Raw genomic sequence first — 230686 nt, 5'->3', positions numbered from 1 at the left:
TAAAATAAAAAGAAATAAAAATATTGCATTAGGAGTTGGAATAACTATTGGAGTTTTAACTGGTGGTTATAAAATGTTAATTGGACATCATTTTTTAAGTCATACTTTAGTAACCATGATTGGGGCTTGGTTGATTATATTAATAGTTACAAAAATAGTTAATAAAATAAAAAAGCTAGAAGATTAAATCTTCTAACCTCTCATAAGAATAGGATTAGTAATATTAATATTTGTTGGTTACAACTAAGTTACATATTTAACTTAATTCATTATCAATAATCTGACAAATAGTATGCTCAAAAAGTATATGCATCTCTTGTATTCTTGGTGTATCATTTGAAGGAACGACTATATTTATATCACAAAACTCATTCATCTTTCCACCATCTCTTCCTGTTAGCCCAATAGTTTTACAACCTAGTTCTCTTGCTACTTTTAATGCATTTATAACATTTGTACTATTTCCCGAAGTAGAAATACCTATAAGTAAATCACCTTTATTTGCTAATGCTTCAACTTGTCTATCAAAAACTCTATCATATCCATAGTCATTTCCAATAGCAGTTAAGGCACTTGTATCTGTTGTAAGAGCAATACCTGGTAATCCTCTTCTTTCAGTTTTATATCTTCCTGTTAATTCAGCTGCAAAATGTTGTGCGTCAGCTGCACTTCCTCCATTTCCACAAAGCAGTATTTTATTACCATTTTTTAGTGTTTCAACTGCAATTTTTGAAGCTTCTAGAAGTGGTTCTTGCATAGTTTCTAGAACTTTTGCTATTGTTTCTTGGTGTGCTAAAAATTCTTTAATTATTGCATTTTTCATTTTCTTGTATCCTTTTTATCGTATTTGTTGTACTTTTCCCATCTACAAATTGCACAAGTTTTAACTCATCTGCTATATCTTGTCCAACTACCTCTTTCCCTTCATAATCTCCACCCTTTACTAAAGTATGCGGTTTAATTAACTTTATCAATTCATAAGGTGTCTCTTCTTCAAAAATAACTACATAATCTACACTTTCTAAAGAAGCTAAAATATATGCTCTGTCATCTTGAGTGTTTATAGGTCTTTTTGCACCTTTTAATTTTCGTACACTACTATCTGCATTTAATCCTAAGATTAAAACATCACCATAACTTTTTGCTTCTTCTAAATATTTTACATGACCAACATGAAGAATATCAAAGCATCCATTTGTAAAAACTATTTTTTTACCAAGATTGTGAAGTTTTATAGCTAACTCTTCAATCTCTTTAAAAGTTTTTATATGGCTTGTTGAGTTTGATTTATGTAAGCTATACTCATACTCATAAATTTCATCTAAGGTTGCTGTTGCACTTCCTATTTTACCTACAACAATACCTGCACTTAAATTTGCAAAGCTAACAGATTCATCTATAGATAAATCATTCCCTAGAGCAAAAGCAATAGAAGCTATAACAGTATCTCCTGCACCAGTTACATCATATACTTCTCTTGCAACAGTTGGTTTAATAGTTAGGTTATCATCGAAAATAGCAATACCTTGTTCACTTAAAGTTATAAGTGAAACTTCTAAATTACATTTTTCTTTTAAAACTTTTGAAGCTTCAATTAAAGATTTCTCATCTTTTATTATTATATTTGTGGCTTCTTGTGCTTCTTTTTTATTTGGTGTAAGAGTGTATGAACCTTTATATTTAGAATAATCTTTACCTTTTGGGTCAACTAGAACTTTTATATTATTTTTATTTGCTATTTTTATAATATCTTGAGTTAATTTTGTTGTTAAAACTCCTTTACCATAATCAGAAAGAATAATAGAGTTATATTTGTTTATACTATTAGTTAAAGTTGTAATTATTGATTTATGACTATTTTCATCAATATCATCAATACTTTCCATGTCATATCTTAATACTTGTTGTTGTGAAGCTATAAGCCTACTTTTTTTAGATGTCTTTCTTGTATTTTCAATTACTAAATTTGAAGTTGGAACATTAATGTTTTTTAATAGAGCTTTTAATTCATCTGCTACTATATCTGCTCCAACTACACTTATTACTTCAACTTTTGCTCCAAGTGCTACAAGATTGTTTATTACATTTCCTGCTCCACCTAAAACTGAACTCTCTTTTTGTACATTTACAATTTGAACTGGAGCTTCAGGAGAAATCCTATCACAATTTCCCCATAAATAGTGATCTATCATTAGATCACCAATAACTAAAATCTTTGGTTTTTTATCCAATTTTTTCATTTAATTTCTTCTTTAAATAATCTTTGTATTTCTGGAATATAAGCTTTTATACCATCTTCTAATGAATATTGTGGTTCATAATCTAAGAATTTCTTTGTAGTTTCAATATTCGCTTCTGTAAAAAATTGATAAGAACCTATGAATGGATTTGGAATATACTCTTTCCCATTATCTATTTCTAAATTTTCTTGTAAAATATTTACAATATCTTCAAAACTTCTAGCTTTCCCTGTACCTACATTATAAACACCAGATTTTTTAGGTTTACAAGCTTTGATATTTGCTTGGATAATATCTTCTATAAATACAAAATCTCTTAGAATATTATCACTACCTTCAAAAAGTTTTGGTATTTGTCCTTTTAAAATTTGATGTCCAAATTGTACAACCATTGAAGCTGTTTTATTTTTAAAAAATTCTCTTGGACCATAAACATTAAAATACTTTAATCCAACAATAGAAATTGGTAAATCTCTTTTTAAATATTCATAAGTTATATTATCCATCATAACTTTTGAAAATCCATAAACATTATTTGGTTTTTCAAAACCAACTTCAAATCTATCACTATCTCCATAAGTTGCCGCACTAGAAGCATAAATCATATTTGCTTTATGCTTTATAGCAATTTTTAGTAAATCTTCATATGCATTTACATTTGTTTTCATCATAATATCTTGTTCAAGTGCTGTTGTATCAGAAATTGCTGCTTGATGAAAAATATAGTCAAATTTATAATTCTTTTCTAAAGATTTTAAAAGATTTTTATCATTTATATCACCACTTATTACTATTCCGTGAAATCCTAATAGATTTTTGAAATGACCAAAGCTTTTTAAATTACCATTTGAAAAAGTATCTTCACTTCTAAAACAATCCAAAACTACAACTTTTGCATCAGGATAATTCTTTTGAAAATAAAAAGCTAAATTTGAACCTATAAATCCTGCTCCACCAGTAATTAAAATTGTTTTTCTATTAAAATTTATATTGTTATATTTCATTTGTTCTCACTTTTTAATTAAATTTATTGTTTCAAATAGTGAATTTGCTGTTAAAAAGTCTTCACTATTCTTTTCTTTATTACTTATTAAAATTCTATTTGGTATTTTAGCATTTTTTCCACACTCTATATCACTGATTTTATCTCCAATAAGCCAAGAGTTTTGTAAATTTATATTAAAATCGTTTAAAGATTGTAAAATCATACCAATATTTGGTTTTCTACAATCACAATCTTCTTCTGGACTATGTGGACAATAATATACTTTTAATATATTAATTCCATGTTTTTTAAACTCATCTTTCATATATTCTGTAAGATTTAGGAAGTCATTTTTTGTATAATAATCTCGTCCAATTCCAGATTGATTTGTTATTATAATGATTTCATAACCTAAATTTATAAAATGATTACAAGCTTCAAATACTCCATCACAAAATTCAAATTTTGAAATCTCATAAACATATCCAAAATCTTTGTTTATAACTCCATCTCTATCAAGATAAACTATTTTTTTTTGCATTGAATTTATAAAAATCCTTATATATTAAATTATTAAATAATATCATAAAGCACTTTTAACTATAATTATAAATTTAATTTTATATGATGAAAGTGTTAGATGAAGAAAAAAACAATATATTTTAAATCAATAAATTCATTGATTCAAAGTTTACAAAAAAGAGCTGATATTGAAATACTAAAAGAACCAAATTATTTAATAAAATTATTTAAAAAACAAACTTTTCCAGATATTTATTTTCATAGTGGAAATCTAGATGAAAAATCTATTTTATATATAACAAATTCTAAAATGACCATTACTAACTCTTTTTCTTCAAAGAATTTAATCAAATCAAAAATAGAAATATCAAATGAAAAAATAAAAGTTATCTATCCATCTATAAATATTGAATATAAGGAATTAGATAAATTAAAAGATAAATATATTGAAAAATTTAGTTTATTACCTACTACAAAATTAATATTTTTTACAGCAAAGAATTTTAAGACTTCTGGTATTAAAGAGTTTTTAGAAATTTGTTCAAATCTATCTTACCCTAATTTTAAAGTAATAATAGCAGGCAGTAAACAACAAATGGCAAATCTTAATTTTTCACTTTCAAAATTTTCAAAGCTTAAAGATAAGTTGATTTTACTTGAAAATTATAAAAATATTGATGAACTTTTTTTAATATCAGATATATTTTTACTTCCTACTCAAAGTAAAACTTTTGCTACAAATGTTTTAAAAGCAATGTTTTGTGAAAGTGTAGTTTTTTTACCCATAAATAATGATGCAAAAGAAATAGTTGATGTTTATGCTTCTATGGAAAGAACAAATGATCCAAGTACACCTTTTAAAATTGATGCAATTTTATATGATGAAAATGAGTTAATAAAAATAAAAAAAGAGAATAAAACTAAAGCTTTAGAATGTAGTTTAGAAAATAATTTGAAGAAGTTTAATCAAATTTTATCATGCATTTAAGATTAACTCAAGAAATTTTAGATACAATACGCCAATATTTTTCACTAAAAAAAGAAGGAAAACAAAATGTCAAGAAGATGTGCAATTTCAGGAAAAGGGCCAATGGTTGGAAACAACGTTAGTCATGCAAAAAATAGAACAAAAAGAAGATTTTTACCAAATATCAGAACAGTTAGAGTTACATTAGAAGATGGAACTACTACAAAATTAAAAATCTCTGCAAAAGAGCTAAGAACTCTTAAAAAACACTCATAAAAAAGCACCCAGAGTGCTTTCATGAGCATTTCTAACAAAATTAAAAAATATTTGGGGTGGGAGATACAAACTTCAAAACCACAATATGATTTAAGCCCTATTATTTACTCAAAACTTAAACCTTTAAGATTCCCATTAATAATATTTCAAATTTTAATGATGATTGGTACTTTAGGTTATGTATATTTTGAAGATTATACTATTATGCAAGCAATATTTCAGGCTGCATATACACTTACAAATACAGGTTTTGGAGCCTTAAACGAATCAAATTTTAAAAGTGAAACTATTATTTTTACTATATTTTTGATGTTAGCTGGTTTTTCAAGTATGGTTTTTGGAATAGGGGTTATTATAGATGTTTTTACTAACGGTAATTTAAGAGAATTATTAAGGGAGAGAAGGATGCTTTTTAAAATAGCAAGACTAAGAAAACATTTTGTTTTATTTTATCACAATGAATATACATCGCAAGTTGCAAAACAATTTAGAGAGAATCATATACCTTTTGTTGTTGTTGATCCAAGTGATAATATTGACGAGATAGCAAGAGAAAATAGATATCCATATTTTGTAAAAGAAGAACCGTATAAAGAGACAGCTTTCCTCAAATCTCATTTAAGTTCAGCAAAGGGAGTAATATCTTTATCAAAAAATATTTCTGATAATATTACTTTAATATCTTCTGTTAGACTTTATGAAAAAGAACTTGGAAGGGCTCCTTTTTTAATTATTGCAAATGCTGAAACACAAAATGAAAAGTTAAGGCTTGAAAAGCTTGGTGCAAATAAAGTTGTTGCAACTCCAACATTAATGGCAAAAAGAGTTAGTGCAATGGCAATTAGTCCAGATATGGAAAATATTTTAGATGAATTTTTATATAAAAAAGATAGCCCTGTTACTATGGAAGATGTCGTAATAAATGATAATTCTTGGATTATAGGAAAAGAATTAAAAGAGTTAAATCTAAGAGATAATCTTAAGATTTCAGTTATTGGAATAACACAAAATGGAGTTTTTATCCAATTACCAAAAGGTGATAAAATAATAGAAAAGAATTCTAAACTATTAATTGTTGGCTCTCAAAAAGGTATTTTAAGAGCTAGAAGAGTTTTAAATTTAGTAAATGAACCAAAGGAGATATAATGTTTACAATTTTACCAATAAAAGGTTATATAGATCAAATTGATGGATTTTATTGTGATGGAATTCACGCTGGACTTAAACCAAATGGGAATAATGATTTAGGCTTTATATATACAAAAGAGCCTTGTACTGTTGCAGCACTATTTACTAACAACAAATTTCAAGCAGCTCCATTAAAACATTTTTTACAATATGGTGAAGATTTTAAAACAAACTTTGTTTTAATAAACTCAAAAAATGCAAATGCTTTAACTGGAAGAAAAGGTATTGAAGATATAAATCATTTATTCTCACAATTAGGTTCTGATTTCGTAAATCCAATTATGAGTAGTACAGGAGTTATAGGGAATAGACTTCCTCTTGAGAAATTAGTTTCTGGAGCTAAGAAATTTGATTTAAATTCTAAAAATGGGGAGAACCTGAGCAAAGCTATTATGACAACAGATGCATATCCTAAAACTTGTCTTTATGAAGTAAAACTTGAAAATGGAAATTCATTTAAAATTGGTGCTGTTGCAAAGGGTGCAGGAATGATAAATCCAAATCTCGCAACAATGCTTTGTTTTATTTGTACAGATGCAAATGCTCCATATAAAGATATAAAAGAAGCTTTAGATATAAATTCTCATACAACTTTTAATGCAATTTCAGTAGATGGAGATACTTCTACAAATGATACTGTTATGGTTTTAGCAAATGGTAAATCAAATGCATATGATAAAGAAGCTTTCAAAGAAGTTTTACGACTTGTAATGCATGATATGGCAATGCTAATGGTTGCTGATGGTGAAGGTGCTAAAAAAGTTGCAGCTTTTGAAGTAATAAATGCAAAAAATGATAATCAAGCAGAAATTGCAGCCAAAGCATTATCAAATTCCCTTTTGGTTAAAACTGCATTATTTGGTGAAGACCCAAATTTTGGAAGAATTGCATCAACTATTGGTGCTTCACAAATTGATTGTGATGATGAGAAATTAGTTATATCATATAATGATGTAGTAGTTTTTAATAAAGGTGAGATTTGTTTTAATGCAGAAATAGAGTCAAAAGCTTTTGATGTATTAAAAAAAGATAAATATAAAATTATTTGTGATATAGGTTTAGGTGATGGTAAATTTACTGCTTATGGGTGTGATTTGGGTTACAAATATGTAGAGATAAATGCAGATTATAGAAGTTAATTTTAAGAACAATTTTATTATAATCCAGAAAATCAAATTTAACAAGGATAGATAATGCTTCACGAACATAGAGATGCAATAGCTGAATTAAGACAAAAAGATACACACTTTGCTAGAGTTTTTGATAAACATAATGATTTAGATCATGAAATTACAAATTTAGAAAACACTCATGCAGATCAATTTACAATTGAGACAAAAAAGAAAGAAAAATTAAGACTTAAAGATGAAATTTATTCTATGATAGTAAAGTATAAAGCTGAAAAATAAAGTTTTATTATTTCTAGTTTAAAAAGGGTTAGAAGCAATGCTTCTAACCCTTTTTTTTATAATTTTTTATTAAACTCAAACTTAAGTATATTTTAGGTAAAATCATTACAATTTTTATTATAAAGGGCTTTAAAAATGGAAAACCTTTTTGAAAATCAAGATATTATAAATATAAATATCGAAGATTCTGTAAAAGCTTCATATTTAGACTATTCTATGAGTGTTATTATTGGACGGGCATTACCTGATGCAAAAGATGGATTGAAGCCAGTTCATAGAAGAATACTTTATGCAATGCATGATTTAAATGTTACAAGTAAAGCTGCATATAAAAAATCAGCAAGAATTGTTGGAGATGTTATCGGAAAATATCATCCACATGGAGATAGCTCAGTTTACGATGCACTTGTTAGAATGGCTCAGAATTTCTCTATGAGGGCTCCATTAGTTGATGGACAAGGAAACTTTGGTTCAGTTGATGGTGATAATGCAGCTGCTATGAGATATACAGAAGCTAGAATGACTAGAATTGCTGAAGAAGTATTAAGAGATCTTGATAAAGATACAGTTAATTTTGTACCAAATTATGATGATACTATGAAAGAACCATCAGTTTTACCTACTAGAGTTCCCACTTTATTGTTAAATGGAAGTGAAGGAATTGCAGTTGGTATGGCTACAAAAATTCCACCTCATAATCTTGGTGAATTGCTTGATGCAATTTTACATTTAATTGATAATCCAGAAGCAGAAGCTAGTGATTTAATGGAATTTATTCAAGGTCCAGATTTTCCAACAGGTGGAACAATTTTTGGAAGACGAGGAATAATAGATGCTTATAATACTGGTCGTGGAAGAGTAAGAATTAGAGCAAAGCATCATATTGAAACAAGAGCTAAAAAAGAGATTATTGTAATTGATGAATTGCCATATCAAGTAAACAAAGCAAGATTAATTGAACTTATTGCTAATTTAGCAAAAGATAAACAAATAGATGGAATTTCTGAAGTTAGAGATGAATCAGATAGAGAAGGTATTAGAGTAGTAATTGAGCTTAAAAAAGATGCTATGGCTGAGATTGTATTAAATAACCTTTATAAATCAACTCCTATGGAAACAACATTTGGTATTATCTTACTTGCAGTTTATAATAAAGAACCAAAAGTATTTAGTCTTCCAGAGATTTTAAATATCTTTTTATCTCATAGAAAAACTGTAATTATAAGAAGAACAATTTTTGATTTAGAAAAAGCAAAAGCAAGAGCACATATTTTAGAAGGTCTAAAAATTGCAGTTGATAATATTGATGAAGTTGTAAAAATAATAAGATCAAGTTCAAATGATGCAGATGCAAAAGAAAAATTGGAAGTAAGATTTGATTTAAGTCATATTCAGTCTCAAGCTATCTTAGATATGAGATTAGGAAGATTAACTGGACTTCAAAGAGATAAATTAGAAGCTGAGTATCAAGAATTGATGATTTTAATAGCTGAATTAGAGGCTATATTAAGAAGTGAAGATAAGTTAAATGAAATTATAAGAGAAGAACTAACAGAAATTAAAGAAAAGTTTTCAACTCCAAGAAGAACAGAAATTGAAGATTCTTATGATGAAATAGATATTGAAGATTTAATTCCAAATGAACCAATGGTTGTAACAATAACTCATAATGGATATGTAAAAAGAGTACCTATAAAATCTTATGAAAAACAAAAAAGAGGTGGAAAAGGTAAAGTTGCAGTTACTACTCATGATGATGATTTTATTGAAAGATTCTTTGTAAGTAATACTCATGATACACTTATGTTTGTTACAAATATGGGGCAATTATATTGGTTGAAAGTTTATAGAATACCAGAAGGTAGTAGAATTGCAAAAGGAAAAGCTGTTGTAAACTTGATCAACTTAAGACCTGATGAAAAAATTATGGCAATTATTCCAACTAGTGATTTTGATGAAGCAAAATCTTTAGCATTCTTTACTAAAAATGGGGTTGTAAAAAGAACAGCATTAAATGAATTTAGTAATATTAGAAGTAACGGTGTAAGAGCGATTGTTCTTGATGATGATGATGAAATTGTAACAGCTCAAATTACACTTCCAGAGTCAAAATATTTTATGATATTTACTGCTCTTGGGCAGGTTATTAGATTCTTTATTTGGGAACCAAAAAGAGATGAAAATGGTAACCCAATTTTAGTAAGAGAGCCAAAAGAAGATGAAAATGGTAACCCAATTTTAGATGCAGATGGTAATCCAATCTTAGAAGAAGATGGAAAAGAACAATATATTGGAGTAAAACCTCAAGGTAGAACTACTAGAGGGGTAAGAGGAATTAAGTTTAAAATTGATACAGACTTTGTTGTTGATGCAGATGTAATAGAAAGCGAAGAACAAGAGATTTTAACAGTTTCAGAAAAAGGTATTGGAAAGCGAACAACGGTTGAAGAGTATAGATTGACAAATAGAGCTGGTTCTGGAGTTATTGCTATGAAACTATCTGCAAAAACTGGAAATGTTGTTGGAGAAGTTTTAGTTGATGATACTCAAGATTTAATGCTTTTAACTTCAATTGGAAAAATGATTAGAGTTGATATGAATACAATTAGAAAAGCTGGTAGAAATACAAGTGGTGTAATAATTGTAAATGTTGATAAAGACGATAAAGTTGTTTCTATAGCAAAATGCCCAAAAGAAGATGAAGAAATAGAATTAGATGAAAATGGGAATGTTATTAGATATAACGAAGATGGTGAAATCATTGAGTCAAATAATGATGATACAACAAGTTTATTAGATTTAAATAATGATATTAATGAGGAATAATATAAAATGAGAAAATTTAATGTTGCAGTAGTTGGAGCTACAGGAGCAGTTGGAGAAGAAGTTTTTAGAGTTATGGAAGAGTTAAATTTTCCTATAAATAAATTAGTTCCATTAGCAAGTTCACGAAGTGCTGGATCAAAAGTTGAGTTTAAAAATAAAGAAATTACAGTTTTAGAACTTACTGAATCAGTTTTTGAAGAGCAAGAAGTTGAAATTGCTTTTTTTTGTGCTGGTGGTTCTATTTCAGAAAAATTTGCAAAATTTGCAGTTGAAGCTGGTGCAGTAGTAATTGATAATACTAGCCATTTTAGAATGGATCCAAAAGTACCATTAGTAGTTCCAGAAGTAAATCCTGAAGATATAAGATTTTGGAGAGAAACAGGAATTATTGCAAATCCAAATTGTTCAACAATACAAATGGTACAAAGTTTAAAACCACTTGATGATCTTTATGGAATAAAAAGAGTTGATGTTTCTACATATCAAGCTGTTTCTGGTGCTGGAAAATCTGGAATGGAAGAGTTGGTAAAACAAATGCAAGATTTCTTTGCTTTTAGACTTGAAGAAACTGAAATAAAAGCTTTTGCTCATCAAATTGCTTTAAATGTAATTCCACAAATCGATGTTGCAATGGATAATGGATTTACAAAAGAAGAGATGAAAATGGTAAATGAAACTCAAAAAATTATGCATAAAAATTTTGAAGTTGCAGCTACTTGTGTAAGAGTTCCAGTTTTAAGATCACATAGTGAATCTTTAACAGTTACATTTAGAGAAGGTATTGATGTAAATGTTGATGAAGTTAGAAGTGCTTTAGAAAATTTTGAAAATGTAAAAGTTATTGATGATTTAGAAAATAAAAAATATCCAATGCCTATAATTTCAACAGATACAGATTTTACATATATTGGAAGAATTAGAAAAGATGTTTATTCTCCAAATATTGTTCATTATTTTAATGTTGCAGATCAAGTAAGAGTAGGTGCTGCTACAAATGCAGTTAGAATTGGTTTGAAATGGATTGAGTTAGAAAGCGATATATAAAAAATGCTTGAAAAGATTATAGAAAATGGTTTATGGAAAAGTAGATTTATTGTAATCCTTTCTGTGATTTTTGGATTTATGGGAGCAGTGATTTTATTTATAGTTGCTAGCATTGATATTATCAATGTAGCTAAATTTGTAGTTACAACTTTTTTCGAAGGGAATCATCCAGAACATTTTCATGAAGATATTGTTGCTGGGATTATTGGAGCAGTTGATTTATATTTGATTGCAGTTGTACTATTGATTTTTGCTTTTGGTATCTATGAGTTATTTATATCAAAAATTGATGCAGCATGTAGCCCAGAAGATTGTAATTCTATATTAAATATTAGTTCATTAGATCAATTAAAAGATAAAATTGCGAAAGTAATTATTATGGTTTTGGTTGTAAATTATTTTCAAAGAGTTTTACATACAGAGTATAAAACTCCTTTAGAATTACTATATTTTGCTTTGGCAATAGTTGCTTTAGCAGTAGGACTTTACTTTACAGGTAAAGTTGGAAAAAAATAAAAAGGAAAAGAATGTCAAAAATTTTTGTAGATGCATGTTTTGGAAAACCAACACCATATACTCCAGTTTGGATGATGAGACAAGCAGGAAGATATTTAAAAGAATATATGGAAGTAAGAGCAAAAGCAGGTAATTTTTTAAATCTTTGTCATAATCCACAACTAGCTGCTGAAGTTACAATTCAACCTCTTGATATTGTAGGAGTTGATGCAGCTATTTTATTTAGTGATATTCTAGTTATTCCAAATGAAATGGGAATGCATTTAGATTTTGTAAAAGGTGAAGGTCCTATATTTAAAGAACCAATTAAAAATGAATTAGATTTGGATAAATTAATTGGTGCAGATGAAGCAGCTTCTAAACTAACTTATGTTTATGAAACAATTAAACTTTTAAAAGAGCAATTACCAGAGGATAAAGCACTTATTGGTTTTACAGGAGCCCCTTGGACATTAGCTACATATATGATAGAAGGACAAGGAACAAAAACATATAATTTATGTAAAAAAATTATGTATTCTAATCCAGATTTTTTACATAAAATTTTAAGAAAACTTACTGATATTATTAAATTATATTTAGAAAAACAAATTTTAGCAGGTGCTGATGTTGTTCAGATCTTTGATTCTTGGGCAGCAGCAATAGAACCTAGTAGATATGATGAGTTTTCATGGAAGTATATGGTTGAGATTGCAGAATATTTAAAAGAAAAATACCCACATATTCCAGTAATTATGTTTCCAAAAGGTATTGCTGCTTTTATTGAAAGAGGGCTAGTTTATGGAAAATTTGATGTATTTGGTGTAGATTGGGGAACTCCAATGGCATTAGCAAAAGAAAAGTTAGGAGATAAATATGTGCTTCAAGGAAATATGGAGCCTTGTAGACTATATTCAAAAACTGAAACTACAAAATGTGTTGAATCTATCCAAAGTATTATGCAAGGAGAAAGACATATATTTAACTTAGGACATGGTATTTTACCTGATGTACCAGTAGAAAATGCTATTCACTTTGTTAAAGAATGCCAAAGAGTTAGTAAAAAATAGTATAAATGTCTTATTCAAACTCTATTATTTTTGGACCAATTCCCTCAAGAAGATTTGGAATCTCTTTGGGAATTGACCTATCTCCCTCTAAAAAGCAGTGTAATTTTGATTGTTTATATTGTGAACTTGAACCAGCAAAAACTATTGATGAAATGGATACTTATCCAAATATACAAGATATTATTTTTGAAGTTAAAAATAGTTTGAAAAAACATCCTAAAATTGATGTTATAACAATTACTTGTAATGGTGAGCCTACTTTATATCCACAATTGGATATATTAGTTGATGAATTAAATAAAATTAAAGGAACAATCAAAACTTTAATACTATCAAATGGAAGTACAATTTATAAAAAAAATATTTTTGAAACATTATTAAAAATTGATACAGTTAAATTATCTTTAGATTGTATTAGTAGTAAGTGTTTTAAAAAACTTGATAGACAAAATAATAGTGTTGAAATTGAAAAAATAGTTCCTTCTATGATAGAGTTCTCAAAAATAACAAAAAATAATTTTGTAATTGAAATATTATTTGTTAAAGATTTAAATGATAAAGATGAAGAACTTGAATTATTATATAAAGCTATAAAAGCTATAAATCCAAATAGAGTAGATATTGGAACTATTGACAGACCACCAGCATATAAAGTTAAACCAGTAGATTTTGATTTTTTACAAAAAGTTGCAAATAAATTTTTTGATGTAAATATAAATATAGTTTATAAGAATAGACCTAAACAAATAGAAAAATATTCTAAAGAAGATATTATTTCTACATTAAAAAGACGTCCTTTAACATATGAAGATATAGAAAATATGTTTGATGAAGAGTCAAAAGATATTTTAAAGACTTTAGTGAATGATGATATTATAAGTATTGTAGACAGTAGTGGAATTGAATTTTACAAGAAAAACAGCAATTAAGTTTAGATTAAGCGAAATACTCTTGACAAATATAAAAAAACCCACTATAATTCCCGTCCAATTTGACTGAAAGTAGTTAAATAGAATCCGGCATAGCTCAGCGGTAGAGTAGATGACTGTTAATCATTTGGTCCCTGGTTCGATCCCAGGTGCCGGAGCCATTTTAAGATTTAGAAAAATCTGAGTTCTTTAAAGTTTAAGACGGTGATAGAGAAGTAATCTTTATAAACCGAATATATGATTGTTAAAAAAATAAAAAAAATGTACAAGTGGAGAGTTTGTATGTCAGAGATGATGTATAGATTAAGAACTTGTCTATAATTTGAGTGATAATTTTGTAACTAACGAATAAGAGAGTATGTTTAGAGATAGATATATAATTTTAAGAGTAATTATAGAATATGTCAGTTTCAAACACTATAAAGATATGTTTAGATTATATAGTAAGATATATGGACTAGATATAGATAATTTATGGAGAGTTTGATCCTGGCTCAGAGTGAACGCTGGCGGCGTGCTTAACACATGCAAGTCGAACGAGAACGGGCTATAGCTTGCTATAGTTGTCAGCTAAGTGGCGCACGGGTGAGTAATGTATAGGTAATATGCCTCTTACTAAGGGATAACAAATGGAAACGTTTGCTAATACCTTATATTCCTTATAAACAAAAGTTTATAAGGGAAAGATTTATTGGTAAGAGATTGGCCTGTATTGTATCAGTTAGTTGGTGGGGTAATGGCCTACCAAGACAATGACGCATAACTGGTTTGAGAGGATGATCAGTCACACTGGAACTGAGACACGGTCCAGACTCCTACGGGAGGCAGCAGTGGGGAATATTGCACAATGGACGAAAGTCTGATGCAGCAACGCCGCGTGGAGGATGACACATTTCGGTGCGTAAACTCCTTTTATATAAGAAGATGATGACGGTATTATATGAATAAGCACCGGCTAACTCCGTGCCAGCAGCCGCGGTAATACGGGGGGTGCAAGCGTTACTCGGAATCACTGGGCGTAAAGAGCATGTAGGCGGATTGATAAGTTTGAAGTGAAATCCTATAGCTTAACTATAGAACTGCTTTGAAAACTGTTAATCTAGAATGTGGGAGAGGTAGATGGAATTTCTGGTGTAGGGGTAAAATCCGTAGAGATCAGAAGGAATACCGATTGCGAAGGCGATCTACTGGAACATTATTGACGCTGAGATGCGAAAGCGTGGGGAGCAAACAGGATTAGATACCCTGGTAGTCCACGCCCTAAACGATGTACACTAGTTGTTGTGAGACTAGATCTTGCAGTAATGCAGTTAACACATTAAGTGTACCGCCTGGGGAGTACGGTCGCAAGATTAAAACTCAAAGGAATAGACGGGGACCCGCACAAGCGGTGGAGCATGTGGTTTAATTCGACGATACACGAAGAACCTTACCTGGACTTGACATAGTAAGAATGATTTAGAGATAGATTAGTGTCTGCTTGCAGAAACTTGCATACAGGTGCTGCACGGCTGTCGTCAGCTCGTGTCGTGAGATGTTGGGTTAAGTCCCGCAACGAGCGCAACCCTCGTCGTTAGTTGCTAACAGTTCGGCTGAGAACTCTAACGAGACTGCCTACGCAAGTAGGAGGAAGGTGAGGATGACGTCAAGTCATCATGGCCCTTACGTCCAGGGCTACACACGTGCTACAATGGGATATACAAAGAGCAGCAATACAGTGATGTGGAGCAAATCTTATAAAATATCTCCCAGTTCGGATTGTAGTCTGCAACTCGACTACATGAAGTTGGAATCGCTAGTAATCGTAGATCAGCTATGCTACGGTGAATACGTTCCCGGGTCTTGTACTCACCGCCCGTCACACCATGGGAGTTGAACTCATTCGAAGCGGGGATGCTAAAGTAGCTACCTTCCACAGTGGATTCAGCGACTGGGGTGAAGTCGTAACAAGGTAACCGTAGGAGAACCTGCGGTTGGATCACCTCCTTTCAGAGAAATGTATTAAGATTTGTTTCTTAATACATAGAAAAATGAAAAACAATTAACAATATATATTCGGTTTATAAAGATTATTTGAATAAATATATAGGTAAATGGGCCTATAGCTCAGCTGGCTAGAGCGCTCGACTGATAATCGTGAGGTCTCAGGTTCAAGTCCTGATAGGCCCACCATAATAAGATAATCTTTGTTGGGGAATTAGCTCAGCTGGGAGAGCGCCTGCTTTGCACGCAGGAGGTCAGCGGTTCGATCCCGCTATTCTCCACCATATATATTTAAAGAAATTCTAATATAAGTTTTATAGCAGATAAGATTTATATTAGGATTTATCCTAAAGAACACTAAAAAGATAACAATAGTTATTAAAATAGTACGATATTTAAAAATATAATGTTAAAGTCTTTAAAATTTTTTCGTAAGATTAAATAGTAATATTTAATTTTAAATAAAAAAAATTTCATATCAATAATTTGTGATAAATTAGAATAGATTTAATTTATTATATAACTATAGATAGAACACAACTAAATTATTAAATAGAATATATTTAATAAGATAGTAGCCAAAGAATATTATCAAAACAAATTGATAAATATAGCGATATATTTATCAGGCAATAATAAGCTATTAAGGGCTAATGGTGGATGCCTAGACTGTAAGAGGCGATGAAAGACGTATTAGGCTGCGATAAGCCACGGGGAGCTGCCAAAGAGCTTTGATCCGTGGATTTCTGAATGGGGCAACCCAGTATATAGAGATATATATTACCCTACGGGGAGCGAACCTAGTGAAGTGAAACATCTCAGTAGCTAGAGGAAGAGAAATCAAAAGAGATTCCGTAAGTAGCGGCGAGCGAACGCGGATTAGGACAAACCCAATGCTTGCATTGGGGGTTGTAGGACTATAACGTAAATTAAAGATGATAGATGAAATACTTGGAAAAGTGTAGCATAGAAGGTGAAACTCCTGTAATTTAAATCATCAATAATTTTAATAGTATCCTGAGTAGGTCGGAACACGTGATATTTTGACTGAATCTGGGGGGACCACCCTCCAATCCTAAATACTACTTACAGATCGATAGTGAACAAGTACCGTGAGGGAAAGGTGAAAAGTACTGCAGCGAGCAGAGTGAAATAGAACCTGAAACCATTAGCTTACAATCATTCAGAGCCCTATGATTTATCAGGGTGATGGACTGCCTTTTGCATAATGAGCCTGCGAGTTGTGGTTAGTGGCAAGGTTAAGTCAAGTACGAAGCCGTAGCGAAAGCGAGTCTTAATAGGGCGCCATAGTCACTAGCTGCAGACCCGAAACGAAGTGATCTATCCATGAGCAGGTTGAAGCTGGTGTAAGAGCCAGTGGAGGACCGAACCCGCTGACGTTGAAAAGTCTTGGGATGACTTGTGGATAGGGGTGAAAGGCCAATCAAACTTCGTGATAGCTGGTTCTCTCCGAAATATATTTAGGTATAGCCTTGTGTTGTAGCATATAGGGGTAGAGCACTGAATGGGCTAGGGCTGCTTACCGCGGTACCAAACCCTATCAAACTATGAATACTATATGTGGAATCACAGGAGTCAGGCGGTGGGTGATAAAATCAATCGTCGAGAGGGGAACAACCCAGACTAACAGCTAAGGTCCCTAAGTTACATCTAAGTGGAAAACGATGTGGAGTTACTGTGACAACCAGGAGGTTGGCTTAGAAGCAGCCATCCTTTAAAGAAAGCGTAACAGCTCACTGGTCTAGTGATTCTGCGCGGAAAATATAACGGGGCTAAGATGTACACCGAAGCTTTAGACTTGTACTATGTACAAGTGGTAGGAGAGCGTTCTATTCAGCGTAGAAGATGTACCGGTAAGGAGCGTTGGAGCGGATAGAAGTGAGCATGCAGGCATGAGTAGCGATAAAACAGGTGAGAATCCTGTTCGCCGAAAACCCAAGGTTTCCTACGCGATGCTCGTCATCGTAGGGTTAGTCGGGACCTAAGTCGAGTCCGAAAGGGGTAGACGATGGCAAATTGGTTAATATTCCAATACCAACATATAAGCGCGATGTGGGGACGCATAGAGTTAATCGAGGTCACGGATGGAAGTGTGGCTCGAAGGACGTAGGTTGTTAAGTAGGCAAATCCGCTTAACATTAGACCGAGATCTTACAGGCTCTTGACACTCTTCGGAGGAGATGGAGAATCGATGATACTGTCGTGCCAAGAAAAGCCACTAAGTATATTATATGTTGCCCGTACCGTAAACCGACACAGGTGGGTGGGATGAGTATTCTAAGGCGCGTGGAAGAACCCTCTTTAAGGAACTCTGCAAAATAGCACCGTATCTTCGGTATAAGGTGTGCCTACTTTGGTATATGAACTTGCTTCAAAAAGCCAAAGAGGTTGCAACAAAGAGTCCCTCCCGACTGTTTACCAAAAACACAGCACTTTGCTAACACGTAAGTGGATGTATAAGGTGTGACGCCTGCCCGGTGCTCGAAGGTTAACTGATGATGTCAGCGCAAGCGAAGCATTTGATTGAAGCCCGAGTAAACGGCGGCCGTAACTATAACGGTCCTAAGGTAGCGAAATTCCTTGTCAGTTAAATACTGACCTGCATGAATGGCGTAACGAGATGGGAGCTGTCTCAAAGAGGGATCCAGTGAAATTGTAGTGGAGGTGAAAATTCCTCCTACCCGCGGAAAGACGGAAAGACCCCGTGCACCTTTACTACAGCTTGACACTGTAGCTTGGATATTCATGTGCAGGATAGGTGGGAGGCTATGATGACTAGACGCCAGTAGAGTCGGAGCCATCCTTGAGATACCACCCTTGAATATTTGAGTTACTAACTGCGAAGAGTTATCCTCTTTCAGGACAATGTCTGGTGGGTAGTTTGACTGGGGCGGTCGCCTCCTAAATAGTAACGGAGGCTTACAAAGGTTAGTTCAAAGCGGATGGAAATCGCTTGTTGAGTATAATGGCATAAACTAGCTTGACTGTGAGACCTACAAGTCGAACAGAGACGAAAGTCGGTCATAGTGATCCGGTGGTTCTGCGTGGAAGGGCCATCGCTCAAAGGATAAAAGGTACGCCGGGGATAACAGGCTGATCTCCCCCAAGAGCTCACATCGACGGGGAGGTTTGGCACCTCGATGTCGGCTCATCGCATCCTGGGGCTGTAGTCGGTCCCAAGGGTATGGCTGTTCGCCATTTAAAGCGGTACGCGAGCTGGGTTCAGAACGTCGTGAGACAGTTCGGTCCCTATCTTCCGTGGGCGTAGGAAAGTTGAAGAGATTTGTCCCTAGTACGAGAGGACCGGGATGAACGTACCACTAGTGTACCAATTGTTCTGCCAAGAGCATCGTTGGGTAGCTACGTACGGATGTGATAAGAGCTGAAAGCATCTAAGCTCGAAGCCAACTCTAAGATGAACTTTCCCTGAAGTTCCCAGCAAGACTAGCTGGTTGATAGGCTGGATGTGTAAGCGTTGTAAGGCGTTTAGCTGACCAGTACTAATAGAACGTTTGGCTTATTTTTTATTTCTTTGGTTTACTATCTTATTAAGTATATCTTTACTTTATATTTGTGTAGGTTTTTTTTTGAAAATTTACTTTTAAGACTTTAACATTATCTTTATTCCTTTAACTCTTTTGTTAAAGTTGAGTATTAAGAGATTATCTCTATGATTCTTTTAATACTCAACTTTGTTAGTGGTTACAGAGAAGTGGAAATACCCAGCCCCATTCCGAACCTGGTAGTCAAGCACTTCATCGCCGATAATACTGCTGGGTCCCCCGGTGGAAACGTAGGTCATCGCTAACTCTTTGAGTCTTTAATGCCTTTCCTAAGCTACTTTATCTAGTGTTTTAGGGAAGGTATCCCTTCTTATACAATTTATTCAACAATTTAATATCCTCCCTTTTGTCCTTATATATGCTTTTATATCATATCTATTTATACAAATTAATTATTCCTTTTCCTACTATTAATCTAACAACTAATTAGATGTCCTCGTAATAATATCTCTGCTTTTCTTATTCTTAAATCTATTTTTTATTTTATTATCTATCCTATTACTGTCTACAGATTTTATATACATCTACTTTATCCAATTATATGCTCTTTTATCATACATACTATTTATTCCTATATAGATATTTATATTAACAATGCTTTTATTTAACTATTCCTTTCCTTTCTATTAATCTAATAACTAATGATATATCAATATAAGAACATATAAAAAAGATAAAGAATTAATCCAGCATTTATTCTTTTAAGCATGCTTTTTCGTTTTTTAATATATATTTCTCTTATTTTAGTAATTTATCCTCTACTATTAATTCTTTGAGTAAATCTTCTTGTATAGGTTTTATTTTTACTTTCATTAATGGCAATATTTATATTGTTTTTTTCTTATAATCTTATTATTCTCTTCTCATTTATTACTATTTCTATTTTCTCATTATTCATTGTCTTCTTTACTTTCATATTACTCATCTTTTCATATATTTATTTTAACTAAGAATTTTTAGTTATCCTTTGTATGTTTTAGTTTAGCTAGATCAGTTTCAGAATCAAGTAAAGTTTCACTGGACAGATAAATATAAATAATTTATTTGGTAAATTATATTATTATGGATATTCAAAAATAGAATATGCTTATGGTGACCTTGGTAATACTATGGTTAGTTTAAAGTATAAGTTTTAGTATAAAATTATAGATATAATAATTGACATTAATTTTATTAATAGGTATAATTCTCATTATTTAAAGGAGAGTTTATGAAAAAGCTTATAGCTATATTTATGTTAAGTAGTTCTTTTTTGTTTGCTATTAACTTACAAACAGCAACAAAGGAAGAACTTATGGGGATAAAAGGAATAGGTGAGAAAAAAGCTGAACAAATATTAGAATATAGAAAGGTCAATAGTATCAAATCTCCAGAAGATTTGAGGAATATTAAAGGATTTGGAGATTCTATTATTAATAATATAAAAAATGATGTGGAAGTTAAAGGTTTATCAAATAAAAAAGATGAAAATGAAGTAAAAGATTCTAAAGAAAAAGAATCAAAACAAGATAATAAATCTAAAAAAGAGAGTGAAAACAAGAAATAAACTTTCTATTTTTAAGATAGTTTAAGAGTTTCCTCTTAACTATCTTCTTAATTATACTACATAAAGAATAATTATTTTATTCAATAAATAAAATTATAATTAGAAATTAAATTTATATATTATATAAAAGATAAGAAATTTTTTATGATTAGATTATTTTAGATTGATTTTATATTTGGTGGAGATGTGCGGGATCGAACCGCAGTCTTAAAACAGCTCATAAAAGCGTCTACATGCTTAGCAAAGTTGAAAAAATTCACTCTATGACAACTCAACTTCCAAAAGCAATCATAAAGCTAAGATTAGGAAATTTCTCTTCTAAACCAAATCAACTCTTAGAAGATAATCTATCTAATGTGAACCAGCAATAATCTACATAGATAGAATCTGTAGTGCTAGTCTCCAAAGACTCAAGCCGTTAGGCGAGTCAGTAAGTTGTTAAACTTACGCAGCTTTTGCGTAAGCTGGAGCGTAATTTGTATTGTTTGCGTCTAAAAAAAATGAACCGCGTAACGGCATGTTCAGGCCGACATGCAACTAATACTCACTGCTCTAATCGATACCAAGTCATCCCCAATATAAAAGTTAATTTTACACAAATAAAGTTAAAACTATGTTAATTTTGTAATTAAATGGTTACTAAATACTATTTTTTTATAATAAAATAGTTATAATCAATACATAAAAATATTTGGAGTATATAAAATGATTAAAAAAGGTATTTTAATAATTGGTGCTGGTGGTGTAAGTAGGGTAGCCACTGTAAAATGTGCAATGAATATTGACACTTTTGAAAAAATAACTTTAGCTTCAAGAACAGTTTCAAAATGTGAAACAATAGCAGAAGATATTCTAAAAAATCAAGGCGTAAAGATTGATATTGCACAAGTAGATGCTGATAGTGTAGATGATTTAGTAAAATTAATAGAAAAAGTAAATCCAAAATTAGTTTTAAATGTTGCTTTACCATATCAAGATTTAACTATTATGGATGCGTGTACGAAATGTAAAGTTGATTATGTAGATACTGCGAATTATGAACATCCAGATGAAGCAAAATTTGAATATAAAGAGCAATGGGCAAGAAATAAGCAGTTTAAAGATGCTGGAATTATGGGACTTCTAGGTTCAGGATTTGATCCAGGGGTTACTGGTGTATTTTGTGCTTATGCTCAACAAAACTTATTTGATGAAATTCATACAATAGATATTATGGATTGTAATGCAGGTGACCATGGATATAAGTTTGCTACAAATTTTAATCCAGAAATAAACCTTAGAGAAGTTTCTGCAAATGGTAGATATTGGGAAAATGGAGAATGGATAGAAACAAAACCACTAGAAATAAGAGTTGATCATGACTATCCAGAAATTGGAGTAAAAGCTTCATATTTGTTGTATCATGAAGAATTAGAATCATTAGCTAAAAATATTAAAGGATTAAAAAGAATTAGATTTTTTATGACTTTTGGAGATAGTTATATTCAACATATGAATTGCTTACAAAATGTTGGAATGTTGGGAATTGAACCAGTAGAACATAAAGGGGTAATGATTACTCCAATTGAATTTTTAACTACATTATTACCAGACCCCGCAAGTTTAGGACCAAGAACAGTAGGGCAAACAAATATTGGTTGTATTATAGAAGGTATTAAATATGGAAAACTGAGAAAAGTTTATATTTATAATGTTTGCGATCATCAAGAATGTTATAAAGAAACAGGAGCACAAGCAGTAAGCTATACAACGGGAGTTCCAGCTATGATTGGGAGTAAGCTTTTGTATAAAGGTATTTGGAAAAATACAGGAGTATTTAATATAGAAGAGTTTGATGCAAAACCATTTATGGATGAGTTGATGACACAAGGTCTTCCTTGGAAAATTATTGAGCTATAAATAGAAATTTTATTAAAATTTCTTTGTTTTAAAAAAGATAAAGAGTTAGTTATTTATTATATATAAATTTATAGCTTTTTATTTTAAAGCTTTGAAATTATACAAAATTTATTTTCTCAAAATTAAATATTATATAAAAAACTTTAAATATTAGGAAAATATTATATGAAAAATCAAATTCTAAGTTCTTTAGAAGAATTACCAAGCCCATCATTTGTTTGTGAAGAAGAGTTACTTGAAAAGAATTTAAAACTTTTAAAATATGTACAAGATGAAACAGGTATTAATATACTTTTAGCATTAAAAGGTTTTGCTATGCATTCTACATTTGACTTATGTAAACAATACCTAAAAGGTTGTTGTGCTTCAGGACTTCACGAGGCAATTTTGGCAAAAGAAGAATTTGGTTTAGAAGTTCATACTTATAGTCCAGCTTTTAAAGATGAAGAGATAGATGAAATTGTTTCTATATCAAATCATCTTGTTTTCAATTCTTTTAGTCAATTAAAAAGGTTTAAAGATAGAGCTTATGGAAAAGTATCTTTAGGAATTAGATTAAATCCTGAATATTCAAGTGTTGAAGTAGATTTATACAATCCTTGTTCTCCATTTTCTAGAATGGGAACAACAAAAGCTAATTTTGATGATACTCAACTTAAATATTTAGATGGTTTTCATTTTCATGCACTTTGTGAGCAAAATGTAGATGCCTTAGAAGGCGCATTAAAAAGCTTTGAAGATAAATTCTCACAATATTTTGATAGATTAAAATGGGTTAATTTTGGTGGAGGGCACCATATTACTAGAGCAGATTATGATGTAGAAAGGTTGATAAAACTTTTGAAAGATTTTAAATCTAGGTATCCACACTTAAAAGTTTATATGGAGCCTGGAGAAGCGGTTGGATGGCAGACTGGATATTTAGTAGCTACTATCCTTGATATTATAGATAATGGTATGAAATTAGCTATTTTAGATACAAGTGCAGAAGCTCATATGCCAGATACTTTAGCTATGCCATATCGTGCAATGATACGAAATAGTGGAATTGCAAATGAGAAAAAATATACTTATAGATTTGGTGGAAATACTTGTTTGTCTGGAGATATTATTGGAGATTACTCTTTTGATGAAGAGCTAAAAGTTGGAAATAAAATAATTTTAGAAGATATGATTCACTATACAATGGTTAAAACAACAACATTTAATGGTATAAAATTACCATCAATAGTTATAAAATCTAAAGATGGAAGTTATAAAGTTATAAAAAACTTTGGATATGAAGATTATAAAATGAGACTTTCATAAAATTTCACATAAGGATAGGAAAATGGGACATGATAGAGGTTTAATTAAACAAACATTTGAAGACAAAGATGTTATTGATACAGAAGAAAATATTGAACATGGTCAAGATAAAAAACGAAAAAAAGGTGAATTAAAAGAAGAAATTCAAGATGGAGAACAAAAAGTTCAGATCTGGATAAAAAAAGAGACTTTAGAATATCAAAAAAGACTTACAAAACTTCAAATTGAACTTTTAAAACTTCAAAATTATGTTAAAGCAAAAGGGCTTAAAGTTCTAATAATTTTTGAAGGTAGAGATGCTGCTGGGAAAGGTGGAACTATAAAAAGAATCACTGAACATTTAAATCCAAGAGGGGCAAGAATTGTAGCTTTGGAAAAACCTAGTGATACAGAAAGAACACAATGGTATTTTCAAAGATATACTCAACATTTACCTAGTGCTGGAGAGATAGTTTTATTTGATAGAAGCTGGTACAATAGAGGTGGAGTTGAACCAGTGATGGGATTTTGTACAAAACAAGAACATGAACAATTTTTAAGAGATGTTCCAGAATTTGAAAAAATGCTTGTAGAATCAGGAATTATTTTATTGAAATTTTATTTTTCAGTATCAAAAAAAGAGCAAGAAAGAAGATTTAAAAAAAGAGAAACAGATCCTTTAAAACAGCATAAATTATCTCCAATAGATAAAGAGTCTCAAAAATTGTGGGATAAATATACAGCTGCAAAATACTCTATGCTTATGGCATCTCATACACAACTTACACCATGGACAATAGTAAAAAGTGATAATAAAAAGAAAGCTAGAATAAATTGTATTAGACATATTTTGAATTCTATAAGTTATGATAAAAAAACAGATGAAGATATATTTGTAATTGATAAAAAGATAATTATTGGTGGGGCTTTAGAGCTTGAAAATATGCAATTAGATAAATTATCTTAAAAAAGGGGGGATATTGTAATGAATTTGAATGAATTTGAATTAACAGTGCATAATGGCTTATATATATCAAAGGATGAACACCCTACATTTGGTAAAAAATTTATAGCAAGATTTCAATATGATAAAAAACGATATGTAAAAGTTTTAGGATATTCAAAAAGAGATAATCTTACTTTAAATAAAGCCATAGATCTTATTGAAAATTTTAAATCATCTGTTATGAAAAGTAAAGAACCAATAAAAGTTGTACCAAAAATGCAGAAAGAAACTCCTAAGAAACCAGTAAATGATAAATTAAAAGAGATACAAGAAGAAAATAAATATCTTAAATCTTTATTGGGAGATTATAAAAAATTAGATAGTCAAGTTTTAAATGAAGGAGTACAAAAAATCTATGATTTACAGAGTTTAAAACCTTATCAAATTGAATTAATAAAACTTCAAGATTGGCTTGAAAAAGAAAATAAAAGAATGATAATTATTTTTGAAGGAAGAGATGCGTCTGGAAAAGGTGGTGCAATAAGAAGAATTACAAGATATATGAATAATAAACACTACCGTGTTGTAGCACTTGGAAAACCAACTGAAACACAAAGAAATCAATGGTTTTTACAAAGATATATTGAACATTTTCCAACTGGAGGAGAGATAGTTTTATTTGATAGGTCTTGGTATAATAGAGCTATGGTTGAACCAATTTTTGGATTTTGTACACAAGAAGAACATGAAATATTTATGGAAGATATTGTAAATTTTGAGCAAGACTTAGTAAGACAAGGAATGATTTTAATAAAACTTTATTTCTCTGTTTCAAAAGAAGAGCAAAAAAGAAGATTTGATAGAAGAATAAATGATCCACTAAGACATTGGAAATTTTCAGAAGTTGATATGCAAGCACAAGATTTATGGGATGAATTTTCTGAGAAAAAATATGAAATGCTTAGAAGAACAACATCAAGAAGTGCTCCTTGGCATATTGTAAGAAGTGATGATAAACACTTAGCTAGACTTGAAGCTATGAAAATTATTTTAAATTCTGTTGATTATGATGGAAGAAATTACTCACTTAATTTTGAAGCAAATGAGAATATAAATATTTCTGTTCAAAAAGAACTTCTTCAGATGAGAAAAACGAAAGATTATTAATCTTTCATTTCTCTTTTTAATATATTCAAAAATTTTTTAGTAAAGCCTTAGTAAAATTTAGATAAAATATTTGTTAAAATTTTAATTCGGAGTAAATTTAATGGAATTTAAAGCAAATAGAGTTGATGAAGCAAATGTTGAAATAGCAGCAACACTTTCAAAAGAGTTAATTGAAAAGAACTTAGATAAAGTGGCTCAACAAGCTGCTAAAACTATGAATATTCAAGGATTCAGAAAAGGTAAAGTTCCTGTTAATGTTGTAAAACAAAGATATGCAGATAAACTTTTAGAAGATGCACAGGGTGAAGCTGTTAGAAAAGTTTTAAATGAAGGTTTAAAACAATTAGATATTAAAAATAGTGATTTAATTGGTGAACCAAGTATTACTAAATTTGACAAAAAAGACAATGGTACTGTTGAATTAGAAATATCTGTAGCTTGCAAACCACAAATTGATTTAGGAGATTACAAATCTTTAGTTCCTGCTGTTAAAGATATTGAAGTTGGAATAGAAAAAATTGATGCAAGATTAACTGAAATTGCAGGTCAATCAGCACCTTTAGCAAAAATTGCTAGAAAAAGAGCTGTAAAAGATGGAGATTATGCAGTAATTGATTTTGAAGGTTTTGTTGATGATGTAGCATTTGAAGGTGGAAAAGCTGAAAAATATCCTTTACACATTGGTTCGGGTTCTTTTATTCCAGGATTTGAAGAACAAGTTATTGGGATGAAATACGAAGAAGAAAAAGATGTTATTGTAACTTTCCCAAAAGAGTACCAAGCAAAAGATTTAGCTGGTAAAGAGGCTGTATTTAAAGTAACTTTACATGAAATTCAAGAAAAAGCTGCTCCTGAATTAAATGATGAATTTGCACAAAAAATGTTACCAAATGAAAAAGATGTGACAATTGATACTTTAAGAGAAAAAATTAAAGAGCAAATGGTAGCACAAGAAAAAGCTACATACTATAGAGAAGAAGTTAAACCAACTTTCTTAGAATCTTTAGTTGAAAAAATCAATTTTGCTTTACCAAAAACAGTAGTTGAACAAGAAGTAAATTTTGCTTTAAATAATAGAATTAGAACAATGAGTGAAGAAGAAATCAATGAATTAAAAGAAGATGCTTCTAAAGTTGAAAAAATAAGAGAAGAATTAAAAACTGATGCATCAAATTCAGTAAAAGCTACATTTATTATTGATGCTTTAGCAAAAGCTGAAAATGTTGATGTAACTGATCAAGAAGTTACACAGGTTTTATATTTTGAAGCATTACAAATGGGACAAAACCCACAAAATGTAATAAAACAATATCAAGAAGCTGGTTACCTACCTGCTATAAAAATGTCAATGATTGAAGAAAAAGTTACTTCAAAATTATTTGATGAAAAATTAGGAAAATAATTTTAGGATAAAAAATGAGTTATATACCTTATGTAGTTGAAAAAACTGGGCGTGGTGAGAGAAGTTATGATATTTATTCAAGACTTTTAAAAGATAGAATCATCATGTTAAGTGGAGAGATAAATGATGCTGTTGCTTCAACAGTTGTAGCTCAACTTCTATTTTTAGAAGCTGAAGATCCAGATAAAGACATTTATCTATATATCAACTCTCCAGGTGGAGTAGTAACAAGTGGTATGTCAATTTTTGACACTATGAATTATATAAAACCTGATGTTTGTACTATTTGTATAGGACAAGCTGCATCTATGGGTGCATTTTTATTATCTAGTGGAGCAAAAGGTAAAAGATACTCTTTACCAAACTCTAGAATTATGATTCACCAACCTTTAGGTGGTGCTAGAGGACAAGCAACAGATATTCAAATTCAAGCTAAAGAGATACAAAGATTAAAAGATACTTTAAATGGTATTTTAGCAGAGCAAACAGGACAAGATGTTTCTACTATTGAAAAAGATACAGATAGAGACAATTTTATGAGTGCAGAAGAAGCTTGCAAATATGGGCTTATTGATGAAGTGATCTCAAAACACAAATAAGAAAGAGTTATGATTAGAGAAATTATTACATATCCAAATAAATTACTTCGAACAAAATCTGAAAATGTTGTGAAGTTTGATGAAGAACTTCATACTCTTTTAGATGATATGTATGAAACTATGATGAACGCAAATGGAGTAGGACTTGCAGCTATTCAAGTTGCAATTCCTCTTAATGTTTTGATTATAAATATTCCAAATGAGGAAGATATTCAAGATAAAGCTGAATTAATAGAAGCTGTTAATCCAGTAATTACTCATAAAGATGGAGTTCAAATATATAAAGAGGGTTGTCTTAGTGTTCCCGAGTATTATGAAGAAGTTAAAAGAGCAAAACATATAATTGTTGAATATTACAATAGATTTGGAGAAAAACAAACTATGGAATGTGAAGACTTTTTAGCAGTAGCTTGGCAACATGAAATGGAACATCTAACTGGACATCTTTTTATAGAGAATTTGTCTTTCACTAAAAGACAAAAATTTGAAAAAGAGTATAAAAATAGAAAAAAATCTAAAAGATAATTTCTATTTTATATGCTTTTATAAGAAATATTTACTATTAAAACTATTAAAAATGAATTAAAAACTATCCAAATTCCCCAAAATAATGTTTTTTCAAACTTCGAAGCAAAAATATCTTTAAAATGAATTGGACAAGATTTAAAGGCCATAAATATAGCAAAGAATATTGCTAAAATAAAACTATAAATATTTACTTGAGAAAAAATAATTGTAAAGAATACTAAAAATGGTGTAAAAACATTTAAGGCAAATAGCTTACCATAAGATTTTCTTCTTTTATCTCCATTAAAATATCCTACTGTAAAACCACAATTTGGACAAATTGTTCCTAATCTTGATAAAATTTTGTTATTACAATCTGGACAGTCTATAAAATTTGACATAAAATTTCCTAAAATTTTTTGCCAATTATAACTACTATTTTATAAAACTATTTATTTTCATCTCTTAGCCAAATTTCATATGTTTTTGAGATACTTTCTATTTCTTCTTTTGATGCTTTCCTTCTACAAGATAAATATCCATTTTTCCCATCACAAGATACAAAAGGATAAACTGTTGCAAATACCCAATAAAATTCACCATTTTTAGTAGCATTCTTTACATATCCAGTCCAAATTTCACCTTTTTTTACTGTATCCCATAAAGATTTAAATGCAATTTTTGGCATATCTTTATGTCTTACTATACTATGAGGTTGTCCTAAAAGTTCATCTAAAGAATATTCAGCCATTTTACAAAAATCTTGATTTGCAAATTTTATAATACCTTTCTCATCTGTTTCACTAACTAAAAATATATAATCATCTAAAATTTTTTCTTTTTGACTCATAATAACTTCCTTACTAAAAGATTTTATTTTTTGCTTCTTCTAACACTTCAAATGCCATTTCTGATACTTCCTTTGTAATATTATTTACTTGGATAGTTTCTTCTTCATTCTCTTTCGATATTTTTTCTAGAGTAATTATTGCTTGATTTACTTCTTCTATTCCTCTCATTTGCTCATTCGCTGCACTACTTACATTTTGAATAATTTCTAGTGTTTGTGTAATATTTGAAAATAAGTTTTTATATCCTTCTTTCATTTTATTAGAAATTTCTTTTCCTTCATTTGCTTTTAAATTTGCAATATCTACTAGATTTTTTATATCATTTGCAGCTTCAGAACTTTTGTTTGCTAAACTTCTTACTTCTTGTGCCACCACTGCAAATCCTTTTCCTGCTTCTCCAGCTGTTGCTGCTTCTACTGCAGCATTTAAAGAAAGAATATTTGTTTGAAATGATATTTGGTCAATTATAGAAATAGCTTCATTTATTGCTAAAACTTTTGAGTTTATTTCATCCATTGAAAGGTTTGTTTGATTTGTAAGATTATATCCATCCTCAACAGATTTTTTTACAATTTCACCTAAAGAGCTCATTTGCAAAGCATTTTGAGTATTGTTTTTTGTAATATTTGAAATTTTATCAACTGCTTGAGTTGTAAATTCTAAACTATTGGTTTGTTCTAAAAGTTTTGTTGTAAGTTTTTCTATAGATGATTTTAAAACTTTTGAGTTATTATCTAAAATATTTCCATTATCAAGATTTTGTTTTGATTGAGAAGATAGAGTATCTCCTAAAATATTAACACTTTTCATAACTTTTAAAAGTCTTGATTCGTCAATTAATTCTTTTGATATATCTATTCTACTTTTATAATTGTTATTTGTATATGACATTAAAATATTTTCAATATCTTTCATATATTTTTCTAAATCATCTAAAGCTTCATTTATAGTATTTTTTAGAGTATTTATCATAGGATTTGATGTAGTTGATTTGATTCTACATCTAAACACACCTTTTTTTAACTTATCAAAAGTTAAAATACTTTCTCCAATTACTCTCATATCATCTTTATATTTTCCATCAAATTCATCTATTACATCATTTATCTGTTTTGACATTTTAGAAAATTCACAATTACCTTTAATATCTCTTTTTTCAATTTTATTTTGTTTATAAGTAACAAAATTTAAAAACTCTTTAAAGTAAAGTATAAAATTATTTATATTTTTTGTAATTCCTCTTGATGTTATGAAGAATACAAATATTTGAATAATGATTAAAATAATTCCTAAAATAACTATTTTATAAAAAAATTCAAAATATATATCTTTTACATAATCATCTTTATTAATCCCTGGAACAAGCCATACTTTCCATTCTGGAATATATTTATAGAAAATTATTTTATCTTGATTGGTTACATCAGTATAGTATTCAATAATACCGCTATTTTTATCTGATAAAATCTTTTGTATAAAATCTAAGTTTGCTAAATTTTGTCCTTCAATACTTGGATGTATTACTATTTTCCCAGTTTCATCAATAAAATAAACATAACCACTTTTTCCAATTTTTATGCTATTTATTGCATCTTTAAATTCTTTGTTTTCATATGCTTTTGAGCCATTCTTTATAAAAATTGAACTAAGACTATATATGGATGATCCAATAGTTTCTAAATCTTTTTTAATGAGATTATTTATATTTTTATTAGCAATTGTAAATGAAACAGTGATAATAAAAACAAGAGCAGCTATGTTAAAGAACATAGTTAAAAGAAGTTTTTTACTATTAGACATACCCTTTTCCTTAAATTAAGAGAATATTAAAAATTGTATCATAAAAAAAACATTTTTTTGCATTATTTTTATAAATATAGTAAGATAATAAAAATGAATATTAGAAGTGTTTTATGAAGATAATTAAATCCGCAACATTAGAAACCTTAGATGCAACGATAGTTGATGTTGAATCAACTTTTACAAGAGGTATGCCAAATTTTACAATAGTAGGAATGGTAAGTACAAATATAACTGAGTCAAAAGATAGAGTTAAATCAGCTTTATTGGTAAATAATTTTAAATTTCCACCTCTAAAAATAACTGTAAATTTGTCTCCTTCGGAAATATCAAAAAAAGGAACGCATTTTGATTTAAGTATTGCTTTACAAATAGCACTTTTTGATGAGCAAAAATTGAAGTTTGATGATTTTTATTTTTTTGGAGAGTTAGCACTTGATGGAAAAGTAAAAGATACAAGTTTGATTTTTCCTATTGTATTATCTTTAGTTAAAAAAGGTGAGTTAAAAAAAGTTGTTGTTTGTGCAAATAGTGCAGAAAAACTTTCAAATATTCCAAATATTGAAATTTATGTAGTAAATAGTTTGAATAGTGCAATTGAGCTTGTAAAAACTGAAAATAAAGAGAAATTTTTATATAAAAAAGATATATATAAGTATAAATCTTTAGAAATTAATGATAAAAAATATTTTTATGATACGAACTATGTAGAAGATTTTAAAGATGTTTTAGGTCAAGATATGGCTAAGTATGCAGCACTCATATGTGCTAGTGGAAATCATAATTTACTTATGGAAGGAAGTCCTGGTTGTGGTAAATCTATGATAGCAAAAAGATTGCAATATATTTTAACTCCTATGAGTCAAGAAGAGATATTAGAAAAGGCAAAACTTCAAGCATTAGATTTAAAAGATGTAGATTTTTCTCCAATACGAGCCTTTAGAAACCCTCATCATTCAAGTACAAAATCATCAATTTTTGGTGGAGGAAGTTCTAATGCTAAAATGGGTGAAGTAGCACTAAGTAACAATGGGATACTATTTTTTGATGAATTACCACATTTCCCAAGTAATATTTTAGAAGCTTTGAGAGAACCACTTGAAGATAATAAAATTCTTATCTCAAGAGTAAACAATAAGGTTTTATATGAAACAAAATTTATTTTTGTGAGTGCTATGAATCCTTGTCCTTGTGGAAATAAACTCTCTAGTGTTAAAGAGTGTAGATGCAATGAACTTGAAGTCCAAAGGTATAAAAATAGGCTTAGTGAACCATTTTTAGATAGGATTGATTTGTATTTGGTGATGAATGATAGCTTTAGTGATAATAAAAATATCGTAAGTTCAGCTGAACTTCACGAAAGTGTTATAAAAGCCTTTATCAAACAAAAAAATAGAGGACAAAAAGAGTTAAATGGAAAACTAAGCGATGAAGATATAAAAAAGTATTGTATTTTAGATGATGAAAGTAAAGAAATACTTGAAAAAGCAAGGATAAATTACTCTCTATCTTTTAGAAGTATAAATAAAGTTTTAAAAGTAGCACGAACTATTGCAGACTTGAATAACAATGAGATTATCACTAAAAGTGATTTATTAAAAAGTTTAAATTTTAGAAGAAGGTAAAAATATATTTTGATATAATCTATCATAAAAATACTAATTAGTTTTAAAGTAAGATCTTATAGAGGAGAATTATAAATGAATGATAAAAATATTTTATTAGAATTAAAGATAAGTTCAGAAGGATTAGTTGTTGGAATGTTAATTTGTATGTTTGCAATATTTCTAGGATTTTATTTGATATTTTTTACTAAACAAATTATGTCATTTTTACTTGGGTTATTATTTGTTATTTTTTTTATATATAAACTTCTTGATATTTGGTTCTTTAAAAGAGTAATTTTTATAAATTATTGTGTTATTAAAGAGTGGAAAGTATTTGGAAAAATTTATTTTAATAAAATTAAATATAAAAATTTAAAAGTAGTAATTGCTAAAAGAGGTCTTGTAATTAAGTCTTTTGTTTTTAAAAATAAAAAACATAATTTTTTTAAAAGATTATTTTGTTTTGGAGTTGATTTATTTCTTACAAAAGAAGCAAATATAGAGAAAATGAAAGATATTTTAATAGAAAAGAAAGTATTAAAGGGAGACGAATATGGCTGGTAATGATATTAAACATATAGAGAATTATAAAAGTCAATTAACTTCTCTTGTTCATAACATCATTGTTGGGAATGTATGAATTATCTTTCTAGTACTAAAAAATCTCAAAATGATAAATTTTATAATTCTTGTATATCTCATCTTGAAAAATATTTGAACATTCATTTGAAAGAATAAATTTGGATAAAAAATATTAAAAATAAAGCCTTATAGAAATTATGTTACTATTATAACTATTTATTTAAAAAGGCAAATAATGACAAAATGTGGATATGTTTCAGTTGTAGGACGACCAAATGCAGGTAAAAGTTCACTTCTAAATTGGTTAGTTGGTGAAAAAATAGCGATGGTTTCACACAAAGCAAATGCTACAAGAAAAAGATCAAATATTATAGTTATGCACGAAGATGACCAAATTATATTTGTAGATACTCCAGGAATTCACGAAACAGAAAAACTTTTAAATCAGTTTATGTTAGATGAAGCACTAAAAGCTATGGGTGATTGTGATTTAATACTATTTTTAGCTCCTGTTACTGATAGTTTAAAATATTATGAAGATTTTTTACAAAAAAATACAAAAAATACAAAACATATACTACTTTTAACAAAAATAGATTTTATAAACAATGATGAACTTATGGTGAAACTAAAAGAGTATGAAAAATATCAAGATAAATATGAAGCAATGATACCAATATCTATAAAAAGAGCTACAAAAAAATCTGATATTTTAGATGAGGTTGTAAAATATTTACCGGTTCATCCCTATTTATTTGATCCAGAAATTATGACAACAGAACATTTAAGAGATATATATAAAGAGTTTATAAGAGAGTCGATTTTTGAAAATATTAGTGATGAAATACCTTATGAAGCTGATGTTGTAGTAAATAAAGTTGAAGAAAAAGCAAATGTTGATGTTGTAAAAGCAACTATAATTGTTCAAAAAGATACTCAAAAAGGTATGATTATAGGAAAAGGTGCAACTGCAATAAAAAGAATAGGTAAAGATGCTAGAATAAAAATTGAAAAACTTACAGGGAAAAAGTGTTTTTTAGAACTTTTTGTAAGTGTTAAAAAGAATTGGACAAAAAATAAAGAAGCTCTAAAATCTATGGGATATGAAATAGAGAATTAATCTTAGTTTCAAATTTATTTTAATATACTTCAAATGGTCGCTCCATATTTTTTAAGGTATAAATATGACACCATTTGTCTTATCTAAAGATATTTTGATTATTGAGCTTGAAACTAGCGAAAAGATAAATGATAAATATCTAAAAAGTTTTATTCAATTTAATCTAAAACTAAAAAATATAAGTTTAAATCAAAATGATATAATCTATATCAATTTTATTGAAAATATCAAAGAATATCAACTTTTTATAGTAACTAATGGTTTTAAATTCTTTGAATTTGAGGTTTTTCATACATATATTGATAAAAATTCAAATGGGTTCACCCTTTTTATTTGTCAAGACTTTTTTATTATCTTTAAAAACACTAACCTTTATTATTACCAAAAAATAAGCCAAAATATAAATGAATATGATTTCTTACAGTTTTTAGAAAAAAGATTTAAGATAAAAATAGAAAAAATTTATCAAATTAGCCCAGATATATTAAAAAATTTGAAGATAGAATTTTTAAAAAACTTTTCAAAGAAACACTATAAAGAACCTTTGAAAAAGTTTGAATTAAAAAAAGATTTTAGTTTTTATATTTATATATTTTATCTGTTTATAGTGATTTATTTTGCTTTTTACTATTTTCAAAATATTAAAAAATATGAAGAAAAAGAGCAAAATATAGTAAAAATTGAAGATATAAAAGAAAAATATTCTTTTATCAGTTTTGAAGAGAGATTTTATAAAATCTTAGAAAATATTGATAAAAACAGACTTACTCTTATCTCATTTGAATTTAGACAAAATAGGGCAAAAATAGTTATAAATCATAAAAATAAAGATAATATCAACCTTTTTTTAGAAAGTTGTGGAAATGTACTCACTTCCTCTATAAATTTCTTAGATGATAGTAAAAAATTTGAGGCTATAATTGATGTTGAATTTACTCAAAAATAGATTTGAAACAAGTAGTTTAAAGATAAAAATAGAGTTATATATTTTGCCAATATTGGTTTTGATTTTATTATATATTCTAAATTATGAAGAAAATAATGATGAATTTTTACAAGACAAAAATATAGAGTTGATAAGTTTTGAAAATAAAAGATATGATAAATCAACATTAGAACTTTTAAATAATATTGAAGAAATAGCTAAACAAAGTAATGTTCTTATCCAAAAAAGTGAAAATAGTAAAGATGAGATATTTTTTCAAGCGAAATCAAGAAAAGAAGATTTAGCTAATTTCCTACATAAAATTGAAATTTTAAATAATTTTACAAATATTTATAGTTTAAGCTTAAGAAAAATTGAATCTGATGTATATTTGTTTGACTTAAGAATTGATATCTCAAAATTTTTTATTAAAAAAATAAAAGAAAAAGTAATAAATAATGAAAGTACAAAAACAATTATAGAATTTGAAGGACAACAAGATTTAGATAATCATAAAAAAATAGATTTTAAAATTGATGCAATTATAGGAAAATATGCTTTTATAAATGATACTTGGATTGAGTTAAATGGAACTATACAAGGATACAAACTAGATTTTATAAGTCAAGATTTTGTTTTATTAAAAAAAGATGATGAAATTATAAAATTGGAGGTAAATAGTATTGAGTATCTTAAAAGTTTTAATTGATTACTCTATCTTTGAAAAATATGATAGAAAATATTTTATAAATAATTTGATTATTCCTATTTATGAAGATAGTATTAGTTTAAAATTTGGAGTTTGTCAAAAATCTAATTTATCATCTATAAAAAATGATTTTGTAAAAGTTTTGAATTTTATTGAAATTGATGAATTAGAAATTTTATTTGTTTTCGCAAATTTAGAAAGTAGAGAAAAACTTTATAAAATTGCACAAAAATCAATCATTCAAAATAGTACAGAAAAATATACATCACAATTTTTAGATGAGCTTATTTTGTACTCAATAGAACAAAGAGCCAGTGATATTCATATTGAAAAATTTAAAGATTTAGTATTATTTAAATTTAGAGTTGATGGTAGATTGAAAATATTTTTTAGTTTTGAAGCTGAGTTTTTTAAAATATTTTCATCTTTTGTAAAGCTTATTTCAAATCTTGATATAACACAAACACGTTTATCTCTTGATGGTAGATTCTCACGATATATAGATGATAGAAAGTATGATTTTAGACTTTCAACTATGCCAACAATAGATGCTGAATCAATAGTTTTAAGAATTTTGGATAATAAAAATATAGATAAAAATCTTCAAACTTTAGGCTTAAGTGAAGATATTTATAATACTCTTTTAAATGTACTAAAACTTACACAAGGTTTGATTTTAATATCTGGACCAACAGGAAGTGGAAAAACTACAACCTTATATTCAATTTTAAAAGAGTTAAATAGTGATGAAAAAAAGATAATTACCGTTGAAGACCCAATAGAATATAAAATAGATAGTATAAATCAAATACCTATAAATAATAAAATAGGGCTTAGTTTTGAATTAGTTTTGAAAAATATTTTAAGGCAAGATCCTGATATTATATTTATTGGAGAAATAAGAGATAAGTTTTCACTTGATATTGCATTACAAGCTTCTCTTACAGGACATTTGGTATTAGCTAGTATTCACTCTTCAAATTGTTTGGAAACAATTACCAGATTGATTGATTTAAAGGCAGATCCTTTTTTGATTTCTACAACTTTAAAAGTTATTATGGCACAAAGATTGGTTTTGACTTATTGTAAAGAGTGTATGGCAAAAGGTTGTAGAAAGTGTAATTTTACAAAATTTTATGATAGAAGTTCCATAGCTGAAATTTTAAAAGTTGATGAAAAAATATCATCTTTGATATTTCAAAAAGCAAGTTTAAATGAGTTTAGGGATTATTTAAAAGCTATAAATTTTAAAACAATGCTTGATGATGGAAAAGAAAAAGTTGGAAATAATTTTACAAGTTTAGAAGAAGTTTATAAAGTAGTAAATTTTTAATGAAAAAATATAAAATTAAATATCAAGAAAATGGAGAAATAAAAAGTAAAGTTGTAACAATCATTGAACTTGAAAAACAAAATATATCAAAAAATATTTTAGAAGTAATTGAACAAAAAAGTTTTAGTTTTAGTAAAAAAATCACTATTAATGATAAAAGTTTAAGAAATCTTTTTTATGAGTTAAATTTGATGCTAAAAGCAAATATAAATATAAGTGAATCTTTAGAAATTTTGATAAAAAATAGAAAAGATAAGAATATTATTGAGTTTTTGCAAACAATTAATTATGCATTATCAAATTCAAAGCCTATCATAAAAGAATTAGAAAAATTTAAAATAGATGAAAATATAAAAGCTTTTTTGAATATATCTCAAAATAGTTCTAACATTGATCTAAATTTTGAATCTATATATTCTTTTTTAGATGAGTCTTTATTAATAAAAAAAAGTTTTTACAAAGCTATTTCTTATCCAATATTTTTAACTTTAAGTTTTTTTATCTCTATAATATCGATATTTTTAATAGTAATACCAAATTTTAAATCTATCTTTATGCAAATAGAGAGTAATTTACCTCTTGCTACAAGAATTTTACTTAAACTTGAATACTTTTTTTCAGAATTTTATGTACTATTAATTTTAATACCAGTTTTACTTATAATACTGTTTAAGCTTTTTTATAATTATAGTAAAAGCTTTAGTTCTTTTGTAACCAAGATGTTACTAAATAATATACCAATTATAAGTAATATATACTTGAATTTCGAGCTTTATAAGCTATTTTTAGTTATAGATATAATGCAAAAATCAAAATATGAATTTCACAAGGCTTTTCAAACTTCTCATCTTTTATTAAAAAATAAATATTTGTTGGATAAAATATGTAGTATCAATAATTTACTAGAAAATGGAAAAACTATTAGCTACTCATTTAGTAAATCAAAAATTTTTGATGATATTGTTTTAAATCTTTTAACAACAGGAGAAGTTTCAAACTCTTTGGAACTTACTATTTGTGAAATTAAAAAGATTTATAAGAATAGATTTGATGAGAGTATAAATTTTTTAATCTTATTGATACAACCAATATTTTTAATATTTATGGCGTGTTTGATTCTTTTCATTGTAATTGCAATATTTACACCCATTTGGGATATGGGAAATATCATTATATAAAAAGGAGAAGTCTTGATTAATTGTTATGTAAAGAAAGAGAATAGATTAAGTGTAATAGAAGGCTTAGATTTTTTAGATAATATAGAAGATAGAAAAAGTGTAATTTGGATAGATATGTTTCTTCCTACTTTACAAGAAGTAAAGGCTGTAGAAAAAATATTTAGTATAGAGTTTCCAACAAAACAAGAAAGTGAAGAGATAGAATTAAGTTCTAGATACTGGGAAGAAAATAGTAGAATTGAAATAAATAGTTATTTTTTAATTAATGATAAAAAAGATCCTGTTAATGAGACTGTTTCTTTTATATTACAAGAAGATTTACTTATAAGCATAAGATATAAAAAACTAGCAAGTTTTAATACTTCTATTAAGAAACTTCTTGCAAGTCCAAGAGAATATAAAACTGGATATTCTATATTTTCTCAAATTATAGATATACGAATTGATGCTGATGCTGATATTATAGAAAATCTTAGTAAAGATATTACGAATATTAGAAAACAAGCTTTTGATAATGAAATAGATAAAAAAGATATATTAGAACAGATGTCAGCTTTTGAGAATTTAAATATGAAAATTAGAGAAAATCTTACTGATAAACAAAGAATATTGAATTCTCTTTTAAAATCTCAACATGTAGTTGAAAATAGGGAAGATTTACAAATTATGATAAAAGATATAAGATCTTTAGTTGATCATACAAATTTTAATTTTGAAAGACTTGATTACTTACAAAATATTTTTGTGGGACTTTTAAATACAGAACAAAATAAAGTTATTAAAATATTTACAATTGTAAATGTTATCTTTCTTCCACCAACATTGGTTGCTAGTATATATGGAATGAACTTTGATATTATGCCAGAGCTTAACTGGGATTATGGATATATTTTCTCAATAGGAATTATGCTCCTATCTGCTATTACACCTTTGATAATCTTTAAGAAAAAAGGTTGGATATAAAAAATAAAAGGAATAAGTTATTATGAATAAAGAATTAGAGTTTGAAAATTCAATTAAAAATATTTTAGAATATATTGGAGAAGATGTAAATAGAGAAGGTTTACTTGATACTCCAAAAAGAGTTAGAAAGGCTTTTGAATTTATGTGTAGTGGATATACTCAAAATCCAAAAGAGATTATTCAAAAAGCACTTTTTACATCTACAAATGATGAAATGGTAGTGGTAAAAGATATAGAGTTTTATTCTTTTTGTGAACATCATATGTTGCCTATTATTGGAAAAGCACATGTTGCTTATATTCCAGACGGAAAAGTTGTTGGACTTAGTAAAATTCCAAGAGTTGTAGATGTATTCGCAAGAAGACTTCAAATTCAAGAACAAATGACAGAGCAAATTTGTGAAGCTTTAAATGAATATTTAAAACCAAAAGGTGTTGCAGTTATGATTGATGCAAGACATATGTGTATGGAAATGCGTGGAGTTGAAAAAATATGTTCAACAACAGTAACTTCATCTTTAAGAGGGTTATTTAAAAGTGATAAAAAAACAAAAGATGAGTTTTTATCAATAGTTTCTTCATCTTTTAGAAAATAAGGAATAGATTTTTTCTATTTCTTATAATTTAGAATATATCAAAAGTACTTCTATCTGAAATTCTATCTAGTTTTCTAGGTGTAGTTCTATTTTCATTTACTATTTCTTTATTGAATTTTGAGATAGTATTTTTTACATTTGCTAAGAATATTGGTTTGTCTTTTGAATCAAGTCCTTCTACCTTAGGTTGTTTTAAAACTTTCATAGGATCAATAGCTACACCATTTTTATACATACCTAAATGTAAATGTGGTCCAGAACTAAGCCCTGTTGTTCCAACATATCCTATATGAGTACCTTTTTTTATATTCATTCCTGATCTAATACCTTTTGCAAATCCATTTTGATGTGCATAAAGAGTTTTATATCCATTTTGATGGTTTATAATTATAGTTTTCCCATAACCACCTTGTGTTCCAACAAATTCAACTCTTCCATCAGCCGCAGCATATATATTTCTTCCTTTAGGAGCTGCAAAATCTGTTCCTAAATGTGCTCTGTATCGCTTTAAAACAGGATGATACCTTTTGTTTGTAAAAGGACTTGAAATTCTTGTATATGTTAGAGGTATTTGAAAAAGGTAAGTTTTTGTAAATCCAACTCCATTTTCATCATAGTATTTATCATCTTTTTCATTTTTAAATCTGTAATATGATTTTCCATTTATTTGTACCATAGCAGATTTAATATCTGGCATTCCATGAAGCTTTCCTAGATATGTTTTTTGTTTATATTCAACAGCTATAAAATCACCTTTTTTCATTTTTTTAAAATCAACTCCAGAAAATAAAGCATTTATAATTGCTGATATTGCTACATCACCAGTTGCTTTTTGAATATCACTAGAAATTGATTCTGTAATTGGTATAGCAAACATTTCAGAGCTTTCTGTATAATTTATAGGTAGGGTTTGAAATCTAAAAGTATTTGATGAATCTTTATAGATATGAAGTTGCATATCAAGTGAAACAGGGATTAAAACTTGTGAAAAACTTCCATCATCTTCTGTATATAAATAAAATCTATTATTTGTTTGAATTTCACTACAAAGTTCTTTATCCTCTTTATCTAAGTCATAGTACAATTTTAAAGGGATATTGTTTTTTTCTAAAAATGTTAAAAAGTTCTCACCTTTTGGCCATGATAATTCTTCAACTTGTGCTGAATATAAAAAATTTATGAGAAATATGATAGATAATAAAATTTTTTTCATAAGTAAGTAATCCCTTTTTATTAAAAAATTAGGACGAATATTATATAATAATAAAACTTAAAATGATAAATGGAGTGGGACTTGTTAAAAATATTAGTTTTAATTTTTCTATCAATAAACCTTTTCGCAAATGATATTTTTGAACTTTATAGAACAAAAGGTATCAATGCTGTAGAAGATAAGTTAGAAAAAAGTTTAAAAGATACTGGTACATGGGAAAAATATCTAGAAAATAAAAATGTAGATTTTGGTTTTTATGAAACTAAAAAATATATAATTGTTGCTCAAAAAGATAATAAAAAAATAACTTTATATGAAAAAGATAAAGATGATTTTAAAAAAGTGTCAAATGACAATATTATCATTGGAGAAAAAGAGGGTGATAAATTTCTTGAAGGAGATAAAAGAACTCCAGAAGGTGCTTATGAGTTAGTTCAAAAAAGAACTGGACTTGATCAATTTTATGGGCCATTTGCTTTGGTTACAGCTTATCCAGATAATTTTGATAAAAGCTTAAATAAAAAAGGGCATGGAATCTGGATTCATGGTATGCCATTAAATGGTGAAAGAGAAAAATTCACACAAGGTTGTATCGCTTTAGATAATGATAAATTAGAAGCTTTAGAAAAAAATATTGATTATAAAAAAGCAGTATTACTTACAACTAATGAATCTTTTCAAAAAGCAAAAAAAAGTGAAATTGCTTTAATCTTAAGTACAATATATAAATGGAAAGATGCATGGAAATATTCAAAAATTGATGAATATTTATCTTATTATTCAAAAGATTTCAAAAGAGCTGATAGAAGTGATTTTAATTCTTTTAAAACACAAAAAACAAGAATTTTTGAGAAAAATGAGTCTAAAACTATTAATTTATTTAATATAGATATATCTCCATATCCAAACTCTTTAGGTAAAAGAATGTATAAAGTTATTATGGATGAAGAATATTTTAGTCCAACAGTTAAATTTGTTGGTAAAAAAGAACTTTTTTTAGAGATAGTTAATAATAAAGTTCAAATTCTAACAGAGGATTAAAAGCAAATTTAACTCTTTTTTAGATACAATCTGCCTTAAATTCAATAACCAAATTTAAGGCGAAAAATGCAAAAAAAAGAGATGAATATTCAAGAAATAGCACTTGCACACTCTTTAACTTTAGAAGAGTTTGAAAATATAAAAGAAATTTTAGGAAGAGAACCAAACTACGTAGAAATTGGTATCTTCTCTGCTATGTGGAGCGAACACTGCTCATATAAATCAAGTAAAAAATATTTAAGTGGTTTTCCAACATCTGCCCCATGGGTTATTCAAGGTCCAGGAGAAAATGCTGGAGTTATAGATATAGGTGATGGATATGCTGCTGTATTTAAAATGGAATCACATAATCACCCAAGTTTTATAGAACCTTATCAAGGAGCCGCAACTGGTGTTGGTGGGATTTTAAGAGACGTATTTACAATGGGTGCTAGACCAGTTGCAAGTATGAATTCTATTAGATTTGCTTCAATTGAAGGAAATAGTGAAACTGCAAAAAAGCATAGATATCTATTAAAAGGAGTTGTTGCAGGAATTGGTGGATATGGAAATTGTATGGGAGTTCCTACAATTGGAGGAGAAACAACTTTTGAAGAGTGCTATGCTGGAAACAATCTTGTAAATGCCTTTACTTTAGGTTTAGCAAAATCAGATGAAATTTTTTATGGACGAGCTGAAGGTATAGGGAATCCTGTTATTTATGTAGGAAGTAAAACTGGACGTGATGGACTAGGTGGAGCTGTTATGAGTTCTGCATCTTTTACAGAAGATAGTGAAAGTAAAAGACCAACAGTTCAAGTAGGAGATCCATTTACTGAAAAATTATTACTTGAAGCTTGTTTAGAACTATTTAAAAAAGATTTAATTATTGGTATCCAAGATATGGGAGCTGCAGGACTTACATCATCTTCTTTTGAAATGGCAGGAAGAAGTGGTTCTGGAATGATTATGCATTTAGATAAAGTTCCAGCACGTGAAGAAGGAATGACTCCTTATGATTTTATGTTAAGTGAATCTCAAGAAAGAATGCTAATTTGTGCTAAAAAAGGTTGTGAACAACAAATAATTGATATTTTCCAAAAATGGGAATTAGATGTTGCTGTTATTGGTGAAGTTACTAATACAGGCAATATGGAGTTATTTTGGCATGGTGAAATAGTTGCAAATATTCCAGTTCAACCTGTATCAGAACAAGCACCAGTTTTAGATAGACCAGTAAGTGAACCAGAATATTTAAAAAATATTGCAAATGTATCTTTAGATAAACAAATTTCAAACCAAATTGCTTTTGATGAACTTTTCTCTGATATGGAAGTTGTAGATAAGTCTTGGATTTATAGTCAATTTGATTCAATGGTACAAACAAATACTATAAAAAGACCAGGAAGTCTTGATTGTTCTACAATTAGAGTTAAAGAAACAGGAAGAGCTTTAAGTATGAGTGCTGATTGTAATACAAGATTTTGTTATATAAATCCACAATTAGGAGCAGCAGCTGCAGTTATGGAAAGTGGAAGAAATGTAGCAATGAGTGGAGCAGTTCCAAAAGCAATTACAGATTGTTTAAATTTTGGGAACCCTACAAATCCAGAAGTTATGTGGCAATTTAAAGAGAGTTGTGAAGGTATAAAAAATGCTTGTAGAACTCTAAATACACCAGTTATTGGTGGAAATGTATCATTGTATAATGAAACAAATGGTGTTAGTGTATTTCCAACTCCTTCAATTGCAATGGTTGGAATAAATGAAGATGCAAATAATGTATTACCTTCTAAAATTCAAGAAAATGGAAATGTTTTATATCTTTTAGGAGATACTTATAGTGAGTTTGGTGGATCTTTATATCTTAAAAAAATGTATGGAAAAGTTGCAGGAATTCACCCAAAAGTTGATTTTGAAAAAGAGTTGGCTTTATGGAATACTGTTATTGAAGCAAATCAAAATAAACTTCTAAAATCTGCAAAAGATATAAATCTTGGAGGAGTTGCTATATCTTTAGCAAAAATGGCTGTTGTTGGAAATATTGGAGTTGAAGTAAATATATCATTAGAAGATAATAAAGATATTTTTAGTGAAAGTTTAAGTAGAGCAATAGTTGAAGTAAACCCAAAAAATTGTGAATCTTTTGAAAAAATAGCTTCTAAAAATGGTGTTTCTTATGTTGCTATTGGAAAAACTGGTGGAGATAAAATCATAATAAATGATATTTACAAAGAACTAAATAAATTAAGTCAAATTTACTTTAATAGATTTAAAGAAGTAATACAACAAGATCAATAAAAACTTTAAAAAACTAGAATAAGGGAAAGTATGAGAGCATTAATTAGTGTAAGTGATAAAAGTGGAGTCGTAAATTTTGCAAAAGAGCTTGTAAAATTAGGTTATGAAATTATTTCAACTGGTGGGACTTATAGTAAGTTAAAAGAAGAAGGTGTTGCAGTTATTGAAGCAAATGAGGTTACAAAGTTTCCAGAGTGTTTTGAAGGAAGAGTAAAAACTCTAAATCCATATATTCATGGTGGGATTTTACACAGAAGAGATAAACAATCACATATAGATCAAGCAAAAGAGTTAGGTGTTGAAGGGATAGATTTAGTTTGTGTAAATTTATATCCATTTAAAGCAACTATTGAAAAAACAGATGATTTTGAAGAAATAATTGAAAATATTGATATTGGTGGACCAGCAATGGTTAGAAGCGCTGCTAAAAATTTTGATTCAGTTATTATTGTTACAGATGTTGCTGATTATGATTTAGTATTGAATAATCTTAAAAATAATACAAATACTGTAGATTTTAGAAGAGATTTAATGATAAAAGCTTATGAACATACGGCTAGTTATGATTCAATGATTGCAAACTATATGAATAGAAGATTTAATAATGGTTTTGGAGCAAAACAATTTATTGTTGGAAGTAAAGTATTTGATACAAGATATGGGGAAAATCCTCATCAAAAAGGTGCTTTATATGAGTTTGATAAACAATTTTCTAATAAATTTAAAATTGTAAAAGGAGAACCTAGTTTCAACAACATGGGAGATATTAGTGGAGCTGCAAAAATAGCTGCTGCTTTTGGAAAAGATAAAGCAATTTGTATAGTAAAACATGGAAATCCATGTGGTTTTGCAATAAAAGATACACTTTTCGATTCTTACGTTGAAGCACTTAAATGTGATCCAGTTTCTGCTTTTGGTGGAGTGGTTGCTGTTAATGGAACTGTTGATAAAGAGTTAGCAGAAAAGATGAATGAAATATTTTTAGAAGTTATTTTTGCAGCAAAATTTACTTCTGAAGCAGTAGCTGTTTTTGAAGGTAAAAAAAGAATTAAACTTTTTGAGCAAGGGACAGAATATCTAGAATTATCAAATGATGAAATTGACTTTAAACGAGTTGATGGTGGATTTGTATATCAAGATGCTGATAAAGTTTTAGATGATGAAGTTAAAAATTCAAAACTTATGTCAAAAAGAAGTGCAACAGAGCAAGAAATAAAAGATATGGAAATAGCATATAAAATAGCAAGTTTAACAAAATCAAATTGTGTAGTTTATGTAAAAAATTCTGCAATGGTTGCTGTTGGTATGGGTATGACTTCTAGAGTTGATGCTTCAAAAGCAGCTTTAAGAAAAGCTAATGATATGGGGCTTGATGTTACTGGAGCAGTATTAGCAAGTGAAGCTTTTTTCCCTTTTAGAGATAGTATTGATGAAGCACAAAAAGCAGGTGTTAAATGTGTAATAGAGCCAGGTGGTAGTATTCGTGATGATGAAATTATCGAAGCTGCAAATGAATATGGTATGGCTTTATATTTTTCAGGTATTAGACATTTCTTACACTAAAAATTTTCTATACCAAAGAAATTTGGTATAGATTCTAAAAGGTCAAAATTGAAATTTTCTTTAAATCTTAAATTTTTTCTTATATTTATAATTTTTTCTATAAATCTATATTCCAAAGATTTAAAAAAAGTTTCACTTCAATTAGCTTGGTTTGATCAATTTCAATATGCTGGTTATTATATTGCAAAAGAAAAAGGTTTTTATGAAGAGTTAGGTATTGATGTTGAGATCCTACCATTTTCTTTGGACTTAGATGTCCCTAAAAAAGTAAATAATCAAGAGGTTGATTTTGCTATAGGAAGAGAAAATTTAATCGTAGAAAAATCAAGAAACAAAGATATTATAATATTAAGTGCACTTTTTCAAGTTTCTCCATTAGTATTACTCAGTACAAAAAAATCTGGTATTGATAATATTTCAAAGTTTAAAAATAAAACTATGATGACAACATTAGATGATGCTAGTGAAGTATCTATAAAAGCTATGATAGTATCAAATAAAGTTGACATAAGTGATATAAATATTTTTACACATTCTCATGATATAAATGATTTAATAAATAAAAAAACAGATCTAATTACAGCATATACTTCAAAAGCACCATATTGGCTAGAAAAGAGTGGTATAGAATATAATGTCTTCTCTCCAAAAGATTATGGATTTGATTTATATAGTGATTTCTTATATACAAGTGAAAATTATATAAAAAACAATAAAGATGTAGTTATTGATTTTAAAAAAGCTTCTTTAAAAGGTTGGGAATATGCTTATTCTAATATAGAAGAGAGTGTGGATATTATATTTAAAAAATATAATAGTCAAAATTTAACTAAAGCTGAGTTGATTTTTGAAGCAAATGAACTTAAAAAACTATCTTATGTAAAAAATACTAAATTAGGAGATATAAAAAAAGAGAAGTTTCAGAGAATTTATGATTTATATAATTTAATGGGGTTAATAGAAAATCATATAGATATTAATAAGTATTTCTTTGATTTTGGTAATAGTGAAACTATAAAAATTTCATCTGATGAACAAAAAGTTCTAGATAAACTTTCAGAAATTAAAATGTGTTCTATTCCAAATATATTACCATATAGCCAAATTGATAATAAAGAATTTAAAGGTGTTGTCGCAGATTACATTGAATTATTACAGACAAAATTTCCAAAACCTATAAAGCTTGTACCAACACAAAGTTGGAGTGAATCTTTAATGAATTTATATAGTAATAAGTGTGATATTTTATCATTTGCTGTAAAACCACAAATTGGAGAAACAGATTTTTTATATACAAAATCATATTTGAAAATTCCTCTTGTTTTATTAACTTCAAGTAGTGTCTCTTTTATAGATAATTTAAGTACTTTAAAAAATAAAAAAATTACTATAAATAAAAATTATGAATTAATAGATAAATTAAAAGATAAATATAAAGATATAGAGTTTATTTCAGTAAATAGCTTTGATGAAGCAATACAAAATATTCTTTCTGGAGATGTATTTGGTCATATAGATACTATTGCTACTTCTTGGTACAATATTCAAACGAAATATTTATCTAAAATATCAATTTCTGGAAAAATTGATGAAAGTTTAAATATATCAATTGCAGTAAATAAAAATAAAGTTGAAATATACAATCTTTTTGAGCAGTTAGTACAATCTATTGATGAAAAACAGATAAATGATATTATAAATAAGTGGGTTTATACAAAATATGAAAGTTATTTTGATTTTGAAACAGCTTATAAAATACTTGCAATATTTCTAATAATCTTCTGTATTATATTATATAGACAAGTTTTTCTAAATAGGATGAATAAAAGACTAAAGTATTTAGTTAATTTGAAGACTAGACAATTAAAAAATGTAAATAAAAGGTTGGCAAATAGAATCAAAAAAGAAGTTGATAAGAACTTAGAAAAAGATAGAATTTTATCTCAACAACAAAAAATGATTTCTATGGGACAAATGATAGAAAATATTGCTCATCAATGGAGACAACCATTATCTATTATAACTACAAATGCAAGTTCTTTAAAACTAAAAAAACAGTTAAAAATTTTAGATGATGATGAATTATTTAAAATATCAGATTCTATAGTAAATACTTCACAATATTTATCTCAAACAATAGATGATTTTAGATACTTTTTTAAACCACAAAAAAATAAAGAGATTTTTGATTTAGATGGTTGTATTAAAAAAAGTATTGAATTAGTAAATATGAGTCTTATAAAAAATAAAATAAGATTGGAATATCTATCTAAAAGTATTAAAGTTTTTGGATATGAAACAGAACTTATTCAAGTTTTGATAAATATTATAAATAATTCAAAAGATGCTCTTGAACAAAATAGAGTAGAAAATAGATTAATTATGATTAATTTAAGAGTAGATGAAAAAATGGTTTTTTTAGAAATTTTAGATAATGCTGGTGGAATAAAAGATGAGATAATAAATAAGGTTTTTGAACCATATTTTACTACAAAACATCAATATCAAGGTACAGGAATAGGACTTTATATGTCAAATGAAATTATTTCTAAACATATGAATGGTGAAATATTTATAAAAAATCATGATTTTATTTTTGAAAATATAAATTATAAAGGTGCAATGATAACTATTGCTTTAAATATTATTGAATAATAGGAGATAGAATTTGAATTATTTAGAAATAGATAAACATCATACTTGGCATCCATATAACTCTTTACCTTCTAAAAGCCCTATTTGGGCTGTAAAAAAAACAAAAAAATGTAAGATTTATTTAGAAGATGGAACAAAACTTGTTGATGGTATGAGTTCATGGTGGAGTGCAATACATGGATATAATAATAAGAAATTAAATAAAGCTTTAGAAAAACAATCTAAAATTATGCCACATATAATGTTTGGTGGTTTGACTCATAAACCAGCTGCACTTTTGACTAAAAAATTAGTTGATTTAACTGGTTTAAATTCAGTTTTTTTATGTGATAGTGGATCAGTAGGAGTAGAAGTCGCTTTAAAGACTTCTATTTTATATCAAAAAGCTAAAGGTAAAGATAAGTTTAAATTCTTAGCTTTAAAAAATGCTTATCATGGTGATACATTAGGTGCTATGAGTGTTTGTGATAAAGATAACTCTATGCATAGCTTATATGGGGATTATTTAAGTGAAAATATTTTTATTGAAACTCCAAATTTAGGTTTTGAATCAGATTTTAATGAATCTTTAAAAGATTTAGAAAAAAAATTAGAACTTAATCATGAAAAGATTGCAGGATTTATTTTAGAGCCAGTTGTTCAAGGAGCTGGAGGGATGCGAATATATAATCCAAAATATTTAGAAAAAGTAAGAGAACTTTGTACTAAATATGATATTTTAATGATTTTAGATGAAATTGCAACTGGTTTTGGACATACAGGAAAAATGTTTGCATTTCAGCATACAAATATAAAGCCTGATATTATAATTGTTGGAAAAGGTTTAACTGGTGGATATATAACTATGGCTGCTATGATAACTACAAAAAACATAAGTGATACTATATCAAATAGTGATATTGGAGTTTTAATGCATGGACCAACATTTATGGCAAATCCATTAGCTTGTAGTGTTGCAAATGCTAGTATTGATTTACTTCTAAATTCTTCATGGAAAAAAAGAGTTTTAAAAATAGAAAAAGTCTTTAAAAATGAACTTGAGAAAATAAAATATAGTAAAATAGTACGAGATGTAAGAAATATTGGTGCTATTGGAGTAATAGAATTAAAAGATGATATTTATTCATCACAACTTCAAGATTTTTGTGTAAAAAATGGTGTTTGGCTTCGACCTTTTGGTAAGCTTTTTTATTCAATAGTTGCATATACAATTTCGAAAAAAGATTTATTAAAAATAACAAATACAATGATAGAAGCGATAAATTATATAGAAAGTAATTATGAAAAAGATTAAACTTAGTTCTTTAAAATCAAAACTTCCAAAGTATCCAAATGTTTTGGGAAGAGATAGATTTTTTAATAGTGCTATATTAATTCCTATTTTAAAATATAAGGGAGAATATCATCTTCTTTTCCAAAAAAGAGCAAAACATATAAGACAAGGTGGGGATATATGTTTTCCTGGTGGAGGCTTTGATAGTACAAAAGATAAAAACTATAAGGATACAGTATATAGAGAACTTTATGAAGAGCTAGGAATTGAAAAAAAAGATATCGAGATTTTTGGTCAATTAGATAGTTACTTTACTTCCATTGGAGTTATAATAGAACCATTTATTGGTAAAATTAGAAAAAAATCTATAAAGAATATGAAAATAGATAAAAATGAAGTTGAAAAAGTTTTACTAATCCCTTTAAAATTTTTTGAAAATACAAAAGCGGAAGTATATACATTAAAAAATCAAGTGGTTCCATATGAGATAGATGAAAATGGAAAAAAGATAGAATATTTTCCTACAAAAAGCTTAGGTTTACCAAAAACATACCATGAGCCTTGGGGAAATAAAGATTATAAGGTTTGGGTATATAAATGGAAAAATGAAGTAATATGGGGAATTACTGCATTTTTAATAAAAGAATTTCTAAAAAAATTTAGATAGTAAGAACTGAATAAGTTTCATCTTTTAAAGCTTGTGTTAAAAACTCACCAGTATGAGATACTTCAATATTTAAACTTTCTAAAACTTCTCTTGCTCCATAGTCATCAACACAAACTACACAAGCACTCATCTTTACACCAGTCTCTTGAATTTGTCTTATTTTATCTTGAATATATTTATAATCTTTTACAAGTAAAATTGATGGTCCCCAAAGCATTAAATGTGCACTTTTCCAATATTCTCTATCTAAAATTACACTTGAATATAGAAGTGGAAATTTATTTGCTGTATCTAAATCCCCATTTGTCCAAACTATAAGTAAATTTTCTTTCATTTAAAACGCCTTTGGTTATAATTTTCTAAAATAAGTATCATACTATTTTAAAGGAAAAAAAGCTATGAAATATAATGAATTAAATGAAATTGAGAAATATGTTATAGAACAAAAGGGTACAGAATACCCAAATAGTGGAGTTTATAATGATTTCTTTGAAAAAGGAATCTATTTTTGTAAGAAATGTGATGCTCCTTTATATAAAAGTGATGATAAGTTTAAATCAGATTGTGGTTGGGCAAGTTTTGATGATGATATTACAGAAGCTGTAGAAAAAAGACCTGATATTGATGGTATTAGAACAGAAATAGTGTGTGCTACTTGTGGTGGACATTTAGGACATATTTTTGAAGGAGAAGAATTTACTCAAAAAAATGTTAGGCATTGTGTAAACTCAGTATCTTTAAATTTTGTTAAAGAATAAAAATATAAATTTTAAAATATATTTTAGTACTGGTTGCTTTTTGAGAGTATTCATTTAACAATAGAAAATAAGTTATAAAATTTAAGTTCTTTTAATTAAGACTATAAGCTATTAAAAGAAAATTTTTTAAATATAAAGAATATAAAATATAATATAAGGTTTTATGTGAACTTATTGATATATAATTTTTATAGAAGAAATGGTAGATTGATAAAATAATTATAAAAGGAAAAGAATGTTTAAAAAACTAATACTTTGCTTAGGACTTTTTGCTACTTTATTATTTGGAGAAACTTTTGAAGATGGCTTAGATGCTTATCAAAAAGGTGATTTTAAGATATCTTTTAATATTTGGCAAGATTTAGCTTCAAAAGGAGATGCCCTCTCTCAAAATTATCTTGGTTATATGTATGAAAAAGGTATAGGAGTAAAACAAGATTATAAAAAAGCTATTGAATGGTATGAAAAAGCAGCAAATCAAGGATATGAACATGCTCAATTTACTCTAGGGCTTATGTATGGAAATGGACAAGGTGTAAACAAAGATTATAAAAAAGCTAAAGAATTTTATGAAAAAGCAGCAAATCAAGGACTTCAAGAAGCTCAATTTTATCTTGCTATGATGTATGAAGAAGGACAGGGTATAAACAAAGATTATAAAAAAGCTATTGAATGGTATGAAAAATCAGCAAATCAAGGATTTGTAGTATCTCAATTTAATCTTGGTTATATGTATGAAAATGGACAAGGTGTAAACAAAGATTATAAAAAAGCTATTGAATGGTATGAAAAAGCAGTAGCACAAGGATTCTCAACTGCTTACAATAATATTGGTTATATGTATGAAAGAGGACAAGGTGTAAAAGAAGATTATAAAAAAGCTAAAGAGTTATATGAAAAAGCTGCAAATGAAGGCATTGTAGAAGCTCAAAATAATCTTGGACTTTTGTATGAAAATGGTAAAGGTGTCAGTCAAGATAAGAAAATAGCAAAAGCATGGTTTGCAAAAGCTTGTAAGAGTGGATATCAAGATAGTTGTTATAATTATAAAATATTAGATCAACAAGGGTATTAATTTATGGAGTTTTCTAAAGCATATTTTGCCGCTGGTTGTTTCTGGGGAGTTGAGTATTTCTTTCAAAAAGTAAATGGAGTAAGAAGCGTAATTTCTGGATATATGGGTGGATTTATAGAAAATCCTACTTATGAGATAGTTTGTAGTGGATTTAGTGGGCATATCGAAACAGTAGAAGTTGTATTTGATGATAGTATTGTAGATTATAAAACTTTAGTAAAGTTATTCTTTGAAATTCATGATTTTACCCAAACAAATGGGCAAGGACCTGATATAGGAAGTCAATATTTAAGTGCTATTTTTTATTGTGATGAAAATCAGAAAAAAATATCTGAAAATTTAATGAATGAATTGAAGAAAAAAGGCTATACAGTAGCTACAAATTTATATTCAGTGGTTACTTTTTATAAAGCAGAAGAATATCATCAAAATTACTATGACAGGCATAATAAAATGCCTTATTGTCATAGTATAAAAAAAATATTTTAATTTATACCCAAGATATAGTAAGTTGGTTTTTTACTAACTCTCTCTATCTCAACATTATATTTATTTGACCATTTTGAAACCATATCATGAAAATCTTCTATTATTTCTCTTGCATCATTTTCATCACATTTAATTTTTAAATAATCAGTTGTATTTGATAATGCGATATAAGCATTCATTTTCTTTATTTGGTCATTTAATGTTAAAATGTGTTTTGCAAACTTATCAAAATTTTTTGTAGATTCAATCATCTTTTGTGCTTGTTTTAAGGAAGATTCATTAATTGAGTAACCAAGTTGAGATAGAATAACTTCTGCAGATACATCTAATTGCATATTAATCCTTTTTAATGAAATTTATATATACTATCAAAACAATATTTAAAGGATAGTTATGTCAGTTTTAATGAGTTTAGCAATGTTTCCTACAAATACTACTGGAAGCAAAAGTAAAGAAGTTAGTGAAATATTAAATATAATTAAAGATAGTGGTTTAAAGTATCAATTAACTTCTATGTGTACGATTGTTGAAGCAGAAACTTTAAAAGAACTTCTAGATTTGGTAAATTTATGTTATTTAAAACTTGAAAAGTTAGGTTGTGATAGAGTTTATGCTGTTGTCAATTTTGATATAAGAACAAATGGTGAAAATAGAATAGAAAGTAAAATAAGCTCTGTTGAAAAACATATAGGAATAGTTTCAAAATAGTACTTGTATTTAAAAAGTAACCAAATTTTAGTATAATAGAATGAATATATTACAAAGGAAATAAATGGGATTTGATAAATACTATGATAAAAATTTAATAAATCAAGCAATGATGAGTTTTGATGAATTTAGAGAAAAATTAGGGTCTGGAAATGGAAGTTTTATTAGTGAATTGCACTCAAAATTTATGTATAGAACAAAAGATGAATTTTTAAAACCATATCAAGTTGAGTTGATAAAACTTCAAGAGCATCTTGAAAAACATAATCAAAAGATGATAATTCTTATGGAAGGAAGAGATGCTTCTGGTAAAGGTGGAGCAATACGAAGAATTACAAGATATATGAATGAAAAACATTATAGAGTTGTAGCACTTGGAAAACCTTCTGATGTACAAAAAACACAATGGTATTATCAAAGATATGTTGAGCAGTTTCCATCTGGAGGAGAGATAGTTATTTTTGATAGAAGTTGGTATAACCGAGCTATGGTTGAACCAGTTTTTGGTTTTTGTACTCAAAAAGAATATGAAGTATTTATGAGAAGTGTTCCTATATTTGAAGAAGACTTAATTGAACATGGATTTAAATTTTTAAAAATTTATTTATCTGTTACAAAAGAAGAACAAGCTAGAAGATTTGCTGAAAGAGAAGAAAATCCTCTAAAACAATGGAAATTAAGTGAAATTGATTTACAAATGCAGAGTCGTTGGGAAGAATTTACACAAAAAAAATATGATATGTTAAAATATACAAATACTGAAAAATCACCATGGACAATAATAAGAAGTGATAGTAAGTTTTTAGCTAGACTTAACTCTATTAAAGTTATTTTAAACTCTGTTGATTATGAAGGAAGAGATGAAAGATTAGATTTTTCTGTTGATAAAGATATTGTAATTACTGCTGAAAAAGAGTTAGAAATTATGGATATGAAAAGAAAAGCGGGGATACAAGAGGGCTTAATATAAGCTCTCTTTTTATTTAGAATAAACTTTTTTAATATTTTCTACTTTTGAAGATAAATTTAAGAGTAGCATATCAGCTAGTACTAAAGCCATCATAGATTCAGCAACTACTGAACCTCTTACTGCTACGCAAGGATCATGTCTTCCTTTTAGTTTGCAAGATACTTCATTACCATGAATATCAATAGTATCTTGTTCTATAAATATAGATGGAGTTGCTTTAAAATATACTTTTACATTTATATCATCACCATTTGAAATACCACCAAGTATCCCACCACTATGATTTGTTTTAAATCCAGTTTTTAGTATTTGGTCATTATTGTCATATCCTAAAACTTTTGAGGCTAAGATTCCATCACCAATTTCAACTGCTTTAACAGCATTTATACTCATCATAGCATTTGCTATTTGACTATCTAGTTTATAATATATTGGTTCACCTAATCCTATTGGAGTATTTTTTACATTTATTAGAGCTACTCCTCCTACACTATTGTGTGAATTCTTAGCTTCTAGAATAGCCTTTTTTTGATTTTCTTCTACAGTTACATCTAAAGCAAAAATTTCAGAATCTTTTACATATTCAAAATTAAAAGAAGAAGCTTTAATACCATTTATTTCACAAATTCCACTTCTTATATCAATATTTAATTCTCTTAAAAGTAGTTTTGCAATTGCACCAGCTGCAACTCTAGCAGCTGTTTCACGAGCAGAGCTTCTTCCTCCACCTCTGTAATCTCTAATTCCATATTTGTTAAAATAGCTAAAATCAGCATGACCTGGACGAAATAAATCTTTTATATTTGAATAATCACTACTTTTTTGATTTTCATTAAAAATTATCATAGCTATACTTGTTCCTGTTGAAATACCTTCAAAAACTCCACTTAATATTTCTACAACATCACCTTCTTTTCTAGCAGTTGCATATTTATTTTGTCCAGGTTTTCTTCTATTCATCTCTTCTTGAATAAAATTTTCATCAATTCTTATTCCAGCAGGAACACCATCAACTATACAACCTAATGCTTTACCATGAGATTCTCCAAAAGTTGTAAACCTAAATCTATGTCCAAAAGTATTCAATGCTCATCCTCTCTTAGTTTATCAATAGCTATTTTTGCAGCAGCTTGTTGTGCTAATTTTTTACTTTTTCCACTTGCTTTTCCAAAATTCTTTCCATCTATCCAAATAGAAACTTCAAACTCTTTTTTATGATCTGGACCATAAGAACCTTCTATAATATATTCTGGTATTGATGCAAATCTAGCTTGAGTTATTTCTTGTAATGCAGTTTTATAATCACTAAATAAAACATCAAGATTAATTTTATCATAAGAGTTTTCTAAAAGGTTTAGAATGATTGGTTTTAAAACTTCTAAACCACTTTCTAAATATATTGCTCCCATAATTGCTTCAAAAGCATCAGATAATATAGATGATTTTGTTCTACCTTTATTTCTTTCTTCCGCTGTTGAAATAAATATATATTCACCTAATTTTATCTCATTTGCAAGTTTTGTAAAACCAGTTTCATTTACTAAACTAGCTCTAATTTTTGATAATTCACCTTCATTTGATTTTGGAAATTTTTTATATAAATACTCTCCAACAATCAAATTTAAAACAGCATCTCCTAAAAATTCTAGTCTTTCATTATTATATGGCTTTTTAAAGCTTTTATGAGTAAGTGCTTCGATTATCAGATTTTTATTTTTAAACTGATAATCCAAGCACTTTTCAAGTTTTGAATAGTCGCTCAATTTGTATCCTTTATAAAATTTTTTATAAGTATAACACAAATTTTATTCATATTATTGTAAAGATTGGTTTGATTGAAAAAAAGATTTACATAAATGATGTTTTACTTGTAGAGTGAAAACAGTATGACAATGTGGGCATCTAGATTCAAAAAAAGGATGAGAGTGTTTACACGAAGTGCAAATAAATTCAAAATTTAATGAGGCATTTATATCTTTTTTTTGTTTATTTATTAAAATTAAAATATCTAGTTCAAAATCACTACTTCCTTCTAGATTATTAATATAATTTTTTGCATTAAGGATTTCTTTTAGAAATTGATTATTATCAACTTTTAAAAAATCAATATCATTTTTTGATTGATACCATAAAATATCTATTATTTTAGAACAATTAAATTCTGATATGTGATTATAAAAAAACTCTTTATTAAATTGAATTAAGAAAGTTGTAAAAATTCTTTCTATTATTTTCTTTTCTTTAAAGATTTCATATAAAAGTTCAGTTCTTTTTTCATAAGATAGTATAGAATCATTTATTATTAAAAGGCTATCAAAGTATATTTTATCATTTTTTACATCAACATTTAGTTCTTCTAACGCTTGAGTTATCTCTTTGGCTTTTTTATAATCTTTTAATTTTTCACAAACTAACATAAGATTTTTTAGTACATTCTTATTTCTTGGTGAAAATTTTAGTACTTTTAAAAATACTTCTTTTGCTCTTTGTAAAAATCCACCTTTTAAATAAGTAGTTCCTAAAAGTTCAAGTAATTCTTCTTTTTTTACTCTATCTTTTACATGTTCAAGTAGTGCTAAATAAACAGAAATTGCTTTATTATAGTCACCTTTATGTAAAAAAGTAGAAGCAAAAAGTAAAATAGAATCAAAAGGAAGATTGTAAGTTTTATATAAGTTTATATAATCATCTTCTTTTAATTTTCCAAGTTCAAATCTTTTTGATAGTTTTCTATAATCTTTTCTAGCCCTTTTTTCTTTATAAATTCCATAAGAATAAGTAAAAAAAGAGATTAAAAAAACTAAAAAAACTATTAATATAACTCCAATAATTGGATCTCGATACTCTAAAACTATATTATCCACAAAAAGCCTTTTTTTAATGATAATTTTGACTTATCCTAACATAAAAGTACATATAAAAAAATAAAAGTGTATAATTGTCAAATGATAAAAAAAGAGTCAATTGAAAATTTAAAAAATCATCTTGATATTGTAGATGTAGTTTCACAATTTATTGAATTAAAAAAGTCTGGAGCAAATTTTAAAGCTTGTTGTCCATTCCATGGAGAAGAAACACCTTCTTTTGTTGTAAGTCCAGCAAAACAAATATATCATTGTTTTGGTTGTGGAGTAGGTGGAGATAGTATAAAGTTTGTTATGGAATATGAAAAACTTAGTTATCCAGAAAGTATAGAAAAATTAGCTTCTATGTATAATTTTAGTTTAGATTATGATACAAATATTTCTAAAAAAAGTGATAATAAAATTTTAGAAGATATTAGTAATTTTTATAAAAAACAACTTCTATCAAATCCCAATATAAAAGAATATTTAGAAAGTAGAGGAGTTTTTGAATCATATATTCAAAAATTTGAAATAGGATATGCAAGTAATTCAAATAGTACAATAGATTTTTTAAAATCAAATCATTATAATTTAAATGATGCAATTGATGTAGGAGTAATAAGTCAAGGAGATAATGGTTTATATTCAAGATTTATAGATAGGTTGATGTTCCCTATTTACTCTATAAACTCAAAACTTGTAGGTTTTGGTGGAAGAACTTTAACAAATCATGGAGCAAAATATGTAAACTCACCACAAACAAAGCTTTTTAATAAATCAAAACTTTTATATGGTTACCATTTAGCAAAAGATAAAATATATAAGAATAAAGAGATTGTTGTTTGTGAAGGTTATTTAGATGTTATTATGCTTCATCAAGCTGGTTTTAACAATGCAGTTGCAACTTTAGGAACAGCTTTAACAAAGGAACATTTACCACTTTTAAGACGTGGAGAGCCAAAAGTTATTTTAGCTTATGATGGTGATAAAGCAGGATTAAATGCTGCTTATAAAGCTTCACTTATGCTTAGTCAAACTAGTTTTGATGGTGGTGTTGTAATATTTAGTGATGGACAAGATCCAGCTGATATGATAAAAAATAGACAAATTCAAGAAGTTGAAAAACTATTTTCAAATCCTATACCTTTTGTAAATTTTGCTATTGATTATATAGTTTCAAACTATGATGTAAATAATCCAGTAGAAAAACAAAAAGCTTTAAGTGAATCAAATGAATATTTAACTACTCTTAGCTTATTGTACCAAGAAGAATACAAAAGATATATTGCACAAAAATTAAATATAAAAGAGAGTTTAGTAAAAACTATAAATTCTAAAAAAAGAGTAAATGAAGTAAATTTATCAAAAGTAGATATTGCTGAACTTTGTATAATAAAAGCTATATTAGAAGATCCAAGAAGATTGGATATCGTTTTAGATAAAGTAGATGCTTCAATGTTTGAATTTCATAAAGATGAGTTTAAAATACTTTTAGAAAATATTAATTCAAATGAATTAAATAGAATAATATTAAATGATAAATTAGAAAGTTATGATGAAAATAGATTGAATCAAGAGTTACTTGTTCTTTTACATAAGTTTTATTCAAATAAACTTTTAGCTTTATCCTATGATAATAGTTTAGAATTCAAAGAAAAAGTTAACTTAATAAGAAAGATAAAAGATAATTTATATGAGTTAAAACAGGGGAAACTTATAAAATTTAATCTTTAATTAAAGAAAGTTTAATAAAAACTTAGGTATTATTCCCGTTCGAAAAATAGCAAATAGTATGAAAAGTATCCCAACTTTGTGCTTATAGAATAAATTAGAGGAAGAAAAGATGTACGCAATTATCAAATGTGGTGGAAAACAGTATAAAGTATCAGAAGGTGATATTTTAGATATTGATTATACTGGTAAAGCTGCACAAGAAACATTAGAAATCACTGATGTAATCGCTGTAAATAATGGTGAATTAAAAACTGGTGATGCAGTTGCTAAAGCAAAAGTAGAAGCAGTTGTAGTTTTAGATGGAACAGGTGTAAATAGAGCAAAAAAAGTTGTAATTTACAAAAAAAGAAGAAGAAAAGATTCTAAATTAAAAAGAGGTTTTAGAAAAAGCTTCACAAAAATTAGAATTACAAAAATAGCTGCATAAGCTAAAATAGATTAAGGAGAAACAAGATGGCTCACAAAAAAGGTCAGGGAAGTACTCAAAATAATAGAGATTCAGCTGGAAGAAGACTTGGTGTTAAAAAATTTGGTGGTGAAGTTGTAAAAGCTGGTAATATCATCATTAGACAAAGAGGAACTAGAGTTCATTTAGGTAGCAATGTAGGTATGGGAAAAGATCATACAATATACTCTTTAATTGATGGTGTAGTTAAATTTGAAATTAAAGATAAAAATAGAAAAAAAGTTTCAGTTTACGCTGCTTTGTAATTCTGAAATTTAAACTGTTTATTAAAGGGTGTATGCTTTTGCATCACCCTTTTTTTATTTGTAAAATGTAGTAATTATTAAAAAGTTAAAATATTTTAGTTTTTTAATATTTATTTAGGAAAATGTATGTTTATAGATAGTGCAAGATTTAGTGTAAGTTCTGGAAAAGGTGGGCAAGGTTGTGCTTCTTTTAGAAGAGAGAAGTTTATTGTTCAAGGTGGTCCAGATGGTGGAGATGGTGGAAAAGGTGGAGATGTTTATTTCTTAGTAGATAATAATACAGATACACTATCTTTTTATAAAGGTAAAAGAGTATTTAAAGCTGATAAAGGGAAACCAGGACTTGGAAGACAAAAAACTGGAAAATCTGGAGAGCCATTAGTTTTAATAGTACCTCCTGGAACACAAATAATTGATGATGATACAGATGAGGTATTATTTGATTTATTAGAAAATGGTCAAAAAATTTTATTTCTAGAAGGTGGGAAAGGTGGACTTGGAAATGTTCACTTTAAGAACTCAAGAAATCAAAGACCTACTTATTTTCAACCAGGGCTTCCAGGTGTTACAAAAAATATTAGGCTTGAATTAAAACTTATTGCTGATGTTGGACTTGTTGGTTATCCAAATGTTGGAAAATCTACTTTAATTTCTGTTACTTCAAATGCAACTCCGGAAATAGCAAACTATGAGTTTACAACACTTACTCCAAAACTTGGAGTTGTAAGCGTTGGTGATTATCATTCTTTTGTTATGGCTGATATTCCTGGAATTATTGATGGTGCTAGTGAAGGAAAAGGTTTAGGACTAGAATTTTTAAGACATATTGAAAGAACAAAGACTCTTTTATTTGTAATTGATGTTGCGAATTATAGAACAATGATTGAACAATATAATGTTTTAAAAGAAGAACTTGTAAAATTCTCTGATGAATTATCTAAAAGGGCTTATTCAATAGTTTTAAGTAAAATTGATGGTTATTATGGAGAAAATTTAATAAAAGATATAGAAGAATTTTTAAAAGCTATAAACTTAGAAATAAGTAATACAAATGAGTTTAAATTTGATAATAATTTACCATATTTTGTACAAGATTTGGTATATTCAAAATTTGATAGTAGCAAACCATATTTTGTCTTACCTATATCATCACTAAATAAAACAAATATAAGTTCACTTAAATATGCTCTTTATGGAATGTTAGGAAAATAGATGAAAAGAATAGTTATAAAAGTTGGAACAGCTGTTTTAACTCAAGATGGTGAATTAGCTTATGATAGAATGAAAAATCTTGTAAAGTTAATATCAAAACTTAAGAATGATAAAAAATTAGAAGTTATTTTAGTCTCTTCTGGTGCTGTTGGAGCTGGATATACATCTTTAAAATTAGAGAAAACAATTTTAAATAAACAAGTTTTAGCATCTATTGGACAGCCAAAATTAATGAAAACTTATCAAGAGATGTTTGAAGAATATAATATTATTTGTGCTCAAATGTTATTTGTTGCAAATGATTTTGATTCAAGAAAAAGTTCGAAGAATTTAAAAATAGTTGCTAGTACACTTTTAGAAAATGATATTTTACCAATTGTAAATGAAAATGATATTTTATCTCCTGAAATTTTAATAGGAGATAATGATCAAATGGCTGCTTATGTAGCTTACTATTTTAAAGCTGATATGCTAGCAATCTTAACTGATATTGATGGATACTATGATAGAAATCCAAGAGAATTTTCTGATGCAAAACTTCAAAAAATTGTTACAGAAATTCCACAAGAAGAACTAGATAGAAAACCTAGTGCTAACTCAAAATTTGCAACTGGTGGGATAGTTACTAAATTAAAAGCTGCTGATTTTTTAATGCAGAAAAATATTCCTATGTATTTAACTAGTGGATTTGATTTGACAAATGCATATGATTTTTTAGTTGATGAAAATCATAAAAGTGGAACAATTTTTAAAAATAAGGATTAGTTTTGAGTAAAAGAATATTATTTATGGGAACACCAGATTATGCAACTACAATTTTTAAAGAGTTAATAAATAGCTCTTATGAAGTTATAGGACTTTTTACTCAACCTGATAAACCAGTTGGAAGAAAACAGCTTTTGACTCCACCTCATATAAAACAATTTTGTATTGATAATTCTATTGATATTCCAATTTTTCAACCAAATAAATTAAAAGACAATTTAGCTGCATATATTGCTATAAAAGAGCTAAATCCTGATTTTATAATAGTTGCTGCATATGGACAAATATTACCAAAAGATATTTTAAACCTTGCTCCATGTATAAATCTTCATGCTTCTCTTTTGCCAAAATATAGAGGAGCTAGTCCTATTCAAGAAGCACTTTTAAATGATGATTATTATACAGGTGTTACTTCTATGTTTATGGAAGAGGGACTTGATAGTGGAGATATTTTAGCTTTTAAATATTTGAAGATTTCTTCTTCAATGGAAGTAGTTGAAGCTTTTGAAAAATTGTCTAATATTGCAGCAAAACTTACAATTACAACTTTAGATAATTACAATAAATTAAATCCAATAAAACAGAATGAAGCTGAAGTAAGCTTTTGTAAAAAAATAAGAAAAGATGATGGTTTAGTTGATTTTTTAGATGCAAAAAAACTATTTCTAAAATATAAAGCATATTCTTTTTGGCCTGGTATTTTTTTAGAATCAGAATTAAAGTTAAAAGATATTGAACTTATTGAAGAAAATTCAAAAAATGAATCTGGGAAAATATTGGAAATAGATAAAGATTTTATTGTTATTGGTTGTAAAAAAGGAAGTTTAAAAATAAAAACTTTACAAGCCCCTTCAAAAAAAGCTATATGTGCAGTTGATTTTGTGAGAGGACAAAGGCTTGAAATAGGTAATATTTTAGCGTAAAACTACGCTAAATATTGTACAAAGAAAGTAATTGTGAATAAACTTGCAATTACTCCTAATACTAAAGAATTAATAGCAATTTTCTCATCTAAACCACCTTTTATAGCTAAAACAGCAGCCATTGTCATAGGAGGCATTGCAACTTCTATAATTGTAACTTTTACCCAAGTTACATCAATTGTGTAAAAATATTCAAAAGTAAAAAGTACTATGATTGGTACAATTACCATTTTTAAAATTACTGCTGTAGTTACAATATGTAATTTTGAGAATATGTATTTTAGCTCTAATTTCATTCCTATTGCAATCATTGCAATAGGAACTAATGTTGAACCTAAATTATCTGCTGTATATATTAAAAATTTTGGAATTTCAAAGTTTTTTGCAAACATTGTTAAAAAAAACATTATCATTGGTGGAAATAAAAATATTGATTTTGATATATCTATAACAGAATTTCTTCTTCCACTTCCCCAAGTTATTATAAATACTCCAACAGATACTAAAAGTAAGAATGAACAAAAAATATCATAAATTAAACCATAAACTATAAAATCTTGTCCATAAAATGCATCAATATATGAAAGTCCTATAAAAGATGTATTTCCAAAAGTTGCCATAATCATAAAAGTTGCAAGATGTAATCGGTTTAATTTTAATAATTTTCCTACTAAAAATGATAGTAAAAGATTAAATAAAATAATTCCTATAAACATAATAATTAATGCTAAAATTCTAGAATCTATAGTTAATGGATAAATCTTTGAAAATACTATTGCTGGTAATGAAAAATATATAATAAAATCTACAAGTTGTTTTGAATTATCTTGAAAAACTATTTTGAATAAATAACCAATTAATAAAAATATTGCTATTGGTAAAACTGGGTCTAACATATACTTAAGCCTTTTATGGAATAAAGCTAAGATTATAATTAATATAATCTTAGCCAGAGCTTGTTTTTAATTGTTAGAGTTAGATATAAGTATTTACTAAGAAATATATATTTTATTTCTTTTCATTTTCTAAAAGATGTTCATATTTTTTATCTGTTAAAAGTTTCATAAAGGCAACTAGAGCTTCCACCTTTCTATCAGTTAATTTTATAGCTTTTAATTCTTTTAAAGATATAGTGTCATTTACTTCAGGTTCATCCCATTCCTTTCCAGTTTCAGGGTTTATTTTTCTATCTTTATTGTTGTATTTATCATAAAATTCAACAACAGTTTTTAAATCTTTAAAAACACCATTATGCATATATGGAGCTGTTACTGCAACATTTCTTAAAGTAGGAGTTTTATGTTTCCCTTTTTGATTTATATCATCAATTTGTGGGTGTGATAGAAGTCCATTATCTATTGCAGTTACACCATTTTTATCTCTTAATTCATGATTTATAGGTGTTCCAATATTATGATATTCATAGTTTGTAAATGTTTCTCCTTCTTTATCTTCACCTTTTAGAATATGACAGTTTGAACAAGAATTATTGTTATTTGAAAAGAATATAGATTTCCCTAGATCTTCAAGAGGAGTTAAATCATATTCACCCTTTAAATATCTATCATATTTTGAGTCAAAAGGTGAAAACTCATCTGTCCTTTCATAAGTAGCAATTGCTTTTGTCATAGCTTCGTAAGCTTTCTCATCATCGTTAAATATTTCTTCTCCAAATAAGTTTTTAAATGTATCTATATAAAGACTATTCTCTTTTAATCTATCAACAACTTCTTTTTTACTTGACATTCCCATTTCAATAGGATTTAAAGGTGGACCACCTGCTTGTCCTTCTAAATCAGTTTCTCTTCCATCCCAAAATTGTCCACCTGTATAAAATCCTTTTTTTTCATTGAAATGAAATTTTGGAGAAAATTTTGCATACATAGCAGTTGGTGCTTGTCTATCTCCTAAAGATTTTCCATCATCACCTAGTGAAGCCATTTTAGAGATGCCATTATCCCTATCATCTGTAAAAGCATATTCAGGATTATGACACGTAGCACAACTTTGAGTTCTATTTTTTGATAAATTTGTATCGAAAAATAGAGTTCTTCCTAAATCTTCTTGTGTTAAATTTACAGCACTAAGATTTGTAAATATTAAACTTAGAGGTAAAAGTATTTTTAAGCTTTTCATAAAATTTCCCTTTTTTTATTAAATTTATAAATGGACGAAGATATAAATCTTTGATAGTTAAATATTCACTCATTTGATTTTTTCTTATTCCAAATTTTAAAATTTTTACATCTTTTGATAATGTTAAAGTTCCAAATATTCTATCCCAAATAGCTATATATCCACCATAGTTTTTATCAAAATGCTTTTTATCATGGTGAATTTGGTGCTGTTTTGGAGATAAAAGCCATTTTTCTATAAATGTAAAATATGCAAATGGAACATGTGAGTGTCTTAAATTTGATCCAAAAGCTGAAAATATAAATATAAATATATTTACACCAAAAACCATATAAATATCAATTTTTGCACCAAATAAATATATAAAAATTCCAGTTATAAATCCAATACTTAAGGAATATCTAATTCCAAATAGTAAGTTTTCTATTGGATGAACTCTATAAAAAGTTATTGGTGTTAAGACCTTTGCACTATGATGTATTTTATGAAATTCCCATAAAATAGGAATAGTATGTAAAAACCTGTGTAACCAGTATCTTGTAAAATCACTAAAAACAAAAATAGATATTGTATATAAAAGAATGATTTGTGAATATGAAAATATTGTATTTTCAAAATATCCAAAATTATAATATAAAAACTTATTTGTACTTATGGCAATACTTTTTGCACTAAATAACAGAGGAACTATAATAACTAAATTTACAATATTTGCTAAAATAAAGTAATAATAGTCTAATTTTGCACTAGGATGTAACCATAATTTTGATGATAATATTAATTTACTACTCTTTTTTGAGTAGTAAAAATATAATATTGCTAAAAAAATTGAACTTAAAATATATAACCAAAATACTCTTTTACTAGGATTTAATACAAAATCTAATGCAAAATATTCCAAATTTTAATCTCCATCAGCATCTAAAATATTTGGTTTAAGTCCCAATTTTTCTATAATTGTAATATAGTATAAATCATGAATTTGTGAAGATAAATCAAAAAGTTTTTTTGAATCTGAAAAATCATCTTTCTTTAGATTTTTTAATTCTTTTTTAGATTCATCTATTTTTAAAGAGACAAGTTCTAAATCTGATGCTGCATTTTTACTTTTTGCTAAATTTACAAGATTTGAATATTTTTGGTTTGAAACTAATTCTCTTTGTGCATCAAATATTGCATCTATTGCATCAAAAGAACTTTGGCTTAAAAAATATTCTGCTCTATTGTTTTTAGCATCATTTTTATACTTTACAGAGAATCCCCCAGGATTTCCAATTCTCCATTCTTTTAATCTATAAGTTGAAGCTATTAAAGTATTTATTAGTTTTGCATTATATTCAATTTCATCTTCTTCACCATCACTATTCTTTAAATAGCTTTCATAAACTTCTTTGATTTCTTCTAATTTTGAAATAATAGAATTTAAGATTTCTTTTGATATTTCTGTTTGTCTATCATTCATTTTTTGTGAAGAGAATAAGACATATTCTAAAGCATTAACTGTTTTAAATGAGTTCTTAAATAAAGCAGTTTTTACATCAGATTTACTTTCTATTACTCTTTGCATTTGAGAATTTAAATCTTCTTTTAAGTTATTGAAAACATCAATATATCTTGGCGTATCTAAATAGTCACTATCTATTTCTCCTGCTAAATATATAGCTTCTACTTTTTTCCAAGACTTTATAAATTCTTTAAAATTACTATTTGTGAGATTATTTTGTAATTTTTTTGCATCATCTATTGCTTTTTGTGTATCAGGTATTGATACATTTTTTATAACACTATTAAAAATAGATTCATTTGCAAAAACAGATGAAACTAAAAATACAAATACTAAGAATATTTTTTTCATTATAACTCCTCTAAAAATTTAATTAATTTTTCTCTTTGTTCTTTTGGGAGATTCATATATGCTTCTTTTGCATTTTTTGCTTCTCCACCATGCCATAAAATTGCTTCTTGAAAACTTCTAGCTCTTCCATCATGAAGTAATCTAGGTTTTTCTTTATTTATCTTTTCATGTAAAGATAAACCCCAAAGTGGAGCTGTTCTCCACTCTTGTTCATTTGCTAAAAATTCAACTCTTCCATCTGCTAATTCTTCTCCCATATTATGAAGTAAAAAATCTGAATATGGATAAATATCAAAACCTAATTTTGTTTTAAAGCTACTAATATGACACTTTGAACATGATATTGAGTCAAATATAGCTAAACCTTCTTCATACTCTTTTGTTCTTTTAGAACTATAACTTTTTAAGTGTTTTAAATAATAAGTTATTGCATCAAGTCTATTATCTGGTAAATCTATATCTTTTGCTTTTGGTGCTTCATTACAAGGTTTTTGAAACTTTGTGCAATTTTCATCTTTAAAAATAGTTGTAGTTAATCCAATATCATTTGATGCTGCAAATGCAACTTGTTCTTTTAAAAAAGCAACACTTGCTTTCCATGTATATTTTCCTAGTTCTATTTTTTTTGTAATATTTGAATATACCCAATTTGCTTTTCCACTAATTCCATCACCATTTTTATCTTCTAAATCTTCATTTGCTAGAATATCTTCATTTGAAATTAAATCAATTAATCCCATACCATTTAAGGTTTGTGCTATTCTATAAGATACTATACTATCTTTATGCAGTTCTCCATAATTGAGTTCTTTTAAACTATATTTAGGTTTTAACAAAATTTGTTTTTCTCCATCTGGAAATATAATCTCTTTCTCTTCAAAATCAATATCTATTTTTCCTTCAAAATCTACACCGAATATACCATTTATTGCTAATTGATTTCCATAAACAGGTTCTGGAATATACCCTTTTTCTTTTAAAATATTTTTATGTTCTAGACTATCATTTGATTTTATTGATAATCTTGCAACAATTGACCTTGAAGCGATATTATCAGAAGAAAAAAGAATTCCTCTTCCATTCTTTGGATGACAGGAAATACAACTATTTGCATTGAAAAGTGGTCCAAGACCATCCCTCGCTGTTGTAATACTTGGAGCTTTTACCCATGGAATAGAAAAAAAACTTCTTCCAAGCATAAATTTATCGTATTCATCATCATTTAATCCATTAATTGAATTTAATAAAAGTTTATTATCTTTTATATTTGATATATAATTATCTTGAATATTAAATGCAAAAAGCCCTGTGCAAAATATTGCAACAAGGCTATTTGATAAAATAAATTTTTTCAAAGAGTTATTTCTATAGTTGAGTTTCTTCTGGATCAGTAACATCATCTTCTGTTAATTTTATATTATTTGCTTTTGCAACGCTGATCATCTCATCACCAAGTTTTCTTAACTCATTTTTTAATTTTACTAAAACTTTTGATTGTGGATGATCTGGTCTAATTTGATAATCAAAATGTGCCTCAGTTTTTGCAATTCTATCAACACTTTCAATTTTCTCTTCAATATCAGACATAAGTTTTAAAACTCTATCTTTATCTTCTTTATTTAAAGAATCAATTAGAGCTTCTCCATATTTCTTACCATTATATGTAGAAGTTAAAATATTTTTAAATCCTTCATAATTTTTTACTAAATCTCTATGAGTATTGTCAGAGAAGCAAGAGTGTTCGTCTTCTTCACTAGGAGTTAGTACTGCAACTGCAATTCTCTCATTTGCTAGTTCAGATTTGATAAATACTCCCATTCCTGCAATAATTTGTTTTAAAGCTTCTTTTTTAGAGATATTTTTATCTTTGTTTTTACCTTTTATTTTTCCTAAAAATGCAGCTCTATAAAGCCCCGCATTTCCATTTATGTCTTTTTCCCAAGCACTTTTAACTATTTCTAAATCTTGTACTAGTTTTTCTGTTACAACACTTAAATATTCTAATCTTCTTTTTGCATTTTTATCTGTTGTAAAATCAGAAAGTGGTCTAAGACCTGCAACCATAGCTCCTTTTGTAATATTGTCTTCTAAAAAGTTGTTATAATCTTGATCTTGTCCCCATAATAAAAATTCAATTGCATGATATCCTGTAGAAACATTCGCTTCTCCACCATTTTCATTAAGTTCAGTTAAAGCTTCAATTGTAATCTTTGTTACATCAACTTCTGTTGAATCTTCTCCTCCTGGATTAAATTTTCCAATTGTATCAATAATATTTCCAGAAGTTAATTTACCATCTGCATCTATAGTATAATCAATCATATTTTCATCAAGAGGCCAAGCATTAATTTGCCCTTCTAAAGAACCATAAGCTTTTTCTATCCAACCATCTTCTGCATCAATTGGACCATTTGAAAGTCTAAAAATTTCTGTTGAACCATAAGATTCTCTTGATTCTAACCAAGCTTTCTTAGAATTATCAAGATTTTCTTGAGTAGGATTTGCTACAAATTTATCAATAGCTTCCTTTAAAGCTTTTGCATCTTTTACTGCATCACTATAATTATCAAGTGCTATATTCGCATAAGCTTCTAAAATAGGTGCTTTAGTAGAAACAACAGTTTTATTTGTATCTTTTGGAGAAGTTGCATTTGCACTTAATGCTAATGCAGCTGTTACAGATAAACTTATTAAAAATCTTTTTGCAATTTTCATTTTTTATTTCCTTTTATATTAATTCTATATGAAATTAAAGCAAAAAAAAGCTTTGATTTTGCTTTAGTAATAATTATTATTAAAATAGCTTCATAATGCCCTTTATTAGCTCTTTATTGTTCTCATTTTTATCTAAATATTTATCAAGTTTATTTTCTAATTTGTTTATCTTTTTTTCAATTTCCTTTTTTAAATCAATTCTTATTGTTGGATTATTCAAATCATCTTTTAAATCAATACTAAATTCTTTATTTTGTATTTTTATATTAAATTTTCCATCAATATAATTTTTATCAAAATCAATAAAAGTTTTATCAGAAGAAATTTCACTATTTTTACTAATCATTAAGATATTACTTGTAATTTTTTTATTATCTATAATACTAGATATGTTTGTATTTTGGTAAATTTCTTTTGTTAAATCAATTTTTGAAAAATTATTTACTAATTCTGTAAAATTTGTTTTAATAAAATGTCCATTAGGTAAATTTATATTCATGTTTCCATTTTTATTTAAGAGATTATAATCTAAACTTAAATTTATTTTTGAATTAAAAAATATATTTTTATCTAAAGTTTTTAATATGTCATTTAAATTTGCATTTTCTAAATTTAATTTTAAATTCTTATTTTGAGTAAGAAAGTTTAATTTACCATCAAAAATATTTGATATCCCATAAAGTTTGGATTCCTTTATATCTATATTTAATATTCCATTTGTTTTTAAATTTCCATATAATTTTGTATTTATTAAATCATTAAATATTGATAAATCATGAATATCTAAAGAGTAATTTAATTTTGACTTTAAATCAAATAAAGATATATCACCATATAAATTTATTTTTGAAAGTTCATCTATATTTGCAGTAATATTTATTTTATTTATTTTTAACTCAAAGTTATCAATTTTAAATTTAAATTTATTTTGTTTATTATTTATAGTATTTTCAATATATTTTGAAATATATGGGTTCCCAATTTTTGTAAAAATGACAATGTAAAAAATGCCAAGTAAAGTAGAAGATAATATTAATATAGATAAAAATATTTTTTTCATAGTAAACCTTTTAATTAAAAATTTCAAAAATTATATTAAATTTAGCTTATTTTTAGTTTACTTGAAATAAAATTGCAGCTGTCAAAGTGTTAAGTAGGGATACGCAAGCCGAACAGACTTTGCAAATAATATTTTATAAAAGGAAAATAGAATGAAAAAAATCGTTCTTTTAATGCTAGCTATCGCTGGTTTTGCTTTTGCTGCTGATGGTGCAGTTGCAAATGAAACTTTAAAAGCTTACTCTGTAGTTGCTGCAGGTATTGGATTAGGTTTAGCTGCTCTTGGTGGAGCTATTGGTATGGGTAATACTGCTGCTGCAACTATTGCTGGAACTGCTAGAAATCCTGGTCTTGGTGGAAAATTAATGACAACAATGTTCATTGCTTTAGCTATGATTGAAGCTCAAGTTATTTATGCACTTGTTATTGCTATGATTGCATTATATGCAAATCCATTCCTATAGGAATTACAGACTTATAACTCTAAAGGCTAAGAAGTTTCTTCTTAGCCTTTTTTATGCTTATTTTATAAAAGTCATATTAATCTAAAGTTTTAATATAATGTTATATATAATTTACAAATGGAAATTATAAAATTAAAAGAAGTTGACTCAACACAAAATTATATTAAAGATTATATAAAAGTAAATGGATACAAAAATCCTTTGTGTATATTTACAACTTATCAAACAAATGGAATTGGAAGTCGTGGAAATTCTTGGATTGGAGAAAAAGGAAATTTATTTTTCTCTTTTGTTATGAAAAAATCTGATTTACCTCAAGATTTACCGCTACAAAGTGCATCTATATACTTTACATATATATTGAAAATTGTTTTAAAAGATTTTGGTTCAAAAGTTTATATAAAATGGCCAAATGATTTTTATTTTGAAGATAAAAAAATAGGTGGGGCTATTACAACAACAACAAATGAATTATTGTATTGTGGAATAGGATTAAATTTAGTTAAAGTTTCTAATGACTATGGAAATCTTGATATAAGAGTTGATATTGATGAACTTTTAAAAATATATTTTTACAAATTAGATAAAAAGATTTTATGGAAGCAAATTTTTAGTCAATTTAAGTTAGAATTTACAAAATCTAAAATTTTTCAAGCAACTATCGATGGTATAAAAGTATCGCTTGAGAAAGCTATATTAAATAGCGATGGATCTATACAAATTGAAGATAAAAAGGTATTTAGTTTAAGATGACTGAGATTATTTCAATAGCAAATCAAAAAGGTGGTGTAGGTAAAACTACAACTGCAGTTAATTTAAGTGCAGCTTTAGCACTAGATGGTAAAAAAGTTTTACTAATAGATGCAGATCCACAAGCAAATGCAACAACATCGTTAGGATTTCATAGAGATACGTATGAGTACAATATCTATCATGTAATGCTTGGAACAAAAGAGTTAGCAGAAATTATTTTAGATTCTGAAATAGAGAATTTAAAAGTTGCACCTTCAAATATTGGTCTTGTAGGAATTGAAAAAGAGTTCTACAAAAATACAAAAGAGAGAGAACTTGTATTAAAAAGAAAAATTGATACAGTTAAAGCAAGTTATGATTATATAATCATAGATTCACCACCTGCACTTGGACCAATTACAATTAACACTTTAGGAGCTTCTACTTCAGTTTTAATACCAATACAATGTGAATTTTTTGCTTTAGAAGGACTTGCACAATTATTAAATACAATAAAACTTGTAAAACAAACTATTAATAAAAGTTTACAAATAAGAGGATTCTTACCTACAATGTATAGTTCTCAGAATAATTTATCAAAACAAGTTTTTGCAGACTTAGCACAACATTTTGAGAATAAACTGTTTAAAATTGATGATGACTCTTATGTTGTTATTCCAAGGAATATAAAACTTGCAGAGAGTCCAAGTTTTGGAAAACCCATTATGCTTTATGATACAGCTTCAATAGGAACGAAAGCATATACAAATTTAGCAAAAGCAATTATAGGATAATTTTTTAATAGGAAGTAATATGGCACTAGGAAGAGGATTAGGAGAGTTATTAGGTGAAGTTGAAACAGCTTATGGTAATTCAAGTGGAAATTTGAATTCTGGTATTGCAAAAATAGATGTTTCTTTAATAAAACCAAATCCAAATCAGCCAAGGAAAATATTTGATGAAGAAAAACTTCAAGAACTAAGTGATTCTATAAAAGAACATGGTTTACTTCAACCTATAGTAGTAGTTGAAGATAATGATGGAACTTATACTCTAATAGCTGGAGAAAGAAGATTAAGAGCTCATAAACTAGCAAATATTGAAGAAATAAAAGCTATTATTGTAAATGAAGATGAATTAAAACTAAGAGAATTAGCTTTAATTGAGAATATTCAAAGAGATGATTTAAATATTATAGAATTAGCATTTTGTTACGCACAACTTTTAAATGAACATAATATTACTCATGAAGAATTATCAAAAAAAGTTTTTAAAAGTAGAACTTCTATAACAAATACTTTGAGATTATTACAATTAAGTTCTTATGTACAACAATTTTTAGCTACAGATAAACTAACAGCAGGTCATGCAAAAATTATGTTAGGTCTAAATGTTGATGAACAAAAAATGGTTTGTGATACTATAATTGGTCAAAAACTATCAGTAAGAGAAGCTGAAAAATTGATAAAAGATTTAAAAGAAAAAGATAAGCCAAAACCTAAAAAAGAAAGCCAAATAAATTCTTATAATATAAAATCATTAAAATCTTTTACTGAAATACTCAAAAATGATAAAATAAAAGCTAAGATAGATAAAAATTATATTAAGATTGAATTTAACTCTCAAGAAGATATAGATAGATTAGCTAGTTACTTTAATATACAATAAAATCAAAAAATAAATTTTATTTTCCATTTTAATATTTTTTTATAGATATTTTTGCTAAAATTGAAACGTTTTAGTTAAACTAAACTGTAAAAATATGGAGGAATGAATGTTAGACATAAGTCCTGTACTATTGCTTAGCTCTGGTATCATCTTTCTTTTAGTTGTTGCTAGACTAAACAGTTGCTTGTTTAAACCATTATTAAAACATATGGACGAAAGATCTGCATCTATTAAAAAAGATTTAGAAGATGCAAAATCTAATAGTGCTGATGTTGATGGGCTTTTAGTTGAGGCAAATGATATTATTGCTAAAGCTAAAAGAGAAGCTGCTGCTATTAGAGAGCAAGCCTATAAGGAAGCAAAAGATAGTGCTGATGTTAAACTTGCAAGTGCTAAATTAAATTTAGAAGCAAAATCTGCTGAATTTGCTAAAAGCTTACAAGAAGAAACAAGTGCACTTAAAGCCTCTTTATTATCATCAATGCCTCAATTTAACCAAAGCTTAAAAGCTAAGCTTAGTTCAATTTAGGAGAGAATGAATGAAAAGAGTATTACTACTATTAGCTATAGCTATGGTTCCAGTTGCATTGTTTGCAAGTCAAGGTGAGGTTGAGACTGATATTGGTCAAAGAACCTTTAACTTCGTAATATTTGCTGCAATTTTATGGTATTTACTTGCACATAGAATTAAGGCATTTTTTGCTAATAGAACTTTAGGAATTCAAGCTGAACTTGATAAAGTTCAAGATAGCTTAAAAGCTTCTAAAGACAGAGTTACTGAAGCTCAAAAAAAATTAGATGATGCAAAGAAGATTGCTGCTGAAATTATTGAAAGTGCAAAAGCTGATGTAGATTCTATAAAACAAAAAGTTACAACAGCTATTGATTCTGATATTGCTAATCTAAATAAAAATTTAGATGAGATGATAAAAGTTGAGATTTCTAAAGCTAAAAAAGAAGTTGTTGCTGAAATTCTTGATGAGTTATTAAAATCAGACAATATTAAATTATCTCAGGATGAGTTAGTAAATATTGTTCTTAAAAAGGTAGCATAATGAGAGATTTAGTAGCAAAAAGATATGTAAAAGCTCTAATAGATGGAAGAGATCTAAAAGCTATTACAGAAATTAGTGAAAAATTAAATGAAATCTCTTCAGCGTTTAATAGTGATAAATTCAAATCAATTATTACTTCACCAGAAGTTAGTGAAAATGATAAAACAACTTTAGTTATATCTTTAGTTACTGGTGCAAATAGTGCTTTGAATAATTTTATTAAACTACTTGGTGAAAAAAGAAGATTAGACTTATTACCATTAATTGCAAATGATTTAAAAATTCAAATTGCAAAAATGAATAATAGTTACATTGGTGTAGTATATACTAATGAAGAATTACCAAGTAATTATATATCTTCAATAGAAGAGCAATTTAGTAAAAAATTTAATGTAAAACTTTCATTATCACAAAAAGTTGGTGGTTATGATGGTATTAAAGTTGATATTGATGGACTAGGTGTTGAGATATCTTTCTCTAAAGATAGATTAAAATCGCAGTTAATCGATCATATTTTAAAAGCAGTTTAGAACTTATAAAGGAGAAATTGAATGGGTGCAAAAATTCAAGCTGATGAAATCAGTTCTATTATAAAAGAGAGAATTGATAACTTTGAATTAAATGTAGATGTAAACGAAACTGGTAAAATTATCTCTTATGCAGATGGTATTGCTCAAGTTTATGGTCTTAAAAATGTTATGGCTGGTGAGCTTGTAGAGTTTGAAAACGGTGAGAAAGGTCTTGCTTCTAACTTAGAAGAATCTTCTGCTGGTGTTGTTGTTCTTGGAAAAGGAACTGGATTAAGAGAAGGTACATCTTGTAAAAGACTTGGAAAATTATTAGAAGTTCCAGTTGGAGATGGTTTAGTTGGAAGGGTAGTAAATGCTTTAGGTGAGCCTCTTGATGGTAAAGGTGCTATTGTTGCAACTGAGACAAGATTTGTTGAAGAAAAAGCTCCTGGTATTATGTCAAGAAAATCAGTTCATGAGCCATTACAAACTGGTATCAAAGCTATTGATGCTTTAGTTCCAATTGGAAGAGGGCAAAGAGAGTTAATTATTGGAGATAGACAAACTGGTAAAACTACAGTTGCTATTGATACAATCTTAAACCAAAAAGGTGAGAATGTAATTTGTATTTATGTTGCAATTGGTCAAAAAGCATCTTCAGTAGCATCAGTTGTAAGAACACTTGAAGAAGCAGGAGCTATGGATTATACAATTGTTGTAAATGCAAGTGCTGCTGATTCATCAACATTACAATTTTTAGCACCATATGCAGGTGTTACAATGGGTGAATTTTTTAGAGATAATGGAAAACATGCATTAATTATTTATGATGATTTATCAAAACATGCAGTTGCATATAGAGAAATGTCATTAATCTTAAGAAGACCTCCAGGAAGAGAAGCATATCCAGGAGATGTATTCTATTTACATTCAAGATTACTTGAAAGAGCTGCAAAGATGAGTGATGAAAAAGGTGCTGGTTCTTTAACAGCTTTACCTATTATTGAAACTCAAGCAGGAGATGTTGCTGCTTATATTCCTACAAACGTAATTTCTATTACTGATGGACAAATATTCTTAGAAACAAATCTATTTAACTCAGGAATTAGACCTGCTATTAACGTTGGTTTATCTGTATCAAGAGTTGGTGGAGCTGCTCAAATTAAAGCTACAAAACAAGTTGCTGGTACATTAAAACTTTCACTTGCTCAATATAGAGAACTTGAGGCATTTGCTCAGTTTGCATCAGATTTAGATGAAGCAACAAGAAGAGAGTTAGAACTTGGACAAAGAATGGTTGAAGTATTAAAACAAGGTGTTAATAAACCACTTGTGATCGAAAAACAAATTGTAATTATTTATGCTGGTACTAAAGGGTACTTAAATGATATTGCAGTTAAAGATGTTGTTAGATTTGAAGCTGAATTACATACATTTATTGAACAAAAATATTCAAATATCTTAGATGCAATTAAATCAAGTCAAAAAATTGATGATAATACGGAAGCACAATTAAAAGCTGCATTAGAAGAGTTTAAAACTGTATTTAATGCAAATTAAGGATTAGTCTATGGCTAACTTAAAAGAGATAAAATTAAAAATAAATAGTGTTAAAAATACTCAGAAGACTACAAAAGCTATGAAGCTTGTATCTTCAGCAAAACTTACTAGAACAAGACAATTGTCTGAACAATCTAGAAGTTATGCTCAAAAGATAAATGAAGTTCTTTCTGATATTGCAGCACGGGTTAGCAAAGTTCAAGATGAAGGAAATATTGGTAGAGCATTTTTACAAAATGATAATCCAAAAACAGTTGATATTGTTTTTGTAACTGCTGATAAAGGGCTTTGCGGTGGTTTTAATATGTCTACAATTAAGACTGTTAGTAAATTGATTTCAGAATATGAAACAAAAGGTGTAAAAGTTAGATTAAGAGCTGCTGGAAGAAAAGGAGTTGATTTCTTCTCTTTCCAAGGTCAAACTATTGAGCAAAAAGCAATTGAACTATCTTCTGCTCCAGATTATGAAAAAGCTGCAAGTTTTATTCATGATGTTGTTGAAGATTTTAAAAATGAAGTTACTGATAAAATAATAATTGTTTATAATGGTTTCTTAAATATGTTATCTCAAGAGATAAGAGTAAGAGAATTATTACCAATTAGTTTAGAGGAAGTTGAAATTACTGAAACTACTTCTATGTTAAATATTGAACCAGACGATGATGATGAAGTATTAAAAGAATTAACTGAAAAATATATTGATTTCAATATGTATTATGCATTAATTGATTCTTTAGCTGCTGAACATAGTGCTAGAATGCAAGCTATGGAAGCTGCAAGTAAGAATGCAAAAGAGAAAGTTAATAGTTTAACAGTTGAATATAATAAAGCAAGACAAGCTGCAATTACAACAGAGCTGATAGAGATTATCAGTGGTGTTGAAGCATTAAAATAATTTAATAAGGAGTTGCCCGTATGAAAGGTAAAATTATTCAGGTAATGGGTCCAGTTGTAGACGTAGAGTTTGATGGATACTTACCAGAAATTAATGAAGCTATTGATGTTACATTAGCTGATACTACTAAAGATAGATTAGTATTAGAAGTTGCTGCACATATTGGTGATAGCAGAGTAAGAACTATTGCTATGGATATGACAGAAGGATTAGTTAGAGGTCAAGAGTGTATAGCTACTGGTGGACCAATTAAAGTTCCTGTTGGTGAAGCAGTTTTAGGAAGAATTTTCAACGTAATTGGTGATCCAGTTGATGAAGGTGCTGCTATCCCTGCTGATGTTGAAAGATGGTCAATTCATAGATCAGCTCCAACATTTGAAGAGCAATCAACAAAAACTGAAATGTTCGAAACAGGTATTAAAGTAGTTGATTTACTTGCTCCATACTCAAAAGGTGGAAAAGTAGGACTATTTGGAGGTGCTGGAGTTGGTAAAACAGTTATTATTATGGAATTAATACATAACGTTGCTTTTAAACACTCTGGATATTCAGTATTTGCTGGAGTTGGTGAAAGAACAAGAGAAGGAAATGACCTTTATCACGAAATGAAAGATTCAAACGTTTTAGATAAAGTTGCACTGTGCTATGGGCAAATGAGTGAACCACCAGGTGCAAGAAATAGAATTGCATTAACAGGTCTTACAATGGCTGAGTATTTTAGAGATGAAAAAGGACTAGATGTTCTTATGTTTATCGATAATATTTTTAGATTTGCACAATCAGGTTCTGAAATGTCAGCACTTTTAGGAAGAATTCCTTCAGCTGTTGGATACCAACCAACACTTGCTTCAGAAATGGGGAAATTACAAGAAAGAATTACTTCAACTTCTAAAGGTTCTATTACTTCTGTTCAAGCTGTTTATGTACCAGCTGATGACTTAACTGACCCAGCTCCTGCTTCAGTTTTTGCTCACTTAGATGCAACTACAGTTTTAAATAGAAAAATTGCTGAAAAAGGTATCTATCCAGCAGTTGATCCACTAGATTCTACTTCAAGAATTTTAAGTGCAGATATTATTGGACAAGAACATTATAATACAGCAAGAGGTGTTCAATCTGTATTACAAAAATATAAAGATTTACAAGATATTATTGCTATTCTTGGTATGGATGAGTTATCTGAAAATGATAAACTTATTGTTGCAAGAGCTAGAAAAATTGAAAGATTCTTATCTCAACCATTCTTCGTTGCAGAAGTATTTACAGGAAGCCCAGGTAAATATGTTGAATTAAAAGATACTATTGCAGGATTCCAAGGAATTCTAGATGGTAAATATGATAGCATTCCTGAAATGGCATTCTATATGGTTGGTGGAATCGACGAGGTTCTAGCAAAAGCTGAGAAAATGAAATAATAAATACCATTAAGGAAAAAACTTATGGATACAATTAAATTATCAATCGTTACTCCAACTGGAACGATTTTTAATGAGAGTGTTAAAAGTGTAACTCTCCCTGGAAAAGAGGGAGAGTTTGGAGTACTTCCAGGACACTCATCATTAGTATCGACTCTAAATGTTGGAGTAATTGTTATTGAAAAAATTGATTCTACAGAAGCTGTTGCTATTAATTGGGGACATGTTAAAGTAGATGAACAATCAGTTGATGTATTAGTTGATGGAGCTATTGCATTAACTTCTGGAAAAGATTCAGAAATAGCAAAAAATATTGAAGCAGCAAAAGAGTTAGTTAATTCAGTGAAAGATTCTAGTGTATCTTTAGCTGCAGTTGAAGCAAAAATCAACTCGTTTGCATAAAAAATATGATTTCTACATTACTAAATTATTTGGCAAATAGTAGCGCTATAACTTATATAGTTTTAGCGCTATTGTCAACTTATACAGTAGCTGTTTTTTGGATATTTTTCTATAGAAATAGTGCATTGAATAGGTTAATATCAAATGAAAAAAGAGCTTTGGAATCATTAACTTCAGGACAAGGTAGATTTTCACCATTATCATTATTAAATCAATGTTCAAGTGGTTCTACATCTAAAGAGATTTTACATGCTTGTGAAATTAATATTATTAAAGATGCTAGTGTTGGTATTTCTTGGCTTGCCATAATATCATCAACATCACCATTTATTGGTCTTTTTGGAACGGTTATTGGAATATTAGAATCATTTGCTGTATTTGCAAATGAATCAAAAGTTTCATTTTCTATTATAGCACCAGCAATTAGTGAAGCATTAGTAGCAACAGCTGCCGGTATTTTTGTTGCAATTTTCGCTTATACATTCCATCAAATTCTTTCAAGAAAAATTTATGAATTAAATATTTTTCTAAAAGCTCAATCAGAAATTTTAGTAGCTAAAGGGTAACCAGTGTTTGATTTTAATCAAAAGCCAGATTTGAATATTACTCCTTTAGTTGATATTATGCTAGTTTTATTAGCAATACTAATGGTTACTGCACCAGTAATTGAGTTTGAAGAACCTATAAATCTTCCAACTGGAAGTAAGTCACAACAAGTTCAAGATGTTCAAAAAATTGATATTATTATCACAAAAGATAGAGTTGTTACATTAAATAAAAATAAAGTTGAGATATCGAATTTTGCAGATAGTTTTTTACTATTTTCAAGAGGTAAAGATCAAAATACACCTATACATATTAGAGCTGACAAAAGCTTGAAATATGATGATATTGTTTATGTATTAAAATCAGTTAAAGAAGCAGGCTTTTTTAAAGTAGCTTTAGTTACAGATGGGTAAAGATGCAAAATAATTCTTCTTTTATTGTTTCAGGTATTATTGCTTTTTCAATATATTTTTTTATATGTTTTCTTGTAATGTTTTATATTTTTACTCCAAACAAAGATGCTATTAATATTACACCTAATTCTACAACTATAGAATTAGATATGATAGAGGAAGTAGCTGAAAAGAAAATGGTTGAAAGAAAAGTAGAAAAAATTATAAAGCAAGAAGAAGTAGTTGAAAAATCTACTTCAGCTTCAAATGAAAAAAAACCAGATTTAAAATCTTTATTTGCAAATGTTAAGGAGACTGCTCCAAAAGTTGTAAAAGAAGAAGTTAATAATATTGAGAAATCTATTGATCCAAAAAGATTTAAATCTAAATTTGAAAAAGAGAAAAAATCATCAAATATTAAAATAGATAAACTTTTAGAAGATGAAAAAACTACAACTGATTCAAAAGTTAAAAGTTCTGCTAAAGGTGATGCCAATGATGATTATGGTAGTAAACTTTATGAAATATTACAAGCTGGAGCTCCAATTTCTTATGATACAACTATTGTAGCAAGAGTAATTGTAATGGTTGATGCAAATGGAAGGTTTGATTATAAGTTCCAGAGTAAATCAAAAGATGAGGCTTATAATGAAGCCTTAAGATCGTATTTAGATACTCAAAAAGGAGTACCATATCCTATACCACCAAATGGAAAGGGTGTAAGATATTCAGTTGATTTTAAATTTGAAGGATAAAATTATGTTAAGAATATTTTTAGTTATATCTTTAATGTTAAGTTCTCTTTTTGCAGAAGTTGATGGTCATTTAGATATTGTAAAAAAAGGAATGATTTTACCAAAGGTTGTGGTTTCTATTGCACCAGATTCTTTGGAAAAAGATACATTAAGTAAAATTCGTAAAGCTTTAGTAGACGATTTCAATGTTAGTGGACATTTTGAAGTATCTAGTGCTACTAGCTTAACAGCTTATGACAGCTTACCAGATATTTTAGGATTATCTAATCAAGGGATAAATCTATATATTAATTTATCAGCTAAAAAAGAAGCAGGTGGTAATTATACTTTAATGACAAAGCTTTATGATATAAATTCAAGAGCTTTAGTTTTAGAAAAAAATTATACAACATCTTTAGAAGAGAGATTTGTATTTTTAGCTCATAAAGCAGCAATATCAATTAACGATCATTTTAAAGCACCAAGTATTGCTTGGATGGATAAATTTGTAGTTTTCTCAGTATATGATGGTCCTAATAAAGCTGATATTATGATAGGGGATTACACTTTAACTTATAAAAAAAGAGTTGTAACTGGTGGATTAAATATTTTCCCTAAATGGGCAGATAAAGAACAAAAAACTATATATTATACATCTTATAATTATAAAAAACCAACTTTAATTAAATTAAATATATATAATAGAAGTAAAGAAGTTATTATGGATTCAGATGGAATGCTTGCTTGTTCTGATGTAAATGCTGATGGTTCTAAAATTCTTGTTACTGCTTCACCAAATGGACAACCAGATATCTTTTTATATAACACAAAAACTAAATCTAAGACACAAATTACAAAGTATAGTGGAATTGATGTAGGTGGTCAGTTTGTAGAAAATGATTCAAAAATAGTTTTTGTTTCTGATAGATTAGGGAATCCAAATATTTTTGCTCAGAGTATTGGTTCTACAGCAGTTGAAAGATTAGTTTTTCATAGTAACAACAACTCTTCAGTTACATCACATGGTAACAATATTATATTTAGTAGTAAAGATGCTAGTAATGAATTAGGTAAGAGTTTTAATTTATATCTTATATCTACAAGATCGGATAGCTTAAAAAGATTAACTTCAAGTGGAGTAAATCAATTTCCTAAATTTTCTCCAGATGGAGAAAGTGTTTTATTTATTAAAACATTTGGAGAAGCAAGTTCAATTGGTATTATTAGATTAGAACATAATAAATCTTTCTTATTTCCACTTTCTGGTAAGAGAATTCAATCTATTGATTGGTAGAAAAATGGGAGATTATTAACTAATCTTCCCTTTTTTGTAAAATCCCCTTTTATTATACACATAAAACAAAAAAATATAAACAATAATTAAGTTTTAGTTTAGTAATATTTCTTGAAAATTTTATTTTAAGGAAAAATAATGAAAAAGTTAGGTCTTTATTCTGTTTTAGTTTCAGCTTTACTATTTACTACTGGTTGTAGTGAAAAAAATGCTGATGTAAATGATGTTGTTGCTCCATCTGAGTCTGTAACTACTGAAGCGCCAATCCAAGATGGTACTTTATTAGAAAGAGCTGGAAATGGTAACTACTATATGATTAATGGACAAAGAGTTTTAATAGAACATGTTTACTTTGATTTCGATAAATATAGCTTAACTGCTACAAATAAAGAAAAAGCTGTAAACAATGCTTCTAAATTATCTCAAGTTTCTTCAGATACTACAATTAAAGTATTTGGAAATACAGATGAGTGGGGAAGTGATGAGTATAACTATGCTTTAGGTTTAAAAAGAGCAAATGCTGTTAAAGATGTTTTAGTAGCAAATGGTGTTTCAACTAATATTACTATGGTTTCTTTAGGTGAAAGCAATCCTGTTTGTACTGAAAAAACAAAAGAGTGCTGGGCAAAAAACAGAAGAGTTGAGCACGAATTAGAAAAATAATTTGATGAAAAAAATTCTACCATTACTATTAGTAATATCTTCATTAACCGTAGCCGAAGAGGTTTCGGTTTATGGAGGAGCAAAATCAGACAGTTCTTATGGACTAACATCTACTGAGAAACATATCTTAAAAAACCAATCAAATATAAGTGATTTATCTTCTAAACTCGATGAAGTTAGTAGTTTAGTAAAATCTATTAATGGAAGATTAGAGGGCTTAGAATCTACATATGAAGGTGATTCAAAAAAATTAAATGATTTATCTTTAAAATTAAATCAATCTTCAGATTTAGCTTCTAACGAGCCAGCTTCAAATATAAATGAATCAGATTTAAACAATTTGAAAGCTGCTATTACAAAATTGACAACATTAGTAAATAAAATAAATGCAGAATATGTATCTTCTAGTGAATTAGAGAAAAATATGCAACAATTTGTTACTAGAGAAGAATTTGAGGCTGTAAAGAAAGCTATGGGGATTAAAACACCACAATCAAATCCTACAAATATGAAAGAAAATAAAAGTGATAGTGTTACAACAACAGATACAACTTCTGGTTTTGGAGATTTAAAAACAGCTGAGGCAAGAGCAAAACTTATGTCTGAGGCTAAAAAGGATTTTGATTCAAAACTTTATACAAATGCTATACCTAAATTTGAAAAACTTGTAGAATTGAACTATAAACCAGCTGAGAATAACTATTATTTAGGTGAAATGTGGTTTAAAAGAAAAAAATATGATCAATCAATTACGTATTATAAAAGATCAGCTATATTAAATGACAAAGCTTCTTATATGCCATCACTATTGCTAAATAGTGGTATATCATTTGAAAATATAAAAGATAAAGAAAATGCTAAAAATTTTTATAGTACTTTAATAGAACTTTATCCAAAAAGTTCAGAAGCAAAAACTGCGAAAGCAAATTTATCAAAATTATAAAAGGATTAAAATATGTCAAATAAAGTAATAGGTATAGAATATACATTAAAAGACGCAAAAACTGGTGAGCAATTAGATACAAATGTTGGTCAAGCTCCATTAGAATTTATTTCTGGAAAAGGTCAAATTATTCCAGGTTTAGAAGATAAATTAGTTAATATGACAGCAAATGAAGAAGCAGATGTTTTGGTTGAGCCAAAAGATGCTTATGGAGAGTACAATGATGAAGCTATCCAAACTTTACCAAAAGAGCAGTTTGCTGGTATAGAATTAGTTGAAGGTATGAGTTTATATGGAACTGGTGAACATGGAGAGACAGTTCAAGTTGTAGTTAAATCTTTTAATGATAATGAAGTTACTATTGATTATAACCATCCAATGGCTGGAAGAACTTTAATGTTTAGCGTTGCTATTCTAAGTCTGAGAGATGCAACAGAAGAAGAAGTTCAAACTGGTGTTGTTGGTGGAATGGCTGCAATGGCTGGTGGTTGTTGTGGAGGTGGCGGACATGGTCACTCACATGGTGGTTGCGGATGCGCAAGTGGAGATGATCACGAACATTCACATGGTGGATGTGGAACAGGACATGGTCACTCACATGGTGGATGTGGTTGCCACTAATTTTTAATAAAATATAGTTTAGTATTTGCCCAAGTGTATGTTTACATTTGGGCAAAACTATTTTTAAGGGCTTAATTGGAGTCTTTAAATATGGTTTTTAATCAAAATTTAAAAAAAGGTTTATTATGAAAAAAGTTGCTTTTATTTTCCCTGGACAAGGAAGTCAAACTATTGGAATGGGAAAAGATTTTTTTGAAAATAGTGAAATTGCAAAAGATATGGTAAAAAAAGCAAGTCAAAGATTAAATATTGATTTTGAAAAACTTTTGTTTGAGGAAAATGATAACTTAGGAAAGACAGAGTTTACACAACCAGCTATTTTACTTGTGAGTGCTATTGCTCTTACAATTTTTAAAGAAAAATGTGAAATAGAACCAGAGTTTGTATTAGGGCACTCTTTAGGAGAATTTACTGCTCTTGTTTCTGCTGGTGGGATTGATTATTTAGATGCATTAGAGCTTGTAAATAAAAGAGGAATTTTTATGAATGAAGCTTGTAGTGGTGGTGGTGCTGGTATGATGGCTTTAGTTGGAATAGATGATGAAACAGTTGAAAAAATATGTAAAGAACAAAGAGCTTCTGGAAAAAAAGTTTGGCCAGCAAACTATAACATGGATGGACAACTTGTTCTTGCTGGATTAAAAGCAGATTTAGAAAGTCTTGTTGATACATTTAAAAGTGCTGGAGCTAAAAGAGCATTAGTTCTTGATATGAGTGTTGCAAGTCATTGTGAGCTTCTACAAAGTGCAGTTGAAAATTTAAAACCATATTTACAAGAATTTTTATTAGATGAATTTTCTCCTGTAATTGCAAATGTAAGTGCAGAGTCTTATACAACAAAAGATGAGGCAATAGAACTTTTGTCTTCACAACTTGTAAGTCCAGTAAAATACAAGCAATCAATTAAATCAAATGCTAGTAAAGTTGATTTATTTATTGAATTTGGAAATGGTGCTGTTTTAAAAGGTTTAAATAAAAAATCAACAGATAAACCAACTTTAAATGTATCAGATATGAAAACATTAGAAGAAACTTTAGGAGCATTAAATGACTAAATTAGCTATTATGGGAGCAATGGAAGAAGAAATTGAACCTCTTTTATCATATTTTGATAATATAAATATTGTAGAATATGCAGATAATAAATATTATGAGGTAAATTATAAAGGTCTTAATATTGTAATAGCTTATTCAAAAATAGGAAAAGTTTTTGCAAGTCTTACTGCTTCTACTATGATTCAAAAGTTTTCTTGTGATACTCTACTTTTTTCAGGAGTTGCAGGAGCAATAAATCCAAATTTACATATTGGTGATTTAATAATTGCTAATAAACTTTGTCAACATGATTTAGATATTACAGCTTTTGGACATAAAAATGGTTATGTTCCAGGTGGAAAGATTTTTGTTGAAACTTCAGAAGAACTACGACAAATTGCTAAAAAAGTTGCAGTTCAAAATAGTTTAAAAGTAATAGAAGGAACTATTGCTACTGGTGATCAATTTGTTCATTCATCTGAGAGAAAAGATTTTATTCAGAATATTTTTAATGCAGATGCTTTAGAAATGGAAGGTGCAAGTGTTGCTGTAGTTTGTGATGCTTTAAATATTCCATTTTTTATTTTAAGAGCGATTTCAGATAGTGCTGATATGGATGCAGGATTTGATTTTGATGAATTTTTACAAATGAGTGCAAAGAATTCTGCTGATTATATAATGAAAATAGTAGAAGAACTTATTAAGTAATAAACTCTTAATAAGCTTTTTTTTTGTAGATATATCCTATACTTTCTTTAAACACTTTAAAGGATTTATATGGATAATTTATACAGAATTGAAAAAGATTTCTTAGGTGAAAAAGAGATAGAAAATGATAAGTATTATGGTATTCAAACTTTAAGAGCTAGAGAGAATTTCAATATTACTACAATTGGAATTTCATTATTCCCAAATTTTATAATATCTTTAGCAAAAGTAAAAAAAGCTTGCGCTTTAACAAACTTTGAATTAGGTGATTTAAGTGAACTTCAAAAAAATGCTATTGTAGAGGCTTGCGATAAAATTATTTCTGGAGAATTTCATGATCAGTTTATTGTAGATCCAATACAAGGTGGTGCAGGAACTTCTACAAATATGAATGCAAATGAAGTTATAGCAAATATTGCTTTAGAAATTTTAGGACACCCAAAAGGTTCATATAATATTATTCATCCAAATAATCATGTAAATATGAGCCAATCTACAAATGATGCTTACCCAACAGCAATAAAAATAACTTTATATGAATTAATATTTAAATTACAAGATAGCCTTAAAATTTTAAGAGATGCTTTTTATGAAAAGGCAGTTGAATTTAAAGATATTCTAAAAATGGGAAGAACTCAACTTCAAGATGCTGTTCCTATGACTTTAGGACAAGAGTTTAAAACTTATGCAAGTATGATTGATGATGATATCTTAAGACTTTCGAAAGCTCAAAATATGTTACGCGAAGTAAATCTTGGAGCAACTGCTATAGGAACAGGTATAAATACAAAGCCAGAATACCAGGAACTGGTAATTAAAAATTTAGTACTTGTTACTGGAACAGATTATTATAAAGCACATGATATGATAGAAGCTACTCAAGATACTGGTTCTTTTGTACAAATTTCTGGAAGATTTAAATCCATTGCTATAAAAGTATCAAAAATATGTAATGATTTAAGGCTTTTAAGTTCAGGTCCACGTGCAGGATTAAATGAAATAAATCTTCCTCCAATGCAACCAGGAAGTTCTATAATGCCTGGAAAAGTTAACCCAGTTATGCCTGAAGTTGTAAATCAAGTTGCATTTGATGTAATAGGAGCTGATGTAACTATTTCAATGGCAAGTGAACATGGACAATTACAGTTAAATGTATTTGAACCAATTATTGCATATAAACTATTTATTTCTATAAATATGATGAGAAGAGCTTTTGAAAGTTTAGCTGAAAAATGTATAAAAGGAATTACTGCTAATCCAGAAATTTGTATGAATAATGTTTTAAATTCTGCAACTTTAGTGACTTCATTAAATCCAATTTTAGGATATGAAAAAAGTTCAGCTGTTGCAAAAGAAGCTTTAAGAACTGGAAAAAGAGTTTATGATATTTTATTAGAACAAGAATTATTTACAAAAGAGGAATTAGAAGAGTTACTTCAACCAAAGAATATGGTTCATAACTATGATAAAATCTAAAATTACAGTGATAAATACAGGTGGAACTTTCAATAAAAGATACAATTCTTTAAATGGATTGTTGGAAGTTCCAAATGATAGTTTAGCTTTAGATGAAATTATTTGTTATATATATAACATTGATTTTGAAGTTTTAAATATAATTTCTAAAGATAGCTTAGATATGAATGATGATGATAGAAATTTGATAGTTAATACTATAAAAGAGTGTGAAAATAAAAATATCATTATAGTACATGGGACAGATACTATGAATTTAACAGCTTCTTTTATAGATAAATATATAAAAAATAAAAATATAGTTTTAACTGGAGCTATGGTTCCTATTTCTATAAATAAAGTTGAAGCAACATTGAATTTTTCTAGTGCAATAGGTTTTTTAAATTCTAAAATAGAAAATGGAATTTATATATCTATGCATGGAAGTATAAAAAATTATAATAATCTTGTAAAAAATAGAGAAATAGGTCAATTCTTAATTAAGGAATAATTAATATGAAAGAATTTTTAAATATTTTAAAATCTTGTGGTTATGATGCAAATTTTGTAAAGAATAAAGAAGAAGCTTTATTTTTAGCACAAACTTATATTAAACCGAATATGAGTGTAGGATTAGGTGGAAGTATGAGTGTACAGGAAATAGGTTTACTTGATTTTTTAGTTAATAATAAAAATATTACTTTATATAACCAGTATGAAGCTGGTATTTCTATGGATGAGAATATTAAAAGAAGAAAATTAGGTTTAATTAGTGATATTTTTATAACTAGTACAAATGCAATAACAAAAGATGGAAAGTTAGTAAATGCAGATGGTAGTGGAAATAGAGTAGCTGCTCTTTGTTATGGACCTACAAATGTTTTATTGATTATTGGAAAAAATAAAATAGTTGATACTTTAGAAGATGGTTTTAAAAGAGTAATGGATGTTGCAGTGGTTAAGAATATAGATAGAATGAATAAAAAATCAATTTCTTTTGGAAAAGAGCCTAAATATAATTTGGATAATATTGCAAATAAATTTACTTGGTTAAAAGCTGATGATGACAAAGGAAGAATAATCATTATTTTAGTTAATGAAGATTTAGGATATTAAAATTATTTATTGACTTAAAAGTAAAATAACTTCTTTTTAGATAAAATTGCCCAAAATTAACAAATAAAAAGGATACACCTATGGCTTTATATACATGTGGGCATATTATTCCAGATTCTGATTCTATTTGTTCAGCAATTGCTTTAGCACATTTGCTAAACGAAATAGGAAGACCAGCAATCCCAGCAAGACAAGGAGAAGCAAATCCAGAAACAAAATTTATTTTAGATAAATTTGGATTTGAATTACCAGAAATAAAAGCTTCTTTTGCTGGACATGAACTTTTTATAACAGATTATTCAGATATTGCTCAAGCTCCAAAAGATTTAGACAAAACAACAATTGTTGGAATTGTTGATCATCATAAATTAGGAGATATTACGACTTCAGCTCCATTAGAGTGTTGGATAAGACCTGTTGGATGTACAAATACAATTGTAAAAGAGATGTATGATTATCATAAAGTTGAAATACCAAAAAATATTGCAGCTATTATGATGTGTGCTATATTATCTGATACAGTTATTTTTAAATCTCCTACATGTACACCACTTGATATTCAAGTTGTAAGAGAATTAGCAAGAATTGCAGAAATTGAAGATTATGGTGCTTTAGGTATGGAAATGTTTAAAGTGAAATCAGAAGTTATTGGAACTCCAATAAGAGATCTTGTAATGAGAGATTACAAAAACTTTGATATGCATGGAAATAAAGTTGGAGTTGGACAACTTGAAGTTGTAGATGGAAGTGTATTTGATGCAATTAAAGATGATTTAATGGCTGATATTAAAAAAGTAAAAGAAGAAGAAAATTTACATACAGTAGCATTACTTTTAACAGATATTATGAAAGAAGGTAGTGAGGTACTTGTTACGAGTGAAGATACTTCTATATTTGAAAAAGCATTTAACTGTAAACTTGAAAATGGAAAAGTTTGGTTAGATGGTTGTTTATCAAGAAAAAAACAGATTATTCCTTTTTTAGAACCTGCATTTGCATAAAATATAAAGCCTAAAGGCTTTATATTAAAAATTACCTTTAGGAGAAAAAATGAAAAAACATTTAATACAATTTTTAAAAGATGTTGGAATTGAACCAACTTTATTAACTATGAGTATTTCAATCTTAATCATTATTACAGTAACTGCGATTGTTATACATATTGTACTGCATAAAGTTATTTTAAAAAGTATAAAAAAGATTAATAAAAAGAATAGAAATTTTTTAACTTCAAGCTTATTAGAATCAAATTTATTTCAAAGATTAGCTTTAGTTTTTCAAGGTTTAGTTGTATATTGGCAAACAACTATTTGGGTAGAAGAAGGGTATATTTATGAAACATTACTTACTATATCTCTTGTTTGGATAAGTATTTTTGGACTATTAGCTATATACTCTTTAATTGATAAAATTTTCAGAACTCTATATATTAAAACTCAAACACCATTTTTTGCTATGCAAACTGTAATTCAAAGTATTAAATTAATTTTTGGAATTATATGTTTTATATATGTTATTTCTATTTTAATGGATAAATCACCAGTTGCTATTTTAAGTGGACTTGGAGCAATGTCAGCAGTTTTAATGTTGGTTTTTAAAGATACAATATTGGGATTTACAGCTGGATTACAACTATCTACAAATAAAATGGTTCAAGTGGGTGATTGGATAGAAATGCCAAAATATGGTGCAGATGGAGATATTATAGATATTGGATTAAATGTTGTAAAGGTAAGAAATTTTGATAAAACAATTACAACAATTCCAACTTATGCACTTGTATCAGATTCTTTTAAAAACTGGCAAGGTATGAGAGAAGCAGGTGGTAGAAGAATAAAAAGAGCAATAAAAATAGATATAAATAGTATAAAATTTTTAAATGATGATGATATAAAAAGACTTGAAAAAGCAAATCTCTTAGCTCCATATCTAAAGAAAAAAAGAGATGAAATAGAAGAATACAATGAAAAAAATCATTTTGATTTAAGTGTTAGTGTAAATGGAAGACGGCTTACAAATATAGGAACTTTAAGAGCATATATTGAAACATATTTAAAAAATCATCCAAATATAAATAAAAATATGACAATTATGGTTAGACAATTAGCTCCAAGTGAGTATGGAATTCCTCTTGAAATTTATTGTTTTACATCAACAACAGTTTGGATAGATTATGAGAATATTCAGTCAGATATTTTTGATCATATATACTCTGTTTTAGGTGATTTTGGGATAAAGTCTTATCAATATAATTAACTATTTTAAGTCAAAGCAAATTAAAAAAATTGTATGCTATATAGTTTTTAAAATTTATAAAAAGGATATTATATGAAACACGAATTAATGAAATTACCATATGCTAGTTTAGCGCCACTAATGTCTGATGAGACTTTAGAATATCATCATGGAAAACACCATAATACTTATGTTACAAATTTAAATAATCTTATTGCTGGAACAAAGTATGAAGATATGAGTTTAGAAGATATTATAAAAAATTCTGAAGGTGGATTGTTCAATAATGCTGCTCAAGTATTTAATCATGATTTCTTCTTTAATGGTTTAACTCCTAACCAAGGTGCAATTCCTTCAATTGTTGAAAAAGCTTTAAGTGATACTTTTGGAAGTGTTGATAAGTTTAAAGAAGAGTTTACAGCTAAAGCTATTGGACAATTTGGTTCAGGTTGGGCTTGGTTAGTAAAAGATAGTGCCTGTAAATTACAAATTGTTACAACTTCAAATGCAGGTTGTCCAATTACTGATGGTTTAACACCAGTTTTAACATGTGATGTTTGGGAACATGCATACTATATTGATACAAGAAATGCAAGACCAAAATTCTTAGAAAACTTCTGGCAACTTGTAAATTGGGATGTTGTAGCTAATAAATTAGCATAAAGAACTTTTTTGATAATACAAGCAAAAGAAAATGAATATAAAACTCTTACTGAAATCTGGGAAGATTCAGTAAGAGCAACTCACACTTTTTTAAATGAATCTGACATAAACTTTTTTCGACCAAAAATTTTAAATGAATATTTATATGCAGTTAAACTATATGTGTATAAAGATAAATTTGAAAATATTTTAGGATTTATTGGAATAGATGAAAATAAAGTTGAAATGCTTTTTATAGAACCTAAATATTTTAAAAATGGTATTGGTAAAAAACTTTTGGAATTTGCTATAACAACTTATAATATAGATGAAGTTGATGTAAATGAACAAAATCCAAATGCAGTAAATTTTTATAAATATATGGGCTTTGAAGTAATAAACAGAAGTGAAACAGATTGTTTTGGAAAACCATTTCCTCTTTTACATATGAAACTAAATAAATGAAATCAGGAATATTTAAGAACTCAAAACTTAGCTTTATAGAATTACGATATGTTCAAGATATTGAAAATTGTGTAAAAATGCATTTACATGAAGAGCTTACAATAACTGCAATAAAAAAAGGTTCATTAAATCTTATTTTCAACGATAATGAAATAGAATTAAAACCAAATGAGATAGCTATTATAAATAGTCAAATTCCACATTGTGCTACAATAAATAAAGAATCAAAAGATGGATATGTTTTATATTTAAAAAAAGAGTATTTACAAAAAATAAATTTTAACTTTTTTTCATCCTATGAGTTAGTAAAACAAAAAAATATCTATAAAAATTTTATTAAATTATGTGATTGCTTACTTGATAAAAAAGTTTCTTTAATAGAAAAAGAAGAAAATTTTTATATATTTTGTTTATCATTCTTTTCATTTGAACAAACAATAAAAAATTTTCAAGAAGAGTCAAGTTTAGCTTTAAACATTAAAAAATATTTAGATGATAATTATCTTGAAGAACTTATTTTAGATGAGTTAGCAATACAATTTAATCTAAGTGTAGTTCACTTAATAAGAGTATTTAAAAAAGAGTTTGGGTTACCAATTCACTCATATATTTTAAATAAAAAAGTACATTTAGCAAAAGATTTAATATCTTTAAATATACCTATTATTGAAGTTGCTCAAAATAGTGGATTTTTTGACCAAAGTCACTTAAACAGAAGTTTTAAAAGGATTTTTCAAATTACACCAAAAGAGTATCAAAATAATATTTTTAAATAATGTTAATTTTGTACAAGATTTAATTTTTTTAAAAAGTTATAATTTGAAAAATTAAAAATAGGAGTTTGTTATGAGTGTAAATATTGCAAAATCTTTCATCTCTTTTTCTATCCTATTCCTCTTCTAAATCTTTAATCAATCAAAATAATTTACAAAATAAAAATATAACAAAAGGAAAACCTATGAGTTTTACAAAATATAAAAAATACCCTAAAATTGAAAATTTTCAAAGAGAATGGGCAGATAAGAGTATAGAAGAAGCACCAATTTATTGTAGTGTAGATTTAAGAGATGGAAATCAAGCTTTGATAAATCCTTTAACTGTTGAGCAAAAATTAGAATATTTTGCTTATTTAGTGAGAATGGGATTTAAACAAATAGAGGTTAGTTTTCCAAGTGCTAGCGATACAGATTTTAATTTTACAAGAAAATTAATAGAAGAAAATTTAATTCCATCTGATGTAGCTATTCAAGTTTTAGTTCCAGCAAAAAAAGAGCTTATAAAAAAGAGTGTGGAAGCAATGAAAGATGTAAATAATGGTATTTTTCATTTATATAATCCAACAAATGAGTTTCAAAGAAGAGTGGTTTTTCAAAAAAGTGATGAAGAAATAATCAAAATGGCAGTTGATTCTATGAAATACTTAGTTGAACTTACAAAAGATTTTAAAGGAGAGGTAACTTATCAATATTCACCAGAGAGTTTTTCTCAAACAGACTTAGATTTTGCTATAAAAATATGTAATGAAGTTATAAATGTTGTCAAACCAACAAAACAAAAGAAGATGATTATAAACTTACCAAATACTTTAGAAGCTTGTACTCCAAATGTATATGCAGATAGAATAGAGTATATGTGTAAACATTTTAATCATAGAGAAGCTTTAATTGTAAGTGTTCACCCTCATAATGATAGAGGAACATCAGTTGCTGCAGCAGAACTTGCAGTTTTAGCTGGTGCCCAAAAAGTAGAAGGAACTTTATTTGGGAATGGAGAAAGAGCAGGGAATTTGGATATTGTTAATTTCGCTTTTAATATTTATTCAGAAGGAATTGATCCTAAATTAGATTTATCAATAATTGATGAAGTAAAAGCTATGTATGAAGAAAAAACAAATTTTAAAGTACATCAAAGACATCCTTTTGTTGGTGATATGATATTTACAGCTTTTAGTGGTGGGCATCAAGATGCTATAAAAAAAGGTATAGATTTTTATAGACAAAGTGAAAGTAAGGTATGGAATGTTCCATATTTATTGATAGATCCAAAAGATATAAAAAGAGGATATGAAGATATTATAAGAATTAATTCACAATCAGGAAAAGGTGGAGTTAGTTTTATAATAAGTGAATTTTTTGGAGTTAATATGAATAAAGATGAAACTATAAAGTTTGGATATATTATCAAAGATGAATCAGATAGATTAAAAAGAGAATTAGAAAAAGATGAAATAATCGAGTTATATAAAAAGTTTGTATGTAACTAAGATTGATTAAGTAAAAATAGATTACAATTCTCAAAACTGTATATAGGAAACAACAATTTTCAAATGATTGAGCACTATAAAGAGATAAATCTATATTTACAAAGACTTACTGGAGATAAAATCTTAGCAAAAGATTTGACACAAGAAACTTATACAAAGTTTTTAGAAGTAAGTAAAACTATGCATAATATAAAAAAAGCTTATCTATACCAAATTGCTAAAAATTTGGTTATAGATAAAGTACGAAAAGACAATCTTATTATACAGACTTCTTATAATGAATATGAACATTCTATAGAAATAGAAAAATATACGGAAGAGATATTATTAGAAGAATTAAGAAAAAAAGAACTAAAAGAGTCTATAAAGAACCTTCCTCCTCAACAAAAAAAAGCTTTTATAATGTTTTACTACAAAGGTTTAACTAGAAAAGAGATAGCTTCAATTTTAAATATAAGTACAAATGCAGTTGAAAAGAATATAAATAGAGCTATATCAAAGATAAAAGAAGATATTACGAAAGATGATTAATGAAATTAAATGAAGTAGAACAACAGGCAAATTTTTATCTTATACGACAAAAAGAGGGTTTGTCTGTAGATGAACAAAAAGAGTTTGATACTTGGATAAAAGATGAAATCAATCAAAAAGTATATACTGAAAATAAGATATTTATAGAAGATGTATTAACTTTAGATGAAGATTTTATCAAAGAATTAGAAGATGATATATTGCAAGACGAAAAATCAAAATTAACTTTTAGTTTTAAATATCTTGCAGCTTCAGTTATTTTTTTCTGTATCATTGTTTTTAGTGGCTATGAAGTAAATAGAAATTTTATACCTAAATTTTCTAAAAATTTTGTAAGTGTAGATGAAAAGATTTTAAATATTGAACTTCCAGATAATTCAATGATAGATTTAGATAAAAACTCACAAATACAAATAAGTTATTATGATACAAAAAGAGTTATAGATTTAGAAGATGGAAATGCAATGTTCTCTGTATCAAGAGATGAAAATAGACCATTTCTAATAAAAACAAAAGATACTTTAATAGAAGTTCTAGGTACAAAATTTGAAGTTATAAATTATGATAATAATACAACAGTAAATGTTTTAGAAGGAGTTGTTCAAGTAAGTTATATATCAAGCTTTTTTAAAACACAAACTTTAGCAAAATTGGAAAAATCTCAATCTTTTACTTTTAATAATGAAGAAAAAAGATTTATTAAAAAAGATGTAAATATAAAAGAAATAGCCTCTTGGAAAAATGATGAAATATACTTCAATAAAACAAGTCTAAGAGATGCAAGTTTTATGTTTGAAAGATATTCAAATCATAAGATGATATTTGAAGATGAAAAATCTTCTCAACTAAAAATATCTGGAAAATTTTCAACTTTGCACTATGATAGTTTTTTAAAATCAATAGAGATGATTTATCCAGTTAAAATAAAAAAAGATGGGAATACTGTAAGAGTTGTTAAAAATAAAACTAAATAAACATATATATTTTATAATATGTTATAATATTTCATAATTATTTTAAAATATAAAGGAGTAAAAATTGAGAACAATATCTTTAAAAATAGAAGATTCATATTTAAATGAATTTATAAATTATGTTAAAAATAATAGCTCAAAAATCTCTATAATCAAGGATCCAAATTTAGAATATGACCCATATTTCTATGAAAGACAAGTAAAATTAGTTAAATTAAGAGAAGATGTACATAGTGGAAAAATGCCACTATTAGATGAAGTTGAATCTGAAAAACAAATGGAAAATTTTTTTAAAAAATTAGACAATAATTAGATGAAGATTATAAGAACAAAGCAATATAACTTTGAATTACAATCAATACTTCAATATATTTCAGAAGATAAAGTTAATGCTAGTAAAAGTTTCTATTCAAAACTAAATAAAAAAATCAAAGAATTACCGAGCTTTCCATATAAATGTAGAAAATCTATATATTTCAATGATGATAATATTAGAGATATGATTTTCAAAGTATATACAATACTTTATGAAGTAAGTTTAGAGCAAAATAAAATATTCATATACTCTATTTTTAATCAAAATAAACCTAACTAAAACTATCAAAACCACAAATTTCAAAATTTCTTTAAAATTGATGTCCGTTTTTCTAGTTTTATTCGTTTAGTATATAGAGATACCAATTCTCAAAACTTAAATTATAAAAAAGGAAAGGAAAAATGAATTTTTCAAAACATTCATTAGTTGCCTCAAGTTTATTGTTATTTTTGGGTATGAACTCATTTGCCGATGAAGTATATACTATCCAAAATAAAACTTTAAAAGAGGCATTGGAGATTATATCAAAAAAATCAAACTTATCATATATTGCAAATGATGAGGTATTAGATAAAAAAAGTACAAATAATATACAAAATATTGAAGGTACACAACAAGCTTTGGACAAACTTTTAGAGGGGTCTGGGCTAAAAGCTATAATTGATGATAAATCAATAGTAATAATTCAAGAACAAGGAAATATAAAAGTAGTAAATGGTACATATATATTAGATGATGTTTCTGTAACAAGTGAAAAAAGTGGAAGTGCTGAAAATGGATATCTAGTAAAAGAAACAAAAGGAGTTGGTATTTGGAATGAAAGAAAACTTCAAGATACTCCATACTCAATGAGTATAATTTCAAAGGATTTAATTGAAAATGTACAAGCAAAAGATATGAACCAAATTTTTAAAATGAATCCAACAACAGAAGAACGTGGACAAGCTTCTTCAAATGTTGGTGATGTGCAATGGCCTAATATTAGAGGATTTAGAGTACAAAATCCTATTATTAATGGTATTTCATATGCAAATAGTATTTCTAGTGCACCAATGATGCAAGATATAGAAAGAGTAGAAATTATAAATGGTGCAACTGGATTTTTATATGGTGGAGGAAGAGTAGGAGGAGCAGTAAACTATATAACTAAACAACCAACAACAAATGATTTAAGAAATCTAACTATTGGAAGTTATGGAAATGAATCATATTATGGACATATAGATTTAGGTGGGCAGTTTAATGAAGATAATACTCTTGGTTATCGCGCTAATGCAATGTATCAAGATGGTAAATTAAGTGGTAATACAGAAACAGAACAAAAAGCTATTAGTTTAGTTTTTGATTGGAAACCAACAGATAATTTTTATATGGATACTAAATATATGTATAAAGATTCTTTGAAAAAAGGAGTAAATAGTTTTTTCACGTCAATAGATGATAGAAGAAGTATTAGTAAGAATGAAATCTATAATCCAGATTGGATACAAAATGAAATAAAATTACATAAAGTTGAAAATAATATTAAATGGAATATAAATGACATATTTACATTCAGAACAAATCTTTTTTATGAAAAAGTTAAATATAGAGGAGATGTTTCTTGGATTACATATAAAGATAATAAGGTTATAGGGAGTCAAACGAATTTTTATAAATATGCTTGGGAAGAAACAGAGAATAATGGAGTAAATCTATTTTTAGATTCTAGCTTTGATACTGGAAATATTAATCACACTATAACTGCTGGATATTCTTTGAATTCTAGTAAATTATCTATCAGAGATAATAATTTAAAGAGTTCTACTCTTTCTACTGATATGACATTAAATGACTTAAAAAATTTAAATGAATCAACTTGGAGTGGAGCAAATTCAGGAATATTAAGAGTAAATTCAAAAAGAGAGTATAGTAATATTTTGATTGGTGATGATATAGTTCTCAATGAGTATTTAAGTGCTTTAGTTGGAGTGAATTATGCAACAGTTATAAATAAAACTTATTCTAATAATACAAAATATGATAAATCAGAGCTAACACCTACTTTATCATTTATATATAAGCCTTTTGAAGAATTGACTACATATACGACTTATATTGAAAGTTTAGAAGCTGGAACTGTTGTACCGACTCAATATAGCAATGCTAACGAAGTTTTGCCACCATTAGTAAGTAAACAATATGAAGTTGGAGCAAAATATAGTTTAAATGAAAGTGTATTACTAACTGGTGCTTTATTTAGAATTGAAAAAGCAAATCAATATTCAGATTTATCAACTCCAAAACCAAAATATGTTCAAGATGGTGAACAAATTCATCAAGGAATAGAACTTGGAATTACTGGAAAAGTAACTGATGATTTAACAATTATAGCTGGTGGAACTTTTATGGATATTGAAGTTGAAAAATCAAATAATAAAGCATTAGAAGGTAAAAAACCAACAGAAGCAGCATCTAAAATGGCAAAACTTTATGGAGAGTATAATATTCCATATGTAAAAGGTTTGTTTGTAACTGGTGGTGCATATTATACTGGTAAAAAATATGGAAATGGGTTAAATACAGATATTATGTCTTCATATACACTTTATGATTTAGGTTTAAGATATAAAACAAAACTAGATAAGTATTCAACAACTTTTAATATAAATGTACAAAATCTAACTGATAAAGAGTATTGGACAAATAGTTGGCAATTAGGTGATCCCAGAAGTGTTGCATTTTCTATGAAAATGGAATTTTAGAATAAATAGAGTTTCTCCTTTTACTTTAGAACTCATACTTAAGGATATTTAAAAAGTAAGTTTAACTTACTTTTTATTTAAATTCTATTTTCCCTTGACTTGCTAATAGTGCTCCACAAAGTTGATAAAGAACTCTAGCTCCTACATTTGCATCCCAACCATTTTCACTATCACCAACTTCACATAAGTCAAAACCTAAGATATTTCTTCCACTTTTTACAACCATAAATATTAGATGTTCAAGTTCTCCATATCTTAACCCACCTGGAACAGGTGTCCCTGTATTTGGACAGTTTAGTGGCTCTAAACCATCAATATCTATTGATAAATAAACATTTTGTGGAAGTTGCTCTATATAAGGCATAAAAACATCTTCTAGTGATTTACCTGATGCTAGTTGGCTTTGCATATGTGTATCATATAAACAAGCTCCTTTTTCACCTAAATCTAACATTCTTTGTGCTTCTTCTTTACTATAATCTCTAATTCCTACTTGTACAAGTTTTGATACTTTTTCACACTCTTTTAAAACATTATAAAAAATAGAAGCATGAGAATAAGTAAACCCTTCGTAAGCTTCTCTTAAATCGTGATGAGCATCAACATGAAGTATTCCAAAATCTTCACTTGAAGTATCATTTATAGCTTTGATAAGACCTAATGGACATGAGTGATCACCTCCAACAACAGCTACAAATTTACCTCTTTTTAATCTTTTTAAAGATGCTTCATAAACATTACTATTGATTGCTTTTGAAACTTCATTTACGTATTTTAACTCTTTTTTACAATTTTCCCCAGCTTCAAGAGCTTCTATAACTTTTAAGGCTTTTTTTCTAGTTTTATTACTAAGTTTTAAAACATATTTATCTGTTTCAAACATAGCGATACCTGCTGTATAAGGTTTTATATAGTGATAAGTTTCTAAATCTAACTGATGACTTGCAGTTCTTATATTATCAGGTGCTTTCGCTGTTCCATCTGCAAATGAAACTGTAACTTCCCATGGAACAGGTATTAAAACTAAACTAGCTTCTTTTGGATCTAATCTTCCACCTAAAAAACCATCATTTTTTTTTGGAGGAAGTCCAAGTTCTAAAATATTTATCTCTTCTTTTAAACTTCTATATTTCATAATTTCCCCTGAATATAATTTTTAATATTAAAGCATTATAGAATAAATAAGCCAAGAATTCAATATTTATTTTAATTAAGCAATACTATGATAGTCTTTCTCAAAAAAATTAGGTAAGAAAATGCTGAAATATTATGATGAACTTTTATATTTCTCTTTTAAGTTAGTCGGTGATAAAGAAAAAGCTAAAGATGTAATACAAGAAGCTTATATTAGATTTCTTGAAATAAAAGATAAATATGAGATAAACAATGAAAGAGCATATTTATATAAAATCACAAAAAATATAGTTGTGCAAGAAGCTTTAGAAAACAACAAATTACAAAGTACAATTTATGAAGAGAATTTACATTTTATTCCAGATTATGAACAACCTGAAGAAATCATAATTCAAGAAGATCAAGAAAAAATATTTATGCAAATCATAGAAGAATTGCCACAAAGAGCAAAAGAAGCATATATTTTATATACAATTGATGGTTACACTAGAAAAGAGATAGCTTCTATAATGGATACTACATCAAATTCAGTTGAAAAGCTTATAAAAAGGGCAACTTTAAAAATAGAAGAAGAATTACAAAAGAGAGGATTTTAAGTGAATACAGAAGTTAAAATCAAAGAAGAAGCTACATTCTGGGTAATGTGTGAAAAAGAGGGCTTCTGTGAAAATCAAAAACAAGAGTTTCAAAATTGGCTTTTGAAAGATGAAATTCACCAAAAAACTTTTAATAGAATAAAATTTATACATAATATATCAAAATCTATATCAGATGATAATTCAAAATATTTAAGTCAAAAAGTACACAAAAAAATAAGTAAAGATAAATTTTTGAAGAAGATAAAATCATTTACAACTTTAGCTGCTAGTTTAATAATATTGTGTTTCTTTTCACTTAAAATATATGATGAGAATTTTAAAGTAGAATTTTCAAAAACTCTTGTAACAGATACTAAAGGTATAAAATTAGAGCTCCCTGATGGTTCTAATATATTTTTAGATGCAAAAACAAACTTAGAGATAGAATTTTATAATGGAAAAAGATTTGTAAATCTAGTAAATGGAAGAGTTATGTTTGAAGTAGCAAAAGATGAAACTAGACCATTTATTATAAAAAGTGACGATATAAGTATAGAAGTAGTTGGAACAAAATTTGAAGTTATACATAAAGAAGATATAACAACAATTAATGTAGAAGATGGAAAAGTAAAAACTTACTATTCTAAATATCTTTTTGATAAACAAAATCAAGCTATTTTAACAAAAGCTCAAAGTTTGAGTTATAAAAATGATATAGGAGCAATAAGTCAAATAAAAGATATTGAAATAGAAAAAATAGCTCTTTGGATAAATAATAAAATATTTTTAGATAAAACAAAATTGAAAGATGCTATCGAAGAATTCTCAAAATATAATGATGTTTTAGTAAATTATTCATCAAAAGATATAGAGAATTATCTTATTACTGGGGAATTTTCATCAACTCAATTAGATATATTTTTAAAAACTATTACAAAAATATATCCATTGAAAGTAGATAAAAAAGATAAAGAGTTAAATATTTCAAAGAGAAACTAATCTTTTTGAATTATTTAATAATTTAAAAAATATATTAAAATGATATATTTTATATAAATTTTAAAATTTGTAAAATTTAATGTCCGTTTTTATAAATTTTTTTACTCTTACTAGATATAAAAACAATTATCATAGTTGTTTATGTAAAATAGGAGAAAGAATGAATAAACTTACAAGAACAATATTAAGTCCAGCAGTTGCTTTACTTATATATTCAAGTGCTTTGGCAGATGATATTTCATACTCACTAGAGAAGCAATCTTTAAAAGATGCTATTGAAAAAATATCAAAAAAAGTAAATAAACCATTTATTGCAAATAGTGAAATATTAGATGGTAAAACAGCAAATGCTATCAAAAATATAATAGGTACACAAAATGCTTTAGACGAAGTACTAAAAAATAGTGGATTAGAAGCTGTAATTGAAGATGGTGCAATTATTATAAAACCTATATCTTCAGTAAAAGTAATAAATGGAACATATATACTTGATGATGTTTCAGTAAAAGAATCTTCTTTGAATACAACTGAGGGGACAGGTTCTTATACAACAGGAAGGATGAGTAGTGCAACTAAATTAAATTTATCAATGAGAGATACACCCCAATCAGTTAGTGTTATGACAAGACAGCAAATAGAAGATTTTGGTTATACAACTCTTGATGATGCTATGAAAAATATGACTGGAATTGTATTAGAAAAAGGTTATAACGCAGGAGATTCTGCAAGTTTTAGGGCTAGAGGATTTGAAATATCAAATATTATGTTAGATGGTATACCTACTAGTACAGAAGCAAATGGAACTTATAACGCTAATAATGATTCTTTAGATATATATGATAGAGTTGAAGTAGTACGCGGAGCAACTGGGCTTACAACTGGTACTGGAACACCTTCTGCAACAGTAAATTTAGTTAGAAAAAAACCAACAAAAGAAACAAAAGGAAATGCAAATATAAGTTATGGTAGTTACAATAACTATAGAGGTGCTTTTGATATTGGTGGAGCATTAAATGAAAATAAAACATTGAGAGCTAGAACAGTTATAACAGCTCAAGATACAAATATGTTTTATGATACTGCAGAACATAAAAATTATCAATTTTATAGTGTTATAGAAGCTGATATAAATGATAATCTTCAAGCAACTTTAGGATTTCATTATAGAAAAGTTGATAATACTGGTGGTTATGCATATTTACCTACAAATGAAGATGGAAGCTTTTTAAATGTAAATAAGAAAACTAACCTATCTAATGACTTCGATTATTGGAAACAAACAGATAAAACAGTTTTTTCAGAATTAGAATATAATTTTAATAATGATTGGAAAATAAAATTAGCAGGAAATTGGAAAAGACCAGAACAAGATATGCTATTTTCTACTTTGAGTAGACATTCTGGTGATTTGTATCAAGGTACACAAAGATATAAGCTTGATAATAAACAAGATTCTTATGATTTATCATTAAATGGACCATATTCATTATTTGGAAGAAATCATGAGTTAATGTTTGGTGCTGATTATAGAAAGTTTGAAAATAGGAATTGGGGAGGTTGGTCTGATTATGAATGGACAAGTAACGGTCCTTTAGTTGATCCTTATCATTGGAATTCTTCAATTGTATCAAAACCAAATATTGATATGAATAAATGGAAATATGAATTTGATATTACTCAAAAAAGTACATATTTAGCAACTCGTTTAAATTTAACTGATTCTTTAAATTTTATTTTAGGAACAAGATTAAGTTGGTATGAAAATGAAAATGTAAGAACAAAAAGTACATATAAAGCAACAGCAGAAGTTGTTCCTTATGCAGGGATAGTTTACGATTTAGATGAAAATCATTCTATCTATACAAGTTGGACAGAAATTTTTCAGCCACAAAGTAGTAAAGATAAAAATGGTGAATTATTAAAACCAATTACTGGAACAAATTATGAAGCTGGTATAAAAGGTGAATATTTTGATGGGGCATTAAATGCAAATATATCAACATTCTTAATAAAACAAGAAAATAGAGCAGTAAATGATTTAGATGGACCAAATCCTTGTCCTGGAACTACTAGTGGTTTTTGTAAAAGAGCATCAGGAGAAGTTGAAAGTAAAGGATTTGAAACAGAAATTAGTGGAGCAATTACTGATAACTGGCAACTAATTGCAGGATATACTTACTTAAAAACAGAATATACAAAAGATTCTGATAAAAGTAATATAGGTAAAAATTTTGATTTTACTTTACCAAAACATCAATTTAAACTATCAACTACATATAGATTACCTTCTGATTTCAATAAATGGATAATTGGAGCAAATATTTATGCTCAAAATAATATAAAATCTAATGATTTTGATAAGATAAAGCAAGGTGGATATTATACTGTTGGAGTTAATACAAAGTATCAATATAGTAAAAATCTTGATTTTTTATTAAATGTATATAATTTATTTGATAGAGAATATTATCAATCTTTAGGATGGGATGCAGGTGGAAATGCAATAGGTTCTCCTAGAGCATTTTTATTTTCTATGAATATGAAGTTTTAATATAAAGAGAGTTTTCTCTCTTTATATTTAACTAAAATACTTTATTCTCTTATATATTTAAAAATCTTACCTTTATAAGGTTCATCTAAATAATCAGTATGTTCTGGTTCAAAAGATATACAAGAAAAACCATAATTTTTCATTTCTGTATTAAACTTTGATTGATGTCCTCTATTTGGATTTGCTAAGATTACTGTACATTTTTTATTTGAATGAGCATTTATAAAAGAAGATAGTAATTCAACATGATCTCTTTCATATAATAGATCACTTCCAATTATTAAATCAAATTTTCCAAGCTTTTCAGAATATATTTTATTCCAATCTACTCTTACAAAAGGTATTTCTTCATCATTATTTAGTTCAGTATTTATATCTAAAAAGTTTTCAGCTTCAGGGTGGTAATCTGTTGCAGTTATATCTGCATTTAATTTATTTAAAATGAGGCTAGAAAGTCCAATTCCACAACCAACTTCTAGTATTCTTTTATTCTTAAAATCATATTCTTGAATATAGTTTGCTAATACTTCAGCTGAAGGCCAAACTACTCCAAATAAAGGCCAAGTTGCACTAGATATTCCTAAATTCTCTGCTACATTATTAGTATCACTAAACTGTTGAGTATCTTTTAGTGTTCTAATATGAATATCTTCTTCCCCAAACTCAATTGTTTGATATTTAAATCTAATATTTTTCATAACGCTGGTAAAGTTCCAATATTTTTTCTAAATTTAACCATCTAGTAGGTGTTGTATTTTGTTCTGTCATCGCAATTCCTTAGATTGTTTTGGCGGAGTATAAAGTGAATTATTGTAGTGATAAATAAGATAAAACAATATATTGTAGACTTTTATATCGCCTTTAAATTCATTCTACCTAAAAAAAGATATTAAAGCAAACTTATTTAGATTTTAATCAAATGAGATATTGTTTTTTGAAATAAGAAGAATAAAATAAAGAGAGAAAACTCTCTTTATTTTTATGCTAATATTAAGATATCTATATTTTTAGATAGCTTTAACATTTTTCGCTTGAGGACCTTTATCATTTTTACCAATTTCAAAAGATACTTTTTGACCTTCATTTAATGAAGTTCTTCCATAACCTGAAGAGTTAATTTCACTATGATGAACAAAAAATTCATCAGTTGAATTTTCTAATTGGATAAATCCAAAACCTTTGTCAGTGTTGAACCATTTTACTGTTCCGATATTTTGATTTGCCATTGCAATTCCTTAATTAATTTAATTACTTCAATAGAGAAGTATTTTATAAAGTGTAATATTGAGTTCTTATTTTATTAGGTGTTAGTATTAATTTTTTGAGTATCAATAAAAGCAAACTAAAGATGTGATTAAACTCTACATCATCTTTAATCCGAGCATTCTATCTTAAAAAATATATAATAGCAAGGTATTTTGTAAATATATAGTATAAATATCAAAATTTAACTTTTAGGAATAATAAAAAACTATTCTAATTTTTAATAATTATTAAAATATATTATAAAACAATAAGAATATGTTACAAAACTATAAGAATATGTTACAAAACTATACATTAAAAAAGATATTTATAAAAAACTAAAATTATATGTCCTCTTTTGACTATCTTTTTCGTCTTATACTATGAGAGATAAATTTTTTATTTTTACTCTTTATATAGAAATATAACAATTATTAAAATGACTTTGATTTTAGGAAAGGAAAAAAAGAATAAATATGAGTATTGAACAATCATATAAGAAAGAAGATGAAAAACTCTTCAAACAAAGACTACAAAGAGTGCATACTACAACTGGAGTAAGTTTCTCTTTACTTATGTATATAGCAGTATTTTTTGGAATATTTGCTATTTTACTTCCATATATTCAAGTATGGGAAAAACCATCACGACACTTTAAAGTTGCTGATATAACAACAATAGATTATGGTGCTATGATAAATCCAGTTTTAGCAGATCCTTATTATCCAAAAGTAAATCCTATTACGATAACTTTTCCAGGATATATGGAAGATCCTGCATTAAAAATTAGTACTCAATTTGTAAAAACAAAAGTTTTTAATCCAAGTACTTCTTTGGAAGTGGAAAATGAAGGAGATTTATCTGAACTTGCTTGGTTTTTAAACTCTATGCACTATGGAAGACCTTTGAAAGATTTTGGATATTTTACATTTGGTTTTATGGCCGTTGGAGTTATGTTTTTAGTTATAGGTGGAGTTTATTTGATATTAAAAATAAAATATACAAATAATGGTAAAAATGCTACTGCAAAATTTTCAAAATGGCATAGAAAGATATTTATTTGGACTTTTGCCCCATTTATAATTATTACCTTAACTGGTGCTTTGATGAATATAGGATATAGTGGTTCAGCTCCAATGACATATATTGCTTCAAAAGGAGAAACTCATAAATATTGGGATTTAACTGGACCTATATTATATCCTCAACAACCACGTCTTGATTTAAAAAATGACAATGTAGAAATGCTTCCTATTAATGAATTACTAATAAAAGCAAAAGAGATAGCTCCTCAAGTTGACTTTCAAAGAGTAAGAATTATAAATTGGAATGATAGTAGTGCAATAGCAAAATTTGAAGGTTATAATCCATATATGCCATTTTTAAATGGTATTTCAAATAAACCTTTTGTGATACTAAGTGGAGTTGATGGTAGCTTAATTCATCAACAAAAAGTGTTAGATAAGCATTGGAGTGGATTATTTTATGATAGTGTATTTTTCTTGCATTTTCTATTTGGAGTAGATACATTTACAAGATTTTTTATAGCAACTTTGATGTTGTTTTCTACATTTGCATTAGGGTTTGGAGTATTACTATATTTAGAGAAAAAATCAAGAAAATTTGGGGATAATATTCCAATATATCAAGGATTTGGAAAGCTCTCACTTGCAGTTATGATAGGAGTTATTCCAGCAACTGGATTGTTGTTTGTTTTACAATGGTTATTACCTTTTGATATGGAAAATAGAGTATTGATTCAAAAAGGGTTGTTTGCAGTTGCTTGGGTAGCAACTTTAACTTGGAGTTTTTATAGACTTAATTCTTATAAAGCAGCTAAAGAGTTTTTATATCTTGGAGGGATATTATTTATACTTAGTCCAATAATACATTTTATAAATAGTGGATTTAGTCCAATTAGGCTTTGGAATGAAGAAGTTTATACAGTACTAAGTGTTGATATAGGATTGTTTATATTTGGATTGATACTTTTAGTAGTAGCTTATAAACTTCCAGTAAATAGAGAAAAAATTCAAGAATTTTGGACTTCAAGAGGTGTAAAATGAGAGAATATATAAATAGCCTTAAAATTCCTGAAAATAGTGGTAAAAAAATAGGATTGTTTAGAACTATTTGTTCTATTGTTGGTGGGCTTGTTGTTGCATATTTAGGTATGACTCTTTTAATATTTATTATTCCTGGTTCTGCTGGGGAGTCAATAATAGTTCCATTGTTATTTAATACTTTTGCTTGGGCTAGTGTTGCACTATGGATAAGCTTGTCTAAAACTAAATATGTAGCACTTCAAAGATGTGTTGTTCCAACTTTAATATTTGGAATAGCTTTAATAATACTTTATAATATTTGAGGATAAATAAAATGATAAAAAAGATATTTGTACTTTTAACTTTAACATTAAGCTTGTGTGCGCATGAATTGTTATTGTTTGTAGAAGATAATAAAGATAATACAATAACAGTTGCTGGAGAGTTTGATACAGGAGATGATGCAGCAGGAGCAATGGTGAGAATAGAATCTTTGGTTTCAGGAGATGTATTGTTTCAACAAAGATTGCCAAAAGAGAGTGAAATTACAATTGATATTCCAAAAGAGCCATACCAAGTTGTACTTGATGGAGGTGAAGGACATACTTTAGTAAAAGAGGGTATTGCTCCACTTGAAGGATATAGTGAAGAGTTAAAAACAAAGAGTAAACAAGTAACAGTTCCACAAAATGTATCTCATGAATGGGATAGTGTAACAATAATGTTCTTTACAATATGTATAATATTATTTGGATTAACTATATATTTTAGTAATAGAAATACAAATAGAATATTACAACAATTAAAAGAGAGTTAATCTCTCTTTTGTGTACCTTTAAGGGTGGATTTCAAGGTTTGTTTTATTTTCATATTTCTTAACATCAATTTAGATTAGGAGCTAAAGTTAAGAAATCTTCTTTCTTTTTCCTTGAAATTCATCCCTAAAGGTATATTTATTTAAAATTTGTTACAAATTTAAACATCAAACGATAAAATATAAAAAAATTTATAAAAATCAGTAAAATTTTGTCCTTTTTTTTATATTTTTTCGTCTTACTAAGTAGAGAACAATTCTTAGAATTATAGTAAAGGAAAATCAAAATAGAATGTCTAATAAATATTTAAAGAAAACAAAAAAGTATATTATCTTATCAATTAGTTTAGTTTTAATATCTTTTTTAATTTGGTATGGCTTTTTTCGTACAGTCGAAATAGTAAAAAGTGAAGAAGTAGTAAAAGGAGATATAAAAAATGTTGTATCTGCTCTAGGTGTTTTGCAACCTCATAATTATGTTGATATTGGAGCACAAGTTTCTGGACAAATTGAGAAAATACATGTAAAAGCTGGTGATATAGTAAAAAAAGGTGATTTATTAGTAGAAATTGATCCTAGCATACAAAGTGCAACAGTACAAACTGATAGAGCAAGTTTAGAAAACCTAAATGCACACCTAATAGAACAAAAGGCTGCTTTTGAATTAGCAAGTTTTCAAGCTACAAGACAAGAACAATTATTAAAAAGTAATGCTACAAAACTAGAAGATGTACAAATAGCACAAGCAAATTTAAAGATGGCACATGCAAAAATAAAAAGTTTAGAGGCACAAATTAAAGGTGCAAAATCAACTCTTCAAGGAAATGAAGCATTACTTGGATATACAAAAATATATGCTCCAATGGATGGAACAGTTGTATCATTGAGTGCAAAAGAGGGGCAAACTTTAAATGCAACTTATCAAACTCCAAAATTATTAAGAGTTGCAGATTTATCTAAAATGACTGTTTGGACTGAAGTTTCTGAAGCAGATATAGGAAAACTTAAAATAGGTATGGACATATATTTTACTACTTTAGGTTTAAAAGATGAAAAAGGAGAACTTCGTACTTGGAAAGGAAAATTACAACAAATACTTCCAGCTCCTGTTCAAAGTGGGCAAGATGATGAACAAAAAGAAGCAACAAGTACAAAAGTAGTACTTTATACAGCACTTTTTGATATAGAAAATAGTGATAATAGTTTAATGAGTCAAATGTCTGCTCAAGTATTTTTTGTAGAATCTTTTGCAAATGACGTATTATTAGTACCTCTTTATACATTAAAAGAACAAAGAGATGGAACTTATTTAGCAAAAGTTTTTGTAAATGACAAAATAGAAGAAAGAGTTGTAAAAATAGGTATAAAAGATAGAATTTATGGTGAAGTATTAGATGGAATAAAAGAAAATGAGCAAATTGTAACAAAAATAGAAAATCAAAAAGCTTCTTCGAGATTGCAATGGTAGAAACTCCACTAATTGAACTAAAAAATATTTGTAAATCTTATGGTGGAGAAAATGGAACACCTATTCATAAAGTATTACATGGGATAGATTTATCTATTTATACTGGAGAATTTGTAGCAATAGTAGGAACTTCTGGTTCTGGAAAGTCTACTTTGATGAATATTTTGGGATGTTTAGATAAAGCAAGTAGTGGAGAGTATTTATTTGCTGGGAAAAATATATCAAATTTTAAAGCTGATGAGTTAGCATATCTTAGAAGGGAAGCTTTTGGATTTGTATTCCAAGGATATCATCTAATACCAACTTTAGATACAAATCACAATATTCAAGTTCCAGCAATTTACAAAGGAACAGATTTTGAAGATAGAGAAAGAAAAACAAATGAGCTTTTACAACGTTTAGGTTTAGAACAAAGAAAAAGCCACTATCCAAATCAGCTTTCTGGAGGGCAGCAACAAAGAGTATCTATTGCAAGAGCTTTGGTAAATGGAGGATATATAATATTAGCTGATGAACCAACAGGAGCATTGGATAGTAAAAGTGGTATTGAAGTTATGGAACTTTTAAAAGAGCTAGCAAGTGCTGGACATACTATTATATTAATTACTCATGATTCTCAAGTTGCTTCTCAAGCTCAAAGAATAGTTCGTATAAGTGATGGGCTTATTATTGAAGATAGTAAAAATAGCTCTTATGAGATTATAAATTCTAAAAATACTTTTGAAAAAAGAGATTTTATAGAACATATGAAAGAGGGAGTTAAAAAAGATAGTTCACTATTAGCAGAAATTAATGAATCTATTATTAGTGCATGGAAAACACTTTGGGTAAATCGTTTTAGAACTTTACTTACATTGCTTGGAATTATTATTGGAGTTTGTGCTGTTATTGTACTTATGGGAGTTGGAAAGGCTACTAGTCAAAAAGCTTTAAAGCAGATGGAAACTTTTGGTGATGTTAATCGTATATCTATTTGGCCAGATATTGATAAAGTTACAGGAGTAGAAAGAACTCTTACTTTAAGTGATGTTGAAGCAATAGATAAAGTAGATAATGTAGAGTTTACAACACCTGCAAGAGGTACTTCAGTATCTATAAAATTTGGTAATGTAAATGTAGGTGCTTTTGCTTTAATGACAAATGAAAATGGGTTAAAAATATTTAATTGGGAGATTGTAAACGGTGAATTCTTTACAAAAGAAGATGAAAAGAATTTAGCAAAAGTAGCTGTTTTAGGGAAAGTTGTAAGAGAAAAACTTTTTGGTGAGGAATCTTATATAGGTGAATATATCCTTGTAAATAATATTCCTTTTAGAGTTATTGGTGAATTGGGAGAAATGGCAGCTTATAGTGGAGATAAAGAAGATGATGATATGATAGTTTTACCTTTTACTCTTGGAACTAGACAACTAGATAATAAAATTGAACCTCGATCTATTCAGATATATATTAAAGATTATAATCTTGCAAATGAAACAGTAGAAGATATGACAAGAACACTAAAAAATATTAGAGGTGCTGATGATTTTCGTATAAATAATAATCCATCAAAAATTCAAGCGCAAAAAGAGGCAAATAAAGAACAAAATCTTTTAATAACTTTAATTGGAAGTATATCTTTAATAGTTGGTGGAATAGGTATTATGAATATTATGCTTATGTCTGTAAAAGAGAGAACAAAGGAGATAGGTATTCGTATGGCAACAGGTGCAAGACAAAGTGATATAAAAAGACAATTTTTAACTGAAGCAGTTTTAGTATCTTTAATTGGTGGAGTTGCTGGAGTTATTGTAGCAATAATAATAGGCGCAGCTTTGATATCTTTTGATATTGAGTTGATTTTTTCAGTAAAAGCTATTTTAATAGCATTTTTAAGTGCAGTTATTACTGGGCTTATTTTTGGATATATTCCTGCAAGTAAAGCTTCTAAATTAGATCCAGTTGTAGCATTAAATGGAGAGTAAAATGAGTAAATATTTTTATATGATAACTTTATCTTTACTAGTTGTTGGATGTAGCTCTAAGAATAATTTAGAAGATATACAAACAATATCTTTACCAAATGAGTGGAATATAAGTTTTGAAGATAGTCAAAAAGAGATTAGCCAAACTTGGTGGCAGAGTTTTGGAAGTATAGAATTGGACTCTTTGATATTACAAGCAAAAAATGATAGCCTAGATTTACAAGTTGCTATAAATAGAATAAAACAAGCAAGAGCAAAAGCAAAAATAGCTGGAGCAGATTTATATCCACAAATTGGTGGAAGTTTAGATGCTTCAAGAAAAGGTAGTTTAAATCATAATGGAAATACAAATAATTTTGGTTCAAATTTAGAAATAAGTTATGAAATCGATTTTTGGGGTAAGAATAGAGCTTTCTATGAAAGTGCTAGTGAAAATCTAAAAGCTACTATATTTCAAAAAGATGAAGTAGAATTAAGTATGATATCAAATGTTACTATGGTTTATTTAAATATTGTTGCATTAAATGATAAGATTAATATTGCAAAGTTAAATCTTAAAACAGCAAAAGAGTTATTTGAACTAATACAATCTAAGTATGATTTAGGAGCTTCTACTAAACTTGAACTTACTCAACAAGAGATTTTATTTTTACAACAACAACAATTTTTAGTTGAGTTAGAAAAAGAGCTAGATGAGTCAAATAAAGTACTATCTACACTTTTAGCAAAAACTAGTAATTTAGAAGTAAATAAAATAACATTAGATGATATACAAATACCAAATATATCATCAGGTCTTCCATCTCAATTATTACTAAGAAGACCAGATATTGCACAGGCTGAAGCTTTAATGAAAAGTGCAAATGCAAATATTGATGTTGCAAGAGCTGAAATGTTCCCTAGCTTAAATTTAGTTGGAGGTTTAGGTACAAATGCAGAAAAATTTTCAAATATTTTTGATAAACCAATATATACTTTATTATCATCATTAAAAATTCCTATTTTTTATGGTGGAAAGCTTAGTGCAAATTATGATTTATCTAAAGCAGAATATGAAGAAATGCTTATAAATTATAGAAAAGCTATTATTAATGCATTTTGGGAAGTTGATATTGCTTTAAGAAATATAGAAAATATTGATAGACAAATACAATTACAAAATAAAGAATTAGAACAGTCAGAACTAGCACTTAATCTTTCTCTTGCACAATATAAAGTAGGTGCTACAACTATGATGGAGTTACTTGATACTCAAAGAAATCTATATAGTGCAAAAGATATCTCAGTTCAACTGAAATTAAAAAGATTAATTTTAAGTGTTGAACTATATAAAGCTTTAGGTGGTGGATGGAAAGTTTAAAAAATTTATTACTCTAAAGGAAGTATATAATCTGCAATCTTTAAAACTTGTGATTTAAAGTGAGAAATCATTACAATAGTTGTATCTTTTTTAATTTTAAGTAATAACTCTTCTATTTTTAGAGCCAACTCTTCATTTAATGAAGCTGTTGGTTCATCAAGAAGTAAAACTTTTGGTTTTAAAACTAAGGCTCTTGCTAATATCAGCCTTTGCTGTTGTCCACCTGAAAGTAGATTTGCATTTTCATCTAATCTATCTTTTACTTCATCATATATATGAACTTGTTTTAAAGCTTCAATTATAATAGGTTTTGCTATATCTTTTTTTACTCCTTGAAGTTTCAGAGGAAAATAAATATTTTCAAAAATAGAAAAAGGTAAAATATCAGGGTGTTGGCTTACATAAACTATTTTCTTTCGCAAAACTGGAAGTTCTTTTGAAGCTAAAGAGCATATATTTATCTCTTTTTCATCTTCAAAGAAAGTTATTTTCCCATCAAAACTTGCATTTTCACATTCTTTTATCATTTGATTTAAAACAAGAAGTAGTGAACTTTTTCCAATTCCACTAGGTCCACTAATAGCAGTTATTGAATTTTCCAAAATATCTAAATTCAAGTTTTTTAAAATTTGTTTTTTATCATAAAATAGATTTAGATTTTCTATTATTAGTATAGGTTTATTCAAATTTTCCACTCCTTTTTAGGGCTAATTTTTGTATAACAAAAGCAAAAATAAACAAACTTAAAGATACAAAAAGAAGTATCATAGCTGCTACATAACCTTTGTTTAACTCATAAATATCTTGATATTGTGATGAGATATAAAATATAAAAAATGGTATTGCTTCATATTTTTGAAAAACTGAACTAGGTATTGCTGCCATAGCAACAGCACCAGTCATCATAATAACAGCTGTATCTTCAACAGCTCTTCCAATAGCCAAAACTATACTACTAAATAGTTGTTTACTAATATATGGAAGTTGCAATAAAAAAAGGTTTTGATACTTTGTAGCTCCTAAATTTAAAGCTGAATTTTTGATTTTATATGGGATTGAATATAAAGCTTGTTCCGTCATCTTTACAATATATGGAATTATTAAAATAGCAAGACAAATAGAAGATATTAAGAGGCAAGTATATAAATCTTCAAAAAATATCTTATGTAAATATATTGTAACAGATAAACCAAAAAGTCCTATTACAATAGATGGTACAAAAGCTAGTAGCTCATAAGAAAAACTAAAAACTTCTTTAATTTTTTTTGAAGCAAATATTGCAATAAAAACTCCACTTAAAAACCCTAAAGGCAAAGCAAATATTATTGCTAAAAGTGAAACAAAAAGTGAACCTATGATTGCATTGAAAATTCCATCAAAAACTCTTTGTTTTAATAAAACTGCATCTAAAATGGGAACATTATCAAAAATAATTTCTAAAGAGAAAATATTTAATCCTTTGTAAAAAACAAATATAAAAAATATTGATAAAATTACTAAAGAGATCAAGCTTATTAAAAAGAAAAGTAAAATTATGATCTTTCTATTCATTTTTCTTCTCTATTGATTATTTTTAGGCTAATTACAGTCAAAAAAGAGAATATTAAAAGTAGTAAGCCACATAAAAATATAGCTTTAAAAGCTATTGATTCATAATCATTTGCATTTATAAGTGCAATATGAGAAGTTAAAGTTCTAGCACTATCTAAAATAGAACTTGGAGTTTTTAAAGTATTGCCAGCTATCATCAAAGCTATCATAGTATCACCAACTGCTCTTGCAAAGCCTAAAATAATTGCACTTAAAATACCTTTTTTGGATTGTTTTAAAACTAACTCAAAAAAAATATCTTCTTTTGTTGCTCCTAAAGATTTTGCAGCAAAGATTGCTTTTTTTGAAGTTGAAATAAATGTATTGTATAAAATAATAGTCATAGTTGGAAGTACGACAAAACTAAGTACAAAAGAAGCAGTTAAGATACTAAAACCATTACCATCTAAAATATCATTTAGCCAAGGAACAAGTAAAAATATAGCTATGAAAGCATATAAAACTGTTGGAACTCCTGATAAAAATAGCATAAATTTATTTAAAAAACTAGAGATATTTTTTGGTAGAAAAAATGCCATAAGTGAAGCAAAAGAGAAACTCATAATTGTGGCGAATAGTGTAGCTAAAACACTTATATAAACTGTTCCTAAAATCATTGGCATTAAACCAAAAAGATTTTTCTGCTCTTCCCATCTAAAAGTAAAAAACTCTAGAAAATGCCCAGAGTTTATTAGTGGAAGAGAAAAATATAGTAAAAAAACTACTATAAATATGATTAAAGAGCTTGTTATAAAAACTGATATAACAAGCCCAAAATTAAATAAAAAGTGCATAAACTATTTTTGATAAGGAATTAATCCGAGTTTATTTGTGATTTTTGCACCACTATCGCTTTTCATATAGTTTATAAATGCTTTAGCCAAAGGTTTTGGTTCACCCTTTGTAACCATGTATAATCCTCTTGAAATATGGTAATCTCCACTTAAGATAGTTTCAATACTTGGACATTTATCATCAATACAAATGGCTTTCACACTATCATCAACTGTACCAAAAGAGATAAATCCAATACCATTTTTATCAGATAATACTGCTGTTTTCATAGCTGCATTTGAAGCTACAACTTTTGCATCTTGAGAAATTTCAGCTTTTTTTATACCTTCACTTGTAAATACTTCCATTGTTCCACTTGAAGAATCTCTTACATAAAGGTTTATTTTCCCACCATTTAGTCCTAATTCTTCAAATGATTTTACTTTTCCAGTAAAGATATCGATTAATTGTTGTGTTGTTAGGTTTTTTGTATTTAAGTCATTGTTTACAATAACAGCTATTCCGTCCATTGCAAAGATAAAACTTTGTAGATTTCCTCTTTCAATTTCATCTTTTTTAGGTGCTCGTCCAGCATTTGCAATATCAACTAAACCTTCAGTTACTTGTTTTATTCCAACACCAGTTCCTCCACCAGCAATTGTCATTGTAATTTGTGGATAAGTTTGCATAATATTTTTCATGGCTTCTTTTTCTGAAGCAATATGTGCAGTTCCTCCAGCAATATTTAATGTACCTTTTAAATTTTCAAATGGTTTTAAATCATCATTCGCATTTGAAAAACAAACAAAAAATACAAAGATTGATAAAATCAATTTTTTCATTTCAATTCCTTTTTAATATTAGAAATTGGATAAGAAGACAAAGAAGAGATTTGGAAAAGATCTTTGTTGCTTAAACCTTAAGCCTATATATCCAAAATGGACAAGAGTATATCAAAACTATGATAAAATAATTTAATATTATAAAAAGGTAATCTGATGCAAAAAGTTGTTGGTGTTTTTGTTTTTCATGATATAGAAGTTTTAGATTTTTGTGGACCATTTGAAGTTTTAAGTGTAACTAGACTTGATGAAATGAAGAGGGCAGAAACTCTTTCTCCTTTTGATGTAAAGCTTATCTCTATTAAAAAAGAAGTGATTTTTACAAAAGGGAATATGAAAATAATACCAGATTTTGATTTTGAAGATTGCCCAAAACTTGATATTTTGATAGTTCCAGGTGGAATGGGAACAAGAAAACTTATGTATGATGAAAAAGTTTTAGATTTTGTAAAGCAAAAATCAAAAGAGGTAGAGCTTTTAAGTTCTGTTTGTACAGGTTCTCTTATTTTAGCAAATGCAAAACTTCTTGAAGGAGTACAAGCTACAACTCATTGGAAAAGTTTACAAAGAATGGAAGAAGAGTTTAAAAATGTGAAAGTTTGTAGAGATAAACACTTTATTGAAGATAAAAATATTATTTCTAGTGCTGGAATCTCTGCGGGTATTGATATGGCACTTTATATTGTAAAAAAATATTTTGGAGAAAAAGTCTCACGAGCAACTGCAAAACATATGGAATATCCATATCTAGAAGAGAATAAAAGAAGAATAGAATTTTAAAATATTTCAATTTGTAATATTTCTTAGTAAAATTAATGTTTTTTAGTATAATAGAATAAATTTTAAAAGGATAGATTATGTTTGCAGTTATTTTCGAAGTTGAAATTGAAGAAGTATGCAAAGATGAGTATTTAAAAATTGCTTCAATACTAAAAGAGAAATTAATAAATCAAAAAGGTTTTATAAGTGTTGAAAGATTTCAATCTTTAGTAAATGAAAAAAAACTTTTATCTTTATCATATTGGGAAGATGAAGAATCAATTTTAACTTGGAAACAAAATATTGACCATATTTGGGCACAAAGAAAAGGAAGAGATAGTATTTTTAAAGATTATAAGATAAATATTGCAGAAGTTAAAAGATCTTATACTTTGGAAACTAGTAGTTTTGATAAGTATTAATTTATGGCTACATTATTAAAAGATTTATATTCAAAAGAGTTTATTGAAAAGTTAGCAGATAAACTTTTTTATACTTATTCTAACTTTAAAAAAAAAGAATTTATATCTATTATTTTTAACTCTTCTTGGAATAATTTAGAATTAAAACAAAGAATGCGACATATTTCACAAAGTTTAAATAAATTTTTACCTTTTTGTTATAAAGAACAATTAGAAATTTTAAAAGAAGTAAAAAAAGATTTTTTTGGACTAGAAGCTATGATATTTCAAGATTTTGTTGAGGTTTTTGGACTTGATGATTTTCTTCATTCTATGAAAGCTTTAGAATTTTTTACTATAAAATCAAGTAGTGAGTTTGCAATACGGCAATTTATCATTAAATATGAAGATAAAACTATTGAACAGATGAAGATTTGGGCAAAATCTAAAAATGAAGATATAAGAAGATTATCAAGTGAAGGATGTCGTCCAAGACTTCCTTGGGCTATTGCTCTAGCAAAATTTAAAAAAAATCCTAAAGAAGTATTTGAAATAATTGAGCTTTTAAAAAATGATAAATCAAAATATGTTCAAAAAAGTGTAGCAAATAATTTGAATGATATCTCAAAAGACAATCCAAAATTAGTAATAGATTTTATAAAAAATAACCTTGGAATTTCAAAAGGTTTAGATTGGATTTGTAAACATGGAAGTAGAACTTTACTTAAAAATGGTAATCACGAGATTTTAAAACTTTTTGGTTTTGAAAAAGTAAATAATATAAAAGTTATAAACTTCTATTGCGATAAAAGTGTAAAAATAGGGCAAGATTTAAATTTTTCATTTGAACTTATTTCAAAAGAAGAACTAGGAAATATTAGAGTAGAATATATAATAAATTATTTAAAATTAAATAATAGATATAGTGAAAAAATATTTATGATATCTCAAAATAGATTTTCTCATAATTCAAAAAAATTTATAAAAAAGCAAAGTTTTAAAGATATGACTATACGAAAACACATACAAGGAATGCATAGCTTAAGTATAGTCATAAATGGAGAGAACGTTATCGAAAAATCTTTTTTAGTAAATTAACTATTTACAACTAGCAGGAACTTCAAAATTTATATCAATTTCATTCCAAGATTTTCCATGGTGAAAACTTTTTGCAATAGCACTAAGTTGTTTCCAAGCTTTATCAACACCAAAAGCTAAAACATCTAATTTCCCAGTAGCTTTTATAGTGTCTCCATCTACTTTATATGAAAAAGGTAGAACTTTTGATACACCATTCATAGTAAATTCTACATCCATAGAAGAAGCTTCTACTTTTACAATTTTAACATCAACTTTTCCTGGATTTTTTTCAAATAGTTTAAAGAAGCTATTTCTAATATTATTATCTCTAACTGTTGCCATTGCTGCTGGCCATTGAGCTTTAAGATTACTCATATCTGCACTTGTATCTATAGATAAAGCATCAATATTTAATGTTGCATTTAATAATTTCTCACTTGGAAAATTACTAGTTGCTGTTTTAAATGTATTTTTTGTAACTACATAAGCTTTATCTTCTGCACCATAAAAAGTAAAATCATATTTTAGTTTATCTCCACAAACACCAGCATACAATGAACTTGTCATTAACATAAGACCTAAAGTTGAAACAACTGTTTTTTTCATTTTCTATATCCTTATTTAAAATATTTAAAATTTTAGCAAACTAAAAATAACAATAACATTAATCAATATTGTAATTTTTATAGATTTATTAAATTTTGTATATAATTTCATAAAAGTTAGAAAGGAATATTTTGACACCAGCTATAAATTTATTAAAAAAGTATAAATGTGATTTTAAAATACATAAATACGATCATGATCCAGCATGTACAAATTTTGGAGATGAAGCAGTCCAAAAATTGGGATTAGATGCAAAACAAGTTTATAAAACATTACTTGTGGAATTAAGTCCAAAAGAGTTAGTTGTTTGTGTATTGCCTGTTTCAAATCAACTTAGTTTAAAAGAAGTTGCTACTATTTTTGATTCTAAAAAAGCTCAAATGGCTTTAAAAGATGAAGCTCAAAAGGTAACTGGATATTTACTTGGTGGAATTTCTCCATTAGGACAAAAAAAACTTTTAAGAACAGTTTTAGATGAAACAGTAAGAAATTTTGAAACAATTTTTATAAGTGGAGGGAAGAGAGGATTGGATATTGAAGTGAAACCAAAGGATTTAGAAGAGCTTTTAAAAGCAAAAGTGGGTAAAATAATTGCATAACAAAAAAAGGAGCTTATTATGAGTAAAAATAAAGGTGAACCAACTTTAGAAAAAATCGATGATTACAATGGAAATGAATCAAAACAAAAGAGAAATACTGTAAGATTGATTGTTATATTACTTTTAGTAATTGGTGTTGTTTTAACATATATGAAACAACCAGCTCAGGAAGAAGCTATACAAATTCAGGATAAAACACAAATCCCAGCAAAATAAAAAGCTATTTTAGCTTTTTATTTTTAGATTTTATTTATCTTGAATTTTTTCTCTATTATATCTTTGGCTACTATTAAAGTAACTCCTACTAAAATTAAAATTATTCCAATAGCTAGATATATTGTCAATTTCTCATTAAATACTAAAACACCTATTAAAACAGCTGTTAATGGTTCTAGTGCTCCTAAAATTGAAGCTGGAGTTGAACCTATCATATTTACAGCTTTGATTAGAAGAATCAACGATATAATAGTAGGAACAATAGCTAAAAAAATAGAATAAAACCACATATTAAAAGTTGTTAATTCTTGAATCGAATATTTTACATCAAATAGCGAATATATAAAAATAGTTAATGCACAAAAAAACATTGAATAAAATGTAAGTTTCATAGCAGGGATTTTTAAACCTTTATTTACAACTACTATATAAGTTGCATAACATAAAGATGAAATAGCTACTAATGCAATACCTACAAAATCTAAACTTTCTCCTCCTGTTTCACATAATAAAATTACACCTGCAAATGCTATAAATATTGATAAAACAGTTATGATTGATATTTTTTCTTTAAAAATTACAGTCATAATAACAGCTACAAAAATAGGATAAGTAAATAATATAGTTGAAGCAAGTCCAGCATCCATATATAAAAAACTTCCAAATAAACATAAAGCTGAAATACCAAAAAGTGAACCAATTATTGCTAAAAGAGATAATTCTTTTTTTGTAACATAAAAAGATTTTTTTTGTATTTTCATAAAAATACCTAATATAATAACTGCAAATAAAAATCTATAAAAAACAACAGAACTTACATTTAAACCTTCTTGATATAAATATAAAGCCCCTAAAGGATTTGTTCCATAAGCAATAGCTGAAACAACAGCAAAAATAATACCTTGAACTTGAATACTCATTTTAAACTTTCATAATTTTTTTGCGATTGTACTCCAAGTTACCTTATTTTGGCTTTTAAGAGAAGTTTTTATATACTTTTTAATATTCTAAAAGGAGTTATTATGAAAAGGATTTTTTTTATAACATTTTTCTTAGGGCTATTTTCAGTTCTAAATGCTTTTGATACAAAAATTTTTGCAGGAGTTACAGCTGGAAAAGTAGATGGTGATACTTATACACAATTTACAGTTGGGCAAAGTTCAACTACAAGAGTTGCTCAATCTTTTATTTTTGGTTTTGCAAATAGTTTAAGTTATGGAAAAGTTAGAAGTGGTACTAGTGCTACAACTGTTGATTTAGATTTAAAAGCTGGATATGATATCTTACATAATTTAACTATTTATGGTATAGGAAGTGGAGCTGTACAATATTACGATGATAGTACATATACTGGTCTTGGATATGGTGGTTCTTTAGAATATAGATTCACTCCAACTCTTGCACTTGAAGGTACATATAAAACTATGAGAATGAGTAAATCTAGTCATAGTTACGATTATAATACTGCAAATTTATCTTTAAAAGTAGGTTTTTAATATTTTAAGAAAATGAAATTTCATTTTCTTAAATCTTTTAATCTTGAGGTGTATTTATCATCCAAATAGAAAAAATATCTAAATAGTTCCAAAAAGATTGTTTTAATTCATCTTCTAATTCAAGATTTTCTAAAACTGTTTTATAACTATCTAGCCAAACTAGTCTTGCTTTAGGAGTAATTTTAAACGGTTGATGTCTTGCAACCATCATTGGATTACCTCTATTTTGATTAAAGTAGTCTGGTCCTCCACAGATTTGTATAAAAAAGTCAGCAGAGTGTTGTTTTGCTTTTTCAAACTCTTGATCATCTTGAGGAAACATATCTTGTATATCACTTTTTCTCAAAATATCATAGTGTGATGAAACTAATTTTCTCAGATTTTCTTCTCCTAAAACTTCTAAAAATTTTGAACTTGGTTTTGAAACTGGAGGTCTTACTCCAAAGGGTGCATTTGTTATATTGTAATTCATTTTATTAGCCTTTATAATGTATAAATTTTGATGTCTATAATACTTATATTATAGTTAAGAAATGTTTACTATGTTAAAATATCTTTATTTAAATTTAGGATTTTTATGAATAAAAGATTAAATAACATTGAAGAATGCTATAGTTGTGGTTTGTTTATAGAAAAAGATTATAAAACAAATCTGGTACAGCGATGTCCTAGATGTAATAGTAAATTACCAGTAGATAAAGAATTGTCTTATGATTCTTTGTATTATGCTATTTCAGCTATATTATTATTCATTATTTTAAATATTTATCCAATCATTACATTAGATATTGCAGAAAAAGAGCTTAAAACAACTCTTATTGGAGCAGTTCTTACTTTAATAGAACAAGGTTTCTTACTTATTGGATTAGTTGTTTTTTTTACTATTTTATTTGCTCCAATATTAAATTCTTTTATTATAATTTTTGTATATCTTCAACAAAAATTAAATTTAAATATTGTCTCAAAACCTATGCTTTATGATAGTTTCTACTTTTTTAAACATTGGGGATTTATTGAAGTTTTTATTATAAGTATTATTGTAACTTATATAAAATTAATAGGCATGGTATCCACAACAAAATTTGATATAGGTTTTTATGTTATGTTGATATATATTCTTTGTTTTTATTTATCAAATAAGAAATTTAATGCAAAAAATATTTTGGGAGATTAGATGGTTTTAATTTCTTGTAGGAATTGTCATAAAATTTATGAAAAAGAAGATTATAGTGAATTTACTTGTGAAAGATGTAATCATAAAGTTACAAGAAGAATACCAAACTCTTTGCAAACATCTTTTGCTTTACTTATTTGTGCAATATTATTATATATTCCAGCTATGATTTTCCCTATGATGGAGATAACTCAGCTTGGAGTTAATATTCATAGTACAATATTAGAAGGGGTTATTAGCTTTTTAGAAATGAAAAGTTATTTTATTGCAATTGTAATCTTTACTGCAAGTGTTGCAATACCATTGATAAAACTCGTTGGATTACTAATAATATTTAGTTCTTTAAAAATAAAAGTTAAGATGGAGAATAAAACTAAAGTTTTAGTTTATAAATTTATAGAAGCTATTGGAAAGTGGTCAATGATAGATATTTACGTTGTTGCACTTTTATCTTCAATTGTGCAACTAGATGAAATTTTTAATATAAAAGGTGGGATTGCTGCAACATCTTTTGGATTGATGGTTATTTTAACAATGTTAGCAGCAAATAAATTTGATACAAGGATAATTTGGGATGATAGAAAATAAATTAGAACAAACTACAGTTTATAAACCAAAATTAGAACAAAAAAATAAAATCTCTTTTATTTGGATTTTACCTTTAATAGTTTTTGGTATTTTAGGATGGATTGCTTATGAATCATATTCAAAAAAAGGAACAAATATCATAGTTTATTTTAAAAGTGCAGAAGGATTAAAAGAGAATGTAACACCTTTAGAATATAAGGGATTACAGCTTGGAAAAGTTACAAAAATAAATATGCATGAAGATTTAAAAAGTGTAAGTGTAAATATCTTGGTAAATAGTGAAGCTGAAAAATATGTAGCAAATGAAGGTTCAAAATTTTGGATAAAGAAACCAACCGTTTCATTAACAAAAATATCTGGTTTAAGTACACTAATAAGTGGATATAAAATAGAGTTGTCTCCAACTTTTGTAACTCATGAAGAGATAGAAAAACTAAAACCAAAATACTATTTTGAAGGATTAGAATTTCAACCAGATGATGAGTATGATGAAAATGGTTACTATATAACCTTACTTGCAAATGATAAAGACAATGTTGATGTTGGAACACCAGTATTTTATAATAAATATCAAATTGGTGAAATTGTAGCAAAAGAGTTTAAAGAAGAACAACTTTTTATTGTTTCTCATATTTATGATAAATATAGATATTTAGTAAATAAAAGTTCTAAGTTTGTTATGAATGAAGCTTTAAAAGTAAATTATGGAGCAGGAGGTTTAAATATTGAAGTTGGGTCTTTTTACTCTGCGCTTATTGGAGGGATTACAGTTATTACTTCTAAAAAAGATATAGAAGAAATACCAAAAAATGATATTCAAATTTTATATGCTCAAAAAGATGATTTAAAGGGAAAACACTATTTTAAAATTGATTTCTATGAAGCAACAATAGATGAAAATACACCTATTATTTTTAAAGGTATAGAAATAGGAAGAATTAGTTCTATAAAGTTAAATGAGGATTATTTGGAAACAAAAGCTTTTGTTTATGATGAGTACAAATATCTTTTAACTAAAAATAGTAGATTCTTTGTTGAAGAACCTACTATATCACTTAGTGGTATAAAAAATCTTGGAAATATAATAAAAGGAAATTTTGTTTCTTTAGAATATAAAGATGGAGATTTTAATGATAAGTTTTCAGCAATAAATAAAAAAGAGTTAAAAAAGAGTGTTGATACTATCAAAGTTGAACTATTTGCAGAAAATCTTAATTCAATTACTGATAGATCAAAAATTTATTATAGAAATATTGAAATTGGAAGAGTTGATAGTTATTCTTTAACAAATGATTATAAAAATGTAAAATTATCTATATTAATAGATGAAGAGTATAAAGATTTGATAAATGATAAAACACTATTTTATGACATGAGTTCAAAAATTTTACAGATAAAGAATCTAAATTTAGATTTAAATTATAGTGGTATGGAAGGAATGTTTAATGGCTCTATAGGAGTTTTATCAATAAGTAATGATAAAAATAAATTAACAAAGCAAGAATTTAAGTTATATAGTAAATACGAAGATGTACTAAGAATAAAAAGAATGGAGAATAGTGGATTTATAGTTTTTACAGAGTTTGATAATAGTTTTAAATTATTTCAAGATATGGCAGTTATTTATAAAAATCAAGAGATAGGATTTGTTAAAAATATTAAATTCAATGATAAACTATCTAAAGTTGAATTGTTTATTTATGATGATTATAAAAAGTTTATTACTAATAGTAGTAGATTTTATAAAAAAAGTGCTATTGATTTAAAAGCTAGTCTTAGTGGAATTGATTTTTCTATAGATAATCTTAACTCTTTAATTGAAGGTTCTATATATCTTGATAATAGTTCAAAAACTCCTTTAGGAAATCATGAAATTTATGCAAATGAAGATGATATGAATAGTGCTACAAATAGTGTAGTTATCATTTTTAATGATGTTGAAGGTATAGAAGAGAATTTTTCAAAACTTACATATAAAGGTGTAAATATAGGAAAAGTAAAAAAAGTAAGTTTAAATAAAAATAGACAAGTTGAGGTTGAAGCTATTATATATGATGATTTTTCAAATTTTGCTAAAGATGGAACAATGTTTTATCTTAAAAAACCAAGAATTTCACTTCAAGAAGTAGCAAATCTAGGTGCAACAGTAATGGGTGTAAATATTGGAGTTATAAAAGGTGAAGGAAAATTTAAAAGAGTATTTACTGGTTTTGATCAAGAACCATCAGTTGATTATTCTCATTTAGGAACAATTTTTAAAGTAGAAGATAAAACTGTATCTAGTGTAAATGTGGACTCACCAGTTTATTATAAAAATGTACAAATAGGAAAAGTTTTAAAAGTTGATTTAAGTAGTGATGGCTCAAGAGTAATAATAGATTGTTTAATAGATAATAAATATAAGAAATTAATTCGAAAAAACTCAAAATTTTATGATATTAGTGGATTTGATATGGAATTTTCTATATTTGGTTCAAAAGTACAATCTAGTACAGTTACAAGTTTAATAAAAGGTGGTTTTGTCGTTGTTACCCCTTATGATTACTCTGATGAAGCAACTAGTAGTGATATATTTATGCTAGAAAAAACATTAGAAATTGATTGGAAAAATATAAGTCCTAGTATAAAGTAATATTTTAATAAAGAATTAAGATTTATCCATATACAATACTTTTATGCAAAGGATAATTTTTATCCTTTAAAAAAGTATTAGGAGAAATTATGAAAAAAATAATGACAACAACAGGTGGAAATCCAATTGCAGATAATCAAAATTCGTTAACAGCAGGGGATAGAGGTCCAGTTTTATTACAAGATTATCAATTAATTCAAAAGTTAGCGCATCAAAATAGAGAGAGAATTCCTGAAAGAGTTGTTCATGCAAAAGGAAGTGGAGCTTTTGGAGAGCTTGAAATAACTGAAGATATTTCAAAATATACAAAAGCAAAAGCTTTACAAAAAGGTGAAAGAACAAAGCTTCTTTTAAGATTTTCGACAGTTGCAGGAGAAAGAGGTGCTGCTGATGCTGAAAGAGATGTAAGAGGATTTGCATTAAAGTTTTATACAAAAGAAGGAAATTGGGATTTAGTTGGAAATAATACACCAGTATTTTTTGTAAGAGATGCATATAAATTTCCTGATTTTATCCATACTCAAAAAAGAGATCCACAAACAAACTTGAGAAGTAATACTGCAATGTGGGATTTTTGGAGTTTAAGTCCAGAAAGTTTACATCAAGTTACTATTTTGATGTCAGATAGGGGATTACCAAAATCATTTAGAAATATAAATGGATATGGTTCACATACATATAGTTTAATAAATGATAAAAATGAGAGATTTTGGGTTAAATTCCACTTTAAAACTCTTCAAGGTATAGAAACTATTACAAATAAAGAAGCAGAATCTATTGTTGGAAAAGATAGAGAGTCGAATCAAAGAGATTTGTTTGAAAATATTGAAAAAGGAAATTTTCCAAAATGGAGTTTTGAGATTCAAATTATGAGCGAAGAACAATCAAAATCATGTAGTTTTAATCCATTTGATTTAACAAAAGTTTGGCCTCATAGTGATTATCCTATGATAAAAGTAGGTACTATGACTTTAAATGAAAATCCAAAAAACTATTTTGCACAAGTTGAACAGGCATCGTTTAGTCCATCAAATATAGTTCCAGGTATTAGTTATTCTCCTGATAAAATGTTACAAGCTAGAATTTTCTCATATCCAGATGCACAAAGATATAGAGTTGGAACACATTATGAAATGTTACCTGTAAATAGACCAATAGTTGAAGTAAATACATATAATCTTGACGGTAGTATGAACTTTCAAGTAAAAGATCCAACAAAAGCTTTTTATGAGCCAAATAGCTTTGATGGACCAGTTGAAGATAGTAGTTTTGCTGAATCAGCTTTAACTGTTGGTGATGTAGCGGATAGATATAATCATAGGATTGGAAATGATGATTTCTCTCAACCAAGAGCATTGTTTTTACTTATGAGTGAAAATCAAAAAGAACAATTATTTAGTAATATCAAAGATGCAATGGATGGAGTTCCTAGAAATATTGTAGATAGACAAATTGCTTTATTTGAGCAAGTACATCCAGATTATGCAGCTGGTGTTAAAAAAGCTTTAGGAATATAAGGTTTTTTATGGAAGTTACACAAGAAGAGTTAAAACGATATGAAGAATTACAAGTTTTGGCACTTGATTTTTCAAGAACTGGTAAAACTCAATATTTAAAAGCTATGATTGAAGCTGGACTTAGTGTTAATTTAACTGATCATAAAGGAAATACTCTTTTGATGTTGGCTTCTTACAATGGCAATATTGATACTACACAAATGCTAGTAGATTTAGGTGCTGATGTAGATAAGAAAAATGATAAAGGACAAACACCTCTTGCTGGTGTTTGCTTTAAAGGTTATTTAGAAATTGTAAAAATTCTTGTAACAGCTGGAGCAAACATACATGAAAACAATGGACTTGGTACAACTCCACTTATGTTTGCTAGTATGTTTGGAAATACCAAAATAGTAAAATATCTAAATGAGCAAGATAAAAATATGAGTTTTAAATATAAACTTTATCTTCTATTTTCAAAAATCATTAGCTTATTTAGGAAAAATAATTAGATAAGGAATCTATATAAAATATAGATTCCTTATCTTAAAATGAGTATTTTATTCCAACTCCTGTAAATCTTCCTTCTCCAAAAGTTACTAAATATCCAGTAGGCATTTGAGTAGCTGTTGTTAAATAACTTTCATCAGTAATATTTTTCATATAAGCATAAATATCCCAATTATTAAACATATATCCAATTTTAATATTAGCTGTAGTATAAGAATTTTCTTTTAAAGTATTTGCTGCATCAAAATATTTTTTACCTTGATTAAAAATATCAAATCTTCCATAAATTCCATTTTGGTTTTGGTATGTTAATCCTATATTAAAATTATAAGAAGGAGTGTTTTCTATCCTATTGTCTTTATTGTTTGAGTTTATATATTCATCATATTTAGCTTGAATTAGTCCTAATGAAGAATTTATTGCCCAGTTATTATTTATGATATATTTTGTTTCTACTTCTAAACCTTGAGAAGTTGCTTTACCTCCATTTGTTGTTGTCATCCTCATTCCATCAAAATTAAACAAGTGAATATCATCAATATCCATATAAAAAATTGAAGCAGATATATTTAACTTATTATTTAAAAGGTAACTTTTTATACCTAGTTCATAATTTATAGATTTTTGTGCATCAAATTTATTGTTATCAACTGTTCCACTATCTGCATAATAATTAAATCCTCCAGGCAAATAACCTTTTGAAATACTAAAAAATGATGTATTATTATCATTTATTTTATATGATAGTGCAAATTTTGGTAAAAAAGTTTTCCATGTTTCTTCAGAATCAAGAGAGTATATTGCTTGGTTATTTGAACCAGTAGGTTTCATAAAATAATCTAAATTTATATCTTTTTTAATTTTTTGGTATCTAGCTCCTAAAGTTAAATCAATATTTTCTATAATAGGAATTATCATTTGTCCAAAAATAGCTTGAGTTTGGCTAGAAGTTTTAGAAACATAATCTGTATAAATATTATCTATTCCAAATATATTTCCCCACATGTAAGCTGGGTATTCTGAACCATATTTTTTATTATTAAATTTATCTTTTTCATAATATAAACCAGTTAGCCATTTTATATTAGAATTGTCTTTATTTTGAAGCCTTAATTCTTGAGTAAAATTTTTCAATTCAGTGTTAGCAAAAATATTTAAGTTGTCATTTGCTGGATTATTTGACCAATCAAAATCATAATTAAATTTAATGTCTGTTTTTGAATTAGTTGTTGTAGATGATAAAATATAATTATCAAAGTCATATGTTAGATTTAATGCTTGTGAATTATTTGTTGTATCATTATAAGAATCTGTTTCAAAATTTGCATTTTTAAAATCTTTTCTCTTATAATCATTTATATTATTTGAAGGTATAATTCCTCCTTCTATAAAATATTTTTTATCTTTACTATTAAAAATACTAATTTTTGATGATAGTCTATCTGTTGGTTTATATATAACATTAAAATTTAATTTATGTAATTTTTGATTATTTGCATCATCTTTTTGTGCTGAGTTATTATTTGTTATCCAGCCATCATTTTTTGATATCACACCATTTGTACTGATGTATAATTTATCTTTTATTATTGGAACATTAAGATTTAATTTTCCTTCCATAAAATTATTTGAACCATATTCTGTAGAGATAAATCCTTCTAAATTATCTGGTTGTTTTGTTACTATATTTATAACTCCACCGATACTATCTTTTCCATAAATTGTTCCTTGTGGACCTCTTAAAACTTCAATTTTTTCAACATTTATTAAAGAAGTATTATAACCAAAACGATTACTATGTGGAATTCCATCTATATATATTACAACAGGGTTTGTTGCTGTAAATAATGAAGTATTGATTCCTCTAAAATTAACTTGCTCATAATATAAATTTGAAGATGATAGATTTGGAATCTCCTTTATTACATCAGAAATATTTTTTATTCCTTTTACTTCTATATCTTCTTCAGTTAATACAGTAATACTTTGAGGAACATCTTTTATATTTTCTTCCATTTTATTTGCACTAACTGTTATTTCATCTAGTTTTGTTGTTTCTGTTGCAAATAGTACTGAGCTTGCAAATATTGAACAAAAAATTAACTTATGTGTTTTGTTTATCATTTTTTTCCCTTTAACAAGTTTTTAATAAGCTTGTATTATAATGATAAGGAATATTGACTTCAAGAAGTAATTTATTATTTTAGAATTACTTTTTATGAATAAGGAATTAAATGTCTTATAATTTTACATTAAATGATATGGAAGCATATAAATTCTCTTCAAATCAAAATGATATTATAGTTAATTTTCCAAAAGAACTTGGATTTATATCTACTTTGAAATATAAAATTACAGAAGATATTTTATTATTAAAAACAAAAATTTTAACTAATGAAAAAATATTCTTACATGCTAATTCAAAAATTAAAGGCTTAGTTGTGAATATTGTTCTTGATGGAGAGAGTAATATAATAGATAATAGTTTTAAAAAAGAAGAAAGTTTTAAAAAAAATAGTTCTTGTATTAAATATATTAACGAATATGATACGACAACAATTTTAGATAAAAATTCTAATTCTTTAGGAATAATAATAAAAGATGAATTTTTAGAAAAAAATTTTAATAATATTTTTAATTTAGACTCTTTTGAAAATTCTCCAAGTGTAACATTAAAAAATCAGATTTCAAAGAATATTAAATTAGCAACTCAGATTTTTAATTCTCCTTTTGAGGGTAAATTACATGATATTTATCTTCAAAGTAAGGTATTAGAACTGATTTATAATGAATTTAGTGATATATTTAATCAACAAAAAATTTCTGATAATAAAAAAATAAAATTTAATCAAGATGATATTGAAGCTTTATATAAAGCAAAAAATATAATACTAAACTCAAATGAATTTCCAGATTTAGTAACTTTGTCAAAAAAAGTAGCACTTAATGAATTTAAATTAAAGTATGGATTTAAACAACTTTTTGATAAGAGCCCTGGTCAAATGATATTAGAACAAAAAATGAATTATGCTAAAAAACTTTTAGAAACAAGTGAATATTCAATAGCAGAAATAGCAAATTTTGTAGGATATAAATATCAATCAAATTTTACAAATGCTTTTATACAATTTTTTGGAACTTGTCCTAAGAATATAATGATTAAAAGAAAGTATTATTACTAATACTTTCTTATTTTAAATAGTTCTCTTTTTTATCAAGAGTATCTAATTCTTGTCCTATCTCTTGGTATCTTTTGAAATAGTATTTTACAAAAGAGTTTATGTTTTTATCATTTGGCATAAAATATCTATCTTCTTTTGTAGCATAACGATTTAGAAATTTTGTAGCATCTTCTTTTTCTAAATAGTGTTTTGCTAAAGCAGTATAATTTATAATATACCATTCTTTTAATTTCTCAAATTTTTCATCACTTAAATCTATATTTAATTTTTTATTTTTATCATCCCAAGATAAAATATTGCTTTCAAAAAGTCCACTTAAATGAATCAACCCTTCACAATAGTATGGTTGAACTTCATCAACTTCCATCCAAGATATTAATCCTACACTTCTTTTAACTAAGTCTATTAAAACTTGTTCTTTTAAATGTTTTTCATCATTTTCATCATCAAGTAAATATGATATTAATCCGCCTGTTGTTGCTTTAAACTCTTCAATATTTTTAAAATTTCCAGTTTTATTCATAAAACTTTCTGTTTCTTTATCACACCATAAAATATGTCCATATTCATGCCCAATAGTGCTAATATCATATACTTGATGCCAAGAATTAGTTTGATTGAATAAAAAATCTCTATCCCTTCTTAGAAGCTCTTGCCCAAAAATCTCACTAGAAAGTTTTAAAAATGGTTTTGCACGACTACTTTGTAATATTTCATCACTAAATGCAAATATTTTTTTACCTTCTTCCAAACTTACAACTTCATCATTTGGTACAACTTGTGCTGAAAAAAGTCCATTTAACTCTGCACCAAAAAATAGTGCAGGGCGACCTACATAAAGTTGTACTTTATCTAGTGAAGCTAAGCTAAAATCATATATTTTTTTATATTCTAGATTTGATTCAAAACTATTGTAAATTTTTGTAAATGCTGATTTTATTTTATTTACTCTATGGTCATTTTGTGCAAATTTTGGATTTGTCAGTCTTATATCCCATTCTAGTGCAACAGCTTTTCTAAAATGATCTTCGTAATATTCAAGTGGATGCCCTATTTGAATTGGAGTTTTTATTTTCATCCAAGTTCTATCTACATTTGCCCATTTTTCTACTAAACTATCAGTTTTATCTTCACTAAATGCTACTATTAAACTCTGTATGTATGCTATATATTCCCATTTTTGATTATATATTTCATCTTCCAGTTCTATTAGTTTATCTGCAAACTCTTCAAGTGCATCTACAACTTTAGTAACTTCTTTTTTGAAAACTTTTATGTAAGCTTTTGATGTATATCTATCTTTTTCTTTTACAAGAGCAGAATAGCATCTATCTGCTGTTATACCACCATGACCTTTATCAAAAAGTTGTTCATCTTCAAGATACTTCATTATTTTTGTTTCATCATTATCAAATTTATACATAAGTTCTTTATTTATGCCATTTATGATATGTGCTGTCCAAGAAGTTTGCCAAGAACTCATCTGAAGTCCTACATTATAAACTCCTATAAAAACTTCTCTATAAAAAGGAGTTAAAAGTGAGTTTTGTACAATAAAATCTATAAATTTTGTATGCACATTATGCCAATAATCTTTTACAAATTGATAAGCTTTTTCTTGTAAGTCTATGATTTCTATTTCATTTTTCTCTAACTTTTTTAGAACTTGAACTAAACTATCATCTCGTAAGTTTACAAGTCTAGTTACAAGTGCAAATTTTAAATCACTATTTATTTCAAGATTTAAAGCTTTTGCAAACTCATTAATAAGTTCTAGTTTATCAAACTCTTCATTTTCTAAATATTTTATTAGTTCATTTGTTGTTGCTTTTTGTTCATTTAAAAAGTCATATATTTTTTGTAAATCATATAAAAATTTTTCTTTGTTCATATTTTAGCCTTTATATTTTTGAAGTCATTATTATATCAAAAGCTATATTTTTTCACTTTTAAGTATTTGTTAGTTTAGATTTATAATCTATATAAAAAAGATACGATATTTAATAAATTAATTTAATATATTTTATTTCTTATTTTCAAATTCCTTTTTAAGTTCTTTAAGTTCTTTCAAACTTTTTTCTGATTTATCAATAATATCTTCAATCATAAGCCCTAACATAACAGTTTTATATAAGTTAGGTTTATATTTTTGCCAATTATATAGAGTTTTTATATCTACATTTAAAAATCCAGCAATGTCTCTTTTTGTCATTTTCATAAAAATCCTTTTTTTATTGTTAATTTACTTTATGAGTAGTGACAAGGCAACATAAGATTTATTCCATTAAATATAACAATTTTAAGGAATAATTCTAAATAAATAAAATACAATAAAGGAATTATTCTATATTTTTATGTAAAAGTATGGAACTATTAAATATAAAAGGCATAAAAATGAGTGAAAATGAAGCTATACTCGTATTAAAAGAATTTCAAGAAAAAATTGAAAGTATGTTGGAAATAGATTGTATTGACTATGATATAAATATAGAAAAAGTGCATGAAGCTTTATCTGTTTTAAAAGATGCTTTAGAAAATATGAAATTAATTTATCTTGATAAAAAAATAACTCTTGAAAATTTATCTTTAGATCCTATTTAAAATATTTATATTTTTTATAGGGTTTGTTTTAAATATCTATTATAGAATAATTGTTTCTTCCACTATTTTTTACTTGATATAAAGTTTCATCAGCTTTCATTAAAAGTTCTAATTTTGTAATATCTGAATTTGAAGAGAAGAAAGATATCCCAATACTAACTGTTATAAATTTTTCTATTTTTGAAAACTCATGAGTTATTTTTAAATCTCTTACTGCTTTTAAAAGATTTTTTGCAACAGTTTCTAAACCACTTCTATTAATATCTTTTAAAAGAATAACAAACTCTTCCCCTCCATATCTAGCAACTAAATCACTAGGTCGTTTTAAAGTCGATTGTAAAGCTTTTGCCACTTGTCTTAATGCTTCATCACCTTTCCCATGTCCATAATTATCATTATATCTTTTGAAAAAATCTATGTCTATCATTAAAACAGCTAGATTGTTTTTTTCTCTTTTTGATTCTAAAAAAGTTATTTCGAAAGCTTCATCAAAAAATCTCCTATTCCTTATATTAGTTAAACTATCATACATTGATAGCTGTTCAAGTAAGTCAGTTTTGAGTTTAAGATTAATATGATTTTTTAATCTTATTTTTACAATATCTTTATTGAAAGGCTTTTTTATATAATCAATAGCTCCAAGATTTAATGCAAATTCTTCATCTTCTTCACTATTTTTTGCTGTAATAAATACTATTGGAAGATTTTTTGTTTTATTATTATTTTTTAATTTTCTACATACATCATATCCATTTATATCAGGCATTTCAATATCTAAAAGAACGAGATCTATTTCATTTGATATATTTAAGATTTCTAACGCTTTAGTTCCACTTTTAGCAACTTTTATATCATATTCATCTTTTAATAAATCAGATAATATTAATAAATTAGTTGTCATATCATCAACAATAAGTATTGTAGGTTTTCTATATTCCAAGCTTACTCTCCCTAAAAAGAAATATCTTATCTTATCTTATCTTTCCATTAATAGGGCAAATTTTTTTTTTGCTTGTTTTATAGAGATTTTTAATTACAAATTATTCTATATAGTTAGCACTCTATATATAAAAGTGCTAAAAAGATAAAAAACTTTAGCCAAGTTTAATAAAGCTTAGATAAAATTCTCTTTTAAAAATAAAAATAAAAATTTATAAAAATCAAAAAAAGCGAGGATAATAAAATGGCAAAATATCAATTCCAAACAGAAGTAGGACAACTACTACACTTAATGACACACTCTTTATATTCAAATAAAGAGATTTTTATAAGAGAGCTTGTATCAAATGCAAGTGATGCTATAGATAAGCTAAATTATTTAAGGCTTACAGATGAAAAATTAAAAGAGAGTCTTGCTGATTGGAAAGGTGAGATAAATATCTCTTTTGATGAAAAAGATAAATCACTTACTATTATTGATAATGGTATAGGTATGAATGAAGAAGATATGATAAATTCTATTGGAACTATTGCAAAATCTGGAACTAAATCTTTTGTTGAAGCTTTAACTGGAGATGCAAAAAAAGATTCAAATTTAATAGGTCAATTCGGAGTAGGATTTTATTCTGTTTTTATGGTAGCAGATAGTGTAGATGTTATTTCAAAAAAAGCTGGTGAAGAAGTAGCTTTTAAATGGAGTTCAAATGGAACAGGTGAATTTGATTTAGCCCCTTGTACAAAAGAGACAAATGGAACAGTAATTTATATAAAATTGAAAGATGATGAAGTTGATGAATTTGCAAGTAAATATAGAATAAAAAATATTGTGAGCAAATACTCAAATCATATAGCTTATCCAATATTTTTAAATTATGATGAAGAAGTTACTCAACCATTAAGCGAAGAAGATGAAAAAGCTGGAAAAACAGCAGAGAAAAAGATTGAACGAAAACATGAACAAATAAATGAAGCAACAGCACTTTGGACTCAACCAAAAGCAAAATTGAAAGAAGAAGATTATAATAACTTCTATAAATCAATTTCTCAGGATTCAAGTGATCCAATGCTTACAATTCATACAAAAACAGAAGGAGTAAATGAGTACACAACACTATTTTATATTCCTCAAATTGCACCAATTGATATGTATAGAGCAGATTACCAAAGTGGAATTAAACTATATGTAAAAAGAGTATTCATAACTGATGATGATAAAGAGTTATTACCTACATATTTAAGATTTGTAAGAGGTATTATTGATAGTGAAGATTTACCTTTAAATGTAAGTAGAGAGATTTTACAAGAGAATAGAATTTTAGCAAATATCAAACAAAGTAGTGTTAAAAAGATTTTATCTGAAATCAAAAAACTTTCAAAAGATGAAGAAAAATATTCTAAATTTATAGAACAATATAATAGAGCTTTAAAAGAGGGTGTTTATCAAGATTATACAAACAAAGAAGCAATTTTAGAACTTTTAAGATATAAATCTACAAAAACTGAAGATAATAAATTAACTTCTCTCGAAGATTACAAATCTAGAGCTTCTAGTGAACAAAAAGCTATCTATTATATCGTTGGAGAAAATGAAAAAGTTTTAAGAAACTCTCCACTTTTAGAAAGTTATAAGAAAAATGATATTGAAGTATTAATTTTAGATGACAAAGAAATAGATGAAATAATAACTCCAACTATTGGTGTATTCAAAGAGTGGGAATTTAAAGATATTACAACTTGTGAAGCTCCAAAAATAGAACAAAGTGAAGAAGAAAAAAAAGAAGTTGAAGAGAATTTTAAAGATATAGTTTCAAAAATTAAAGATAAATTAAATGACAATGTAAAAGATGTAAAAATTACAAATAGATTGTCTGAATCAGCTTCTTGCATCACAAAAGATGCACAAGATGCTCAAATGGCTGCAATGGCACATATGTTTAGAGCAATGGGACAAAGTGTTCCTGAAATAAAACCTATTTTAGAAATAAATCCAAATCATGAAATAGTTAAAAAACTAAAAGATACAAAAGATGAAGAGTTAATTGAAGATATTTCTTGGATTTTATTAGATTTAGCAAAAATTAGTGAAGATATCGAGATAAGTGATAGAGTTGCATTTGCAAAAAGACTTACAAAAATAACTGCTAAAGCGCTATAATTTATACTTAATCAAACTGTTAGTTTTTTTAACTAACAGTTTTTTCAATTTTCTTGCTAAAATACTATTATTTAGATAAAGTTATATAAAATTATAGGGAAATTATTATGTTTGAAGCTTTATTTAAATTATTAAAATTTATTTTTAAAAAAGTTACAAAACTTTCTATCCCATATTTTAGTATTGAAGAAAATGATTTAAAATTTAAAATTTCCACTGATAATTTTTATAAATTTACCCTTTACAATATCGAAATGAAAACTAGACATGATTCTTATGTTTATGAAGCTTATACATTAAAAGCCAACCATATTTTCTTAGAATATATTCATACTTATACCGATGTTATATGGAATGTTCAAGCTTTATCTTGTTTTTTAGATTTATTAAAAGATAATTTAAAAATAAATAGTTTTGAAAATTGTGAGAAAAAGATATATAATCACTATGAATTTAATATTTATAGAGTAAATAAAACTTACAATTTACATATTATATATATTTATGAAATGCAAAAAGAGATTTTTATAGTTGATACAAAAGGTGATTTGTATGAAAATCTTTTAAAGAATTTTGAAAAAACTTATACTTATAATTTCCCTAAAAATGAAAATATAGATATTAACCTTAATATAAGTTTGGCAAAAAATAATGCTATAAATAGTTATTTTAGACTAGCTTCAAATTAGCTAGTCTATAAAATTATTTACCAAAAACTTGTTTTAGAATAGAAGTAGTTTGTTCAACTGGATTCTCTCTAATACTTGCTTCTTTTTTTGCAATCATAGAAAATAGTCCATCTATTGCTTTTGAAGTTACAAAGTCATCTAAACTTTCATTTGAATTTCCAGGAATATATGAATCAACACCAAAATTTTTAGCTAAACTTGAAACAGTACTATTATTTGCTAAATCTTTTACATTTGATTGATAAAAATTATTTGCTACATCATAATATTGTGCTACATTATTATCTTTCATACTATCTTGAATAATAGGTTTTATAGCTTCTTTTAAAGAAGTTGTTGTATTGTTTTTGAAATATTGAGTTGCTGCATTATCACCACCATTTAAGATATTTTGAGCATCAGCTAAACTCATTTTTTCTATTGCTTGGATAAAAATATTTGCAGTTGTTGGAGCAGCTTTTGAAGCAGCACTATTCATTGAATTTATTAAATCATCAGCTATCTTATCTCCACCAGCTTTTCTTATAACTCCTTCTACCGTTGATAAATTATTTGGAAGGGGAATTTTTACTTCTTTATTATTTAAGTAACCATTTGGCTTACCAAGTTCTGTTGTTGCAAAATTTACTCCAACTTTTAAAGCATCTTTTAAACCTGCAGAAATAGTATTATTATCTAAGTTAGATGTTGTTTGAGTATTACTAGAAGAATTAACAGATTTTGTAACTTCGTTTGCAATACCTTTTAAATCAAATCCAAAACTAAGTGTTGATAGAACTAAACTTGATATTATTAGAGATTTTTTCATAATCTTTCCTTTTAAAATAAATTTTAAGATTATATATAAAATACTTGTAAAAATTGTGAAAATTATATTTATGCACAAATAAATATAGATTTAGATAAAATATCTACTCTTATATAGAAAATAATTTTAGGAAATTTAATGGAACAATTTATCCAAGACTGGGGCTATATAGCACTTTTTTTGTACACTTTTGGAGGTGGATTTTTAGCCTTAGCAATAGCTGGAGCATTTTCTTATGCAGGTGATTTGAATATATATATTTGTATTGCAGTTGCAGGAGTTTCAAACTTTGTTGGTAGCCAGTTTTTATTTTACATGGGAAAATATAATAAAGAATATGTAGAAGATATGATGAAAAATCATAAGAAGAAAATAGCTTTAGTAAAAGTATTATTAAAAAAATATGGAATTTTTATAGTATTTATTCAAAAATATATATATGGAGTAAAAACTTTAATTCCACTTGTTATGGGAGTTTCTGAATATAATCCTTATAAATTTATGATTCTAAATATTTTTGCTTCAATTTTATGGGCTTGTGTTATTGGATATATTAGTTTTGTAGCTGGGGAATTTTTAATGAGTATATCTGATAAATTTCAATATATGGGTTTCATTATTGTATTTGTTATTATCTTTATTCTTATTTCAAACTTTAATAAAAAAAGAAAAAAGGCAAAAAATAGTGAAGTTTAATGAACTAAAATTAAAAAAGGAATTTATACAAAATCTTGATTCTTTAGGATATGAAAGTTTAACCCCTATACAAGAGCTTACTTTAGAAAAAAGCTTATTAGGAAAAGATATAATTGCTCAAGCAAAAACAGGTTCTGGAAAAACAGTTGCTTTTTGTATTCCTCTTGTTGAAAAATTAGATGTTAAACAATTTAATATTCAATCACTTATTTTAGCTCCTACAAGAGAGTTAGCAAATCAAATAGCAATTGAACTTAGAAAACTATTTCGTCATATTCATAATGTAAAAGTTTTAACTTTATGTGGAGGAGTTCCTTTTAAACCTCAAGTAGCTTCTTTAGAGCATAATGCTCATATTATAGTTGGTACAACAGGAAGAGTTTTAAAACATATCAAAGAAAAAAATCTAAATTTAGAAAATTTAAACTATTTTGTTTTAGATGAAGCAGATAAGATGTTAGATATGGGATTCTACGATGATATAGAACAAATAGTAGAAGTTTTACCAAATAACCGACAAACTATGCTTTTTAGTGCAACTTATGAGAAAAATATTGAAAGATTATCTTCTGCAATTATGAATCAAGCAATTTTTGTAAAAATTGAGAGTGAAAAGAAAGAATTCATAGCACAAACTTTTTATAATATTGAAAATAATCAAAAAAATGAAAATATATCAAAAATAATATCTTCAAGTAAGGCAACTTCAACAATTATATTTTGTAATATGCGACAAACTTGTGAAACTTTAGCTGATGATTTGTATGATTTAGGGCTTGATATTTTAACTTTACACTCTGATTTAGATCAAAAACAAAGAGATGAAACAATAGTATTATTTTCAAATAAATCTTATCCTATTTTAATTGCAAGTGATGTTGCAGCAAGAGGTTTAGATATAGATGATATTGATTTAGTTATTAATTATGATTTATCTTTAAATCAAAAAATACATACTCATAGGATTGGTAGAACTGCAAGAGCTGGAAAAGGTGGATTTGCAGTAACATTTTATACAAAAAATGAAAATGACAAACTTGATATCTTTAAAGATACTTTTGAAGATATCAAGTTTGAAGATATCAAAAATGTACAAGAGAATAAAGATTTTGAAATAGATAGTGATTTTAGAACGATATTTATAAATAGTGGGAAAAAACATAAACTTAGAAAAGCTGATATTTTAGGAAGTTTAACAGCTGGAATAGGGCTAGATAAAAATGATATAGGTAAAATTGATGTTTTAGATTTTTGTTCTTATGTTGCAGTAAAAAAAGAGAAATTTAAATTTACATTAACAGAGTTACAAAGAACTAAAATAAAAGGTAAAATTCATAATACTTATGAAAAATAATAATAAATTATGATATCATACAAGCATTTTAAACAAAGGGGAGTAATTGTTGTTTAAAAATAGTTTATTCACAAAAATCATTTTGATTTTTACATTGCCAGTATTAGGGATATTGTTTTTCAGTTCTTCTATGGTTTATGAAAAAATTAAACTTATTAAAGAGTTTGAAGATAATAGTTTTAGATTAAACTATCTAAAAAGTGCAGAAAAATTAATTATATCCTTTGAAAAAGAAAAACTATTATCAATAGAGCAACTAAATACTAAAAAGATATCTAAAGATTTAAAAGATCAACAAGATACTTCAAAAATATCTTTAGCTGAACTAAAGCTATCTTTAAATGAGATGCCTTGGAAAGAGCAATGGAAAGAACATACTATTTCTTTAAATATTAGTTTTAGTAAAGTAGAAGATTTAAGACATAAAATTAATCAACTATCAATCACAAATGATGAAGTTATAGATAGTTTTAATCTTTTAAATAAAAAAATTATAAAAACATTAGTTCTTTTAAGATTTAAAGATTCTACAAACTCTTATTCTCAAGATATATTAAGATTAGATGATTATTTTAATTCAAGTATAAATAATATAGATAAGCTTTCTTCTATTATAGAGTTTATGGTTTTATCTATTGAAAAAGAGTTAGTTCATATAGAAAATAATATAATACTTGAAAGAAATATAAGTTTCTTATTCTTATTCTTTTGCTTTTTTACTCTAATTCCATTATTTTTCATACTTAAGAATATTATTTTTAATGAGCAAGATTCATCATTAAAAATACAAAAACATAAAAATATATATGAGTTGTTAAGTCAAGCAAATAAATTTTTAACGAAAACATTTAAAAAAGATGAATTATATATGGAAATTTGTGAACTTTTAAATGAAAATAAAGATTTGTCATTTTGCTTTATATATGATCGTGTAAATAATATAGTAGTTGCTAAAGATGGAGAATTAAAAGAATTAATAATAAAAAATAAGATTACTTCTTCTGAAAATCTTATATTAAAAACTATTAAAAGAGAACAAAATATTATTATAAAAAATTTAAAAAAAGATAATAGTTCTATTTTTTATGATAAAACAAAAGAGTTAAATATAAACTCAATGGCAACATTTCCTATTAAAAAATTTAATGAAGTAATGGCTGTTCTTGTTATTTATTCTAAACAAACAAACTTTTTTGATCAAGAAGCAGAAATTCTTTTTGATAAATTAGTATTAGGTATTACTAGTTGTTTAGAAAAAATTGATTATGAAGATATAAGGCAAAAACAAGAGAATGAATTGAGATTATCTTCTTATGCCTTTGATTCTTTTGCTCCTATGATTATTACAGATAATAGAAATACAATAGTAAAAGTAAATAAGGCATTTTGCCAAATTATGGGATACTCAAAAGACGAACTTTTAGGACAAAATCCAAGAATTTTTAAAACAGCTCATCAAGATAGAAAATTCATTGAAAATTTATGGGATGACTTAAAAATAAATGGTACTTGGACAGGAGATGTTTATAATAAAAAGGCAAATGGGGAGATTATAGCTTTAAGAAGTATTATTACTGTTATAAAAAATGAAGAAGACAAAATAACAAATTATCTTGGTCAATATATGGATATTAGTGAGCAAAAAGACAAAGAAAAAATATTAGAATATCAAGCAACTCATGATAATTTAACAGGATTGCCTAATAGACTTCTTTTATTAGATAGAATTGAACATGCTATAACAAAAACAGTAAGACATAAAATATTTGGAGGATTAATATTCATTGATTTAGATAATTTCAAAGAAGTGAATGATACTTTAGGACATGATATAGGTGATGTTCTTCTTATAACTGTTGCTAAAAAGATAAAAGAGTGTTTAAGAGAAGAAGATACTGTTTCAAGAATAGGTGGAGATGAATTTATTGTTTTACTAGATAATATAGGAAATAATAGTGATGATGCAAGAAGAAATATAAGTTATTTAGCTGAAAAAATAAAAAATACTTTAAATGGTATAACTCATATTAATGGACATAGAAATGTATCAACTCCTAGTATTGGAGTTACACTATTTAGTGATTCAAGTGTTAGTGTACAAGATATTATAAAACAAGCTGATACAGCAATGTATAGTGCTAAAAAACAAGGAAAGAATGCGATAGAATTTTTCTAAATTTATTGTACTTCTTCATTCCATAAAATAGATACTCCATAATCTTTATCTAACATAACATATTTAAAATATTCACCTTTAATCTTTTTACTGTATAGTCTAATAGCAACTTGTCCATTTTCAAGTAAACTTTTCATCTCATATTTTGAAAATCCTCTTTTATTCCATTTTAGAAATACATTTGAATATACTCTAAAATTACAAGTTGAATCATTTGTATATATAAATTGAAAACTATCATCATGTTCTTTTTTTGAATTTTCACAAGTATATAAAGTAACTTTTTGATTTTGTGCAATTGTATTTATGGCTATAACATTAGCTCCACAATTTGGACATTTACCTAAAACCATATTTTATCCTTTATAAGTTTTAGGTATTCTACTAAAATAATTTAAAAGTGTTAAAAAATATTACAAATTGCAATATTTCTATTTATGGAGCTAATCTTGATATCTTCCAAGTATTATTTTCTTGAAGTTCATATAAAAATCTATCATGAAGCCTATCCTCTCCACCTTGCCAAAATTCAATTCGTATAGGTTTTATAGCATATCCACCCCAAAAAGATGGAAATGGAATCTCTTTATTTAAAAACTTTCTTTTCATTTCATCAAATTTTTGTTCTAATAATGCTCTTGAACTTATTACTTGGCTTTGTGTTGAAACCCATGCTCCAAGTTGACTACCTTTTGGACGAGATAAAAAATATTTTAAAGACTCAGTTTTAGATATTTTTTCTATTGAACCCTCAACTTTTATTTGCCTTTCAAGTTCTAACCATGTAAAAAGTGCAGCTGCTTTTGGATTTTCCTCTATTTGTTTTGCTTTTTTACTTTCATAATTTGTAAAAAAAACAAATCCTTTTTCATCAAAAACTTTTAATAATACAGTTCTAATGCTTGGCATCATATCTTTCCCTACAGTTGATAGAGAAAAGGCATTTGGTTCTAAAAGTTTTGCTTCAATTGCATCATTGAACCAAATTTCAAACTGATTAAAAGGATTTTGATGTAAATCTTTTACATCTATATTCTTTGTTGTATATTTTGCTCTAAAAGTAGATAAATCCAAAAATATCCTTTAAAATTTGTTATTTTCTTAAAAATTATAGTATAATGTGCTTCAATATTGAATTAAACTTAGGGAAAAGCTTGTTTACTAATTTAGAATACGTACTTTCTTTATTGTTACTTTTTATAACTATTTTTTTAATTACTAGAATAATATATATCAAAAAACTTAAAAAAGAAGCTAAAGAATTTGCTAGAAAAGCAAATATCTTAAGACAATATAATAGAGCTACAAAAACATCAAATATTGTTTCTAATAGTGATTTAAAAGGGAATATTACATATATAAATGATGAATTCTGTAGAGTTTCACAATATTCAAGAGAAGAAGTTTTAGGTAAGCCTCATAGTATTCTAAGAGGAGAAACTAATGATGAAGTTTTTAGAGATTTATGGAAAACTATTAAGAGTGGAAAAGTTTGGAGAGGAAATTTAAAAAATAAAAAGAAAGATGGAACATATTATTATATTAATACAATCATCTCTCCTATTTTTGATGAAGATGGAAATATTTTTGAATATGTTGCAATACGACATGAAATTACAGATTTAGTAGAAAAAACTGAAGAATTAAATAAAATATTAAGAGAAGATTATCTTACAAAAATAGGAAGTAGATATAAACTTTTAAATGATATTTCAATTAAAAAAAATCCTAGTATAGCTTTAATAGACATAAATAATTTTAGTGAAATAAATGACTTCTTTGGATATAAAATAGGTGATAATATTTTAAAACTTATAGCAAAAACAATAGAAGATTTGTTTATAAATAAAAGTAATTATGAAGTTTATCGATTGACTGCAGATATTTTTGTTGTTTTAGCAGTTAATGTAGAAAAAGATGCTTTTATTAATGAAATTGGTATTGCATCTAAAAAAATTACAGAAAAACCATTTAGTGCAAAAGGTAGACAGATATATTTACAGTTAAATAATAGTTTTTCATTTGAGACAAATGATAAGTTATTAGAAACAGCAAATGTTATACGTAAATATTCTAAAACAAATAAAAATAATATAGTTTATAGTAAGAGTTTAGATATAGAAAAAGATTATGAGAAAAATATATTTTGGACTCAAAAAATTAAAAAAGCTCTTGAAAAAGATGGTATATTACCATATTTCCAAGCTATTTATAATATTAAAACTGAAAAAATAGAGAAATATGAAGCTTTAATGAGATTAAATGATGCAGGACAAATTGTATCTCCATTTTTCTTCTTAGATATTTCTAAAAAATCTGGACAATATTTACAACTTACAAAACAAATAGTTAAAAAGACTTTTGAATATTTTAAAAATAATAGTTATGAATTTTCGATTAATCTTACTTTTCAAGATATATCAAATGAATTTACTTCTAAATATATTTTGAATACTATAAAAGAGTATGGTTTTGGTTCAAGAGTTGTAGTTGAAATAGTTGAAAGTGAAGAGATAAAAAACTTTTCAATAGTTAATAACTTTATAGAAGAAATTAGAAGTCTTGGCTGTAAAATTGCAATAGATGATTTTGGAAGTGGTTACTCAAATTTTGAATACTTAATAAAATTAAATGCTGATTATATAAAAATTGATGGATCACTAATAAAAGATATATTAGTAAATAGTGGTAATGAAAATATTGTAAAAATGATTATAAAATTTGCAAAAGATCAAAATATAAAAACTATTGCTGAATTTGTATCAAGTAAAGAAATATTTGATAAGGTTAAAGAACTAGGTGTAGATTATGTTCAAGGGTATTATATAAAAGAACCAGAGGCAAGTATTTAACTACTCACCTAAACTTTTTTCTTCAAAAATTCTAAATAACATAGTTTTTAAATCAATTTTTATATTGTCTGATAAAACTTTTTGATTCGAATATATATAAAATGGGACTGTATTTCTCATAGAATATTTTAATCTTTTTCTTAATGTAGAAATTTCATCAATATCTATTAGTTCATCACCATCATATAAATAAAAATCTTTTGCTATCCCAAGATTAAAAGATACTATTTGGTAAGCAAAAAATAGATTTTCATTTTCATATTTTTTTATTATGTTTTCTAACTCTTCTTGCAGTTTATTTAATCTATTTTTAGTTATATATCCAAAACTTTCTCTAAATTTATATCTTTCGATAGTCGAAAAATCTAAAACTTTATAAAATTCATTTAAATTTTTCCAAGGACTTCTAAATCTTCTTTTCCCAAATAGAACCTCTTCAAAACAAAATAAATATTTTTTATCTTCTTTATTTAAAATAGTTTTATTTTTTATATCAAAGTATCTATTTTTAAATAATGATATTAACCAGTTTTCATCTAACATAGATATTGTATCAAGTTCTATTTGCCTATTTTTATTCTCAAAATTCCAAAGCATAGATATAGAGTTTGATAATTTTTCATCTTCATTCCTGTCTTCAAAATACTTATTAGCCAAATATTGAACTACATTTTCAAGTAAAGAGTCTGTTTTTGCTATTCCATGGTTAAAAATCACTTTTTTATAAAGATTAAATCTCATTTCAAGCATATGTTCAATATCTATTAAACTCATATCAAAGAAACTTAAATAAAATTTATCATTTTGTTCTACTAAAACAGCTTGTTTAGTAATTCTTATATGATCATTTGGGCCAGTTATATATCCACTTGCTAGCATATCACGATTTATATAATCTAGCCTATCAGCATCTACTGTACTATCTACAAATCTATGTAAAACTCCAAAATCAAAAATTCCATCATTTTTTTCTTCTAATATATTTAAAGCCAAAATTTTTATAAGTTTTAAATATTCTTTATCTTGAGTTTTATAAACCAGCTCATCTAATTCATAATCAAATAAAAGTTTTAAAAACTTTTCTCCTATTGCTTCATGTAAAACATCTTTACAGTCTTTTGTTATTTTTTCATAATTTTCTTTAAATATAATCTCTTTTTTTAAAAGGCTTTGCTGATTTTCTTTTACTTTTATTTTGTCATATATTTTCTTTAGTGCATATTCTACTTGATGAGAAAAAGGCAAATGTCCAATATCATGGAGTAATGCAACTATTCTTACTGTTTGTAGTAAAATTGTATATATAGCTCTTTGAGAGTTTGACTTAGTAGTAATAACAAATTGATATAAAGCTTTATTGTCAAAATATTCTAATCCTTCGATATTAATCTTTAGTTTTTCATCTTTTATAATTTTTAAGATACTTTTTTTTGCTTTTAATAAAAAACTATTTTTTGTTCTTTTATCAGAATTTAAAAGGGCATTCTTAAACAAAAAAGAGCTTAAATGCATAGTTCCAAGACTATGAATAAATCTCTTTGTTGTTATTGATGGATATGAAAAATATGCTAAAGCATTTTGAGTTATGAATTGAAGCCTATTTACAATCTTAGTTTGAAGTAATTTATCTTCTAGTTTTGTATATTCAATGTGATTGTAAATAGTATCATTTATTAATCTATTTTGTATGTTTAATCCTTTCTTTTTTCAAAAATTCTCTCTGTAAATTGTGCAAATTTACCACGAACAGCTTTTTCTAGCTCTATTGCAAACATTTTTATTTCACTATGAACTTGGGAAGTTTGTTTTAAAAGAGATGTTAGACCATTATTATATTTATTTAAATATAAATTATCTATTTGTCTATTTGAACCAATTACTATTGCCATACAACTTTCATCTAGTCTTGATAATATGAGTTGAGTAGTTTTTTCACTACTATTTTGCCACTCATCCATAATTACAATCGCTCCACTTAAAGTTCTTCCTCTTGCTTCTCCTGGCCAAAGAGTTTCTATAATATATTTTGATTTTAATTCATCTATTTTTGAGTTTATAGATTCTTTATTTTCTCTATTTGCACTCTTTTTTAAATGTTTTTTTGCAATAAATTCTAAAGTATCATATAAAGCCATATTATAAATTCTGAATTTTTCTTCATTTCCAGATAAAAAGCCAACTTCTGCACCTTTGTCTAAAGATTCTATAGAATTTCTAACATAAACTATTTTATCATATAATCCTAAATCAATTAATCTCATTGCACAAACTATGGACATTAATGTTTTTCCACTTCCAGCTTTTGCATCAATTACAAGTAAATCATACATATTTGATAATATGGCTTTTGAGAATAATTTTTGTTTAATATTTACTGGTTTTATAGTTAATGCTTTAAAATCATTTTCTTTTAAAATATCAATCTTATTATTTGCAATTATTGCATATTCAGTATTTCCATCTCCGCTTTCAAAAGAATATGAAAAGTTTTCCATTTGATATTCTTCATCAATTAAAAGGATACTTTTATTGTCTAGGCTATTAAATAGTGATGAATCTAACTCAATATTTTTTAAAAAATTAAATGTTGGAACTGTTGATTTATCATCATGCAAAGTTTCTGTTTTTATTCCTTTAAATAGGGAAAATGTTCTCGCATAAACATCTAAAGATAAAAAAATAGTTTGATAACCTTTAAAATACTCTTGAGCAATATTTGCAACTTCAATAATTCTTTTATCATTTGATTCTGAAATATGAAATTGTTCTATTTGTGTATCATATTTATCTTTTGCAATAATATTTAAATTTAAATCATCATTAAAAAGTTTTACAACTTTAAAACCAGCTTTATAATCGACCTCTTTTATTTTCATCTTTGCTAATAATCTTGCAAACTCTCTTGAATAATATCCCAATTCATTATCTAGCTTCTTTTTATCTTCTAATTCAAGAAGCACTGTTTCAGGAATAACAATATGGTTGGATTTATTGTCTGATATTTTATAGAGGTTTTGAAGGTTTTGTAAGATGATATTTGTATCTAAGACATATACTTTTTCTTTCATGGAAGTATTTTAGCATAATTTGATAACAATTTAATTACAATATTTAAATAGAGCTTAAGAGAAATATCTCTTAAGCGTTTGAAAGTTTAACTAAGTTTTGTAATATAGCTTTTGCTGAGTCTTCATTTAGACCTTTTTCATAATTTGTTAGAATTTCTCTAGCTAAAATATTTGCTCCTAAATGTTGAAACATAATTCTCATAGCTTGTAATCCTTTTTGACCACCGCCACCACTATGAGTTGCAAGTGCTAAAACTTTATCATTAAAAGCATCTCGCCAGTTTTTTGTAGCTCTTGAAGTCCAAGCCATAGCATTATTTAAAACTGGAGGCATAACACCATTATATTCTGGTGCAACTATAATAAATGCTTTTAAATCCATTATTTTTGTAGCCAAATCTAAAACAGATTCTGGAATTCCATTTTTATCTTCTTCAAGTGTATTGTAAAGAGGTAAGTTATAATTTACTAAATTTATTATTTCAGTTTCATAATGTAACTGTGTTGCAATATCTTGTATTTGAACTGCTAATTTATAATTATTATTTGAACTAGCTACTATTATTCCTATTTTTGACATAGTTATCCTTAATTAATATTATGTATTAAGATTATAACAAAATATTACTTTTAAAAGTTATATAGCGTATATTTAAAAAAAATTGATATAATAAAGTCTCCATTTTAAAGGAAAATTATGGATAACTTAAATGAACATAGATTATTAAGGTTAATTAAATTAGCTCCAACATTTTTAGTTTTACTTATCTCTTCTATAATAATTTCGTTTATATACTTTGATAGTAAAAAGACTTATGAAAAAGATAAAAAAGAGATTGAAATAAAATTTATAAATGATAATAAAGAAAATATTCAAACAGAAGTTGAAAGAGTCTATACTTATATACAGTATCTACAAGCTAATACAGAAGCATATTTAAAAAAATCAATAAAAGATAGAGTTTATGAAGCTTACGAAATATCAACAAATATTTATGAAACATATAAAGATAAAAAAAGTAAGGAAGAAATTTTTGATTTAATAAAAGTTTCTCTTGATAAGATACGATTTAATGAAGGAAGAGGGTATTTTTTTATAGATGATGAGTTTGGGAATAAACTTTTATTACCATTAGATAAGGCAAATGAAGGAAAAAATTATATTAGCCATTCTAATGAGAAAGAGTTTACTTTTATAAAAAGAATATTAGAAACAATAAAAAATAAGACTGAAAGATATGATGAATATTATTGGGAAAATCCAAATACAAAACAAACAGCTAGAAAAATAGCATTTTATAAATATTTTGAACCACTCAATGTTATTATTGGTACAGGTGAATATATAGAAGATTTTGAGAAAACTGTTCAAAAACAAGCTTTAGAATACATAAATATGATTAGATTTAAAGATGGTGGATATGTTTTTGTTATGGATCATAATGGAAAGCTTTTATCTCATCCAAATATAAGTTTGATGGGTAAAAGTTATACTGATAGATACTATTTAGAAACTTCAAATGAATATAATAGATTTAAAAATAAAGATGAAGGTTTTTATACATTCTTTCAAAAAGACAAACTTGACAAAGTTAGAAAAAAGTTAAGTTATTTAAAAAATGTTTATAATTGGAATTGGACTATAGGAGCTGGATTTTATGAAGATGAAGTTGTAAGTAGTATTGAGAAATTACAGGAAAAGAATGAACAATTATATAGTTCATATATTAAAAAAATGTCTTTTATTTTATTTATTTTAATATTTGGATTAGTATCTATTTCTTTATATCTTTCAAGGTATTTAGAAAAAACATTAAAAGAATATAAAAAAGAATTAGAGTTAAAGCAATCTTTATTGTACCAAAAAACAAAAATGGAAAGTATGGGAGAAATGATAGGAAATATTGCACATCAGTGGCGACAACCTTTATCTATTATAATTACTTCTTCAAGTGCTATGAAAATACAAAAAGAGATGAATATTCTTAGTGATGAAATGTTTTTTGAATTTACATCTAAAATAAATAATTCTGCGAATCATCTGTCGCAAACTATAGATGATTTTAAAGATTTTTTTAAGCCAAATAGAATAAAAAGTAAATTTTTTATAAAAGATAGTTTTAATAAGGCATTTGATTTGATATCTGTTCAATTTAATAAGCAAAATATTAATATTATAAAAAATATTGATGATATTGAAATAGTTTCATTTGAAAACCAGTTGATTCAAGCTTTTATAAATATTTTAAATAATTCTAGAGATGAACTTATTAAAAAAGAAGATGATAGATATATCTTTGTCGATGTAAAAGAAATTGATGGTGAAATAATAATATCAATAAAAGATAATGCTGGTGGAATAAAAATTGATCATATAAATAGAATTTTTGAACCATATTTTAGTACAAAAACAAATCTTGATGGTACTGGAATAGGTCTTTATATGACAAGAGATATTGTTGAAAAACAGTTAAATGGTATTATATATGCTGAAAATATAAATTTTGAATTTGAAGATAAAAGTTTTATAGGTGCTAATTTTATAATAAGATTAAAAGTTTAGATAAAATGGTGGTTCGAGACAGAATCGAACTGTCGACACAAGGATTTTCAATCCTTTGCTCTACCGACTGAGCTATCGAACCACACAAGTTTAAAAGTGGTGGTGAGAGAAGGATTTGAACCTTCGAAGCCGTAGGCGGCGGATTTACAGTCCGCAGGATTTGACCACTCTCCAACCTCACCATATAAAAATAAAAACCCAAATAATTTGGATGGGGTAGAAGGATTCGAACCTTCGAGTAACGGTACCAAAAACCGTTGCCTTACCACTTGGCGATACCCCAATAATTTAAGTGGACGGAATTATATACTTTATAAAATTAAAATTAGCTAAAAAATAACTGCTTTTTATGAAATTTATTCATAAAAAGCAGGAACTGGAGGAAACTCATCAAAAGATTTCTTTATTGCAAATGAAATAGAGTTTTTATTTTTATAATTTTGCATAGGATTTGAAAATTGTAAGTATTTAATACTTTCTTCTATTGTTTTCTCTTTTTTATAAACAAATGCCACTTTTTTACCTAGTTTTATACTATTGTCATATAATGTTTTTGCATATTCAACAATATTTGGGAATTCTTTTACATTTAGCTTATCTCCCCAACAAAAATATACAAATTTTCCTAAAGGTATAAAGTTTTGTGCATCAATATACATAATATCCCTATCAAATTCTGTATTTTGAGAAGAGTTATATTTTTCTAAGTCCTCATTAAATTTTGATAGTAAATTTGAAGCATCAATATGTGCTTCTATTAAATTAAAAAGATTTTTTATCTCTACAATTTTACCTTCACAGTGTTCGCTCATAGCTTGTTTAAAAACTGTTATATAGTTTTCACTTTTTAATTCTATTAATTTATCAAAATCTTCAAACTCTTGCTTTAAAAGTTCTTTATTAGAATCAAATCCAATTGGAGTAACCACAGGATTATAGATAAAAACAGTACCTACAATGTTTTTTTTTCTATCTTTTGTTGTTTTTATCATATCTTTTAATTCTTTAGGAGATATTTTTTTATCTTCATCATTAAAATACATATAACTTTGAGTTAAAAATACCTCTTCATATTTAGTTTGAACCTCTCCAAAATACTGCATACTTCTCCTTTATCTTTTTGAATTTATATAAGTTCTAAAATCTCCACAAGACGATATAAGTTCTTGATAATATTTTGTATCTGAAAAATTGTCTTTTAAGTTATCAAAATATTTTGCTCCATCTTTTTGTAAGAAAGTTTCATATATTGCTCCATAATTATATTTTGATTCTTTGTAGTATCTCCATCTATCTTTTTCAATATTTAAATCAGTTAGAGCAAGATAAGTTTTTGAAATCATATAAATTAATTTTGCTTTAAACTCTTTATCTTTTGATTTATTTAATGCAATGTTATAATGCTTGATTGCTAAATCTAACTTCTCTTTTTGCATTTTTGGAGTATGAATAGTATATGAACTTCTATAAACGGTAGTTATTCGGTCAGAATTTCCAAAATAACTTAAATTATATAAAGCATTTGCATATAAGAAATTATCCATAACACTATTTGGATTTTTTTCCAACTCTTTTTGAATAACAATGATTTTTTCTAAAAACTCTTTTATAGTTAATTGCTCTTTTTTCCCACTTCTATTATTTCCACTAATTAGTCCATTAAAAGGATTAAATTCAATTTTTGTATCTAAAATAGGTAGTTTTGTGTCTAAAGCTTCTTTAAATAAAAGATTATTTATAAGTAAAGAAAGTTTTGTAATATCAAAAGGAGAACTACCATTTTTGATTTGTAATTTAAATCTATTTTGAAGATATTGTTTTAGTTTTGAAGTTTGTGGTTTATCTAAAAACTCTTCATAAGTTCTAAATGTTTTTAAATCTATTTCATGTAAAGTTGAATAAAGTGCATTTCTTACTAAAAATTGGTCAAAGTCTAAGCCTTGCTTTTTATATTTTTTTTCCAAAGTTTCTAAAGTGTATTCATATATTGAGTTTGAAGAGTGATTGTCATCTATAAGCAAATCAATTTTAGAGATTATTTCATTTTCTATTTTTTCATCAATTTTTGTTAAAGAGTTTAGATATAAAATATAAGAAGCTACTTGTACTTCATGTGAATTTGGATATTTATCAAGTAAGCTATTCATAATTTCTTTTGCTTCCGTAAAATTTTCAGTATAAATATTAAAATATATTAAACTTAAATCAACTAAATATCTATCTTCTTTTTTTATATCTTTTAAAAATTCAATATATTTTTTATAAAAAATATTTTCTATTTCACTTTGTTTATCATCTTGAAAATATTCATATTCAATTCCATTAAAATAAGTTTGAGATTTTAAAAGTTCTCTATATAGTAAAAAATCAAGCCATTTTGAGTTATTGTCTATTTTGTATATATTTTGCATCTCTTCAATAACATTACTTGAATCGTCTAACGCTCTAATTGCATATATTCTTGTCTTTTCATCACTATTTTTTGTTAAATTTAAAAGTTCATCAAACTCTTCTTGTGTTTTTATATGATGGAAATTATAAAGAGATAAATGTTTATTTATAGCAACATCAAATAGTTTCGTAAACTCATAAACACCTTGTATTTTTTGTCCATTTTTGATTAAAGCTCCAGAATAAATTCCTTGTATCCAATCTTTTACAATACTATCTTTTGATTGATCTAGAAGATACTTATATTTTTCATAAATTTTTAAAGGTTCTTGTTTATTAAAGTGAGAAAGTCTAAATGCTAAATAAAAATATCTAAGTTTTAAATAAGAAGATTCCACTTTTTCAAGATTATTTAATGCTATTTTTGTTAAATCTCCGCAATTTTCTGGTTTAGGATTAAAATAATTATATGTAACACATTTTTCTTGAATTTCAGCAAATTTTATATACTCTAAAAAATCTTTATCTCTTAAGTTGTTTAAATTTTGTCTTTTATATAAAAACTCTTCAATTTGTTCAAAAGAGTATCTATTTTGAAACTCCTTTTCTAACTCTTTAATATTTTTTGTTTTATTTTCTGAATTATATTTATATATTACTTCATTATAAATTCCAGGATTATTTAAATCTTCAGAAAGTTGTAGAAAAATATTATCTTTTTGTTCTAAAAATAGATGTTGTACACTTGAAGGATCCCAATAATCAGCACAAGAAAATAGTGATAGTTTTAAAAAAATAGTTAAGAAAGAAAGCCTAAAAATCATATTAATCCTTATTTGTTATTTATTAATTTTTCGAGATTATATCTACTTTTATATTTATATGTATAAAAAATTATCTCATTAAAATGATTTTTTGATAGTTTTAGAAAATCATTTAATGCAATTTTTAATTCATCTTCATTTACATTTTCAAATCTTAAAATATCATTTTTATATATATATTTACCTTTAAAATAGTGACTATTTAATACTCTATATTTATTTTCATTTATTTGTTCAAAATTTTCACTAAAATCTTCTATATTAACTCCTTCAAATAAATTTATAGCTTTTTCATCTCTAAATTGTACTGCTTGAGAGTAAAGTGGAAGGGCTAGTTTTAACTTAAGTGGATAAATATCAAAATTGTAATGATATTTTCTTGCTATTTCATTATCTAAAACATAATTTTTTGTTTCAAAATCACCTAAGTTTGACATATTGTAGTACATCAAAACTCCGTAATCAACTGGAGGAACTCCGGTTTTAGAAAAATATTTTATTTGATGTAATCTTATTGTAGCACTTATTGTTTTATTAATATTTTTTTTAATATCTTCTAAAAATAAAAAGAAATTGCTTCTTGAACTATCACTCCAATCACAATCAATTTGTATTTCATTAAAGTTAAAATTAAAACTTTTTAAAAGCCCTAAGATTGTATTGCTTAATTCATTGTAATCAACCTTTTGCAAAGTTTTATTTGTTATAAATATTACAGGAACAAAGTCTTTTGGTGGGCTTTGTATAAAATTTGTTTTTATTATTTCAAGTTTTGTTGAGTATTTTATATCTAAAATTTTTATATACATTTTTTCATTAGTTATTTCTTCTTGATAATTGCTATCCCAAAAATAAAAACTTGTATTTAAATTTTGTTTTTCTTTAAAGAATATAAAAAAAGCTATTATAAAAATAAAGCTTATAAAAATATATTTTTTCATAAATTCTCACTTTCATTATAATTGTAATTTAGATTTAAATCAGCTAACTCTATAGCTTCTTTTGCTCTTGTTGCAGCAACATAATATATGTTTAATTCTTCATTTATTCTTTGAAAACTTAAAGGATTCTTTTTGTTTAATATATCTTTTTTTGTAATAAAGTCATCTACCATTATAACTTGATTATATTCTAAACCTTTTGCTTTATGTGCTGTTGTAAAAATTATATCGGCTTCATTTTTATTTGTAACTAATAAGGATTTTATTTTTTTATTTATCTCAAAAATATTGTCTCCATAGGTATTTATAAATTTGATAATATTTAAGTAGTCTTGATTTTTTGTATCTTTTGCAAAATTTTCAAGTTCATAAATTGATTCAAAATCTTTGATTTCATCTATAGTTATTTTATCATTTTTTCTTTGTTTTAAATAAAAAATAGAATAAACAGTTTGATTCATAAAGGAGTAAGAGTTGTAACCACCTTCAAAATAAATATTCTTTTTATCATGTATATGTTTGACAAGTTCTTGAATAAGGCCAAATGTCGTTCTTGCTATCACACAAAAAGGCTGAGAAAAATCTATAAATTCTCGTCCAATTTTTGTTGAACTATCCAATCCATTTATATTTAAAGGTTTTGATTCATTGATAGTATATAGATGATTTAATAAATTTTGTAATGTTTTTGCATAAGAGTTTGAAAATCTAAAACTTTTTGTTAAATAAAAGTTTGGTAAATCTATTTTATTTAAAGCATTTGTTGCATATCTAAAACTATAAATTTGTTGAAAACTATCACCAACATAGACTCTTTTACAATTTTGATTTTCAACAATTGCTATCATCACATCACTTATATCTTGTGCTTCATCAATTAATATTAAATCATAATTTAAATTTGTAGATATTTTTTTATTTAAATAAAACATTTTTAAGTAAAAATCATGAGTAGCATCAATTTGTCTATTTTTCATAGAACTTAAAACTATTTTTATATGATTTAATATCTTTTTCTCATTCTTACTTAATATTTCTAAAATCTTAGCACTTAAATCAGATTGTTTTTTATAGCTTTCAATAATTTTTGTATCAATTTGTATTAGTGCTGAATTACAATAAAAATTTACTAAATCTTTTAATAGTGTTAGATATTCCATAGATGGATAGTAGCTTTTTTGATTTGTTATTAATTCATATTTAACAACTAATTTTTCTAAAATATAAGTTTTTAGTTCATTTGTTAAATTGTAATTATAAGCACCTATTTTATTGTATGCTAAAGAGTGAATTGTGCTAACACTTAAATTTGGAAGTTGAAAATTTTTTAGTTTTTCTTGAAGAGAAATTTGTAAAGATTTATTATATGCAAGATATAAAATTTTGAGGTTAGAATTTTCTTTTGCATAAAGAAGCAGGGTAGTTGTTTTACCACTTCCTGCAACTGCATTTATTTTAAAAGAAGATTCTTTACTATTTATTATTAGTTCTTGCTCTTTGGTTAATTTCATATTTTAAGCAAAAACTCTTCTATTGTCAACTTTTTTTATATCACTAAAATTATCTAAATAATCTAAATATGCAACCAAATATTTTCTACTTAAATCATATCTTTGCTTGAAGTTAAAAATCTCTATAAAACCATCTTCTTTTATGATTTTTCTCATTGTTTTTAATACTTTATTTAAACTTTGATTATGTATAAAAAGATTGTGTTGTAGTCTAATAACATCTTTTTTTGAAGTTAAAGATTTTAAAATATCATCTCCTAATTTTCTATCTATATCTAATTCATCATAGATATTATAAGGAGCTGTTGGAGATAAATCCTCTTTTTTTAGACGCTTTAAAAATATATTTTCTAGCTCTTTTGTAAAATCTTCTTTGATATTTGCATTTTTGTATAAAGAGTTTTCTTTTACTAAAAAATTTTCATCTACTAAATCACTTAAAGCTTTTTCTATAAAGTTTAAACTTGCCCAAGATAAACGTAAGTTTATTGAAGAACTAGAAAGTAGAGCATAAGAATTTTTTGTATATATATTTTTTATAAATTTTTTTATTTCATCTTTTGTAGAATTTGGATAGATTACAAGTTCTTTTTCATCTATAAAAACATCTTCTAAAGTTTTTGCAAAATTGATTGCTTTTTCATGAGAAAGAGCAAATCTTTGAGTAGAAGAGATGATACCTAATCCTTTTTTATGAGCGATTAAAAGTTCTTTATATGCATTTTTAAAATCTTTCGTTTTTAAAAATTCTAATAATGTCTTTTTTTGTGGTTTTTTCATAGGATCAACAATAGGGTTTAATACAACTGCTCCACAAATTGTTTCATTTGCATTCCTCAAAATTAGTTTTTCACCAAAAATTGTGAATAGTTTTTCATCAGCTTTTATAGTTGCATATCCATTTTCAAGATTTGTTAAACTATCAAAAAGTAATACCTTTACTTCAGTTTTTTTTGCACCTATAAATAAAGTATATTTTTGATTGTGATTTAATTTCTTATTTTTTAAACATTGAAAAGATATATCTATCTCTTCAAAACCACGAATAAAGCCTTTTTTTGTTATCAAATCACCTCTTTGAATAGAGTTCTTATCAATATTTGCTAGATTTAATGCTGCTCGGTTTGAGATATTTGCTTCAAGTACATTTTGATTATGAACTTGAATATTTTTTAGCTTTGTCTCTTTTTGAATTTCTGGAATGAAAACTTTTTCTTCAAGTTCACATTTTTTACCTAAAACTGTTCCTGTAACTACTGTTCCTATACCTTTTGGAGAAAAAACTCTATCAATATAAAATCTAAAGAAGTTTTCTTCTTGTTTTATACTATTTTTTATCGTAAAAAGTTTTGATTTGAGGCTTTCTATTGAATTTGTATCAAAAATTGATACGGCTTGAATAAACTTTATTTCAAAATCGAAATCATCTAGAAACTCTAATATATCTTTTTCTTTTTGTTTTAATTCCTCATCATTTACTAAATCTTTTTTTGTTATAACTACAATAATTTCTTTTAAACCTAAAAGATTTATTATTTCAATATGTTCAATAGTTTGTGGTTTTATACCTTCATTTGCACTTACAACTAACATTACATAATCAAATCCAAAAGCTCCAGCAATCATATTTTTTACAAGTTTTTCATGACCAGGTACATCAATAAAAGCTATATTTTGTTGTCCTAAACTTAAATTTGAGAAAGATAAATCTATAGTTATCCCACGTTGCTGTTCTTCATTTGTACTATCTCCTTCAAAACCATTTAATGCCTTGATAAGTGCAGTCTTTCCATGGTCTATATGACCAGCTGTTCCTATTATAATATTAGACATTTTTGAACTCTTTTTTTAAAATATTTTCTATTTTTATTATTTCATTTTCTCGTATTGTTCTAAAATCAAGCAATAATTTATCATTTTCAATTCTTGCTATTATTAGATTTTTCCTTAAAATTTCTTCCATTTTATTTGGTTTAAAATCTTTAAATTGTAAACTCAAAGCGATTGATGGAATTTTTTTATTTGGAGTCGTACCACCACCAACCATAGTAGAGGTTTCTATAACTTCACAATTCATAAAATTTTCTATTTTATCTTTTAAAAGAATTGCTCTTTTTTTTAGAATTTCTACTTTAGTATTTAACATTTTTAATGTTGGAATAGTATCAAGTTCGTTTTTTAAATATAAATTTAAACTCTCTTCTAGAAGTGAAAGAGTTATTTTATCAACTCTTAGCATTCTTAATAGTTGATTTTTTTTCAATTTCTCAATTAAATCTTTTTTCCCTATAATTATTCCAGCTTGAACACTTCCTAAAAGTTTATCTCCTGAAAAACTAAGTAAACTTGGATTTTGTTTCATAAGCTCTAAAATAGATGGTTCATCTTTACTTAAATTATATGGTAAATCAAAAATATGACCACTTCCCATATCAAAATAGTCTATCAAAGAGTATTTTGTAGCTATTTTTGATATGTCTTCAAAACTCACATCACTAGAAAAACCTTCTATACTATAATTTGATTTATGAACTTTCATAAGCATTGTTGTATTGTTATTTATAGCATTTTCATAATCTCTTAAGTGAGTTTTATTTGTAGTTCCAATCTCTTTTAATATTGCTCCACTTTGATTCATAACTTCTGGAACTCTAAAGCTTCCACCAATTTCTACTAATTCTCCACGACTAACTACAACTTCTTTATTTTTACAAAAAGTATTTAATATCAAAAAAACAGCACTTGCATTGTTATTTACTACCAAAGCATCTTCACAACCTGTTAGTGCTTTTAATGATTTTGTAATATGTTCGTATCTCTCTCCTCTTTTACCTTTTTGTAAATCATATTCTAAGTTGTTGTAAGAAGTTGCTATCTTAATAGCATTTGTTATTGATTTTTCGTCTAGCAAACTTCTTCCTAAATTTGTATGAACGATTATCCCTGTTGCATTGATAAGAGGTTTTAGTGATGAACTATTAATATCATTGTATTCTTCTAAAATACTATTTATAAGTAAGTTTTCATCAAAGTTTTCTATAGTATTATTTAAAATATTTTCTCTTAAATTTTGTATTTTTTCTTTTGAAATTTTTGTAATAAGAGATTTAGATAAACCTTCAAAAGCTTTATTTGTGATAAACTTATCAATCTTTGGAATAGATTTTAGTAAAGACATTTTTAACCTTTTAAATATTGTTTAAAGATAACTATTATACTATTTTATTCTTTATGGAGAGTATGTGTATCTGGTGAGCACCACAGGCTTCAACCCTGATTGACGGTTTTGATGACAACGCCGTGAGAGGTTCGATTCCTCTACTCTCTCGCCATAAACTAAATTAATTCACAATAATAGGCAATTTATCTTTTGGTATAACTTCTCCTATGATTTTTGCATAGCCAAAACTAAAGTCTTGTATTTCTTTTACGAACTCTTTTGCATCATCTTTATTTATAGCTACTAATAGACCACCAGAAGTTTGAGCATCACAAAGTATTGACTTCATATTGTTATTTTCTATATTGAAATTTACTTTGTCCTCACAAAATTTTATATTTCTTTTAGAACCACCAGGTAATACACCTTTCTCAACTAAGTTAAAAGCTTCTTTTACAACTGGAACACTATTACTATCTATTACAAAAGATATATTTTCATTAGTACATTCAAAGGCATGTCCTAAAAGTCCAAATCCAGTAATATCTGTACAAGAATTAACTCTAAATTTTTTCATAATTTTTGAAGGAATATAGTTTAAACTTGCCATAATTTCAGCACAATGTTTTATTAAATTAATATCTATTAAATCTCTTTTTATTGCTGTTGTTAAAATTCCCATTCCAATAGGTTTTGTAAGGACTAAAAGATCACCAGGTTTTGCACCATTGTTTCTTTTTACATCATTTGGATGTATTATCCCTGTTACACTAAGTCCATAGTACATTTCAGGTGTTTGTATAGTATGTCCACCTAAAAGTGAACCACCACATTCTTTTACTTTTTCAAATCCACCTCTTAAAATTTCTGCTAAAGCTTCTTTTGAAACATTTGCACTATCGAATCCAACTATATTTAGAGCAGTCTTAACCTCTCCACCCATAGCAAAAACATCACTTAATGAGTTTGCAGCAGCTATTTGCCCATAGATATATGGATCATCAACAACAGGTGTTATAAAATCAACTGTTTGAACTAAAGCTAAGTTATCACTAAGCTGATAAATACCAGCATCATCACTTGTATCAAATCCAACTAATACTTGTTCATTATTTGCTTTTAAATGGCAAAGAGCTTGTTTTAGATCCCCCGGACCCATCTTTGCAGCACAACCAGCAGCTTGAACAAACTTTGTTAGTTTATATTCATTGTTCATTTGTATATCTTTGTTTTAAATTAAGTACATTATACATAAGGAAATTTAAAAATTTAGTTAAGGTAAGGTAAATAAAGTTTTACTATTAAATTTAAGTAAATTAGTTAATATAAAGTAAAAAAGATTTTACTATTTAAGTTTTTAATTATAAAAAATCTATTATAATTCAATCATAATTTAGTTCATAGACCATAGGTTATGGTTTTACATAAAGAGAGCTTTATACTTCCTTTATCTCTAAATATAGAACATATAAAAATAAGAGATTACTTATGAAAAAAGAAATATATATACAAATAACTACGTTACTATCTATTTTAATAGTAAAAAAAGACCCATTCAAAATTTTAAATAATAATATACATTTTAAATTTTAATAATTTATAAATTTATTTTTAGGCTTAAATCTTTAAATTAGAGCTGCTCTAAAAATTTCAAGAGTTTTTAGAGGGGCTTTTACCCTAAACCTAAATTAAAATATATATTTAAAAAGGAGAAAGAATGGGAGCGAATAGCTTTGGACGAAGAACATTTTTAAAGATGGCTTCTTTAGCAACAGCATTTAGCGCAACATCAGCCTTTGCAAATACAGATAAAGTTTTAAGAGATGCGACTGATGAAGAGGTGAGAAATCCTTTTCCTGGATCGAAACTAGTAAAAACAATCTGTATGCACTGTTCAGTAGGATGTGGAGTAATAGCTGAAGTACATAATGGAGTATGGGTAAGACAAGAAGTAGCACAAGATCACCCAATAAGTAATGGAGGACATTGCTGTAAAGGTGCAGATATGATTGATAAAATCAGATCTACAAACAGATTACAGTATCCAATAGAGAAAGTAGCTGGAAAATGGAATAGAGTATCATGGGATGATGCTATGACAAAGGTTTCTAATAAACTTTTAGAGTTAAGAGAGAAATTTGGACCAGATTCAGTTATGTTTTTAGGATCTGCAAAAGTAAGTAATGAACAAGCTTATTATATTAGAAAATTTGTTTCAATGTTTGGAACAAATAATATAGATCATGTTGCTAGAATTTGTCATAGTCCAACAGTTGCAGGAGCTGCTAATACATTTGGATATGGTGGTATGACAAATCATTTAGGTGATATGCATAATTCTAAAGCTATTTTAATAATGGGTGCAAATCCAGCAGAAGCTCATCCAGTTGCGATGCAACATATATTAAAAGGTAAAGAGCAAAATGGAGCAAAAATAATAGTTGTAGATCCAAGATATACAAAGACAGCAGTGAAATCAGATTTATATTGTAGAATAAGAACTGGTACAGATATAGCATTTTTATATGGTATGATTAGAATAATTCGTGATAATAAATGGTATAACAAAGATTATTTAGATAATAGAGTATATGGAGTTGAAGAGATATTTAAAGAGTGTGAAGAGTATACACCTGAAAAAGTTGCAGATATTACAGGCTGTAAACCCGAGGAGTTGATACAAGTTGCTACATTATTTGCAAAATCAACTCCTGGAGCTTTGATATGGAATCAAGGTTGGACACATCATACAATTGGTTCATCAAATACAAGACTTGGTTCTATTTTACAACTATTACTTGGAAATGTTGGAGTAATTGGTGGTGGATGTAATGTTCTAAGAGGTCATGATAATGTTCAAGGTTCAACGGATATGGGATGTTTAGCTGATACATTACCAGGGTATTATGGGTTAGGTGAAGGTTCTTGGAAATATTTTGCAAAACAGTGGAAAGTTGATTATGAATGGTTAAAAGGTAGATTTAAATCAAAAGAGCTGATGGAAGCAAAAGGGAATAGCTTATCTTTATGGAAACATAGTGTTCTTGATGAATCAAATGCAAAATATAATGGTGGAACTCAAATTAAAGCACTTGTTTGTATAGGAAATGGGGTATCAACAGTTACAGAAACTCATAAATCAAAAGAAGCTTTAGATAAATTAGATTTAGTTGTATTTATAGATCCTTATGTTAATGATTCTGCTGTTATTACAACAAGAAGTGATAATATGTTTTTATTACCAGCTGCTTCACAAGTTGAAAATTGTGGTTCTATTGTAAATACAGGAAGAAGTACACAATGGAGAAGCCAAATTGTTGAACCTCTATTTGAATCTAGAAAAGATCAAGATATTTTATTTGATTTTGCAAAAAGAATGGGATTCTATGATGAATTTATTGCAGGTATGGGTAAAGGTAATAATTTTCAATGGCCAGAAGATGCAACAGATGAAATTGCAAGAACTTTGAAAGCTCATGGTTTAACAGGTGTAACAGCGCAAAGACTAAAACGTCATCAAGAAAACTGGCATTTATTTGAATCATCAAATTTAAAAGGAAGAGGAATTACTGAGAAAGAGTATTATGGATTACCATGGCCTTGTTGGAGTGAAACACATCCTGGAAGCCCAGTTCTATTTAATATAGATTTACCTGTTATGCAAGGTGGTATGGGATTTAGAACAAGATTTGGAACAGAGCGAAATGGAGTAAGTTTACTTGCTAATGATGGAATATATCCAAAAGGTTCTAAAGTTAAAGGTGGATATGATGAGATTACAGATAAGAATATAGAAGAGTTAGCTGGAGTTACTTTAACTGCTGAAGAGAGAGAACTTGTAAAAGATACGAATTGGAAAACTGATATTAGTGGTATTTTAACAAAATATGCACTTGAAGCTGGTCTTACTCCTAATGGAAATGCAAAAGCTAGAACTATTGTTTGGGAGTTTATTGATACTATACCAAAACATAGAGAACCTTTACATTCTCCTAGAACAGATTTAATATCTAAATATTCAGCAGTTAAAGATATACAAAACCATTTTAGGGTTGATGTTAGATATGAAAGCGAACAGTTTAAAGAGGATTGGGCAAAAAGTTATCCTGTGAATGTTATTTCAGGAAGAGTAGTTGAACATATGGGAACGGGTACAGAGACAAGAGCATCTCACTATTTAGCAGAGTTAAGCCCTGAAATGTATGGAGAATTAAATCCTATTTTAGCTGGTAAGTTAGGTTTAAATGATGGCGATATGATGTGGCTTTATGGAACTGGTGGTGGAAAGATAAAAATTAAGTGTAAAGTTAGTTTAAGAGTTGATGAAAACTCAGTATTTTTACCACAGAACTTCTCTGGTTGGTGGAGTGGAGAGGATTTAACACATAGATATCCAGATAAAACTGCACCATACGCAATGGGTGAGAATTCAGGTCAAGTAACAAGTTATGGGTTTGATCAACAAACAGCTTGTCCAGAGACTAAATGTTCACTTGTAAGAATAGAAAGAGCATAGGGGGAGGATATCATGAGTAGTAATGTAGATTTTTCAAGAATGAAATTTTATTGTGATGAACTTCTATGTATACATTGTAATGGATGTGTAGTAGCTTGTAAAGAGGCACATGAAGTACCAGTAGGAGTAAATAGAAGGAAAGTAGTAACAATCAATGAAGGAGTAATAGGACAAGAGTTTTCATTGTCAATGGCTTGTATGCATTGTGCAGATGCACCATGCCAACAAGTATGCCCAACAGATTGTTTCTATATAAGAACAGATGGTATAGTATTACATGATAAAGATAAATGTATAGGTTGCGGATATTGTCTTTTTGCTTGTCCTTTTGGTGCACCACAATTTCCAAAGAATGGAGCATTTGGTACAAAAGGGAAGATGGATAAATGTACAATGTGTGCAGGAGGTCCAGAAGAGACAAATTCTCCTGAAGAGTTTCATAAATATGGACAGAATAGAATTAGTGAAGGTAAAGTACCAATGTGTGCTTCAATGTGTTCGACTAAAGCACTGCTTGTAGGAGATGCAAATGAAGTAGCTTTAATAAAAACATATAGAGCAACACATAAAGGTAAAGGTATTGCAACTGATTCATATGGATGGTAGGATAAAATATGGGAAATAGCTCGTTTTTTCAAAGGAATAAAGCATATATTTTTACTCTTCTAGGACTGTCAATAGTAGGAGGAGTTTTTGTTGGCTTTATGATGATTATGGATTGGGAGTATTTGATAAAATATACAATCCATATTATGACAGGTGGCAATATAGATGGAATATTAGTACCAGCAGAAACACACTATCAAGAGATGGTAAATAGAGCATTTGGACCAAACTATGAAGCTATAGCACCTGAAATAATAAGAGCTAGTAATGAAAGACAACTTTATATCTGGTGGGTATTTGTAGGTGAAATAACAATTTTTTGTGTAATGTATGCAATAAGTGGAAGAAAAGAAGCAATAATAACTAGACCAGATGATCAAGTACAAGTTTTTTCTGTAGTACATAGAGCAATAATTTGGTTAAATGTATTTATAATAATAGCCTTGATAATTACAGGATTTAATATAACTTGGAGCCTAAGAAGTGAAGGAGGGTATATACCTTTTATCCTAAGAGGTACACATGAAGTAACTGGTATATTGTGGTTTCCATTCTGGTTGATGATGAGTATAATTGCATTTAAAGATTTGAAAATTATGTCTAAGAATAGTTTAATAGCGAAGATAGTTCTTCCAGGTAAATATAAACCAATGAAAAGGATTATATTTATAGCATTTGTAGCTATGGGAGCAGGGTTGCTTTTAAGTGGATTTTTAATATGGTTTATACACCCAGATGCATATACAAATGCACAATATATACAGTTTAAAAGAGCATTGCTATATGTACACTTTGGATCAAGTGTATTAATAATGTTTTTCTTGATGGATTTTGTGTATTCAGCATTAGTAGCAGTAAAAGGTAACTTAAAAGGTTTGATAACAGGAAGATACCCAAGAGAGTTTTTAGAACAATTAGCTCCTGATGTTCTTAATGATATTATCAATAATGAGAAAAAAAATAATTTCTAAGAAACTGAAGCAAAAGCAACAGTTTCTTAAAATACTAACAATTTAAGTTAAAAATTCTTTATAAATACAGTAAATATAAAGTAAAAAATATTTTACATCTTAAGTCTTTACTTATAAAAACTTTTATATTATAAAAATCTAATTAGTTCATAGACCATAGGTTATGGTTTGACATAAAGAGAGCTTTGCACTTTCCTTTATCTCTTAAGAGAACGAAACACTACAAAGAATATATTATGAAAAGAAGAACATTTTTAAAATCAACAGCTGCTATATCTACACTTGCAGTTGTATCTCCAAATTTTGCTTTTGCAAATGAAGATAAAAATTCATTTGGGATTACAAAATCTCCAAGAAAATTTCAAGTAACAAACAGTTATGAGTTTGATATGAGTAATGAAGTTACTCAACTTTGGGTACCACTTCCAAAAGATGAAAGCTATCATAAAGTTGTATCATTTAAATATGATGGAAATTTTACAGAGGCTAAAATTGTAAAAAATCCTTATGATACAAGAGTTTTATATGTAAAATGGGATAAAGACATTAAACCAAAATTAGATATAGATTTTGCAGTTATTATGCAAGAGCGAACTACTGATTTTTCACAAGCTACTTCAAATACTGATTATCCAACAGATGTAAAAGAGTATCTAAAAGGTACAAAACATATTCCTGTAACTCCTAAACTAACAGCTTATGCAAATGATATAGTTAAAAATGCAAAAACTCCTCTTGAAAAGGCAAGAGCTATATATGATTGGACAGTAAGCACAATGTACAGAGATGAAAGTGTTATTGGTTGTGGAATTGGTGATGCACAAAAATCTATCGAAGATAAAATATATGGTGGAAAATGTACAGATATAAGTTCAGTATTTGTTTGTTTACTAAGAAATGCTGGAATTCCTGCAAAGGAGACTTTTGGAATAAGAGTAGGTCAATCAAAAATTTCAAATGCTTGTGGAAAAGCTGATGAAAAAGGTTTTGCAGATATTACAGGAGCTCAACATTGTAGAGCAGAGTTTTATATAGATGGACTTGGTTGGGTTCCTTGTGATCCAGCTGATGTTGCAAAAGTAAAACTTGCTGAAAAACTGGCAAATGATGATAAAAAATTAGTAAGTGTAAAAGAGTATTTCTTTGGTTCTTGGGAGATGAATTGGTCTGCATTTAATAGTGCTAGAGATTTTATTTTAGAACCAAAACCAACTCAATATCCACTAAATATGCTAGGTTATCCTTATGCTGAAGTTGGTGAAGATGCAAAAGATTACTACAATCCTAAAACTTTTGTATATACATATAAATCTCAAGAGATTTTATGAAAAAATCAAATTTTGCGATAATAGGTGCAGTAATAACTGCCCTTTTATCAACACTTTGTTGCTTACCTGCATTATTATTTCTATTTTTTGGAATAACAAGTGGAGTTCTTAGTTTCTTTACAACTTTAGAGTTTACAAGAGTTCCACTTGCTATTTTGACAATTGTATTTTTTTGTTTTGCAATATATAATTTTAGGAAAAAAATATCTTGTAGTTGTAGTAAAAAAGATAAAATAGTTCAATATATCCTTATTGGTATATTTTTTATATTGATTTTACTACTTCTATTTTATCCAGAGATTTTACCTATTTTTATGGAGTAGTTTATGAGAATTTTATTTATATTTTTTATATTGTTTAGTTTCTCTTTTTCATCAAATATTTCAATCTTTAAAGTAGAAGGTATGCACTGCCCACTTTGTACAACTGCAGTTAAAAAGGCGATTAGTCAAGTTGATGGAGTTCAAAAAGTAAGTGCAAGACTCAATACAAAAGAAGTAAGTGTAATATATGATGAAAAAGTAAAAATAGAAGAAATTTTATCTGCTATCAAAACCACTTCTTATGAAGGCATTGAAATAAGCACTCATAAATATGAAGAATAAAAAGCTATTTTATTATTTCATCAGTATCTTCAAAAATATCATTTATTGATATTTCTAAAATAGAACAAATTTTAAAAATATGTTCTAAGTTGAATTTTTTACCATATTTATAAATTTCAGCTTTTGCTATATGACCTACTGAGTCATATCCCATAGCATTTGCAAGTTTTAATTGACTAAAACCTTTCTTCATTCTTGCATTTTTAACATTTTCACCAATTTTCTTATAAAAAAGTTCTAGTTTCTCATCGTTATTATAAATTTTCAATAATGTTCCATAGGTATTAAATTTAATTTAAGTTTATAAAAGATACTATTTGTTTTCAATGTTCATAAGAACATTAAAATGTTATTCGTAGATTTTAAAATAGCTTATTGTAATATTTGCAACTAAGTTGCATCAAAGATTGTTATGATTAAAATTACAGCTTAATTTTTGCAACTAAGTTGCAAATATAAAATAAAAGAAGGAGAGGAAATGAATATAAAATTATCAGCTAGTGTTGTTATTATAGTTTTTGGAAGCATATTAAGTGCAAATCAAACTACAATATTAGATGAGATAAAAGTTTCAGAAGAAATTGAAAATTCTTTTGGATATTTAAATCAATTTAAGCAAGAGAATTATAGTGGCTCAAAACTTGGACTTACTATCAAAGAAACACCTGCAAGTGTTGAAGTGATAAATTCTAAAACAATGGAGTACAGAGGTGATACCACAGTTCTTCAAGTTGTTACAAAAACAACTGGAATGACTGCTGGAGAATCTGGGCATGGAACAGGTGGAAAATATGGGATAAGAGGTTTTGTCGCAACACCTGGAGTAACTTTTTTAAATGATGGCATCAAATTAAATGGTTCAGCTTTTTCAAAAAGGTCTTTAGAAACTGCTAATTTGGATAAGATAGAAATTATTAGAGGAGCAAGCTCAGTATTAAATGGTGAAGGTTCTATTGGTGCAACTGTAAACTTAATCACAAAAAAACCAAATTTTACAAAAGAAGAAACGGAGTTTGGATTTAAAGGTGGAAGCTACGATAGTTATAGATTTAACTTTGGAACAGGTGGAGTTGCTATTGAAGATAAATTAGCTTATAGGTTTGATGTAAGTACTAGAGAAATTGGTTCAAATTTTGATGGAGAAAAAAGAGAAATAGATTCATTAAGTGCTGGATTACTTTATAAAATAAATGATAATTTATTAACTTCTATATCTTTTGAAAAAACAAAAGATAATAGTGAAAATATTTATATAGGAACGCCTTTAGTAAATGGTAAACTAGATAAAAGTATAAGAAAAGTAAATTACAATCCTTATACTGATGGAATAGATAAAGGTGATAATTTATTTATAAGACAAGGATTAGAGTGGTATCCAACACAAAGTATAGAAGTAAAAAATACACTTTATTACCAAGATATTGATTCAAAAGATAGAAGACCATATAGAGTTACACAAATTGGAAATACTAATCAAGTTTATATAGCAGGTACTGATATTGTACAAAAACAAGATTTAATAGGGAATAGATTAGATTTTATTTATAAAGAAGATATTTTTGGATTTGAAAATAAACTTCTTTTAGGTGTTGATATAAGTAAGTTTAATTTTAAAAGAGATATAAGTTCTGCTTGGGGTGGTTATAATACAGATATGTATAATCCAAATAAAGGAACATTTGGAGATTTAGGTGGTTCATATGCAACAAAAGATGTTGATGTAGATGTTAATCAAGTTGCAGTTTACTTAGAAAATCAACTTAATATTACAGATGATTTAAAATTTGTAGCTGGACTTAGACATGACACTTTAGATATTAATTGGAAATATTTCCAAATACCAAATGATAAAAGTAGGAAATATAATGAATTATCTTATAGAGCAGGATTAGTTTATGATATAACTGATACAACAACACTTTATGCTTCATATTCATCATCTCTTGAAAATGGAAGTACATCATTAGTTGAACTTTCAGCTGCTCAAACAGATTTAGATTTAACAGAAGCTAGTCAATATGAGATTGGATTAAGACAATCATTTTTAGATGATAAAGCAGAATTTACTGCAAGTGCATATAAGATAAATAAGAAAAATATTTTTGTACCTGATACAAATAATCCAGGTAAGGTTTTAAATGCAGGGAAACAGTCTTCAAAAGGTTTGGAATTTAGTTTAGGTATTCAACCAATAGAGCAAATACAAATAGATGCAAATTTATCTTATGTAGATTCAATATTTGATGAATTTTATACAGCAGTTGAATCTTTTAATGGTAAAACTCCAAATTCTGTTTCAAAATATGTAGCAAATTTTGGACTTAGATATATGCCAATTTCAGATTTAGGTATTGGAACTTGGATAAGATATGTAGATTCATTTTATGCTGATAATTCAAATACTATAAAATTACCAAGTTACACAACTATTGATTTAACACTTGATTATACATACAATAAAAATACAACCTTTTCCTTCTTACTAAAAAACTTAACAGATGAGTTTTATGCTACAAGTGCAAAAAATAGAGCTGATGTGTTCTTAGGAGATGCTAGAAGTTTTGAATTTGGTATAAATTATAAATTTTAAAAATAAAGGATAAAAAATGATTAAAAAAATAGGATTTGTAGTTATCTTTACTACATTATCAGCAGTTCAAAGTTTGGCTCATGATTTTTTTGTTAATGGTTATAATAGCTCAACATTTAAAGCAATATTAGGTTATGGACATGATTTCCCATATCCTGAGAAAATATCTGAAGATAGACTTGATATTTTTGAACCAATATCTATTATTGATAAAGATTTAAAAATTACAACTTTAAAAAATGATGAAAATTATAAATATAGTTCAAAAAAATCATTAGATGATGGAACTTATATTTTAAAAAGTAGATATAAAACTACTTATTGGACAAAAACAATCGACAATAAATGGGAAATGGGTAAAACAAAAAAAGATATAAGAAATTCTCAATATTGTGAAAAAGTTACAATGTTTGCAAAAAGTATTATAAATATTGGTAAAGATACAAATGATTTTATAACAAAATCTATAGGACAAAATCTTGAAATTATACCTTTAGATAATCCAATTAATTTTAAAGTAGGAAAACCTTTTAAAGTAAAAATTTTATTAGATGGAAAACCAGCAAAAACAATAGCTGTAAAAGGAACTTTTGATAGTTTTATAAAAAATCAATTTGCTTTTTATGGTAAAACTGATTTAAAAGGAGAAATAGAAATTTTACCTTTGAGAGGTGGAAAGTGGATTTTAATGACTGAAAATATTAGAAAACTTGATGAATCAAATTGTGATGATGAATTATTAGCTTCAACTTTAACTTTTCAAATTCAATAACTATTTAATTACAAAGAGTTTTTCTCTTTGTATATTAAATTGTGTCAAAAGTATTTTCATCAAATCTATATGTTTTATGAGATACTTTCTTTAAAATATTTTTATCTGCTAAGTCTTTAAATAGTTTTATTAAAGTTGGTTTAGATATAGAAAATCTTTCCATAACATCTGAATATGAAGCATAAAATTGATTTTTCTCATCTAAATTATTGAAGATATATTTTACTATTTCAACTTGTTTACTATCTGTAATTGCTGAAATAGTTTTTATAACATTACTATTCTTTTTTAATTCTTTCTCTTGAACTTTTGGTAAAAGTACATCATACAAGCTATCTAAAAGTTCTTGAATATTTATAGGTTTTACTATATAGTTTTCAACTTTTAGTTTTATAGCTTCAAGTAGATAGTTCGTATCTGTGTGAGCTGTTGTTAAAATAGTTGGAATTTTTATATTTTTACTTTTGATATATTTTAAAAAATTTATACCACTCTCATCTTCTAATAAAATATCACTTACTATTACATCAACTTTCTTTTCAAGTAAAATATTCATAGCTTCAACAGTTGTTTTTACAGAATAAATATTTTGAACAAAGTCTTCTAAAACATCAGTTGTGTGTTTTAATAAACTTTCATCATCTTCAAGGTACAAAATATTAAAATCTTTTAAAATTTTTAAATCTCTACTCATTTACTTCCTTATCTATTGGTATTTTTATTGTAAAAGATACTCCTTGAAACGTTTTATCTTCTACTATAAATGTTATGTTTTTACAAGAAATTTGACCATTTAAATGTTTTTCAATAATCTGTTTTGACATATAAAGTCCTATTCCTGTTCCTGCACTCTTGTATTTTGTTGTATAATAAGGTTCAAAGATTTTAGGTAGAATTTCACTATCAATTCCACCTCCATTATCAGTAATATTTATAAAAATAGAACCCCTTAAACTATTTACAATAATTTTTATTATTCTATCTTTTTTATCCGAATTAGTAACTAAAGCATCTTTTGAATTTGAAATAATATTTAAAAAAACATGAGAAAGCTCATTATAAAAGCTTTTTATTTTTTCATTTTTCTTTACTTTTAATTCTACTTTTATATTTTCTTTTGATAAAAAATATTTTGATAATTCTAATGAGTGTTCTATACAATCTTTTATATAAAACTCTTTTTCTACTTTACTTGGAGAAAAAAAGTTTTTAAAATCATCTAGTGTATTTGACATATTTTGTGCTAAAAGTAGAGCATCATTTACTTTTTCATCTACAATTTCTTGAGTGAGTTTATTTAAGTTCATTTTTGTTTGAAAACTTTGAATAATCATAGTGATAGAACTAAGTGGTTGTCTCCATTGATGTGCAATATTATTTAACATCTCTCCTAAAGATGCAAATCTAGCTTGTTGAAACATAATAATATCTTTTTTACGATTTTTAGCTACTTCTTGAGCAATTTTTAACTCTAAATTACTATTTAATTCTTTAAGATATTTTGTTTTTTCTTCTATAGTTTTTTCTTGTGATTTATACAATTTTCTAAAGTGCATTGTAATAAAAATAGATAATATTATTGTACAAACAAGTACAAAAAATATAGATAGAAAAAAGAAGATTGTAAAAATATCAAATATATTATCTGTATCTCTTTTTTCATTTATAGTTAAAGTTAAATCATAATTTATTAAACTTCCAATATATACTGAAATTGAGTCTATCTCTAAACTCATATTTTTTATACACTCTTTATCATTATTATTTTTTAGCCACTCTAAATATTCAAATATTGATTTCATCTTTTTATCAATATTATCAATAATTGATGCTTTTAAAGCATCATTTTTATAATATGAACTAGATTTTGTAAAATATTTCTTTATAAATGTCATAATAGAAGAGTTGTTATTTAAAGTTAAACTAGCTTTATAACTTTTCCAATTTCTATCAATAATTTCAGTTGCTATTTTTATTACTTCTAAAGATTGTTCATAGCTTAAGCTATTTTTATCAAATTCAATTAAAGTATCTTGTATATTTATTTTAAAATAATCTTTCATATTCTCAAGTTGAATTAAGCTTTTTGTTCTTTTATCAAATAATGTATCAAAATCATTTTTTATTATTGAAATAGATATTTGAGATAAAATAATAATAGATAGCATTCCTAAAGAAACAATAAATATTAAAAAATTTGTTTTATACTCAAATTTTAAATTTTCAAAATATTTATATAATTTTAGATATATTTTTTTCATTTTAAAATCTCTTGGAAATTACCATTTTTATACTCAAAAAGATAAGTACTATTTAAAAGTTGTTGATTTTTAAATTCTAATTTTATTTCATATAAAAGATCTTTAGGTGGATTTTTAAGAGAATTAATAAGATTTTTATGAGAGTATTTACCATCTAGTCTTGATATAGCATCAACCAAAATTTTTGAAGTTAAAAAGGCTTCAAATGATATAAAACCTAAATCTTTATTTTTCCCATATTCTTGTATAATATTTTGGTATTCTTGGACAATTTTTAGAGTTTTATCATTGTAATTTGGAACTACATTTGAAAATATTATATTAGATGTATCAATATTTGAATCTTCTAAATCTTTTATAATAGAATTTGCATCACTAAATGAAATATTGCAAAAAAGAATATTTTTTAGTAGCTCATCATTTTTTGCTCTTTTGATAAATAAAGAGTTTGCTTGATATGCACCTATTAATAAAACTACTTCTGGTTTTGAATTTTTTATTTCATTAAAAGCATGATTTATAGAAAGAGTATTTCTTTTGTATGTTCCTGCTGAATGTAAATCTAAGTTTTCATCTTTCATTGTTTGTAAAGTAGAGATATATCCATCTTCTCCATATTCATCATTTTGATAGAATATTGATATTTTTGATAGTTTTTTATTATTTACAACATAATCAATAATATTTTCAATTTCTTGTTTATAAGAGGCTCTAAAATTTATAATATTTTCAAACTCTTTATCTCTTAAAAATGATGCACCAGAAAATGGTGAGAAAAAAGGAATACCATTGTCTTGAAATATTGGCATTACTCTTCTTATAGTAGGAGTTCCAACTACTCCAAAAAAAGATAAAATATTCTTATCTAGAATAGATTTGACATTTTCATAAGTTAGACTTGGTTCATATTTGTCATCTAATGCTAGAAATTCTATTTGTTTATCATTTAGCAAATTATTATTATTTACATAGCTAAAGTAAGCATTTACTGCATTGTCTACATTTTCACCCCAAGATTTAGGGCTTCCACTATAAGCCAAAGAAGAACCAATAATAATTTTATTGTTATTGTCTTTTTTTTCAAAGATTATAAAGTATGATATAATAAAAATAAGTGCAACAAATATTAATTTTTTAACCATTTATAAGTTTACTTCAAAATTATTAAAATTGTTATAAAAAGTGTTTTATTATTTAAAAAAAAATATTAAATTTTATAAATTAAGTTCTAATTAACAAAAAATGCTATAAAATAAAGTAAAATATTTTTTACTAATTTAAGGGCATAGGTTATGCAAGAGTTTATATATTTTAACAATGGGGCACTGGATTTCCCTTTAAATGAAAAAATCCAAGTAGTTACAAATGAAGAAGATTTAGAAGATAATACTTATCTAATATCAAATTCAAAAAGTGTTAAAAGTGAGTTTTTAGCACCAGAAATAGATTTTTATATAAAAAACTCAAAAGATAGTTTAGCTTTAAAAATCACAAATGTTTCTGCACTTTATGAGATAAATGCTACAAAATTTGATTTTTCGCAAGATATCTCACAAACTATTGAAATATCAAACTCTTTAATGATAATTTATGATGATATAGAAGATTATAAAAATTTTATAAAAAATTTAAAGCCAAATGAATTTGAATTATATAAAGTTGAAGCAAAACTTATAAAAGATATAAAAAATAGTATTGGAAATTTTGAGGTTATTGTAAACAGTAATGATAAAGATATAAAACTTCCTACTTCTCAAATAGTTTGGTTTAATCAAAAATTGACAAAAGTTAAAAATGGTATTTTTGATCCAAATATATTGGGAATAGATAGTATTTTAGAAAAAATAAGAGAGAATATAGATAGTTTCTCTTTTAAAAAAACTTTACTTTACAATAAAAATATTTGTCAATATGATGATAGAAAAGTTAAAGAAACTTGTTCTAAATGTGAAGAAGTTTGTCCAACTAATGCAATAACAAAAGATGATAAAAATAAAAAACTAGTATTTTCTTATGTTGATTGTTTAGCATGTGGAGAGTGTGTTAGTGTATGTCCTAGTGGAGCATTAAATAGTGCTGCAACTTCAAGAGAAACTTTATATGAAATTAGTCTTTTTTATAAAAATAGACACCCTTTGATAATCTCATCAAGTATAGATTTAGATTCTATTGATGTATCATTAAAGGAAAATGTTTTCCCCCTAGTTATAACTGGTGATATATTTGATGAATCTATACTTCTGACATATTTACAAGTTTCAAGTTCTCAATTAATCTATTTTAGCCAAGATATTTCAAAAGGCTCAAAAGAAGCAATAAAAATTCTAAATGAAATTTATGAGAAAAAATATAATAAAAAAGCTATATATTTAGTTGAAAATATACAAGAACTTGAAGTTGCTCTAAAAGAAGTAGAATTTGTAGAAAATTCATATTTTAATTTTAATCAACAAGAGTTGAAAAAAAGAGAAATATTTGCTCAAAGACTTCAAAAATTAGTAGGGAATCAAGATTTAGGTATTGTAAAAACTGGTGAGAATATCCATTATGGTAGAGTTTTGGTAAATGAAGCTAATTGTACACTTTGCTTATCATGTGTAGGTGCATGTAATGTAGATGCATTGTTTGCAAATGAAGCAGATTTTACACTAAGAGTTAATCCATCTGTTTGTACTGGTTGTGGATATTGTGAAGTTGTATGCCCTGAAAATGATTGTTTAACTATAAAACAAGATGAGATAGAATTAAGTCCAGTTTGGTTTACAGAAAGTATTTTGGCTAAAGATAAACTTTTCGCATGTGTTGAGTGTGGAAAAGAGTTTGCTACTACAAAAGCAATAGAAAAAATTGCTGCTATTATGGGACCAATTTTTGCAAAACAGAGTGAAACTAAAAAAAGAACTCTTTATTGTTGTGAAGACTGTAAAGCAAAAATTATGATAAAACAAGGATTACTAGATGCATAATGTAGAAATTGATAAAGCAAGAGCTTTTATATATAATATTTTATCTTTACTTTTTGTCGAAGAATATACAAAAACAAAATCTTCTCAAATCTTAGAAAATTTAGAAGTTTTATCAAAAAATTCTTTTAGTGAAAATGTCCAAGATGTATCAAAAGAATTAGTTGTATATTTAAAAGAAAAATCTACAAACATAATATTTAGTGAATATCAAGATCTGTTTTTAATACCTTTTGATGAGTATATTCCTCTTAGTGCTTCTTGGTACCATGAAAGAAGAGAAGGTGGTTTTATGCAACTAAAAGTAAAAGATATTTTGGGGAAAACAGTTATTAGAAAAGATGAAAAAAACTTTACTGCACAAGAAGATCACTATGGTTTTATATTTACTTTGAGTACGTATTTACTAGATAAACAAGTATTGAAAGAAATAGATGAAGATTTACAAAAAGATCTTTTTATAGAAGTTTTAAACCCTTATATTGATGAGTTATTTTATAAACTTATAGGAAGTTCTAGTTTTATATATTCAAGAGTTGGAATAATTTTAAAAGAGTTTATAGGCTTTGAAAGAGCTTATTTAGATATAAAAAATTAAAATAATCTAAAAGTTGTGATAAGAGCTCAAATGAGTTTTTATCAGGGCTTTTAACCCTAAATCTAATTAAAAGGAGAGTTATCATGGCTGATGAATTAGAACAACGAAGACAATTTATCAAGAGAGCTGGAATTGCTGCTTCTGTTTTTGCTGGATCTGTTGTTGCGACTGCTGCTACAACTGAAAAACAAGATAGAGGTGCTAATAACAGTGTTGGTAACGGTGTAGTAGTAGGAAGATCAAAGAAAAAAGAGATTCTTTATAATAAAACAGCAGCTTGGAATCAATTTTATAAAGTTGCAAAATAGTTTTAAAATTTAAAAAGGAGAAAGAATGGGAGCGAATAGCTTTGGACGAAGAACATTTTTAAAGATGGCTTCTTTAGCAACAGCATTTAGCGCAACATCAGCCTTTGCAAATACAGATAAAGTTTTAAGAGATGCGACTGATGAAGAGGTGAGAAATCCTTTTCCTGGATCGAAATTAGTAAAAACAATCTGTACTCACTGCTCAGTAGGATGTGGAGTAATAGCTGAAGTACATAATGGAGTATGGGTAAGACAAGAAGTAGCACAAGATCACCCAATAAGTAATGGAGGACATTGCTGTAAAGGTGCAGATATGATTGATAAAATCAGATCTACAAACAGATTACAGTATCCAATAGAGAAAGTAGCTGGAAAATGGAATAGAGTATCATGGGATGATGCTATGACAAAGGTTTCTAATAAACTTTTAGAGTTAAGAGAGAAATTTGGACCAGATTCAGTTATGTTTTTAGGATCTGCAAAAGTAAGTAATGAACAAGGATATTATATTAGAAAATTTGTTTCAATGTTTGGAACAAATAATATAGATCACCAAGCTAGAATTTGACATAGTCCAACAGTTGCCGGTGTGGCAAGTACATTTGGATATGGAGCTATGACAAATCATTTAGGTGATATGCATAATTCTAAAGCTATTATTATCATAGGTTCTAACCCTGCTGATAACCATCCAGTTGCGATGCAACATATATTAAAAGGTAAAGAGCAAAATGGAGCAAAAATAATAGTTGTAGATCCAAGATATACAAAGACAGCAGCGAAATCAGATTTATATTGTAGAATAAGAACTGGAACAGATGTTGCTTTCCTTTATGGAATGATTAGATTAATAAAAGAAAATAAGTGGTACGATGAAAAATACTTAAGTGATAGAGTATATGGAGTTGAAGAGATATTTAAAGAGTGTGAAGAGTATACTCCTGAACATGTTGAATATATTACTGGACTTCCAAAAGAGACTTTAATTCAAGCTGCAACATTATATGCAAGTTCGAAGCCAGGATGCTTAATTTGGAATCAAGGTTGGACACAACATACAATTGGTTCATCAAATACAAGACTTGGTTCTATTATGCAATTAATTCTTGGAAATGTTGGAAAAGTTGGAGGCGGATGTAATATTTTAAGAGGACATGATAATGTTCAAGGTTCAACTGATATTGGTTGTTTAGCTGATACATTACCAGGGTATTATGGGTTAGCTGAAGGTTCTTGGAAATATTTTGCAAAACAGTGGAAAGTTGATTATGAATGGTTAAAAGGTAGATTTAAATCAAAAGAGCTGATGGAAGCAAGAGGTAATACTCTTTCACTTTTTGCAGATAATATTATCAATGAAGCAAATGCAAAATATAATGGTGGAACTCAAATTAAAGCACTTGTTTGTATAGGAAATGGTATTTCTACTGTTACTGATGTTAAAAGAATAAAAGAGGCTTTAGATAAATTAGATTTAGTTGTATTTATAGATCCTTATGTGAATGATGCTACTGTTATTACAACAAGAACGGATAATCTATTCTTGCTACCAGCTGCTTCTCAAGTTGAAACATCTGGAACTGTTGTAAATACAGGAAGAAGTGCACAATGGAGAAGTAAAGTTGTAGAACCTATGTATGAATCAAGAACGGATCATGATATTTTATTTGATTTTGCAAAAAGAATGGGATTCTATGATGAATTTATTGCAGGTATGGGTAAAGGTAATAATTTTCAATGGCCAGAAGATGCAACAGATGAAGTTGCAAAAGCTTTAAAAACTATTGGAATGAAAGGTGTTACTGCACAAAGATTGAAAAAACAACAAGAAAATTGGCACTTGTTTAATTCTTCATCTTTAAAAGGAACTGGAGAGTTTTCAAAAGAGTATTATGGATTACCATGGCCTTGTTGGAGTGAAACACATCCTGGAAGCCCAGTTTTATATAATACAGATTTACCTGTTATGCAAGGTGGTATGGGATTTAGAGCAAACTTTGGTTTAGAAAGAAATGGAGTAAGCTTACTAGCAGTTGATGGAAGCTATCCAAAAGGTTCTAAAGTTAAAGGTGGATATGCTGAGATTACAGATAAGAATATAGAAGAGTTAGCTGGAGTTACTTTAACTGCTGAAGAAAAAGCATTAGTTGAAGGTAAAAACTGGAAAAATGATGATAGTGGAATATTAGTAAAATATGCACTTGAAGCAGGACTTTGTCCATATGGAAATGCAAAAGCTATGACTATAGCTCCATCATTCATAGATCCAATTCCAAAACATAGAGAACCTTTACATTCATTTAGACCTGATTTGATTGAAAAATATCCAGCTTCAGCTGATAAAACAAATCACTGGAGAGTTGATGTTCCTTATATTAGTAGACAAACTGAGAAAAATTGGAAAGAAGAATTCCCAATTAATATTGTTTCAGGAAGAGTAGTTGAACATATGGGAACGGGTACAGAGACAAGAGCATCTCACTATTTAGCAGAGTTAAGCCCTGAAATGTATGGAGAATTACATCCAAATATGGCAGCAAAACTTGGAATTAAACATGGTGAAATGATGTGGGTACATGGGACAAAAGGTGGAAAGATAAAAATTAAGTGTAAAGTTAGTTTAAGAGTTGATGAAAACTCAGTATTTTTACCACAGAACTTCTCTGGTTGGTGGAGTGGAGAGGATTTAACACATAGATATCCAGATAAAACTGCACCATACGCAATGGGTGAGAATTCAGGTCAAGTAACAAGTTATGGGTTTGATCAACAAACAGCTTGTCCAGAGACTAAATGTTCACTTGTAAGAATAGAAAGAGCATAGGGGGAGGATATCATGAGTAGTAATGTAGATTTTTCAAGAATGAAATTTTATTGTGATGAACTTCTATGTATACATTGTAATGGATGTGTAGTAGCTTGTAAAGAGGCACATGAAGTACCAGTAGGAGTAAATAGAAGGAAAGTAGTAACAATCAATGAAGGAGTAATAGGACAAGAGTTTTCATTGTCAATGGCTTGTATGCATTGTGCAGATGCACCATGCCAACAAGTATGCCCAACAGATTGTTTCTATATAAGAACAGATGGTATAGTATTACATGATAAAGATAAATGTATAGGTTGCGGATATTGTCTTTTTGCTTGTCCTTTTGGTGCACCACAATTTCCAAAGAATGGAGCATTTGGTACAAAAGGGAAGATGGATAAATGTACAATGTGTGCAGGAGGTCCAGAAGAGACAAATTCTCCTGAAGAGTTTCATAAATATGGACAGAATAGAATTAGTGAAGGTAAAGTACCAATGTGTGCTTCAATGTGTTCGACTAAAGCACTGCTTGTAGGAGATGCAAATGAAGTAGCTTTAATAAAAACATATAGAGCAACACATAAAGGTAAAGGTATTGCAACTGATTCATATGGATGGTAGGATAAAATATGGGAAATAGCTCGTTTTTTCAAAGGAATAAAGCATATATTTTTACTCTTCTAGGACTGTCAATAGTAGGAGGAGTTTTTGTTGGCTTTATGATGATTATGGATTGGGAGTATTTGATAAAATATACAATCCATATTATGACAGGTGGCAATATAGATGGAATATTAGTACCAGCAGAAACACACTATCAAGAGATGGTAAATAGAGCATTTGGACCAAACTATGAAGCTATAGCACCTGAAATAATAAGAGCTAGTAATGAAAGACAACTTTATATCTGGTGGGTATTTGTAGGTGAAATAACAATTTTTTGTGTAATGTATGCAATAAGTGGAAGAAAAGAAGCAATAATAACTAGACCAGATGATCAAGTACAAGTTTTTTCTGTAGTACATAGAGCAATAATTTGGTTAAATGTATTTATAATAATAGCCTTGATAATTACAGGATTTAATATAACTTGGAGCCTAAGAAGTGAAGGAGGGTATATACCTTTTATCCTAAGAGGTACACATGAAGTAACTGGTATATTGTGGTTTCCATTCTGGTTGATGATGAGTATAATTGCATTTAAAGATTTGAAAATTATGTCTAAGAATAGTTTAATAGCGAAGATAGTTCTTCCAGGTAAATATAAACCAATGAAAAGGATTATATTTATAGCATTTGTAGCTATGGGAGCAGGGTTGCTTTTAAGTGGATTTTTAATATGGTTTATACACCCAGATGCATATACAAATGCACAATATATACAGTTTAAAAGAGCATTGCTATATGTACACTTTGGATCAAGTGTATTAATAATGTTTTTCTTGATGGATTTTGTGTATTCAGCATTAGTAGCAGTAAAAGGTAACTTAAAAGGTTTGATAACAGGAAGATACCCAAGAGAGTTTTTAGAACAATTAGCTCCTGATGTTCTTAATGATATTATCAATAATGAAGGAAAAAGAAAATGACGAAAGTTTTGGGAAGTTTAAACTTCTCTTCTTTTCCTACTTTTGATAAAACTAATACAAAAAAGATTTTTGTTGAAAAATTTTTTGAAGATAATTTTGAGAGTTTTGAAGATTTTGTTATAAAAGATGAAAAAATAGATTTTTACTTAAATGGTGAAAAACTAATATCTGTTATGAGTATAAAAGAGCATCAAGATGCTCATATTGTTGGATTTTTATTAAGTGAAGCAGTTATCTCTAGTATAGATGATATAAAATCACTAACAATTAGTGAAGATGGTTTAAGTGTTTTTGTAGAAGCTGATATTTCTAAAATAGCTTATGAAAACTTATTTAAACAAAAAACTCTAACTTCTGGATGTTGTGTAGGAGTTACAGGAAATGCTGAAAAAGCTTTTGATTGTGCTTTTATATCAACACAATATACTCTAAAATCAACTCAAATATTAAAACAAATGAGTGAATTTAACAAATCTTCAAAGCTCTTTGATGATACAGGCTGTGTACATAAAGCAAGAATTGTTTTAGAAGATGGAACTATTTTTGAAACAGAAGATATAGGACGTCATAATGCCATTGATAAGGTTATAGGTCTTGTAACAATATCTAGAAAAGATTTGAAAAAATCAGTATTATATGTGACTGGAAGATTATCAAATGAGATGGTTGTAAAATGTGTAATGCATAAAATTCCAATAGTTGTATCAAAAGCAGCTGTTACTTTTGAAGGTATAAAAGCTGCAAATGAACACGGAGTTACTCTTATAGGTTTTGCAAGAGAACATAGAATGAATGTTTATACACATAGTGGAAGAGTAAAAGTTGATTAAACTAAATTTTTTACAATATAATAAAATAGATTTCAATTTAAAAGTAGATTATAGTTTAGATAGTTTAGATTCAAATATTGAGTTTGATGACTTATGTCTAGAGTTTCTAAATAATTTTTCTTTTAAAAAATTAAAAACTTTTTCTTTTTCTAAAGAGGGTTTTTTAGGAATCTTTTTAGAATTAAGAGATAAAAAAATAGCTATTAGCCTAGGTGAAACACAAGCTTTAATTGATGGAGCAAAAATATATGAAAGCTTAGGTTTTCAAATAACATATTTATCTTTAAATAAAGATGGAAGTGTAGATTTGTCTAATCTTCAAAATGAAGAATTTGACTATGTTTTTATATCTTCTTATGTTATGGATACATTTTTAAATATAAATTTAGAAGATATAAAAAGTTTTACCAAAGCAAAAATAATATCAAATGCAAGTGCTAATTTTAGTAAAATTAGTGATATCATATATTTTGATAACTATAAATTATCTGGTTATGCTTTGAGTGGTGTATTATTATTTAATGATGAAAGTTTTGAACAACTAAATATTGGTTTTACAGATAGCCTAGCAATATACTCTTGTTTTAAATCATATAAAAATATAAAAGATGATATTAAAATTAAAGATATTTTTATTTTAAAGTTAAAAGAAAAATTCAAAGATGATTTATATTTTTTTGTTGATAATCAACAAACTTTAGTTAATAGTTTTCATATAGCTTTAAAAGATATTAAAGCAAGAGAGCTTATAAGAACTTTAGCTTTTGAAAATATATTTTTATCTAATGGCGAAGGATGCAGTTTAGGATTATCTAAACCATCTAGAATTATACAAGCTATGGGATATGATGAACTTACAAGTAGAAATGCGTTAAGTTTTAGTTTTAATGAAAATTTTAGTATAAATGAAATAGATTTTATAGTTGATATAATGTATAAAAAATATATACAAATAAAAAGTTTTAGTTAAAAGAGGTTTTATAAGATGAAAGAGAAATTGAATTATTTAGATTTTAAAGAAGCTTGTAAAACAAGTTTAGAACTTGTAAATCCTATATTAAAAACAGAAATTATATATCTTATGAATTCTTTAGGAAGAGTAATAAGTAAAGATATTGTTTGTGTAAAAAATCTTCCATCTTTTAATAACTCTGCTATGGATGGCTTTGCTATAAGATTTAGTGATGCTGGAAAAACTTTAAAAATAAAAGATACTATATTTGCTGGAGATAAAAAAGATTTTGAAGCTTTAGAGGAAAATGAGTGTTTTAAAATAATGACAGGAGCAAAAACTCCAAGAGATATAGATACTATTATACCTGTTGAATGTTGTGAAAAATTATCAGACAATAGTGTCATAATCCCAAAAAATATAAAAAAAGGTGCAAATCTAAGACTAAAAGGTGAAGAGTTAAAGCAAGGTGAAATCATCATAAAAAAAGGTGAGGCTATTACTTCATCTCATATTGCATTATTAGCTTCTCAAGGGATAACTCAAATAGAAGTTTTTAGAAAGTTAAAGATTGCTGTTTTATCTACAGGAAATGAATTAAAAGAGCCTTGGGAAAAAGCAGATGAAGAAGAAATTTATAATTGTAATGCCTTTGCTATAATTTCTCAACTAAAAGAGAAAGATTTCGAAAGTACTTATTGTGGAGTTATTCCAGATAGCTTAGAAAAGTCTGTTGTTTTTCTTAAAAATTTAAGTGATTTTGATATTATTATTACAAGTGGTGGAATATCTATGGGAGATGCTGATTTTATAGCACAAGCATTTTTAAAATGTGGTTTAGATATTGCATATCATGGTATAAATCTAAAACCAGGACGAGCTATGATGATGGGAACTTTAAATGGTAGTTTAGTTTTAAGTTTACCAGGAAATCCACTAGCAGCTATGATAAATTGCTATTTATTTGTAATTCCTATATTAAAAAAACTTCAAGGTAAAATATCTTTTTATCATGATTTTACTGTTGTTATAAATAAAAAATGTTTTAAAGTAAAAGAAAGTCGTACAGAAGCAGTATTAGGTAAAGTTGAAAATGGTGAATTTATAGTTACAAGAGATAATAAATATGGTTCTGGAATGATTAGTGCAGTTTATGAAAGTAATTCTTTAATGGTTTCTGAAGGAAATAGTTCAAGTATCAAAGAAAATGATAATATAAAAATATTAGATTTTTCAGGAAGATTTACAAATAAAAAAGTTAATTTTTTAAATTAAGATTATTAATTTTAATCTAAAGTCCAGATTTTTTCTGAACTTTAAATTTTTAGTTGAAGATATCTTCAGTTTGGCTTTTATACCAAGAATAAGCATATTGAGCTTCTAATTCTCTTATAAATCCTTCATCATTATCAGGACTTACTCCTCCAGCTCCTTGAACACTCTCTATTACATCATCATGTGCATTATACACAGCTGCAATAGATATACCATAGTTAGGATTTAATAAACTATAGCATGTGTTAGCGAGTTTTGGAGGATTAATAGGCTCTTGACCTTTTAAAAATCTTGCAATTTGTAAAGCTACAACTTTTCCTTGTGTACTTGCACTAAATGCTGATTTTGGCATAGGTTGAGCAATTGAAGCATCTCCTATTACATGAACATTTTTTACAAGTTTAGATTCAAATGTTTTTGGATGAATTGGAGCCCAATCACCTTTTGCTATAAGTCCTGAATCAAATGCCAGTTTACCAGCTTTTTGATTTGGAATGTAGTTTAATACATCTGCTTGTATCTCTTCATCTTCTGTTATAACTATTTTTTTAATAGGATCAACACTTATAACCTTTCCACCAAATTGAGCAGCTCTCCAATCGATTAAATCTCCATATAGTTCTTTCCAACCATTTGTAAATAAAGCTTGTTTAGAAAACTTGTCTTTTTGGTCTAAAACTATTATTTTAGAGTTTGGTTTGTTATTTTTGAGATAGTGTGCTACAAGAGAAATTCTTTCATAAGGTCCAGGAGGGCATCTAAAAGGATCTGCTGGAGCAACCATTACAAATGTTCCACCATCTTTCATATTTTCAAGTTGTTTTTGAAGTAATAAAGTTTGTTCACCTGCTTGAACTGCATGTGGAGAGTATTTTTCGCTACCTTCAATATATCCTTTCTCATATTTAAAGTCAATACCTGGTGATACAACACATTTAGTATAAGTAATAATTCTACCATTCCCTAAAATAACTCTATTTGTTTCTCCATCAATCTTTGTAACTGTTTCATATAAAACATGGATATTATGTTTTTTAGCTAATGTTTTTAAATCTTTTTTTATAAAATCAATTTTTTCCATACCTGCAATAACGGCATTACTCATTGGACAAGTATAATACTCTTTATTTTTTTCAATTAGAACTATTTCAATTTCTGAATTGAATTTTCTAAGATATCTAGCTGTTGCAGCTCCGCCAAATCCTCCTCCAACAATAATAACTCTTTGTTTAGTTGCTGGGAACAATACAACTTCTTCTCTTGGTAATCTACTACAAGCAGTAAAAGATAGAGCAGTTGCTCCCAAAAGTAATTTATTGAAATTTCTTCTATTTAACATTTTTTATCCTTTGTGCTTATTTAACTTTTGAAAAGTAGTAAGATAGTTGTTCAAGTTCTTCATCTGTAAAACCTTTTGTATGCTTCGTCATCATATAAGTATCTGTTCTTTTACTTGTTTTGAAATCAAGTAAAGTTTTATACAAATAATCTTTATCTAAACCAGCAATATAAGGGAATATTGAATTAGACTTTCCATCTGTTCCATGACAGTTAGCACAAGATAGTGATAACATCTCTCCTCTTACAGGATCATAATCTACCGCAAACGATAGACTTGATAAACATAAAAATAAAAATACGAGTTTTTTCATTTTCTCTCCTTAGAAAAATTAAGTAAATACATAACAATCATAATTTATTAAGCTTAATTTTAGTTTAAAACATTAACTTCTAATAATATGTAAATATAAGTATTTAAAATATATGTAAATTATTCACATTTTAATAATTAGGACTTAATGAAAAGGTAAAAATAAGGAATATTACAAATTGTAATTTTTTTATAAAGTTTTTAAATTTTTTAGTAAAATTGCACTATGTTTATTCATTTAGATTTAGATTGTTTTTTTGTATCTGCTCATAGAACTTTAGATAAAAAGTTACTTAATATTCCAGTTGCTGTTGGAGGAAGAAGTAATACTGATATTTTCTCTTCAAAAAAAACTATAAGAACTATTTCTGTAAATCGTGCAGCTTTTTCTAGTAAAATATTAAGTACTAATGATGAATCAAATTCAAAAGATTATTTTATTGATGAAAATGGTCGAATAAGAGGTATTATCACAACTTGCTCTTATGAGGCAAGAAAGTTTGGAGTGAAAACTGCAATGAGTGTCAATGAAGCTTTAAGGCTTTGTCCTAATTTAAAAATGATTCAACCAAATTATAGTTTATATGATGAATTATCACAAAAACTAAAAGATATTTTAGAAGATGAAATCCCATTAGTAGAACAATTTTCAATAGATGAATTTTTTGGAGATTTAAGTGGATATATAGATGAAAATGAGGTTTTAGATTTTGCTCTAAAGCTTAAAAATAGGATTTTAACTGAGCTTAAACTTCCAATTTCAATAGGTATTGCAAAAACAAAATATTTATCAAAACTTTTTACTGAATTTGCAAAACCTGATGGTATAAAATATATAAAAGATGAGGATATACCATCTTTTACAAAAGATATTCCAATATATAAATTTACAGGTATAGGTAAAGCTTTTTGTGAAAAATTAAAAGGTTATAACATTAATACTTTAGGTGATATAAGAAAGAATAAAAAACTTTTTTATTCCTTTGGGAAAATTGGAGTTGATACATATAATCGTGTTTGTGGGATAAGAGATAATAAACTAACAATTCAAAAAGAGAGAAAAAGCCTTGGAATAGGGCGAAGTTTTGATGTGATTTTTGATAGAAGTGAGTTAAGAAGGCGAGTTATGATTTTATCTCGATATCTTAGTTTTATTGTCAAAAAAGAGCAGGTAAATCCCCTTTCTTATTCAATTTTAATTAGATATGAATTTGGTGTAAAATCTAAAAACTCTATAAATGTTTCAAAACTTTTCAATGAAATAGATTTTAAAAACTGTATGATAAAACTTTTTGAAGATACAGATTTGCATAGAACACACGGTATTTTGCAATTATATATTACAGTTTTTAATTTTTCCAAAACCAATGGCTTCACTTCAAACCTTTTTGATTATGAAGATGAAATAAAAAAAATTGGTTTAACAGATAAAATACAGGTATTAAGAGAAAAATATGGAGTAGATATTGTAAAAAATGCTTTTGAAATATAAAGATGCTATAAAATTTCTTTTTATAAAGGAATAAAATACAATTGAATTAATGATATTATCTAATTGTAAAAATATAGTGTTTATTTTAGTTGGAGTTTTAATTTATCAAAATGAAACAAAAAGAGGATACAAGTAGTTTTAGAGTATATTTACAAAAACTATTTTGAAGGATTTTATTGAATAATTTTTTTGTAGAAAAAAGAGAAAAAATACTTTTTTATATGTTTTATCCTATCTTTTTGATAGTTATATTTATTTTAACTTATCAATTCTATGATATATCATTATGGAATAATGAAATAAAATATTTTATATTAAATATAGTCTTTTTGGCAATTGTTATATCTTATTATTTTACTTATATAGAATATAAGTTTTTTAAAGTTATGAACTATAATATTGAAATAGATGATAAGTATATATCTATAAAAAATAAAAATACATTAAAATATAAGTTTTCTTTTGATGAAATAAAAAATCTTGATTATATAAATAATTTAATAGTTTTTGAATTAGAAAATCAAAGAATCCCAATTTCAAGTAGGCTAGAAAATTATAAAAATTTTTTAGAATTACTTTTTAAAAATTATAAAAGAAATATAAAAGAAGAAAATTTACATATCACTATAGGAAAAAGAAAGAAAAAACTTACATTATTTAAAATTTTACTTTTTTTTACTTTATTACCAATTATTGTGATTCTATTATTTACAGTGAATTATATTATTTTATCTATAGTAATTTTAGTAACTTTCCTAATTGTAAGATTTTTATTTAATATAAATTATGAGATTAAAATTGATAAAGATAAAATTGTTTTGAATAGTAATAAAGAAATTTATAGAAATGATATTATAAATATTGAGTTTGATTTTTTTGTTTATAAAGGTAAAAATCATTATATTAATATAAAAACAGTAAGTGGTAAAAATTATAAAATTACAAATTATGATATACATAATTTAGATATTTCTATTTTTGATTTGTATCTAACATTATATCATTGGAAATTTAAAGGATAGAATAAAATACATATTTTGTATAAGCTTTTTCAAAGTATTATCCAACTAAAATTTTATCAAACAATCGTTTGGATAAAAATATGGCAATTAAAAAAACATCAAAAGAAGAGATTTTACAAGAGTCTATAAAACTTTTTAAAACAAAAGGTTATTATAACTGTTCTATGGCAAATATTGCTGATGCTTGTGGGCTTATAAAAGGGAGTATTTATCACTATTTCAAAAGTAAAGATGAGATAGGAATAGAGTCTTTAAAATATATTCATAACTATTTTGTAGAAAATATTTTTGTTATATCGAATCAAACAAACTTAAGTGATTTAGAAAAAATGAAACTTTTTGTAAAAAAAACAGATGAGTATTTTTTAAATAGTAAAGGTGGTTGTTTATTAGGGAATTTAGCTTTAGAAGTTAGTAGTGAGAATTTAGAATTTAAAGAAGTTATAAAAGAGTATTTTAGTGCGTGGGAAGATGCAATAGCAAAAATACTTGAAAATAAATATGGCAAATTTGAATCAAAAAATATAGCAATGGAGTATGTTTCATTAACTCAAGGTGCTATTATGATGATGAATCTATATGAGAATACTAAAAACTATCTAAAAGTAGGTGAAAAATTGGTTAGATTACTCTAATCTTTTTTTTGTTTTATTATTCAAACAATCGTTTGGTTTATAAAGGAAATTAATGAATACTTATTTAAAAAAGTTTACTGGTAAAAAGGAAAGATTAGTAGAAAATCCGAATTTAAAAGAGGTTATATTCGCTTTTATTGGAAGTTTTATAGCAATATCAACTATTGGCTATTTGACAAAAACTTATGACAATCTTTTGATTATGGGTTCATTTGGTGCAAGTTGTGTTTTACTATTTGGTTTTCCCAAAGTTGCATTTTCTCAACCAAGAAATGTTATTTTTGGGCATTTTATATCTTCTTTTGTTGGACTGTTTTTTTTACATTTAATAGGAAATGATTATATAAGTATGGCTTTAGCTTTGGCAACTGCAATAGCTTTGATGATGCTTACAAAAACAGTTCATCCACCAGCTGGTTCAAATCCATTGATAATATTTTTATTGGGTGCAAATTGGGATTATTTGGTATTTCCAACTTTAATTGGAGCTATAATATTAGTAATTGTAGGGTTGTTTTATAATAATATACATAAAAATATAGTTTATCCAACATATTGGGTTTGAATAAAAAAGGTAAAACCTTTTTTATTCAATAGTTAAATTTTTATAAAACTCTCTATATTTAGTATCTTTTTCATCTCTTGCTTTCATAGCAGCTCTTGGATGTTCATTTAATTGACCAGTTATCATATAAGGAATACTATATCCCCAATCAAGTTCTTTTTCAAGTGGCACAATATATTCTTCAATAAATTTTAAAACAGGCATTAGTTTATATTTTGGATTTTTTAAAAATCCAATTAAAAGTTCAAGTGGACAGTTTCCTGCTCCTCTTCCAAGCCCTGAAATAGTAACATCAAGAAAACTAGCTCCATAAATCATAGCTTCTAAAGTATTTGCATAAGCTAATTGAAGATTGTTATGTGCATGAATACCTATTTGTTTACCAGAACTTTGGGCAAAACCTAGATACTTTTCTGTCAATTTTTTTATTTGTTCAGGGTAAAAAGAACCAAAACTATCAGCTATATAAATAACATCAACATTAGTTTTTGATAGTTGTTCTAAAACAACATCAAGTTCATCATCAAAAGATTTTGAAATTGCCATTATATTTACTGTTGTTTCATAACCTTTTGCATGGGCATCTTCTATTAGCTCAATTGCTGCTGGGATTTGGTGAATATAAGTTGCAATTCTTATCATATCAACAACACTTTCACTTTTAGGTTTAAGTTCTTCTTTTAAACTTCTTCCTATATCGCTCATAACAGCAATTTTCATATTTGTTTTATTCTCACCAACAATTCTTCTGATATCTTCTTCTTTACAGAAATTCCAAGGTCCATACTCTTTTTCACTCATAATAGTCGGAGATACATTTTTACCAATTTCCATATAATCTACACCAGCTTCAAGACAAGCTTCATAGTGTGCTTTAACAAATTCATCACTAAAATGATAGTTATTTACTAAACCACCATCTCTAATTGTGCAATCAAATACTTTTATATCTTCTCTAACTGATAGAATTGAACCCTTTTTTTCAATCATTGTTGTTCCTTGATTTTTAATATATAAGATAGTAGCAAAAAGCCACTTAATAAGATTTAAGTGTTAAAACATCTTCTATTTTATTATAAGAATATGTAGTAAAATCTTCTTTTTTCTCTTTTATCGCATTTACAGCCATTCTATCTGCTAACTCATTTCCTTCTACTCCACTATGTCCTTTTACATGAATTATTTCTATTTTATCTTTTATTTTTTCATATAAATAGTGTGCTTCTTGGATTATTTCAAGATTTTTTATCTCTCCACCTTTTTTACTCCAAGCATTTTTTTTCCATGAGTATGCCCAAGTTGTAACACATTCTATTGAATATTTTGAATCAGTAAGAATAGATATTTTATTTTTTGAATTAGTTTGCGAAGCAATATTCAAAGCTTTAAGTAGTGCATTTAATTCAGCTATATTATTTGTTCCATTTTCAACATAAGCACCATATATTAAAATAGGATTTTTGTTATTTGAGTAAATAGCAAGTCCACTTCCGGCATTTCCTGGATTTCCACTACAAGCTCCATCACAATAGATTTTTATATATTCTTTTTCATTTTCTATATTTTGATTTTCTTCTTTGATTGTTGGAGTATAAACTTTTGCTTGTATATTATTGTGTTCTAAAATAGTATGATAATTTTTTATGATTTGTTCTTGAATACTTATAGAAAAATCACCTCTTAAGAGCATTAGTAAATTTATATCATTTTTTGATATATCTTTTTTTAAAGCCACATCTTGCCAATTATGATTATCTAATTGTATATCTAAAATTTTAAATTGTGATTCATTTAATTTATTATTATAAGTAATAAGTTCTAAGAGTTTTTTATCTATATTCATATTTTAATTTTCTTCTTAAATGTTAAATTTTATTTATGTATTCATAAAAATAGTTGTGAAAATTTCTTTTAAAAATAGAATTAAAGATAATATTAGAGAAATCATAGCTAGAATAAACAAAATTGCTATAAATAAAGAGTCTTTAAATTCAAAAATTTTACTTAAAAACATAGTTAAAATTACTAAAGATATAAGTAATCCCGTAGTTGTTCCAAATAAAATAGCTAAGTTTGTATTTCTCATTCTTATTCTTAAAAATTTTCTTTTTTGTTTTATTTCATCTAATAAAATTATATCTTCTTTGAAAGAGTTATCTTTTTCAATTTTATCTAACTTTTCGATCTTATCAATAATTCTTGAAAGTCTTGATGTAAAAAGATTTAGAAGTCCAGCAAGACCTGCAAGTAAAAAAACAGGAGCAACAGAAAGTTGAATTATTTGTGAAACACTATTTACACTATTTACATCAATTTCATTGAGCATTTATTTTGCTTCTTCAATAATTTTTAAAAGTTCTTCTTGTGCATCTTGTGCAACTTCTATAAAATCAGGGTTTATATCATCTACTAATTGAGCTAAAGAGTTTAGTGCAATATGAGTTTTTTTGTCTTTTGTAAAAACTGCAATTTTACAAGGTAAAATACAAGATAATGATATATCACCATTTAAAAACTCTTCTGCAAATGTAGGATTACAAATATCTACTATTTGACATTCTTCATCGAGATTTTTCCCTTTATTATGTAAAGTTTCTTGTAAATTATAAATATGTTGAACTCCAAAACCATATTTTGAAGATATTTGTTGTATTGAATCTACTACTTCTTGAACGCTTTTAGATGAAGTTTCTATGTATTGCATATAATAATTCCTTTTTATTTTTTGTGATTATATCTTTATGTAGCTTTAAGATTTTTTTATATATGATTATTTGTTCATATGTTCAAATAAGGAAATAAAATGAAAAACAGGTGTTGTGATTACTCAGAAGAGTTTGATAGAGTAAAAGAAAATTTGGTAAATGAAGAGATACTTTATGATGTTGCAGAGCTTTTTAAAGCTTTTGCTGATACAACAAGAATAAAAATAATTTCAGTTCTTCAAGAAGAAGAACTTTGTGTTGGAGCTATAAGTGAACTTTTAAATATGAGTCAATCAGCTATTTCTCATCAATTAAAAGCCTTAAAAAATGCAAAGATAATAAAATCAAAAAAATTAGGTAAATGGGTTTATTACTCACTTGATGATGATCATATAAAAAGAATTTACGATATGGGACTAGATCATATAACGAAAGGTTAAAATGAAAAAAGTAAAACTACAAAATTTGGATTGTGCTAATTGTGCTTTAAAAATAGAAAAAGCTTTAAATAATATGGAAGAACTTTCAAATGTAAAACTAAATTTTTCAACATCAACTTTGACATTTGAACAAAATACTAAAGATGATTTATTAGAAAAAATAGAAAAAGAGATACAAAAAATTGAAAGAGAAGTTATTATTATAAAAAATGATAAAAAATTACAAAGAAATTTTTGGCAATTAATAGATAAGAAACTTTTGGCTTTAACTTTAGTATCTCTTATCTTAACATATATATCTTATAACTATATAGAAAATAATTCTTTTAAATTTATAGGCTATCTTATAGCTTATTTACTTGTTGGTTATGATGTTTTATATAAAGCTTTTAGAAATATTTTAAATGGAAAAGTTTTTGATGAGAATTTTTTAATGTCAATAGCAACTATTGGGGCTTTTGCATTGGGAGATTTTGTAGAAGGTATTTCTGTTATGATATTTTATAAAATAGGGGAGATGTTTCAAGGAGTTGCAGTAAATAATTCAAGAGATAGTATAAACTCTTTAATTGATATAAAACCAGAATTTGCAAATGTAAAAGAAGATAATAAAATAGTTCAAAAATCTCCAGAAGATGTAAAAGTAGGTGATACTATTTTGGTTAAAGTTGGAGAAAAAGTACCTGTTGATGGAATTTTGATAGACAATAGTTCTTTTGATACAAGTGCAATTACAGGTGAGTTTAAACCAAAAACTTTAAAAGCAAATGAAAATGTTTTAAGTGGATTTATCAATATATCAAATGCTTCATATATTAAAGTAACCTCTTTGTATAAAGATTCAACAATTGCAAAAATTATTGAATTGATTGAAAATGCAAGTTCAAAAAAAGCAAATGCTGAAAAACTTATATCAAAAATTGCTGGAGTTTACACTCCAATAGTTGTTATTCTAGCTATATTTTTGGCATTTTTACCTCCACTTTTTATTGAGAATGCAAATTATTCAGAATGGATTGAAAGGGCATTAGTATTTTTAGTTATATCTTGCCCTTGTGCTTTAGTTGTATCTGTACCATTATCATTTTTTAGTGCTATTGGAGCTATTTCTAAAAAAGGTGTTTTAGTAAAAGGTGCAAACTATGTAGAAAAATTAACTGAGATTGAAAATATAGTTTTTGATAAAACTGGAACTTTAACAAAAGGGGTTTTTGAAGTTACAAAAATAAAATCTTTTGGAATAAGTGAAGATGAACTACTTAAAAATTGTGCTTTAGTTGAGAGTTTTTCTACTCATCCAATAGGAAAATCAATAGTAAAAGCTTATAACAAAGAGTTAAATCTAAAAGAAGTTAGTTTTAGTGAAGAAATAAGTGGTTTAGGAATGAAAGCAAAAATTTTAGATAATGATGTTTTAGTTGGAAATGAAAGATTACTTGAAAAATTTGGTGTAAAATTAGAAAAAATTGAAGATAGTTTAAATGTTATTTATGTTGCAATAAATTCAAAATTTGTTGGATACATTGTAGTAAGTGATATTGTAAAAGCTGAAGCAAAATATTTTATAAATGAGTTAAAAGAATTAAATATTTTAAAAACTTTTATGCTAACTGGAGATAGAAAAGAAGTAGCCTTAGATGTTGCAAAAAATATAGGAATAGATGAGGTAAAATATGAACTTTTACCACAAGATAAACTAAAAATATATGAAGAAATAAAAAAAGAGAATGGAAAAACTACAGCTTTTGTTGGTGATGGTATAAATGATGCTCCCACTTTGGCAAATTCAGATATTGGTTTTGCTATGGGAAAAGTTGGAAGTGATTTAGCTATAAAATCAGCTGATGTGATAGTTTTAAATGATAATTTAAATGCAATTAGTGATGTTATTAAAATAGCTAAAAAAACAAAAACTATTGTATATCAAAATATTATTTTTGTAATGGCTATAAAAGTTATTTTCTTAGTTTTAGGAGCAGATGCAATCATAGGTATGAAAGAAGCCATTTTTGCCGATGTTGGTGTAGCACTCTTAGCTATATTTAACTCTATGAGAATTTTAAAAAATAGTGATAAAATAAATAAAGAATGTCATTTATAATTTAAGTTATTAAGATAATGTAATTAATTATTCTGTTGGTAATTAGTTACATTATATGTTTTAGTTCAATTTTAGCAATAAACAAATTAAGATAGCTAGAACCTATTTCAATCCATTATATGTTTTAGTTCAATTTCACCTTTCATAGATTTAATATCGTTTCTATCCAATTTCAATACATTATATGTTTTAGTTCAATTATTAGAACAGGAACAAAAGTAGAAAACTACACTATTTCAATACATTATATGTTTTAGTTCAATATTCTTCATCTACCTGAAATTTAAACTCCTGATTATTTCAATACATTATATGTTTTAGTTCAATTCTACAACAAAAGTGCAAGAGGTAGAGGTAGAAAATGGATTTCAATACATTATATGTTTTAGTTCAATTTTGTTGTATGTTTTGATTTTGTGTTGGGTGTTTATTTCAATACATTATATGTTTTAGTTCAATTAAATTCATCTAACTCTGCTTGTATTTGTTTATTTAGATTTCAATACATTATATGTTTTAGTTCAATTGTGTGCCTGATGGATTCGACATAGCAATATGATTAAATTTCAATACATTATATGTTTTAGTTCAATAAGTTCTGCTAAGGCTTCATCTATTGCACTATTTAAATTTCAATACATTATATGTTTTAGTTCAATTTGGGATATTTGTCAATTTCATTTATTAAATTTTTTAAAATTTCAATACATTATATGTTTTAGTTCAATGAACACAAGCGTCAATTTCAAAATGTGGAAGAATTATTTCAATACATTATATGTTTTAGTTCAATACCTTTTATCGACACCTTAGGATTAACTAAATTGAATTTCAATACATTATATGTTTTAGTTCAATCGACTCAACAGATGGTGGGGGTGTATTTGATCAGTATTTCAATACATTATATGTTTTAGTTCAATCAAAAGGAGATAGAGAGCAGTTTTTAATTGCTTTATTTCAATACATTATATGTTTTAGTTCAATATTATAGAGATAAGCCGATAGACTTTATTAATGATATTTCAATACATTATATGTTTTAGTTCAATTTGTACAAGTACCTGAACTGTCAAATGCAAATGGATTTCAATACATTATATGTTTTAGTTCAATCTGATGAAGAAACTAAAAAAGGTGAAACTATCAAAATTTCAATACATTATATGTTTTAGTTCAATATAATACTTGTAAAATCAATCACACTAATAATACTATTTCAATACATTATATGTTTTAGTTCAATATATTTTCAGGGCTTTCGTACCATTTTTTTTTGATATTTCAATACATTATATGTTTTAGTTCAATCAAGGTAAAATCAATACTTTAAATATAGACTTTCCCTGAAAATAGGTTATATAACCATATTTTCCAATCAAAAATTTAATTAACAATAAATTGTAAAATAACTTTTGTTAGATTCCTATTTTAGCAACTTAATTATTAAATTAAACTCATATAGATTGGAAAATTAAATAAATATAGATTCCTCTTTTTTCTGATTAGTTCCAATGATTGTTTCATTAAAACTTCCACTGTTTTGAACTTTTATAATAGAGATAAAATCAAGATTTTTGTCTATTACTTTTTTTAGTTCATTTTCTAATTTTATCTGATTTGAAGGAGTTATATTTCCTCTAAATATAGATTTTTGATGATGTTTTAGATATTTTTTACATATTTTAAAAACTTTTGCAACTCTATATTTCCCAATTTCACTAAACTCATCAGCAATATCATAAAATAAAAAAGCATAGTTATAGTTAAACTTATCTTTACTCACATCTTATCCTTTAGTCTAAAAGGAATAAACTCTTTTTTCTCAACAATATATTTTATAAGTTTATATCCTTCAAGTTTTAAACAATTTTTATATGTAGTTTTTCTTTTAAGTTTTGGGTGCATAAAAGTTTCATTTAGCCTTGTTTCAAAAGCATCTATAAAGATTTTCTTACCATCTTCATTTAAAAGTGCATAGTTTAAACTTTTATCAAAATGTTTTTCAACTTGCAGTTTTTTTCTACCAACTAAGTCAAAAATAGTTTTAAAAACAATTATAGGTTTAAAAGCTTCACTTAAATCCAAACATAAGCTAAATCTTCCTTCTCGTGGACTATGTAAAAAACTTATTGCTTGATTAAGATGAGTTGTATAAATTGCACTTATTGTTTTTGTGTAAAGTAGGGTATTCCCAAAACTTACAAGTGCATTCATAGGATTATTTGGAGGTCTTTTTACTCTTTTATTCATCAAAAAGTCTTCTGGTAAAAAGTATTTAAAACTATCATAAAATTTATTCCAAATTTGCCCTTCAATAAACATAATTTGCTCAATTGTAATATCTTTTTGTAAAAATTTTTTTGGTTCAGTTTTAAGCCAATCAAGTGTTGGTTTTAACTCCTTTTTATCGTGTCTAAAGTAGTGATAAAGTGTTTCAAAAATATTGTCCGCTATTACTTGAACTATTGATTTTGCGATATTGAGCCGATTTTCTACATAACATAAAGCTTGTTTTATACTTAAATCACCACTTATTAGTTGCTCTTTTGGATAAAATGTACCACTATAATTTCCATGATAATTGAATAAATGAAGTGTGATCCCAGCTTTAGAGATAAAATCTAAAAATTTTGTGTTGAAACTCACTTCATTCATACAGTAAACTTCTCTTGTATCTTGAACTGGAATATAAAAATTTCCTTTTTCATTTCTAAATGCTATTGAGTTATCTTTTCTTTTTAACTCACCCATAGAAAAAATATATCTTGTATGATTTTTTGCCATTTTGTTTCCTTAAATAAAACAATACTCAAAATAAGCACATTTTTTACACTTATTCTCAAATATTGGTTTTGGTGGAGTTGTTTGATTTATCAATATTTCAATATTTGATAAAACTTCTAAAAGGTCTTTTTCATTTGTTTCATCCAGCTCTATAAAATCTATTTTTTTATCGCCTCTTTTTTCTATATACTCAATTTTCCCTTTTTTCTCTACACCCTTTTGTTTTAACTTATAAAGATAGAGTAGAACTTGCCATTTTACAGCTTCTGGATCGCTATCTGATTTTTTAACTTCAACAAGATAATCTCTTGTAATTTTGTCTATTTTGATATTGTCGATACTAATTTCTGATTTTTTATTTTTCTCTTCATTTATTTCATGTAAAACTTTTCCTATTCGTACATCTTCACTATTGTCTTCAAGATTTATACGATTTGCATGGAGCCAAAGCTTTGCTTTACAAATAAAATAGTATGAAATTAAAGTTCCGTTAATATTTATCAAATTTAAACCTTAAAAATCAGGAATACATTCCTAATAAAATATATATAATTTGGAATGCAATCCACTACTTATCCAAGTTCATTCAAACCATTATTATCAGAAAATATTATTCCTTCTTCAAAAGAGTATTCTAAATTTAGAATTTTATAATTTAACTCTTCTTGAGATTGGTATAAATATTGTTTTTCATGATAAAGTGGTAATGAAATTGTATAGTCATATTCAACTCTTCCATTTATATAATCATCGTATAATAAATAGTCATTTTTAGGTAATTCAATATCTCTTAAATCATAATTATCCAATGATTTTTCTATACCATTTAGTTTTTTTATTGTTTCGTCATATTTTAAATATGCTGGATCAAAAAGTCTAGTTTTTACATTTTTAAATTGTATATCATCTTCAAACAATTTATCATACACAATATTTAACCATTTAACATACTCTCCCAATTCATAGTATCCATTTTGGATTGTCTGAAATGTTAAGCCCAATAAAGCTTCATTTGAATATGGTTTTATACATTTCTTTTTATAAATATATATTTCACCTTTTCTTTTTTCACTTTTTTTACGATTTACTCTTCCAAATCTTTGAATTAAGCTATCTATTGGAGCATTATCTGTAAACATTAAATCAAAGTCTATATCAAGTGAGACTTCCACAATTTGAGTTGCTACAAGAATAAAAGGTTTATTAGAATTCAATTTTTCAAAAATTAAATTCTCTTTTTTCTGTTTATCTATTTTCTTGAATGTTGAATGATAAAGTATTATATCCTCATCCTTTAATAAAAATTCTTCTTTTAAATACCTGTATGTATTTGTTGCACTTTTTACTGTATTCCTAATAATCAAAATATTTTTTGACTCTTTAAATTTTTCATAAATAAAATCATAATCTTCATTTAATTCATAATCTTTTTTTATTATCTCATTTGCTTTTTTCTCAAACAGATCGTTTTGTGTAATAACTGGATAATTTTTTATATTAAGCAACTCTTTTAATTTATTTGGTATTGAGGCACTCATTAAACAAACTTTTACTTCATACTCATTACAAAGTTCTAAAAATCTTTTTAAAAAGCCCATTAGTTTAAAATCATAAGAGTGAACTTCATCTATGATAACTACAGAATTTAAAAAGTTTTTAGTTGCAATATTAAATCTTCCAATATTTATAAAGTATTTTAGTAAAGAGTCTATTGTAGATACAGTTATAGGTTTATTAAAAGTTTTACTAAATAATAACTCACTTCTAAATTGTTCATCTACAACTCCATTATCTCTTTCATACTCTTTTTGTAGAAATATTCTTGCACTTGAATGAATCAATCCACACTCATTTTTGTCAAAAAAGTTTTGAACTCTTTCATAAAGTTTATTTGAAGTAGTTTGAGTTGGTAAAGTATAGATTATTTTTGTATTTTTATCATATATATTATTTATTGCCCACAATAAAGATCCTTCAGTTTTCCCTTCTCCTGTAGGAATTTCAACTAAAACACTTTGATTTGAAAAAGAGAGTTCTTCTTGAAAATTTCTTAACTTTTTAAAAGTTAAATGACTTATAAAATCTTGTTTTGTAGGTATTAAATTAAAAGTTGTTTGTGGAGTAGTTTTAGAAAATTTTGCACTAGCAATCCAATCTGCAATATTTAAAATTCCTGAAACATAAGTATAAAGTATTCCAAATTTATTTATATTATTGATTTTTGAATATTGTTTTTCTAATGTATTAATATATTGTAGATAATTCTCTTTTTTTACTTCTTTAAAATTAAAATCATATAAACATTCTTTATTAAATAATTTTTTATAAAGATATTTATAATTCTTCTGAAAGCTTTTATAACTAGATAAAAAAGTAAAATTATAGTTATCCAAACTGTATGTTTTAGGAAATAATGAATGATGTGACAATACAATTATTACTAATAAATTACTAAATCCTTCATCTTTATAAATAAAATCTTTTATATTTAATAATAAAAAAGCACTGTATAAAGGATGATAAGATTTTGTTCCATTTTTAATTGTATTTTGAAACTCTATAGTAGCTTTTCCAATATCGTGAAAATATGCACTAAAAAATATCAAATCTTTGATTTTATCAACACTCCAACCCGAGATATTAGATACTTTCTGAATCGTTTTATCATCAATTTGTTTTAGTGCTTCTTCTACTACCCATAAAGTATGTTCTTCTAAGCTTTGATATTTATCATCTAATTTTTTAGCCCAAATTTCCATTTAATAAAATACCAATTTATTGTTTCTTTCTTCATCTACATAACTTGTTATGTCATCAATTTGTATATTACAATTTATATATTCAACTTGTAAAAACTCTTCTTTAACTTCCTTTGAAATTCTATTCTCTTTTTTATCAAAAGCTATAAATTTTATTGGAGTTAAATTTGCTGTTGGAAGTTCAATAGGTTTATTTAACTCTCTTACAAAAGCTTTATATTGATAATTTTTATTTAAAAATACAGAATTGATTTGATTTGTATCATTTACTCTTAGTTTATTTGTGAAGTCTTCAATATTTTTTATTATTACTAATTCATCATCAAGCCCTAATGATGGAGTATTTTTGGGTTTTTGTAAAGATTCTAAAACTTCATCAAAAAGATTTTCATCTTTTACATTAAGATAAATTGTGTATTTTGATAAATATAATTTATCTCTTCTAACAACACTTTTACCCATATTCCCTTTTTCTAAAGTTTTATAACTCCATAAATCTTTAGTTTTTCCATTTATTTCATCAATAATAACAGATACATCGATTAGCTCTTTATCCAAAATCTCAAAAAATTCTCTTTGAGATTTTAAAGATATATTGCAAAGCATTCCAATTATAGTAGTTTTGGGAGGAGCTAAAAATGTTTTATGATAAGTTCTAAAAAAAGGAATTCTAAATGAATTCAACAATCCCTCTAATTCAAATCTTATAACTTTCACTTTAAGCTTCTATACTGTTTTTATACATTTCAATAGCTTGTGAAATAGTTACAACATTTGGAAATGTATTTTTTATTTCTTTTTCATTTGAGAAAATTCCTTTTGCTATTCCTACTGTATATTGTTCCGTTATATTATCAGCTAAAGCTTCTTTTATATTCTCTATATTTATATTTCCATCATTATCTACATTTAAAGTATTTAGTAAAAATGGATTTCCAGTTTTTTGTTTTGAAATGATTATAAATTTTGGCGAAATATCTTCAAGATTTCTAGCTTGTTTTGCTCCACCATTAAATGATTTTATTGCATCAAGTAAAATATTTAACCGTTTATTTCTCTCTTCTTTATTTAAAATTTCTTTTTCTTCATAAGTATATTCATTAATCTCTTTTCCAATATGAGAAATATTAACCATCATATTTCCTCTCATAAAATTCAGTGTATCTACTTCAACTTGTACAATATTTCCACTTTTTTTACTCTCATCTTCTGTCTTCTGCTTTCTAGTAAGATAGTCATACTCTCCTTTATATGGCAGTAAAGATACTAAAGGACTAACTTTAACTGGTGACCATCTTCGTCCACCTTTTGGTAACATAAATCCAAATAAATCTAAATCACAAACCAATTTATAAATTTTTTCTCTTTGTTTATCATCTATTTTTACATTTAAAGATGGATATTTTCCATTTTCTTCAATTGATGGATTTCCATCCTCATCAACACTACTTATTTTTTCTCCAAGTTGCATAAGAGTTTCTTTTAAATATCTTCTTAAAGCTTGACCTGATACATAAGCAAATTCATCTCCATTTGTATTTGAAATTTTTTTCATTACTGTAACATTTCCACCACTACCTTCACTACCATTTAGTGAAGCTACATTTACTTTTGTTATATATGCTATATTTAAAAACATTTTTTATTCTCCTTTGTTTGATTTTGAATTTTTATAATTTGTTACTTTAAATTTATCGATAGCATAGATAGCTATGTAATCTCTAGCAATTTCCCAATTTTGTTCAATATTTGTTAAAATAGATTCCAATGAATCATTGAACTCTTTTGAAAATCTTGACTCTTTTTCATTTTTCAAAGATGAAAATTTTAAATCTTTAAAATATGAAACTAACTGTTTATAGTTTTTTATATTTCTTAGCTTGAAAAGTAAATCTCTATCATCAAGTTCTGCACAAAAATGACCTATACCATCACCTACTATTTTTGAATCTTCATGAATACTCATATCTTTATCTCCTAATATATAATTTAAATAACTTTTTTCAAAGTCAAAAAGTGTTTTTCCAAAACCTCTTGAATCATTTTTTAAAATATTAAAACTTACCAAATAATAATCTTTTCTTAAATCTTGAAAATTAAGCAAGTTTTTACACCAATTTTTCAAATTTAAGTTTAACTCATTTTTCTTTTGAGATAAAGAAAATATTTGAAATATATCACTTAAATATTTTAATAAATTTTTCTCTTTTAATATTTGAAAGAAATGAATTAATTTATAAGCTTTTGTATATTCATTTAAAGATGTTTTAAATGTACCATCATCTGTATAAATTACAAAACTTAAATATTGTAATAATTCAAATAACAATTTAGAATATTCTTCTACATCTTCATCAAATAATAAAGCAAAATCACTATCTTCAAAAGATTTAGCCTCTTCTTCAATATGATATATTATTGAAAATAGATACATAAAAAACTTTATTTCAAACTCTTCTGAATGATTAGATATATAAAAATGTTGATTTGTAATCTCATCTTTACTAAGAACTTTAAAAAAATCTATATTTGAAGATGTAGTAACTATCTTATCATCTTTACCTCTATATTCTATTCGGTCATCATCTATTTTTAAAAACTCTTTAAATGTATTTAAAGATTCTAAATTGGAAGAATTAGGATAGATAAAATAAGAGTAATTATAAAATCGTTTTGTTCTTCCACCAAACCAATAAATTAAAGCATTCCATTTATCAATCTTATAACTTTTTGGTTGATTTAGCATATCATGAAAATAGTTCTGTCCATCTTCAAAAGAGTGTATTTTTGAATCAATCGATAAAATATCATTACTTACAAAATATTTACTAAATCTTTTAATTGCTTCATCAAGTGTTATTGAAATAATAACTTCATTCTTTTTATTTGGAACTTTTAATGTTCCATTTGATTCTTTTTCAGGTTTTAAATTTTCTCTTTCACAAAAATCAATGTAAAGCTTTTCTGTTTCATCTCTTGATAAACCTAATTCTGAAATTTTTTTATAAAGATAAACTCCATTGCGTAAATCATTTTTTTGGCCACCTTTTGTGTCAAATTTTTTATCTAAAACAAAATCCATTTTATTTTCATCAAAATACCATCTATCGTTATTTGTTTGATAGACTATTTTATTGTCTTTTAAAAAAGTATTTAAAATTTGATTATAAATTTCATCTTGATTTTGCGAATTTATTTTTAAAATCAATTCATTTTGTGTTAATTTATACTCTAACTCAAAATTTTTCTCTCTTAAAAATTGATATAAATTCACTATGCCATTATTAAATAACATATCTTTAATATTAAATTTCTTTTCTATAATTTGATTTTTCAAATAAATCTCCTTAATTGGTATTGATTTAAACAATATTTAAAAAGTGTTTAACTTTGTTGCTATCTCTTTACAATCAAAAACCCAGCACCATAGCTTATCTTTTCACCAAGTCCAACACCCAAGCTTAAAAATGCTAACTTTTGACTTATTTCATCTTCATTTGGAACTATTCTAAACTTATTGCCTATAAGTGCTACTTTTCTTTGAATTTCATTTTTTGTAGTTTTAAAAAAAATATATTGTGGTTTATGATTTTTTATCTCAAGAAGTTGGATAAAGTTTTGTGTTGGAATTAGTTTTTCATCAAAAAACTCTTCATATTTTTTTAGTAAATTATCTTGGAGTTGATTTTGAAGTTCTATTATATCACCACTTTTTTCCAACGTCCAAAAAAGTTGTCTATCTTGTAAATCCTTTTTTTTAATAGACATTACAACAGGAGTTGCACTATAAAGTTCACTTATAAAAAACTGTTTTTTCTCTTTTTTTTCAACTTGAATAATTTGTAAAAATGGATTATTGATATTTTCTCGAAGCAAGTTTATTAGTTCTTTTGCAAACTTTTCATCTACTGTTCTAATAGTAAAAGAGTATGTATTCCCTTTTTTATAAAGTTTATCTTTTTCTATTGGAAAAAAACTTCCAAAACAAAAATTATTAAACATATTTTTATTGTGTTTTTCCAAATATTCATCTTTTTGACAAATAGAGAAATTGATATATTTTGAAATTACATCAAAACTATCTTCAAAAACTACATCTTGTTTTAAGTATGTTATACATTTAAGTTCAAATATTTTCATAAAAACCCCTAATTTTATTTGTTAAAGATTATATCATTTAGATTTGAAATTAATGTTTATTTTAAATGATTTAGAGCTTAATAAAACCTTAAAGATTATTTATTAAGTAAAATCAAAGTAAAGAGATAAAAATAAATTAGTTAAAATAATCAAAATATAAGAAATATTTCATTTTAAAAAGTACTAATTTATGGTAATTTTAGATGGACATTTAATAAATTTCAAAATTTCTTGTAAAAAGACGTCCATTTTTTTATAGTTCAGTCGTCTTACTAATTAGAGAAACCAATTCTCATAATAAATAAAGATAAGGAGAGATGATGAAGAATAAAGTTTTTGTTTCAGTAGTAACATCAATGATGATAAGTGGAACAATGTTAAATGCAAAAGAGATAAGTTTGCAAGAGGCAGTAGATAGTATAGTAAAAGAGTATAAGGTAAGTTATATTTCAAAATCAAAAAGCTTGAAGGATAGGAAAGTTGATGATAGCAAAATGAGTTTCGGGGGGGGGGTAATAAACAGTTTAAATAAAGTCTTAGAAACTGAAGAATTAAAAGCAGTAGAAGAAGAAGGGATAATATATATAATAGATAAACCAAAAGCAGTAAATGGTTTTTCAAAAACAACAGTTATAGATACAATTTCTGTAAATGAAAGCTATAAAAATGGAAGTGCTGAAAGTGGATATTTAACTGAAAATATAACAGGTGTTGGACTTTGGGGAAAAAGAAGTTTAGAAGATACACCTTACTCAATGAGTATAATCTCAAAAGATTTAATCGAAAATATAGTTGCCGCGGATATGAATCAAATATATAAAATGAATCCAATAACTCAAGAAACAGGAAGGTTTGCTCAAACAGGAATAGATACACAACATGTAACTATGAGAGGATTTAACTCAAGTTTTCCTATTATAAATGGGATTCCAAGTGCAGATATATATTCTACTACACCAATGATGTATGATATTGAAAGAGTTGAAATCATAAGTGGAGCAACTGGCTTTTTATATGGTGGTGGAAGAGTTGGAGGAGCAGTAAATTATATAACTAAAAAACCAACTATTGAAAATTTAGCAAATGTAAGTATTGGGAACTATGGTGGAAGTCAAAACTTTGCACATATTGATTTAAGTGGACAGATTGATGACAAAAATACTTTTGGATATAGAGCAAATTTATTTTATTTAGATGGAAAATCAGCTTCAAAAGTAGATGGTGAGCAAAAAGCAGGAAGCTTAATATTTGATTGGAAACCAACTGATAATTTCTATATAGATATTAAATATACAAGAAATGAAAAAACTACTAATGGTGGATTTACTACCATTAATACTATTAACGACCGTTCAGTTATAAAGAAAAATAAAAGCTATAATCCCGATTTAGTAGAAGAAAAATATAAATCTGATAAATTTGAAAATAATATCAAATATAATATAGATGATACTTTTACTTTAAGAACAAATTTTATGTATGAAAATGTACTTTCTTATGTAAATAATATAATTATGAATGTTCAAGATAGAATAGTAAAAGCAAATGATACAAGTTATTGGAGATATGGATATAGAGAAACAGATAACTATGGTGCAAATATCTTTTTAGATTCGAATTTTGATACTTTTGGAATAAATCATACTTTAACTTTTGGAACTTCATTTAATTCATACAAATTTTCTATAAGTGATGATGATTGGATTGGTTATGGATTAAAAAATGATGTTGCTTTAAATGATTTTAAAAATGTAACAATGAGTGATTTTTATCAACTTCCTTGGGGAATTGGAACGATAGGAACAACTCCTAGAAAACCTTGGGAAAAGAAACAGTATAAAAATATTTTAATAGGTGATGATATTGTATTTAATGAACAATGGAGTGCATTAGTTGGAGTAAATTATGCAACAGTTATAAATAAAAGTTACTCTAATGATACAAAATATGATAAATCAGAACTTACTCCTACTTTATCTCTTATTTATAAACCTTTTGAAAACTTAACTACTTATGTAACATATATAGAAAGTTTAGAAGCTGGAGAAACTGTTGGTAGTGTGTATCAAAATGAGGGAGATTTTTTAGACCCATATAAAAGTAAACAATATGAAGTTGGAGCAAAATATAGTTTAAATGAATCTGTTTTATTAACTGGAGCATTATTTAGGATTGAAAAAGCAAATAGCTATATTGATAATACGACAACACCAAAACCAACTTTAACACAAGATGGTGAAGCTATTCATCAAGGATTTGAACTTACAGCAACTGGAAAAGTTACAGATAATCTTACAATTATTGCTGGTGGAACTTTTATGGATTTAAGTGTAGAAAAACATAGTAATAAATCTATTGAAGGAAATAAACCAATAAATGCAGCAACAAAAATGGCAAAAATTTATGCAGAATATGAAATTCCATTTGTTAAAGGTTTAGCAATAAATGGTGGAGCATACTATACAGGTAAAAAATATGGAAATGATACAAATACAGATATTATACCAAGTTATACAGTATATGATGTAGGACTTAGATATAAAACAAAGATAGATAACTTTCCAACTACTTTTAATCTAAATGTACATAACTTAACAGATGAAGTTTATTGGACACATAGTGCAATGTTAGGAGACCCGAGAAGTGTTGCATTTTCTATGAAAATGGAGTTTTAGAATAATACTATCCAAATATTTGCAATTATAATCTTTATAGTTGCAAGTATTTGTTACATTCAAGTTATCTACAATAGGTATAGTTCTTTTAATATAAATAGTAGGAGGAATTATTTATGAAAAAGATTATAACTGTTGCAACATTATCTATGTTGGCTATGAGTTCATTGTCTTCTGCAGAAATTGTTAAGTTTGAGAAAAAACTTATCAAAGAAAGAAATGATATAGGATTCAAATATGAAGGTCCAAAAGCAGAGTATAAAATTCCAGATGAGAGTACTCTTCCAAATAATCAATTTGGTGATTTAATCAAATATGGAAAAGAGTTAGTTGTTCATACTTATAAATATATAGGTCCTGAAGTTGAAGATAAAAACATGAGATATGCTGGAAATAATCTTTCATGTCAAAGCTGTCACCTTGACGCTGGAACAAAACCTTATGCAGCACCATTTGTTGGAATATTTGCTTCATTCCCACAATATAGACCAAGAGAAGATACTATTGGAACTTTAGCTGATAGAATCAATGGCTGTATGGAAAGAAGTATGAGTGGAAAATCACTTCCAGTTGAAAGCAAAGAAATGAAAGCTATGGAAGCTTATATGTATTGGTTAAGTTTAGGTGTTCCAATCGGGACAAAAGTTGAAGGAACAAGTTTATCTGAAGTTAATAGAAAAATGATACAAACAAAAGCAGCAGATCCAGTTAAAGGAAAAGTTGTGTATGATATGCAATGTGCTTCTTGCCACGGTGAGAATGGTGAAGGTATCAAAAATGAAGGTAAAGCAAATGGATATTTATATCCACCATTATGGGGACCAGATAGCTACAATAAAGGTGCAGGAATGTACAGAACTTTAAAAGCTATGGACTTTATTAAAGCTAATATGCCTTTAGGTGCTACACATGAAAATCCAATATTGACAGATGAAGAAGCTTATGATGTTGCAGTTTATATGAATTTAGATGAGCATGAAAGACCTGAGAAAGCAAATAGAGAAAAAGATTTCCCAGATTTATCTGTAAAAGCTCCTGATACTTATATAGAAGGAAAAGATCCAATTGAAAGAAAATTTGGGCCATTTGGGCAATTTATCAAAACTAACAAATAAAAAAGGAGTATCTTTATGATACTTCTTTTTAAATCATATAAAAAAACTTTTATTCTGTTCGCCTTATTTATAGCTATTTTATTATATTTCTTATATAAATATAACAATATACTAAATCAAAGAACTTTAGATATTTTAGTATCAAACCAAGTACAAATTGCACAAAATGAACTAGAGAATCAAAAAAATCAAGCTTTATCTTTAGCTTTAATGTTTTCTAAAAATCAAGATATTATAGAAAATTTAAGTCAAAATAAAAATATAGAGTTAAAAAAAGAGCTTGTAAAACTTATAGAGATTATAAAAACATATACAAAACAAAAAATTGATATACAAATTCATACAAAAGATTTAGAAGTTTTTACTAGAAGTTGGGAAGACAAGGATTTTGGTTTAAAACTAGAAAGTTTTAGAGAAGGACTTGTTAAAGTAAAAAATACACAAGAACCTTATGTTTCAAGTGAATTAGGTAAAAGATTTAATATAAAAGCTATAGCTCCTATTTTTGATAGAAATAATACTTTTATAGGTTCTATTGAAGTTATTGTAGATTTTAGTTTGTTGGTTGAAAGATTAAAAGCTTTTGGAATAAATTCTTTAGTATTACTTGAAACAAAATATTTAGATATTGCAGAATATCATAAAAGTAACAAAATTTTGGAGAATTTTATAATTTTACAAAATAGTTTTAATAAAAATTTATTTGAAATTTTATCAAAAAATCCAGAATATTTAAAAAATGATAAATTTTACTATGAAACAAAAGATAAAATAATTACACAAATTCCATTAGGAAATTTTGAAAATAGTAGTGTTGGAGTATTACTTATATGTTTTGATAAAAATATAAAGAATTTTTCATACTTACCAAAATATGAATATTTGGGAGATATAACTATAAAACAAGATAAAAAAGATTTTAAAAATAACCAAATAAAAGAGATAATAATAAGATGATAAAAGTTTTGTTACTTGAAGATGATTATTTATATAAAATATCTATAAAAGAGTTTTTAGAAGAATTAGATTTTTTAGTTGATGATTTTGAAAATGGTGAAGATGCTTTACATGCTATTTTTGATAAAAAATATGATTTACTTCTACTTGATATAAGAGTTCCTAAAATGGATGGTTTTTCTCTAGTACAATATGTAAGAGAAGCTTCTATTGATACTCCTATTATTATTTTAACTTCACTTACTGATATAAAGGATTTGAGTCGTGGTTATACTTTAGGATGTAATGATTATATAAGAAAACCTTTTGATATGATAGAATTGAAGTTTAGAATAGAGCAGGTTATAAAAAATCATTTTAAGACAAGTGATGATGGAATTGAGCTAGATTTTGGATTTAAGTATAGTATAAAAAAATCTATTTTATATAAAGATGATGTTGTTGTAGAACTTTCATCAAAAGAGCTTGAACTTGTATCTTTTTTGGTACAAAATAGGGGTTTTTTTGTATCTATTGAGAGTTTACATGAAAATGTTTGGGAAAATAAAGATATATCTTATGCAGATATTAGAATGTGTATAAAAAGAGTTAGAGAAAAAACTCATAAGGATTTTATAAAGACTAAGAGATTTTTAGGATATAAGATTGATAAACAGTAAATTAGAAATAAAATATATTGTAATACAAGTATCAATTAGCTTGTTGATAGCTTTTATTCCAATATATTTTTATATAGATGCAACAATAAAAAATCAAAATATTAAAGATAAATTAGATTTACAAAATTACTCAAATCAAATTGTTTTAAAAATAGAAAATTTTGAAAAACAAAATAATGATATTTTTTATTACCCCCGATCAAATATATTCTTTTCATCTATTTTTGATAAAAATAAAAAAGAGATTTTTTATACAAATAGTTCAATAGAACTTTTTGATGAAGATTTTAAAAATTTTAATGATAAATTCTGTTATAAAGAGTATTTAGAATCTAATATTTTAGGTGCTTCTTTTTTGGTTGTTTGTAAAAATATTGATTATAGTGAAGTTATTTATAATGCTCTAATTTTACTTTTACTTGTAAGTGTATTTATATTTTTACTTTCATTTTTTGTTATAAAACAAAGTATTGAACCATATAAAAAGTTAAATATTTATCTTGATGAGTTTTTGAAGGATGCAATGCATGAACTTAAAACTCCTATTGGAGTTGCTAGAATAAATATAGATATGTTATCTATGAGATTAAGAAATGATAAAAATATATTAAGAGTAAAATCAGCACTTAAGAATATGACAATTATATATGAAGATTTAGAATATTATATGCAACAAAATGAAGTGAAAGAACTAAAAACTACTATTGATTTTTCAAGTTTTTTAGAAAAAAGAGTTGAATTTTTTAATGACTTAGCCGTAAGTAAAAATATAGTTTTTCACAAAAATATACAGACAAATATAAATATATATTTCAATGAAATAGAAGCTTTTAGATTGATTGATAATAACTTATCAAATGCTATAAAATACTCAAAAAATGACTCAAATATATATGTTACTTTGGAAAAGGAAGGTACTTTTGTAAAATTAATTTTCAAAGATGAAGGTGTTGGTATAAAAGATACTAGTACAATTTTTGAAAGATATTATAGAGGTGATAATATAACTGGTGGATTTGGAATAGGGCTTAGTATTGTAAAAAATATTTGTAAAAAAAATAGTATAAAAATAGATGTTGTTTCCAGAGAAAACTCTGGAACAACATTTATCTATACTTTTAATTTGTAGTAAGTTTAAGTCCTATAATACCTAATAGAATAAATAAAATACTAATTACTCTAATAATATTCATAGATTCATCAAATAAAAATATACCTGCAATAACTGTACCAATAGTTCCAATTCCTACCCAAACAGCGTAAGCAGTTCCTAATGGAAGAGATTTTAATGCAAGACTAAGAAGGTAAAAACTTATAATCATAGTAACAATAGTAATTATGCTAGGAGTTAATTTTGTAAAACCTTCACTATATTTTAAGCCAACAGCCCAAACCACCTCAAATATTCCAGCTAAGAAGAGTATAATCCAACTCATAAAAATCCTTTTTTTTAAGTTGAGGCCGTCCTCTATGAATAAAGAGGCAGGGTCGTCCCTGCTTTTAGGAACATATTTTATTAAAAATTCGATAAAATGGGAATTAATTTAAAACTTGATAAGGATTTTCTTTGAGTGAAACTTTAAAGGCTCATATTTTAGCAACTATTGCAACTATTTTAATTGCTGGATCATTTTTGGCTTCACAAAAACTAGCAAATGTTATTGATCCAACATCTTTAACTCTGTTTAGGTTTGTTTTGGCATTACTTTTTTTATCTCCAGTTGTTATTTTTAATAAAACTAGATTAAAAAAAGTAGTTCAAGTACTTCCAAAGGCTTTGATTGTTAGTCTTGTATATACTTTATATTTTATTGGAATGTTAAAAGCTTTAGAAGATACAACAGTTCTAAATACAGGTACAATTTATACTTTAGTACCTTTGATGACAGCAATTTTATGTATATTCTTTTTTAAAGAGAAAATCCCTTTAAAACAATTATTTATATATATTTTAGGAATTATATCAACTTGTATTGTTGTATTTAAAGCTGATTTTAGTTTATTTCTAGCTTTGAATTTGAATAATGGTGATATTGTATTTTTGATTGCATCATTTTCTATGGCGTTATACCCAATATTTATAAAACTTTTGTATAGTAAAAAAGATGAATTATTAGTTTTAGTTTTTGCTACACTTTTGGGTGGAATTATATGGATGAGTTTAACTATGCAAATTCTAAATATACCTTATGAATGGAATAAAATAGAATTAAATCATCTATACTCTTTATTATATTTAGTTATTGGAACTACTATAATGACTCTAATTTTATATCAAAAAGCAACTTTAATTTTAGGTGCAAAAAAGATAATGGCTTATATTTATCTAAATCCAGCAATTGTTGCTATTTTAATGTTTTTATTTGAAGGACAGACTATATCTATTGGAGTTTTATTTGGTATTTTATTATCTGCATTTGCTACGATTATTATTTTAAGACAGAAGTAGAAATATAAAATATATATTTTAAGCTAAAAGAGAAAATTACTTTCTCTTTACAGCTTTTGCATTTGGTAAATCTGTGATTGTTCCATCAAAAATCTCAGCAGCCATACCAATAGACTCGTGAAGTGTTGGGTGAGCATGAATTGTAAGACCAATATCTTCTGCATCACAATCCATCTCTAGTGCTAAAGAGATTTCTCCTAAAAGTTCTCCTGCATTTTCTCCTACGATTGCTCCACCAATTAGTTGATGTGTATCTTTATCAAAAATTAGTTTTGTCATACCAGTAGAAGAAACATCACTTGCTAGTGCTCTACCACTTGCACTCCAAGGGAAAGTTGAAACTTCATAATTAATTCCAGCTTTTTTAGCTTCAATTTCAGTCATTCCAGCCCAAGCAATCTCTGGGAATGTATATGCAATAGATGGGATTTGTTTTGGTTCAAAGAATACTTTGTGCCCAGCTATTACTTCAGCAGCTACATGACCTTCATGAACAGCTTTATGTGCAAGCATTGGTTGTCCTATTATATCTCCAATAGCAAAGATATGAGATACTTTTGTTCTCAGTTGATTATCAACTTTGATTAATCCTTGCTCATTTACTTCTACATTTGTATTTTCAAGTCCAAGTTTATTTCCATTTGCACTTCTTCCAAGAGCAACTAAAACAGCATCGTATAAAATACCTTCTTTTGGAGCATTATCACCTTTAAACTCAACATAAATTCCTTCATTTTTTGGAATTATACTTTGAGTTTGAGTTTTTGTCATGATATTAAATCTATTACTATTTGCTTTTGTATAAAGTTTTATCAAATCAGCATCAGTTCCAGTCATAAGTTGTTCACCTCTTATAGCAACATCAACTTGACTTCCTAATGTTGAATAAACTGTACCCATTTCAAGTCCAATTATACCACCACCAAGAATTAAAAGTTTTTTTGGTACTTCTTTTACTTCAAGTGCATCAGTTGAATCCCAAATTCTTGAGTCTTCATGTGGAATAAATGACATTTTTGAACTTTGGCTACCAGCTGCAATAATACAATACTCAAAAGTAATTTTTGTTTTTTCATCACTATTTGTCAAAGCAACTTCAACGCTATGCTCATCTAAAAACTTTGCATATCCTTGAACATGATTTACTTTTCTCATTTTAGCCATTGCATCTAAACCACCAGTTAGTTTTTTTACAACACCACTTTTATACTCTGCAACTTTTTTTATGTCAATTTTTGGCTCTTCATAAAATATACCAGCTTTTTCTATATGTTTTGCTTCTTCTACAACTTTTGCAACATGAAGTAGGGCTTTTGATGGAATACAACCAACATTTAAGCAAACTCCACCTAAAGTTGAGTATCTCTCAACAATAGTTGTTTCTAAGCCTAAATCAGCACATCTAAAAGCAGCTGAATATCCTCCAGGACCTGCTCCGATTACTAAAACTTGAGTTTTTATTTCTGTCATTATAAACTCCTTATAGACTTAATAGTCTAATATCACTTAAAAGTTGTGATACTGTTGTAGTAAATCTAGCACCATCTGCACCATCAATTACTTTGTGATCATAAGATAAACTTAATGGTAAAATCAATCTTGGTTTAAACTCTTTTCCATTATAAATTGGTTTTATAGAAGATTTTGAAATACCTAATATTGCAACTTCCGGTGCATTAATAATTGGAGTAAAGTATGTTCCCCCAATTCCACCTAAACTAGAGATTGTAAAGCAACCACCACTCATATCTGCACTTGTTAGTTTTCCATCTCTTGCTTTTTTAGAAATTTCTGCTAATTCAATGGCAATATCTTTAAATCCTTTTTTATCAACATCTTTAATTACAGGAACTAATAAACCATTTGGTGTATCAACAGCAACCCCAATATTAAAGTATTTTTTCATAATAAGTTCTTGTCCATCTAAACTTAAGCTAGAATTGAATTTTGGATGAATTTGAAGTGCTTTAGCAACAGCTTTTATTATAAATATAAGTGGAGATAGTTTGAAATCAACAGCTTTTGCATTTTGTTCTTTTCTAAACTCTTCAAGTTCAGTAATATCAGCTTCATCAAATTGTGTAACATGAGGCATAGAAAGATAATTTTTATGTAAAAATGGTCCAGAAACTTTTTGAACACGACTAAGTTCAACTCTTTCAACTTTACCAAATAAAGAAAAATCTATCTCTTTTGCTTCAGGTAAATTAAATCCAAAGCCAATGCTTGAAGCAGATGCAGGTTTATTTAATTGCTCTTTTACATAAGCTTTGATGTCATCTTTTAAGATTCTTCCTTTTTCACCACTTCCTTTTACAAATCCTAAATCAACACCAAATTCTCTTGCAATTTTTCTTACACTTGGTGAAGCATATACTTTTGTAGCTTTTTTAGATAGAACTTTACTATCTTCTTTTTCTATACTAATAGCAGCAACTTCTTGAATTGTAGGAGTAGAATTTGTAGCTTTTTCAACTTTTGTAGGAGTAGAATTTGCTGTAAATGCTGGAGTTGGAACTTTATCTTCAACAACAACAGTTTTTATAACTTTTGCTATTAAATCTCCACTATTTATTTTTTGTCCTTTTTCTACAAAAATTTCAATAACTTCTCCACCAAATGGTGCTGGAACATCCATAGATGCTTTTTCTGTTTCAAGTGTAATGATACTATAGTCTTTTACTATAATATCTCCAACATGAATCATAACTTCTATTAAATCAACATCTTTTTCTGCACCTAAATCAGGAACTCTTACTTCTTCAACAACTGATTTTATAGTTTGTTCTTTTACAAATTGTGTTGGAGCTTGTAAAACAGGTTCTTCTGCTTTTGGTTCTTCAGTTTTAACTGGAGTTACAGTTTCAGCTTTTGGTTCATCAGAAACTGAATCATCTTCAACTTCAACTCTAGCTATTAAGTCACCGCTATTTGCTTTATCACCAACTTTTACTAAAATCTCTTTAATAATTCCTGCATGAGTTGTAGGAACATCCATAGAAGCTTTTTCAGTTTCAAGAGTTATAAGTCCATCTTCAACTTCAACTCTATCGCCAACTTTAACCATAATATCAATTAAATCAACATCTTTATCAGCACCTAAATCAGGAATAAAAATATCATAAACTTTTGCCATTATTTACTCCTTAAGCATTTCTTGGAGAGATTCTAGTTGAATCAATCTCATATTTTTTCATAGCTTCAATAGCAACTTTTTTATCTAATTTACCAGCACGTGCAAGTTCAGCTAAAGTTGTATAAACAATAAAGTTTGTATCAACTTCAAAGAATTTTCTTAAATTTGCTCTGCTATCACTTCTACCAAATCCATCTGTTCCTAAAGCTTTAAAACTTCCTTTTACATAAGGTCTTAGTTGTTCTGAATATGCCTTCATATAGTCTGTTGCACTAATAACAATATTATCAGTATTACTTCCTAATACTTTTTCTACATAAGGAATTTTTGGCTCAGCATCTAAATTTAAAAGATTTTCTCTTTCTATATCTTGAGCTTCTCTTGTTAATTCGTTGTATGATGTTACAGAGTAAATATCTACTTTAATATCATACTCATTTGCTAAAATCTCTGCAGCTCTTATTGCTTCTTGGAAAATAGAACCTGAACCTAAAAGTTTAACTTTAAAATCATTTTTTGCTTCAAAAGTTTTTACTTTATAGATACCTTTAATAATTCCTTCTTCTGCTCCTTCAGGTATTGCTGGTTGGGCATAGTTTTGATTTAACGTTGTAATGTAATAGAAAATATCTTCTTGTTTCTCACCATACATTCTATTTATTCCATCTTGTACAATAACAGCAACTTCATATCCATAAGTTGGGTCATATGAAATACAATTTGGAACAGTATTTGCTAAAATATGTGAGTGACCATCTTCGTGTTGTAATCCTTCACCATTTAAAGTAGTTCTACCTGAAGTTCCACCAACAAGGAATCCTCTTGCTTTTTGGTCACCTGCTGCCCAACATAAATCTCCAGTTCTTTGGAATCCAAACATTGAGTAGAAAATATAGAATGGAATCATAGGATAATCATTTACTGAATATGATGTTGCAGCAGCTATCCACGAACTCATAGCTCCAAGTTCATTAATTCCTTCTTGTAAAACTTGACCTTTGATATCTTCTTTATAGAAAGCAACTTGATCTTTATCTTGAGGAATATATTTTTGTCCAGCACTTGAATAAATACCATATTGTCTAAACATACCTTCCATACCAAAAGTTCTAGCTTCATCTGGAACTATTGGAACTATTTGTTTCCCAATATTTTTGTCTTTTAATAAAACATTTAAAACTCTTACAAATGCCATAGTTGTAGATATTTCTCTATCTCCACTTCCAGCAAGTATACTTTCAAAATCATTTAATACAGGAATTTCTAATTTATTCGTGAATTTCTCTAATCTTTGAGGTACAAATCCACCTAGAGCAGTTCTTTTTTCTTTTAAGTATTGAACTTCAGGTGAGCTTTCTTCTGGTTTATAATATGAATATGATTCAACAGCTTCATCACTGATTGGTAGATCAAATCTATCTCTAAATGCTTTTAGATGATTTACATCTACTTTTTTTACTTGGTGAGCGATATTCATACCTTCAGCAGCACTTCCCATTCCATAACCTTTTACAGTTTTTGCTAAGATTACAGTTGGTCTTCCTGTTGTTTCTGTTGCTCTTTTAAATGCAGCATAAACTTTAACTGGATCGTGTCCACCTCTATTTAATTTCCAAATATCATTGTCACTTAAATTTTCAACTAACTTTGCAGTTTCAGGGAATTTATTAAAGAAGTTTTCTCTTGTGTATGCTCCACCTTTTTGTTTAAAGTTTTGATACTCTCCATCAACCGTTTGTTCCATCAATTCAAGAAGTTTTCCTGATGTATCTTTTTCAAGTAAAGTATCCCATAATCCACCCCAGATAACTTTTAGAACTTCCCATCCAGCTCCTCTAAATTCACCTTCAAGTTCTTGGATTATTTTTCCATTTCCTCTTACTGGACCATCAAGTCTTTGTAAGTTACAATTTATAACAAAAATTAAGTTATCTAAACCTTCACGTGCTGCCATTCCAATAGCTCCAAGTGATTCAGGTTCATCACATTCACCATCTCCCATAAAGCAATAAACTTTTTGTGCACTACAATCTTTGATACCTCTATTTGTAAGGTATTTTAAAAATCTTGCTTGATAAATAGCTTGTAATGGTCCAAGTCCCATTGAAACTGTTGGAAACTGCCAATATGAAGGCATTAGTTTTGGGTGAGGATATGATGATAATCCATCATTAAATGCTTCTTGTCTAAAGTTATCCATTTGATCTTCAGTGAATCTTCCTTCTAAGAAACTTCTTGCATAAATACCAGGGCTTATATGTCCTTGGAAGAAGATTAAATCTCCACCATCTTTCTCATTTGGTGCTCTAAAAAAGTGATTAAAAGCAACATCATAAAGTGTAGCAGATGATTGGAAAGATGCAATATGCCCTCCAAGATCTAAGCCTTTATTTGAAGCTCTTTGTACCATAATTTGTGCATTCCATCTAATGATAGATCTTATTTTTCTCTCTAAATCCATATTTGCTGGCATTTTTGGTTCTTCATTTGGAGAAATTGTATTTATGTAAGCTGTTGTTGCACTATATGGTAAATGTGCTCCACTTCTTCTTGATTTGTCAATTAATTTTTCTAATAGAAAATGGGCTCTCTCTACCCCTTCTTCTTCTATTATAGCTTCTAAGGCTTCAATCCATTCTTGTGTTTCAAGAGGATTAACATCTTCTAAATTTAATGTTGGCATATAAACTCCCTTTATAAAAGTTATCTTAATTTTTTAAATTAATTTGCAATTTTAATCTATTATAAATTATAATTCACTTATATAAATTTTTTTAGGATAAATATAAATGATATTCAATAATAAATTTAGACTGATTATATCACATAATCATAGCGCAAAAGTTAACTCAAATATAGATAACACACTATTTAAAAATTTTAAAGAGACTGATTTACCAATATTAAGAATATACTCGTGGCAGAACTCAATTACATTTGGTGCTGGACAGAATCCAGAAGATTATCAAAATTTTATAAAGGAGTATAAAAACAATTATTCAAAAAGAATAACTGGTGGTGGAGTTTTATTTCATGGACATGATATTTCATATTCACTAATACTTCCATCACAAATGATAGAAAATAAAAATGTAAAAGAGACTTATGAGTTAATTTGTAAGTTCATAATAACTTTTTATAATGATATTGGATTAAATGCTTCTTTTGCAAAAGATATAAAAGAGATAACTTTAAGTAAAAGTCCTTTTTGTCAAGTAGGATTTGAGGCTTATGATATTATAATAAATGGACAGAAGATAGGTGGGAATGCACAAAAAAGAGCAAAAAAAGTAATTTTTCAACATGGCTCAATTCCAATAAAGAATGTAAAGAATGATGAGAAATATGGTACAAGCTTGGAGAGTTTTAGTATAAAATTAGAGTTTAAAGAAGCAATAGAAAAACTAAAAGAAGCATTTGAAAAAACTTTTGATGCAAAACTTGTAAATTCAGAATTGAATGAAGATGAATTAAAAATATATAATGAATTATGTAAGGAATAAACAAAATGACACAACAAATGAAATTAAATCAATCAGCAAATTTTAAAAAACCAGAGTGGTTAAGAAAGAAATTAACTCCACACACACAAGTAGAAATGGAGAGTCTGCTTAAAGATGTAGGTGGATTACATACAATCTGTCAAGAAGCAAAATGTCCAAACATAAGTGAATGTTTTGCAAATAAAAATGCTACATTTTTAATCTTAGGAAATATTTGTACAAGAAGATGTACATACTGTAATGTTACAACAGGACGTCCAAATGGAGTAGATTTAAGTGAAGTTCAAAAAGTTACAACTTCAGTTTTAAGACTTGGGCTTAAATTTGTAGTTATTACAAGTCCAGCAAGAGATGACTTATCTGATGGTGGAGCAGAGCAATTTTACAAAGTTACAAAAGATATTATAGAAAAATCTCCACAAACAAAAGTTGAGATTTTAATTCCTGATTTTAGAGGGAATGAAGATAGCTTAAAAAGAGTTATTGATTCAGGTGCTACAATAATTGGACATAATGTTGAAACAGTACCTAGTTTATATAGAATACGACGAAATGGAACTTATGAAAGAAGTTTAGAAGTTTTAAGAAAGTTAAAAGAACTTGGTGGAGACAAAGTTAAAACAAAAAGTGCTTTAATGGTAGGACTTGGAGAAACAGAAGAAGAAATGGTTCAAGTCTTTAAAGATTTGTTAAATGTTGGGTGTAAATTTTTAAGTATAGGACAGTATCTCGCACCTAGTGGAGATTATGAAAAAGTTATTGAGTATGTAAAACCCGAACAATTCCTAAAATATGAGAAATTAGCTTATGATTTAGGATTTGAATTTGTGAAAGCAAGTCCTTATGCAAGAAGTTCATATATGGCACATCATTATTTAAATATGGCTTCTGCTTTGTAATTAATAATAATTTACAAAATATTATTATATAATCTAACTTTAATAAATGATTTAAAATAAAGGTAATTGATTTACCTTTATTTTTTTACTTGATTTTTTTTAATTTAGAAATTAATATTAAGGAGTCTTCTTGAGTGAGCAAATAGATAAAAACGAGACTCTTTCAAATGAAATTGAAGATATTCTATCTCAAGATAACATAGATAAACATCAGCTACTAGATAAACTTAAACTTTTAAATCAGTATAAAAGAGCTTTGGATGAAAGCTCAATAGTTTCAAAAACTGATATTAAAGGTATCATAACTTATACAAATAATAACTTTTGTGAAATTTCAGGCTATACAAAAGAAGAATTGATAGGTAAACATCATAATATAATAAGACATCCAGATATGTCAAAAGAAGTTTTTGAAGAGTTATGGAAAGTAATTGCAAAAAAAGAAATATTTAAAGGAATTATTAAAAATAAAAGAAAAGATGGTAGCGCTTACTATGTAGATACTACTATTATTCCAATACTTGATAATGAAGATAATATTATTGAATTTATGGCAATAAGATTTGATATTACAAAAATATATGAACAAGAAAAAATTATTCAAGAACAATATTTAGATGAATTAACTAATTTACCAAATAGAATGAAACTTCTAAAAGATATAAAAAAATCAGAATATTCAAAAGTAGCACTTATAAATATAAATAGATTTAGAGATATAAATAATTTTTATGGTTTTGAAGCTGGTGATAAAGTTATTCAAAAGTTTGCATCTATTCTTAAAAAGTTGACACCCTCAAATTTATTTTTATACAAACTATCAAATGATATTTTTGCAATATTATCTCAAGATGAAGGTATGTTAGATGATCTAAAGTATTTTTGTAAAAATATTATAGAAAAGATTGCACAAAATCCAATTTTAGTTGGTAATAATAGTTTTTATATAAATGTTACAATAGGTGTTGCTTGTAATTGTCTAGATAATAATTCAAACCTACTATCAAAAGCTGAATATGCTGTAAGAATTGCTAGAAAAAAAGGTCATGCCATACTATTCTTAGATGAAAATATAGAGTTATATAATAAGCTAAAAGAGAATAGAGAATTAGTTGAAGAGTTAAAAAATGTTTTAGAAAATAATAATCTATTACTTTATGGTCAAAAAATGATAAATAACTTTACTGGTGAAGAGAAATATGAAACTCTTATGAGATTAAAGTTAAGTGATGGCTCTATACTATCTCCTTTTAAATTTTTAGAAGAAGCAAAAAAATCAAAACTATATCTTAATATGACAAGAATGATAGTTAAAAAAGCTTGTGAATATTTTCAAGGTAAAAATATAGGTTTTAGTATTAATCTAACTTTAGAAGATTTAAAAGATCAATATACGATGGATTTTATTTATAATACACTTCTTAGAACAAAAACAGCAGAACTTATAGCTTTTGAAATAGTTGAAAGTGAAGGAATTGAAAATTTTGAAGAAGTTGGTAATTTTATAAAAAGAGTTAAACAATTAGGTTGTAAAGTTGCTATAGATGATTTTGGAACTGGATATTCAAATTTTGAATATATTATCAAACTTGATGTTGATTATGTAAAGATAGATGGTTCTTTAATAAAAAATGTAGATACAGATGAACATTTATATCTTACAGTGAAAGCTATTGTAAATTTTGCAAAAGCTTTAAATATAAAAACTGTTGCAGAATTTGTTCATAATAAAGAAGTTTTTGATATTGTTCAAGAATTAAATATAGATTATTCTCAAGGTTATTATCTACATCAACCAGAAGAGTTAAAATAAACTCTTCTACTTTTTATTCTATATCTTTAAAAAACTCTTCCATTGAAGTATTAAATAACTTAGAGAGTTTGAGTAAATGAACTAAATTAAAATGCTTTCCATGTGCATTGTTTTCAGTATTTGCATAAAATCCTGAAGATTTTTGTCCAATAGATAAAGCAACTTCTAATTGACTTAAATTTCTCTCTTTTCTTAATCTTTTAACATTCTTTGAAATCTGCTTAAAATATTCTTCAATTTCTTCTTCTGTAACTATTTCTGGTAAATTTAACATATTATTCCTATAGAAATTATTTCTATAAGAGTATTTTAAAAATAACTTATATACAATCTTCTAAAGAAATCATTTCTATAGGAATAATTATGAATAAAGAAAAAGAAATCATTTTAGATGATTATGCATTCTTAGTGAGTCAAACAGATGAAAAAGGAATTATAGAATTCGCAAATGAAGATTTTTGTAAAGTTGCTGAATATAGTATTGATGAATTAATTGGACAACCTCATAATATTGTAAGACATCCTGATATGCCCAAAAGTGCATTTGAAGATTTATGGAATACTATAAAAAATGATAAAATTTGGACAGGATATGTAAAAAATACTACGAAGTCTGGTGGATTTTATTGGGTTTTTGCAACAATTTATCCCACTTTATTATCTAATGGTAAAAAAGGATATCTTTCTTGTAGAAAAAAAGCAACTTCTAAAGAGATAGAAATAGCTATAAATTTATATAAAATTTAAGAATAGATCACTTTCAAGAATATTATATTCATGAACTAGAAGAGTTAATTAAACTCTTTTAGTTGTGATTTATCTCTTTATCTAAATAGTAACCAGTATATGAACCACTATTTTTATGATTTTTTGCCATAAATTCTGGTGTTCCTTCATCTACAATTTTTCCACCTTTGCTTCCACCTTCTGGACCTATATCTATAACCCAATCAGAGTTTTTTATAACATCAAGGTTATGTTCTATTACAAGTACAGAATTTCCTAAATCAACTAAATGATGAAGAACTTTTGTTAGTCTGTCCACATCAGCAAAATGAAGTCCAGTTGTAGGCTCATCTAATACATAAAGAGTATTTCCTGTATCTTTTTTACTTAATTCTTTGCTTAGCTTTATTCTTTGTGCTTCTCCACCTGATAGTGTGATGGCATTTTGCCCTAAAGTTATATATCCAAGTCCTACATCACTTAAAGTTTGAAGTTTCGCTTTAAGTTTAGGTACTTTTATAAAAAATTCTAAAGCTTCATCAACACTCATATTTAGAACATCAGATATATTTTTACCTTTGTACATTATCTCTAAAGTTTGAGCATTATATCTTTGTCCATGACAAGCATCACACTTAACCATAATATCTGGTAAAAAGTGCATTTCTATTTTTATTTCACCTTCTCCTTGACATTTTTCACATCTTCCACCTTTTACATTAAATGAAAAACGACCGATTTTATATCCTCTTAAATTTGCCTCTTTTGTTTTAGCAAATAAATCTCTTACTTCATCCATAAGTCCAGTATAAGTTGCAGGATTACTTCTTGGAGTTCTTCCTATTGGGCTTTGGTCAAGATAGATAACTTTATCTAATTTTTCAAGTCCCTCTATTTCTACTCCATCTACTTTTTTAACTTTTCTTGCACGATTTAAAAGTTCTTGTGCAACAGGAAGTAGGGTCTGCAATATAAGCGATGATTTTCCACTTCCACTAACTCCTGTTATTGAAACTAAATTTTTAAGAGGAATTTTCACATCAAGATTTTTTATGTTGTTTATATTTACATTTTTGATCTCTATAAACTCTTTTTGTGGACGGTTGTGAGCATACTCTATTCTTTTTGCTTCTGTTACATACAGTGCTGTTAAAGTTTTTGCTTTTTTCATTTCTTTTAGTGTTCCAGCAAATACTACTTCTCCACCAAATTTTCCTGCATTTGGACCAATATCAACTATGAAATCAGCTGATTGAATTGTTTCTTTATCATGTTCTACAACAATAACTGTATTACCTTTTTGTTGTAATGCTCTTAAAGTATTTATTAGTTTACTTGTATCCCTTTCATGAAGTCCAATAGATGGTTCATCAAGTACATACATAACTCCTGTTAGTCCACTTCCAATTTGAGAAGCAACTCTTATCCTTTGGGCTTCTCCTCCACTTATAGTTCTGGCATCTCTTCCTAAAGTTATATATCCTAAACCAACATCAAAAAGAAAAAATATTCTTTCTCTTATCTCTTTTAAAATAGGTGCTGCAATCATTTTATTTTGTTCAGATAAGTACTCAAAATTTTTTTCATCTTGAAAAAATTTATGTGAATCTTCAATAGGTATATTTAATAAATCAGGAATAGTTTTTTGTGCGACAAAAACACTTTGAGAAGAAGGCTTTAATCTATTTCCTCCACATGAATCACACTTCTTCTCTGTCATATATTCAGCCATCTCTTTTTCATCTTTTATCATATCATAAGCTAATTTTATGATACCTTCCCATTTTCTTGTAAGTTTATGTCTTTTCCAGAAAAATGAGAAATCTTCAGCACTTCCATGTAGTATTGCTTTTTTTTGATAATCTTCAAGCTCACAAAAAGGAATTTTAGTATTTATTTGCATACTTTCACAAAATGCCATAAGCATTTTAAAGTAAAAACCTTTGTTAAAACCATAAATGATTTTTATAGCTCCATTTTCAATATCTAAATCTTCATTTATTATTTTTTTCATATCAAGAGTATAACGAATGCCTAAACCATCACAAGAACTACAAGCACCTTTTGGTGAGTTAAAAGAAAATGACAATGGTTCAAGTGGTTCAAATGATATTTTACAGTCAAAACAAGCCATATGTTCAGAGTAATGAATACTTTTTTGTGTACTTAATTCTTCATAATTCGCTATTTCAATTTCTAATTCTCCAAAACTCTCTTTTAATCCTTTTTCAACATCTTGTGCAATCCTATCTTTATTTTCATCTTTTATTGTAACTCTATCTATAACCACTTTAATAGTATGCATTTGTGTTTTTGATAACTCAATATCTTCATCAAGTCTTACCATAACACCATCTATTATTGCTCTTACATATCCTTTACCTCTAAGGCTTTCTAGTAAATCAGCAAAGCTCCCTTTTTTTCTATTGATAAGTGGTGCTAAAATAATAAGTTTTGAATCTTCTGGTAAAGATAAAACTTGTTCTATAATATCACTAACACTCATTTGTGAGATGGGTTTTCCACATTGATGACAGTGTTGTTTTCCAACTCTTGCATATAAAAGTCTAAAATAGTCGTAAATTTCAGTAATTGTTCCAACAGTTGAACGAGGATTTTTTGATGTTGTTTTTTGATCAATTGCAATTGCTGGAGTTAAACCTTCTATTCTTTCAACATCAGGTTTTCCAACTTTATCCAAGAACTGTCTTGCATAAGAAGATAAAGACTCTATATATCTTCTTTGACCTTCAGCATAAAGTGTATCAAAAGCTAAAGTTGATTTTCCACTTCCACTAAGTCCTGTAAATACTATAAGCTTATTTTTTGGGATTTCTAAGTTTATATTTTTTAGATTATTCTCTTTTGCATTAAAAATTTTTATTGTATCACTCATATATTGCCTTTAAAATTTTAAAGCTAATATTATAGGATAGTTTTGTTAATAGTTTTGTAAATTTACTTAATATTTCAAGGCTTTAGCCTTGGAATATTAAAACACTGTTTTATAAATTGTAACTATTAGTACAAGAAGGTTTAAAAGTAAAACAAATGATTTATATGAAGTAGCTTTTGTTCTCTCTTTTATCTTTATTCCAAAATATACACCAATAAGAGAACCAATACCGATTATTGCACCTTCATAATATAACATATTTCCATAAATTGAAGTAGAAATAAAACCTCCAATTGAAGAAAAAATTACGAAAAATAGTCCTAAAGCAGTTGCTACTTTTAAATCATATTTTAAGAATCCAACTAAAATAGGAAGTAATACTAATGAACCACCAATTCCTATACTCATAGCTAAAATTCCAACAAAATAACCAATAACTAAAAGTACAAATATACCTTTGTCTTCTTTTTGAGCAGTTGAATAAGCAGGTGCTCTAAATAGAGTGTAAATTGTATATAAAAGTGCAGTTATAAAAAGATATTGAAGGTAGATATCTGGAACTTTTGGTAAAAAATAACCACTCGTAGCTCCACCTAAACTAGCTCCTAATCCTAATATAACACCATCTCTTACTAAGCCTTTAATTTTCTTTGAATTTAAAAAAGAACCATAAATTGAAGAGAATACCATTTGCATAATAGATATTGAAACTGCTTCTTTCATTCCATAGTTTGCAAGTAATAACATAGGGATTAATATACTTCCTCCTCCAATACCAAAAAAACCAGAAGTAAAACCCGTGATAAGCCCAAAAGCTATTAACCCAAATTCCATAATTAACCTTTTTTATTAATTTTTAATGTTTCAATAAAAGATTGGTACTCTTTTTCTAATACTTCATTCTTTTCATTTATATTACAGTCACAATTTTCATTTTTTACATTACTTTCTAAAATAGAAATTCTCTCTATTAGATACTTAAACATCTCTTTATTGATATCAGGTAATTCATTGTGAGCTAGTTTATCTTTAGAGTTATCTTTTCTTTCATCTTTTTTAATAATTCTTGCAGGAACTCCAACAGCAGTTGAATTTTCAGGTACATCTACAACTACAACAGAGTTTGCTCCTATTTTTGAGTTTGCTCCAATAGTAATATTTCCTAAAACTTTTGCTCCACTTCCTAAAACAACATTGGATTTAACAGTTGGATGACGTTTACCTTTATTTAGACTAACTCCACCTAAAGTTACACCTTGATAAATTAAAACATCATCTTCAACTATAGCAGTTGCTCCAATAACTACTCCTATAGCATGATCAATAAAAACTCTTCTTCCAATAGTTGCTGCTGGATGAATATCTGTTTTAGTAAAAAAAGATGATATTCCAGAAACAACTCTTGCTAATTTTTTAAAACCTTTATAATATAAATTATTTGCTATTCTATGATTTATTATTGCCCAAACACCAGGATAATTAAAAAATATCTCAAAGTTTGATTCTAAAACTGGATCATTTAACTTTGGAACAGAAAAATCTTCTTTTAACTGTTTCCATAAAGATAGTTTTTCACTATCTTTTTTTGATTCTTCACTCGTCGTCATAATAACTCCAGATAGTCTTTAAATAGCTGTTATCACTTAGATATTTTTGTAGAATTTCATAAGTTTCTATTGATACACTTCTTCTTAAAATTGTTTGGATTTCTTCTGTATCATAATCTATATCTTCTAAAATATCTATGATTTTTTGTGATTCTAAAATATGTTCAAGTGCAACTTCTCCATCTTTAAATACTACATTTACTTCTGTTGGATGAGAAAAAAGATTATGTTTCATTCCTAAAGTATCCTGATATGCTCCAACATTAAAGAATCCTAAAAAATAATCTTCTTTATTTAGATTTACATCATGTAAGTATAGAGGTTTTTTTATATCGAAAGGTATTTCTCCATCACTATCACAAGTAATATCCCATAAAGATGCACTTCTTGTTGGTTTTTCATCAAGGTGAGTTATTGGCATAATTGGGAATTCTTGATTTATTCCCCAATAATCAGGTAAAGATTGAAATAAAGAAAAATTTAAAAGATATTTTTCTTGAATATTTTTATCAAATCTTTTTAACTCTTCATAATCATCAATTTGAAGTAATGAAATAGCTTTTTTTATAATTTGATGAGTTAATATTTCAGCATTTGATCTATCTTGTAAATCAATATATCCTAAATCAAATAGAGTTAATAAAGACTCAAGATGATCAATACTATCATGCATAAACTCATAAGCTGTTTTCTTAGTCATATCTTTAAATAGTTCATTTAACTCTGCAATTAAAGGTGGGTTTTTCTCTTTTAATTTTAGATGGCTTATCTCATATTCAGCTGAAAATAGTTCTAAAACAGGAGTTATAAGTACAGTTGAAGCGGCACTTATAAATCTTCCTGATTCAGTGAAAATATTTGGTTCTTCAACACCTTTTTGTCTAGCAATCTCTTTTAATGTAAATACAACATCACTTGCAAATTCTCTTAATGAGTAAAATCTAGTTCTTTCATAAGCACTATATTCTACACTTAATCCACCTCCAATATTTATTGAAGATAGATTTTTTGCTCCTAAATTTTTAAGTTCTGCATAAATATGTCCAGATTCTCTTAAAGCTTTTTTTAATGGTTTTATAGAGTTCATAGCTGAACCTATATGAAAGTGAATCATTGTAAGTAAATCTTCAAGATTATTGTCTTGCATAAGTTCAAAAGCTTCTAATATTTCTGTTGATGTAAGTCCAAATTTAGAATCAATTCCTCCACTTTTTGCCCAAGCACCACTTCCTCCACTGTGAAGTCTTACTCTTAAACCAACATTTGGAGCTTCTAGTTTAGTCTCTTTTAAAACTTCAACTATCATTTCTAATTCATTTAAACCTTCAATAATTACAGTTATATGATGCCCCATACTTTTTGCTATAAAACAAAGATGTATCATCTCTTTATCTTTAAAGCCATTGATTGTAATTGGACTTCCCATATTATTATATGTCATAGCAATAATTAGTTCAGCTTTACTTCCAGCTTCAAGTCCATAATTGTATTTTTTACCAGCACTTATTAATGGGTGAATAAAATTTGGTAATTGATTTACTTTTAAAGGAAATACTGCATTAAAAGTACCTTTATAGTCATATTCTTTTATACTTGCATTAAAGGTATTAAAAAGAGTTTTTATCTGTTTTTTTGTTATATGAGGGAACCTTAAAAGTAAAGGTCCTTTAAACCCTTGTTTTCTTACATTTTTTACAATTGATATTAAAGATGGATTACTATCATAATCAACCTTTACTAAACCATCTTCAATAAAAAAATTATTATCAGACCAAATGTCTATACCATATTTATTTTTCAACTAAAAACTCCTCTAATGCAATATTTTTTTCTTCTTTTGTATCTAAATTTTTAATAAAAATTGTATTATTTTTTAACTCATTTTCACCAATAAGTGCAACAATATTACAGTTTAATTTCTCTGCTATTGAAAAGTGTTTTCCAAAACTTCTACTTGAATACTCTATATAGGTTTTGGTATTTTTCCTTTTTTGAATAGCTATTTCAAAAGCCTTATTTTGTGAAGATTCATCTAAACTGCCAATATAAATAAAATCTTCTTTTTGCTTTTTAATTTTAACTAATTCAAGTAATCTTTCAATTCCTATAGCAAAACCAATTCCTGCAGTACTTTTACCACCTAAAAATTCCACAAGTCTATCATATCTCCCTCCACCAGCAATAGCACTTTGAGAACCTATTTCATTGCTTATAAACTCAAAAGCTGTTTTGTTGTAGTAATCAAGACCTCTTACTAAATTTGAATCAATTTCATATGAAATATTATTAAAAGTTAAAATCTCTTTTAACTTTTCAAAATCACTATTACAAGAGCTACATAAACTATTTGTTATTTTAGGAGAGTTAATAAGCAATTTTTGACAAGATTCAACTTTACAGTCAAGTATTCTAATAGGATTTGTTAAAAGCCTTTTATTACAATCATCACAAAGTTTATCTTTAAATGTTGAAATATGTTTTATTAGATTCTCTTTATATTTTGGCATACATTCAATACAACCTAAAGAGTTTAATTTTAGAGTAAATCCAATATCAAAAAAATCTAAAATCTCTTTTATTAACATTATAAT

At 26.7% G+C, this 230686-nt stretch carries 216 protein-coding genes, 7 tRNA genes, 3 rRNA genes, 1 other RNA gene and 1 CRISPR repeat array (2 of these 228 running past the window's edge); of the genes, 148 read left to right on the top strand and 79 right to left on the bottom strand.

Going from position 1 to position 230686, the window contains the following annotated elements; all coding sequences use genetic code 11:
• Positions 1 to 187: the end of a phosphatase PAP2 family protein gene (locus ALANTH_RS08745; protein WP_026808152.1), read on the top strand. The gene continues 512 nt to the left of window position 1, outside the view; only the last 187 of its 699 coding nucleotides appear in the window; the start codon falls outside the window, past its left edge; it ends in the stop codon at positions 185 to 187.
• A 69-nt stretch (positions 188 to 256) separates the two neighbouring features.
• On the opposite strand, the gene gmhA is transcribed toward ALANTH_RS08745, so the two are convergent.
• The 4 genes from gmhA to gmhB are packed head-to-tail and all read right to left on the bottom strand — an operon-like array spanning position 257 to position 3766.
• Positions 257 to 823, bottom strand: coding sequence for a D-sedoheptulose 7-phosphate isomerase (gmhA, locus tag ALANTH_RS08740; RefSeq protein WP_026808151.1), 567 nt, complete (start codon positions 821 to 823; stop codon positions 257 to 259).
• On the bottom strand, positions 804 to 2240 hold the full coding sequence (gene rfaE1, locus ALANTH_RS08735; protein ID WP_026803835.1) for a D-glycero-beta-D-manno-heptose-7-phosphate kinase: 1437 nt from the start codon (positions 2238 to 2240) through the stop codon (positions 804 to 806). Before rfaE1 ends, gmhA begins: the two co-directional genes overlap by 20 nt.
• On the bottom strand, positions 2237 to 3244 hold the full coding sequence (gene rfaD, locus ALANTH_RS08730) for an ADP-glyceromanno-heptose 6-epimerase (protein WP_026803834.1): 1008 nt from the start codon (positions 3242 to 3244) through the stop codon (positions 2237 to 2239). Before rfaD ends, rfaE1 begins: the two co-directional genes overlap by 4 nt.
• Positions 3245 to 3250: 6 nt before the next feature.
• The gene (gene gmhB, locus ALANTH_RS08725) at positions 3251 to 3766 is read right to left on the bottom strand and encodes a D-glycero-beta-D-manno-heptose 1,7-bisphosphate 7-phosphatase (protein WP_029888386.1); all 516 of its coding nucleotides are present in this window, start codon (positions 3764 to 3766) and stop codon (positions 3251 to 3253) included.
• A gap of 99 nt (positions 3767 to 3865) precedes the next feature.
• Here gmhB and ALANTH_RS08720 point away from each other — a divergent pair, with 99 nt between their 5' ends.
• The 17 genes from ALANTH_RS08720 to ALANTH_RS08640 all read left to right on the top strand — a co-directional run bounded on the left by ALANTH_RS08720 (position 3866) and on the right by ALANTH_RS08640 (position 21064).
• Positions 3866 to 4735, top strand: a complete 870-nt coding sequence (locus ALANTH_RS08720) for a glycosyltransferase (RefSeq protein WP_026808149.1) — start codon at positions 3866 to 3868, stop codon at positions 4733 to 4735.
• Positions 4736 to 4801: 66 nt separating this feature from the next.
• Positions 4802 to 4990 (top strand): 50S ribosomal protein L28, encoded by a 189-nt coding sequence (gene rpmB, locus ALANTH_RS08715; RefSeq protein WP_026803831.1) that lies wholly within the window; start codon positions 4802 to 4804, stop codon positions 4988 to 4990.
• Between the two features lie 51 nt (positions 4991 to 5041).
• Positions 5042 to 6136 carry a potassium channel family protein gene (locus tag ALANTH_RS08710; protein ID WP_228131118.1) on the top strand — a complete coding sequence of 365 codons (1095 nt, stop codon included), beginning with the start codon at positions 5042 to 5044 and terminating at the stop codon, positions 6134 to 6136.
• On the top strand, positions 6136 to 7317 hold the full coding sequence (argJ, locus tag ALANTH_RS08705; protein WP_026808148.1) for a bifunctional glutamate N-acetyltransferase/amino-acid acetyltransferase ArgJ: 1182 nt from the start codon (positions 6136 to 6138) through the stop codon (positions 7315 to 7317). Before ALANTH_RS08710 ends, argJ begins: the two co-directional genes overlap by 1 nt.
• Positions 7318 to 7371: 54 nt before the next feature.
• Positions 7372 to 7587, top strand: coding sequence for an HP1242/YdcH family protein (locus ALANTH_RS08700; protein ID WP_026803828.1), 216 nt, complete (start codon positions 7372 to 7374; stop codon positions 7585 to 7587).
• A gap of 135 nt (positions 7588 to 7722) precedes the next feature.
• A complete protein-coding gene (gene gyrA / locus ALANTH_RS08695; protein ID WP_026808147.1) occupies positions 7723 to 10413 on the top strand; it encodes a DNA gyrase subunit A in 2691 nt (896 codons plus the stop codon).
• Between the two features lie 6 nt (positions 10414 to 10419).
• Entirely contained in the window at positions 10420 to 11457 is a 1038-nt protein-coding gene (locus ALANTH_RS08690) for an aspartate-semialdehyde dehydrogenase (protein WP_026808146.1), read from the top strand.
• Between the two features lie 3 nt (positions 11458 to 11460).
• Complete coding sequence (locus tag ALANTH_RS08685) at positions 11461 to 11973, top strand: YqhA family protein (protein WP_026803825.1); 513 nt, start codon at positions 11461 to 11463, stop codon at positions 11971 to 11973.
• A gap of 11 nt (positions 11974 to 11984) precedes the next feature.
• Complete coding sequence (hemE, locus tag ALANTH_RS08680; RefSeq protein WP_026803824.1) at positions 11985 to 13022, top strand: uroporphyrinogen decarboxylase; 1038 nt, start codon at positions 11985 to 11987, stop codon at positions 13020 to 13022.
• Positions 13023 to 13027: 5 nt separating this feature from the next.
• The gene (locus ALANTH_RS08675) at positions 13028 to 13951 is read left to right on the top strand and encodes a radical SAM protein (protein ID WP_026808145.1); all 924 of its coding nucleotides are present in this window, start codon (positions 13028 to 13030) and stop codon (positions 13949 to 13951) included.
• A gap of 86 nt (positions 13952 to 14037) precedes the next feature.
• A tRNA-Asn gene (locus tag ALANTH_RS08670) sits at positions 14038 to 14112 on the top strand.
• 310 nt (positions 14113 to 14422) lie between these two features.
• Positions 14423 to 15940, top strand: a 16S ribosomal RNA gene (locus ALANTH_RS08665).
• 106 nt (positions 15941 to 16046) lie between these two features.
• Positions 16047 to 16123, top strand: a tRNA-Ile gene (locus ALANTH_RS08660).
• Positions 16124 to 16142: 19 nt separating this feature from the next.
• Positions 16143 to 16218, top strand: a tRNA-Ala gene (locus tag ALANTH_RS08655).
• A gap of 349 nt (positions 16219 to 16567) precedes the next feature.
• A 23S ribosomal RNA gene (locus ALANTH_RS08650) occupies positions 16568 to 19480 on the top strand.
• A gap of 169 nt (positions 19481 to 19649) precedes the next feature.
• Positions 19650 to 19765 (top strand): 5S ribosomal RNA (gene rrf / locus ALANTH_RS08645).
• Together the 16S, 23S and 5S rRNA genes with 3 tRNA genes alongside form the textbook arrangement of a ribosomal RNA operon.
• Before the next feature lie 963 nt (positions 19766 to 20728).
• Positions 20729 to 21064 carry a ComEA family DNA-binding protein gene (locus ALANTH_RS08640; protein WP_026808144.1) on the top strand — a complete coding sequence of 112 codons (336 nt, stop codon included), beginning with the start codon at positions 20729 to 20731 and terminating at the stop codon, positions 21062 to 21064.
• Between the two features lie 176 nt (positions 21065 to 21240).
• Here ALANTH_RS08640 and ssrA read toward each other — a convergent pair.
• Positions 21241 to 21639, bottom strand: a transfer-messenger RNA (tmRNA) gene (gene ssrA, locus ALANTH_RS08635).
• Positions 21640 to 21769: 130 nt separating this feature from the next.
• Here ssrA and ALANTH_RS08630 point away from each other — a divergent pair.
• From ALANTH_RS08630 to def, 7 genes are all read left to right on the top strand, one after another.
• Positions 21770 to 22963, top strand: a complete 1194-nt coding sequence (locus ALANTH_RS08630) for a saccharopine dehydrogenase family protein (RefSeq protein WP_026808143.1) — start codon at positions 21770 to 21772, stop codon at positions 22961 to 22963.
• A 165-nt stretch (positions 22964 to 23128) separates the two neighbouring features.
• Positions 23129 to 24271, top strand: a complete 1143-nt coding sequence (gene nspC, locus ALANTH_RS08625; protein ID WP_026804827.1) for a carboxynorspermidine decarboxylase — start codon at positions 23129 to 23131, stop codon at positions 24269 to 24271.
• A 22-nt stretch (positions 24272 to 24293) separates the two neighbouring features.
• Positions 24294 to 25217, top strand: coding sequence for a polyphosphate kinase 2 (ppk2, locus tag ALANTH_RS08620; protein WP_051488763.1), 924 nt, complete (start codon positions 24294 to 24296; stop codon positions 25215 to 25217).
• A gap of 18 nt (positions 25218 to 25235) precedes the next feature.
• Complete coding sequence (gene ppk2 / locus ALANTH_RS08615; protein ID WP_026804825.1) at positions 25236 to 26363, top strand: polyphosphate kinase 2; 1128 nt, start codon at positions 25236 to 25238, stop codon at positions 26361 to 26363.
• 100 nt (positions 26364 to 26463) lie between these two features.
• Positions 26464 to 27765, top strand: coding sequence for a trigger factor (gene tig / locus ALANTH_RS08610; RefSeq protein WP_026804824.1), 1302 nt, complete (start codon positions 26464 to 26466; stop codon positions 27763 to 27765).
• A 14-nt stretch (positions 27766 to 27779) separates the two neighbouring features.
• Positions 27780 to 28364, top strand: coding sequence for an ATP-dependent Clp endopeptidase proteolytic subunit ClpP (clpP, locus tag ALANTH_RS08605; protein ID WP_026808141.1), 585 nt, complete (start codon positions 27780 to 27782; stop codon positions 28362 to 28364).
• Positions 28365 to 28373: 9 nt separating this feature from the next.
• Entirely contained in the window at positions 28374 to 28889 is a 516-nt protein-coding gene (gene def, locus ALANTH_RS08600) for a peptide deformylase (protein WP_026808140.1), read from the top strand.
• A gap of 8 nt (positions 28890 to 28897) precedes the next feature.
• On the opposite strand, the gene ALANTH_RS08595 is transcribed toward def, so the two are convergent.
• Genes ALANTH_RS08595 through ALANTH_RS08585 form a run of 3 tightly spaced genes read right to left on the bottom strand, consistent with a single transcriptional unit; the run spans position 28898 to position 31522 of the window.
• On the bottom strand, positions 28898 to 29272 hold the full coding sequence (locus tag ALANTH_RS08595) for a hypothetical protein (protein WP_026808139.1): 375 nt from the start codon (positions 29270 to 29272) through the stop codon (positions 28898 to 28900).
• 47 nt (positions 29273 to 29319) lie between these two features.
• Positions 29320 to 29721 carry a PAS domain-containing protein gene (locus tag ALANTH_RS08590; protein WP_034236946.1) on the bottom strand — a complete coding sequence of 134 codons (402 nt, stop codon included), beginning with the start codon at positions 29719 to 29721 and terminating at the stop codon, positions 29320 to 29322.
• Between the two features lie 13 nt (positions 29722 to 29734).
• Positions 29735 to 31522, bottom strand: a complete 1788-nt coding sequence (locus ALANTH_RS08585; protein ID WP_081801336.1) for a methyl-accepting chemotaxis protein — start codon at positions 31520 to 31522, stop codon at positions 29735 to 29737.
• Between the two features lie 113 nt (positions 31523 to 31635).
• Between ALANTH_RS08585 and ALANTH_RS08580 the strand changes: the two genes are divergently transcribed.
• From ALANTH_RS08580 to folE, 9 genes are all read left to right on the top strand, one after another.
• The gene (locus ALANTH_RS08580; protein ID WP_026808138.1) at positions 31636 to 33147 is read left to right on the top strand and encodes a YifB family Mg chelatase-like AAA ATPase; all 1512 of its coding nucleotides are present in this window, start codon (positions 31636 to 31638) and stop codon (positions 33145 to 33147) included.
• 75 nt (positions 33148 to 33222) lie between these two features.
• Positions 33223 to 33693 carry a hypothetical protein gene (locus tag ALANTH_RS08575; RefSeq protein WP_026808137.1) on the top strand — a complete coding sequence of 157 codons (471 nt, stop codon included), beginning with the start codon at positions 33223 to 33225 and terminating at the stop codon, positions 33691 to 33693.
• A gap of 253 nt (positions 33694 to 33946) precedes the next feature.
• Positions 33947 to 34831, top strand: a complete 885-nt coding sequence (gene era / locus ALANTH_RS08570) for a GTPase Era (protein ID WP_026804808.1) — start codon at positions 33947 to 33949, stop codon at positions 34829 to 34831.
• 64 nt (positions 34832 to 34895) lie between these two features.
• Positions 34896 to 35777: a hypothetical protein gene (locus ALANTH_RS08565; RefSeq protein ID WP_026808136.1), complete on the top strand. Its 882-nt coding sequence runs from the start codon at positions 34896 to 34898 to the stop codon at positions 35775 to 35777.
• Entirely contained in the window at positions 35755 to 36465 is a 711-nt protein-coding gene (locus tag ALANTH_RS08560) for a hypothetical protein (protein ID WP_026808135.1), read from the top strand. The genes ALANTH_RS08565 and ALANTH_RS08560 overlap by 23 nt, the downstream gene beginning before the upstream one ends.
• Positions 36440 to 37798: a GspE/PulE family protein gene (locus ALANTH_RS08555; protein ID WP_026808134.1), complete on the top strand. Its 1359-nt coding sequence runs from the start codon at positions 36440 to 36442 to the stop codon at positions 37796 to 37798. Before ALANTH_RS08560 ends, ALANTH_RS08555 begins: the two co-directional genes overlap by 26 nt.
• Complete coding sequence (locus tag ALANTH_RS08550; RefSeq protein WP_026808133.1) at positions 37798 to 38976, top strand: type II secretion system F family protein; 1179 nt, start codon at positions 37798 to 37800, stop codon at positions 38974 to 38976. Before ALANTH_RS08555 ends, ALANTH_RS08550 begins: the two co-directional genes overlap by 1 nt.
• Before the next feature lie 12 nt (positions 38977 to 38988).
• On the top strand, positions 38989 to 39939 hold the full coding sequence (corA, locus tag ALANTH_RS08545; protein WP_026804803.1) for a magnesium/cobalt transporter CorA: 951 nt from the start codon (positions 38989 to 38991) through the stop codon (positions 39937 to 39939).
• 22 nt (positions 39940 to 39961) lie between these two features.
• The gene (folE, locus tag ALANTH_RS08540) at positions 39962 to 40534 is read left to right on the top strand and encodes a GTP cyclohydrolase I FolE (protein ID WP_026804802.1); all 573 of its coding nucleotides are present in this window, start codon (positions 39962 to 39964) and stop codon (positions 40532 to 40534) included.
• A 28-nt stretch (positions 40535 to 40562) separates the two neighbouring features.
• Here the strand turns inward: folE and ALANTH_RS08535 are convergent, their stop codons facing one another.
• A complete protein-coding gene (locus tag ALANTH_RS08535; RefSeq protein ID WP_026808132.1) occupies positions 40563 to 41747 on the bottom strand; it encodes a peptidoglycan DD-metalloendopeptidase family protein in 1185 nt (394 codons plus the stop codon).
• An 81-nt stretch (positions 41748 to 41828) separates the two neighbouring features.
• On the opposite strand from ALANTH_RS08535, the gene ALANTH_RS08530 reads away from it, so the two are divergent.
• The 6 genes from ALANTH_RS08530 (at position 41829) to ALANTH_RS08505 (ending at position 51226) form a co-directional block, all read left to right on the top strand.
• A complete protein-coding gene (locus ALANTH_RS08530) occupies positions 41829 to 42788 on the top strand; it encodes a L,D-transpeptidase family protein (RefSeq protein WP_228131142.1) in 960 nt (319 codons plus the stop codon).
• A gap of 66 nt (positions 42789 to 42854) precedes the next feature.
• A complete protein-coding gene (purL, locus tag ALANTH_RS08525) occupies positions 42855 to 45068 on the top strand; it encodes a phosphoribosylformylglycinamidine synthase subunit PurL (protein WP_026808131.1) in 2214 nt (737 codons plus the stop codon).
• 30 nt (positions 45069 to 45098) lie between these two features.
• Positions 45099 to 46631, top strand: a complete 1533-nt coding sequence (gene purH, locus ALANTH_RS08520) for a bifunctional phosphoribosylaminoimidazolecarboxamide formyltransferase/IMP cyclohydrolase (protein WP_026808130.1) — start codon at positions 45099 to 45101, stop codon at positions 46629 to 46631.
• A gap of 48 nt (positions 46632 to 46679) precedes the next feature.
• On the top strand, positions 46680 to 49286 hold the full coding sequence (locus tag ALANTH_RS08515; protein ID WP_026808129.1) for an ABC transporter substrate-binding protein: 2607 nt from the start codon (positions 46680 to 46682) through the stop codon (positions 49284 to 49286).
• Positions 49287 to 49299: 13 nt separating this feature from the next.
• Positions 49300 to 50580 (top strand): adenosylmethionine--8-amino-7-oxononanoate transaminase, encoded by a 1281-nt coding sequence (gene bioA / locus ALANTH_RS08510; RefSeq protein ID WP_026808128.1) that lies wholly within the window; start codon positions 49300 to 49302, stop codon positions 50578 to 50580.
• Complete coding sequence (locus ALANTH_RS08505; RefSeq protein WP_026804795.1) at positions 50567 to 51226, top strand: NUDIX hydrolase; 660 nt, start codon at positions 50567 to 50569, stop codon at positions 51224 to 51226. The genes bioA and ALANTH_RS08505 overlap by 14 nt, the downstream gene beginning before the upstream one ends.
• Here the strand turns inward: ALANTH_RS08505 and ALANTH_RS08500 are convergent.
• Complete coding sequence (locus tag ALANTH_RS08500) at positions 51219 to 51560, bottom strand: DsrE family protein (RefSeq protein ID WP_026804794.1); 342 nt, start codon at positions 51558 to 51560, stop codon at positions 51219 to 51221. The two genes, ALANTH_RS08505 and ALANTH_RS08500, sit on opposite strands and share 8 nt — an antisense overlap.
• Before the next feature lie 64 nt (positions 51561 to 51624).
• Between ALANTH_RS08500 and ALANTH_RS08495 the strand changes: the two genes are divergently transcribed.
• The 3 genes from ALANTH_RS08495 to msrA all read left to right on the top strand — a co-directional run bounded on the left by ALANTH_RS08495 (position 51625) and on the right by msrA (position 53548).
• The gene (locus tag ALANTH_RS08495; protein WP_026804793.1) at positions 51625 to 51984 is read left to right on the top strand and encodes a methionine-R-sulfoxide reductase; all 360 of its coding nucleotides are present in this window, start codon (positions 51625 to 51627) and stop codon (positions 51982 to 51984) included.
• 235 nt (positions 51985 to 52219) lie between these two features.
• Positions 52220 to 53059: an SEL1-like repeat protein gene (locus ALANTH_RS08490; RefSeq protein ID WP_051583687.1), complete on the top strand. Its 840-nt coding sequence runs from the start codon at positions 52220 to 52222 to the stop codon at positions 53057 to 53059.
• Positions 53060 to 53062: 3 nt separating this feature from the next.
• The gene (msrA, locus tag ALANTH_RS08485) at positions 53063 to 53548 is read left to right on the top strand and encodes a peptide-methionine (S)-S-oxide reductase MsrA (protein ID WP_026804792.1); all 486 of its coding nucleotides are present in this window, start codon (positions 53063 to 53065) and stop codon (positions 53546 to 53548) included.
• Here the strand turns inward: msrA and ALANTH_RS08480 are convergent.
• The gene (locus ALANTH_RS08480; protein WP_026804791.1) at positions 53545 to 53883 is read right to left on the bottom strand and encodes a hypothetical protein; all 339 of its coding nucleotides are present in this window, start codon (positions 53881 to 53883) and stop codon (positions 53545 to 53547) included. The genes msrA and ALANTH_RS08480 overlap by 4 nt on opposite strands.
• Positions 53884 to 53941: 58 nt before the next feature.
• On the opposite strand from ALANTH_RS08480, the gene ALANTH_RS08475 reads away from it, so the two are divergent.
• Together ALANTH_RS08475 and ppk2 (ALANTH_RS08470) are read left to right on the top strand one after the other, a co-directional pair.
• Entirely contained in the window at positions 53942 to 54256 is a 315-nt protein-coding gene (locus ALANTH_RS08475; protein ID WP_026804790.1) for an MTH1187 family thiamine-binding protein, read from the top strand.
• Between the two features lie 64 nt (positions 54257 to 54320).
• Positions 54321 to 55226 (top strand): polyphosphate kinase 2, encoded by a 906-nt coding sequence (gene ppk2 / locus ALANTH_RS08470; RefSeq protein ID WP_026804789.1) that lies wholly within the window; start codon positions 54321 to 54323, stop codon positions 55224 to 55226.
• A gap of 9 nt (positions 55227 to 55235) precedes the next feature.
• Here the strand turns inward: ppk2 (ALANTH_RS08470) and aroC are convergent, their stop codons facing one another.
• From aroC to ALANTH_RS08455, 3 genes are read right to left on the bottom strand one after another with little or no spacing between them, the layout of a single operon-like run.
• Entirely contained in the window at positions 55236 to 56312 is a 1077-nt protein-coding gene (gene aroC / locus ALANTH_RS08465; RefSeq protein ID WP_026808127.1) for a chorismate synthase, read from the bottom strand.
• Positions 56309 to 56989: a ribonuclease III gene (gene rnc, locus ALANTH_RS08460; RefSeq protein WP_026804787.1), complete on the bottom strand. Its 681-nt coding sequence runs from the start codon at positions 56987 to 56989 to the stop codon at positions 56309 to 56311. Before rnc ends, aroC begins: the two co-directional genes overlap by 4 nt.
• A 51-nt stretch (positions 56990 to 57040) precedes the next feature.
• Positions 57041 to 58090 (bottom strand): tetratricopeptide repeat protein, encoded by a 1050-nt coding sequence (locus ALANTH_RS08455; RefSeq protein ID WP_026808126.1) that lies wholly within the window; start codon positions 58088 to 58090, stop codon positions 57041 to 57043.
• A gap of 81 nt (positions 58091 to 58171) precedes the next feature.
• Between ALANTH_RS08455 and dnaG the strand changes: the two genes are divergently transcribed.
• The 6 genes from dnaG (at position 58172) to fmt (ending at position 63417) form a co-directional block, all read left to right on the top strand.
• Positions 58172 to 59806: a DNA primase gene (dnaG, locus tag ALANTH_RS08450; RefSeq protein ID WP_026808125.1), complete on the top strand. Its 1635-nt coding sequence runs from the start codon at positions 58172 to 58174 to the stop codon at positions 59804 to 59806.
• 109 nt (positions 59807 to 59915) lie between these two features.
• Positions 59916 to 60233, top strand: coding sequence for a 50S ribosomal protein L21 (gene rplU, locus ALANTH_RS08445; protein WP_026804784.1), 318 nt, complete (start codon positions 59916 to 59918; stop codon positions 60231 to 60233).
• A 26-nt stretch (positions 60234 to 60259) separates the two neighbouring features.
• Positions 60260 to 60517 (top strand): 50S ribosomal protein L27, encoded by a 258-nt coding sequence (rpmA, locus tag ALANTH_RS08440; RefSeq protein WP_026808124.1) that lies wholly within the window; start codon positions 60260 to 60262, stop codon positions 60515 to 60517.
• Between the two features lie 126 nt (positions 60518 to 60643).
• A complete protein-coding gene (obgE, locus tag ALANTH_RS08435) occupies positions 60644 to 61729 on the top strand; it encodes a GTPase ObgE (RefSeq protein ID WP_026808123.1) in 1086 nt (361 codons plus the stop codon).
• The gene (gene proB, locus ALANTH_RS08430) at positions 61730 to 62494 is read left to right on the top strand and encodes a glutamate 5-kinase (RefSeq protein ID WP_026804781.1); all 765 of its coding nucleotides are present in this window, start codon (positions 61730 to 61732) and stop codon (positions 62492 to 62494) included.
• 2 nt (positions 62495 to 62496) lie between these two features.
• Entirely contained in the window at positions 62497 to 63417 is a 921-nt protein-coding gene (gene fmt, locus ALANTH_RS08425) for a methionyl-tRNA formyltransferase (RefSeq protein WP_026808122.1), read from the top strand.
• A 2-nt stretch (positions 63418 to 63419) separates the two neighbouring features.
• Here fmt and ALANTH_RS08420 read toward each other — a convergent pair whose 3' ends face one another.
• The 7 genes from ALANTH_RS08420 to ALANTH_RS08390 form a co-directional block, all read right to left on the bottom strand.
• Positions 63420 to 64313, bottom strand: a complete 894-nt coding sequence (locus ALANTH_RS08420; protein ID WP_026808121.1) for an AEC family transporter — start codon at positions 64311 to 64313, stop codon at positions 63420 to 63422.
• 112 nt (positions 64314 to 64425) lie between these two features.
• On the bottom strand, positions 64426 to 65553 hold the full coding sequence (locus tag ALANTH_RS08415; protein WP_026808120.1) for a cytochrome-c peroxidase: 1128 nt from the start codon (positions 65551 to 65553) through the stop codon (positions 64426 to 64428).
• Positions 65501 to 66454 (bottom strand): sterol desaturase family protein, encoded by a 954-nt coding sequence (locus ALANTH_RS08410; RefSeq protein WP_034236932.1) that lies wholly within the window; start codon positions 66452 to 66454, stop codon positions 65501 to 65503. Before ALANTH_RS08410 ends, ALANTH_RS08415 begins: the two co-directional genes overlap by 53 nt.
• 3 nt (positions 66455 to 66457) lie before the next feature.
• Positions 66458 to 67408 carry an imelysin family protein gene (locus ALANTH_RS08405; protein ID WP_029888379.1) on the bottom strand — a complete coding sequence of 317 codons (951 nt, stop codon included), beginning with the start codon at positions 67406 to 67408 and terminating at the stop codon, positions 66458 to 66460.
• A complete protein-coding gene (locus ALANTH_RS08400; protein ID WP_228133203.1) occupies positions 67408 to 68763 on the bottom strand; it encodes a di-heme oxidoreductase family protein in 1356 nt (451 codons plus the stop codon). The genes ALANTH_RS08405 and ALANTH_RS08400 overlap by 1 nt, the downstream gene beginning before the upstream one ends.
• Positions 68764 to 68773: 10 nt before the next feature.
• Positions 68774 to 70123 (bottom strand): imelysin family protein, encoded by a 1350-nt coding sequence (locus ALANTH_RS08395; RefSeq protein ID WP_026804775.1) that lies wholly within the window; start codon positions 70121 to 70123, stop codon positions 68774 to 68776.
• Positions 70124 to 70202: 79 nt separating this feature from the next.
• Entirely contained in the window at positions 70203 to 71183 is a 981-nt protein-coding gene (locus tag ALANTH_RS08390; protein WP_026808117.1) for an AsmA family protein, read from the bottom strand.
• A 151-nt stretch (positions 71184 to 71334) separates the two neighbouring features.
• Here ALANTH_RS08390 and ALANTH_RS08385 point away from each other — a divergent pair, with 151 nt between their 5' ends.
• The 34 genes from ALANTH_RS08385 (at position 71335) to ALANTH_RS08220 (ending at position 99559) form a co-directional block, all read left to right on the top strand.
• Positions 71335 to 71646: a F0F1 ATP synthase subunit C gene (locus tag ALANTH_RS08385; RefSeq protein ID WP_026804773.1), complete on the top strand. Its 312-nt coding sequence runs from the start codon at positions 71335 to 71337 to the stop codon at positions 71644 to 71646.
• A gap of 117 nt (positions 71647 to 71763) precedes the next feature.
• On the top strand, positions 71764 to 72399 hold the full coding sequence (locus ALANTH_RS08380) for a biotin--[acetyl-CoA-carboxylase] ligase (RefSeq protein WP_026808116.1): 636 nt from the start codon (positions 71764 to 71766) through the stop codon (positions 72397 to 72399).
• Positions 72396 to 73172: a ParA family protein gene (locus ALANTH_RS08375; RefSeq protein ID WP_026804771.1), complete on the top strand. Its 777-nt coding sequence runs from the start codon at positions 72396 to 72398 to the stop codon at positions 73170 to 73172. The genes ALANTH_RS08380 and ALANTH_RS08375 overlap by 4 nt, the downstream gene beginning before the upstream one ends.
• Before the next feature lie 19 nt (positions 73173 to 73191).
• Positions 73192 to 74046, top strand: a complete 855-nt coding sequence (locus tag ALANTH_RS08370; RefSeq protein ID WP_026804770.1) for a ParB/RepB/Spo0J family partition protein — start codon at positions 73192 to 73194, stop codon at positions 74044 to 74046.
• A 106-nt stretch (positions 74047 to 74152) separates the two neighbouring features.
• Complete coding sequence (locus tag ALANTH_RS08365) at positions 74153 to 74575, top strand: F0F1 ATP synthase subunit B family protein (protein WP_026804769.1); 423 nt, start codon at positions 74153 to 74155, stop codon at positions 74573 to 74575.
• A gap of 10 nt (positions 74576 to 74585) precedes the next feature.
• Positions 74586 to 75101 (top strand): F0F1 ATP synthase subunit B, encoded by a 516-nt coding sequence (locus ALANTH_RS08360; protein WP_026804768.1) that lies wholly within the window; start codon positions 74586 to 74588, stop codon positions 75099 to 75101.
• Positions 75101 to 75631: a F0F1 ATP synthase subunit delta gene (locus ALANTH_RS08355; RefSeq protein WP_026808115.1), complete on the top strand. Its 531-nt coding sequence runs from the start codon at positions 75101 to 75103 to the stop codon at positions 75629 to 75631. Before ALANTH_RS08360 ends, ALANTH_RS08355 begins: the two co-directional genes overlap by 1 nt.
• Before the next feature lie 21 nt (positions 75632 to 75652).
• Positions 75653 to 77170: a F0F1 ATP synthase subunit alpha gene (gene atpA, locus ALANTH_RS08350; protein ID WP_026804766.1), complete on the top strand. Its 1518-nt coding sequence runs from the start codon at positions 75653 to 75655 to the stop codon at positions 77168 to 77170.
• 10 nt (positions 77171 to 77180) lie between these two features.
• The gene (gene atpG, locus ALANTH_RS08345) at positions 77181 to 78065 is read left to right on the top strand and encodes an ATP synthase F1 subunit gamma (RefSeq protein WP_026804765.1); all 885 of its coding nucleotides are present in this window, start codon (positions 77181 to 77183) and stop codon (positions 78063 to 78065) included.
• Between the two features lie 20 nt (positions 78066 to 78085).
• Positions 78086 to 79480, top strand: coding sequence for a F0F1 ATP synthase subunit beta (gene atpD, locus ALANTH_RS08340; protein WP_026808114.1), 1395 nt, complete (start codon positions 78086 to 78088; stop codon positions 79478 to 79480).
• Between the two features lie 24 nt (positions 79481 to 79504).
• Positions 79505 to 79882, top strand: coding sequence for an ATP synthase F1 subunit epsilon (atpC, locus tag ALANTH_RS08335; RefSeq protein ID WP_026804763.1), 378 nt, complete (start codon positions 79505 to 79507; stop codon positions 79880 to 79882).
• A gap of 71 nt (positions 79883 to 79953) precedes the next feature.
• Positions 79954 to 80448 carry a MotA/TolQ/ExbB proton channel family protein gene (locus ALANTH_RS08330; RefSeq protein WP_228282870.1) on the top strand — a complete coding sequence of 165 codons (495 nt, stop codon included), beginning with the start codon at positions 79954 to 79956 and terminating at the stop codon, positions 80446 to 80448.
• A gap of 3 nt (positions 80449 to 80451) precedes the next feature.
• Positions 80452 to 80841 (top strand): biopolymer transporter ExbD, encoded by a 390-nt coding sequence (locus tag ALANTH_RS08325; protein WP_026804761.1) that lies wholly within the window; start codon positions 80452 to 80454, stop codon positions 80839 to 80841.
• A gap of 2 nt (positions 80842 to 80843) precedes the next feature.
• Positions 80844 to 81575 carry a TonB C-terminal domain-containing protein gene (locus ALANTH_RS08320; protein ID WP_026804760.1) on the top strand — a complete coding sequence of 244 codons (732 nt, stop codon included), beginning with the start codon at positions 80844 to 80846 and terminating at the stop codon, positions 81573 to 81575.
• A 4-nt stretch (positions 81576 to 81579) separates the two neighbouring features.
• A complete protein-coding gene (gene tolB / locus ALANTH_RS08315; protein WP_026808112.1) occupies positions 81580 to 82848 on the top strand; it encodes a Tol-Pal system protein TolB in 1269 nt (422 codons plus the stop codon).
• Between the two features lie 138 nt (positions 82849 to 82986).
• Positions 82987 to 83511 (top strand): OmpA family protein, encoded by a 525-nt coding sequence (locus ALANTH_RS08310; protein WP_026804758.1) that lies wholly within the window; start codon positions 82987 to 82989, stop codon positions 83509 to 83511.
• Positions 83512 to 83515: 4 nt separating this feature from the next.
• On the top strand, positions 83516 to 84454 hold the full coding sequence (locus ALANTH_RS08305; protein WP_026804757.1) for a tetratricopeptide repeat protein: 939 nt from the start codon (positions 83516 to 83518) through the stop codon (positions 84452 to 84454).
• Between the two features lie 12 nt (positions 84455 to 84466).
• The gene (locus ALANTH_RS08300; RefSeq protein WP_026808111.1) at positions 84467 to 85075 is read left to right on the top strand and encodes an FKBP-type peptidyl-prolyl cis-trans isomerase; all 609 of its coding nucleotides are present in this window, start codon (positions 84467 to 84469) and stop codon (positions 85073 to 85075) included.
• 125 nt (positions 85076 to 85200) lie between these two features.
• Positions 85201 to 86130: an ACP S-malonyltransferase gene (gene fabD / locus ALANTH_RS08295; RefSeq protein WP_026808110.1), complete on the top strand. Its 930-nt coding sequence runs from the start codon at positions 85201 to 85203 to the stop codon at positions 86128 to 86130.
• Positions 86123 to 86818 (top strand): 5'-methylthioadenosine/adenosylhomocysteine nucleosidase, encoded by a 696-nt coding sequence (locus tag ALANTH_RS08290; RefSeq protein ID WP_026804754.1) that lies wholly within the window; start codon positions 86123 to 86125, stop codon positions 86816 to 86818. The genes fabD and ALANTH_RS08290 overlap by 8 nt, the downstream gene beginning before the upstream one ends.
• Positions 86819 to 86887: 69 nt before the next feature.
• Positions 86888 to 88294 (top strand): aspartate ammonia-lyase, encoded by a 1407-nt coding sequence (gene aspA, locus ALANTH_RS08285; protein WP_026804753.1) that lies wholly within the window; start codon positions 86888 to 86890, stop codon positions 88292 to 88294.
• A complete protein-coding gene (locus ALANTH_RS08280) occupies positions 88281 to 88784 on the top strand; it encodes an asparaginase domain-containing protein (RefSeq protein WP_026808109.1) in 504 nt (167 codons plus the stop codon). Before aspA ends, ALANTH_RS08280 begins: the two co-directional genes overlap by 14 nt.
• Before the next feature lie 5 nt (positions 88785 to 88789).
• On the top strand, positions 88790 to 89389 hold the full coding sequence (locus ALANTH_RS08275; protein ID WP_026808108.1) for a lactate utilization protein: 600 nt from the start codon (positions 88790 to 88792) through the stop codon (positions 89387 to 89389).
• An 80-nt stretch (positions 89390 to 89469) separates the two neighbouring features.
• Positions 89470 to 90390 (top strand): manganese-dependent inorganic pyrophosphatase, encoded by a 921-nt coding sequence (locus tag ALANTH_RS08270; protein WP_026804750.1) that lies wholly within the window; start codon positions 89470 to 89472, stop codon positions 90388 to 90390.
• Positions 90391 to 90439: 49 nt separating this feature from the next.
• Positions 90440 to 91645, top strand: a complete 1206-nt coding sequence (locus tag ALANTH_RS08265; protein WP_026804749.1) for a mechanosensitive ion channel family protein — start codon at positions 90440 to 90442, stop codon at positions 91643 to 91645.
• Positions 91646 to 91717: 72 nt separating this feature from the next.
• Positions 91718 to 92287 (top strand): superoxide dismutase, encoded by a 570-nt coding sequence (locus ALANTH_RS08260; protein WP_026808107.1) that lies wholly within the window; start codon positions 91718 to 91720, stop codon positions 92285 to 92287.
• Positions 92288 to 92296: 9 nt separating this feature from the next.
• The gene (locus tag ALANTH_RS08255) at positions 92297 to 92731 is read left to right on the top strand and encodes a GNAT family N-acetyltransferase (RefSeq protein ID WP_026808106.1); all 435 of its coding nucleotides are present in this window, start codon (positions 92297 to 92299) and stop codon (positions 92729 to 92731) included.
• On the top strand, positions 92728 to 93507 hold the full coding sequence (locus tag ALANTH_RS08250; RefSeq protein ID WP_026808105.1) for an AraC family transcriptional regulator: 780 nt from the start codon (positions 92728 to 92730) through the stop codon (positions 93505 to 93507). Before ALANTH_RS08255 ends, ALANTH_RS08250 begins: the two co-directional genes overlap by 4 nt.
• A 182-nt stretch (positions 93508 to 93689) precedes the next feature.
• Entirely contained in the window at positions 93690 to 94994 is a 1305-nt protein-coding gene (locus ALANTH_RS08245) for a 2-isopropylmalate synthase (RefSeq protein ID WP_051583686.1), read from the top strand.
• Between the two features lie 63 nt (positions 94995 to 95057).
• Positions 95058 to 95525 (top strand): RNA polymerase sigma factor, encoded by a 468-nt coding sequence (locus ALANTH_RS08240; RefSeq protein WP_026804745.1) that lies wholly within the window; start codon positions 95058 to 95060, stop codon positions 95523 to 95525.
• Positions 95525 to 96499 (top strand): FecR family protein, encoded by a 975-nt coding sequence (locus ALANTH_RS08235; RefSeq protein WP_026808104.1) that lies wholly within the window; start codon positions 95525 to 95527, stop codon positions 96497 to 96499. Before ALANTH_RS08240 ends, ALANTH_RS08235 begins: the two co-directional genes overlap by 1 nt.
• Before the next feature lie 64 nt (positions 96500 to 96563).
• On the top strand, positions 96564 to 96812 hold the full coding sequence (locus ALANTH_RS08230) for a hypothetical protein (protein ID WP_026808103.1): 249 nt from the start codon (positions 96564 to 96566) through the stop codon (positions 96810 to 96812).
• Complete coding sequence (locus tag ALANTH_RS08225; RefSeq protein ID WP_026808102.1) at positions 96813 to 97094, top strand: type II toxin-antitoxin system RelE/ParE family toxin; 282 nt, start codon at positions 96813 to 96815, stop codon at positions 97092 to 97094. It abuts the gene before it with no gap.
• A 122-nt stretch (positions 97095 to 97216) separates the two neighbouring features.
• Positions 97217 to 99559: a TonB-dependent siderophore receptor gene (locus tag ALANTH_RS08220; protein WP_026808101.1), complete on the top strand. Its 2343-nt coding sequence runs from the start codon at positions 97217 to 97219 to the stop codon at positions 99557 to 99559.
• 73 nt (positions 99560 to 99632) lie between these two features.
• Here ALANTH_RS08220 and ALANTH_RS08215 read toward each other — a convergent pair whose 3' ends face one another.
• Positions 99633 to 100694, bottom strand: a complete 1062-nt coding sequence (locus ALANTH_RS08215; RefSeq protein ID WP_026808100.1) for an agmatinase family protein — start codon at positions 100692 to 100694, stop codon at positions 99633 to 99635.
• 121 nt (positions 100695 to 100815) lie between these two features.
• Here ALANTH_RS08215 and ALANTH_RS08210 point away from each other — a divergent pair, with 121 nt between their 5' ends.
• The 3 genes from ALANTH_RS08210 to ALANTH_RS08200 all read left to right on the top strand — a co-directional run bounded on the left by ALANTH_RS08210 (position 100816) and on the right by ALANTH_RS08200 (position 104821).
• On the top strand, positions 100816 to 101289 hold the full coding sequence (locus tag ALANTH_RS08210) for an RNA polymerase sigma factor (RefSeq protein WP_026804740.1): 474 nt from the start codon (positions 100816 to 100818) through the stop codon (positions 101287 to 101289).
• Complete coding sequence (locus ALANTH_RS08205) at positions 101290 to 102270, top strand: FecR family protein (protein ID WP_026804739.1); 981 nt, start codon at positions 101290 to 101292, stop codon at positions 102268 to 102270. It abuts the gene before it with no gap.
• 160 nt (positions 102271 to 102430) lie between these two features.
• Positions 102431 to 104821 carry a TonB-dependent siderophore receptor gene (locus ALANTH_RS08200; protein WP_026808099.1) on the top strand — a complete coding sequence of 797 codons (2391 nt, stop codon included), beginning with the start codon at positions 102431 to 102433 and terminating at the stop codon, positions 104819 to 104821.
• A 41-nt stretch (positions 104822 to 104862) separates the two neighbouring features.
• On the opposite strand, the gene ALANTH_RS08195 is transcribed toward ALANTH_RS08200, so the two are convergent.
• Together ALANTH_RS08195 and ALANTH_RS08190 are read right to left on the bottom strand one after the other, a co-directional pair.
• Positions 104863 to 105519, bottom strand: a complete 657-nt coding sequence (locus ALANTH_RS08195; protein ID WP_026808098.1) for a class I SAM-dependent methyltransferase — start codon at positions 105517 to 105519, stop codon at positions 104863 to 104865.
• Between the two features lie 309 nt (positions 105520 to 105828).
• A complete protein-coding gene (locus tag ALANTH_RS08190) occupies positions 105829 to 106047 on the bottom strand; it encodes a cold-shock protein (protein WP_026808097.1) in 219 nt (72 codons plus the stop codon).
• Positions 106048 to 106542: 495 nt separating this feature from the next.
• Between ALANTH_RS08190 and ALANTH_RS08185 the strand changes: the two genes are divergently transcribed.
• The 6 genes from ALANTH_RS08185 (at position 106543) to ALANTH_RS08160 (ending at position 113717) form a co-directional block, all read left to right on the top strand.
• The gene (locus ALANTH_RS08185) at positions 106543 to 108132 is read left to right on the top strand and encodes a PepSY-associated TM helix domain-containing protein (protein ID WP_029888376.1); all 1590 of its coding nucleotides are present in this window, start codon (positions 106543 to 106545) and stop codon (positions 108130 to 108132) included.
• Positions 108129 to 108434 (top strand): hypothetical protein, encoded by a 306-nt coding sequence (locus tag ALANTH_RS08180; RefSeq protein WP_026808094.1) that lies wholly within the window; start codon positions 108129 to 108131, stop codon positions 108432 to 108434. The genes ALANTH_RS08185 and ALANTH_RS08180 overlap by 4 nt, the downstream gene beginning before the upstream one ends.
• 11 nt (positions 108435 to 108445) lie before the next feature.
• A complete protein-coding gene (locus tag ALANTH_RS08175) occupies positions 108446 to 108928 on the top strand; it encodes a hypothetical protein (protein ID WP_029888375.1) in 483 nt (160 codons plus the stop codon).
• Between the two features lie 289 nt (positions 108929 to 109217).
• Entirely contained in the window at positions 109218 to 110393 is a 1176-nt protein-coding gene (locus ALANTH_RS08170; protein WP_026808093.1) for an efflux RND transporter periplasmic adaptor subunit, read from the top strand.
• Positions 110387 to 112357, top strand: a complete 1971-nt coding sequence (locus ALANTH_RS08165; protein ID WP_029888374.1) for a MacB family efflux pump subunit — start codon at positions 110387 to 110389, stop codon at positions 112355 to 112357. The genes ALANTH_RS08170 and ALANTH_RS08165 overlap by 7 nt, the downstream gene beginning before the upstream one ends.
• A 1-nt stretch (position 112358) precedes the next feature.
• Positions 112359 to 113717 carry an efflux transporter outer membrane subunit gene (locus ALANTH_RS08160; protein WP_026808091.1) on the top strand — a complete coding sequence of 453 codons (1359 nt, stop codon included), beginning with the start codon at positions 112359 to 112361 and terminating at the stop codon, positions 113715 to 113717.
• An 8-nt stretch (positions 113718 to 113725) separates the two neighbouring features.
• Here ALANTH_RS08160 and ALANTH_RS08155 read toward each other — a convergent pair whose 3' ends face one another.
• The 4 genes from ALANTH_RS08155 to ALANTH_RS08140 are packed head-to-tail and all read right to left on the bottom strand — an operon-like array spanning position 113726 to position 116923.
• A complete protein-coding gene (locus ALANTH_RS08155) occupies positions 113726 to 114403 on the bottom strand; it encodes a phosphate ABC transporter ATP-binding protein (RefSeq protein ID WP_051583684.1) in 678 nt (225 codons plus the stop codon).
• A complete protein-coding gene (locus tag ALANTH_RS08150; RefSeq protein ID WP_026808089.1) occupies positions 114396 to 115268 on the bottom strand; it encodes a PstA family ABC transporter permease in 873 nt (290 codons plus the stop codon). The genes ALANTH_RS08155 and ALANTH_RS08150 overlap by 8 nt, the downstream gene beginning before the upstream one ends.
• Complete coding sequence (locus ALANTH_RS08145) at positions 115265 to 116101, bottom strand: PstC family ABC transporter permease (RefSeq protein WP_051488756.1); 837 nt, start codon at positions 116099 to 116101, stop codon at positions 115265 to 115267. The genes ALANTH_RS08150 and ALANTH_RS08145 overlap by 4 nt, the downstream gene beginning before the upstream one ends.
• Before the next feature lie 3 nt (positions 116102 to 116104).
• The gene (locus ALANTH_RS08140) at positions 116105 to 116923 is read right to left on the bottom strand and encodes a phosphate ABC transporter substrate-binding protein (RefSeq protein WP_026804728.1); all 819 of its coding nucleotides are present in this window, start codon (positions 116921 to 116923) and stop codon (positions 116105 to 116107) included.
• A 156-nt stretch (positions 116924 to 117079) separates the two neighbouring features.
• On the opposite strand from ALANTH_RS08140, the gene ALANTH_RS08135 reads away from it, so the two are divergent.
• From ALANTH_RS08135 to ALANTH_RS08125, 3 genes are all read left to right on the top strand, one after another.
• Positions 117080 to 117703, top strand: a complete 624-nt coding sequence (locus ALANTH_RS08135; protein WP_026808088.1) for a DJ-1/PfpI family protein — start codon at positions 117080 to 117082, stop codon at positions 117701 to 117703.
• Between the two features lie 77 nt (positions 117704 to 117780).
• Positions 117781 to 118104: an antibiotic biosynthesis monooxygenase family protein gene (locus ALANTH_RS08130; RefSeq protein WP_026808087.1), complete on the top strand. Its 324-nt coding sequence runs from the start codon at positions 117781 to 117783 to the stop codon at positions 118102 to 118104.
• A 3-nt stretch (positions 118105 to 118107) separates the two neighbouring features.
• Complete coding sequence (locus ALANTH_RS08125; RefSeq protein ID WP_026808086.1) at positions 118108 to 119181, top strand: DNA alkylation repair protein; 1074 nt, start codon at positions 118108 to 118110, stop codon at positions 119179 to 119181.
• On the opposite strand, the gene ALANTH_RS08120 is transcribed toward ALANTH_RS08125, so the two are convergent.
• Entirely contained in the window at positions 119182 to 119769 is a 588-nt protein-coding gene (locus ALANTH_RS08120; RefSeq protein ID WP_026804724.1) for a YceI family protein, read from the bottom strand. It lies immediately after the preceding gene.
• A gap of 131 nt (positions 119770 to 119900) precedes the next feature.
• Between ALANTH_RS08120 and ybaK the strand changes: the two genes are divergently transcribed.
• A complete protein-coding gene (gene ybaK / locus ALANTH_RS08115; RefSeq protein ID WP_026804723.1) occupies positions 119901 to 120368 on the top strand; it encodes a Cys-tRNA(Pro) deacylase in 468 nt (155 codons plus the stop codon).
• Positions 120369 to 120386: 18 nt separating this feature from the next.
• Positions 120387 to 120584 carry a hypothetical protein gene (locus ALANTH_RS08110; protein ID WP_026804722.1) on the top strand — a complete coding sequence of 66 codons (198 nt, stop codon included), beginning with the start codon at positions 120387 to 120389 and terminating at the stop codon, positions 120582 to 120584.
• A gap of 23 nt (positions 120585 to 120607) precedes the next feature.
• Here ALANTH_RS08110 and ALANTH_RS08105 read toward each other — a convergent pair whose 3' ends face one another.
• Positions 120608 to 121504: an EamA family transporter gene (locus ALANTH_RS08105; RefSeq protein ID WP_026804721.1), complete on the bottom strand. Its 897-nt coding sequence runs from the start codon at positions 121502 to 121504 to the stop codon at positions 120608 to 120610.
• Positions 121505 to 121606: 102 nt separating this feature from the next.
• Between ALANTH_RS08105 and ALANTH_RS08100 the strand changes: the two genes are divergently transcribed.
• Positions 121607 to 122080: a hypothetical protein gene (locus ALANTH_RS08100; protein ID WP_029888372.1), complete on the top strand. Its 474-nt coding sequence runs from the start codon at positions 121607 to 121609 to the stop codon at positions 122078 to 122080.
• A 37-nt stretch (positions 122081 to 122117) separates the two neighbouring features.
• Here ALANTH_RS08100 and ALANTH_RS08095 read toward each other — a convergent pair whose 3' ends face one another.
• The gene (locus ALANTH_RS08095; protein WP_026808084.1) at positions 122118 to 122552 is read right to left on the bottom strand and encodes a globin domain-containing protein; all 435 of its coding nucleotides are present in this window, start codon (positions 122550 to 122552) and stop codon (positions 122118 to 122120) included.
• Positions 122553 to 122657: 105 nt separating this feature from the next.
• On the opposite strand from ALANTH_RS08095, the gene ALANTH_RS08090 reads away from it, so the two are divergent.
• The 5 genes from ALANTH_RS08090 to ALANTH_RS08070 all read left to right on the top strand — a co-directional run bounded on the left by ALANTH_RS08090 (position 122658) and on the right by ALANTH_RS08070 (position 128482).
• Complete coding sequence (locus tag ALANTH_RS08090; protein ID WP_026804673.1) at positions 122658 to 123254, top strand: paraquat-inducible protein A; 597 nt, start codon at positions 122658 to 122660, stop codon at positions 123252 to 123254.
• Positions 123255 to 123842, top strand: a complete 588-nt coding sequence (locus ALANTH_RS08085) for a paraquat-inducible protein A (RefSeq protein ID WP_026804672.1) — start codon at positions 123255 to 123257, stop codon at positions 123840 to 123842.
• On the top strand, positions 123829 to 126474 hold the full coding sequence (locus ALANTH_RS08080) for an MlaD family protein (protein WP_228133202.1): 2646 nt from the start codon (positions 123829 to 123831) through the stop codon (positions 126472 to 126474). Before ALANTH_RS08085 ends, ALANTH_RS08080 begins: the two co-directional genes overlap by 14 nt.
• 89 nt (positions 126475 to 126563) lie before the next feature.
• Positions 126564 to 127991, top strand: coding sequence for a catalase (locus ALANTH_RS08075; protein WP_026808082.1), 1428 nt, complete (start codon positions 126564 to 126566; stop codon positions 127989 to 127991).
• Between the two features lie 8 nt (positions 127992 to 127999).
• Complete coding sequence (locus ALANTH_RS08070) at positions 128000 to 128482, top strand: ankyrin repeat domain-containing protein (protein ID WP_026808081.1); 483 nt, start codon at positions 128000 to 128002, stop codon at positions 128480 to 128482.
• A 34-nt stretch (positions 128483 to 128516) separates the two neighbouring features.
• Here ALANTH_RS08070 and ALANTH_RS08065 read toward each other — a convergent pair whose 3' ends face one another.
• The gene (locus ALANTH_RS08065) at positions 128517 to 130604 is read right to left on the bottom strand and encodes a TonB-dependent receptor (RefSeq protein WP_026808080.1); all 2088 of its coding nucleotides are present in this window, start codon (positions 130602 to 130604) and stop codon (positions 128517 to 128519) included.
• Positions 130605 to 130714: 110 nt separating this feature from the next.
• Here ALANTH_RS08065 and ALANTH_RS08060 point away from each other — a divergent pair, with 110 nt between their 5' ends.
• Complete coding sequence (locus tag ALANTH_RS08060; protein ID WP_026804667.1) at positions 130715 to 131662, top strand: helix-turn-helix domain-containing protein; 948 nt, start codon at positions 130715 to 130717, stop codon at positions 131660 to 131662.
• Positions 131663 to 131669: 7 nt separating this feature from the next.
• Here ALANTH_RS08060 and ciaB read toward each other — a convergent pair whose 3' ends face one another.
• Together ciaB and ALANTH_RS08050 are read right to left on the bottom strand one after the other, a co-directional pair.
• The gene (gene ciaB / locus ALANTH_RS08055; protein WP_026808079.1) at positions 131670 to 133553 is read right to left on the bottom strand and encodes an invasion protein CiaB; all 1884 of its coding nucleotides are present in this window, start codon (positions 133551 to 133553) and stop codon (positions 131670 to 131672) included.
• Between the two features lie 132 nt (positions 133554 to 133685).
• On the bottom strand, positions 133686 to 133880 hold the full coding sequence (locus ALANTH_RS08050) for a hypothetical protein (RefSeq protein WP_029888371.1): 195 nt from the start codon (positions 133878 to 133880) through the stop codon (positions 133686 to 133688).
• A 176-nt stretch (positions 133881 to 134056) separates the two neighbouring features.
• Between ALANTH_RS08050 and ALANTH_RS08045 the strand changes: the two genes are divergently transcribed.
• Positions 134057 to 134263, top strand: coding sequence for a hypothetical protein (locus ALANTH_RS08045; protein ID WP_148299448.1), 207 nt, complete (start codon positions 134057 to 134059; stop codon positions 134261 to 134263).
• Between the two features lie 28 nt (positions 134264 to 134291).
• Here the strand turns inward: ALANTH_RS08045 and ALANTH_RS08040 are convergent, their stop codons facing one another.
• On the bottom strand, positions 134292 to 135203 hold the full coding sequence (locus ALANTH_RS08040) for a GGDEF domain-containing response regulator (RefSeq protein WP_026804661.1): 912 nt from the start codon (positions 135201 to 135203) through the stop codon (positions 134292 to 134294).
• Positions 135204 to 135446: 243 nt separating this feature from the next.
• On the opposite strand from ALANTH_RS08040, the gene htpG reads away from it, so the two are divergent.
• Positions 135447 to 137357, top strand: a complete 1911-nt coding sequence (gene htpG / locus ALANTH_RS08035; protein ID WP_026808076.1) for a molecular chaperone HtpG — start codon at positions 135447 to 135449, stop codon at positions 137355 to 137357.
• 107 nt (positions 137358 to 137464) lie between these two features.
• Positions 137465 to 138046, top strand: coding sequence for a hypothetical protein (locus ALANTH_RS08030; RefSeq protein ID WP_026808075.1), 582 nt, complete (start codon positions 137465 to 137467; stop codon positions 138044 to 138046).
• 13 nt (positions 138047 to 138059) lie between these two features.
• Here ALANTH_RS08030 and ALANTH_RS08025 read toward each other — a convergent pair whose 3' ends face one another.
• Positions 138060 to 138854: a DUF4197 domain-containing protein gene (locus tag ALANTH_RS08025; protein ID WP_026808074.1), complete on the bottom strand. Its 795-nt coding sequence runs from the start codon at positions 138852 to 138854 to the stop codon at positions 138060 to 138062.
• Between the two features lie 138 nt (positions 138855 to 138992).
• Between ALANTH_RS08025 and ALANTH_RS08020 the strand changes: the two genes are divergently transcribed.
• The 3 genes from ALANTH_RS08020 to ALANTH_RS08010 are packed head-to-tail and all read left to right on the top strand — an operon-like array spanning position 138993 to position 143080.
• On the top strand, positions 138993 to 139550 hold the full coding sequence (locus tag ALANTH_RS08020; protein WP_026804655.1) for a DedA family protein: 558 nt from the start codon (positions 138993 to 138995) through the stop codon (positions 139548 to 139550).
• On the top strand, positions 139540 to 140904 hold the full coding sequence (dbpA, locus tag ALANTH_RS08015; protein WP_026808073.1) for an ATP-dependent RNA helicase DbpA: 1365 nt from the start codon (positions 139540 to 139542) through the stop codon (positions 140902 to 140904). The genes ALANTH_RS08020 and dbpA overlap by 11 nt, the downstream gene beginning before the upstream one ends.
• A 49-nt stretch (positions 140905 to 140953) precedes the next feature.
• Complete coding sequence (locus ALANTH_RS08010) at positions 140954 to 143080, top strand: diguanylate cyclase domain-containing protein (protein ID WP_026804653.1); 2127 nt, start codon at positions 140954 to 140956, stop codon at positions 143078 to 143080.
• Between the two features lie 2 nt (positions 143081 to 143082).
• Here the strand turns inward: ALANTH_RS08010 and ALANTH_RS08005 are convergent, their stop codons facing one another.
• Positions 143083 to 143433 (bottom strand): hypothetical protein, encoded by a 351-nt coding sequence (locus ALANTH_RS08005; protein WP_026804652.1) that lies wholly within the window; start codon positions 143431 to 143433, stop codon positions 143083 to 143085.
• 82 nt (positions 143434 to 143515) lie between these two features.
• Positions 143516 to 144154 (bottom strand): pyridoxamine 5'-phosphate oxidase, encoded by a 639-nt coding sequence (pdxH, locus tag ALANTH_RS08000; RefSeq protein ID WP_026808072.1) that lies wholly within the window; start codon positions 144152 to 144154, stop codon positions 143516 to 143518.
• 80 nt (positions 144155 to 144234) lie between these two features.
• Here pdxH and ALANTH_RS07995 point away from each other — a divergent pair, with 80 nt between their 5' ends.
• The gene (locus ALANTH_RS07995; protein ID WP_029888370.1) at positions 144235 to 145932 is read left to right on the top strand and encodes an EAL domain-containing protein; all 1698 of its coding nucleotides are present in this window, start codon (positions 144235 to 144237) and stop codon (positions 145930 to 145932) included.
• Here ALANTH_RS07995 and ALANTH_RS07990 read toward each other — a convergent pair whose 3' ends face one another.
• The 3 genes from ALANTH_RS07990 to ALANTH_RS07980 form a co-directional block, all read right to left on the bottom strand.
• Positions 145933 to 147426: an HD domain-containing protein gene (locus ALANTH_RS07990; protein WP_228133201.1), complete on the bottom strand. Its 1494-nt coding sequence runs from the start codon at positions 147424 to 147426 to the stop codon at positions 145933 to 145935.
• 197 nt (positions 147427 to 147623) lie between these two features.
• Entirely contained in the window at positions 147624 to 149000 is a 1377-nt protein-coding gene (locus ALANTH_RS07985) for a PhoH family protein (RefSeq protein ID WP_026804648.1), read from the bottom strand.
• 70 nt (positions 149001 to 149070) lie between these two features.
• Positions 149071 to 149580, bottom strand: coding sequence for an NADPH-dependent FMN reductase (locus ALANTH_RS07980; RefSeq protein ID WP_026808070.1), 510 nt, complete (start codon positions 149578 to 149580; stop codon positions 149071 to 149073).
• A 117-nt stretch (positions 149581 to 149697) separates the two neighbouring features.
• Here ALANTH_RS07980 and ALANTH_RS07975 point away from each other — a divergent pair, with 117 nt between their 5' ends.
• Complete coding sequence (locus tag ALANTH_RS07975; protein ID WP_026808069.1) at positions 149698 to 151563, top strand: sensor histidine kinase; 1866 nt, start codon at positions 149698 to 149700, stop codon at positions 151561 to 151563.
• A 6-nt stretch (positions 151564 to 151569) separates the two neighbouring features.
• Here ALANTH_RS07975 and ALANTH_RS07970 read toward each other — a convergent pair.
• The 9 genes from ALANTH_RS07970 to selA all read right to left on the bottom strand — a co-directional run bounded on the left by ALANTH_RS07970 (position 151570) and on the right by selA (position 160408).
• Positions 151570 to 151645: transfer RNA gene (locus tag ALANTH_RS07970), tRNA-Phe, on the bottom strand.
• A gap of 15 nt (positions 151646 to 151660) precedes the next feature.
• Positions 151661 to 151745 (bottom strand) — tRNA-Tyr (locus ALANTH_RS07965).
• Between the two features lie 26 nt (positions 151746 to 151771).
• Positions 151772 to 151846: transfer RNA gene (locus tag ALANTH_RS07960), tRNA-Gln, on the bottom strand.
• 73 nt (positions 151847 to 151919) lie between these two features.
• On the bottom strand, positions 151920 to 152666 hold the full coding sequence (locus tag ALANTH_RS07955; RefSeq protein ID WP_026808068.1) for a hypothetical protein: 747 nt from the start codon (positions 152664 to 152666) through the stop codon (positions 151920 to 151922).
• A 9-nt stretch (positions 152667 to 152675) separates the two neighbouring features.
• Positions 152676 to 154778 (bottom strand): hypothetical protein, encoded by a 2103-nt coding sequence (locus ALANTH_RS07950; protein WP_026808067.1) that lies wholly within the window; start codon positions 154776 to 154778, stop codon positions 152676 to 152678.
• An 8-nt stretch (positions 154779 to 154786) separates the two neighbouring features.
• Positions 154787 to 155719 (bottom strand): hypothetical protein, encoded by a 933-nt coding sequence (locus ALANTH_RS07945; protein ID WP_026808066.1) that lies wholly within the window; start codon positions 155717 to 155719, stop codon positions 154787 to 154789.
• Positions 155716 to 157230: a UvrD-helicase domain-containing protein gene (locus ALANTH_RS07940; RefSeq protein WP_026808065.1), complete on the bottom strand. Its 1515-nt coding sequence runs from the start codon at positions 157228 to 157230 to the stop codon at positions 155716 to 155718. Before ALANTH_RS07940 ends, ALANTH_RS07945 begins: the two co-directional genes overlap by 4 nt.
• A gap of 3 nt (positions 157231 to 157233) precedes the next feature.
• Positions 157234 to 159063: a selenocysteine-specific translation elongation factor gene (gene selB / locus ALANTH_RS07935; protein WP_026808064.1), complete on the bottom strand. Its 1830-nt coding sequence runs from the start codon at positions 159061 to 159063 to the stop codon at positions 157234 to 157236.
• Positions 159056 to 160408, bottom strand: coding sequence for an L-seryl-tRNA(Sec) selenium transferase (gene selA / locus ALANTH_RS07930; protein WP_026808063.1), 1353 nt, complete (start codon positions 160406 to 160408; stop codon positions 159056 to 159058). Before selA ends, selB begins: the two co-directional genes overlap by 8 nt.
• Positions 160409 to 160463: 55 nt before the next feature.
• Between selA and ALANTH_RS07925 the strand changes: the two genes are divergently transcribed.
• Positions 160464 to 160562: transfer RNA gene (locus tag ALANTH_RS07925), tRNA-Sec, on the top strand.
• A 9-nt stretch (positions 160563 to 160571) separates the two neighbouring features.
• On the opposite strand, the gene selD is transcribed toward ALANTH_RS07925, so the two are convergent.
• Positions 160572 to 161606: a selenide, water dikinase SelD gene (gene selD, locus ALANTH_RS07920; protein ID WP_026808062.1), complete on the bottom strand. Its 1035-nt coding sequence runs from the start codon at positions 161604 to 161606 to the stop codon at positions 160572 to 160574.
• Positions 161607 to 162107: 501 nt separating this feature from the next.
• Between selD and ALANTH_RS07915 the strand changes: the two genes are divergently transcribed.
• From ALANTH_RS07915 to ALANTH_RS07890, 6 genes are all read left to right on the top strand, one after another.
• Complete coding sequence (locus tag ALANTH_RS07915; protein ID WP_172658512.1) at positions 162108 to 164906, top strand: molybdopterin-dependent oxidoreductase; 2799 nt, start codon at positions 162108 to 162110, stop codon at positions 164904 to 164906.
• A gap of 12 nt (positions 164907 to 164918) precedes the next feature.
• Positions 164919 to 165512 carry a formate dehydrogenase FDH3 subunit beta gene (gene fdh3B / locus ALANTH_RS07910; protein WP_026803805.1) on the top strand — a complete coding sequence of 198 codons (594 nt, stop codon included), beginning with the start codon at positions 164919 to 164921 and terminating at the stop codon, positions 165510 to 165512.
• Between the two features lie 8 nt (positions 165513 to 165520).
• Positions 165521 to 166483 (top strand): cytochrome b/b6 domain-containing protein, encoded by a 963-nt coding sequence (locus ALANTH_RS07905; RefSeq protein ID WP_026803822.1) that lies wholly within the window; start codon positions 165521 to 165523, stop codon positions 166481 to 166483.
• Between the two features lie 236 nt (positions 166484 to 166719).
• Positions 166720 to 167811, top strand: a complete 1092-nt coding sequence (locus tag ALANTH_RS07900) for a transglutaminase-like domain-containing protein (RefSeq protein ID WP_026808060.1) — start codon at positions 166720 to 166722, stop codon at positions 167809 to 167811.
• Positions 167808 to 168134 carry a transporter gene (locus ALANTH_RS07895; protein ID WP_026808059.1) on the top strand — a complete coding sequence of 109 codons (327 nt, stop codon included), beginning with the start codon at positions 167808 to 167810 and terminating at the stop codon, positions 168132 to 168134. Before ALANTH_RS07900 ends, ALANTH_RS07895 begins: the two co-directional genes overlap by 4 nt.
• 3 nt (positions 168135 to 168137) lie before the next feature.
• The gene (locus ALANTH_RS07890; protein WP_026808058.1) at positions 168138 to 168416 is read left to right on the top strand and encodes a heavy-metal-associated domain-containing protein; all 279 of its coding nucleotides are present in this window, start codon (positions 168138 to 168140) and stop codon (positions 168414 to 168416) included.
• Positions 168417 to 168420: 4 nt separating this feature from the next.
• Here ALANTH_RS07890 and ALANTH_RS07885 read toward each other — a convergent pair whose 3' ends face one another.
• Complete coding sequence (locus tag ALANTH_RS07885; RefSeq protein WP_026808057.1) at positions 168421 to 168684, bottom strand: helix-turn-helix domain-containing protein; 264 nt, start codon at positions 168682 to 168684, stop codon at positions 168421 to 168423.
• Between the two features lie 210 nt (positions 168685 to 168894).
• Between ALANTH_RS07885 and ALANTH_RS07880 the strand changes: the two genes are divergently transcribed.
• Positions 168895 to 171006, top strand: a complete 2112-nt coding sequence (locus ALANTH_RS07880) for a TonB-dependent receptor (RefSeq protein WP_026808056.1) — start codon at positions 168895 to 168897, stop codon at positions 171004 to 171006.
• A gap of 16 nt (positions 171007 to 171022) precedes the next feature.
• Positions 171023 to 171778 (top strand): DUF4198 domain-containing protein, encoded by a 756-nt coding sequence (locus ALANTH_RS07875; protein WP_051583682.1) that lies wholly within the window; start codon positions 171023 to 171025, stop codon positions 171776 to 171778.
• A 34-nt stretch (positions 171779 to 171812) separates the two neighbouring features.
• Here ALANTH_RS07875 and ALANTH_RS07870 read toward each other — a convergent pair whose 3' ends face one another.
• Genes ALANTH_RS07870 through ALANTH_RS07860 form a run of 3 tightly spaced genes read right to left on the bottom strand, consistent with a single transcriptional unit; the run spans position 171813 to position 175181 of the window.
• Positions 171813 to 172472 carry a response regulator gene (locus ALANTH_RS07870; RefSeq protein ID WP_026803815.1) on the bottom strand — a complete coding sequence of 220 codons (660 nt, stop codon included), beginning with the start codon at positions 172470 to 172472 and terminating at the stop codon, positions 171813 to 171815.
• Entirely contained in the window at positions 172465 to 174039 is a 1575-nt protein-coding gene (locus ALANTH_RS07865) for a sensor histidine kinase (protein WP_026808054.1), read from the bottom strand. Before ALANTH_RS07865 ends, ALANTH_RS07870 begins: the two co-directional genes overlap by 8 nt.
• Positions 174036 to 175181, bottom strand: a complete 1146-nt coding sequence (locus ALANTH_RS07860) for an ABC transporter substrate-binding protein (protein ID WP_026808053.1) — start codon at positions 175179 to 175181, stop codon at positions 174036 to 174038. Before ALANTH_RS07860 ends, ALANTH_RS07865 begins: the two co-directional genes overlap by 4 nt.
• Positions 175182 to 175331: 150 nt before the next feature.
• Here ALANTH_RS07860 and ALANTH_RS07855 point away from each other — a divergent pair, with 150 nt between their 5' ends.
• The 9 genes from ALANTH_RS07855 to ALANTH_RS07815 all read left to right on the top strand — a co-directional run bounded on the left by ALANTH_RS07855 (position 175332) and on the right by ALANTH_RS07815 (position 185363).
• Entirely contained in the window at positions 175332 to 177005 is a 1674-nt protein-coding gene (locus ALANTH_RS07855; protein ID WP_026808052.1) for a 4Fe-4S binding protein, read from the top strand.
• A complete protein-coding gene (locus ALANTH_RS07850) occupies positions 176998 to 177600 on the top strand; it encodes a TorD/DmsD family molecular chaperone (protein ID WP_026808051.1) in 603 nt (200 codons plus the stop codon). The genes ALANTH_RS07855 and ALANTH_RS07850 overlap by 8 nt, the downstream gene beginning before the upstream one ends.
• 83 nt (positions 177601 to 177683) lie before the next feature.
• The gene (locus tag ALANTH_RS07845; protein ID WP_026803810.1) at positions 177684 to 177908 is read left to right on the top strand and encodes a hypothetical protein; all 225 of its coding nucleotides are present in this window, start codon (positions 177684 to 177686) and stop codon (positions 177906 to 177908) included.
• A 25-nt stretch (positions 177909 to 177933) separates the two neighbouring features.
• Positions 177934 to 180732 (top strand): molybdopterin-dependent oxidoreductase, encoded by a 2799-nt coding sequence (locus ALANTH_RS07840; protein ID WP_172658511.1) that lies wholly within the window; start codon positions 177934 to 177936, stop codon positions 180730 to 180732.
• A gap of 12 nt (positions 180733 to 180744) precedes the next feature.
• Positions 180745 to 181338, top strand: coding sequence for a formate dehydrogenase FDH3 subunit beta (gene fdh3B, locus ALANTH_RS07835; RefSeq protein WP_026803805.1), 594 nt, complete (start codon positions 180745 to 180747; stop codon positions 181336 to 181338).
• Positions 181339 to 181346: 8 nt separating this feature from the next.
• Entirely contained in the window at positions 181347 to 182306 is a 960-nt protein-coding gene (locus ALANTH_RS07830) for a cytochrome b/b6 domain-containing protein (protein WP_026803804.1), read from the top strand.
• Positions 182303 to 183136: a formate dehydrogenase accessory sulfurtransferase FdhD gene (gene fdhD / locus ALANTH_RS07825; protein WP_026808047.1), complete on the top strand. Its 834-nt coding sequence runs from the start codon at positions 182303 to 182305 to the stop codon at positions 183134 to 183136. Before ALANTH_RS07830 ends, fdhD begins: the two co-directional genes overlap by 4 nt.
• Positions 183129 to 184106 carry a cysteine desulfurase gene (locus ALANTH_RS07820; protein ID WP_026808046.1) on the top strand — a complete coding sequence of 326 codons (978 nt, stop codon included), beginning with the start codon at positions 183129 to 183131 and terminating at the stop codon, positions 184104 to 184106. Before fdhD ends, ALANTH_RS07820 begins: the two co-directional genes overlap by 8 nt.
• 15 nt (positions 184107 to 184121) lie before the next feature.
• Positions 184122 to 185363, top strand: a complete 1242-nt coding sequence (locus ALANTH_RS07815) for a molybdopterin molybdotransferase MoeA (protein ID WP_026808045.1) — start codon at positions 184122 to 184124, stop codon at positions 185361 to 185363.
• A gap of 49 nt (positions 185364 to 185412) precedes the next feature.
• Here the strand turns inward: ALANTH_RS07815 and ALANTH_RS07810 are convergent, their stop codons facing one another.
• Both ALANTH_RS07810 and ALANTH_RS07805 read right to left on the bottom strand, forming a co-directional pair.
• The gene (locus ALANTH_RS07810) at positions 185413 to 186702 is read right to left on the bottom strand and encodes an NAD(P)/FAD-dependent oxidoreductase (protein WP_026808044.1); all 1290 of its coding nucleotides are present in this window, start codon (positions 186700 to 186702) and stop codon (positions 185413 to 185415) included.
• A 16-nt stretch (positions 186703 to 186718) separates the two neighbouring features.
• Positions 186719 to 187015 (bottom strand): c-type cytochrome, encoded by a 297-nt coding sequence (locus ALANTH_RS07805; protein WP_081801333.1) that lies wholly within the window; start codon positions 187013 to 187015, stop codon positions 186719 to 186721.
• A gap of 225 nt (positions 187016 to 187240) precedes the next feature.
• Between ALANTH_RS07805 and ALANTH_RS07800 the strand changes: the two genes are divergently transcribed.
• The 4 genes from ALANTH_RS07800 to ALANTH_RS07785 all read left to right on the top strand — a co-directional run bounded on the left by ALANTH_RS07800 (position 187241) and on the right by ALANTH_RS07785 (position 190728).
• Positions 187241 to 188506: a Y-family DNA polymerase gene (locus ALANTH_RS07800; protein ID WP_026808043.1), complete on the top strand. Its 1266-nt coding sequence runs from the start codon at positions 187241 to 187243 to the stop codon at positions 188504 to 188506.
• Positions 188507 to 188682: 176 nt separating this feature from the next.
• Positions 188683 to 189528, top strand: coding sequence for a hypothetical protein (locus tag ALANTH_RS07795; RefSeq protein WP_026808042.1), 846 nt, complete (start codon positions 188683 to 188685; stop codon positions 189526 to 189528).
• Positions 189529 to 189608: 80 nt separating this feature from the next.
• Positions 189609 to 190163, top strand: coding sequence for a TetR/AcrR family transcriptional regulator (locus tag ALANTH_RS07790; RefSeq protein ID WP_026808041.1), 555 nt, complete (start codon positions 189609 to 189611; stop codon positions 190161 to 190163).
• Positions 190164 to 190215: 52 nt separating this feature from the next.
• Positions 190216 to 190728, top strand: coding sequence for an HPP family protein (locus tag ALANTH_RS07785; RefSeq protein ID WP_026808040.1), 513 nt, complete (start codon positions 190216 to 190218; stop codon positions 190726 to 190728).
• A gap of 21 nt (positions 190729 to 190749) precedes the next feature.
• Here the strand turns inward: ALANTH_RS07785 and ALANTH_RS07780 are convergent, their stop codons facing one another.
• The 4 genes from ALANTH_RS07780 to ALANTH_RS07765 are packed head-to-tail and all read right to left on the bottom strand — an operon-like array spanning position 190750 to position 193432.
• Positions 190750 to 191718 (bottom strand): aldolase catalytic domain-containing protein, encoded by a 969-nt coding sequence (locus ALANTH_RS07780; protein WP_026808039.1) that lies wholly within the window; start codon positions 191716 to 191718, stop codon positions 190750 to 190752.
• 46 nt (positions 191719 to 191764) lie between these two features.
• A complete protein-coding gene (locus tag ALANTH_RS07775) occupies positions 191765 to 192571 on the bottom strand; it encodes a ribonuclease HI (protein ID WP_026808038.1) in 807 nt (268 codons plus the stop codon).
• Between the two features lie 33 nt (positions 192572 to 192604).
• Complete coding sequence (locus ALANTH_RS07770) at positions 192605 to 193054, bottom strand: DUF2721 domain-containing protein (RefSeq protein WP_026803794.1); 450 nt, start codon at positions 193052 to 193054, stop codon at positions 192605 to 192607.
• Positions 193055 to 193432 carry a DUF302 domain-containing protein gene (locus ALANTH_RS07765; protein ID WP_026808037.1) on the bottom strand — a complete coding sequence of 126 codons (378 nt, stop codon included), beginning with the start codon at positions 193430 to 193432 and terminating at the stop codon, positions 193055 to 193057.
• Positions 193433 to 193531: 99 nt separating this feature from the next.
• Between ALANTH_RS07765 and ALANTH_RS07760 the strand changes: the two genes are divergently transcribed.
• On the top strand, positions 193532 to 193873 hold the full coding sequence (locus ALANTH_RS07760) for an ArsR/SmtB family transcription factor (RefSeq protein WP_026803792.1): 342 nt from the start codon (positions 193532 to 193534) through the stop codon (positions 193871 to 193873).
• Between the two features lies 1 nt (position 193874).
• Positions 193875 to 195974, top strand: a complete 2100-nt coding sequence (locus ALANTH_RS07755) for a heavy metal translocating P-type ATPase (RefSeq protein WP_026808036.1) — start codon at positions 193875 to 193877, stop codon at positions 195972 to 195974.
• A gap of 40 nt (positions 195975 to 196014) precedes the next feature.
• Positions 196015 to 197285: direct repeats of the CRISPR family, unit length 30 nt; unit sequence ATTTCAATACATTATATGTTTTAGTTCAAT.
• A gap of 163 nt (positions 197286 to 197448) precedes the next feature.
• Here the strand turns inward: ALANTH_RS07755 and cas2 are convergent.
• The 8 genes from cas2 to ALANTH_RS07715 all read right to left on the bottom strand — a co-directional run bounded on the left by cas2 (position 197449) and on the right by ALANTH_RS07715 (position 205660).
• Positions 197449 to 197760, bottom strand: a complete 312-nt coding sequence (cas2, locus tag ALANTH_RS07750) for a CRISPR-associated endonuclease Cas2 (protein ID WP_026808035.1) — start codon at positions 197758 to 197760, stop codon at positions 197449 to 197451.
• Positions 197757 to 198761, bottom strand: coding sequence for a type I-B CRISPR-associated endonuclease Cas1b (gene cas1b, locus ALANTH_RS07745; protein WP_026808034.1), 1005 nt, complete (start codon positions 198759 to 198761; stop codon positions 197757 to 197759). The genes cas2 and cas1b overlap by 4 nt, the downstream gene beginning before the upstream one ends.
• Positions 198762 to 198770: 9 nt before the next feature.
• Positions 198771 to 199265: a CRISPR-associated protein Cas4 gene (gene cas4, locus ALANTH_RS07740; RefSeq protein ID WP_306458785.1), complete on the bottom strand. Its 495-nt coding sequence runs from the start codon at positions 199263 to 199265 to the stop codon at positions 198771 to 198773.
• 68 nt (positions 199266 to 199333) lie between these two features.
• On the bottom strand, positions 199334 to 201520 hold the full coding sequence (locus ALANTH_RS07735) for a CRISPR-associated helicase/endonuclease Cas3 (RefSeq protein WP_026808032.1): 2187 nt from the start codon (positions 201518 to 201520) through the stop codon (positions 199334 to 199336).
• On the bottom strand, positions 201521 to 202237 hold the full coding sequence (gene cas5, locus ALANTH_RS07730) for a CRISPR-associated protein Cas5 (RefSeq protein ID WP_026808031.1): 717 nt from the start codon (positions 202235 to 202237) through the stop codon (positions 201521 to 201523). It lies immediately after the preceding gene.
• A gap of 1 nt (position 202238) precedes the next feature.
• A complete protein-coding gene (gene cas7i, locus ALANTH_RS07725) occupies positions 202239 to 203159 on the bottom strand; it encodes a type I-B CRISPR-associated protein Cas7/Cst2/DevR (protein ID WP_026808030.1) in 921 nt (306 codons plus the stop codon).
• Positions 203160 to 203162: 3 nt separating this feature from the next.
• Positions 203163 to 204857, bottom strand: coding sequence for a hypothetical protein (locus ALANTH_RS07720; protein ID WP_026808029.1), 1695 nt, complete (start codon positions 204855 to 204857; stop codon positions 203163 to 203165).
• 59 nt (positions 204858 to 204916) lie between these two features.
• Positions 204917 to 205660, bottom strand: a complete 744-nt coding sequence (locus ALANTH_RS07715; RefSeq protein WP_026808028.1) for a CRISPR-associated endoribonuclease Cas6 — start codon at positions 205658 to 205660, stop codon at positions 204917 to 204919.
• A 320-nt stretch (positions 205661 to 205980) separates the two neighbouring features.
• On the opposite strand from ALANTH_RS07715, the gene ALANTH_RS07710 reads away from it, so the two are divergent.
• The 5 genes from ALANTH_RS07710 to ALANTH_RS07690 all read left to right on the top strand — a co-directional run bounded on the left by ALANTH_RS07710 (position 205981) and on the right by ALANTH_RS07690 (position 212195).
• Positions 205981 to 208335: a TonB-dependent siderophore receptor gene (locus ALANTH_RS07710; protein WP_228282869.1), complete on the top strand. Its 2355-nt coding sequence runs from the start codon at positions 205981 to 205983 to the stop codon at positions 208333 to 208335.
• A 116-nt stretch (positions 208336 to 208451) separates the two neighbouring features.
• Entirely contained in the window at positions 208452 to 209450 is a 999-nt protein-coding gene (locus ALANTH_RS07705) for a c-type cytochrome (RefSeq protein ID WP_026804638.1), read from the top strand.
• A gap of 15 nt (positions 209451 to 209465) precedes the next feature.
• The gene (locus tag ALANTH_RS07700) at positions 209466 to 210407 is read left to right on the top strand and encodes a cache domain-containing protein (protein WP_026804637.1); all 942 of its coding nucleotides are present in this window, start codon (positions 209466 to 209468) and stop codon (positions 210405 to 210407) included.
• The gene (locus tag ALANTH_RS07695) at positions 210404 to 211066 is read left to right on the top strand and encodes a response regulator transcription factor (protein WP_029888300.1); all 663 of its coding nucleotides are present in this window, start codon (positions 210404 to 210406) and stop codon (positions 211064 to 211066) included. The genes ALANTH_RS07700 and ALANTH_RS07695 overlap by 4 nt, the downstream gene beginning before the upstream one ends.
• On the top strand, positions 211053 to 212195 hold the full coding sequence (locus ALANTH_RS07690; protein ID WP_026807564.1) for a sensor histidine kinase: 1143 nt from the start codon (positions 211053 to 211055) through the stop codon (positions 212193 to 212195). Before ALANTH_RS07695 ends, ALANTH_RS07690 begins: the two co-directional genes overlap by 14 nt.
• Here ALANTH_RS07690 and sugE read toward each other — a convergent pair.
• Entirely contained in the window at positions 212185 to 212502 is a 318-nt protein-coding gene (gene sugE, locus ALANTH_RS07685; RefSeq protein WP_026807565.1) for a quaternary ammonium compound efflux SMR transporter SugE, read from the bottom strand. The two genes, ALANTH_RS07690 and sugE, sit on opposite strands and share 11 nt — an antisense overlap.
• 131 nt (positions 212503 to 212633) lie before the next feature.
• Between sugE and ALANTH_RS07680 the strand changes: the two genes are divergently transcribed.
• Complete coding sequence (locus ALANTH_RS07680) at positions 212634 to 213515, top strand: DMT family transporter (RefSeq protein WP_026807566.1); 882 nt, start codon at positions 212634 to 212636, stop codon at positions 213513 to 213515.
• A gap of 36 nt (positions 213516 to 213551) precedes the next feature.
• Here the strand turns inward: ALANTH_RS07680 and lpdA are convergent, their stop codons facing one another.
• The 3 genes from lpdA to aceE are packed head-to-tail and all read right to left on the bottom strand — an operon-like array spanning position 213552 to position 219334.
• Positions 213552 to 214985, bottom strand: coding sequence for a dihydrolipoyl dehydrogenase (gene lpdA, locus ALANTH_RS07675; protein WP_026807567.1), 1434 nt, complete (start codon positions 214983 to 214985; stop codon positions 213552 to 213554).
• Between the two features lie 10 nt (positions 214986 to 214995).
• Positions 214996 to 216651 carry a dihydrolipoyllysine-residue acetyltransferase gene (locus ALANTH_RS07670; protein ID WP_026807568.1) on the bottom strand — a complete coding sequence of 552 codons (1656 nt, stop codon included), beginning with the start codon at positions 216649 to 216651 and terminating at the stop codon, positions 214996 to 214998.
• A gap of 10 nt (positions 216652 to 216661) precedes the next feature.
• Positions 216662 to 219334, bottom strand: coding sequence for a pyruvate dehydrogenase (acetyl-transferring), homodimeric type (gene aceE, locus ALANTH_RS07665; protein WP_026807569.1), 2673 nt, complete (start codon positions 219332 to 219334; stop codon positions 216662 to 216664).
• Between the two features lie 106 nt (positions 219335 to 219440).
• Between aceE and ALANTH_RS07660 the strand changes: the two genes are divergently transcribed.
• From ALANTH_RS07660 to ALANTH_RS07650, 3 genes are all read left to right on the top strand, one after another.
• A complete protein-coding gene (locus ALANTH_RS07660) occupies positions 219441 to 220154 on the top strand; it encodes a lipoate--protein ligase family protein (RefSeq protein WP_026807570.1) in 714 nt (237 codons plus the stop codon).
• A gap of 5 nt (positions 220155 to 220159) precedes the next feature.
• Positions 220160 to 221053: a lipoyl synthase gene (lipA, locus tag ALANTH_RS07655; protein ID WP_228133188.1), complete on the top strand. Its 894-nt coding sequence runs from the start codon at positions 220160 to 220162 to the stop codon at positions 221051 to 221053.
• Between the two features lie 130 nt (positions 221054 to 221183).
• Positions 221184 to 222866 carry a bifunctional diguanylate cyclase/phosphodiesterase gene (locus ALANTH_RS07650; RefSeq protein ID WP_051583594.1) on the top strand — a complete coding sequence of 561 codons (1683 nt, stop codon included), beginning with the start codon at positions 221184 to 221186 and terminating at the stop codon, positions 222864 to 222866.
• A gap of 13 nt (positions 222867 to 222879) precedes the next feature.
• Here the strand turns inward: ALANTH_RS07650 and ALANTH_RS07645 are convergent, their stop codons facing one another.
• The gene (locus tag ALANTH_RS07645) at positions 222880 to 223140 is read right to left on the bottom strand and encodes a helix-turn-helix domain-containing protein (RefSeq protein ID WP_026807572.1); all 261 of its coding nucleotides are present in this window, start codon (positions 223138 to 223140) and stop codon (positions 222880 to 222882) included.
• Between the two features lie 89 nt (positions 223141 to 223229).
• Between ALANTH_RS07645 and ALANTH_RS07640 the strand changes: the two genes are divergently transcribed.
• Entirely contained in the window at positions 223230 to 223613 is a 384-nt protein-coding gene (locus tag ALANTH_RS07640) for a PAS domain-containing protein (RefSeq protein WP_034236746.1), read from the top strand.
• A 58-nt stretch (positions 223614 to 223671) separates the two neighbouring features.
• Here ALANTH_RS07640 and uvrA read toward each other — a convergent pair whose 3' ends face one another.
• The 5 genes from uvrA to hisS all read right to left on the bottom strand — a co-directional run.
• Positions 223672 to 226488 carry an excinuclease ABC subunit UvrA gene (gene uvrA / locus ALANTH_RS07635; protein WP_026807573.1) on the bottom strand — a complete coding sequence of 939 codons (2817 nt, stop codon included), beginning with the start codon at positions 226486 to 226488 and terminating at the stop codon, positions 223672 to 223674.
• A gap of 96 nt (positions 226489 to 226584) precedes the next feature.
• The gene (locus ALANTH_RS07630) at positions 226585 to 227322 is read right to left on the bottom strand and encodes a sulfite exporter TauE/SafE family protein (protein WP_026804624.1); all 738 of its coding nucleotides are present in this window, start codon (positions 227320 to 227322) and stop codon (positions 226585 to 226587) included.
• A 2-nt stretch (positions 227323 to 227324) separates the two neighbouring features.
• Positions 227325 to 228095, bottom strand: coding sequence for a serine O-acetyltransferase (cysE, locus tag ALANTH_RS07625; protein WP_029888303.1), 771 nt, complete (start codon positions 228093 to 228095; stop codon positions 227325 to 227327).
• On the bottom strand, positions 228082 to 229896 hold the full coding sequence (speA, locus tag ALANTH_RS07620; RefSeq protein ID WP_026804622.1) for a biosynthetic arginine decarboxylase: 1815 nt from the start codon (positions 229894 to 229896) through the stop codon (positions 228082 to 228084). The genes cysE and speA overlap by 14 nt, the downstream gene beginning before the upstream one ends.
• Positions 229886 to 230686 carry the 3' portion of a histidine--tRNA ligase gene (hisS, locus tag ALANTH_RS07615; RefSeq protein WP_026807575.1) on the bottom strand. It continues 441 nt past the right edge of the window, so 801 of the gene's 1242 nt are visible here — the last part of the coding sequence; its start codon lies beyond the right edge, outside the window — the gene reads right to left on this strand; its stop codon occupies positions 229886 to 229888. Before hisS ends, speA begins: the two co-directional genes overlap by 11 nt.

This window comes from Aliarcobacter lanthieri (assembly GCF_013201625.1).
GTDB classification, from domain to species: domain Bacteria; phylum Campylobacterota; class Campylobacteria; order Campylobacterales; family Arcobacteraceae; genus Aliarcobacter; species Aliarcobacter lanthieri.
The sequence above is the reverse complement of the archived record's forward strand: the minus strand, read 5'-3'. Positions and strand labels throughout refer to the sequence as shown.

Coding starts and splice junctions, on each gene's coding strand:
- ALANTH_RS08060 (WP_026804667.1), top strand. CDS start 130,715: ATGTCTTATAATTTTACATTAAATGATATGGAAGCATATAAATTCTCT.
- ALANTH_RS08300 (WP_026808111.1), top strand. CDS start 84,467: ATGTCAAATAAAGTAATAGGTATAGAATATACATTAAAAGACGCAAAA.
- ALANTH_RS07645 (WP_026807572.1), bottom strand. CDS start 223,140: ATGTTAAATTTACCAGAAATAGTTACAGAAGAAGAAATTGAAGAATAT.
- ALANTH_RS07905 (WP_026803822.1), top strand. CDS start 165,521: ATGGGAAATAGCTCGTTTTTTCAAAGGAATAAAGCATATATTTTTACT.
- ALANTH_RS08395 (WP_026804775.1), bottom strand. CDS start 70,123: ATGAAAATTGCAAAAAGATTTTTAATAAGTTTATCTGTAACAGCTGCA.
- ALANTH_RS08385 (WP_026804773.1), top strand. CDS start 71,335: ATGAAAAAAATCGTTCTTTTAATGCTAGCTATCGCTGGTTTTGCTTTT.
- rplU (WP_026804784.1), top strand. CDS start 59,916: ATGTACGCAATTATCAAATGTGGTGGAAAACAGTATAAAGTATCAGAA.
- ALANTH_RS08030 (WP_026808075.1), top strand. CDS start 137,465: ATGTTTGAAGCTTTATTTAAATTATTAAAATTTATTTTTAAAAAAGTT.
- ALANTH_RS08370 (WP_026804770.1), top strand. CDS start 73,192: ATGGCACTAGGAAGAGGATTAGGAGAGTTATTAGGTGAAGTTGAAACA.
- ALANTH_RS08225 (WP_026808102.1), top strand. CDS start 96,813: ATGAAGATTATAAGAACAAAGCAATATAACTTTGAATTACAATCAATA.
- ALANTH_RS08090 (WP_026804673.1), top strand. CDS start 122,658: ATGAATAAAAGATTAAATAACATTGAAGAATGCTATAGTTGTGGTTTG.
- uvrA (WP_026807573.1), bottom strand. CDS start 226,488: ATGAGTGATACAATAAAAATTTTTAATGCAAAAGAGAATAATCTAAAA.
- ALANTH_RS08275 (WP_026808108.1), top strand. CDS start 88,790: ATGAAAGAATTTTTAAATATTTTAAAATCTTGTGGTTATGATGCAAAT.
- msrA (WP_026804792.1), top strand. CDS start 53,063: ATGGAGTTTTCTAAAGCATATTTTGCCGCTGGTTGTTTCTGGGGAGTT.
- ALANTH_RS08025 (WP_026808074.1), bottom strand. CDS start 138,854: ATGAAAAAATCTCTAATAATATCAAGTTTAGTTCTATCAACACTTAGT.
- ALANTH_RS07775 (WP_026808038.1), bottom strand. CDS start 192,571: ATGAATATAGATAAAAAACTCTTAGAACTTATTACTTATAATAATAAA.
- ALANTH_RS08265 (WP_026804749.1), top strand. CDS start 90,440: ATGAAAAAACATTTAATACAATTTTTAAAAGATGTTGGAATTGAACCA.
- ALANTH_RS07950 (WP_026808067.1), bottom strand. CDS start 154,778: ATGATTTTTAGGCTTTCTTTCTTAACTATTTTTTTAAAACTATCACTA.
- ALANTH_RS08475 (WP_026804790.1), top strand. CDS start 53,942: ATGTCAGTTTTAATGAGTTTAGCAATGTTTCCTACAAATACTACTGGA.
- ALANTH_RS08240 (WP_026804745.1), top strand. CDS start 95,058: ATGATTGAGCACTATAAAGAGATAAATCTATATTTACAAAGACTTACT.
- ALANTH_RS07865 (WP_026808054.1), bottom strand. CDS start 174,039: ATGAAAAAAATATATCTAAAATTATATAAATATTTTGAAAATTTAAAA.
- ALANTH_RS07860 (WP_026808053.1), bottom strand. CDS start 175,181: ATGGTTAAAAAATTAATATTTGTTGCACTTATTTTTATTATATCATAC.
- fdh3B (WP_026803805.1), top strand. CDS start 164,919: ATGAGTAGTAATGTAGATTTTTCAAGAATGAAATTTTATTGTGATGAA.
- ALANTH_RS08045 (WP_148299448.1), top strand. CDS start 134,057: ATGAGTGAAAATGAAGCTATACTCGTATTAAAAGAATTTCAAGAAAAA.
- ALANTH_RS07975 (WP_026808069.1), top strand. CDS start 149,698: ATGGATAACTTAAATGAACATAGATTATTAAGGTTAATTAAATTAGCT.
- hemE (WP_026803824.1), top strand. CDS start 11,985: ATGTCAAAAATTTTTGTAGATGCATGTTTTGGAAAACCAACACCATAT.
- era (WP_026804808.1), top strand. CDS start 33,947: ATGACAAAATGTGGATATGTTTCAGTTGTAGGACGACCAAATGCAGGT.
- ALANTH_RS08105 (WP_026804721.1), bottom strand. CDS start 121,504: ATGAGTATTCAAGTTCAAGGTATTATTTTTGCTGTTGTTTCAGCTATT.
- ALANTH_RS08560 (WP_026808135.1), top strand. CDS start 35,755: ATGTTGAATTTACTCAAAAATAGATTTGAAACAAGTAGTTTAAAGATA.
- ALANTH_RS08685 (WP_026803825.1), top strand. CDS start 11,461: ATGCTTGAAAAGATTATAGAAAATGGTTTATGGAAAAGTAGATTTATT.
- nspC (WP_026804827.1), top strand. CDS start 23,129: ATGAAAAATCAAATTCTAAGTTCTTTAGAAGAATTACCAAGCCCATCA.
- cas1b (WP_026808034.1), bottom strand. CDS start 198,761: ATGGCAAAAAATCATACAAGATATATTTTTTCTATGGGTGAGTTAAAA.
- ALANTH_RS08065 (WP_026808080.1), bottom strand. CDS start 130,604: ATGATAAACAAAACACATAAGTTAATTTTTTGTTCAATATTTGCAAGC.
- ppk2 (WP_026804789.1), top strand. CDS start 54,321: ATGGGATTTGATAAATACTATGATAAAAATTTAATAAATCAAGCAATG.
- ALANTH_RS07705 (WP_026804638.1), top strand. CDS start 208,452: ATGAAAAAGATTATAACTGTTGCAACATTATCTATGTTGGCTATGAGT.
- ALANTH_RS08420 (WP_026808121.1), bottom strand. CDS start 64,313: ATGTTAGACCCAGTTTTACCAATAGCAATATTTTTATTAATTGGTTAT.
- ALANTH_RS07915 (WP_172658512.1), top strand. CDS start 162,108: ATGGGAGCGAATAGCTTTGGACGAAGAACATTTTTAAAGATGGCTTCT.
- ALANTH_RS08380 (WP_026808116.1), top strand. CDS start 71,764: ATGGAAATTATAAAATTAAAAGAAGTTGACTCAACACAAAATTATATT.
- selD (WP_026808062.1), bottom strand. CDS start 161,606: ATGAACAATGAATATAAACTAACAAAGTTTGTTCAAGCTGCTGGTTGT.
- obgE (WP_026808123.1), top strand. CDS start 60,644: ATGTTTATAGATAGTGCAAGATTTAGTGTAAGTTCTGGAAAAGGTGGG.
- ALANTH_RS08490 (WP_051583687.1), top strand. CDS start 52,220: ATGTTTAAAAAACTAATACTTTGCTTAGGACTTTTTGCTACTTTATTA.
- ALANTH_RS07765 (WP_026808037.1), bottom strand. CDS start 193,432: ATGCAATACATAGAAACTTCATCTAAAAGCGTTCAAGAAGTAGTAGAT.
- ALANTH_RS08135 (WP_026808088.1), top strand. CDS start 117,080: ATGCAAAAAGTTGTTGGTGTTTTTGTTTTTCATGATATAGAAGTTTTA.
- ALANTH_RS08215 (WP_026808100.1), bottom strand. CDS start 100,694: ATGAAATATAGAAGTTTAAAAGAAGAGATAAATATTTTAGAACTTGGA.
- ALANTH_RS07670 (WP_026807568.1), bottom strand. CDS start 216,651: ATGGCAAAAGTTTATGATATTTTTATTCCTGATTTAGGTGCTGATAAA.
- ALANTH_RS08130 (WP_026808087.1), top strand. CDS start 117,781: ATGTTTGCAGTTATTTTCGAAGTTGAAATTGAAGAAGTATGCAAAGAT.
- ALANTH_RS08075 (WP_026808082.1), top strand. CDS start 126,564: ATGAAAAAAATAATGACAACAACAGGTGGAAATCCAATTGCAGATAAT.
- ALANTH_RS08080 (WP_228133202.1), top strand. CDS start 123,829: ATGATAGAAAATAAATTAGAACAAACTACAGTTTATAAACCAAAATTA.
- aspA (WP_026804753.1), top strand. CDS start 86,888: ATGGATAATTTATACAGAATTGAAAAAGATTTCTTAGGTGAAAAAGAG.
- ALANTH_RS08550 (WP_026808133.1), top strand. CDS start 37,798: ATGAAAAAATATAAAATTAAATATCAAGAAAATGGAGAAATAAAAAGT.
- ciaB (WP_026808079.1), bottom strand. CDS start 133,553: ATGAACAAAGAAAAATTTTTATATGATTTACAAAAAATATATGACTTT.
- ALANTH_RS07900 (WP_026808060.1), top strand. CDS start 166,720: ATGAAAAGAAGAACATTTTTAAAATCAACAGCTGCTATATCTACACTT.
- ALANTH_RS08415 (WP_026808120.1), bottom strand. CDS start 65,553: ATGAAAAGCTTAAAAATACTTTTACCTCTAAGTTTAATATTTACAAAT.
- sugE (WP_026807565.1), bottom strand. CDS start 212,502: ATGAGTTGGATTATACTCTTCTTAGCTGGAATATTTGAGGTGGTTTGG.
- ALANTH_RS07700 (WP_026804637.1), top strand. CDS start 209,466: ATGATACTTCTTTTTAAATCATATAAAAAAACTTTTATTCTGTTCGCC.
- ALANTH_RS08310 (WP_026804758.1), top strand. CDS start 82,987: ATGAAAAAGTTAGGTCTTTATTCTGTTTTAGTTTCAGCTTTACTATTT.
- ALANTH_RS07800 (WP_026808043.1), top strand. CDS start 187,241: ATGTTTATTCATTTAGATTTAGATTGTTTTTTTGTATCTGCTCATAGA.
- ALANTH_RS08365 (WP_026804769.1), top strand. CDS start 74,153: ATGTTAGACATAAGTCCTGTACTATTGCTTAGCTCTGGTATCATCTTT.
- ALANTH_RS07895 (WP_026808059.1), top strand. CDS start 167,808: ATGAAAAAATCAAATTTTGCGATAATAGGTGCAGTAATAACTGCCCTT.
- ALANTH_RS08085 (WP_026804672.1), top strand. CDS start 123,255: ATGGTTTTAATTTCTTGTAGGAATTGTCATAAAATTTATGAAAAAGAA.
- ALANTH_RS08565 (WP_026808136.1), top strand. CDS start 34,896: ATGACACCATTTGTCTTATCTAAAGATATTTTGATTATTGAGCTTGAA.
- selA (WP_026808063.1), bottom strand. CDS start 160,408: ATGTCTTTACTAAAATCTATTCCAAAGATTGATAAGTTTATCACAAAT.
- ALANTH_RS07630 (WP_026804624.1), bottom strand. CDS start 227,322: ATGGAATTTGGGTTAATAGCTTTTGGGCTTATCACGGGTTTTACTTCT.
- ALANTH_RS08690 (WP_026808146.1), top strand. CDS start 10,420: ATGAGAAAATTTAATGTTGCAGTAGTTGGAGCTACAGGAGCAGTTGGA.
- ALANTH_RS08070 (WP_026808081.1), top strand. CDS start 128,000: ATGGAAGTTACACAAGAAGAGTTAAAACGATATGAAGAATTACAAGTT.
- purH (WP_026808130.1), top strand. CDS start 45,099: ATGAGAGCATTAATTAGTGTAAGTGATAAAAGTGGAGTCGTAAATTTT.
- ALANTH_RS08020 (WP_026804655.1), top strand. CDS start 138,993: ATGGAACAATTTATCCAAGACTGGGGCTATATAGCACTTTTTTTGTAC.
- atpC (WP_026804763.1), top strand. CDS start 79,505: ATGGATACAATTAAATTATCAATCGTTACTCCAACTGGAACGATTTTT.
- ALANTH_RS08095 (WP_026808084.1), bottom strand. CDS start 122,552: ATGAATTACAATATAACAAATGCACCCTTTGGAGTAAGACCTCCAGTT.
- ALANTH_RS08305 (WP_026804757.1), top strand. CDS start 83,516: ATGAAAAAAATTCTACCATTACTATTAGTAATATCTTCATTAACCGTA.
- ALANTH_RS07880 (WP_026808056.1), top strand. CDS start 168,895: ATGAATATAAAATTATCAGCTAGTGTTGTTATTATAGTTTTTGGAAGC.
- cysE (WP_029888303.1), bottom strand. CDS start 228,095: ATGACGACGAGTGAAGAATCAAAAAAAGATAGTGAAAAACTATCTTTA.
- fabD (WP_026808110.1), top strand. CDS start 85,201: ATGAAAAAAGTTGCTTTTATTTTCCCTGGACAAGGAAGTCAAACTATT.
- htpG (WP_026808076.1), top strand. CDS start 135,447: ATGGCAAAATATCAATTCCAAACAGAAGTAGGACAACTACTACACTTA.
- ALANTH_RS07850 (WP_026808051.1), top strand. CDS start 176,998: ATGCATAATGTAGAAATTGATAAAGCAAGAGCTTTTATATATAATATT.
- ALANTH_RS08180 (WP_026808094.1), top strand. CDS start 108,129: ATGAGAGAATATATAAATAGCCTTAAAATTCCTGAAAATAGTGGTAAA.
- ALANTH_RS08270 (WP_026804750.1), top strand. CDS start 89,470: ATGGCTTTATATACATGTGGGCATATTATTCCAGATTCTGATTCTATT.
- atpG (WP_026804765.1), top strand. CDS start 77,181: ATGGCTAACTTAAAAGAGATAAAATTAAAAATAAATAGTGTTAAAAAT.
- lipA (WP_228133188.1), top strand. CDS start 220,160: ATGACACAACAAATGAAATTAAATCAATCAGCAAATTTTAAAAAACCA.
- ALANTH_RS08320 (WP_026804760.1), top strand. CDS start 80,844: ATGCAAAATAATTCTTCTTTTATTGTTTCAGGTATTATTGCTTTTTCA.
- ALANTH_RS08290 (WP_026804754.1), top strand. CDS start 86,123: ATGACTAAATTAGCTATTATGGGAGCAATGGAAGAAGAAATTGAACCT.
- atpA (WP_026804766.1), top strand. CDS start 75,653: ATGGGTGCAAAAATTCAAGCTGATGAAATCAGTTCTATTATAAAAGAG.
- ALANTH_RS07790 (WP_026808041.1), top strand. CDS start 189,609: ATGGCAATTAAAAAAACATCAAAAGAAGAGATTTTACAAGAGTCTATA.
- clpP (WP_026808141.1), top strand. CDS start 27,780: ATGAGTTATATACCTTATGTAGTTGAAAAAACTGGGCGTGGTGAGAGA.
- ALANTH_RS07780 (WP_026808039.1), bottom strand. CDS start 191,718: ATGATTGAAAAAAAGGGTTCAATTCTATCAGTTAGAGAAGATATAAAA.
- ALANTH_RS08200 (WP_026808099.1), top strand. CDS start 102,431: ATGAATAAACTTACAAGAACAATATTAAGTCCAGCAGTTGCTTTACTT.
- ALANTH_RS07760 (WP_026803792.1), top strand. CDS start 193,532: ATGAAAAACAGGTGTTGTGATTACTCAGAAGAGTTTGATAGAGTAAAA.
- ALANTH_RS08590 (WP_034236946.1), bottom strand. CDS start 29,721: ATGAGTCAAAAAGAAAAAATTTTAGATGATTATATATTTTTAGTTAGT.
- ALANTH_RS07980 (WP_026808070.1), bottom strand. CDS start 149,580: ATGTCAAAAATAGGAATAATAGTAGCTAGTTCAAATAATAATTATAAA.
- lpdA (WP_026807567.1), bottom strand. CDS start 214,985: ATGACAGAAATAAAAACTCAAGTTTTAGTAATCGGAGCAGGTCCTGGA.
- rfaE1 (WP_026803835.1), bottom strand. CDS start 2,240: ATGAAAAAATTGGATAAAAAACCAAAGATTTTAGTTATTGGTGATCTA.
- dnaG (WP_026808125.1), top strand. CDS start 58,172: ATGATAAAAAAAGAGTCAATTGAAAATTTAAAAAATCATCTTGATATT.
- ALANTH_RS07875 (WP_051583682.1), top strand. CDS start 171,023: ATGATTAAAAAAATAGGATTTGTAGTTATCTTTACTACATTATCAGCA.
- ALANTH_RS07710 (WP_228282869.1), top strand. CDS start 205,981: ATGAAGAATAAAGTTTTTGTTTCAGTAGTAACATCAATGATGATAAGT.
- ALANTH_RS08195 (WP_026808098.1), bottom strand. CDS start 105,519: ATGAAAAATATTAGATTTAAATATCAAACAATTGAGTTTGGGGAAGAA.
- gmhA (WP_026808151.1), bottom strand. CDS start 823: ATGAAAAATGCAATAATTAAAGAATTTTTAGCACACCAAGAAACAATA.
- ALANTH_RS08110 (WP_026804722.1), top strand. CDS start 120,387: ATGAGTAAAAATAAAGGTGAACCAACTTTAGAAAAAATCGATGATTAC.
- def (WP_026808140.1), top strand. CDS start 28,374: ATGATTAGAGAAATTATTACATATCCAAATAAATTACTTCGAACAAAA.
- ALANTH_RS07770 (WP_026803794.1), bottom strand. CDS start 193,054: ATGCTCAATGAAATTGATGTAAATAGTGTAAATAGTGTTTCACAAATA.
- ALANTH_RS07695 (WP_029888300.1), top strand. CDS start 210,404: ATGATAAAAGTTTTGTTACTTGAAGATGATTATTTATATAAAATATCT.
- ALANTH_RS08150 (WP_026808089.1), bottom strand. CDS start 115,268: ATGAATAGAAAGATCATAATTTTACTTTTCTTTTTAATAAGCTTGATC.
- ALANTH_RS08500 (WP_026804794.1), bottom strand. CDS start 51,560: ATGAAAGAAAATTTACTTATAGTTTGGACAAATGGGGATTTAGATACA.
- ALANTH_RS07890 (WP_026808058.1), top strand. CDS start 168,138: ATGAGAATTTTATTTATATTTTTTATATTGTTTAGTTTCTCTTTTTCA.
- ALANTH_RS08700 (WP_026803828.1), top strand. CDS start 7,372: ATGCTTCACGAACATAGAGATGCAATAGCTGAATTAAGACAAAAAGAT.
- aceE (WP_026807569.1), bottom strand. CDS start 219,334: ATGCCAACATTAAATTTAGAAGATGTTAATCCTCTTGAAACACAAGAA.
- gmhB (WP_029888386.1), bottom strand. CDS start 3,766: ATGCAAAAAAAAATAGTTTATCTTGATAGAGATGGAGTTATAAACAAA.
- ALANTH_RS08580 (WP_026808138.1), top strand. CDS start 31,636: ATGAAGATAATTAAATCCGCAACATTAGAAACCTTAGATGCAACGATA.
- tig (WP_026804824.1), top strand. CDS start 26,464: ATGGAATTTAAAGCAAATAGAGTTGATGAAGCAAATGTTGAAATAGCA.
- ALANTH_RS08360 (WP_026804768.1), top strand. CDS start 74,586: ATGAAAAGAGTATTACTACTATTAGCTATAGCTATGGTTCCAGTTGCA.
- selB (WP_026808064.1), bottom strand. CDS start 159,063: ATGTCTAATATTATAATAGGAACAGCTGGTCATATAGACCATGGAAAG.
- rpmA (WP_026808124.1), top strand. CDS start 60,260: ATGGCTCACAAAAAAGGTCAGGGAAGTACTCAAAATAATAGAGATTCA.
- ALANTH_RS07985 (WP_026804648.1), bottom strand. CDS start 149,000: ATGAAAGAAAAAGTATATGTCTTAGATACAAATATCATCTTACAAAAC.
- ALANTH_RS08355 (WP_026808115.1), top strand. CDS start 75,101: ATGAGAGATTTAGTAGCAAAAAGATATGTAAAAGCTCTAATAGATGGA.
- ALANTH_RS08100 (WP_029888372.1), top strand. CDS start 121,607: ATGAAAAGGATTTTTTTTATAACATTTTTCTTAGGGCTATTTTCAGTT.
- ALANTH_RS08145 (WP_051488756.1), bottom strand. CDS start 116,101: ATGCACTTTTTATTTAATTTTGGGCTTGTTATATCAGTTTTTATAACA.
- ALANTH_RS07855 (WP_026808052.1), top strand. CDS start 175,332: ATGCAAGAGTTTATATATTTTAACAATGGGGCACTGGATTTCCCTTTA.
- ALANTH_RS08405 (WP_029888379.1), bottom strand. CDS start 67,408: ATGAAAAAAATATTCTTAGTATTTGTATTTTTAGTTTCATCTGTTTTT.
- ALANTH_RS08235 (WP_026808104.1), top strand. CDS start 95,525: ATGAAATTAAATGAAGTAGAACAACAGGCAAATTTTTATCTTATACGA.
- ALANTH_RS07715 (WP_026808028.1), bottom strand. CDS start 205,660: ATGAAAATATTTGAACTTAAATGTATAACATACTTAAAACAAGATGTA.
- ALANTH_RS08140 (WP_026804728.1), bottom strand. CDS start 116,923: ATGAAAAAATTGATTTTATCAATCTTTGTATTTTTTGTTTGTTTTTCA.
- rfaD (WP_026803834.1), bottom strand. CDS start 3,244: ATGAAATATAACAATATAAATTTTAATAGAAAAACAATTTTAATTACT.
- ALANTH_RS07785 (WP_026808040.1), top strand. CDS start 190,216: ATGAATACTTATTTAAAAAAGTTTACTGGTAAAAAGGAAAGATTAGTA.
- ALANTH_RS08005 (WP_026804652.1), bottom strand. CDS start 143,433: ATGGTTTTAGGTAAATGTCCAAATTGTGGAGCTAATGTTATAGCCATA.
- ALANTH_RS08480 (WP_026804791.1), bottom strand. CDS start 53,883: ATGCAATTAGATGTATCTGCAGAAGTTATTCTATCTCAACTTGGTTAC.
- atpD (WP_026808114.1), top strand. CDS start 78,086: ATGAAAGGTAAAATTATTCAGGTAATGGGTCCAGTTGTAGACGTAGAG.
- ALANTH_RS08125 (WP_026808086.1), top strand. CDS start 118,108: ATGGCTACATTATTAAAAGATTTATATTCAAAAGAGTTTATTGAAAAG.
- ALANTH_RS08390 (WP_026808117.1), bottom strand. CDS start 71,183: ATGAAAAAAATATTTTTATCTATATTAATATTATCTTCTACTTTACTT.
- ALANTH_RS08220 (WP_026808101.1), top strand. CDS start 97,217: ATGAATTTTTCAAAACATTCATTAGTTGCCTCAAGTTTATTGTTATTT.
- rpmB (WP_026803831.1), top strand. CDS start 4,802: ATGTCAAGAAGATGTGCAATTTCAGGAAAAGGGCCAATGGTTGGAAAC.
- ALANTH_RS08250 (WP_026808105.1), top strand. CDS start 92,728: ATGAAATCAGGAATATTTAAGAACTCAAAACTTAGCTTTATAGAATTA.
- ALANTH_RS07870 (WP_026803815.1), bottom strand. CDS start 172,472: ATGAGTAGAGATTTAAAAATTTTAAAAGATTTTAATATTTTGTACCTT.
- ALANTH_RS08175 (WP_029888375.1), top strand. CDS start 108,446: ATGATAAAAAAGATATTTGTACTTTTAACTTTAACATTAAGCTTGTGT.
- ALANTH_RS08050 (WP_029888371.1), bottom strand. CDS start 133,880: ATGAAAATGACAAAAAGAGACATTGCTGGATTTTTAAATGTAGATATA.
- ALANTH_RS08280 (WP_026808109.1), top strand. CDS start 88,281: ATGATAAAATCTAAAATTACAGTGATAAATACAGGTGGAACTTTCAAT.
- gyrA (WP_026808147.1), top strand. CDS start 7,723: ATGGAAAACCTTTTTGAAAATCAAGATATTATAAATATAAATATCGAA.
- ALANTH_RS08495 (WP_026804793.1), top strand. CDS start 51,625: ATGAAATATAATGAATTAAATGAAATTGAGAAATATGTTATAGAACAA.
- ALANTH_RS08210 (WP_026804740.1), top strand. CDS start 100,816: ATGCTGAAATATTATGATGAACTTTTATATTTCTCTTTTAAGTTAGTC.
- ppk2 (WP_051488763.1), top strand. CDS start 24,294: ATGGGACATGATAGAGGTTTAATTAAACAAACATTTGAAGACAAAGAT.
- ALANTH_RS07845 (WP_026803810.1), top strand. CDS start 177,684: ATGGCTGATGAATTAGAACAACGAAGACAATTTATCAAGAGAGCTGGA.
- ALANTH_RS08575 (WP_026808137.1), top strand. CDS start 33,223: ATGAATGATAAAAATATTTTATTAGAATTAAAGATAAGTTCAGAAGGA.
- ALANTH_RS08160 (WP_026808091.1), top strand. CDS start 112,359: ATGAGTAAATATTTTTATATGATAACTTTATCTTTACTAGTTGTTGGA.
- tolB (WP_026808112.1), top strand. CDS start 81,580: ATGTTAAGAATATTTTTAGTTATATCTTTAATGTTAAGTTCTCTTTTT.
- ALANTH_RS08185 (WP_029888376.1), top strand. CDS start 106,543: ATGAGTATTGAACAATCATATAAGAAAGAAGATGAAAAACTCTTCAAA.
- purL (WP_026808131.1), top strand. CDS start 42,855: ATGCAAAAAAAAGAGATGAATATTCAAGAAATAGCACTTGCACACTCT.
- ALANTH_RS08120 (WP_026804724.1), bottom strand. CDS start 119,769: ATGAAAAAAACAGTTGTTTCAACTTTAGGTCTTATGTTAATGACAAGT.
- ALANTH_RS07830 (WP_026803804.1), top strand. CDS start 181,347: ATGGGAAATAGCTCGTTTTTTCAAAGGAATAAAGCATATATTTTTACT.
- argJ (WP_026808148.1), top strand. CDS start 6,136: ATGTTTACAATTTTACCAATAAAAGGTTATATAGATCAAATTGATGGA.
- ppk2 (WP_026804825.1), top strand. CDS start 25,236: ATGAATTTGAATGAATTTGAATTAACAGTGCATAATGGCTTATATATA.
- cas7i (WP_026808030.1), bottom strand. CDS start 203,159: ATGTTTTTAAATATAGCATATATAACAAAAGTAAATGTAGCTTCACTA.
- ALANTH_RS07735 (WP_026808032.1), bottom strand. CDS start 201,520: ATGGAAATTTGGGCTAAAAAATTAGATGATAAATATCAAAGCTTAGAA.
- proB (WP_026804781.1), top strand. CDS start 61,730: ATGAAAAGAATAGTTATAAAAGTTGGAACAGCTGTTTTAACTCAAGAT.
- ALANTH_RS08595 (WP_026808139.1), bottom strand. CDS start 29,272: ATGTCAAATTTTATAGACTGTCCAGATTGTAATAACAAAATTTTATCA.
- ALANTH_RS08675 (WP_026808145.1), top strand. CDS start 13,028: ATGTCTTATTCAAACTCTATTATTTTTGGACCAATTCCCTCAAGAAGA.
- ALANTH_RS07955 (WP_026808068.1), bottom strand. CDS start 152,666: ATGCAGTATTTTGGAGAGGTTCAAACTAAATATGAAGAGGTATTTTTA.
- ALANTH_RS08535 (WP_026808132.1), bottom strand. CDS start 41,747: ATGAAAAAAATTTTATTATCTATCATATTTCTCATAAATTTTTTATAT.
- ALANTH_RS08640 (WP_026808144.1), top strand. CDS start 20,729: ATGAAAAAGCTTATAGCTATATTTATGTTAAGTAGTTCTTTTTTGTTT.
- ALANTH_RS08190 (WP_026808097.1), bottom strand. CDS start 106,047: ATGGCAAATCAAAATATCGGAACAGTAAAATGGTTCAACACTGACAAA.
- ALANTH_RS07755 (WP_026808036.1), top strand. CDS start 193,875: ATGAAAAAAGTAAAACTACAAAATTTGGATTGTGCTAATTGTGCTTTA.
- ALANTH_RS07640 (WP_034236746.1), top strand. CDS start 223,230: ATGAATAAAGAAAAAGAAATCATTTTAGATGATTATGCATTCTTAGTG.
- ALANTH_RS07940 (WP_026808065.1), bottom strand. CDS start 157,230: ATGAAATTAACCAAAGAGCAAGAACTAATAATAAATAGTAAAGAATCT.
- ALANTH_RS08505 (WP_026804795.1), top strand. CDS start 50,567: ATGAAAAAGATTAAACTTAGTTCTTTAAAATCAAAACTTCCAAAGTAT.
- fdh3B (WP_026803805.1), top strand. CDS start 180,745: ATGAGTAGTAATGTAGATTTTTCAAGAATGAAATTTTATTGTGATGAA.
- fdhD (WP_026808047.1), top strand. CDS start 182,303: ATGACGAAAGTTTTGGGAAGTTTAAACTTCTCTTCTTTTCCTACTTTT.
- folE (WP_026804802.1), top strand. CDS start 39,962: ATGAATAAAGAATTAGAGTTTGAAAATTCAATTAAAAATATTTTAGAA.
- ALANTH_RS08630 (WP_026808143.1), top strand. CDS start 21,770: ATGATTAAAAAAGGTATTTTAATAATTGGTGCTGGTGGTGTAAGTAGG.
- ALANTH_RS07810 (WP_026808044.1), bottom strand. CDS start 186,702: ATGTTAAATAGAAGAAATTTCAATAAATTACTTTTGGGAGCAACTGCT.
- ALANTH_RS07660 (WP_026807570.1), top strand. CDS start 219,441: ATGATATTCAATAATAAATTTAGACTGATTATATCACATAATCATAGC.
- ALANTH_RS07945 (WP_026808066.1), bottom strand. CDS start 155,719: ATGAAAAAATATATTTTTATAAGCTTTATTTTTATAATAGCTTTTTTT.
- ALANTH_RS08375 (WP_026804771.1), top strand. CDS start 72,396: ATGACTGAGATTATTTCAATAGCAAATCAAAAAGGTGGTGTAGGTAAA.
- ALANTH_RS08585 (WP_081801336.1), bottom strand. CDS start 31,522: ATGTCTAATAGTAAAAAACTTCTTTTAACTATGTTCTTTAACATAGCT.
- ALANTH_RS08720 (WP_026808149.1), top strand. CDS start 3,866: ATGAAGAAAAAAACAATATATTTTAAATCAATAAATTCATTGATTCAA.
- ALANTH_RS07815 (WP_026808045.1), top strand. CDS start 184,122: ATGAAAGAGAAATTGAATTATTTAGATTTTAAAGAAGCTTGTAAAACA.
- ALANTH_RS07805 (WP_081801333.1), bottom strand. CDS start 187,015: ATGAAAAAACTCGTATTTTTATTTTTATGTTTATCAAGTCTATCGTTT.
- ALANTH_RS08170 (WP_026808093.1), top strand. CDS start 109,218: ATGTCTAATAAATATTTAAAGAAAACAAAAAAGTATATTATCTTATCA.
- ALANTH_RS08245 (WP_051583686.1), top strand. CDS start 93,690: ATGAGTTTTACAAAATATAAAAAATACCCTAAAATTGAAAATTTTCAA.
- ALANTH_RS08260 (WP_026808107.1), top strand. CDS start 91,718: ATGAAACACGAATTAATGAAATTACCATATGCTAGTTTAGCGCCACTA.
- ALANTH_RS08165 (WP_029888374.1), top strand. CDS start 110,387: ATGGTAGAAACTCCACTAATTGAACTAAAAAATATTTGTAAATCTTAT.